This is a genomic window from Planococcus sp. RAB007_Raresut, assembly GCF_057369535.1.
This window is the reverse complement of the sequence record NZ_JBXYIF010000006.1, coordinates 1-230,686: the sequence shown is the minus strand read 5'-3', so window position 1 is coordinate 230,686 and position 230,686 is coordinate 1. Positions and strand designations below refer to the sequence as shown.

At 45.1% G+C, this 230,686-nt stretch carries 233 protein-coding genes, 1 pseudogene and 6 riboswitches (1 of these 240 cut by a window edge); of the genes and pseudogenes, 155 read left to right on the top strand and 79 right to left on the bottom strand.

Annotated features, from left to right (window positions below; genetic code table 11):
* On the top strand, nt 1-705 hold the 3' portion of the coding sequence (locus tag AC2Q9J_RS13940) for a hypothetical protein (protein ID WP_499040852.1). Its footprint begins 93 nt before the window's first position; only the last 705 of its 798 coding nucleotides appear in the window; its start codon lies off the left edge, out of view; its stop codon occupies nt 703-705.
* 54 nt (nt 706-759) lie between these two features.
* Here the strand turns inward: AC2Q9J_RS13940 and AC2Q9J_RS13935 are convergent, their stop codons facing one another.
* Nucleotides 760-1,806, bottom strand: a complete 1,047-nt coding sequence (locus tag AC2Q9J_RS13935; protein ID WP_499040851.1) for an aromatic acid exporter family protein — start codon at nt 1,804-1,806, stop codon at nt 760-762.
* A gap of 464 nt (nt 1,807-2,270) precedes the next feature.
* Here AC2Q9J_RS13935 and AC2Q9J_RS13930 point away from each other — a divergent pair, with 464 nt between their 5' ends.
* Nucleotides 2,271-4,541 carry an excinuclease ABC subunit UvrA gene (locus AC2Q9J_RS13930; protein ID WP_499040849.1) on the top strand — a complete coding sequence of 757 codons (2,271 nt, stop codon included), beginning with the start codon at nt 2,271-2,273 and terminating at the stop codon, nt 4,539-4,541.
* 383 nt (nt 4,542-4,924) lie between these two features.
* Here AC2Q9J_RS13930 and AC2Q9J_RS13925 read toward each other — a convergent pair whose 3' ends face one another.
* The 3 genes from AC2Q9J_RS13925 to AC2Q9J_RS13915 form a co-directional block, all read right to left on the bottom strand.
* Nucleotides 4,925-5,239: a DMT family transporter gene (locus AC2Q9J_RS13925; RefSeq protein WP_499040848.1), complete on the bottom strand. Its 315-nt coding sequence runs from the start codon at nt 5,237-5,239 to the stop codon at nt 4,925-4,927.
* 1 nt (nt 5,240) lies between these two features.
* A complete protein-coding gene (locus tag AC2Q9J_RS13920) occupies nt 5,241-5,588 on the bottom strand; it encodes a DMT family transporter (protein ID WP_499040846.1) in 348 nt (115 codons plus the stop codon).
* Nucleotides 5,589-5,669: 81 nt separating this feature from the next.
* Nucleotides 5,670-6,239, bottom strand: a complete 570-nt coding sequence (locus tag AC2Q9J_RS13915; RefSeq protein WP_499040844.1) for a TetR/AcrR family transcriptional regulator — start codon at nt 6,237-6,239, stop codon at nt 5,670-5,672.
* Between the two features lie 153 nt (nt 6,240-6,392).
* On the opposite strand from AC2Q9J_RS13915, the gene AC2Q9J_RS13910 reads away from it, so the two are divergent.
* From AC2Q9J_RS13910 to AC2Q9J_RS13895, 4 genes are all read left to right on the top strand, one after another.
* A complete protein-coding gene (locus AC2Q9J_RS13910) occupies nt 6,393-7,634 on the top strand; it encodes a TerD family protein (protein ID WP_499040842.1) in 1,242 nt (413 codons plus the stop codon).
* A 359-nt stretch (nt 7,635-7,993) separates the two neighbouring features.
* Nucleotides 7,994-8,308 (top strand): heme oxygenase, encoded by a 315-nt coding sequence (locus AC2Q9J_RS13905; RefSeq protein WP_499040840.1) that lies wholly within the window; start codon nt 7,994-7,996, stop codon nt 8,306-8,308.
* Between the two features lie 175 nt (nt 8,309-8,483).
* Entirely contained in the window at nt 8,484-9,005 is a 522-nt protein-coding gene (locus AC2Q9J_RS13900) for a YcxB family protein (RefSeq protein ID WP_499040839.1), read from the top strand.
* A gap of 36 nt (nt 9,006-9,041) precedes the next feature.
* Nucleotides 9,042-9,698 (top strand): Type 1 glutamine amidotransferase-like domain-containing protein, encoded by a 657-nt coding sequence (locus tag AC2Q9J_RS13895; RefSeq protein WP_499040837.1) that lies wholly within the window; start codon nt 9,042-9,044, stop codon nt 9,696-9,698.
* A 91-nt stretch (nt 9,699-9,789) separates the two neighbouring features.
* Here the strand turns inward: AC2Q9J_RS13895 and AC2Q9J_RS13890 are convergent, their stop codons facing one another.
* Nucleotides 9,790-9,966: a hypothetical protein gene (locus AC2Q9J_RS13890; RefSeq protein WP_499040835.1), complete on the bottom strand. Its 177-nt coding sequence runs from the start codon at nt 9,964-9,966 to the stop codon at nt 9,790-9,792.
* A gap of 189 nt (nt 9,967-10,155) precedes the next feature.
* Here AC2Q9J_RS13890 and AC2Q9J_RS13885 point away from each other — a divergent pair, with 189 nt between their 5' ends.
* Nucleotides 10,156-10,665 (top strand): YfiT family bacillithiol transferase, encoded by a 510-nt coding sequence (locus tag AC2Q9J_RS13885; RefSeq protein ID WP_499040833.1) that lies wholly within the window; start codon nt 10,156-10,158, stop codon nt 10,663-10,665.
* A gap of 63 nt (nt 10,666-10,728) precedes the next feature.
* Here the strand turns inward: AC2Q9J_RS13885 and AC2Q9J_RS13880 are convergent, their stop codons facing one another.
* On the bottom strand, nt 10,729-11,106 hold the full coding sequence (locus AC2Q9J_RS13880) for a YidH family protein (RefSeq protein WP_499040831.1): 378 nt from the start codon (nt 11,104-11,106) through the stop codon (nt 10,729-10,731).
* A gap of 228 nt (nt 11,107-11,334) precedes the next feature.
* On the opposite strand from AC2Q9J_RS13880, the gene AC2Q9J_RS13875 reads away from it, so the two are divergent.
* The 6 genes from AC2Q9J_RS13875 (at nt 11,335) to AC2Q9J_RS13850 (ending at nt 16,856) form a co-directional block, all read left to right on the top strand.
* The gene (locus tag AC2Q9J_RS13875; RefSeq protein ID WP_499040829.1) at nt 11,335-12,144 is read left to right on the top strand and encodes a TspO-related membrane protein; all 810 of its coding nucleotides are present in this window, start codon (nt 11,335-11,337) and stop codon (nt 12,142-12,144) included.
* A 154-nt stretch (nt 12,145-12,298) separates the two neighbouring features.
* On the top strand, nt 12,299-13,234 hold the full coding sequence (locus AC2Q9J_RS13870) for a LytTR family transcriptional regulator DNA-binding domain-containing protein (protein WP_499040827.1): 936 nt from the start codon (nt 12,299-12,301) through the stop codon (nt 13,232-13,234).
* A 138-nt stretch (nt 13,235-13,372) separates the two neighbouring features.
* Entirely contained in the window at nt 13,373-14,218 is an 846-nt protein-coding gene (locus AC2Q9J_RS13865; RefSeq protein ID WP_499040825.1) for an ABC transporter ATP-binding protein, read from the top strand.
* Nucleotides 14,215-14,925, top strand: coding sequence for an ABC transporter permease (locus AC2Q9J_RS13860; RefSeq protein WP_499040823.1), 711 nt, complete (start codon nt 14,215-14,217; stop codon nt 14,923-14,925). Before AC2Q9J_RS13865 ends, AC2Q9J_RS13860 begins: the two co-directional genes overlap by 4 nt.
* Before the next feature lie 316 nt (nt 14,926-15,241).
* Nucleotides 15,242-16,453: a DUF1572 domain-containing protein gene (locus AC2Q9J_RS13855; RefSeq protein ID WP_499040821.1), complete on the top strand. Its 1,212-nt coding sequence runs from the start codon at nt 15,242-15,244 to the stop codon at nt 16,451-16,453.
* A 115-nt stretch (nt 16,454-16,568) separates the two neighbouring features.
* Nucleotides 16,569-16,856 carry a hypothetical protein gene (locus AC2Q9J_RS13850; RefSeq protein WP_281864029.1) on the top strand — a complete coding sequence of 96 codons (288 nt, stop codon included), beginning with the start codon at nt 16,569-16,571 and terminating at the stop codon, nt 16,854-16,856.
* 107 nt (nt 16,857-16,963) lie between these two features.
* On the opposite strand, the gene AC2Q9J_RS13845 is transcribed toward AC2Q9J_RS13850, so the two are convergent.
* On the bottom strand, nt 16,964-17,161 hold the full coding sequence (locus AC2Q9J_RS13845) for a hypothetical protein (protein ID WP_101803091.1): 198 nt from the start codon (nt 17,159-17,161) through the stop codon (nt 16,964-16,966).
* A 200-nt stretch (nt 17,162-17,361) separates the two neighbouring features.
* On the opposite strand from AC2Q9J_RS13845, the gene yiaA reads away from it, so the two are divergent.
* From yiaA to AC2Q9J_RS13825, 4 genes are all read left to right on the top strand, one after another.
* Nucleotides 17,362-17,820, top strand: coding sequence for an inner membrane protein YiaA (gene yiaA, locus AC2Q9J_RS13840; protein WP_084242828.1), 459 nt, complete (start codon nt 17,362-17,364; stop codon nt 17,818-17,820).
* Between the two features lie 90 nt (nt 17,821-17,910).
* On the top strand, nt 17,911-18,495 hold the full coding sequence (locus AC2Q9J_RS13835; RefSeq protein ID WP_084242827.1) for a hypothetical protein: 585 nt from the start codon (nt 17,911-17,913) through the stop codon (nt 18,493-18,495).
* Nucleotides 18,496-18,563: 68 nt separating this feature from the next.
* A complete protein-coding gene (locus AC2Q9J_RS13830; protein WP_499040818.1) occupies nt 18,564-19,529 on the top strand; it encodes a DMT family transporter in 966 nt (321 codons plus the stop codon).
* Nucleotides 19,530-19,700: 171 nt separating this feature from the next.
* Nucleotides 19,701-20,213 (top strand): plastocyanin/azurin family copper-binding protein, encoded by a 513-nt coding sequence (locus AC2Q9J_RS13825; RefSeq protein WP_341201149.1) that lies wholly within the window; start codon nt 19,701-19,703, stop codon nt 20,211-20,213.
* A 54-nt stretch (nt 20,214-20,267) separates the two neighbouring features.
* Here the strand turns inward: AC2Q9J_RS13825 and AC2Q9J_RS13820 are convergent, their stop codons facing one another.
* Entirely contained in the window at nt 20,268-20,780 is a 513-nt protein-coding gene (locus tag AC2Q9J_RS13820) for a site-2 protease family protein (RefSeq protein ID WP_499040815.1), read from the bottom strand.
* Nucleotides 20,781-21,402: 622 nt separating this feature from the next.
* On the opposite strand from AC2Q9J_RS13820, the gene AC2Q9J_RS13815 reads away from it, so the two are divergent.
* Together AC2Q9J_RS13815 and ystJ are read left to right on the top strand one after the other, a co-directional pair.
* On the top strand, nt 21,403-23,421 hold the full coding sequence (locus AC2Q9J_RS13815) for an alpha/beta fold hydrolase (protein WP_499040814.1): 2,019 nt from the start codon (nt 21,403-21,405) through the stop codon (nt 23,419-23,421).
* 201 nt (nt 23,422-23,622) lie between these two features.
* Complete coding sequence (gene ystJ, locus AC2Q9J_RS13810; RefSeq protein ID WP_499040812.1) at nt 23,623-24,837, top strand: NADP-dependent malic enzyme; 1,215 nt, start codon at nt 23,623-23,625, stop codon at nt 24,835-24,837.
* A 320-nt stretch (nt 24,838-25,157) separates the two neighbouring features.
* On the opposite strand, the gene AC2Q9J_RS13805 is transcribed toward ystJ, so the two are convergent.
* Nucleotides 25,158-26,018 carry a helix-turn-helix domain-containing protein gene (locus AC2Q9J_RS13805; RefSeq protein WP_499040810.1) on the bottom strand — a complete coding sequence of 287 codons (861 nt, stop codon included), beginning with the start codon at nt 26,016-26,018 and terminating at the stop codon, nt 25,158-25,160.
* Nucleotides 26,019-26,249: 231 nt separating this feature from the next.
* On the opposite strand from AC2Q9J_RS13805, the gene AC2Q9J_RS13800 reads away from it, so the two are divergent.
* Nucleotides 26,250-26,909 (top strand): hypothetical protein, encoded by a 660-nt coding sequence (locus AC2Q9J_RS13800; RefSeq protein WP_499040808.1) that lies wholly within the window; start codon nt 26,250-26,252, stop codon nt 26,907-26,909.
* Between the two features lie 408 nt (nt 26,910-27,317).
* Here AC2Q9J_RS13800 and AC2Q9J_RS13795 read toward each other — a convergent pair whose 3' ends face one another.
* Together AC2Q9J_RS13795 and metC are read right to left on the bottom strand one after the other, a co-directional pair.
* Nucleotides 27,318-28,445: a 5-methyltetrahydropteroyltriglutamate--homocysteine S-methyltransferase gene (locus tag AC2Q9J_RS13795; protein ID WP_499040807.1), complete on the bottom strand. Its 1,128-nt coding sequence runs from the start codon at nt 28,443-28,445 to the stop codon at nt 27,318-27,320.
* A 45-nt stretch (nt 28,446-28,490) separates the two neighbouring features.
* The gene (gene metC / locus AC2Q9J_RS13790) at nt 28,491-29,663 is read right to left on the bottom strand and encodes a cystathionine beta-lyase (RefSeq protein WP_499040805.1); all 1,173 of its coding nucleotides are present in this window, start codon (nt 29,661-29,663) and stop codon (nt 28,491-28,493) included.
* Nucleotides 29,664-29,752: 89 nt separating this feature from the next.
* Nucleotides 29,753-29,857, bottom strand: a riboswitch (SAM riboswitch).
* A 200-nt stretch (nt 29,858-30,057) separates the two neighbouring features.
* Here metC and AC2Q9J_RS13785 point away from each other — a divergent pair.
* The 5 genes from AC2Q9J_RS13785 to AC2Q9J_RS13765 all read left to right on the top strand — a co-directional run bounded on the left by AC2Q9J_RS13785 (nt 30,058) and on the right by AC2Q9J_RS13765 (nt 33,827).
* Entirely contained in the window at nt 30,058-30,834 is a 777-nt protein-coding gene (locus tag AC2Q9J_RS13785; protein ID WP_499040803.1) for an Ltp family lipoprotein, read from the top strand.
* A 153-nt stretch (nt 30,835-30,987) separates the two neighbouring features.
* Nucleotides 30,988-31,908: an ABC transporter ATP-binding protein gene (locus tag AC2Q9J_RS13780; RefSeq protein WP_499040801.1), complete on the top strand. Its 921-nt coding sequence runs from the start codon at nt 30,988-30,990 to the stop codon at nt 31,906-31,908.
* Nucleotides 31,905-32,687: an ABC transporter permease gene (locus AC2Q9J_RS13775; protein WP_499040799.1), complete on the top strand. Its 783-nt coding sequence runs from the start codon at nt 31,905-31,907 to the stop codon at nt 32,685-32,687. The genes AC2Q9J_RS13780 and AC2Q9J_RS13775 overlap by 4 nt, the downstream gene beginning before the upstream one ends.
* Nucleotides 32,688-32,765: 78 nt before the next feature.
* Entirely contained in the window at nt 32,766-33,044 is a 279-nt protein-coding gene (locus AC2Q9J_RS13770) for a toxin-antitoxin system YwqK family antitoxin (RefSeq protein WP_499040798.1), read from the top strand.
* A 132-nt stretch (nt 33,045-33,176) separates the two neighbouring features.
* Nucleotides 33,177-33,827, top strand: coding sequence for a hypothetical protein (locus tag AC2Q9J_RS13765; protein ID WP_499040797.1), 651 nt, complete (start codon nt 33,177-33,179; stop codon nt 33,825-33,827).
* Between the two features lie 165 nt (nt 33,828-33,992).
* Here the strand turns inward: AC2Q9J_RS13765 and AC2Q9J_RS13760 are convergent, their stop codons facing one another.
* Complete coding sequence (locus tag AC2Q9J_RS13760) at nt 33,993-34,559, bottom strand: NADPH-dependent FMN reductase (protein WP_499040795.1); 567 nt, start codon at nt 34,557-34,559, stop codon at nt 33,993-33,995.
* Nucleotides 34,560-34,571: 12 nt separating this feature from the next.
* Nucleotides 34,572-35,630: an LLM class flavin-dependent oxidoreductase gene (locus AC2Q9J_RS13755; protein WP_499040793.1), complete on the bottom strand. Its 1,059-nt coding sequence runs from the start codon at nt 35,628-35,630 to the stop codon at nt 34,572-34,574.
* Between the two features lie 119 nt (nt 35,631-35,749).
* Between AC2Q9J_RS13755 and AC2Q9J_RS13750 the strand changes: the two genes are divergently transcribed.
* From AC2Q9J_RS13750 to AC2Q9J_RS13720, 7 genes are all read left to right on the top strand, one after another.
* A complete protein-coding gene (locus tag AC2Q9J_RS13750) occupies nt 35,750-36,106 on the top strand; it encodes a winged helix-turn-helix transcriptional regulator (RefSeq protein ID WP_499040792.1) in 357 nt (118 codons plus the stop codon).
* Between the two features lie 146 nt (nt 36,107-36,252).
* Nucleotides 36,253-37,287, top strand: coding sequence for a zinc-binding alcohol dehydrogenase family protein (locus AC2Q9J_RS13745; protein WP_499040790.1), 1,035 nt, complete (start codon nt 36,253-36,255; stop codon nt 37,285-37,287).
* A 708-nt stretch (nt 37,288-37,995) separates the two neighbouring features.
* Nucleotides 37,996-39,426: a carbon starvation CstA family protein gene (locus tag AC2Q9J_RS13740; RefSeq protein ID WP_499040788.1), complete on the top strand. Its 1,431-nt coding sequence runs from the start codon at nt 37,996-37,998 to the stop codon at nt 39,424-39,426.
* Between the two features lie 226 nt (nt 39,427-39,652).
* Nucleotides 39,653-40,081: a hypothetical protein gene (locus AC2Q9J_RS13735; protein ID WP_499040787.1), complete on the top strand. Its 429-nt coding sequence runs from the start codon at nt 39,653-39,655 to the stop codon at nt 40,079-40,081.
* Between the two features lie 132 nt (nt 40,082-40,213).
* Nucleotides 40,214-40,684: a DinB family protein gene (locus AC2Q9J_RS13730; protein ID WP_499040785.1), complete on the top strand. Its 471-nt coding sequence runs from the start codon at nt 40,214-40,216 to the stop codon at nt 40,682-40,684.
* Nucleotides 40,668-40,838 carry a hypothetical protein gene (locus AC2Q9J_RS13725; RefSeq protein WP_499040783.1) on the top strand — a complete coding sequence of 57 codons (171 nt, stop codon included), beginning with the start codon at nt 40,668-40,670 and terminating at the stop codon, nt 40,836-40,838. The genes AC2Q9J_RS13730 and AC2Q9J_RS13725 overlap by 17 nt, the downstream gene beginning before the upstream one ends.
* Before the next feature lie 287 nt (nt 40,839-41,125).
* Nucleotides 41,126-42,085: a nuclease-related domain-containing protein gene (locus AC2Q9J_RS13720; protein ID WP_499040781.1), complete on the top strand. Its 960-nt coding sequence runs from the start codon at nt 41,126-41,128 to the stop codon at nt 42,083-42,085.
* Between the two features lie 307 nt (nt 42,086-42,392).
* Here the strand turns inward: AC2Q9J_RS13720 and arr are convergent, their stop codons facing one another.
* Nucleotides 42,393-42,809: an NAD(+)--rifampin ADP-ribosyltransferase gene (arr, locus tag AC2Q9J_RS13715; RefSeq protein ID WP_499040779.1), complete on the bottom strand. Its 417-nt coding sequence runs from the start codon at nt 42,807-42,809 to the stop codon at nt 42,393-42,395.
* Between the two features lie 235 nt (nt 42,810-43,044).
* Here arr and AC2Q9J_RS13710 point away from each other — a divergent pair, with 235 nt between their 5' ends.
* Nucleotides 43,045-43,851 carry an alpha/beta hydrolase gene (locus AC2Q9J_RS13710; protein WP_499040778.1) on the top strand — a complete coding sequence of 269 codons (807 nt, stop codon included), beginning with the start codon at nt 43,045-43,047 and terminating at the stop codon, nt 43,849-43,851.
* A 109-nt stretch (nt 43,852-43,960) separates the two neighbouring features.
* On the opposite strand, the gene AC2Q9J_RS13705 is transcribed toward AC2Q9J_RS13710, so the two are convergent.
* Nucleotides 43,961-44,449 (bottom strand): hypothetical protein, encoded by a 489-nt coding sequence (locus tag AC2Q9J_RS13705; RefSeq protein WP_233208556.1) that lies wholly within the window; start codon nt 44,447-44,449, stop codon nt 43,961-43,963.
* A gap of 217 nt (nt 44,450-44,666) precedes the next feature.
* Nucleotides 44,667-45,974, bottom strand: coding sequence for an acetamidase/formamidase family protein (locus tag AC2Q9J_RS13700; RefSeq protein WP_499040776.1), 1,308 nt, complete (start codon nt 45,972-45,974; stop codon nt 44,667-44,669).
* Nucleotides 45,975-46,155: 181 nt separating this feature from the next.
* Here AC2Q9J_RS13700 and AC2Q9J_RS13695 point away from each other — a divergent pair, with 181 nt between their 5' ends.
* Both AC2Q9J_RS13695 and AC2Q9J_RS13690 read left to right on the top strand, forming a co-directional pair.
* Nucleotides 46,156-47,040, top strand: coding sequence for a proline iminopeptidase-family hydrolase (locus AC2Q9J_RS13695; RefSeq protein ID WP_499040774.1), 885 nt, complete (start codon nt 46,156-46,158; stop codon nt 47,038-47,040).
* Nucleotides 47,041-47,659: 619 nt separating this feature from the next.
* Complete coding sequence (locus AC2Q9J_RS13690) at nt 47,660-48,625, top strand: nuclease-related domain-containing protein (RefSeq protein WP_499041069.1); 966 nt, start codon at nt 47,660-47,662, stop codon at nt 48,623-48,625.
* 412 nt (nt 48,626-49,037) lie between these two features.
* Here the strand turns inward: AC2Q9J_RS13690 and AC2Q9J_RS13685 are convergent, their stop codons facing one another.
* Nucleotides 49,038-50,213 carry an MFS transporter gene (locus AC2Q9J_RS13685; protein WP_499040772.1) on the bottom strand — a complete coding sequence of 392 codons (1,176 nt, stop codon included), beginning with the start codon at nt 50,211-50,213 and terminating at the stop codon, nt 49,038-49,040.
* Nucleotides 50,214-50,284: 71 nt separating this feature from the next.
* Nucleotides 50,285-50,384, bottom strand: a riboswitch (purine riboswitch).
* Between the two features lie 126 nt (nt 50,385-50,510).
* Here AC2Q9J_RS13685 and AC2Q9J_RS13680 point away from each other — a divergent pair.
* The 8 genes from AC2Q9J_RS13680 to AC2Q9J_RS13645 all read left to right on the top strand — a co-directional run bounded on the left by AC2Q9J_RS13680 (nt 50,511) and on the right by AC2Q9J_RS13645 (nt 58,936).
* Nucleotides 50,511-51,587, top strand: coding sequence for a saccharopine dehydrogenase family protein (locus AC2Q9J_RS13680; RefSeq protein WP_499040770.1), 1,077 nt, complete (start codon nt 50,511-50,513; stop codon nt 51,585-51,587).
* Between the two features lie 134 nt (nt 51,588-51,721).
* Entirely contained in the window at nt 51,722-52,087 is a 366-nt protein-coding gene (locus tag AC2Q9J_RS13675; protein ID WP_499040768.1) for a hypothetical protein, read from the top strand.
* A 336-nt stretch (nt 52,088-52,423) separates the two neighbouring features.
* Nucleotides 52,424-52,984 carry an MEDS domain-containing protein gene (locus AC2Q9J_RS13670; RefSeq protein WP_499040766.1) on the top strand — a complete coding sequence of 187 codons (561 nt, stop codon included), beginning with the start codon at nt 52,424-52,426 and terminating at the stop codon, nt 52,982-52,984.
* Between the two features lie 193 nt (nt 52,985-53,177).
* Nucleotides 53,178-53,993 carry an STAS domain-containing protein gene (locus tag AC2Q9J_RS13665; RefSeq protein ID WP_499040764.1) on the top strand — a complete coding sequence of 272 codons (816 nt, stop codon included), beginning with the start codon at nt 53,178-53,180 and terminating at the stop codon, nt 53,991-53,993.
* Nucleotides 53,994-54,327: 334 nt separating this feature from the next.
* Nucleotides 54,328-55,722 carry a Na+/H+ antiporter NhaC gene (nhaC, locus tag AC2Q9J_RS13660; protein WP_499040762.1) on the top strand — a complete coding sequence of 465 codons (1,395 nt, stop codon included), beginning with the start codon at nt 54,328-54,330 and terminating at the stop codon, nt 55,720-55,722.
* 108 nt (nt 55,723-55,830) lie between these two features.
* Nucleotides 55,831-56,151 carry a hypothetical protein gene (locus AC2Q9J_RS13655; protein ID WP_499040760.1) on the top strand — a complete coding sequence of 107 codons (321 nt, stop codon included), beginning with the start codon at nt 55,831-55,833 and terminating at the stop codon, nt 56,149-56,151.
* A 264-nt stretch (nt 56,152-56,415) separates the two neighbouring features.
* Nucleotides 56,416-57,921 (top strand): phytoene desaturase family protein, encoded by a 1,506-nt coding sequence (locus AC2Q9J_RS13650; RefSeq protein WP_499040758.1) that lies wholly within the window; start codon nt 56,416-56,418, stop codon nt 57,919-57,921.
* Between the two features lie 145 nt (nt 57,922-58,066).
* Nucleotides 58,067-58,936, top strand: coding sequence for a peptidylprolyl isomerase (locus AC2Q9J_RS13645; protein WP_499040756.1), 870 nt, complete (start codon nt 58,067-58,069; stop codon nt 58,934-58,936).
* An 83-nt stretch (nt 58,937-59,019) separates the two neighbouring features.
* Here the strand turns inward: AC2Q9J_RS13645 and AC2Q9J_RS13640 are convergent, their stop codons facing one another.
* The gene (locus tag AC2Q9J_RS13640) at nt 59,020-59,847 is read right to left on the bottom strand and encodes an STAS domain-containing protein (RefSeq protein ID WP_499040754.1); all 828 of its coding nucleotides are present in this window, start codon (nt 59,845-59,847) and stop codon (nt 59,020-59,022) included.
* Between the two features lie 280 nt (nt 59,848-60,127).
* Here AC2Q9J_RS13640 and AC2Q9J_RS13635 point away from each other — a divergent pair, with 280 nt between their 5' ends.
* From AC2Q9J_RS13635 to AC2Q9J_RS13620, 4 genes are all read left to right on the top strand, one after another.
* Nucleotides 60,128-60,745 (top strand): hypothetical protein, encoded by a 618-nt coding sequence (locus AC2Q9J_RS13635; protein WP_499040752.1) that lies wholly within the window; start codon nt 60,128-60,130, stop codon nt 60,743-60,745.
* A 331-nt stretch (nt 60,746-61,076) separates the two neighbouring features.
* The gene (locus AC2Q9J_RS13630) at nt 61,077-61,484 is read left to right on the top strand and encodes a hypothetical protein (RefSeq protein ID WP_101801828.1); all 408 of its coding nucleotides are present in this window, start codon (nt 61,077-61,079) and stop codon (nt 61,482-61,484) included.
* Between the two features lie 39 nt (nt 61,485-61,523).
* A complete protein-coding gene (locus AC2Q9J_RS13625) occupies nt 61,524-62,288 on the top strand; it encodes a DUF6920 family protein (RefSeq protein WP_472484141.1) in 765 nt (254 codons plus the stop codon).
* A 79-nt stretch (nt 62,289-62,367) separates the two neighbouring features.
* Nucleotides 62,368-62,541, top strand: coding sequence for a hypothetical protein (locus AC2Q9J_RS13620; protein ID WP_199172795.1), 174 nt, complete (start codon nt 62,368-62,370; stop codon nt 62,539-62,541).
* Nucleotides 62,542-62,587: 46 nt separating this feature from the next.
* Here AC2Q9J_RS13620 and AC2Q9J_RS13615 read toward each other — a convergent pair whose 3' ends face one another.
* Nucleotides 62,588-63,028, bottom strand: coding sequence for a hypothetical protein (locus AC2Q9J_RS13615; RefSeq protein WP_499040749.1), 441 nt, complete (start codon nt 63,026-63,028; stop codon nt 62,588-62,590).
* Nucleotides 63,029-63,153: 125 nt separating this feature from the next.
* Nucleotides 63,154-64,353: an MFS transporter gene (locus AC2Q9J_RS13610; RefSeq protein ID WP_499040747.1), complete on the bottom strand. Its 1,200-nt coding sequence runs from the start codon at nt 64,351-64,353 to the stop codon at nt 63,154-63,156.
* A gap of 205 nt (nt 64,354-64,558) precedes the next feature.
* On the opposite strand from AC2Q9J_RS13610, the gene AC2Q9J_RS13605 reads away from it, so the two are divergent.
* From AC2Q9J_RS13605 to AC2Q9J_RS13595, 3 genes are all read left to right on the top strand, one after another.
* A complete protein-coding gene (locus tag AC2Q9J_RS13605; protein ID WP_101801824.1) occupies nt 64,559-64,894 on the top strand; it encodes a hypothetical protein in 336 nt (111 codons plus the stop codon).
* 247 nt (nt 64,895-65,141) lie between these two features.
* On the top strand, nt 65,142-68,909 hold the full coding sequence (locus tag AC2Q9J_RS13600; RefSeq protein ID WP_499040745.1) for a DEAD/DEAH box helicase: 3,768 nt from the start codon (nt 65,142-65,144) through the stop codon (nt 68,907-68,909).
* Between the two features lie 4 nt (nt 68,910-68,913).
* On the top strand, nt 68,914-69,678 hold the full coding sequence (locus AC2Q9J_RS13595; RefSeq protein WP_499040743.1) for a hypothetical protein: 765 nt from the start codon (nt 68,914-68,916) through the stop codon (nt 69,676-69,678).
* A 329-nt stretch (nt 69,679-70,007) separates the two neighbouring features.
* On the opposite strand, the gene aldA is transcribed toward AC2Q9J_RS13595, so the two are convergent.
* The gene (aldA, locus tag AC2Q9J_RS13590; RefSeq protein ID WP_499040741.1) at nt 70,008-71,459 is read right to left on the bottom strand and encodes an aldehyde dehydrogenase; all 1,452 of its coding nucleotides are present in this window, start codon (nt 71,457-71,459) and stop codon (nt 70,008-70,010) included.
* A gap of 104 nt (nt 71,460-71,563) precedes the next feature.
* Nucleotides 71,564-72,562, bottom strand: a complete 999-nt coding sequence (locus tag AC2Q9J_RS13585; protein WP_499040739.1) for a TRM11 family SAM-dependent methyltransferase — start codon at nt 72,560-72,562, stop codon at nt 71,564-71,566.
* A 152-nt stretch (nt 72,563-72,714) separates the two neighbouring features.
* On the opposite strand from AC2Q9J_RS13585, the gene AC2Q9J_RS13580 reads away from it, so the two are divergent.
* Complete coding sequence (locus AC2Q9J_RS13580; protein WP_499040738.1) at nt 72,715-74,055, top strand: MATE family efflux transporter; 1,341 nt, start codon at nt 72,715-72,717, stop codon at nt 74,053-74,055.
* Between the two features lie 203 nt (nt 74,056-74,258).
* Here the strand turns inward: AC2Q9J_RS13580 and AC2Q9J_RS13575 are convergent, their stop codons facing one another.
* Nucleotides 74,259-74,843, bottom strand: coding sequence for a helix-turn-helix domain-containing protein (locus tag AC2Q9J_RS13575; RefSeq protein WP_499040736.1), 585 nt, complete (start codon nt 74,841-74,843; stop codon nt 74,259-74,261).
* Nucleotides 74,844-75,102: 259 nt separating this feature from the next.
* Between AC2Q9J_RS13575 and AC2Q9J_RS13570 the strand changes: the two genes are divergently transcribed.
* From AC2Q9J_RS13570 to rpiB, 7 genes are all read left to right on the top strand, one after another.
* Nucleotides 75,103-76,095 (top strand): alpha/beta hydrolase, encoded by a 993-nt coding sequence (locus tag AC2Q9J_RS13570; protein WP_499041067.1) that lies wholly within the window; start codon nt 75,103-75,105, stop codon nt 76,093-76,095.
* Between the two features lie 247 nt (nt 76,096-76,342).
* The gene (locus AC2Q9J_RS13565) at nt 76,343-77,323 is read left to right on the top strand and encodes a LacI family DNA-binding transcriptional regulator (protein WP_499040734.1); all 981 of its coding nucleotides are present in this window, start codon (nt 76,343-76,345) and stop codon (nt 77,321-77,323) included.
* Nucleotides 77,324-77,336: 13 nt separating this feature from the next.
* On the top strand, nt 77,337-78,293 hold the full coding sequence (gene rbsK, locus AC2Q9J_RS13560) for a ribokinase (protein WP_499040732.1): 957 nt from the start codon (nt 77,337-77,339) through the stop codon (nt 78,291-78,293).
* Entirely contained in the window at nt 78,290-79,294 is a 1,005-nt protein-coding gene (locus AC2Q9J_RS13555; RefSeq protein ID WP_499040730.1) for a TRAP transporter substrate-binding protein, read from the top strand. The genes rbsK and AC2Q9J_RS13555 overlap by 4 nt, the downstream gene beginning before the upstream one ends.
* 35 nt (nt 79,295-79,329) lie before the next feature.
* The gene (locus AC2Q9J_RS13550; RefSeq protein ID WP_499040729.1) at nt 79,330-79,830 is read left to right on the top strand and encodes a TRAP transporter small permease; all 501 of its coding nucleotides are present in this window, start codon (nt 79,330-79,332) and stop codon (nt 79,828-79,830) included.
* Nucleotides 79,831-79,857: 27 nt separating this feature from the next.
* On the top strand, nt 79,858-81,135 hold the full coding sequence (locus tag AC2Q9J_RS13545; protein ID WP_499040727.1) for a TRAP transporter large permease: 1,278 nt from the start codon (nt 79,858-79,860) through the stop codon (nt 81,133-81,135).
* 24 nt (nt 81,136-81,159) lie between these two features.
* The gene (rpiB, locus tag AC2Q9J_RS13540) at nt 81,160-81,612 is read left to right on the top strand and encodes a ribose 5-phosphate isomerase B (protein ID WP_499040725.1); all 453 of its coding nucleotides are present in this window, start codon (nt 81,160-81,162) and stop codon (nt 81,610-81,612) included.
* Nucleotides 81,613-81,694: 82 nt separating this feature from the next.
* Here the strand turns inward: rpiB and AC2Q9J_RS13535 are convergent, their stop codons facing one another.
* Nucleotides 81,695-82,567 (bottom strand): sulfurtransferase, encoded by an 873-nt coding sequence (locus AC2Q9J_RS13535; protein WP_499040723.1) that lies wholly within the window; start codon nt 82,565-82,567, stop codon nt 81,695-81,697.
* A 187-nt stretch (nt 82,568-82,754) separates the two neighbouring features.
* Here AC2Q9J_RS13535 and AC2Q9J_RS13530 point away from each other — a divergent pair, with 187 nt between their 5' ends.
* Nucleotides 82,755-83,171 carry a cupin domain-containing protein gene (locus tag AC2Q9J_RS13530; protein WP_499040722.1) on the top strand — a complete coding sequence of 139 codons (417 nt, stop codon included), beginning with the start codon at nt 82,755-82,757 and terminating at the stop codon, nt 83,169-83,171.
* A 56-nt stretch (nt 83,172-83,227) separates the two neighbouring features.
* Here AC2Q9J_RS13530 and AC2Q9J_RS13525 read toward each other — a convergent pair whose 3' ends face one another.
* Nucleotides 83,228-83,779 (bottom strand): alpha/beta hydrolase, encoded by a 552-nt coding sequence (locus tag AC2Q9J_RS13525; protein WP_499040721.1) that lies wholly within the window; start codon nt 83,777-83,779, stop codon nt 83,228-83,230.
* A 64-nt stretch (nt 83,780-83,843) separates the two neighbouring features.
* Nucleotides 83,844-84,167, bottom strand: coding sequence for a hypothetical protein (locus AC2Q9J_RS13520; protein WP_499040719.1), 324 nt, complete (start codon nt 84,165-84,167; stop codon nt 83,844-83,846).
* Between the two features lie 150 nt (nt 84,168-84,317).
* Between AC2Q9J_RS13520 and AC2Q9J_RS13515 the strand changes: the two genes are divergently transcribed.
* Both AC2Q9J_RS13515 and AC2Q9J_RS13510 read left to right on the top strand, forming a co-directional pair.
* Entirely contained in the window at nt 84,318-85,037 is a 720-nt protein-coding gene (locus AC2Q9J_RS13515; protein ID WP_499040718.1) for a class I SAM-dependent methyltransferase, read from the top strand.
* Nucleotides 85,038-85,210: 173 nt separating this feature from the next.
* A complete protein-coding gene (locus AC2Q9J_RS13510) occupies nt 85,211-85,906 on the top strand; it encodes an MgtC/SapB family protein (RefSeq protein ID WP_499040716.1) in 696 nt (231 codons plus the stop codon).
* Between the two features lie 121 nt (nt 85,907-86,027).
* Here the strand turns inward: AC2Q9J_RS13510 and AC2Q9J_RS13505 are convergent, their stop codons facing one another.
* Nucleotides 86,028-86,198, bottom strand: a complete 171-nt coding sequence (locus AC2Q9J_RS13505) for a glycine zipper domain-containing protein (RefSeq protein WP_499040715.1) — start codon at nt 86,196-86,198, stop codon at nt 86,028-86,030.
* Nucleotides 86,199-86,438: 240 nt separating this feature from the next.
* Between AC2Q9J_RS13505 and AC2Q9J_RS13500 the strand changes: the two genes are divergently transcribed.
* The 3 genes from AC2Q9J_RS13500 (at nt 86,439) to AC2Q9J_RS13490 (ending at nt 89,313) form a co-directional block, all read left to right on the top strand.
* Nucleotides 86,439-87,458, top strand: coding sequence for an SDR family oxidoreductase (locus AC2Q9J_RS13500; RefSeq protein ID WP_499040713.1), 1,020 nt, complete (start codon nt 86,439-86,441; stop codon nt 87,456-87,458).
* Nucleotides 87,459-87,709: 251 nt separating this feature from the next.
* Nucleotides 87,710-88,396, top strand: a complete 687-nt coding sequence (locus tag AC2Q9J_RS13495) for a FusB/FusC family EF-G-binding protein (RefSeq protein WP_499040711.1) — start codon at nt 87,710-87,712, stop codon at nt 88,394-88,396.
* 356 nt (nt 88,397-88,752) lie between these two features.
* Nucleotides 88,753-89,313, top strand: a complete 561-nt coding sequence (locus AC2Q9J_RS13490) for a hypothetical protein (RefSeq protein WP_499040709.1) — start codon at nt 88,753-88,755, stop codon at nt 89,311-89,313.
* A gap of 110 nt (nt 89,314-89,423) precedes the next feature.
* Here AC2Q9J_RS13490 and AC2Q9J_RS13485 read toward each other — a convergent pair whose 3' ends face one another.
* Complete coding sequence (locus AC2Q9J_RS13485) at nt 89,424-89,939, bottom strand: TetR/AcrR family transcriptional regulator (protein WP_499040707.1); 516 nt, start codon at nt 89,937-89,939, stop codon at nt 89,424-89,426.
* Nucleotides 89,940-90,037: 98 nt separating this feature from the next.
* Between AC2Q9J_RS13485 and AC2Q9J_RS13480 the strand changes: the two genes are divergently transcribed.
* Nucleotides 90,038-90,862, top strand: coding sequence for an SDR family oxidoreductase (locus tag AC2Q9J_RS13480; protein ID WP_499040705.1), 825 nt, complete (start codon nt 90,038-90,040; stop codon nt 90,860-90,862).
* Here the strand turns inward: AC2Q9J_RS13480 and AC2Q9J_RS13475 are convergent.
* The 4 genes from AC2Q9J_RS13475 to AC2Q9J_RS13460 form a co-directional block, all read right to left on the bottom strand.
* Nucleotides 90,848-91,237: a hypothetical protein gene (locus tag AC2Q9J_RS13475; protein ID WP_499040703.1), complete on the bottom strand. Its 390-nt coding sequence runs from the start codon at nt 91,235-91,237 to the stop codon at nt 90,848-90,850. The two genes, AC2Q9J_RS13480 and AC2Q9J_RS13475, sit on opposite strands and share 15 nt — an antisense overlap.
* An 8-nt stretch (nt 91,238-91,245) precedes the next feature.
* The gene (locus tag AC2Q9J_RS13470) at nt 91,246-92,277 is read right to left on the bottom strand and encodes a DUF4097 family beta strand repeat-containing protein (protein WP_499040701.1); all 1,032 of its coding nucleotides are present in this window, start codon (nt 92,275-92,277) and stop codon (nt 91,246-91,248) included.
* Entirely contained in the window at nt 92,270-92,593 is a 324-nt protein-coding gene (locus tag AC2Q9J_RS13465) for a PadR family transcriptional regulator (RefSeq protein ID WP_499040699.1), read from the bottom strand. Before AC2Q9J_RS13465 ends, AC2Q9J_RS13470 begins: the two co-directional genes overlap by 8 nt.
* Before the next feature lie 241 nt (nt 92,594-92,834).
* Nucleotides 92,835-93,344 carry a PPC domain-containing DNA-binding protein gene (locus AC2Q9J_RS13460; RefSeq protein WP_499040697.1) on the bottom strand — a complete coding sequence of 170 codons (510 nt, stop codon included), beginning with the start codon at nt 93,342-93,344 and terminating at the stop codon, nt 92,835-92,837.
* A gap of 148 nt (nt 93,345-93,492) precedes the next feature.
* Nucleotides 93,493-93,605, top strand: a riboswitch (SAM riboswitch).
* A gap of 96 nt (nt 93,606-93,701) precedes the next feature.
* Between AC2Q9J_RS13460 and AC2Q9J_RS13455 the strand changes: the two genes are divergently transcribed.
* From AC2Q9J_RS13455 to AC2Q9J_RS13430, 6 genes and pseudogenes are all read left to right on the top strand, one after another.
* On the top strand, nt 93,702-94,511 hold the full coding sequence (locus AC2Q9J_RS13455; RefSeq protein ID WP_499040696.1) for a MetQ/NlpA family ABC transporter substrate-binding protein: 810 nt from the start codon (nt 93,702-93,704) through the stop codon (nt 94,509-94,511).
* 67 nt (nt 94,512-94,578) lie between these two features.
* Nucleotides 94,579-95,607: a methionine ABC transporter ATP-binding protein gene (locus AC2Q9J_RS13450; protein WP_499040694.1), complete on the top strand. Its 1,029-nt coding sequence runs from the start codon at nt 94,579-94,581 to the stop codon at nt 95,605-95,607.
* Nucleotides 95,594-96,265: a methionine ABC transporter permease gene (locus AC2Q9J_RS13445; RefSeq protein WP_499040692.1), complete on the top strand. Its 672-nt coding sequence runs from the start codon at nt 95,594-95,596 to the stop codon at nt 96,263-96,265. Before AC2Q9J_RS13450 ends, AC2Q9J_RS13445 begins: the two co-directional genes overlap by 14 nt.
* Before the next feature lie 18 nt (nt 96,266-96,283).
* Nucleotides 96,284-97,060 carry an enoyl-CoA hydratase/isomerase family protein gene (locus tag AC2Q9J_RS13440; RefSeq protein WP_499040690.1) on the top strand — a complete coding sequence of 259 codons (777 nt, stop codon included), beginning with the start codon at nt 96,284-96,286 and terminating at the stop codon, nt 97,058-97,060.
* Nucleotides 97,061-97,076: 16 nt separating this feature from the next.
* A pseudogene (locus tag AC2Q9J_RS13435) lies at nt 97,077-98,219 on the top strand (alpha-hydroxy acid oxidase).
* A gap of 12 nt (nt 98,220-98,231) precedes the next feature.
* A complete protein-coding gene (locus AC2Q9J_RS13430; protein WP_499040688.1) occupies nt 98,232-99,422 on the top strand; it encodes a CaiB/BaiF CoA transferase family protein in 1,191 nt (396 codons plus the stop codon).
* 63 nt (nt 99,423-99,485) lie between these two features.
* On the opposite strand, the gene AC2Q9J_RS13425 is transcribed toward AC2Q9J_RS13430, so the two are convergent.
* The 4 genes from AC2Q9J_RS13425 to AC2Q9J_RS13410 form a co-directional block, all read right to left on the bottom strand.
* A complete protein-coding gene (locus AC2Q9J_RS13425; protein ID WP_499040686.1) occupies nt 99,486-99,875 on the bottom strand; it encodes a hypothetical protein in 390 nt (129 codons plus the stop codon).
* A gap of 17 nt (nt 99,876-99,892) precedes the next feature.
* A complete protein-coding gene (locus AC2Q9J_RS13420) occupies nt 99,893-101,287 on the bottom strand; it encodes a sensor histidine kinase (protein WP_499040684.1) in 1,395 nt (464 codons plus the stop codon).
* Entirely contained in the window at nt 101,284-101,955 is a 672-nt protein-coding gene (locus tag AC2Q9J_RS13415) for a response regulator transcription factor (RefSeq protein WP_499040682.1), read from the bottom strand. Before AC2Q9J_RS13415 ends, AC2Q9J_RS13420 begins: the two co-directional genes overlap by 4 nt.
* 66 nt (nt 101,956-102,021) lie before the next feature.
* Nucleotides 102,022-104,121: an MMPL family transporter gene (locus tag AC2Q9J_RS13410; RefSeq protein WP_499040680.1), complete on the bottom strand. Its 2,100-nt coding sequence runs from the start codon at nt 104,119-104,121 to the stop codon at nt 102,022-102,024.
* A gap of 195 nt (nt 104,122-104,316) precedes the next feature.
* Between AC2Q9J_RS13410 and AC2Q9J_RS13405 the strand changes: the two genes are divergently transcribed.
* The 3 genes from AC2Q9J_RS13405 (at nt 104,317) to AC2Q9J_RS13395 (ending at nt 105,889) form a co-directional block, all read left to right on the top strand.
* A complete protein-coding gene (locus tag AC2Q9J_RS13405; RefSeq protein WP_499040678.1) occupies nt 104,317-104,478 on the top strand; it encodes a hypothetical protein in 162 nt (53 codons plus the stop codon).
* Between the two features lie 216 nt (nt 104,479-104,694).
* Nucleotides 104,695-105,288, top strand: coding sequence for a hypothetical protein (locus tag AC2Q9J_RS13400; protein ID WP_499040676.1), 594 nt, complete (start codon nt 104,695-104,697; stop codon nt 105,286-105,288).
* A gap of 79 nt (nt 105,289-105,367) precedes the next feature.
* On the top strand, nt 105,368-105,889 hold the full coding sequence (locus AC2Q9J_RS13395) for a hypothetical protein (protein WP_499040674.1): 522 nt from the start codon (nt 105,368-105,370) through the stop codon (nt 105,887-105,889).
* 136 nt (nt 105,890-106,025) lie between these two features.
* Here the strand turns inward: AC2Q9J_RS13395 and AC2Q9J_RS13390 are convergent, their stop codons facing one another.
* The 6 genes from AC2Q9J_RS13390 to AC2Q9J_RS13365 all read right to left on the bottom strand — a co-directional run bounded on the left by AC2Q9J_RS13390 (nt 106,026) and on the right by AC2Q9J_RS13365 (nt 110,457).
* A complete protein-coding gene (locus AC2Q9J_RS13390) occupies nt 106,026-106,751 on the bottom strand; it encodes a hypothetical protein (protein WP_499040672.1) in 726 nt (241 codons plus the stop codon).
* Between the two features lies 1 nt (nt 106,752).
* Nucleotides 106,753-107,625: an ATP-binding cassette domain-containing protein gene (locus AC2Q9J_RS13385; RefSeq protein WP_499040670.1), complete on the bottom strand. Its 873-nt coding sequence runs from the start codon at nt 107,623-107,625 to the stop codon at nt 106,753-106,755.
* Nucleotides 107,625-107,999 carry a GntR family transcriptional regulator gene (locus AC2Q9J_RS13380; RefSeq protein ID WP_499040668.1) on the bottom strand — a complete coding sequence of 125 codons (375 nt, stop codon included), beginning with the start codon at nt 107,997-107,999 and terminating at the stop codon, nt 107,625-107,627. Before AC2Q9J_RS13380 ends, AC2Q9J_RS13385 begins: the two co-directional genes overlap by 1 nt.
* Before the next feature lie 178 nt (nt 108,000-108,177).
* Nucleotides 108,178-108,630, bottom strand: coding sequence for a GDYXXLXY domain-containing protein (locus tag AC2Q9J_RS13375; RefSeq protein WP_499040666.1), 453 nt, complete (start codon nt 108,628-108,630; stop codon nt 108,178-108,180).
* Nucleotides 108,627-109,799 (bottom strand): DUF2157 domain-containing protein, encoded by a 1,173-nt coding sequence (locus tag AC2Q9J_RS13370; protein WP_499041065.1) that lies wholly within the window; start codon nt 109,797-109,799, stop codon nt 108,627-108,629. The genes AC2Q9J_RS13375 and AC2Q9J_RS13370 overlap by 4 nt, the downstream gene beginning before the upstream one ends.
* Before the next feature lie 118 nt (nt 109,800-109,917).
* Nucleotides 109,918-110,457 (bottom strand): TetR/AcrR family transcriptional regulator, encoded by a 540-nt coding sequence (locus AC2Q9J_RS13365; protein WP_499040664.1) that lies wholly within the window; start codon nt 110,455-110,457, stop codon nt 109,918-109,920.
* A gap of 199 nt (nt 110,458-110,656) precedes the next feature.
* Between AC2Q9J_RS13365 and AC2Q9J_RS13360 the strand changes: the two genes are divergently transcribed.
* Together AC2Q9J_RS13360 and AC2Q9J_RS13355 are read left to right on the top strand one after the other, a co-directional pair.
* Nucleotides 110,657-111,391 carry a glucose 1-dehydrogenase gene (locus tag AC2Q9J_RS13360; protein WP_499040662.1) on the top strand — a complete coding sequence of 245 codons (735 nt, stop codon included), beginning with the start codon at nt 110,657-110,659 and terminating at the stop codon, nt 111,389-111,391.
* A 93-nt stretch (nt 111,392-111,484) separates the two neighbouring features.
* Entirely contained in the window at nt 111,485-112,684 is a 1,200-nt protein-coding gene (locus AC2Q9J_RS13355) for a M20 family metallopeptidase (RefSeq protein ID WP_499040660.1), read from the top strand.
* Between the two features lie 78 nt (nt 112,685-112,762).
* On the opposite strand, the gene AC2Q9J_RS13350 is transcribed toward AC2Q9J_RS13355, so the two are convergent.
* Together AC2Q9J_RS13350 and AC2Q9J_RS13345 are read right to left on the bottom strand one after the other, a co-directional pair.
* Complete coding sequence (locus AC2Q9J_RS13350) at nt 112,763-113,323, bottom strand: DUF4256 domain-containing protein (RefSeq protein WP_499040659.1); 561 nt, start codon at nt 113,321-113,323, stop codon at nt 112,763-112,765.
* 272 nt (nt 113,324-113,595) lie between these two features.
* Nucleotides 113,596-114,489, bottom strand: a complete 894-nt coding sequence (locus AC2Q9J_RS13345; protein ID WP_499040657.1) for a glycine betaine ABC transporter substrate-binding protein — start codon at nt 114,487-114,489, stop codon at nt 113,596-113,598.
* A gap of 772 nt (nt 114,490-115,261) precedes the next feature.
* On the opposite strand from AC2Q9J_RS13345, the gene AC2Q9J_RS13340 reads away from it, so the two are divergent.
* The 5 genes from AC2Q9J_RS13340 to AC2Q9J_RS13320 all read left to right on the top strand — a co-directional run bounded on the left by AC2Q9J_RS13340 (nt 115,262) and on the right by AC2Q9J_RS13320 (nt 119,146).
* Nucleotides 115,262-115,978 carry a PspA/IM30 family protein gene (locus AC2Q9J_RS13340; protein WP_499040655.1) on the top strand — a complete coding sequence of 239 codons (717 nt, stop codon included), beginning with the start codon at nt 115,262-115,264 and terminating at the stop codon, nt 115,976-115,978.
* 48 nt (nt 115,979-116,026) lie between these two features.
* On the top strand, nt 116,027-117,055 hold the full coding sequence (locus AC2Q9J_RS13335) for a TFIIB-type zinc ribbon-containing protein (RefSeq protein WP_499040653.1): 1,029 nt from the start codon (nt 116,027-116,029) through the stop codon (nt 117,053-117,055).
* On the top strand, nt 117,052-117,831 hold the full coding sequence (locus tag AC2Q9J_RS13330) for a TPM domain-containing protein (RefSeq protein ID WP_499040651.1): 780 nt from the start codon (nt 117,052-117,054) through the stop codon (nt 117,829-117,831). The genes AC2Q9J_RS13335 and AC2Q9J_RS13330 overlap by 4 nt, the downstream gene beginning before the upstream one ends.
* Before the next feature lie 32 nt (nt 117,832-117,863).
* Nucleotides 117,864-118,844 (top strand): SPFH domain-containing protein, encoded by a 981-nt coding sequence (locus tag AC2Q9J_RS13325; protein ID WP_499041063.1) that lies wholly within the window; start codon nt 117,864-117,866, stop codon nt 118,842-118,844.
* Nucleotides 118,845-118,924: 80 nt separating this feature from the next.
* Nucleotides 118,925-119,146 (top strand): hypothetical protein, encoded by a 222-nt coding sequence (locus AC2Q9J_RS13320; protein WP_499040649.1) that lies wholly within the window; start codon nt 118,925-118,927, stop codon nt 119,144-119,146.
* A 68-nt stretch (nt 119,147-119,214) separates the two neighbouring features.
* Here AC2Q9J_RS13320 and AC2Q9J_RS13315 read toward each other — a convergent pair whose 3' ends face one another.
* On the bottom strand, nt 119,215-119,997 hold the full coding sequence (locus AC2Q9J_RS13315) for an SDR family oxidoreductase (protein WP_499040648.1): 783 nt from the start codon (nt 119,995-119,997) through the stop codon (nt 119,215-119,217).
* 206 nt (nt 119,998-120,203) lie between these two features.
* On the opposite strand from AC2Q9J_RS13315, the gene AC2Q9J_RS13310 reads away from it, so the two are divergent.
* The 4 genes from AC2Q9J_RS13310 (at nt 120,204) to AC2Q9J_RS13295 (ending at nt 123,021) form a co-directional block, all read left to right on the top strand.
* Complete coding sequence (locus tag AC2Q9J_RS13310) at nt 120,204-121,139, top strand: NADP-dependent oxidoreductase (RefSeq protein ID WP_499040646.1); 936 nt, start codon at nt 120,204-120,206, stop codon at nt 121,137-121,139.
* A 168-nt stretch (nt 121,140-121,307) separates the two neighbouring features.
* On the top strand, nt 121,308-121,508 hold the full coding sequence (locus AC2Q9J_RS13305; protein WP_499040645.1) for a hypothetical protein: 201 nt from the start codon (nt 121,308-121,310) through the stop codon (nt 121,506-121,508).
* Nucleotides 121,509-121,657: 149 nt separating this feature from the next.
* Nucleotides 121,658-122,446 carry a class I SAM-dependent methyltransferase gene (locus tag AC2Q9J_RS13300; RefSeq protein ID WP_499040643.1) on the top strand — a complete coding sequence of 263 codons (789 nt, stop codon included), beginning with the start codon at nt 121,658-121,660 and terminating at the stop codon, nt 122,444-122,446.
* A gap of 23 nt (nt 122,447-122,469) precedes the next feature.
* Nucleotides 122,470-123,021 (top strand): DUF1697 domain-containing protein, encoded by a 552-nt coding sequence (locus AC2Q9J_RS13295; protein ID WP_499040641.1) that lies wholly within the window; start codon nt 122,470-122,472, stop codon nt 123,019-123,021.
* A 316-nt stretch (nt 123,022-123,337) separates the two neighbouring features.
* Here the strand turns inward: AC2Q9J_RS13295 and AC2Q9J_RS13290 are convergent, their stop codons facing one another.
* The gene (locus AC2Q9J_RS13290) at nt 123,338-123,511 is read right to left on the bottom strand and encodes a hypothetical protein (RefSeq protein WP_499040640.1); all 174 of its coding nucleotides are present in this window, start codon (nt 123,509-123,511) and stop codon (nt 123,338-123,340) included.
* Between the two features lie 324 nt (nt 123,512-123,835).
* Nucleotides 123,836-124,864, bottom strand: coding sequence for an NADP-dependent oxidoreductase (locus AC2Q9J_RS13285; protein ID WP_499040638.1), 1,029 nt, complete (start codon nt 124,862-124,864; stop codon nt 123,836-123,838).
* A 155-nt stretch (nt 124,865-125,019) separates the two neighbouring features.
* Here AC2Q9J_RS13285 and AC2Q9J_RS13280 point away from each other — a divergent pair, with 155 nt between their 5' ends.
* Nucleotides 125,020-126,153: an NADH-dependent flavin oxidoreductase gene (locus tag AC2Q9J_RS13280; RefSeq protein WP_499040636.1), complete on the top strand. Its 1,134-nt coding sequence runs from the start codon at nt 125,020-125,022 to the stop codon at nt 126,151-126,153.
* A 93-nt stretch (nt 126,154-126,246) separates the two neighbouring features.
* Here the strand turns inward: AC2Q9J_RS13280 and AC2Q9J_RS13275 are convergent, their stop codons facing one another.
* Complete coding sequence (locus AC2Q9J_RS13275; protein WP_499040634.1) at nt 126,247-126,996, bottom strand: SDR family NAD(P)-dependent oxidoreductase; 750 nt, start codon at nt 126,994-126,996, stop codon at nt 126,247-126,249.
* A 183-nt stretch (nt 126,997-127,179) separates the two neighbouring features.
* On the opposite strand from AC2Q9J_RS13275, the gene AC2Q9J_RS13270 reads away from it, so the two are divergent.
* From AC2Q9J_RS13270 to AC2Q9J_RS13260, 3 genes are all read left to right on the top strand, one after another.
* Nucleotides 127,180-127,677 carry a pyridoxamine 5'-phosphate oxidase family protein gene (locus tag AC2Q9J_RS13270; RefSeq protein ID WP_499040632.1) on the top strand — a complete coding sequence of 166 codons (498 nt, stop codon included), beginning with the start codon at nt 127,180-127,182 and terminating at the stop codon, nt 127,675-127,677.
* Nucleotides 127,678-127,817: 140 nt separating this feature from the next.
* Entirely contained in the window at nt 127,818-128,771 is a 954-nt protein-coding gene (locus AC2Q9J_RS13265) for an Abi family protein (RefSeq protein ID WP_499040630.1), read from the top strand.
* Nucleotides 128,772-128,869: 98 nt separating this feature from the next.
* Entirely contained in the window at nt 128,870-129,745 is an 876-nt protein-coding gene (locus tag AC2Q9J_RS13260) for an AraC family transcriptional regulator (protein ID WP_499040628.1), read from the top strand.
* A gap of 397 nt (nt 129,746-130,142) precedes the next feature.
* Here AC2Q9J_RS13260 and AC2Q9J_RS13255 read toward each other — a convergent pair whose 3' ends face one another.
* Nucleotides 130,143-131,687 carry a hypothetical protein gene (locus AC2Q9J_RS13255; RefSeq protein ID WP_499040626.1) on the bottom strand — a complete coding sequence of 515 codons (1,545 nt, stop codon included), beginning with the start codon at nt 131,685-131,687 and terminating at the stop codon, nt 130,143-130,145.
* Between the two features lie 333 nt (nt 131,688-132,020).
* On the opposite strand from AC2Q9J_RS13255, the gene AC2Q9J_RS13250 reads away from it, so the two are divergent.
* Nucleotides 132,021-132,794 carry an SDR family oxidoreductase gene (locus AC2Q9J_RS13250; protein WP_499040625.1) on the top strand — a complete coding sequence of 258 codons (774 nt, stop codon included), beginning with the start codon at nt 132,021-132,023 and terminating at the stop codon, nt 132,792-132,794.
* 79 nt (nt 132,795-132,873) lie between these two features.
* On the opposite strand, the gene AC2Q9J_RS13245 is transcribed toward AC2Q9J_RS13250, so the two are convergent.
* Nucleotides 132,874-133,392: a cysteine hydrolase family protein gene (locus AC2Q9J_RS13245; RefSeq protein WP_499040623.1), complete on the bottom strand. Its 519-nt coding sequence runs from the start codon at nt 133,390-133,392 to the stop codon at nt 132,874-132,876.
* 131 nt (nt 133,393-133,523) lie between these two features.
* A riboswitch (TPP riboswitch) is annotated at nt 133,524-133,627 on the top strand.
* Nucleotides 133,628-133,709: 82 nt separating this feature from the next.
* On the opposite strand from AC2Q9J_RS13245, the gene AC2Q9J_RS13240 reads away from it, so the two are divergent.
* Complete coding sequence (locus tag AC2Q9J_RS13240) at nt 133,710-134,534, top strand: lipoate--protein ligase family protein (protein ID WP_499040621.1); 825 nt, start codon at nt 133,710-133,712, stop codon at nt 134,532-134,534.
* Between the two features lie 11 nt (nt 134,535-134,545).
* Complete coding sequence (lipA, locus tag AC2Q9J_RS13235) at nt 134,546-135,490, top strand: lipoyl synthase (protein ID WP_499040620.1); 945 nt, start codon at nt 134,546-134,548, stop codon at nt 135,488-135,490.
* A 259-nt stretch (nt 135,491-135,749) separates the two neighbouring features.
* Here the strand turns inward: lipA and AC2Q9J_RS13230 are convergent, their stop codons facing one another.
* Nucleotides 135,750-136,232, bottom strand: a complete 483-nt coding sequence (locus AC2Q9J_RS13230; RefSeq protein WP_499040618.1) for a DUF2975 domain-containing protein — start codon at nt 136,230-136,232, stop codon at nt 135,750-135,752.
* Nucleotides 136,233-136,346: 114 nt separating this feature from the next.
* Complete coding sequence (gene mug / locus AC2Q9J_RS13225; protein ID WP_499041062.1) at nt 136,347-136,883, bottom strand: G/U mismatch-specific DNA glycosylase; 537 nt, start codon at nt 136,881-136,883, stop codon at nt 136,347-136,349.
* A gap of 162 nt (nt 136,884-137,045) precedes the next feature.
* Between mug and AC2Q9J_RS13220 the strand changes: the two genes are divergently transcribed.
* The gene (locus tag AC2Q9J_RS13220) at nt 137,046-138,434 is read left to right on the top strand and encodes a vWA domain-containing protein (protein ID WP_499040616.1); all 1,389 of its coding nucleotides are present in this window, start codon (nt 137,046-137,048) and stop codon (nt 138,432-138,434) included.
* Between the two features lie 54 nt (nt 138,435-138,488).
* On the opposite strand, the gene AC2Q9J_RS13215 is transcribed toward AC2Q9J_RS13220, so the two are convergent.
* The 3 genes from AC2Q9J_RS13215 to AC2Q9J_RS13205 form a co-directional block, all read right to left on the bottom strand.
* Nucleotides 138,489-138,929: a VOC family protein gene (locus AC2Q9J_RS13215; protein ID WP_499040615.1), complete on the bottom strand. Its 441-nt coding sequence runs from the start codon at nt 138,927-138,929 to the stop codon at nt 138,489-138,491.
* Nucleotides 138,926-139,444: an SRPBCC domain-containing protein gene (locus AC2Q9J_RS13210; protein WP_499040613.1), complete on the bottom strand. Its 519-nt coding sequence runs from the start codon at nt 139,442-139,444 to the stop codon at nt 138,926-138,928. The genes AC2Q9J_RS13215 and AC2Q9J_RS13210 overlap by 4 nt, the downstream gene beginning before the upstream one ends.
* A gap of 145 nt (nt 139,445-139,589) precedes the next feature.
* Nucleotides 139,590-141,515, bottom strand: coding sequence for a S9 family peptidase (locus AC2Q9J_RS13205; RefSeq protein WP_499040611.1), 1,926 nt, complete (start codon nt 141,513-141,515; stop codon nt 139,590-139,592).
* 203 nt (nt 141,516-141,718) lie between these two features.
* Here AC2Q9J_RS13205 and AC2Q9J_RS13200 point away from each other — a divergent pair, with 203 nt between their 5' ends.
* The gene (locus AC2Q9J_RS13200; protein ID WP_499040609.1) at nt 141,719-142,369 is read left to right on the top strand and encodes a hypothetical protein; all 651 of its coding nucleotides are present in this window, start codon (nt 141,719-141,721) and stop codon (nt 142,367-142,369) included.
* Nucleotides 142,370-142,407: 38 nt separating this feature from the next.
* The gene (locus AC2Q9J_RS13195; protein WP_282020268.1) at nt 142,408-142,608 is read left to right on the top strand and encodes a hypothetical protein; all 201 of its coding nucleotides are present in this window, start codon (nt 142,408-142,410) and stop codon (nt 142,606-142,608) included.
* 55 nt (nt 142,609-142,663) lie between these two features.
* Here AC2Q9J_RS13195 and AC2Q9J_RS13190 read toward each other — a convergent pair whose 3' ends face one another.
* Entirely contained in the window at nt 142,664-142,873 is a 210-nt protein-coding gene (locus AC2Q9J_RS13190; protein ID WP_499040607.1) for a TM2 domain-containing protein, read from the bottom strand.
* Nucleotides 142,874-142,984: 111 nt separating this feature from the next.
* Here AC2Q9J_RS13190 and AC2Q9J_RS13185 point away from each other — a divergent pair, with 111 nt between their 5' ends.
* Together AC2Q9J_RS13185 and AC2Q9J_RS13180 are read left to right on the top strand one after the other, a co-directional pair.
* The gene (locus AC2Q9J_RS13185; protein ID WP_499040605.1) at nt 142,985-143,500 is read left to right on the top strand and encodes an NUDIX hydrolase; all 516 of its coding nucleotides are present in this window, start codon (nt 142,985-142,987) and stop codon (nt 143,498-143,500) included.
* A gap of 86 nt (nt 143,501-143,586) precedes the next feature.
* Nucleotides 143,587-144,375 (top strand): hypothetical protein, encoded by a 789-nt coding sequence (locus tag AC2Q9J_RS13180; RefSeq protein ID WP_499040603.1) that lies wholly within the window; start codon nt 143,587-143,589, stop codon nt 144,373-144,375.
* A 347-nt stretch (nt 144,376-144,722) separates the two neighbouring features.
* Here AC2Q9J_RS13180 and AC2Q9J_RS13175 read toward each other — a convergent pair whose 3' ends face one another.
* Nucleotides 144,723-145,787 carry a tellurite resistance/C4-dicarboxylate transporter family protein gene (locus AC2Q9J_RS13175; RefSeq protein ID WP_499040601.1) on the bottom strand — a complete coding sequence of 355 codons (1,065 nt, stop codon included), beginning with the start codon at nt 145,785-145,787 and terminating at the stop codon, nt 144,723-144,725.
* A gap of 187 nt (nt 145,788-145,974) precedes the next feature.
* On the opposite strand from AC2Q9J_RS13175, the gene AC2Q9J_RS13170 reads away from it, so the two are divergent.
* The 9 genes from AC2Q9J_RS13170 (at nt 145,975) to AC2Q9J_RS13130 (ending at nt 154,453) form a co-directional block, all read left to right on the top strand.
* On the top strand, nt 145,975-146,664 hold the full coding sequence (locus AC2Q9J_RS13170; RefSeq protein WP_084242710.1) for a response regulator transcription factor: 690 nt from the start codon (nt 145,975-145,977) through the stop codon (nt 146,662-146,664).
* Nucleotides 146,657-147,673, top strand: coding sequence for a sensor histidine kinase (locus AC2Q9J_RS13165; protein WP_499040599.1), 1,017 nt, complete (start codon nt 146,657-146,659; stop codon nt 147,671-147,673). Before AC2Q9J_RS13170 ends, AC2Q9J_RS13165 begins: the two co-directional genes overlap by 8 nt.
* Nucleotides 147,674-147,808: 135 nt before the next feature.
* Entirely contained in the window at nt 147,809-148,576 is a 768-nt protein-coding gene (locus AC2Q9J_RS13160; protein WP_499040597.1) for an ABC transporter ATP-binding protein, read from the top strand.
* Entirely contained in the window at nt 148,569-150,551 is a 1,983-nt protein-coding gene (locus AC2Q9J_RS13155) for an ABC transporter permease (protein ID WP_499040595.1), read from the top strand. Before AC2Q9J_RS13160 ends, AC2Q9J_RS13155 begins: the two co-directional genes overlap by 8 nt.
* 155 nt (nt 150,552-150,706) lie before the next feature.
* Nucleotides 150,707-151,384 (top strand): serine/threonine protein kinase, encoded by a 678-nt coding sequence (locus AC2Q9J_RS13150; protein WP_499040593.1) that lies wholly within the window; start codon nt 150,707-150,709, stop codon nt 151,382-151,384.
* A 115-nt stretch (nt 151,385-151,499) separates the two neighbouring features.
* On the top strand, nt 151,500-152,018 hold the full coding sequence (locus tag AC2Q9J_RS13145; protein WP_499040591.1) for an RDD family protein: 519 nt from the start codon (nt 151,500-151,502) through the stop codon (nt 152,016-152,018).
* A gap of 52 nt (nt 152,019-152,070) precedes the next feature.
* Nucleotides 152,071-152,688, top strand: coding sequence for a type 1 glutamine amidotransferase family protein (locus AC2Q9J_RS13140; RefSeq protein WP_499040589.1), 618 nt, complete (start codon nt 152,071-152,073; stop codon nt 152,686-152,688).
* Nucleotides 152,689-152,901: 213 nt separating this feature from the next.
* Complete coding sequence (locus AC2Q9J_RS13135; RefSeq protein WP_499040587.1) at nt 152,902-154,023, top strand: GGDEF domain-containing protein; 1,122 nt, start codon at nt 152,902-152,904, stop codon at nt 154,021-154,023.
* A gap of 13 nt (nt 154,024-154,036) precedes the next feature.
* Complete coding sequence (locus tag AC2Q9J_RS13130) at nt 154,037-154,453, top strand: RDD family protein (RefSeq protein WP_499040585.1); 417 nt, start codon at nt 154,037-154,039, stop codon at nt 154,451-154,453.
* Between the two features lie 55 nt (nt 154,454-154,508).
* Here AC2Q9J_RS13130 and AC2Q9J_RS13125 read toward each other — a convergent pair whose 3' ends face one another.
* The 3 genes from AC2Q9J_RS13125 to AC2Q9J_RS13115 all read right to left on the bottom strand — a co-directional run bounded on the left by AC2Q9J_RS13125 (nt 154,509) and on the right by AC2Q9J_RS13115 (nt 157,082).
* Nucleotides 154,509-155,414 carry a DMT family transporter gene (locus AC2Q9J_RS13125; protein ID WP_499040583.1) on the bottom strand — a complete coding sequence of 302 codons (906 nt, stop codon included), beginning with the start codon at nt 155,412-155,414 and terminating at the stop codon, nt 154,509-154,511.
* A gap of 163 nt (nt 155,415-155,577) precedes the next feature.
* Nucleotides 155,578-156,042 carry a BsuPI-related putative proteinase inhibitor gene (locus AC2Q9J_RS13120; RefSeq protein ID WP_499040581.1) on the bottom strand — a complete coding sequence of 155 codons (465 nt, stop codon included), beginning with the start codon at nt 156,040-156,042 and terminating at the stop codon, nt 155,578-155,580.
* A 152-nt stretch (nt 156,043-156,194) separates the two neighbouring features.
* Nucleotides 156,195-157,082, bottom strand: a complete 888-nt coding sequence (locus AC2Q9J_RS13115; RefSeq protein ID WP_499040579.1) for a fructose bisphosphate aldolase — start codon at nt 157,080-157,082, stop codon at nt 156,195-156,197.
* Nucleotides 157,083-157,296: 214 nt separating this feature from the next.
* Here AC2Q9J_RS13115 and AC2Q9J_RS13110 point away from each other — a divergent pair, with 214 nt between their 5' ends.
* Nucleotides 157,297-157,719, top strand: a complete 423-nt coding sequence (locus AC2Q9J_RS13110) for a hypothetical protein (RefSeq protein WP_499040577.1) — start codon at nt 157,297-157,299, stop codon at nt 157,717-157,719.
* A gap of 254 nt (nt 157,720-157,973) precedes the next feature.
* Here the strand turns inward: AC2Q9J_RS13110 and AC2Q9J_RS13105 are convergent, their stop codons facing one another.
* Nucleotides 157,974-159,452 carry a protein adenylyltransferase SelO gene (locus AC2Q9J_RS13105; protein WP_499040575.1) on the bottom strand — a complete coding sequence of 493 codons (1,479 nt, stop codon included), beginning with the start codon at nt 159,450-159,452 and terminating at the stop codon, nt 157,974-157,976.
* Between the two features lie 221 nt (nt 159,453-159,673).
* Nucleotides 159,674-160,573, bottom strand: a complete 900-nt coding sequence (locus AC2Q9J_RS13100; RefSeq protein ID WP_499040573.1) for an oxidoreductase — start codon at nt 160,571-160,573, stop codon at nt 159,674-159,676.
* A 252-nt stretch (nt 160,574-160,825) separates the two neighbouring features.
* On the opposite strand from AC2Q9J_RS13100, the gene AC2Q9J_RS13095 reads away from it, so the two are divergent.
* Entirely contained in the window at nt 160,826-161,725 is a 900-nt protein-coding gene (locus tag AC2Q9J_RS13095) for a 3-hydroxyacyl-CoA dehydrogenase (RefSeq protein ID WP_499040571.1), read from the top strand.
* 57 nt (nt 161,726-161,782) lie between these two features.
* On the opposite strand, the gene AC2Q9J_RS13090 is transcribed toward AC2Q9J_RS13095, so the two are convergent.
* Complete coding sequence (locus AC2Q9J_RS13090) at nt 161,783-163,603, bottom strand: LTA synthase family protein (RefSeq protein ID WP_499040570.1); 1,821 nt, start codon at nt 163,601-163,603, stop codon at nt 161,783-161,785.
* Between the two features lie 203 nt (nt 163,604-163,806).
* Between AC2Q9J_RS13090 and AC2Q9J_RS13085 the strand changes: the two genes are divergently transcribed.
* Both AC2Q9J_RS13085 and AC2Q9J_RS13080 read left to right on the top strand, forming a co-directional pair.
* Nucleotides 163,807-164,364, top strand: a complete 558-nt coding sequence (locus AC2Q9J_RS13085) for a methyltransferase family protein (RefSeq protein ID WP_499040568.1) — start codon at nt 163,807-163,809, stop codon at nt 164,362-164,364.
* Nucleotides 164,365-164,383: 19 nt separating this feature from the next.
* Nucleotides 164,384-164,842, top strand: a complete 459-nt coding sequence (locus AC2Q9J_RS13080) for a hypothetical protein (protein ID WP_499040566.1) — start codon at nt 164,384-164,386, stop codon at nt 164,840-164,842.
* 163 nt (nt 164,843-165,005) lie between these two features.
* Here the strand turns inward: AC2Q9J_RS13080 and AC2Q9J_RS13075 are convergent, their stop codons facing one another.
* From AC2Q9J_RS13075 to AC2Q9J_RS13050, 6 genes are all read right to left on the bottom strand, one after another.
* Nucleotides 165,006-166,022, bottom strand: coding sequence for an STAS domain-containing protein (locus tag AC2Q9J_RS13075; protein ID WP_499041061.1), 1,017 nt, complete (start codon nt 166,020-166,022; stop codon nt 165,006-165,008).
* Between the two features lie 207 nt (nt 166,023-166,229).
* On the bottom strand, nt 166,230-167,369 hold the full coding sequence (msrB, locus tag AC2Q9J_RS13070; protein WP_499040564.1) for a peptide-methionine (R)-S-oxide reductase MsrB: 1,140 nt from the start codon (nt 167,367-167,369) through the stop codon (nt 166,230-166,232).
* 26 nt (nt 167,370-167,395) lie between these two features.
* Nucleotides 167,396-167,920 carry a TlpA family protein disulfide reductase gene (locus tag AC2Q9J_RS13065; protein WP_499040562.1) on the bottom strand — a complete coding sequence of 175 codons (525 nt, stop codon included), beginning with the start codon at nt 167,918-167,920 and terminating at the stop codon, nt 167,396-167,398.
* A 215-nt stretch (nt 167,921-168,135) separates the two neighbouring features.
* Nucleotides 168,136-168,648, bottom strand: a complete 513-nt coding sequence (locus AC2Q9J_RS13060; protein ID WP_499040561.1) for an NUDIX hydrolase — start codon at nt 168,646-168,648, stop codon at nt 168,136-168,138.
* Between the two features lie 39 nt (nt 168,649-168,687).
* Nucleotides 168,688-168,936, bottom strand: a complete 249-nt coding sequence (locus tag AC2Q9J_RS13055) for a hypothetical protein (RefSeq protein ID WP_499040560.1) — start codon at nt 168,934-168,936, stop codon at nt 168,688-168,690.
* Between the two features lie 71 nt (nt 168,937-169,007).
* Complete coding sequence (locus AC2Q9J_RS13050; RefSeq protein ID WP_499040559.1) at nt 169,008-169,745, bottom strand: hypothetical protein; 738 nt, start codon at nt 169,743-169,745, stop codon at nt 169,008-169,010.
* A gap of 223 nt (nt 169,746-169,968) precedes the next feature.
* Here AC2Q9J_RS13050 and AC2Q9J_RS13045 point away from each other — a divergent pair, with 223 nt between their 5' ends.
* From AC2Q9J_RS13045 to AC2Q9J_RS13020, 6 genes are all read left to right on the top strand, one after another.
* Complete coding sequence (locus tag AC2Q9J_RS13045) at nt 169,969-170,448, top strand: NUDIX hydrolase (RefSeq protein WP_499040558.1); 480 nt, start codon at nt 169,969-169,971, stop codon at nt 170,446-170,448.
* 24 nt (nt 170,449-170,472) lie between these two features.
* Nucleotides 170,473-170,664 (top strand): hypothetical protein, encoded by a 192-nt coding sequence (locus AC2Q9J_RS13040; RefSeq protein ID WP_499040557.1) that lies wholly within the window; start codon nt 170,473-170,475, stop codon nt 170,662-170,664.
* A gap of 109 nt (nt 170,665-170,773) precedes the next feature.
* Nucleotides 170,774-171,265, top strand: a complete 492-nt coding sequence (locus AC2Q9J_RS13035; protein WP_499040556.1) for a hypothetical protein — start codon at nt 170,774-170,776, stop codon at nt 171,263-171,265.
* 31 nt (nt 171,266-171,296) lie between these two features.
* Entirely contained in the window at nt 171,297-171,671 is a 375-nt protein-coding gene (locus tag AC2Q9J_RS13030) for a VOC family protein (RefSeq protein WP_499040555.1), read from the top strand.
* Nucleotides 171,672-171,935: 264 nt separating this feature from the next.
* Nucleotides 171,936-172,736 carry an SDR family NAD(P)-dependent oxidoreductase gene (locus tag AC2Q9J_RS13025; protein ID WP_499040554.1) on the top strand — a complete coding sequence of 267 codons (801 nt, stop codon included), beginning with the start codon at nt 171,936-171,938 and terminating at the stop codon, nt 172,734-172,736.
* A gap of 41 nt (nt 172,737-172,777) precedes the next feature.
* The gene (locus tag AC2Q9J_RS13020) at nt 172,778-173,836 is read left to right on the top strand and encodes a Gfo/Idh/MocA family protein (RefSeq protein ID WP_499040553.1); all 1,059 of its coding nucleotides are present in this window, start codon (nt 172,778-172,780) and stop codon (nt 173,834-173,836) included.
* 67 nt (nt 173,837-173,903) lie between these two features.
* Here AC2Q9J_RS13020 and AC2Q9J_RS13015 read toward each other — a convergent pair whose 3' ends face one another.
* Complete coding sequence (locus tag AC2Q9J_RS13015) at nt 173,904-174,749, bottom strand: GNAT family N-acetyltransferase (RefSeq protein WP_499041060.1); 846 nt, start codon at nt 174,747-174,749, stop codon at nt 173,904-173,906.
* Nucleotides 174,750-175,101: 352 nt separating this feature from the next.
* On the opposite strand from AC2Q9J_RS13015, the gene AC2Q9J_RS13010 reads away from it, so the two are divergent.
* The 3 genes from AC2Q9J_RS13010 to AC2Q9J_RS13000 all read left to right on the top strand — a co-directional run bounded on the left by AC2Q9J_RS13010 (nt 175,102) and on the right by AC2Q9J_RS13000 (nt 178,148).
* Complete coding sequence (locus tag AC2Q9J_RS13010; RefSeq protein ID WP_499040552.1) at nt 175,102-176,298, top strand: M14 family zinc carboxypeptidase; 1,197 nt, start codon at nt 175,102-175,104, stop codon at nt 176,296-176,298.
* Between the two features lie 121 nt (nt 176,299-176,419).
* The gene (locus AC2Q9J_RS13005; protein ID WP_499040551.1) at nt 176,420-177,169 is read left to right on the top strand and encodes a phosphatase PAP2 family protein; all 750 of its coding nucleotides are present in this window, start codon (nt 176,420-176,422) and stop codon (nt 177,167-177,169) included.
* A gap of 103 nt (nt 177,170-177,272) precedes the next feature.
* Nucleotides 177,273-178,148, top strand: a complete 876-nt coding sequence (locus tag AC2Q9J_RS13000) for a PPK2 family polyphosphate kinase (RefSeq protein ID WP_499040550.1) — start codon at nt 177,273-177,275, stop codon at nt 178,146-178,148.
* Between the two features lie 265 nt (nt 178,149-178,413).
* Here AC2Q9J_RS13000 and AC2Q9J_RS12995 read toward each other — a convergent pair whose 3' ends face one another.
* Nucleotides 178,414-179,631, bottom strand: coding sequence for an EAL domain-containing protein (locus AC2Q9J_RS12995; RefSeq protein WP_499040549.1), 1,218 nt, complete (start codon nt 179,629-179,631; stop codon nt 178,414-178,416).
* Nucleotides 179,632-180,052: 421 nt separating this feature from the next.
* Between AC2Q9J_RS12995 and AC2Q9J_RS12990 the strand changes: the two genes are divergently transcribed.
* Both AC2Q9J_RS12990 and AC2Q9J_RS12985 read left to right on the top strand, forming a co-directional pair.
* Nucleotides 180,053-180,919, top strand: a complete 867-nt coding sequence (locus tag AC2Q9J_RS12990; protein WP_499040548.1) for a YitT family protein — start codon at nt 180,053-180,055, stop codon at nt 180,917-180,919.
* Nucleotides 180,920-181,028: 109 nt separating this feature from the next.
* Nucleotides 181,029-181,184, top strand: a complete 156-nt coding sequence (locus AC2Q9J_RS12985; protein ID WP_499041081.1) for a hypothetical protein — start codon at nt 181,029-181,031, stop codon at nt 181,182-181,184.
* A 67-nt stretch (nt 181,185-181,251) separates the two neighbouring features.
* Here AC2Q9J_RS12985 and AC2Q9J_RS12980 read toward each other — a convergent pair whose 3' ends face one another.
* Nucleotides 181,252-181,881: a GyrI-like domain-containing protein gene (locus tag AC2Q9J_RS12980; RefSeq protein WP_499040546.1), complete on the bottom strand. Its 630-nt coding sequence runs from the start codon at nt 181,879-181,881 to the stop codon at nt 181,252-181,254.
* A 46-nt stretch (nt 181,882-181,927) separates the two neighbouring features.
* Nucleotides 181,928-183,067 carry a CapA family protein gene (locus AC2Q9J_RS12975; protein WP_499040545.1) on the bottom strand — a complete coding sequence of 380 codons (1,140 nt, stop codon included), beginning with the start codon at nt 183,065-183,067 and terminating at the stop codon, nt 181,928-181,930.
* A 439-nt stretch (nt 183,068-183,506) separates the two neighbouring features.
* On the opposite strand from AC2Q9J_RS12975, the gene AC2Q9J_RS12970 reads away from it, so the two are divergent.
* Nucleotides 183,507-183,788: a hypothetical protein gene (locus AC2Q9J_RS12970; protein WP_499040543.1), complete on the top strand. Its 282-nt coding sequence runs from the start codon at nt 183,507-183,509 to the stop codon at nt 183,786-183,788.
* 107 nt (nt 183,789-183,895) lie between these two features.
* Here the strand turns inward: AC2Q9J_RS12970 and cysK are convergent, their stop codons facing one another.
* Nucleotides 183,896-184,816 (bottom strand): cysteine synthase A, encoded by a 921-nt coding sequence (cysK, locus tag AC2Q9J_RS12965; protein ID WP_499040541.1) that lies wholly within the window; start codon nt 184,814-184,816, stop codon nt 183,896-183,898.
* Nucleotides 184,817-185,052: 236 nt separating this feature from the next.
* Here cysK and AC2Q9J_RS12960 point away from each other — a divergent pair, with 236 nt between their 5' ends.
* The 13 genes from AC2Q9J_RS12960 to AC2Q9J_RS12900 all read left to right on the top strand — a co-directional run bounded on the left by AC2Q9J_RS12960 (nt 185,053) and on the right by AC2Q9J_RS12900 (nt 198,374).
* The gene (locus AC2Q9J_RS12960) at nt 185,053-186,489 is read left to right on the top strand and encodes an amidase (protein ID WP_499040540.1); all 1,437 of its coding nucleotides are present in this window, start codon (nt 185,053-185,055) and stop codon (nt 186,487-186,489) included.
* A gap of 579 nt (nt 186,490-187,068) precedes the next feature.
* Complete coding sequence (locus AC2Q9J_RS12955) at nt 187,069-188,337, top strand: S8 family peptidase (RefSeq protein ID WP_499040539.1); 1,269 nt, start codon at nt 187,069-187,071, stop codon at nt 188,335-188,337.
* Between the two features lie 91 nt (nt 188,338-188,428).
* Complete coding sequence (locus AC2Q9J_RS12950; protein WP_499040537.1) at nt 188,429-189,658, top strand: helix-turn-helix domain-containing protein; 1,230 nt, start codon at nt 188,429-188,431, stop codon at nt 189,656-189,658.
* A gap of 6 nt (nt 189,659-189,664) precedes the next feature.
* Nucleotides 189,665-189,826 (top strand): hypothetical protein, encoded by a 162-nt coding sequence (locus AC2Q9J_RS12945; protein WP_499040536.1) that lies wholly within the window; start codon nt 189,665-189,667, stop codon nt 189,824-189,826.
* Nucleotides 189,827-189,980: 154 nt separating this feature from the next.
* On the top strand, nt 189,981-190,637 hold the full coding sequence (locus tag AC2Q9J_RS12940) for a reverse transcriptase-like protein (protein ID WP_499040534.1): 657 nt from the start codon (nt 189,981-189,983) through the stop codon (nt 190,635-190,637).
* 104 nt (nt 190,638-190,741) lie between these two features.
* Nucleotides 190,742-191,161, top strand: coding sequence for an organic hydroperoxide resistance protein (locus AC2Q9J_RS12935; RefSeq protein WP_499040532.1), 420 nt, complete (start codon nt 190,742-190,744; stop codon nt 191,159-191,161).
* Nucleotides 191,162-191,210: 49 nt separating this feature from the next.
* Nucleotides 191,211-191,648, top strand: a complete 438-nt coding sequence (locus AC2Q9J_RS12930) for a MarR family winged helix-turn-helix transcriptional regulator (RefSeq protein ID WP_499040530.1) — start codon at nt 191,211-191,213, stop codon at nt 191,646-191,648.
* A gap of 30 nt (nt 191,649-191,678) precedes the next feature.
* A complete protein-coding gene (locus tag AC2Q9J_RS12925) occupies nt 191,679-192,149 on the top strand; it encodes a glutathione peroxidase (RefSeq protein WP_499040528.1) in 471 nt (156 codons plus the stop codon).
* A gap of 276 nt (nt 192,150-192,425) precedes the next feature.
* Nucleotides 192,426-193,229 carry a DUF4397 domain-containing protein gene (locus AC2Q9J_RS12920; protein WP_499040527.1) on the top strand — a complete coding sequence of 268 codons (804 nt, stop codon included), beginning with the start codon at nt 192,426-192,428 and terminating at the stop codon, nt 193,227-193,229.
* Nucleotides 193,230-193,260: 31 nt separating this feature from the next.
* Nucleotides 193,261-193,848, top strand: a complete 588-nt coding sequence (locus tag AC2Q9J_RS12915; RefSeq protein ID WP_499040525.1) for a class F sortase — start codon at nt 193,261-193,263, stop codon at nt 193,846-193,848.
* A gap of 243 nt (nt 193,849-194,091) precedes the next feature.
* A complete protein-coding gene (locus tag AC2Q9J_RS12910) occupies nt 194,092-196,191 on the top strand; it encodes a sensor domain-containing protein (protein ID WP_499040523.1) in 2,100 nt (699 codons plus the stop codon).
* Between the two features lie 135 nt (nt 196,192-196,326).
* On the top strand, nt 196,327-197,418 hold the full coding sequence (locus tag AC2Q9J_RS12905; protein WP_499040521.1) for a threonine aldolase family protein: 1,092 nt from the start codon (nt 196,327-196,329) through the stop codon (nt 197,416-197,418).
* A gap of 23 nt (nt 197,419-197,441) precedes the next feature.
* The gene (locus tag AC2Q9J_RS12900) at nt 197,442-198,374 is read left to right on the top strand and encodes an aldo/keto reductase (RefSeq protein ID WP_499040519.1); all 933 of its coding nucleotides are present in this window, start codon (nt 197,442-197,444) and stop codon (nt 198,372-198,374) included.
* A 55-nt stretch (nt 198,375-198,429) separates the two neighbouring features.
* Here the strand turns inward: AC2Q9J_RS12900 and AC2Q9J_RS12895 are convergent, their stop codons facing one another.
* Both AC2Q9J_RS12895 and AC2Q9J_RS12890 read right to left on the bottom strand, forming a co-directional pair.
* Nucleotides 198,430-199,209 (bottom strand): alpha/beta fold hydrolase, encoded by a 780-nt coding sequence (locus AC2Q9J_RS12895; RefSeq protein ID WP_499040517.1) that lies wholly within the window; start codon nt 199,207-199,209, stop codon nt 198,430-198,432.
* A gap of 80 nt (nt 199,210-199,289) precedes the next feature.
* On the bottom strand, nt 199,290-199,847 hold the full coding sequence (locus tag AC2Q9J_RS12890; RefSeq protein WP_499040515.1) for a TVP38/TMEM64 family protein: 558 nt from the start codon (nt 199,845-199,847) through the stop codon (nt 199,290-199,292).
* Nucleotides 199,848-200,016: 169 nt separating this feature from the next.
* On the opposite strand from AC2Q9J_RS12890, the gene AC2Q9J_RS12885 reads away from it, so the two are divergent.
* Nucleotides 200,017-201,258 (top strand): cysteine desulfurase-like protein, encoded by a 1,242-nt coding sequence (locus AC2Q9J_RS12885; RefSeq protein WP_499040513.1) that lies wholly within the window; start codon nt 200,017-200,019, stop codon nt 201,256-201,258.
* A 51-nt stretch (nt 201,259-201,309) separates the two neighbouring features.
* Here AC2Q9J_RS12885 and AC2Q9J_RS12880 read toward each other — a convergent pair whose 3' ends face one another.
* Nucleotides 201,310-202,044: a YqcI/YcgG family protein gene (locus tag AC2Q9J_RS12880; RefSeq protein ID WP_499040511.1), complete on the bottom strand. Its 735-nt coding sequence runs from the start codon at nt 202,042-202,044 to the stop codon at nt 201,310-201,312.
* Between the two features lie 193 nt (nt 202,045-202,237).
* On the opposite strand from AC2Q9J_RS12880, the gene AC2Q9J_RS12875 reads away from it, so the two are divergent.
* Nucleotides 202,238-202,693, top strand: coding sequence for a HEAT repeat domain-containing protein (locus AC2Q9J_RS12875; RefSeq protein ID WP_499040509.1), 456 nt, complete (start codon nt 202,238-202,240; stop codon nt 202,691-202,693).
* Nucleotides 202,694-202,768: 75 nt separating this feature from the next.
* Here AC2Q9J_RS12875 and AC2Q9J_RS12870 read toward each other — a convergent pair whose 3' ends face one another.
* A complete protein-coding gene (locus AC2Q9J_RS12870; protein WP_499040507.1) occupies nt 202,769-203,353 on the bottom strand; it encodes a biotin transporter BioY in 585 nt (194 codons plus the stop codon).
* A 179-nt stretch (nt 203,354-203,532) separates the two neighbouring features.
* Here AC2Q9J_RS12870 and AC2Q9J_RS12865 point away from each other — a divergent pair, with 179 nt between their 5' ends.
* The 8 genes from AC2Q9J_RS12865 (at nt 203,533) to AC2Q9J_RS12830 (ending at nt 213,021) form a co-directional block, all read left to right on the top strand.
* A complete protein-coding gene (locus AC2Q9J_RS12865) occupies nt 203,533-205,128 on the top strand; it encodes a glycoside hydrolase family 13 protein (RefSeq protein WP_499040506.1) in 1,596 nt (531 codons plus the stop codon).
* 58 nt (nt 205,129-205,186) lie between these two features.
* Nucleotides 205,187-206,062, top strand: coding sequence for an ROK family protein (locus tag AC2Q9J_RS12860; protein WP_499040504.1), 876 nt, complete (start codon nt 205,187-205,189; stop codon nt 206,060-206,062).
* A gap of 4 nt (nt 206,063-206,066) precedes the next feature.
* Nucleotides 206,067-207,140, top strand: a complete 1,074-nt coding sequence (locus AC2Q9J_RS12855) for an ABC transporter ATP-binding protein (protein WP_499040502.1) — start codon at nt 206,067-206,069, stop codon at nt 207,138-207,140.
* 146 nt (nt 207,141-207,286) lie between these two features.
* Nucleotides 207,287-208,588: an ABC transporter substrate-binding protein gene (locus tag AC2Q9J_RS12850; RefSeq protein WP_499040501.1), complete on the top strand. Its 1,302-nt coding sequence runs from the start codon at nt 207,287-207,289 to the stop codon at nt 208,586-208,588.
* Between the two features lie 95 nt (nt 208,589-208,683).
* Nucleotides 208,684-209,544 carry a carbohydrate ABC transporter permease gene (locus AC2Q9J_RS12845; protein WP_121634739.1) on the top strand — a complete coding sequence of 287 codons (861 nt, stop codon included), beginning with the start codon at nt 208,684-208,686 and terminating at the stop codon, nt 209,542-209,544.
* Complete coding sequence (locus AC2Q9J_RS12840) at nt 209,544-210,359, top strand: carbohydrate ABC transporter permease (RefSeq protein ID WP_281864173.1); 816 nt, start codon at nt 209,544-209,546, stop codon at nt 210,357-210,359. The genes AC2Q9J_RS12845 and AC2Q9J_RS12840 overlap by 1 nt, the downstream gene beginning before the upstream one ends.
* A 13-nt stretch (nt 210,360-210,372) precedes the next feature.
* Nucleotides 210,373-211,392 (top strand): LacI family DNA-binding transcriptional regulator, encoded by a 1,020-nt coding sequence (locus tag AC2Q9J_RS12835; protein WP_101801369.1) that lies wholly within the window; start codon nt 210,373-210,375, stop codon nt 211,390-211,392.
* A gap of 12 nt (nt 211,393-211,404) precedes the next feature.
* The gene (locus AC2Q9J_RS12830) at nt 211,405-213,021 is read left to right on the top strand and encodes an alpha-glucosidase (protein ID WP_499040498.1); all 1,617 of its coding nucleotides are present in this window, start codon (nt 211,405-211,407) and stop codon (nt 213,019-213,021) included.
* A 367-nt stretch (nt 213,022-213,388) separates the two neighbouring features.
* Here AC2Q9J_RS12830 and AC2Q9J_RS12825 read toward each other — a convergent pair whose 3' ends face one another.
* Entirely contained in the window at nt 213,389-214,669 is a 1,281-nt protein-coding gene (locus tag AC2Q9J_RS12825; RefSeq protein WP_101801371.1) for a glucose-6-phosphate isomerase, read from the bottom strand.
* Nucleotides 214,670-214,812: 143 nt separating this feature from the next.
* On the opposite strand from AC2Q9J_RS12825, the gene AC2Q9J_RS12820 reads away from it, so the two are divergent.
* The 10 genes from AC2Q9J_RS12820 (at nt 214,813) to AC2Q9J_RS12775 (ending at nt 230,077) form a co-directional block, all read left to right on the top strand.
* A complete protein-coding gene (locus AC2Q9J_RS12820; protein WP_499040496.1) occupies nt 214,813-216,825 on the top strand; it encodes a penicillin-binding transpeptidase domain-containing protein in 2,013 nt (670 codons plus the stop codon).
* 189 nt (nt 216,826-217,014) lie between these two features.
* On the top strand, nt 217,015-218,631 hold the full coding sequence (locus AC2Q9J_RS12815) for a glycoside hydrolase family 13 protein (protein ID WP_499040494.1): 1,617 nt from the start codon (nt 217,015-217,017) through the stop codon (nt 218,629-218,631).
* 39 nt (nt 218,632-218,670) lie between these two features.
* Nucleotides 218,671-219,348, top strand: coding sequence for a GNAT family N-acetyltransferase (locus AC2Q9J_RS12810; RefSeq protein WP_499040491.1), 678 nt, complete (start codon nt 218,671-218,673; stop codon nt 219,346-219,348).
* 449 nt (nt 219,349-219,797) lie between these two features.
* Nucleotides 219,798-221,267, top strand: coding sequence for a nicotinate phosphoribosyltransferase (locus AC2Q9J_RS12805; protein WP_499040489.1), 1,470 nt, complete (start codon nt 219,798-219,800; stop codon nt 221,265-221,267).
* An 11-nt stretch (nt 221,268-221,278) separates the two neighbouring features.
* Nucleotides 221,279-222,106 carry an NAD(+) synthase gene (gene nadE, locus AC2Q9J_RS12800; RefSeq protein WP_499040487.1) on the top strand — a complete coding sequence of 276 codons (828 nt, stop codon included), beginning with the start codon at nt 221,279-221,281 and terminating at the stop codon, nt 222,104-222,106.
* A 162-nt stretch (nt 222,107-222,268) separates the two neighbouring features.
* Nucleotides 222,269-223,219 carry an AAA family ATPase gene (locus AC2Q9J_RS12795; protein WP_499040485.1) on the top strand — a complete coding sequence of 317 codons (951 nt, stop codon included), beginning with the start codon at nt 222,269-222,271 and terminating at the stop codon, nt 223,217-223,219.
* A complete protein-coding gene (locus tag AC2Q9J_RS12790; RefSeq protein ID WP_499040483.1) occupies nt 223,216-224,430 on the top strand; it encodes a DUF58 domain-containing protein in 1,215 nt (404 codons plus the stop codon). Before AC2Q9J_RS12795 ends, AC2Q9J_RS12790 begins: the two co-directional genes overlap by 4 nt.
* The gene (locus AC2Q9J_RS12785; protein WP_499040481.1) at nt 224,427-226,613 is read left to right on the top strand and encodes a transglutaminase TgpA family protein; all 2,187 of its coding nucleotides are present in this window, start codon (nt 224,427-224,429) and stop codon (nt 226,611-226,613) included. Before AC2Q9J_RS12790 ends, AC2Q9J_RS12785 begins: the two co-directional genes overlap by 4 nt.
* A gap of 31 nt (nt 226,614-226,644) precedes the next feature.
* A riboswitch (purine riboswitch) is annotated at nt 226,645-226,746 on the top strand.
* Between the two features lie 128 nt (nt 226,747-226,874).
* The gene (gene guaA / locus AC2Q9J_RS12780) at nt 226,875-228,413 is read left to right on the top strand and encodes a glutamine-hydrolyzing GMP synthase (RefSeq protein WP_499041059.1); all 1,539 of its coding nucleotides are present in this window, start codon (nt 226,875-226,877) and stop codon (nt 228,411-228,413) included.
* 86 nt (nt 228,414-228,499) lie between these two features.
* Nucleotides 228,500-228,601, top strand: a riboswitch (purine riboswitch).
* Nucleotides 228,602-228,739: 138 nt separating this feature from the next.
* Nucleotides 228,740-230,077 carry an NCS2 family permease gene (locus AC2Q9J_RS12775; protein WP_499040479.1) on the top strand — a complete coding sequence of 446 codons (1,338 nt, stop codon included), beginning with the start codon at nt 228,740-228,742 and terminating at the stop codon, nt 230,075-230,077.
* Nucleotides 230,078-230,686 lie beyond the last annotated feature (609 nt).

Genomic DNA, 230,686 nt, shown 5'->3' with positions numbered 1-230,686 from the left:
AAACCGAAGTGGAAAGTGCCTTTGGCCATCTTAATGGCAATGCTTCTTGGCAGCATCGCCGTGAATTATTATCTTTCCGATACTTACCAGCTTGCCTTTTTCCAGAATGGGTTTGAAAGTACGGTTGCGCTGATCATCGCCGGGGCGCTGCTGGTGATGATGCTGATTGTCAACGTCATCGTCAGCTTCTTCTTCAAAGGTGCGCCGAAATCGGTTCATAATCCGAAAGCGGTATGGATTGTGGGCGGCGTTTTGTGCACGACGATGCTGTTTTTCACGATGTGGGTCTACCCGTTCGCCGAAAAAGTTTCGTATATCCAGAAAGTCGAAAAGGCGCTGAATACGGCAGAACAGCGGCAAGACGGTGAGGACATCACGGTCGTATTCATGAGCTCCGAAAAGAACTGCGTGCGGACCAACACTTCGAATTGCCGATCCGTTTCGTATAAAAACACCTTTTTCCTCAAAAATAATTTAGATGTCCAAAAAGAGGTCCAGGTGCAGATCCGTGCGCTGGACGTTGAAGAGAAAGAACTGGAAGTCGTCGAGTCGGACATCATGACGCTCGCGGCAGGCGAATTGAAGCTGCTTGAAACGGAGGAATCCTCTGACGAGTCGAGTATCTGGAGCCGCCATTCCTTTGAAACTGAGGTCCGCACCCATTCCTACGAATCGATTTACAGGTATCGCGATGCTGAACAATAAAAACGGCCGTGCCGGAGACATTTCTGTTTCCGGCACGGCCGTTTCTTTATTCCATTATTTCTCCGCTTCCCGCGCAGCCTTGACACTATTCGGGTCGAAGAATTTATCGACCAGGTCGTAGATGGTGATGAGTTCGTAGAGAATCTTGAATTCCGGCGGGAACAGGGTCGGATGCAGGGCATCGCTGGTCGAGATGCCTTTACTGTCTTCCCAGAAGAAATCGGTGATGATCTTTAATTGTGCCTGATGGGTTTCGCGGTCGTAGGCATTGGAATTCTGCAGGTCGTCCGCGAGTTCAGAAACAGCTTGCATGATGATGTTGCGCTCGGCTTGCGACCACTTGATGCTTTGGAACGGGATGCGAAGCAGGGCATCGAGATGGAATTCCAAATTATGCAGAAAGAGCAATTGCCGTTCCGCCATGCGCAGCTCCGTTTCCCGGTCACGGACGCGGGGATACAGGCTGAAATCGTCGCGATGGTAATGGATTAATTTCTCCGTCTTCCTAATCTCCGTCGTCAGCCGCTTCACAAGCTCCTGATCTTCCTGCAGGTTCGCGTCGCCGTCAAAAAGGATTGTGTGGAAAGTGTGCTCGAGCATCGTGCCGGCGCGTTCGCTGATGCCTTGGATGCTTTTCAGGATATCCGCCCGGTAATTCGGCGGGAAAACGAGCATGTTGACGGCGGTGGACACGAGCAGGCCGACCGTCGTGGTCCCTAGTCGAATAAAGAAGGAGACCAGCACATGATCATGGATCACTTCAATCATGGCGACGGATGTCAATGTGGCAACGAGCAAGCCGGCGTGCAGCTTGAGCCGGTAACAGACCAGAATCGTGGCGACCGCCGCGAGTGTATAGGTAATCGGGGCGTTGCCAAAAAGTGTGATGAAGAGCACGGCGAATGCGGAACCGATGGCAGAGGCAGGGAACCGCACGAGTCCTTTTTTTATCGAATCGCTGACGGTCGGCTCAACCGTCACGATGGCCGTGATGACCGCAAAGACAGGCGGCCAGCCGAACCAAAGGCAGATCGTCGCTGTCAGAAAGATGGCTATGCCGGTTTTCAGAATCCGGCTGCCGTTGAAATGAAAGGATCGCATTTGGCGCCCCCTCTCTTTTATGTAGTATTTTCACTGTAGTTCAGTATATCACCGATTTTATTATGTATTGCAACAGAATTTTTTCGGCATTCTTGAAGAAGCAATTTAATAGTAAGAGTGAGGAAATGCGAAATTTGCAGCTGCCGCGGATAAATCATGTTTTGGCGCGGATAAACATCGCTTTGCCGCGGGTAAATAGCTTCTAGGCGCGGATAAACAGCCCGTAGCCGCGGATAAACATCGCCCAGCCGCGGATAACCCAATTTACAGCAAATTTTCTTCCAATATAAGCCGAAATAATTCAGCTTTCACACTAAAATCGTATAAGAAATACACCCGTTCATCAAAATAGCGAATTTTTTAATTCCATCATTAATAAACGATTGTGTGAGCGGGGCCAAAATAGGGAACTCTTAAATTAGTGGGTCATTCCCCTGATTTGATTGGAAAAGGAGAAATTCACCATGGCAGATAAAAGAGATGAAATCATCTTGAGAGGGTTGCAGGAAAATAATTTGAAGAATATCGATTTGAATATCTCGAAAGAAAAGATAAATGTGTTTACCGGCCTGTCGGGTTCAGGGAAAAGTTCGGTCGTTTTTGATACCTTAGCGACAGAAAGCAGAAGACAGATGACGCTGAACTATCCGCTTTACATCAGGCATCAGATGCCGAGGTATGAGCGGCCACACGCCGACTTGATGCAGCATCTCAGTCCGGTGGTCGTTGTGGAGCAGAAACCGGTGAGAGGAAATTCCCGCTCGACTGTCGGCACGTATATGGACATCGATCCGTTGATCCGATTGCTGTTTTCACGGATCGGCAGCCCGCCGCTCGGCTCAGCGACTGAGTTTTCGAGTGACTCATCGTTCGGCAAATGCCCGGAATGCAGCGGCTTCGGAGAAATTGTTGCGCCTGATATCCACAAGCTCATCGATCACACGAAGTCGCTCCGGGACTCCGCGGTGCGCTTCAAGCCGCTCGCGCCGCCCGGCTGGCAAGGCAGATGGATGGTGGACGGCGGATTGTTCGACCCTGATCTCCCCATCAAAGATTTCACGGAAGAAAAATACAATATGCTGGTCTACGGTCCGCCGGAAGGCGAGCGGGCATTCAGCAAGTATTATTACAAAGTGGGCAATCGGGACATCGAATGGGACGGCCTCCTTCCCCGGTTTATTCGCCTTTACATTAACCGCGACCTCACGAAACTGAAAATCGTATCCCAGGAAGACGTGCTGGCGATGACTGCTCGTACGCCGTGCCCGACCTGCGAAGGTTCCGGATTGAATCCGAAAGTGCTCCAATGCAAAATCAACGGGTTGAATATCGCGCAATATGACCGGCTGGAAATGACGGATTTGCTGGATGAGCTGGCGAAAATAAAAGATCCGGTTGGCACATCGATTGCGCAGCAGGTGTATCCGAGTGTCAGACAGCTGGTCGACCTGGGGCTTGGCTATTTGAGTCTGGCACGAAAAGTTGGCACGCTTTCCGGCGGTGAAGCGCAGCGCGTGAAAATTGCCCGTCACTTGGGCAGCAGCCTGAACAATATCACCTATATTTTCGACGAACCGAGTGCGGGCCTGCATCCGGAAGAAATCGAGAAGCTGACGCACATGCTCGAAAGTTTGCGGGACAATTACAATACCGTGGTCGTCATCGAACACAATCTGGCGGTCATCAAGACGGCAGATGAAATCATCGAAATGGGCCCAGGCGCTGGCGCGACCGGTGGTGAAGTGGTCTATCAGGGCGCGCAGGCCGGCTTGCAGAAAGCGTCGGCCATCACCGATTTGAACCATAAAGTTACTGTCAATAAAACACCGAGACAGTCAGAAAACAGTTTTTCAATCCAAAATGCGTCAGCTAATAATTTGAAAGATGTCAGTGTGGATATTCCGAAAAACGTTCTGGTGTCGGTATGCGGCGTTTCCGGTTCCGGCAAGAGCTCGCTGATGTTCGGAGCCTTTGCCGACAATTATCCTGAAACCATTTCGGTGGGCCAGGGCAGCATCGGAACATCCAGCCGTTCGACACTTGCGACTTATATGGGAATCATGGATGACATCCGGTCGATTCTGGCAAAAGAAACAGGGCAACCGGTGGGCTTGTTCAGCTTTAATTCGACCGGAGCCTGTCCTGTCTGCGAAGGCAAAGGCGTCACCACGCCGGACGTGGCATTTGCGGATCCCGTGACCGTCACCTGCGAAGCCTGCAGAGGGACGCGCTATTCCGATGAAGCGCTGTCCCATCGCCACTTAGGCAAAAATATCGTGGAAATTCTGGAACTGTCGATCGACGAAACCAATGAGTATTTGAAAATGCCGAAAATCGTCAAGAAAGTGGATACCTTGAAAGACGTCGGATTGGGCTACCTGACACTCGGCCAGACGACCAGTTCGCTGAGCGGCGGAGAAGTGCAGCGCCTGAAACTGGCCAGCCACCTGAAAAAAGAAGGGCAGATCTATTTGTTGGATGAACCGTCATTGGGTCTGCACACCAAAGACAATGCACATCTATTGGCCGTATTCCAGGGACTCGTCGACAAAGGCAATTCGGTCATCCTCATCGAGCATAATATGAACTTTATCGCTGCGAGCGACTGGGTCATCGAAATGGGCCCAGGCGGAGGAAAGAAAGGCGGCGAAGTCCTGTTTGAAGGAACACCGGAAAGCATGCTTCAGTCGGATACGCTGACGGCGAAATGGCTGAGAGCAGGTGTGAAGGGATAATTTCATAATTCAAGTTGTTGCCCCTCGCTGCATCCGGAGCGAGGGGCAATTTTGTATGAAAATGAAGAGAACTTGCCTGATATCAAATATGAGTGGCGGAAGATTTGGGGTGAAAAGTAGCTGAGTGATCATAGAATCCGCTGAGTGATCATAGAACTCGCTGAGTGATCATAGAATCTCCTGAGTGATCATAGAATCGAATAAGTGATCATAGAACCCCAAAAAGTGATCATAGAATCGAATGAGTGATCATAGAACAGCAAAAACCGCTCATAGAATCGCGGTACATACGAATCCCGCTTATGTGGAACGAGTGATGAGAGCATATTGAGACAAAAAACCGCCATCCTGGAAAGGACGGCGGTTATTTTTTATTTTTAAGATTACGAAACAGCCTTCAACCCGACGACTCCGATAATGATAACGATCAGGCTGATGATTCGTCCCACGCTCTTTGATTCGCCGTAGAAAATCATATTGACGATGACGGCGGCTGTTGTGCCGATGCCGATCCAGACGGCGTAGGCGATGCTGACCTGCAGGTGATTGAACGAGGCATAGAGGAACACGAATGCGCCGCCGAACCCGCCGAAGAACATCAACAGGTTGATGAATGATTTTTTCTTGCTGAAATTATTTAAGCCGATGACTCCGACCAATTCGAGAATGGCGGCGATGAATACGAAAATCCATCCCATCTTACTCCACCTCCAAATCTGTCGGCGGATTAGCAGGGCCATCCGCCAACTTCAATGCGATGACACCGGCCACAATGACGGCCATGAAGAAACCTTTGGCCGCGCTGAATTCTCCGCCGAAGATATAGATGTCCATCAATGCCGTGCCGACTGTGCCGACAGCTGCGAAAATTGCGTAAACGGTTCCGGTCGGCAACGTTTCGCAGGCTTTGGACAGGAACAGGAAGTCACAAAGGATGAGCGGCACAATGATGAGCCAATGCCACCATGTGCTCGCCACGTTAAATCCAAAAATCCAAAACAATTCAAACAGACTGGTCAGTCCGACAAATATCCATGCTTTATTCATAGAAAAATCTCCTTTTGATCTGATACTCACATTAAAGACTGACTGAACGTCATTCAGTTTTAGCCTGAAAAATAAACGCTATCAGGGCCTGCCAATAGCGTAGGTCACAAATTTTTTCAATTCTTTGCGGTATTCGGAAACGATTGAGGGATCTTGGTCTTGGAATAGATAATTCTGTTCCGCTGCCGCTTCGATCATGCCAATCATGATTTTCGCGGCGTACGTGACATTCAGGTCGTTGCGCAAGCCGCCGGTCTCCTGATGGGAAGCGAGAAGTTCTTCCATCCATTGATAGACGGGACCATAAATGGTTTCCCAGTCTTTTACGTGTTCCGTCTGGGTAAGTCCGCTGTACATCAGTTTCGTAAGGTCTTTGTATTCCTGCGTGTAAGCGAACACGACCTCGATAATTTCTTCCAGCTGCTCATTCAGTCGACTGGCTGTTACACGATCCACCAACTCACGGTGCATCTTTTCCACCAGCACTTCCGCAATCGCCGGCATCAATGCCATCTTCGATGAGAAATAAAGATAGAAGGTGCCTTGGCCGATGCCTGCCTGATTGACGATGTCAGAGACCGTCGTCTTTTCGATCCCCTTTTTAGGAAATATATCAATCGCTGCTGAGATGATCTTTTCTCTTTTATTCATCGGAAACCTCCTACTGACTGAACGTCATTCAGTTTTTATGATAAAGGCGAAGGAGAGGGATGTCAAAGGAGGTGGGAGGTAATTGGAAATTTATGTGTTGCGAGCGTACAATTAAATTAGGAAGGCAATCAGGTAAATAAAGGAGGACACTCAATGGCAGTCTTAGTAAAAGGGCAAAAAGTGGATTTGACGAAAGCGAATCCGGCATTGGCAAAAATCAAAGTAGGACTCGGATGGGATACGGGCAGCGGCCAGTCATTCGATTTGGATGCGGTCGCATTGATGGTGAATGAGGCGGGGCAGCTGGCTGGAAAAGAAAAGATTGTTTTCTATAATAATTTGAAGAGTCCAGATGGAGCCGTTCAATTATCAAAAGACAACCGGACAGGTGAAGGCCCGGGCGACGACGAGCAGATCCTTATCGATCTGAAAAGCATCTCGTCTGACATAAAGAAAATTGTCCTGGCCATCCATATGCATGATGGAGAATCCCAAAAGCAGGATTTCAGCCAAGTGGCAAACGCTTATGTGCAAATCGATGACGCGCGAAGCGGGCAGCAATTACATAGATATGAATTAGGCAAAGATTCGCTGACAGGCACTGGCATCATTGCAGGTGAAGTTTACATGCATAACGGGGAATGGAAGTTTGCGGCCGTCGGACAAAGTTTTGATGGCGGTTTGAGTGGTTTATCCGCAATGTATAACTTCCAGGCGGAGCCTGATTTCTTTAAGAAAACGCAAGCCAAAACGGAAGCACCGAAACAGGCTGGAACTTCTTCGATCAATCTTACGAAAGTCGAGTTGAAAAAGACCGGGGATAAGATTAATTTAAACAAGACCAACTCACCATTAGGCGAGATACTGGTGAATCTGAACTGGAATCAGAAAACGGCAAAAGGGTTTTTGTCATCGGTTCTGAATGCCGGTTCTTCTGTCGATTTGGATCTGGGCTGCCTTTTTGAATTGGAAGACAGCTATAAAGGAGCCGTACAGGCTCTGGGGAATTCCTTCGGCGATTTAAATTATGAACCATATATTGCGCTGGACCAAGATGATCGTACTGGCGCATTAAAAGGCGGCGAGAACCTTCGTATTAATGGCAATAAAATCACGAGGTTCAAGCGGATTCTGGTCTATGCGTTCATTTATGAAGGAGCGGCAAACTGGGCGGAAGTCGATGGCGTCGTGACCTTGAAGCAGCAAAGCGGCCCGGACATCGAAGTGCGCCTGGATGAACACCGCAAAGGCAAAAGAATGTGCGCCATCGCGCTGCTCGAAAACGTCAATGATGAAACGATGAGTGTGAAGAAAGTGGTTGAGTATTTCAATGGCCACAAGGAAATGGACAGGGCTTTCAACTGGGGAATGAAATGGAGTGCCGGGTCGAAGTAAATGATTTTTTAAAAAAAACAGGGGGCGTATTTCATGGGTTTATTCGATAAAATTTTTAAGAAGCCAGAAAATGTGGTTGGCGGAGGATTTTGGAGTGAAAAATAGCTGAGTGATCATAGAATGCCGATAAGTGATCATAGAACTCGCTGAGTGATCATAGAATCTCCTGAGTGATCATAGAATCCGCTGAGTGATCATAGAACCCCAAAAAGTGATCATAGAACTCGATAAGTGATCATAGAACTGCGAAAACCGCTCATAGAATCGCTGCGCACCCAATTTATGAGTTTGCCACAACCTGTTCAACAGGAGTAAGATTAAATAGTGAGCAATATCAGAGAAAAGAGGAGGAATTATTCATGATTACTGTAACGAACCGCATTCAAGTGAAAAAAGGAATGGGAATGAAGATGGCGCCTGCATTTACCAAGAATCAGGGTTTATTGGAATTCGACGGATTCGAAAAAGTGGAAGTGAACGTTTCAACTCAGCATGAGGATTACGATGAGATGCAAGTGATGATGTACTGGAATTCAAAAGAGGAATTCGAGGTTTGGCGCAATTCGGACGACTTCAAAAATGCCCACAAACGTGACGGCGGCGACGGGGGAGAATCACCTGTCATCAAGAGTGAGCTGATCATTGCGGAAGTGGCGTCTGTATTGACGAAGTAAGTTGGAAGCAACCTTTATGTTAAATGAAAGCAAGACCTGTATCTCTGTAAAAGCAGAAGTATGGGTCTTCTTTTTGTATGCCCTATATAAAGCGATTAATGTAAAATAATGTATGAATTCAAGCTGGAATATAATATGATTAAAAGAAAGAATGATAAAAGGGGCCACGCCATCAATGGAACTGAATTACAAACTCACAGAAGAAGATTATATCGATTTCAATGTGTTTCATGCAAAAAATTCACCAGCGGTACAGAAACAAGTCACGATGCAGCGGATATTTGTACCGGTGCTGTACATAGTGCTGGCGTTCCTGGCCTTTATGTTCCTGGATATGCCGTCGTTTTTCGTACTGTCCGTCCTGTTTCTCATCATGGGAATCCTATGGGCCATCTTCTATCCGGCTTATTTCTACCGGCTGATCAAGCGGAACGCGACCAAAATGATGCGGGAAGGAAAAAATGAAGGAGTGCTTGGAGCACATACGATGATTTTTACGGAAGAAGGCTTGCGTGAGGTCAGTCCGAAAGGCGAGATGACCATTTCCTGGAGCGGTATTGAAACTTTTGGCGACGGCGAATCCGGATTTTATTTATATAATAGCGGCATGTCCGCGCTGATCATTCCGAAGAAAGAACTGGGTAACAGCGGGGAAGTCAGCGGTTTCCTAAAAGAAAAAATCAAAAGCCGATTTTAAGTTGAATAAAGAAGTCGATTGCCGCAGGGGGCACACATGAAAACTCATTATTATTTAGGATGGTTCAATGAATACTTTCCGGAGAAGTTGGAGAAGGCGTTGCAGATAGATATAATAGAAAGAAAATCACTTGTGATGATCAGTTCGACTCCAGCAGCTGATGAGGTTGATGGGGCAACAGAACGCTCATGGCTGGATCATGCCGGCATTCGGTTTGATGAATATCATTTGATCAATGACCGCGTCCAGAAGGAAGAGGCACAATCGCTGATTCAAAACGCTTCCGTCATTTTCCTGCTGGGCGGAGACACTGTTGAGCAAAATGGTTTTCTAATGGAATATGAATTGGCGGGTTCAATCCGAAAAAGCGGGGCTGTCGTAATCGGGGCAAGCGCCGGGGCGATTAATATGTCGGCGAAGTGGCTGTGCTCCAGAAATTTCGGGTATGAAGTCGAGGAAAGCACTTTATATGAAGGGATCGGGTTAGGTGATTTCTCAATCCTTTCCCATTTTGATCTTGAAAATAATATTGAAATGGTTCGAAGCGAATTGTCTCTTTTGTCGGAAGAAATGGATATCTACGCATCGAATAAGGATTGCGCCTTGCGGGTAAAGAGAGGCAACATCGATATTTTAGGCGATGTCTATTTGATTTCACGTTCAAAGATTCGGAAATTGGATGAGACGATTTGATCGCAGTTGTGTCGCTGCCTCGGAAATTCTTTTAAATAGTAATAAGACCCGCCCATCTATTTTTCGGATGGGCGGGTCTTATTTCAAATGATCAAAAAGAAATACTCTTGTTGGAATCAGCCGGCTTGTACATCACCATCGCGCTGAAGAAGAAAATCGGCGTGGCGAATTTAATGTCGATCACTTCTACAGCAGCACCTTCCAGGAATTCATTCACTTTGCGGTCCATTCCCGTTTCGCTCCAGGCATAAATTGTTTTTACTCTCATTTTGAACGTCTCCTTTGAATCTTGTTGTATTATTCTACGGACGGGAATGGTTTTGGTTTCGTCACGCAAGATTTTATTTGGAGTGAAGCTAAGCACTCAGACTGCCAGTTTACAAAATCTAGCCGCATTGGTATATTGAGCGTGAACAGGATAGTCACCAAATACGGATAAGGGAAAGAGGTTGGAAAAATGGACGTGAAATTTCCTATTGGACCATTACAGGTTCCTGATAACGTGAAAGCTGAACATATCCAGGAATGGCTCGGAAAGATCGGCAGTTATTCGATGCGGCTGCGGGAAGCGGTCGACGGTTTGGATGACGAACAATTAGAGAAGAAGTACAGGGAAGGCAGCTGGACGGTGCGCCAGCTTGTGCATCATATTGCGGATTCGCAGCTCAATATGTATCAGCGCCTGAAGCTGGCTTTGACGGATGACAATCCGACGGTGCCCGCGTTCGATCAGGAAAAATGGGCGGCGCTTCCGGACAACGATTTGCCGGTGGAAAGTTCGATCCGGATGCTGGAAGGGCTGAACGAGCGGATTGTTTCACTGGGGCAGCGTTTGCCGGAAGAGGTATTGGACCGCGTCTTCACCCACGAAACGAATGGTGAAATCAGCGTCGGGACGAAGCTCGCAAAATTGTGCTGGCACGAAGAACATCATTTAGCGCATATTCAGATTGCGTTGGAGAATTGAAATAGAACAACAAAACCGCCGACGGGGATTATTCCGTTCGGCGGTTTTATTATGGCTCTGCCATTACATGATCATGAAAAAGTAGATGATCACCATGATAATCATGATGGCGAGCATGGATGAAATTAAGGTGATGTGGAGGTCGGACGGATAGAAGGTTTCATTGATGATCTGCTGCCGTTTCTTCTTGTAATTCTGGGTGGCGGAAAAGATGATCATCAGCCCGAAAATACAAGAGAAAATACCCAGGATGATCGTAAAGATATCGACAAACTGATTGCGGATGATGCCCATCGTGAAATGGAGGCTGGTCGCTAGGAAGCCGACACCGACAATGGAGATGCCCGTCCGGATCCACGCAAGATACGTGCGTTCATTTGCGAGATGCTGTTGGGTGAAAAGCAGTTGATTTTTAGGTTCTGGACGTGAACGCCGAGCCATCGCTCCCACTCCTTTCAAGACGTTTCATTTTTTAATTGTGCCATTGGGGGATTGTTAAAGCAAGAATGGTAAATGGAATCGATGAGCCGCTGATGGAAATCAATCGTTGCAGCGACTATTTACAGTATTTTGCAGGAATCTGTTTTGACGGACTGACAATTCGGGAAGAGATAACGAAGAAGGAATATTCGCAGCCTTAAAACTATTTATCGAGAGGATGAATCCACTATGGATGAAAACGCATTGAAGAAGACGAAAATCTTCACGATAGTGAACTTGGTGCTTTATTTTCTTACGTTAGGAGTCAATTACCTCGGCTCATCAGGATTTTTCAATGGGCAGAGCCAGGGAGACATCTCCGACCAATACTTGACGCTGATATCCCCGGCCCCGTTTACATTCTCGATTTGGGGTGTCATTTACACCTTGGTGCTGATTACCTTGGTATATCTGTTTATTAAACGGAAAGATGCTCGAGTCAGCAAGCTGGTCTTGTTGATTTCGCCATGGTTTATCTTGCTTTCGTTCTGCAACATGGGCTGGATCGTCGCATTCTCCTATGAACGACTGGGCATTTCCACGATATTGATCATCGGCATGCTGTTCTCGTTGCTTCTCATCATCGGGAAAATTTATACCCATCGTTTTGAAGTCCCATCAACGCTGGCCGGACTCAGTTTCACACTCTATTGTGCGTGGGTGACCATCGCGACTGTCGTCAACACTTCGCTGCTGTTAGTGCAGCTGGACTGGAACGGTTTCGGCATTTCCTACTCGGTCTGGACGCTGATCATTTTGGCAGTTGCCATCACATTTGTCCTGATTTATATCTCCAAGTTTAAAAACGCTGCCTATCCGCTTCCTTTGGCATGGGCGTTCTTCGGGATCTATGGTTCGTATAACAGCGGCCGGGTCGACCCGGAGTTAGCGACAATTATTCAATGGTTCTTGATTGCCGGCATCGTCATCTTTTTAATCGCGGCGGTGTGGAGATTCATCAAGAACGGCAATGCCCTTTTCCAGCAGCGCACGAGTTAAATGCGTCATGACAATAAAATCTGCAAACCTTGCCACGCCGGATGCATCTGCATTCAGGGCGTGGTTTTTTATTTTTTAGACTATTTCTTTCAATCGATTAAGAGTTACAATAAATGACAGAGACTCTATATTTATCGGTATGCGGGAGGCAGATATGAATATACAGGCAGTGATTGTGAATGGTCAAAAGGTAATTCCGACAGTGGAATTCGAGCTTCAAACGCGTAAGGTCATCGGTATCCAGACGAATGTCCAGCGCAAGAAAATGTTGCTGGCCCAATTGGCCGAGCAGTCGGATACATATTTATCACTCGTCGATCAAGGCGAATACACCCGTTTGACAGTGGAGGAATTGCTGCGTTTTCTGAAAAACGTCAGCGGACATATAGAGTCGATAGGCTCAATGCTTCGACGTTTTCAGCTGGAAGATATGAAGAGAGTGAAAATTTCGAATTTGACTGCGTCAAAGCGTGTTTACTTGTCATTGCTTCGTATTTTTTTCGCGCAGCAGCAGACGATTGTGCTGGAAGAGCCGTATTTCCAGCTTGAAGAGCAGGAGCGCCAAGTGTTTGCGCGATTGGTGCAGGAGCTGTCGGCGGAAAAAAGGATCATAATTCTTACAGGCAATCTGGAAGATGCGCTCGTCAGCTGCGATGAAATCTACCGCTTGGACGATGCCGGCCTGCATCACTTGGATATTGCCGATTCGGACAATGAACCAGAAGAACAGTCAGAGGTCGAGGAAGCTAATTTCAAGGTTCAAAAAATCCCGACGAAAAAGAACGATAAAGTTATTTTATTCAATCCGCCGGAAATCGATTATATCGAAAGCATCAACAGCTTGGCTGTGGTACATGTCGGAGGCGAAACGTACAGTTGCGCGCTGACTTTGGCAGAGCTGGAGCAACGGCTGCAGCATTACGGCTTTTTCCGATGCCACCGTTCGTATATCGTCAACCTCCAGAAAGTCCGTGAATTGATTACATGGACGAAAAACAGCTACAGCCTGCGTTTAACGACTGGCCAGGATTCTGTGGTGCCGTTGTCGCGCACCAAACTTGTGGAGATGAAAAAACTGTTGAACATCTAATTTCCCGGGAAATAATCGGTCGGATTGGCGCTTTTAGGGTACAGTTCGGCTGTAAAATGGTACATTTTAGCCCCATTCAGCGGTCACCAATCCTTTTTCTTTATAAGCTTAGGCTATCAACGAAAAGGAGTGGCGCACATGAATATCATTTCCGTCCAAAACATTCAAAAGGCATTTGCATCAAACCAGGCATTAAAAGATGTCTCATTCGACATCCCGAAAGGAGAGATTTTCGGCTTTCTGGGGCCAAGCGGTTCGGGTAAGACGACTCTGCTGAAAATCTTGACGGCTCAGCTCGATCCGACGAGCGGGGGTGCAGTCGTATTAGGAAAGCCGGCAAAATTGATGCAGAAGTCCGAACAGAAACAGCGTTTCGGAATTCTGACCGATACCAGCGGACTATACGAACGATTAACGATTGAAGAAAACCTGGATGTGTTTCGCCGGCTGTACGATTTGCCGAAATCATCCATTGATAAAGTGCTTAATTTCGTTAATTTGAATGCCGACCGCAAGAAACGTGTCAGCGTTTTGTCGAAAGGGATGCGCCAGCGCGTCACCTTGGCTTGCGCCATCATCCATGAGCCGGAGCTGCTGTTTTTGGATGAACCGACTTCCGCGCTCGATCCGGTGAATACCGTCCATATCCATAAAGGATTGCGTTATTTAAATGAAAAAGGGACGACGATCTTTTTGACGACGCATGACATGACTGAGGCTGAATCATTGTGTGAACGTGTGGCGATTTTGCATAAAGGGGAAATCCGCGCAATCGGCGCACCGGCTGAACTGAAAAAGACGCACCGCGACGGTACGCTGACGGTGGAACTGACTTCCGGAAAAACCGAGCGCCTCGCTATGAATGAGGACGCTGCGGCATCGATTGCCAACTGGATGACTACGGGGCAGATCGATCGCATGTACACAAACGAGCTGAGTCTCGGCGATATTTTCATTAAATTAACGGGGAGTGAATTGGTATGAACGTGTCATTAAAACGAATCCAAGCCATCTTAATCAAAGACTATAAAGAATTTTCAAGAAACTATGCGATTTCAGTGATGATCCTGTTTCCGCTGCTATTCGCTTTGATTTACCGCTCGGACAGCGGCGAACAAGCTGCGATGTATGCGTTTGTCATGAATTTTTCACTGGCGATGCTCACGAGTTTCGTCCAGGCTTGTTTGATCGCGGAGGAGAAAGAGCGCAGCACATTGCGTTCGCTGATGATGACGCCGGCCTCCATGCTGGATGTGCTGATCGGCAAAAGCTCGCTGGTCTTCATCATTTCAGCGTTAGTGCTGGCAGCTTCGACTTATCTGTTCGGCTATGAGACATCGAATGGCTTCATGCTGGTGGCTGCTTTGGGAATTTCCATTTTGCTCTATACGGCGATCGGCACCATTTGCGGCTTGTATTCCAAATCGCTGATCGAAGCGTCACTCTCGGTGTTCCCTGTATTGATTATCTTTACGATGGGACCTTTTGCGTTGGTATTTGAAGATGACTACCCGTTCCTGGGCGTGCTGAATTATTTGCCGAGCAGCCAGTTGAGCGAGCTGCTGACAAGTATGGAATTGGGTGCTTCTGGTGCGGAGTTGTATATGCCGCTTGTAATTATTTCCATATGGGCAGTTGTGGTGACGATTATTTCATTCGTTTTGTATAAGAAGCGCTTGATGGATTATTAATAAAGCAGCGGATTCTGCCGATTTTTTAAGAATCGCTGATAAACGGTGAAAAATCGCTGATAAACGGTGAAAAATCGCTGATAAAACTCCAAAAATCGCTGATAAACCATCAAAAATCGACGATAAACCATCAAAAATCGACGATAAACCCCAAAAAATCGACGATAAACCCCAAAAAATCGACGATAAAATTCCACATCACAAAATGCAAGAGCCCGACCTGGCGGATCCCGTCAGGTCGGGCTCTGATTTTGAGCTTCCATGTTATAAAATCGGGTATGGTTATCTAAAACCATTATTAGAAAGAGATGAGAACATGACTTTAGAAATAATACTTTTAATTGCAGCGATTTTATTGATTGCGGGAGTTGGGCTGCTGGTTTATTTCAATAGCAGAAAGTCTGTGGACGACCAGGTTGGTGAAGCAGAACCCGTCGTCGAGATTGAACCCGAATCTGACCCATACGCCGAATTTATGCCGCGCGTGTCGGAAGTGGAAAACGAAGAGGACGTGAAAAGCGGATATCGAAAAATCGAAATCCCCGCCATTTTGAAAGCCGATATCCTGAAAACATTATCAGCGGGAGCGGCGGTTGTTCGCGACCGCCAAACGTATAAGGTGGAATTCAGTCCGGAAGTGGTAAAGGGATTGAAGGATAAAAGCATGACGCTGATTCAAAAAACAGACGGCAAGGGATTTCTGCCGGCGGTGAAGAAAGAAGGCGCGGCAGGCATCTACAAGCAGGCGACGCTGGTGAAGCACGCCAATCCGGCGCTCGTCGTGCAGGCGAGCGCGAATCTGCTGACGGCGGTGGTCGGCCAGCAGCAATTGATGGAGATCCAAAGTTCGCTGAAGAATATGGGTGAAAAATTGGATACGCTCATCCAGCACCGCGACAACGATTTTTTTGGCAGGACCGAATCCCGTTTTATTTATTTCAGCGAAATCATTGGACGCTTCCGGACCAACGGCATCATGCTGGGCGGAGTGGAGGATCAGAAGATTGAGGATTTCTACACGGATGCGCTGCAGGATTTGAAGGTATTGAACAAAGATTTGAAAGGCATCGGCGACAGCATCGACCGTTTAAAGGAGCATGAAACGATCCGCAAATGGGGCGAAGCCGCTGTCATCAAGGATTATCGTAAGCTGATCGACGCCTTCAACAGCAAGCAGGAGCTGGTGCTGCTGAATATCAAATTCATCGAAGAATGTTATGCACCGTACCTGGCCACCGTGCGGAATTACGAGGGCACGACCGTGAAGTCCGATACACTGAACGATGTGATTGCCGAAAATAATTACATTGTCGGCATCATTGAAAATAAAGTCGGAAAGATCGAAGAAAATTATAAAGTGAAATTGAATTTCGGTGTAAAAGCGCTGAAATACCGGAATCTGGAGAGCCTGAAAGAAGTGGCTCCGCTGCGGATCAGCCAGCAAAAATCCAAAGAGCAGGAAGTTCCATCCGAGATGCTGGTGGAGCTGGCGGAGGATGAGAAAGTCTATGCGTATGTGCCGAAATAACTTCATATTGGTTTATTTGAAACACTTGTCATCCATTTGACAAGATTAAATTTTCGCCAAACGGGAAAACACAGGATAACACCGAAACACCATTTGCCGCTTAGGAGGAGATTTTATGAGAAAAGATACATTGGAATTGATCATTTATACCGGCGCAACTGCAGCCAGCCTGTTCATGCTAGTTAAAACTTACAATAAACGTCAAAATACGTATTGGGTATATGAAGATCATGACCTGCGCAACAGCGACGATGCAGACTTGAGAGAAAGTGCAAATGCCGATGTTGATCCGGCCGAAAGAGGCCTCAGCGAATTGGATTCAGCCTACCGCGCGGAATGGGTTTCAATCGGCTATCCGCAGACCCACCGTGAACTCGAAGCTAACGAAAACTGGAATAACTGATCCGAACCGCATCCGCCTTTTTGGCGGATGCGGTTTTTTAGATTTCCATGCCAATAAAAACAGCCAGCTAACCCCAATGGGATTTGCTGGCTGTCTTAAATTGGAGATTAAGGGTTCCGGTTATTATCTGCATTGGTCAATTTATTGTTTTCATCTGGAATCCGTGCCCGATCTTTAAGCGACTGATTCTTTTGCTCCTGCTGATCGAAATCCTGTTTTTGTGAAGTTTCCTGATTCTTTTCGTCCAGGAGTTCCTTCATTTTATCGACGTTTTTATTGTGTTCGGATGATTTATGATCGCTCATTTGAACCGCTCCTTTCTGGTGTTTTTTATTCATATTCCCGGTAAGTGTGAGGGTAAACGTTCAGAAATCGCCGTATTCCCGCTTGCAAAAATTTTCCTTTCCGCAGCCGTTCTAAAGGCATATCCATATGGTAGAATAATCGTAATAATGAATTTTATTAGAATAAAGATATGCATTATGAAAAGACAGGGGCTGGATGTATGTTGGGGGAAAGAGAAGAAGATGTGTTCGTGAAGAAACCGGCGGAGAAGCGCAGGCTGGGTGAACCGACGGGTGCGTTCAAAGGGGCGGCCTGGGGAGCTTTGCTGATCGGCGTTTCGTCATATTTGATCGGTTTGTATAATGCAGGCATGGAATTGAACGAAAAAGGCTATTACATCGTGTTGCTGATTCTCGGGCTCTATTCGGCGGTATCGCTCCAAAAAGCTGTCCGCGACCGCGACGAAGGAATGAAAGTCACGAACCTCTACTACGGCATCAGCTGGTTCGCGCTGATTTCGGCGATTGCGCTCATGGCGATCGGCTTGTTCAACGCAGGCAGCATCGATTTGAGTGAAAAAGGCTTTTACGGCATTTCGTTTGTGCTGAGTTTGTTCGCTGTGGTGACTGTGCAGAAGAACGTAAGGGATACCGAAGAAGCGAATAGCATGGAAGATTAAGCAGATCTTTCGGCTGAAATCCGATAAGAGCAGAAGAAGCGTCCGGTCCGTGCCGGGCGTTTTGTTCTATCTGGAAGGAGGCAGGATTTTTTGAGGAATTCGATTAGGACGGCTTTTATCCTGATGGGAGCCGGTACAATATTTTACCTGTTCATGAAATACAGTTATTTGGTCAGCTCTCTATTTTTGCATTCCATTACCGGCTCCCTCGTTTTCATCGTGGCAATTATCGGTGCAATCTGGGCAGCGCTCAAACTGGATCGCATCATTTCAGAAAGCCGGTATGAATTTCCGATCCAATCTGCAGCAATCCTTTTGATGTCATTGTTTTTCGCTTACCAAATGTTTGCTTCCCATTTTTATTCGGAGCAGTATTTGAAAGCGGCGGGTCTGGAGAAAGTCGAGCAGTTGTTCGAGTTGGCCGAGTTGGATCTTGACGAGAGCGAATTGCGTGCAAAAGCGGAAGAAATTGCGGTGAAAGAGTCTGCCTACGCGATGGGTTTATATGGCGTCAATTCGCGTCCGGACGGAGTCGAAGACTTGGAAATTCTCGAATTTAAACGCAGATATCATGCCTATGATTTAGTGATCGGCGCAGAAGGCAAAAGAGCCAGCTACACTTTTACGCGTGCTGGATTCGACTTTAAAATCAGTGGAAATTCGGTTATGGAATAAAATCGGAAGTTCTATTACTATAGAAAGAACATCTTGGCGATTTACAGATGGGAACGGGAGGGAGTCACTTGCGGCCAATCATCATCGGAGTCTTTTCAGCTTTCTTTTTCGCATTTACATTTGTCCTGAATGCGTCGATGGAAGCCACCGGAGGCAGTTGGATCTGGAGTGCATCGCTCCGCTATTTTTTCATGGTGCCGTTTTTGGTCGCCATCGTGCTCATGCGGAAAAATTTGCGGCCGGTTTTCAGTGAAATGAAAAAGCAGCCGGGTAAATGGCTGTTGTGGAGCTTTGTCGGATTCGGCTTGTTCTATGCGCCTCTCTGTTTTGCCGCGGCCTATTCACCAGGCTGGCTGATTGCGGGAACGTGGCAGATCACGATTGTTTCCGGCGCCTTGCTCGCGCCATTATTTTTCACAACCATACATACACCGGACGGCACACGGAAAGTAAGAGGGAAGATTCCGGTCAAAGGGCTGCTCATGTCGCTCATCATCCTGCTCGGCGTTGCGCTCATGCAAATGGAGCACGCCAAGCAATTGTCATTGGAAAACGTCCTGTACGGAATCGTTCCGATTCTCATCGCCTCATTTGCCTATCCGCTCGGCAACCGAAAAATGATGGAAGTGTGCGAAGGCCGGCTGGACGCGTACCAACGGGTGCTCGGCATGACGATTGCCAGTCTGCCTCTCTGGTTCCTGCTTTCAGCATTCGGCATTTTCACCGTCGGCATGCCAAGCGGCAGCCAGGCTTTTCAATCGCTATTGGTGGCCATTTTCTCTGGCGTCATCGCCACGGTCCTATTTTTCATGGCGACCGATATGGTAAGGGGCAGCATGCCGAAGCTCGCTGCCGTCGAAGCCACGCAGTCGATGGAAGTCCTGTTCGCCTTAGCGGGTGAGCTGCTGTTTCTGTCCATCTTGTTCCCATCACCGATGTCGTGGCTCGGCATCGTCGTTGTGATCCTGGGAATGATTTTGCACAGCTATGTTTCGGGGGTGAAGGCGGAAAGGTATGTTAAGCAGGTCGTGTAGGTGATCAGGCGAAATTGCCTGGTCAGTTCATCCTTTGGGCTTGCCTTTTTCATTTTCAGTCAAAAACATTGTTTGATAAGTGTCAGTAATTTTACGGATATTCATGGAATATGATCTAAATTTCTTCTTTCAGCGTTTAGTTGAAAAGAACGAAAAGGAGGCATACTAATCATGAATAAAAAGTTGGGATTACTATTAGCGGGTGGCGCTTTGATTTTGTCGGCTTGCGGAAATGATGGCAATCAGGCAAGCGAAGAGCAAAATGATGTTGCTGAAGAGATGCCGGTTGCAGAGCAGGAAGAGAGTACAGAAGAAGCAGCGAACGAAGAAGATACAGATGCTGTTGAAGAAAATGAGGAAGCTGAAGAAGAGAAAGCTGAAGAAGAGGCACCTGCAGCAACAGATGCTCCTGAAGCCATGAGCGGAGAAGCCTCTGAACTCCTGTCGGAAGGGGACAGCACCAGTTTCGTTTTCAATCAGACAGGCGAGTTTTCAATTTTCTGTGAGCCACATCCTGTTATGAAAATGACTGTCATAGTTGAAGAAGGAGCAGAAAATTCAGGGGAAGTGGCTTTGGACATCGCTGATTATGAATTCAGTGAAGAGACGATTACCGTTGCACCTGGTACAACGATCACGTGGACGAATCAGGATTTAGCACAACATAATGTCGCTTTCGAATAAGTGATTGCACAATGGCAAAAGGACTTCCGGAAATTGCGAAAGTCCTTTTTGCTTTTATGCAATTGTTTTCGCCTGATTTTTTATTTCTTTGATATTCTTTAAAATATACCAACCATCAGACTTGTGTCCACCTAGGTTTTTGAAGAATGAAGGGTAGGTTATGGGAATAGCGGTAAATAAAAATACTGAAAAACTCATGAATGCTGCGCTGTTAAAAATGTTCCCGGGAATACCGGAAATGATAGAAGAGAGATACAAGAATAAAATAAAGGCAATTAACGAAGCGAAGGGCCCGCATACACTAAATAAGAGATTTTGTTTAGAAGTCGCGGACGGCAATTCATCCGAATTCGCGACACGACACAGTCCTGAAAAGGCAATGGTCAGATAACATGTCAGCCTCCCAAGACGCAGCTCCAGTTTCTGTTCTTTATTTCTCGGACCCAGATAGATTTCTACTCTCGCTTTCTTATTGCGCAGAAGCACTGGTATTGCATGGCCAATTTCATGAATGAAAAGTACTGCATTCATAACGAATAGCACTGTAACCACTTCTAAAACAAACATATAAATGCACCCTTCCATCTCCCAATGTGTAAAAATTCCTTTTCTTTAATACGGAGTAAGGCATAGAGAAGTTTCATTTCACTAAAGTAATTTTTATCCAAATTTGACAGCAGTATCATGAAATCAATGGTACCCTTGAATAAAGAGGATTTTTGTTTGGAAGAAAGGAAGATGCCCACTGTTAGCTGAAATGTATAAAAGAAGGGAAAAATTCAGTTGGCTGTTTCTTTTGTTCACTTTGGCCGCTGCTGCTGGGTCTGAAGAGTAAATTCTTCAGGTGTTGCGTTTTTTATTTGCCAATTACGACAATCTAGCCTCCGTGGTTAGAAATATCTCAATCTATGAAGGCAGACAAGTTTAGAGCTGCTGGGTAAGAAGTAAAAATAATTAGTAAATTTAGCAAAATTAAATTGACAACGCTTTCATATAAAATTATACTGGGCATATGTTAATAGCTCGTGAGGAGATTTGGAGACACATTAATTACTTTGGGCATGCCCCAAAGGTATTTGATGTGTCTTTTTATGTTTTTGAGCTAACGGCATACATAAAAAGGGGGAACAAATCCGGAAATCGTAAGGAGTCAATAAATAAAGAGATTTACATAACAAGGAGGATAATCATGAAGAATTTGAAAAGGCCATTGATTTTATTGATAGTTGCATTATTGCTTATTGGTATCGGCAGTGCAGTTGCTGCCAGCTTTAACAGCGCCGGCGGGGATGTAGATGTGTCCCGTATTTATTTTGACACTGAGCGGGGAGAGCTGTCGGGTTTACTTTATAAACCAGAAGGGGCAGACGAAGAGGCAAGACCGACAATCATCGCCACGCACGGTTATTTGAACTCAGGTGAAATGCAGGATGCTCAAGCCATCGAAATGTCCAAGCGGGGTTATGTAGTCCTGGCTTTGGATATGTATGATCATGGACATTCAACCGGAACGATGGAGAAGCCGATTCCGTTCTTCTCTTTCTGGCCGCAAGCTATGTACGATGCGGTACAGTACATGTATGAACAGGATTATGTTTTGAAAGATGATGAAGGAAATGGGATTATTGCTGTTTCCGGACACTCCATGGGAGGCTTCTCTTCAACGCACGCAGTGATGTTGGATGAAGTTGATTTCCAGGAATCAGGTATCCGCAAAATTCAAAGTTCCTTGACGATGGGTTCTGATTATCAGTGGGTGAAAACACTTGGTTACACGGACGAACAAATCAATGCTTCCTATGGTCCGCGTCCATCAGGAAAAATTGCAGGCGTTTATGATGAATTTTTCTTTAATGCAGAAGCAGCTGCGGCAGGCCAGTCTGTCGTCAAGAAAGACTACGTCAGCACAGCTGAAGGCCTTGGGTTTTTAGGCGGACTTGAATCAGCGCAAGCTGGGGAATTCTATGAAGTGGACGGCGGCCAACGAATTATTTACCAGCCTAACGAAACACATCCATGGAATCATTTTTCACAGCAATCTACTGAATATGCAATCGATTTCTATGATACAGCTTTTTCGGATTACGGTAATTTAGTGGCAATCGGAGAAGATGGACAAACGTGGATGTGGAAAGAATGGTTTTCATTTGTGGCTTTAATAGGCTTCTTCCTCCTGTTCATTCCGGTTATCAGCTTATTGACGAAACTGCCATTCTTCAATTGGGTTTACACAGAGCGTCCGGCAGCGCTTTCTGCACCGAAATCAGATGGTGCGAAACTCGCTGGTTATATACTGCTTATTGTGGGAGCTCTTTATCCGGCTCTATTCTTTACGGCATTATACAGCGCCAATGAAACAGGGATGACCTTGCTGCGTCAGATCAGCATGATCACCATTGCATTGTCTGCCCTGATTTTATTGTTCAGCTTTGTAAAAAATTCCGCCAGGTCAGTAAAAATGGGCTCCGGGCTAATTCTTGGCCTGAGCATCGTACAATATATTTTCCTCCGTCAGCAGGAGCGATTCTTTGCGACTACAGAATGGTTTGGCGGAGCTACTGTCAATCCAATTCTCTTCTGGGCGATCAATGTTGCGATCGTGACGTTGATAATTTTGGTTGGTTATCACTTTGTTTCGAAAAAAGCGGAAGGAGCACGTTTTGCAAATTATGGATTGCGTGCTAACATCAAAACGATCATCTCGGCTTTTGTTACCGCTGTCCTTGCTGTCGTTATCGGCTATGCGGTCCTCTATTTAGTGGATGCAATTTTCCAAGTCGATTTCCGTCTATGGACAGTAGCAGTAAAAACATTTGAAGAACAGCATTTATGGGCACTTTTACGCTATGCACCATTATTCTTCATCTACTTTTTCATCGTGGGTATCTCAGTCAATGTCAATACAGCCAGCAGTTTTTATGATGGATGGAAAGGATACGGCATATCCATTCTCCACTTTATCGGTGGACTGATCCTATATCTGATCTATCATTATGGCTTATTGTTCATTACAGGGACAGGCGGCTATCCTGCAGAGTCATTATCATCGATTATTGTAATCGGGCTTGTGCCGATCCTTTTGGTAGCAGCAGTTTACAATCGTTACTTTTTCAGAAAAACTGGAAATGTCTATGTAGGGGCATTCCTGAATACGATTCTAATAACGCTGATTACTTTAGCAAATACGGTTCTTTATACGATCCTCTAATCGTATAACGAGAAGAGGGCTCAGGATGAACTTAATCCTGAGCCTTTTTTATTTTGAATAAAGTGAAAGAAGTCGACATCTTGGTATTCGATTCAATTCTTCTCATACAAAAGTCTGAATATTCTTTAATTTAAGTTGAAACACTTCTAATCCTTCCTTATTTCTTTATAATGAACAATTATGGAATAGGGAGTGGAAGCGATGATGAAATTGAGACAGGAAGCGCTGCAAATGCACCGGGACCATCAAGGGAAACTGGAGATTGTTTCAAAAGTCGCTTTGCGGAACGAGTATGATTTGAGTTTGGCTTACTCTCCCGGCGTCGCGGAACCGTGTAAGGAGATTGAACGGGATAAAGCGGCAGCTTACGATTACACGATGAAAGGCAATACGGTCGCTGTGCTGACGAATGGCACGGCGGTGCTTGGCCTTGGCAATATCGGACCGGATGCTTCGATGCCGGTCATGGAAGGGAAAGCGGCGCTGCTGAAGAGTTTTGCCGGTGTGGATGCGTTTCCCATCGCTTTGAAGACGGAAGACCCGGAAGAAATTATTCGGACAGTGAAATTGCTGGAGCCAGGATTTGGCGGCGTGAACCTGGAAGACATCAAAGCTCCCGAGTGTTTTATTGTCGAAGAACGGCTGCGTCAGGAAATGGACATTCCGGTGTTCCACGACGATCAGCACGGCACGGCGATTGTCACGCTGGCCGGTTTGATCAATGCGCTGAAATTAACGGATCGTTCCGTGGAGGAAACGAAAGTGGTCGTCAACGGGGCAGGCGCCGCCGGAATCGCGGTGGTGAAGCTGCTGAGTGGCTACGGTTTTCCGAATATCATTATGTGTGATACAAAAGGCGCGATTTATGAAGGCCGTCCGAACGGCATGAATCCATACAAAGCGCTGGTTGCGGAGATCACCAATTTTAATAAAGAGGATGGCCAGCTGGCAGATGTGATCCAGGGAGCTGATGTCTTTATCGGTGTGTCGGCTGAAGGGGCGCTGTCGCAGGACATGATCCGGTCTATGAATGCCGAGCCGATTATTTTCGCGATGGCCAATCCGAATCCGGAGATTCTGCCGCATCTGGCGAAAGAAGCTGGTGCGCGTGTTGTTGGCACCGGCCGTTCTGATTTCCCCAATCAAGTCAATAACGTCCTCGCGTTTCCCGGGATTTTCCGCGGGGCGCTTGACGTGCGAGCGAGTGATATCAATGAAGCGATGAAAATTGCCGCCGTTAGAGCGATTGCCGGTTTGCTGGAAGAAGATGCGCTTCACGACGATTATGTCATCCCGGCGCCTTTCGATCCGCGGGTTGCACCAGCCGTTGCTGAAGCTGTAGCGCGGGCAGCTGTCGAGACGGGTGTGGCGAGGAAGGCTGTGGTTGAGAAGGTGGAAGTGTTTTCAGAGAAATAGAGGGAGTGTGTGAGGGTGTTTGTGAGTGAATTTGGGAGAATCGCTGATAAACGGTGAAAAATCGCTGATAAACCGGAAAAAATCGCTGATAAAAGTCCAAAAATCGCTGATAAACCAAAGAAAAACGCTGATAAAATGAAAATCGACGATAAAAGGAATAAAATCGACGATAAACCTTCAAAAATCAACGATAAACACCAAAAAATCGACGATAAAACTCTATACACAAAAAGGCAAGCGCATCTCCTGCGCTTGCCTTTTCTATTTGTATACTTTTGTCTTTTTAAATTGATAGTGATTTTCCAAGGAGGCAAAGATTACTATTGCAGATTTGTATAATACTTATAGTCTTTCATTACTTGTTCAAGAAATTCCTCTTGATCATAAATTTTCAATAACTGAGCGGTTTGCTCTAAATACTCATCTTCTTTTCCTAATTGAAGCATTTTCCTGCATATTGCAATACGGATAAATAAAACAGATAAACTCTGTTGAGTCATTGCCATTTTATGCTTATTGAGTATGCCTTCCAATACATTTAATGCAGTTTTAAAGTCCTTTTCCTTGATTAACAGCAATGAAAGATTGAGCTTTAATGTAGTAACAAGTCGATGTGAATCCTGAAAATCTTTGTAATTGTAAATTCTCGAAAGAAGAGTAGTTGCCATTTCAATAGCAATATCGTTCGGGAAAAAATAGAGAATGGAATGGATTATACGAATATCTGTAAGATACCATTGATCAACTTTTGACAGTTTTATCCATATAGGTTCGACATAACTTCTTGCCTGCAGGATATCCTTATTCTGATTAAGACTAATTAACGCAGTGCAGATAATTTTAATATTTTCAAGGTCTATATTCTGTTGCTTATCAAGAAAGGTATCTATTTCTGCAATTATATTTTTTAAATCCTCAGCACTATTATAAGAGGTTTTGAAAAATTTATTAATGATGTTTTTGGGTTGAGGAAATTCAAAATCATTGATAATGTATTCGAATTCTTCAAAGGACATGCTCAAACGATCAAGTATCTGAAAAAATGCAGTTGAATGAATAGTAGTTAAACCAGCTTCAAATTTCGAAAAGGCTGCTTGCGATAGAATTCCTTGTCCAACATATTTTTGAGATAACCCTCTGCTTTTTCTAATTCTTTTAATAGCATTGCCATAATTCTGCATAGTACCTCCAAGAGTTTCTTTTAAGAATATTTTGTTGGAATCTTTGTAATTAATTGTAATGTTAATTAAAGGTGGTGAACAGCATGGATTTGATAATTATGATAATGGATATCTGGTTTATTGGTGGAGGATAAGAGAAACTTTACAAAAACAATATTTTTATAGCAAAGAGCTTTCTGGTTTCTATAATTACCTCAGCAAAATCCAATAGAGTAAACAGGAGATGATTCCATGCATAAGAATAGAAACGGGTATTTCTGGATATTCTTTATAGTACTGTTATTTATAATTTCATACATGGGATATTTTTTGGCTGACAAATTTTATCTGTGGAATTCATTTATCGGAATCATCATCAGTGGTTTGCTATTTTTTGTCGCAATTATCCCATTTACTGCTTATGTGGCAGCTATTATTACAAAGTTTACTGCAGAACAAGATTTACATAAAAAAAGGTTATTCAAATTATCGTTGGGAATAATAATTGCAATTCCTTTTGCATTATTGTCCATAACGGTATATAGCGAATATGGCGAAAAGAATTTAAATAATGCATTAAATCTTGATTTGGCTAATGTAGAATCATTAGAATTTCATTTGGATGGAAATTCCAATGTGTGGCAAACCAAAAAGGATGACGCGGCAAAGGAACTGGTTGATTTCTTGAGCCATTATAGTGTCAAGAAAATAAATGAACGGGAATGGAACAGTGATGTTTCTAAAGAGATCGGATTCACGCTGACTGTTTTCAAAAAGAACGACATTGTTATGACCTCTATTTATGAAAGCCGATTGGTTCTTTACAGTGACGGTGATTATTATTCAGTGATTAATGGGCCAATCGATATGGAGTGGATTGCAACTTATAATGAAAAGTATGAATATGAATAAGGACGATTTGAGATTGGATAGGATTTTCCGGCTTAACTATCCTTTAATTTTTAATTTGGCGTCAAGATTCAAACTAAGAATTTCTTATAGGATAGGTGAACCTAATTGTATGTAATTGAACTTATATTTAGCTTAATAAGCCTATTCATTATTTCATTTGGACTGTATTATTTAAAATTCAAAAAATCAAAGAATACGAACAGTTTTATTCTTGGTTATTTATATTTGCTGTTCGGTACAATAGGATTGGTTGTGTCTGGAATGATGCTGATATAAATTGATGACTAACTTCAAAATCAGTAACGGTTTTTGTATTTATAAGCTGCTAAACATTTATAGATAACCTGAATCATTCATAACTGAAATTAAAAAGGCAAGCGCCCACCAGCGCTTGCCTTCCTCATTATTTCACTCTCCAAATATCTCTTCAGAAACTTCCACAATATAACGCAACTTCTCCCATTGCTGTTCTTCCGTGAGTTTATTGCCATGATGGGTTGACGCGAAACCGCATTGCGGGCTGATACAGAGCTGCTGTAATGGCACATACTGTGCGGCTTCCGCGACGCGTGCTTTAATAACTTCCTTGTCTTCAAGTTCACCGTTTTTCGAAGTGAAGACGCCCAAAACAACGCGCGGGCCGCCAGCTGGAATGTGCTCAAGCGGCTGGAAGCTGCCGGAGCGGTCGTCGTCGTATTCGAGGAAGAAGCCGTCGACTTTTTCTTTGGCGAAAAGGGTCGGTGCGATCAGTGCGTAGCTGCCTTCGAATGCCCAGTCGGACTGGTAGTTGCCGCGGCACAGGTGAGTGGTTACCGCAAGATCTTCCGGTTTGCCTTCAAGTACGCCATTTGCAACACGCAGCGCCAAGTCGATCAGGAACTCTCTATTATACTTGCCGTCGTTGAACGGGATGCCCGGCGCTGACAGCCCGGCGATATAGACGTCGTCAATCTGGATATAGCGTGCGCCTAAGTCATAGAAAGTTTTAATAGCGTCGCGGTAAGCCTGGATGACGTCTTTCGCGTAGTCTTCGATGTCCGGATAGATGCTTTCGTCGCGGATGCCCTGATTGAAGAATTGGTTCGGGCTCGGAATCGTCAGCTTCGGAATGGCACGGTCGCCGACAATCTCTTTGAATTCAATAAAATCCTGGATAAAAGGATGGTTTTCATTGAATGAGACTTTGCCGACATTGCGGACGTCGTAGGCTTCCGTTTCAACGTGTTTGAATTTATAGCCGTGTTCCGGTGTATAGCCTTCAAAGCCGTTGATGCCAGCCATGAAATCGGTATGCCAGAACGTGCGTCGGAATTCGCCGTCTGTCACAGCTTTCAAACCGACTTCGATTTGCTTGTCGACGATGCGCTCGATTTCTGTTGTTTCGATTTCGCGTAATTGCTCTGCAGTGATAACGCCTTCTTTAAAGTCTTTTCTTGCCTGATGAATGCTTTCCGGACGCAGCAAGCTGCCGACGTGGTCTGCCTTGAAAGGTGCTTTTACCGTTGTTTTCGTTGTTTCTGTGATTGGGTTTGTCATGGGGAATTCCTGCTTTCTGTTTTTAGTTTTTATTTGGCGTAAAGATTAGTTCGCAATACTTAACTTGCTTTTAACACGGACTTTCTCCAGCGCCTGCTCCAGATCTTCGAGCAGGTCATCTATGTGCTCGAGGCCGACGGAGAAGCGGAACAGGCCGTCGGTGATGCCGCGTTTCTTGCGTTCGTCCTCAGGCATAGCCGCGTGCGACATGGTTGCGGGATAGGACAGAATCGTTTCGACAGCGCCGAGGCTGACGGCGAAAACCGGAATCCGCAAGGCGTCCTTGAAGATGCGCGCCGAATTTTTGTCCGGCAGCCGCAATGACAGGACGGCGCCGTAGCCGCTTGCCTGCCGCTCCTGAATCGGATTGCCGGGATGGAAGGAGAAGCCCGGATAATAGACTTCTTCAACGACCGGATGGCGATGCAGGAATTCGGCGATTTTCTGTGCGGATTCGCTCGACTGCTTGAGCCGCGCGCCGAGCGTTTTGATTCCTTGGATCAATAAATAGGAATCCTGTGCACCTAGCACCGAACCGAAGGAATTTTGAATAAAGCCGAGACGGTCACCGAGTGCCGCGTCTTTTGTAACGGCGAGTCCAGCAACGATATCGCTGTGTCCGGAAAGAAATTTCGTCGCGCTGTGCAGCACGAGATCCGCGCCGAGGTCGAGCGGATTCTGGTACAGCGGCGTCATGAAGGTGTTGTCGACAAACGTCAGGCAACCGTTCGCTTTGGCGAGTTTAGCGGCGATTTCGATATCGGTTATGTTCATCACCGGATTGGACGGGGTCTCGATGTAGATCACTTTCGTGTTTGGCCTGAAAGCCCGCGCGACTTCATCGAGGTCCGTCATATTGACGAATGAATGATCGATTCCGAATTTACCCAGCACCTCCGTGATGAAGCGGTAAGTGCCGCCATACACATCTTCTGACACCAATACATGATCGCCGGATTCCAGCAGCATGAAAGCCGACGAGATAGCGGCCATGCCTGAGGCGAAAGCGAATCCCCGTGTGCCGTTCTCGAGTTTTGCGATTGTATCCTCCAGCGCCTGGCGCGTCGGATTGCCGGAGCGGCTGTAATCATAAGGGCCGAACTCATCGATGCTTTGCTGGTGGAACGTCGACGACAGGTAAATCGGGACATTGACGGCGCCGGTCTTCGAATCGACACCGGCGGAATGGATAAATTTCGTTTCTAAGCGGTCGGTCATTTTTAAGTCCTCCTTTGACAGAGCTCCTTTTCCAATAGAAAAGGGGCTTTCTTCAACAAAGAAGAAAGCCCCTCAAAAGAGATCTGTTCTTCTCATCTTCTAGGCTCGCGCCTATTGGAATTAGCACCTTTGCCATTGCGGGCAGGTTGCTGAGACATCACAGGGCCAAATCCCTCCGTCTCTCTTGATAAGAAATAGATTATTAAGTTTAGTTGTTAGTTGATGTTGTTAACAATAAGGGAAGATTCAGATAAATGCAAGCGGCAATTTTAGTTTTTTTATTTCACTTAGAATATGTAAGCATTTTCTCATGTTTATTATAAAAATATATATGAATTTAGACCTAAATAAATTATGATTAAGGCAGATAAACTGAGAAAGAAGGAAAAAGTAGATGGGTAAAATAACAGCTTTCGTCAAACGAAGATGGAGATACATATTAGTAGCATTGATCGCGTTAATTATTGGAGCAAGTTTCGGACCTTCGCAGTCTGATGTAGATGCTTCAGCAAATGACAGCCAACAGGCGCAGGAAGAACTTGAAGCTAGCAATGCAGAATTGGCTGAGAAAGTTAAAACACTAGAAACAGCTAATGAAGAATCAGCGTCAAAAATAAAAGAACTGGAAGCCAAAGTGAAAGAAGCTGAGCCATTCTTTTTGTTGGAAGAGAAGGAACGCGAAGCGAAAGAAGCCGAGTTGAAGAAAAAAGAAGATGAAGAAAAGGCTAAAAAAGCGGCAGAAGATGCTGCGGCTAAAGAAAAAGCCGATGCTGAGGCAAAGGCTAAGGCGGATGCCGAGGCGAAAGAAAAGGCGAAGGCTGAGGAAGCGGCAAAAGCTAAGGCTGAAGAAGAAGCTAAAGAAAAAGCAGCAGCTGCTGCAGTCACGAATTCACAGAATCAAGCTGTGGCAATGGCTGAAGATTATTTAGAGTACACAGCTTTTTCTAGGAGTGGGCTAATCGAGCAACTGGTGTATGAAGGTTTCAGTAATGCAGATGCCACATACGCAGTCGATGCAATCGATGCAGACTGGAGCGCACAAGCCGTGATCATGGCCAGGGACTACCTTGAATATACTGCTTTTTCAAGGTCCGGTTTGATTGATCAATTATTGTATGAAGGCTTCAGCAATGCGGATGCCACTGCTGCTGTAGATGCTGCAGGATTATAAAATGAAAAATGCAGATTTAACATAATTTCTTATATCTGCTTACTCCCACCCGAGACTTTAATCATCGGGTGTTTTTCTTTTTATTTATCATTCCCTCTAAAAAGGTTTTCCACCCTCTTCAGCGAATAATAAAAGATAAAGGAGCGGATGGAGATGGAGACGGTCATTGCGATTGAGAATTTGTCAAAGCGGTATAAAGATGTGCAGGCTGTTGAAGCTCTTTCGTTGGAACTGAAGAAAGGGGAGATTTACGGGTTCATCGGATTGAACGGTTCCGGAAAAACCACGACGATCCGCATGATGCTCGGAATGATCAAACCGACTGAAGGTTCTTGCTCGCTGTTCGGCAAGAAGGTCACGCTTTCCAATACGAAAATGTGGGAACGGGTCGGTTATCTGGTGGAGACGCCGTATGCCTACCCAGAATTGACGGTGGAAGAGAATCTGCGTTTATTTCAGCGGCTGCGCCAGATTAAAGAAACAGATGCAGTCGGACGGATCATCGATCAATTGAAATTGACGCCATACGCAAAACGGAAAGCCAAGCATCTGTCACTCGGAAATGCGCAACGGCTTGGCATTGCGAAGGCGATGCTGCACCAGCCGGATATTCTGATCCTGGATGAACCGGTCAACGGGCTGGATCCGGCGGGGATTGTGGAAGTGAGGGAATTGCTTCGTGATATGGCCAGCAATAAAGGCGTGAGCATTTTCCTGTCGAGCCACTTGCTGAGTGAAGTGGCGCTGATTGCCGATAAAATCGGAATCATACATCAAGGACGTTTGGGGGAAGAGTTCCGGACGGATGACTTGAACAGCTTGATTGAACGGAAGCTGCTGGTCGGCACGCGGGATAATAAAGCAGCTGCTGAGGTTTTATTGGCACAAGGTGTGTCCTGTCACTTGAATGAAAAAGGGCTCATTGAGATTGAAGGGAAAGAGCTGCTGGAACGGCCGGAGAGGGTATCGGAGAAACTTGTGGAAATCGGGTTTCCGCCAACTTACATAAACGTCGAAGTGGAATCGCTGGAAACGTATTTCATGCGGTCGATCCGAGGAGAAGGAGAGAAATGATGGGGCATTTTACAGCGGCGCTGCAGGCGGAAGGCAGCAAAATCCGTAAATCCAAGATGATTTGGATCACGCTAGTGATTTTTACGTTGGCACCGTTGATGGGCGGTTTCTTCATGTTTGTGCTGAAGGATCCGGAGCTTGCGCGGACGACCGGTTTACTCGGGGACAAAGCCCAGATTTTCGGTGAAGCGACGTGGCCGGCGTATTTCAGCTTGCTTGCCCAAATCATAGCAGTCGGCGGGCTCATCGTTTTTGGTTTTGTGACAAGCTGGGTGTTCGGGAGGGAGTATGCGGACCGGACCATCAAAGATCTGCTGTCGCTTCCGGTTCACCGCAGCATCATCGTGCTGGCGAAATTCATCGCCATTTTTCTTACGTGTCTGCTGCTCAGTTTATATGTCATTGTCATCGGCATCTTGATCGGCATGGGCGTCGGTTTGCCGGAGTGGTCTTCAGCGACAGCGGCAGAAGGGATTTATCTGCTGGCAGCCACGACCTTACTGACCGTTGCGCTATGTCCGCCGGTCGCCTTTTTTGCCTGTTACGGAAAAGGTTTTTTGGCGCCGATCGGCTTCGTCATTTTGATGGTGGTGTGTGCGCAGATTATTGCGGCCATCGGCTATGGCCCCTATTTTCCCTGGGCCGTTCCCGCTCTCTACAGCGGCATGGCCGGAACCGCAGGCAGCTTAGCGGCACTGAGTTTTGTCACCGTCGCGCTGATGGCAATTGCCGGTTTCGCGGTGACAGTTGCCTGGTGGCTCGGGGCAGATCAGCAGTGAAATGAATAGTAGAATCAATGATGTAACGTGAATATTTATTCCCATTCAATTTATTCTTTATTAGTCTGGAGGCAAATCATGAATGACGAAAATTGCGACTTGAAGCAAGCGAAAAGTGTGAAGGAAAAGAAGCTCGATGTGATTGATGGCGTGACGATAAAGTATCATGCCAATGGAAAAACAATTTGGTCAAAAGGCAGGATAATCGACGACCAGCCGGAGGGTTATTGGGAATGGTACCGCGCGGATGGCACGCTGAAACGCTCGGGTCATTTTGAAAAGGGTGAGCCGGTGGGCGAGTGGATTACTTATGACAGTAAAGGCGAGAAGTATAAGACGACGAATCGGGATAAATGAGGCGACCGCTATTCCTTTTTGAGGGGTGGCGGTTGTTTTAGTTCTGCCCGATCTGGTCTTTTAAATAATCAAAACTTCCCCTTTGTTTCAATGTATAATACTGGTAAGAAGCTTCAGGACGCGGAGGTATACATGAAAAAGCTCATCGGCTATCTAGCCATATTTATTATTGTCTGCGGTTTATTGATAACGGCTTATGTCCACTATGGATTCTTTTGGGAATATGACGAGGCGGAAGCATCGATGAATGCGTACCTCGAGGAGAAGTATAAAGATGAATTCTCGCTGGAAGATCTCCGGTTTGATTGGCGCAATGGGGGAAGTTATTACACTTATGCCGCGGCCAGTGCCACAGGCAGTGAATTTTATGTGGAAGCCTCGAGGGACGGGAATTTTTTTGATGGGTATGCATATGAGTATTGGTCATATGAAGGAGTGCGTTTAGTAAAGCCGTTTGTAGCCGCAAACATCCCGGATTATGATGGGATTGCGGTGAATCTGAATTTCGAGAAAAAGGTGCAGGATGCAAATTTGCTGGAAGAAAATTTGGATTTCATCTCATGGGGAGTGTTCGTTAACGCTCCTTATGAATTGGTTCCAACAAATGAAGCGGATGAGCTGGACAAGGCGTTTAAGCTTCTGAAAGAGATGGAATCAAATAATTTCAAGTTAAAGAAGTTAGAGATTCTCTACATAGGCAAGTCATTGGTTTTGATGGAAGATGACATTGCAGGGATTAATGACCCTTCGGAAATGAAGGCTTATTTGGTGGCAGGTGAGTAAGAGGGAAGATGAGTTATTTTCAAACACTAAAATATCCTGAATAAATATAGTGATTTTCATTTTTAAGTGTTTTCGCTCTGTCTGGTGTAAACGGTTTGGGCAAATAGTAAAGGAGAGGCACCTGCTGAAAACTGCAGGTGCCTCTCCTTTTTGCATTAGCTTATTTTAAAAATCATACTCCGCTTCTTTTTCTTCGCGGATCTTCGTAAATGTTTCCGTCAGCACCACCGTGTCTTCTGCGAGTCGCTCAATGCGAAGAAGCACGTCGTGGTTGATGATTTCTTTTTGGTAGAAATCTTCTTCTACGACGAAGACGAACGTCTGGACCATCTGCGCTTTCATATAAGCGAGTATCGGCTTCAGCTGCGTGTCAGCGACCATATAATGTTTAGCGGAACCGGCTGTCACCAGCATGCTGACCACTTTATCGCGGAACGCATTGACCGGCAGCAAGTCAAATATGTTTTTCAATGCAGCCGGAATGGAAGCCTGGAATATCGGTGTGCCGATGACGATGGCGTCAGCGTCCATCAAGGTTTTCGTTACATAGCCGGTGTCGCCTTCGTAATCGAGGTAATTGCGGCCGTCGCTGAATGCCATTTTATAATCCGCTAAATCAATCAATTCTGTTTCCACGTCAGGGTATTTCTCTGAAATCGCTTTGATGGTTGCAGTCATGGCGATTCTTGTTTTTGAACCGATTTGGGAACCGGATAAGCCTACGATTTTCATTCCGTTTCCTCCTTAATTTTTGGCAGTGTATTTTTTGATGGCCGGGATGATTTCCGTGCCGATCAATTCCAGGTTTCGCTTAAGCTTGTCCATCGGCATGCCGCCAAAGTCAATTTGCGCGATATAGCGCTGATGGCCGAAGACTTCGTGCTGATGCAGTATTTTCTCGATGATCTGCTGCGGGCTGCCGATGTTCATGATGTTATGTGGATCGACGCCTTGTGCGAATAGCTGTTTCGGGAAGCCGCCGCCGTTGGTGCGTTTCATTCCTTCATTGATATGAGGATACAAATCTTTCAACGCTTGTTGGGAATCTTCCGCAGCGTAGAAAAAGCCAGCTGTTGCAATCGGCAATTCATCCGGGTTGTGACCGCCTGCCCGAGCCGCGTCGCGGTAAGCATCGACTGTCCGTTTAAAAGTTGAAGCGGCGCCGCCAAGGTGAGCCATGAACATCGGCACACCGGCATAACCGGCTTTCATCGCGCTGGCCGGAGTGCCGCCCACTGCGCGCCAAATCGGAAGAGAGCCGTTGACCGGACGCGGAAGTACCTGTGCATTGCGGAGCGGTGCCCTGAATTCGCCGCTCCAATTGACGATTTCGTTTTCATTGATCAGCCGAAGTAAATCGAATTTTTCTTCGAACAGTTCCTCGTAATTGCGGACGTTATAACCGAGCAAATCGAACAGCCCGATGCGTGAAGCGCGTCCCGCTACAATTTCTGCCCGGCCGCCTGAAATCAAATCGAGTGTGGCAAAGTTTTCGTAGACACGGACCGGATCGGACGTGCTGATGATCGTCGAAGAACTGGCGATCTTAATCTTTTTCGTCGCCTGTGCAATGGCAGAAAGCACCACGGCATGGGCTTGTGTTGCGAAGAATTCCTGATGGCTTTCGCCGACACTGAAAAATTCGACGCCTGCCTGTTCCGCAAGTCCTGCGTATTCGATAATGTCCTGAATCCGCTGCTGTGCAGAGATTCTTTCACCTGTAGCCGGGTCCGGCAAGTGGTCGCCAAGTGTATAGATGCCAAACTCCAGGCCATTGTCAGGATTGATGCGATATTTTTCCATTGAATAAATCCGCCCTTCTATTTCCAATATAAAGCCATTATAAGCGATAGGTGATTTTATTATAAGTACGCACTCCAAAGTGCTATAGTATACAAAAAGATACTATGGGAGTGGTTGTTATGGAACGCAAACCGGATAATTGCCGCGTGGAAGACGCGCTCGGCATCCTTGTCGGAAAATGGAAACCCGTGATTCTTCTATACCTGCTGCAAGAAGGCACTAAACGCTTCAGTGAGCTGAAACGCAATATGCCGGGCATCACGCAAAAGATGCTGACGAAGCAATTGCGGGAACTGGAAGATGAAGATATTATCGCTCGTGTTGTCTATCCGCAGGTCCCGCCGAAAGTGGAATATTCCATGACGGAATATGGCCGCAGCCTTGAGCCGATCTTGGAAGCCATGCACGAATGGGGCGCCAAACATACCCAACATAAAATGGAGAAGCAGGAAAATCAGCTGAAAAGTTCTTCATGAGTAAACCGGGTCACTCTATCAAATGAAGAGGCCCGGTTTTATTGTGTTCATCGGAATTCAATATTTTGTAAGACATAAATTCGATGTGTAAAATGAAGGGCATACGGTTATACCAAGAAGAGAAACTGAAGGAGAGGCGATGCAGCATGAATTCAGAAACGATGAAGACATTCGGTTTTTACAAACCGGGATCAAAAGAAGAAGCGATGGATTTTCAATTGGTGGAAGAGGAAAAACCGACAGCGACGGGCCGCGATCTGCTTGTGGAAGTAAAAGCGATATCGGTGAACCCGACAGACCTTCGTACGCGCGACGGCAAAAAGGAAGACGACGAGTCGCTGACTGTCGTTGGCCGCGATGTGGCGGGCGTGGTTGTTGCGACTGGTGAAGACTGTTCTCATTTTAATGTGGGTGATGAAGTGTTTTACGCGGGCACAAACAATCGGCCAGGCGGGCAAAGCGAATTTCATCTGGTGGATGAGCGCATTGTCGGCCGAAAGCCGGCGAGCCTTGATTTCGCGCAGGCAGCGGCATTGCCTTTGACCAGTATTACTGCGTACGAGGCGCTTTATGAGCGATTGGGCGTTTCAAAAGATCCAGCAGATAATAAGGGAAGGCATATCCTAATCATTGGAGCGGCAGGCGGCGTCGGCTCTATTGCGGTGCAGATTGCTAAACTCGCCGGCTTGACGGTAATCGGCACAGCTTCCCGCACCGAGACGGTCGAGTGGGCAAAAGATCACGGCGCCGACCATACCATCAATCATCACGAAGAGTTCGGATCACAGCTGGAGAACTTGGGCATCAACGGTGTGGATTATATTTTCTGCCTGAACAGCCCCGACGAGCACATGGCTGAAATGGCGAAAGTGATTCTGCCGCAAGGGAAAATCTGCTCGATCCTGCCGGCGTTCAAGCCGCTCGACCTCGCGCTGTTCGGCAAAAGTGTCACGTTCGTCTACGAACTCATGTACACGCGCTCCGTTTTCCAGACGGCCGATATGGTCCACCAGCACATGATGCTGAACGACTTGGCGGACTGGGTGGACGGCGACAAAATCCGCTCGACGATGACGCAGCATTTCTCACCGATATCGGTGGAAAATCTGAAAGAGGCTTATACCAATCTGCTGACTGGCAAGACGATTGGCAAGATCGTGTTGGAAGGTCCTTTCGAGTGAAAATAAACAAAGCGTCGACTTCTCTTTTTAATGGGGAGGTCGACGTTTTTTTTCGTTTCACTGATTATTTAGAGTCAAGATCAAAAGACGAATGGATGCTTTTCGCGGGCGAAAAGCGAAAGTACAAGAGAATGCGATTAATATTTATGCGGAAATGGTGAGAGGCCATCGGGTTTATTTGAAATAACTTACAATATATTTTCCAGTTAATCGCTAGGTTAAAATAGAAAGTATTTCACTGGAATTGGAATGTATTTAGGGTGAATTGGAAAGTATTTTACCCAAATTGGAAAGTATCTCCAAATACTGGAAATAATGATTCTTGGAAACTAGTCACACGAACAGAAATCGAACTTCAGAGGCTCTATTTTGAAGTTCAGAAATCGTAATGGACAGTATTCGGTGTCTAACGGACAGTATTGGGGCTCCAATGGACAGTATTTGGTTCGTAACGGACAGTAACGGCATCCCAATGGACAGAAAATCCATAAAATTGGAAATTAACATCCCATTACATTCTAAAATCTATATCCAAAAGTTTTAGCTCAAAGCGCAAAAAAACAAATTGACTTTCTAAAATTATTGTAATATTCTATAGAGCAGTATTAAAATGACGGTTACCTTATAGCTTCATTGAAAGAATGAAACTGGGATAGCGGATATTTTTGTTTACTGCTGTAAGCGATTACATAAAAGAGGAGAGAAAATATGATTACATTTATCGTTTCAATTGCGTTGCTTGTGGCAGCCTATTTTACATATGGAAAGTATATCGAAAAACTATTTGGTCCAATAACTAGTCGGAAAACACCGGCTTACGCCAATCAGGACGGCATTGATTTTGTGCCGATGAACAAGCATAAAAACTCGCTGATCCAATTGCTGAATATTGCAGGGACGGGTCCGATCTTCGGTCCGATCATGGGAGCGCTGTATGGCCCGGTCGCATTTCTGTGGATCGTCATCGGCTGTATTTTTGCAGGGGCGGTGCACGATTACCTGACGGGCATGATTTCCATCCGCAATAAAGGCGCACATATTCCGGAGCTTGCCGGTAAATTCCTTGGTGCGGCATCCAAGCATCTCGTCAACTTCTTTGCGTTATTGCTGCTGTTGCTTGTCGGAACCGTGTTCGTAACAACACCGGCGTCATTGCTCGCAATCCTGCTGGATGGAAAAGTGGCAGTCGGAATTCTGATCGGTTTGATTTTCGTCTATTATTTCCTGTCGACAATTTTGCCGATCGACAAAATCATCGGCCGGTTGTATCCGTATTTCGGAGCCGTTCTTTTGATCGGAACATTTAGCGTCGGCATTGCATTGCTGTTCTCTGAATATAAAATTCCTGAGCTTCGCTTAGAGAATCTGCATCCGGACAATTTGCCGATTTTCCCGATGCTGTTCTTTACGATCACTTGTGGAGCCTTGTCCGGTTTCCACGCGACGCAGTCGCCGATCATTTCGCGGACTACGCAAAATGAATCGCAGGGCCGTTACATTTTCTACGGCATGATGATTGCGGAAGGGATCATCGCGATGATCTGGGCTGCAGCCGCGATGAGCATCTTCGACGGCCAGACGCTTTCAAGCATCATCAGTTCAGGAACTCCTTCTGCTGTTGTCAATGAAGTCTCCATGACGCTGTTAGGTGCAGTCGGCGGTACGATCGCTGTTCTTGGTGCCATCGTCCTGCCAATCACATCAGGCGATACGGCGTTCCGCGCTGCGCGTTCAATCATTGCTGATTACATCAAAGTGGATCAGCAGAAAGTGTTGAAGCGCCTGATGATCGCTGTTCCGCTATTTGCGGTTTCATTGGTACTGACTCAAATCGATTTCGCCTTATTGTGGCGTTATTTCTCCTGGGCCAACCAGGCGACTGCCGCCATCGCTTTGTGGATTGCGACGATGTACCTCTATATCCAAGGCAAGAATTACCTGGTGTCATTGGCGCCGGCAATCTTCATCACCTATATGGTTTTCGTCTATATACTCAATCAGAAAATCGGCTTTAACCTTGACCTCAACCTGTCGTTCATCATCGGGCTGGTCTTGACCATCATCACGGTTGGACTGTTCTATGCGAAAGCCCGCAAGAATCGCGCCGACGATGTCGAGACAGTCGTTGCGGTGGACTGACTTGGAATAAAAATTATGCTGCCACACCGGATGTTTGCATCTGGTGTGGTTTTTCTGTTCCTTCTTTACGTCTGAAACTCTCTCCTTTGTAATTAATAATCTAAAGAGCTCTCCACTAAATAAAAAATGGATTATTTTCTTTCATTTAGTAAGGTAGAATAGAAAAAGGATAAAATTAAGCTGGAGGTTTTTTCTGCTTCGTAAAATTGTGGGGAAGTGAAAAGTTATGTTTGATGTTGCCAAAATGTTCGAAATGGGTATGTTCGTGTATGTATATCTATTTATCTTACTGTTGCTGGTAATCGAGTTTTGGATCAGGAAAAAGATGAAGTTAGGAACAATCAGCCATACACCAGCATTAACGGTCGGTTGGGCTGTAAATATGGTGCGCACCATTCTTCTCATTGTTGCGCTGCCTTTATTGCGCATAGAAGTTTGGTTTGTTTTTGTACTTACAATCAGCTCTCTTACTCCTGCGATTATGGGCATGTTTTATTATTTTAAATTAATCATGTTTGCAATATGGATCCTTTTAATCGTTTTAAAAGCTTTCTTTGAATACAAATATTTGAATGTGAAAAGTGCAATAATAACTGTAATTTTTGCTGTTCCAGTGATTGGGCTGCTATACCTGATTTATACTTTCACCTTCTGAGCCTTTTTAAAAGTGAGTTTTTAATGGCGATAATTTCACTTGAACGATAATAGTAACAGGATGTTTTCCATCTATGTGGAATAGGTAAGTATAAGGGAGACAGCTTTATTTGATGACAGAAGGAGGAATTTTATGAACGGGCAATTTTTCAAAAATAGTCTGCACGGCGAAGGGGCTCATTTCGATACGGCGAAGGTATTTGACGGGGTAGACTGGCAAGAAGCGGGGGACAAATCGGGTGATTTCCCGCATTCGATCTGGGAATTATTATTCCATATGAATTATTGGCAGGATTATATGCTGGATCTGCTGAACGGCCAAACGCCGAAAAGCCAGAATCCCGATGAGGAATCCTGGCCGCATACGCCGTCGCCGGAAAGTGAAGATGAGTGGGATTCGGCTATTGCTTATTTCCTGAAAGGACTGGAAGAAGCCGAGCAGGAATCCACGAAAGATTTACTGGAAAAAGTGGTCCCCGGACGGGAAGACACCCGAGGCGACTGTTTGCAGACAATCGTTCTGCATAATACGTACCATGCCGGGCAAGTAGTGTTTGCGCGGAAAATTAAAGGTGACTGGCCGTCGAATGAAGGAGAAAGCTGAACTGCCAGGCTTGCATACTATTTCGGAAAGAGTCATTATCTCATCAGAAGCTGCTCTTGCTCCCCCATTAGTTGGGGAGCGGGCAGCTTTTTTTGATTTTTTTGCTGATTTTGAGGCTGCCGCGGATAAATGGGGTTTTGCCGCGGATAAATGATGTCTAGGCGCGGATAAAAGACTTCTAGGCGCGGATAAACTTCCCGTAGCCGCGGATAAACGCCACTCAGCCGCGGATAACCCGAAAATAGAGGCTCGCCAAGCAGGATTATCAACTGAAAAAGCTTCTATAATCGGAGGATTGATGCACGCCCCAGGTTTTATTAGTAGTATGTAAGCATTTTCAGTTATAAACCATGAAAGGGAGATGACATAATATAAATATTTAGAAAAAACAGTTTATTTTATTATGAAATGCTATACTTGTTTTATTCTACGAAAGAGGTGATGGCGATAGACACGAAAATTGGAGGGTTAACGAAAGTGGAGGCGCTTGAAAGTTTGTTGGGGCGTCTGCCGAAAAATCATCCTGACCGGGAGTTTCTGGAGATTCGGCTTTACCGGGCTTCTGCCGGAATACGCGGGGAAAGCAAGATGATCAACAAGTTTAAGGAGTTTTACATCGACGAGGATTTCCAGCCGGTTTGGGATTTGAATATGGAAATAGGCAACTGGGCTGTGCAGATGGACGGACTGTTATTGACGAATGGGTGCGCGATCATCTTGGAGTCGAAGAATATCAGCGACGAGCTCCACTTTGATGCGGCAAATGATGAGTTTTATAAAAAGACTTTTAAGGAAGGAAATAAAATCACGTTAGAAAATCCTGTCATCCAATTGAAGAAGCACATCCGATTCCTGGAAAGATGGCTCAAATCGCATAAAGTCAATTTGCCGGTGACTGGGCTGATCATTTTTACAGCGAATCAGTGCGAGTTCCATTCAAAACCATCAGGCGCTTCTATTTGTAAAACGTATCAGATGAATCAATACCTGTATCACATACTTGAACAATATCCTCAAGAAGCTTCTTCACATAAAATCAGCAAAATTAAAAAAATGATCTTAGCTAATCAGATCCCCTTTAAAAAATCCCCATTATGCGAGTTCTATCACATAGACCCGAAAGATATAAAGACGGGCGTCTATTGCCGCGGCTGCAAAAGTTACAGCATGAAGCGGTGGCACAAGACATGGCAGTGTTCCGATTGTGGCTTCAAAGACAGCGGCGCTGCCCAGTTTGCGGTGCTGGAATATTTTGCGCTGATTGGTAACCGCATAACGAATAAACAATTGCGTGACTTCTGCCATCTTGAGTCGCCTCACGCAGCAAGGCGGATATTGCTGCAGCGTGAGCTGATCCCCGCGGGCGACTTGAAGTCGCGTTCTTACAGTCTGGGAAAATAATTCTTAGCCGCCTCTTAAATAGGCGGCTTTTTGTTTGGCGCGGATAAACGGGGGTTTGCCGCGGATAAACGATCTCTAGGCGCGGATAAACGTCGCGTAGGCGCGGATAAAAGCAATCTAGCCGCGGATAAACACCGCCCAGCCGCGGATAACCTCATTACTCGCCACCCATCCACCCAACAAAAAGAACAAAAAAACAAAAAAGGACGCTTTTCGCCAGCGAAAAGCCCCTTATAAAGGTCAAACCCTATCAATCTGCTCGCTATTAAGAAGAAAATGGGTCAAGCATGACAATTTTTATTTCGAGTCAATCGATGATGACGTCTTTGCCTTGTTCACGCAATGATTTCAGCGAGTTCAGCATGTGATCGATCTCTTCATCGGAATGACGCTGCCAGGCACCCAATTCAGCGACTATTTTCAGCGGCGACTTCGACCGGTACGAGCGGGTCGGGTTGCCGGGGAAACGTTTGTCGGTCAGGTTCGGGTCGTTCTCGAATTCGCCTTGCGGCTCGACGAGATAGATTCGTTCCCGGGCATCACCGGCTGCCAGCTCGGCTCCCCATTTGGCCGCTTCCAATGTCGCGGTGAAATAGATGTAATTCGATTTTTTGTCCTGGTAATTTGAGAGGTTTTGCGCTTCGAGCAGGCTGCCAAGAGCTAATTCTGCTTTCGTTCCGTGGAAGAAAGGGCCGAGGTCGAGGACATCATTTTGTTCATTCATATTAGTCTGCCTCCTGTTTGGTTTACTTGTTTATGTAACAGTATAGGACAGGGATTCGCGAAAAAGTAGTCTGTTAATCATTTTTTATTGGGTGTATAATAAAGATATAGAGAACGGCAACTAAAAATTTATAAACCTTTCTGAATGAACCGCGCGCCGGCCATTTCAGAAGGGTTTTTTCATTTTCATGGAGAATGGTACAAGGGATAAGTTTTAATTGAATGGAGGAAATTCGATGGCAGAAGAACGGATGATTGAATCTTTTGATGGTACGCAATTGTTCAGCCGAAAGGATGCGGCTGAGGATCAACGGGCGGTGGCTGTGATTTCACACGGTTTAGCCGAGCATCTGGGCCGTTATGATGCGCTGGCTAAAACGCTGTTGAGCAACGGTTTCACTGTCTACCGCTATGAACAGCGCGGACATGCTCGGTCTGACGGAAAGCGTACGCATTTTGACGATTTCAATGAAATGCCGGATGATTTGAAAACTATTATGGACCTGGCTAAGGAAGAGAATTCAGATACGCCGATTTTTCTCATCGGTCACAGTATGGGCGGCTTCACAGCAGCAGCGTTCGGTACGAAATATCCGGGACAGGCAGCGGGGATCGTCTTATCCGGTGCGCTGACCCGCTACAACAATCAGCTGTTCGGTCAGCTGCCGATGGACTTGCCGGAAGATACGTACCTGGACAATGAACTCGGCGAAGGCGTCTGTAGCGATCCGGCTGTGGTCGAAGCCTATGCCAATGACCCGATGGTGGAAAAGAAGATTTCGGTCGCCCTTATCAATCAGTTTGGAACCGGCATTGACTGGCTGAAAACGAATGCCGAAAATTTTACGGACCCAGTGCTTGTGCTGCATGGCAATGAAGACGGGCTTGTCGCTGAAAAAGATTCTCGCGACTTTTACGGAGAGATCGGTTCTGCAGACAAAACGTTAAAAATCTATGCGTCGTTGATGCACGAAATCTTTAATGAGCCATCCAAGTATAAAATTTATGATGAAGTGGTGGAGTGGATACAAGAGCGTCTGTGAAATGAATAGTAAAAATGACTGAAAAACCATGGCCGGCAATTTCTCCGGTCATGGTTTTGGTGTTTAGATGACGGCGCAAATGATAATAGCTATATTGTATGTAGGCCTGTTAATTGAGAACCACAGTTTCATTGAATGGAATTCCTAAATAACTGTATGTAATGTCCACTTTGAATATGGCTGTTGGATATAAAACACTGATTCCATAAATTTCATCATCCACAGTTGCAGTCCCATTATCCATCTTTTTGTAATTGTCAGTGGGCGAGGTTCCTGTATTGATCACAACTTCTTCTGGATCCGTGAAATTAAATTCTGCCGCTTCAGGGCTATCAAAATCATGGGAGATAGTAAAGCCGAGCAAATTGTTGCTGACTTGAATCTTTGTTTCATCTGGTTTGTTATTGTTATTCACTTTCACATCCAGTATCTTCACATGCTGCAATCCTTTATTGCCGACACTGACCACCACTGATTTTTTATCTCCGTCTGTAAAAATGGCGCCAACCTCGAGTGGCGGCTTGAAGAACACCAGGAGATAAATGCCCAATACAATTAATGCAACAATCGAACCCACTAGCCATACTTTCTTTTTCAATTTCTCCGCCCCCGAATTCTTCTGCTCAACTATCCGGTCCACCTGTTTGAAACTGAGCATCTCGTCAATTGATATATATGATACGTTCTGTATGAAGGTAAGTTCCGTTTAAATGAAAATAAATATAGGTGAGAAAATATATTCAACCGTACAAAAGAGCAACGCTGATCAGCATTGCTCTTTTATATTGTGTGATACATAAAAGTAGTGGGTTTAATCATTGCTGCCCGTATTGATTTCTCACAATCTCAAATAAATCCGTCTTCCGCAAATATTGCTCAGGTGCCAGGAACGTCACGGTGACGACGCCTGGGTGGCGGCCGATTTCAATGGCTCCGGTGATGGTCGCGCGGTTCATGATTTCCGGTACAGTGACACCGAAGAAGTCAGCGGCGCGCTTCAAGCCGTTTTCGGTGGCGTCGTTGAGATTCGGGCCGGAGCCGATAAACGATACCGGGTAAGATTCCTCGATTTTAGGGACTTCCCATGTCTCAGCGATTTGCTTGGCAGAGTGCTTTTCTTCCGCAGTGAACGGTTTCGCGGTGTACGGCAGATCTTCTACATTCGGCAGCAGGATCGGCCCTTTGATGTTCATACCTTTCAGCACACTGACCTGAAGATGAGCGATGCCGGAAACGTCGGTTGTGTGGCCGGCGATTTCGCCGTCACCTTGCATGGCGTGCATGTCACCGAGGTAAACGCCGCCTCCTGGGACTTTCACTGGACAGATCAGCACTGCGCCGGAGCGCACACGATTCACATCCAAATGGCCATCCGTCCGGTGCGTTTCCAACTCTTCCTGAGTGGCTGAATAATCATGCGGTGCGCCGACAAGGAATGAACCGAAGTCACCTGCGTTATGGGAATCGGGGGTCGCGCGGGATGGCGTCGTGCCAAGTTGTCCAAGAAACGGACGCATGCGTGCCATCGTGCCGATCAAATCGTGCGGCGCAAACGTCACGACCGGATTCTGCACCGATTCGTCAGGAGTTTTCATATAAGCGCGGCCGTCGCGCGCAATCGTTTCGGCAGCTTCCTGCGGCAACGTCAAACCGACATCGCCTTTTTCACCGAAGAAAATCGTGTAGCCGTTCGTAAAGACAAAAGGCGTCGCGTCTGCTCCGCAATTGGCGCAGCGTATCGCTTCCATACCGATGCCTCTGATGACAGTTTCGGGGTTTTTTGTGCCGCATTCCGGACATTTCGCCGCCACATAGCCGTCGCCGTCTGCCCGGTCTTCAATCATTTTATCGTTGCCTGAAGCTGTCGCGTGTGATGTCACAGTAATCGATTGGATCTGGATAGCGATGGCGTCTCCCGGTTCAGCTCCTTCCACATACACCGGCTTCGTCACTTCGTGCCCGCCGATAATGCTCGGCGTCATCATCGGCCCCCAACAGCCCGGCGCCGTATTGGCGATAATCGTGCCGCCGTCTTTCACCGGCCCCAGCATTTCTTTTTCCGGATCCAGTATACCATCAACAAAATGATTCACGAATAAAGTCTCAACAGCTGTTTTATTCACGTGTATCCTCCTCATTTTTAAATAGTCTGACTATTTTAATTATAGTGGGTAGAGGGTTGGATTCACAGTTTGGAGGGTCGGTTCTTTAGAGTGCGAAAGGAAATGAAGTTCATTTAAAGGATATTTTTATTCCCATACAGAAAGGGTATTGAAGGAGTATACGAAAAGGAGTTGTATATAAATGGAGGATGTTACCGTAGGACATATCGAAGTTAATGGAGGAAATGTCTGGTACCGCATAACCGGCAAAGGTCCGGGGATACCGCTGCTCGTGCTGCACGGAGGACCAGGGTCGAAAAGCAGTGACAGCGATCCGCTTCGGCAGCTAGGCACGGACCGGCCGGTGATTCAGTATGACCAGCTCGGAAGCGGGAAGTCGGACCGTCCGACAGATACGTCGCTTTGGACAGTGGAGCGTTTTGTTGAAGAATTGGAGCAGGTGGTCGAGGCGCTGGGCTTGGATGAGTTCCATCTGCTCGGGCATTCGTGGGGCACGATGCTCGCCGCCTCTTATCTATTCAAAAAGCCGAAAGGGGTCCGCAGTGTGATATTCTCTGGACCGGCTCTCGATGCGCAGCGATGGGAACGGGATCAGCGCAATTATTTGAAGGGATTTCCGGAGGACATTCAGGAGACGATTGAGCGGAGCGAGCGCGAAGGAACCACCGATTCTGCCGAATACGACGAGGCGATGACGGCTTATTACAAGCGCCATATGTGCCGCGTCGATCCATGGCCGGACGGGCTGGTTGAAGATATGAAACAGATGAATCACCAGGTTTACAATTATATGTGGGGCGCTTCGGAATTTACGGTGACCGGCACGCTGAAGCATTTTGATGCGACAGACCGTTTGGGCGAAATAAAGATTCCGGCTCTATTCACTTGCGGCCGTTATGACGAAGCGACGCCGGAAGCAACGGAATATTATGCGGGTCTGGTGCCGGATGCGGAATTCCATGTTTTTGAAAACAGTTCGCATATGCCGGGTGTCGAGGAGCCGGAAGCGTATGTCGAAGTGGTGCGCGAATGGGTGAACCGGCAGGAGATGAAGCCGGGGGCGTAAAATAAGTAGTAAAAAACCGTTAACCTTCTATCAGGGTTAACGGTTTTTGAGTTAAGGAAATCATCAAACTTGATTCGTACCAAAAAGTTCTACCATTAGGGCGAAAAAGCAGAGAGTACCCGTAAAGAAGTAGAATATTGCTGTCTTTTTTTGCTGATTCAGGTATCCATCGATGCCGGATAAGGTGAATATTGCGAAACATAGGGCAAAGGAAAGAGTCACACTTCCTGTGAAATGAGGGTTGAAAAAATGATTGGCTGCGACAAGTAGAAATAAGGCACCCGTCAGCCAGAATATGATTTTAAAAAATTTCAAAGAATCCCCCCTGAGTTTTAGGTGTAGCTGGATCTGGTTACTTCCTAAATTAAGCTTATCACAGGACTTTATGGGTTTAAATGGAATTATTGGAAAGTGGGATGTTTGGTCTTTCGGGTTCGCGAGCGCTCCTCAGCTCACGAGCCCCAGCAGTTTGCTGCGGCAAACTGTTCCATTCTATATTTCTCTGTAGGTTGAGGCCTAAGAAATTTATATTGGCATTAATGGTAATATGTTACTATTAAAGCGTGAATAATGCTTCGTTCACAGTAGAAATATAGGCGGAATTTAAAATTTGAAGGGAGTGAAATGTATAAAAGCGGAACTGGATTTATTGCCTAAAACGTTAGCGATTGAGTGTTTGTTGAAGCGGATTTCATCGAACCATAAGGAGCGTGAATACCTGGAAAACCAGTTGTACCGGGCGGCTGCCGGAATTCGCGGCGAAGGCAAGATGGTGAAGAAATTTCGGGAATTTTCATACGAAGGTAATTATTTGCCTGTATGGGATCTGAATATGGTGTTGGGCGAGTGGGCGGTTCAGATTGACGGTCTGCTGCTGACTGACCGTTGTGCCATAGTGATGGATTCCAAGAATGTCAGCGGTGAAATCCATTATGACCTGGTGAATGAGGAATATTACAGGAAGGACATGCCGAGTGGCGAAATCCTGACTATGGATAATCCAGTGTTCCAGCTGAATAAGCATATCCATTTTATCCGGAAATGGTTTAAGCTCCACAATATCAATTTGCCCGTCACTGGTTTGATTGTATACACTGCAAACAGTTGTGTATTCCACACGAAGCCTTCGGACGCTTTGATCTGCAAAACGTACCAGATGAATCAATATCTCTACCGAATTCTTCGGGACAGTCCCCTAACCGCCGTTTCCCGTCCGCTTGAGGACATCAAGAAACTGATTGCGGCAAACCAGGTCCCCTTTAAATTATCCCCTTTGAGCAAGTTTTATAAGCTCGATCTGCGAGATGTGAAAACCGGCGTCTATTGCAATAAATGCTGCAGCCACGGCATGCAGCGTGTAAAGAAATCCTGGATTTGCGCGGCCTGCGGCAATAAAGATGCGGCTGCCGACAGACTGGCGGTGCAGGAATATTTTTCATTGATAGATAGTGAGCTGACGAATAGGAAGTTTCGGGAGTTTAGTGGTGTTGTTGAGCCTGCTGCTGTGTGGCGGATATTAGCGAAGTACGACCTTGAGGTGACGGGCGAAAGGAAGACGCGTGTCTACAAAATTAAAAACAATTGATCTGGCTACTCCTTTTTTCGGGAGAAAATGGAGAATCGACGATAAACGGTTGAAAATCGACGATAAACCTAGAATAATCGACGATAAACTCAAAAAAATCGACGATAAAAGGTGAAGAATCGACGATAAACCCCAAAAAATCGCCGATAAACCCAAAACCCAGCTTCCGCCTCTCACCGGTAAACCCAATAATGATGCTTTTCGCGGGCGAAAAGCGATTTATTAAGATCGAAGCATCTTTTTAAAGATAATCATCTTTCTAATCGTATGAAAAAAGCGGTTGCGACATTCGCAACCGCCATTTTCTTGCTAATTTAAGAATTAAGGAAGCTTTTCGCACGCGAAAAGCCCCTTATTAAGATCAAAACCCAAAAAAGATGGCCGCGAAATCATTTCGCGGCCATCTTTCATATTACATACTCTCTATTTCGCTTTCATTCCGCTTAACCGCCGGACGCGTTAACGAGAAGACGGCAAAACCGAGTGCGCCGAGCACGATGACACCGCCTACCCAGGAGGTGCTGGTGACGGAACCGGTTTGCGCCAGCGTGAAGCCGCCGATTGCGGAGCCTAGCGCGATGCCGACTTGCAGCGCGGAGTTATTGAAACTCTGCTGGATGTCGGATGTGGTAGGATCCGTTTCGATCAGATAGCTTTGCTGCGGCGGAGCGAGAGCCCAGCTGAGCGCTGCCCACACGACCATTACCGGCATGAAGATTACTAGTGAAAATGTGGTGAATGGCAACAGGAACAGCGAGACCGCAAATGCGGAAATGACGATCAGGATGCTTTTCTTCGAGCCGATCGAATCGGACATGGTGCCGCCGATTGCGCCGCCGCTTACTGCAGCGATACCGAAGACCAGGTAACAGACACTGACCCAGAAAGGATTCAAGTTCAACGTTGTTTCAAGAAACGGCGTGAAATAAGCGTAGACGGTGTAATGACCCGCCAGCATGAACATTGTCGCCAGGTGGGCGGTGCCGATTTTTGCGCTGGCTACCGCTTTTAATTGCTGCTTCAGCGGAATCGCCTTACTGCCTGGGATCGGCTGGATGTAAAGCGCGATCAGCGCCATCGAGCCGATGGACAATGCGGCGATGCCAAGGAAGATGAAGCGCCATCCGAATGCATCCGAAATTAGGATGCCAAGTGGGACGCCGAGAACGAGCGACGAAGAGACACCCATGAAAATCAGGCCGATCGCTTTCGCCCGGTAAGGCGGCTCGACAATTTTTGCGGCGATGGTAAGAGACAGGACGATGATGAGCGCTGTACTTGCAGCCGTCAGAATCCGTGCAATCATCATCCAGGTAAAGTCAGGGCTGAAAAACGTCATGATGTTACCGAGGAAAAAGATGAACAAGGAAATCAGGTAGACTTTCTTGCGCTCGAAACGGCTGGTCGCCACCAACAGGACCGGACCGGCAATCGCATAGACCAATGCGAATAAAGTGATCAGCTGGCCCGCTGAACTTACCGATACATCGAATTCATCGGCTATCGTCGGGAGTATTCCTCCGACAATCAATTCCACAAGCCCGACTGCGACCGTGGATAATGCTAAGATATAAACTTTCAAATTCATTGCAATTACGCTTCCTTTCCAATATGAAATTGCTCAATTTGTCAGAAAATAAAAAAATCCTGATTACAGAAAACGAAAAAGTCGTTTTCTGTAATCAGGATTTTGCGGTTCCTGGTAGAGACCCTTAAGCCGTATTCTTAAGGTTATACAGAGAGTGCAAGTATTTAATTGCTCACTTTGAAAATCTTACTACATAAAAAATCTTTGTGCAAGCCGGTAAAATAGGGAGAATAAAATTTGAACGCATCCATTTCAAAAGGTATGATTTGAGAAACCTTAATTTTAGGAGAAAAGGAAGTGGAGCAAGTGCAGAAAAAATGGCTGATTTACGGAGCTTATGGCTATACAGGGGAATTGATCGCGAGGGAAGCGAAAAAGCGTGGCTGGAATCCTGTGCTGGCGGGGCGCAACCCCGATAAGCTGAAACCGCTGGGCAGAGAGCTGGAACTTGAAACGCGCGTATTTCCGGTAGGTCCTTCAGCGGCTGAAAATCTGTCTGATGTCGCACTTGTGCTGCACTGCGCCGGTCCATTTCAGAAAACGAGCGCACCGATGATCAAGGCATGCCTTGAGGCGGGGGCCGATTATATGGATATCACCGGTGAAATTTCCGTTTTTGAACACAGTTTTGCGCAGGATGCGAAAGCGAAAGAAGCGGGCATCACCATTTGTTCGGGTGTCGGATTCGATGTGATTCCGACAGACTGCACAGCACTCAAGCTGAAAGAGCTGATGCCGGATGCAAGCAGTCTTTCGCTCGGATTTGATTCGGATTCAGGCATTTCGCCGGGCACGTACAAAACGATGATCGAAGGGATGGGGTCCGGCAGTGCGGAGCGGCAGAACGGCCAATTGATACCGGTGCCGATCGGAAGCCAGCACCGCACTATCGATTTCGGCCGCGGCACCCGTTCAGCGATGGGCATTCCGTGGGGCGACGTGTCGACCGCATTCCACACGACCGGGATTCCGAACATCGCGACTTGGATTCCGATGAAAAAATCGCGCATTTTTGGCGCGCGGATTTTCGGCAGCGCAGGCGCAATAATCACGCTGCCGCCTATCCAGAAGGCGCTGAAGAATTTAGTGGACAGCCGGGTGAAAGGGCCGGATGAAACCCTGCGCGAAGGCGCGCCCGCTTATATCTGGGGAGAAGCGCGAAACGCGGAAGGCGTCATAAAAACGGTTCGGATCAAAACGGCGAACGTCTACGATTTGACGGTTTATGGCGCACTTGAATCGGTCAGCCGCTTGCTGGGTGGAGAGTTTCCGAAAGGGAGCTACACGCCGGCGATGCTGTTCGGCTCAGGATTGATCGAAGAGCTGCCGGGATCCGGCAAGTTTGAGGAAGAGACGATTTATCCAGGGGCATAGTGTTAACGGAATAAAGCAATCCATCAGAAGTGAGGCTTCTCTGACTGGGTTGCTTTTATTTTTTACTGATTCTGAAACTTATAGTCAAATTGAAACGTACCAATAGTAAAGTTGCAGAAAAGAGGTGGGCTCTTTTGAAACGGAATCGGATAAAGTTGTTGGCAGCACTATTAACGGCAATTGCAATCCTTTCAGCGTGTTCAATTGCAAATCCCAATGCCTCTTCAGCCGACTGGGCTTCTTCGTTTGTGGTCTGGGATGATTATATCTATCAGTTGGGCGAGGAATATGTGCGGGATGTGGAAGAAGAGATTGGTGAGGTTACGGTTTATTCCGACATGGAAGGTACGTATAAGGGCAATTTCTCCAATGAATACGAAAAAGGAACAAAGTATTATTCGATTCAAGGAATCAGTCCAGAAGAAGCGATTGCGGTTCAAGAGGAAGACGGGAAATTTAGAAAAGCGATTAGAGATGGCAAATACGAGCGGAATGAATGAGAGACGCCAACTGGATTCATTTAAGTATGCATCAAAAGAATACTTCTTTTTTAATATTGAATTAGGATGCAGATTTTATTGCTTCCTAACTGAATTACCTCCAAAACACTGAAAATATTTCAGTGTTTTTTATGTCGTCTCCATACCGATAACACAGCGAAAAAAAAGAGAAGTTAAAGTACAATTATTCAAATGCTGCTAAGCACTAAAAATAGACTGCCGGGAAGCAGTAAGTTATCATTTAACATATTAGTTTCCTTGGCATCTTATATTTACTTTAAAATCCGAATTTGAACAAGAGGAAATAAAACAACCCCACAGGCAGGAGAGAATATCTTGGAGAGAAAAATTCCAGAGCTTACATCTTCAATACGCCAAACCGATGGCGCTCATATTTTTTATTTAAGCGAAGAAAAAGAAGCTTATATTAATAATATCCTGGTTTTCATTTTGGATGGCATTCAAAATGGTGATTATATTTTCATAGTTGAAAATCCGCGCCTTACTCCAGTGATCTATCAGCGGCTGAAACCTTTGGTGACGGAAGATGAACTGAAATCTGTCCGATTCGCGAATAACTTCGAGTTCTATTGGAGTGAAGGGAATTTTCTTCCGGTTTCAATCATTCATTACTTTAAAGACACACTTCAGGCAGCGGCAAGCAAGGGGCAATTTTTCCGGACATGGGGCCATGTAGAATGGGGAAGCGGCAAGGATATGAAAGAAGAAATCCTCATTTATGACGAAAGTGCGAGCAAGTTCATAACAGACAACAAGTTTATCGCTGTTTGTGCCTATGATTCGCTACGGGTTCCAGAGGAACTGCAAATGCAGTTGCGGGCTCGGCATAATTATCTGATGGAGGATGACCGGATTAATGTAATCACGGCTTCTTGAACACCAGCAGCGCTTAAATTGAATAGGATTCAAAGGAGAAAAGGTGCTTCGCTGCAGTCGGCGGAATACCTTTTTTTCATTGCGTCAGCGTTTCCGGAGTGGTTTTATACCCTTAATGTTGGGGAATAGTAATAAAAATATTTTATATAACTTTTGTATAATGTTATATGAGTCAGATTGAGGGGAAACAGAAATGGCTAATATACTTCATGAAATAGCTGCGTTTATCGAAGAGGAAAATAAATCATTAACAGAAAATTTGTTGTGGCAGGCAGCAAACCAGTTGGAATTGGAGCTGACGGAAGAGCAGCTGTCAAAACATTATGAATTGCTGGGGCTCCTGCTGGATAAAGTCGCAAAGGGATTGTTGACTACGCGTACCGAAGCACAAGAGTTGGGCCTGGAATACGATATAGATAATTTCTTTTACAATAATGGGACCCTGTTGAAAAACACGGTGGAAATTCTCAGTACCTTCCGGCTGTCGCTTCACAGGGAGCTTTTGGAACGCGGTCTGCTGAAAAAAAGCAGTGCCACAGAGATTTCCTGGCTTTATCATCATCTCATCTATATTTTTGATGATGCGATCCGGAAAACGACCGCGAATTTCAATTTGAAAAACCAGAAAAAGCTGGATGCGAATGAACAGGAGATTATGGAATTGGCTGCTCCTATCGTGCCCATCAAAAGTGGGGTCGGAGTCATGCCGCTCATCGGTGAATTTACCGACTCGCGTGCTGCTTATCTTTCAACCGAGGTCATTCCTAAGGTAGTGAATATGGATATTCAGCAGCTTGTCATCGACTTCTCAGGAATCCATTATTTCGATACCCATGTAGCGCAACAGATTTTCCAGATGCGGGATATCCTGCAGCTATTGGGAATCCAGCCGGTTTTGACGGGAATCCGGCCGGTGATAGCTCAAACCGCGGTAGGTCTCGGAATCAACCTGAGTGATATGCAGACTTATGGAACGGTGAAAGAGTTTCTGGAGGTTATGGAGCATTAAGGGAAAGTGGTAAATTGAATAAGATGCTTGACTTGTTTACAGAACATGCTAAGATTATGAAAATTGAAAGCGGCTATATGAACGTTGAATGATGATTGAGTAGGCTAATTGCGGGCAGCAGGAAGAGACTGGATGGGTGGTGCAAATTCAGGCAGCAATATAGGTGAATTACACCATCTGTAATATCGACGATGAATGAAGTGGATGTTCCGGCGAGAAATCGGGATGTCAAATTGGGTGGTAACGCGGAGAAAGTCTTCGTCCCTTTGTTTAGGGGACGTGGGCTTTCTTTTTTTCGTTTTAAATACTTTCTAGAATGCAGGGGGAATCGGCAATGTTTCGCATCAAAGCAGTGTTATCACCAAGTTTTGCAGCAGCGGCTGTGCTTGTCGCCATCATCGTCGCCATCATCAGTTCCAGCATCATCTTTTTTGAAGCGCCTCCGCATGTTCCGATTCTATTATCAATCTTGTTGTTGATCTGCTACGGCCTGGTTAAAAAGATATCATACAAGGAATTGGAACGTGGTTTAGTGGAAGGTGCGGGAGCAGGGATGAGCGCGGTATTCCTGTTTTTCTTCATAGGCATCCTCATCAGCAGCTGGATGCTGAGCGGCACCATTCCGACTTTGATCTTTGCCGGATTTAATCTGGTTACACCACTCTTTTTCTTTGCCATCGTCTTTATCGTCACGTCAATCATCGGCCTGTCCATCGGCAGTTCACTGACGACTGTTGCCACGGTGGGAGTCGCGGTTATCGGAATTGCCGGCGCACTTGATCTGTCGCTTGCTGTCACAGCAGGAGCCATTGTTTCCGGAGCATTTTTCGGTGATAAGATGTCACCTCTGTCGGATACGACCAATCTGGCATCGTCGATTGTCGGTGTGGATTTGTTTGAACACATCCGGAACATGAGCTGGACGACGATTCCAGCTTTCGTGCTGACATTGATATTCTTCGGGCTCATGTCACCGTCCATCACACTCGACAATACAGCAGAAATTGCGGTGTTCAAAGAAGGCCTGCTGCAGACAGGTTTGATTCATTGGTATTCAATCATTCCGCTCCTCGTCCTGATCACTTTAACAATCATGAAAGTGCCGGCGCTGATGACACTTGCTGCGAGCTCGATAGCCGCTATCGCCGTATCGATGCTTCATATCAGTCTTACAGTTCCTCAAACGCTCGGTGTTCTTTTTGGCGGCTATGTCTCGGCAACCGGCATCGAAGAAATCGACGCACTCCTGTCAAGAGGCGGTATGGAAAGCATGTTCTTCACCATCGGCCTGGTGCTGCTGGCACTCAGCATGGGAGGTTTATTATTCACTTTAGGAATCGTTCAATGTCTGCTAATGAAAATTGAAAGCCTGCTGAAGAAAGTATCTTCAGTTATCGCGGCCTCGGCGTTGACGGCAATCGGCATCAACATCCTGATCGGGGAACAATATCTGTCGATCCTTCTGACGGGACAGGCATTTCAAGGGCCATACGAAAAGGCGGGGCTGGCGGGCAAGAATTTGAGCCGGGTCATGGAAGATGCCGGAACAGTTGTAAATCCACTTGTTCCGTGGAGTGTCTGCGGGATTTTCATCACATCCGTGCTTGGCGTCCCGACGCTTGAATATTTGCCATTTGCGTTCTTTTGTCTCTTGTCGCCTGTATTGACGGTATTATTCGGAATCAGCGGAAAGACATTGACGTACAATAAAAAGCTTAAGGCTGCATAAAAAATGAAGACGCCTTTTGGGGTGGCTGTTTTGCTCGGGTTCGTTTACCATTGAAAGCAGAAGGTAAACAGCACGGATCCACCATTCGAATATGAAAGGGGTTTTCATATGGAATCGGCGATTGAAATTTTAAGCATCGTCTGGCCGATTGTGCTTGTAGGAGCGATATCGCTTTTTGTCATTCTCAGATTGAAAGGCAAACAGAAGCGGGGGACGCTCGGCAAGAAAGAAACAAAAGCTGCCCAGGATTTACTGGACAGTCTGATTCCTCTCGTGATGGTCTTTGGCAGTGCGCTGGGGCTGGTATTAAGCCTGATCTTTCCGTTTGCCATGTCGACGGGCATTACGTTTGGTGCAGGATTTGGATTGCTTGGCGGCTATTTCGCTTATGAACATTCAAGTAGGCAAGAAGAACGGAACGTTCAGTAGAAAATAAAAGCAGCAAAACAGTCAGCTTAATTTCTGACCGTTTTGCTGCTTTTATTATTTACAGTCAGCGACCTTGCTAGGTCGGCAGCACATAGTTATGACGCTTACACAAAAACTATACAAACTGAGTTTCCAAGTTTAAAATTGAGGGAATAAGAAGGAGTATTGCCACGTTCTGAAGAAAACTCTCTTACTGAGATGTCCCTGCAAACTTCAGCCGGCTGGATAGAATAAAATAAGGTAGGGAAGAGAGGCGGTACATATATGAATAATGCTGGAAAATCCGTAATCGTGATTGGGGGAGGCCTTGGCGGTCTGTCAGCGGCTATTTCACTAGCTCAGAAAGGTTACGCGGTCTCTTTATATGAGAAGAATGATCATATTGGCGGGAAAGTGAACCGTCTGGAGCAAGATGGGTTCGGTTTCGATCTTGGCCCTTCGATTTTGACGATGCCGCATATATTCGATAAATTATTTCGGGGAAGCGGCAAGCGGATGGAAGATTATGTGCAGATGAAACGGCTCAACCGGGAATGGCGCTCGTTCTTTCCCGATGGCACCGTACTGGACTTATACCGCAACCTCCACACAATGGAACGGACAAATCCTGCTCTTTCCAAAAAGGATATTAAAGAATACTATTCACTGCTGAAATATTCACAGCGTATCTACAAGACGACGGAACACAGCTATTTGGCGGAAGGCTTCGAATCGCCGAAAGAAGCGGTGGCTCAAAACGGCATCATCGCGACATTAAGAGGATTCGATTTGACTTCTACGATGTACGAAGGCATCTCCAAGCGCATCAGCAATCCGCATTTGCGTGATATGCTGTCGTATTTCGTCAAATACGTCGGCTCTTCCCCGTACAACGCGCCGGCTGTACTGAATATGATGATTTATATGCAGCATGCGCAGGGCTGCTGGTATGTACCGGGCGGCATGCATAAACTTGCTGATGGCCTGACAAAATTGGCGGAAGAAGAAGGCGTGAAGATCCGAACAGGCATGGGCGTTGTCCGGGCACGCACCGATCACAACAAGAAAATCGCTGGTGTCGAACTCGAAGATGGTTCATTCAAAACAGCTGATTACTATGTATCCAATATGGAAGTGATCCCATTCTACCGGAAAATGGTGGACGCAGATGATAAGTTTGTCGAGAAGCTCGAGAAGAAATATGAACCGGCAAGTTCCGGGCTCGTCCTGCATTTGGGTGTGAAGAAAACATATCCTTTCCTGAATCACCATAATTTCTTCTTCTCTGAAAATCTGAAAGAACAAATGGAAAAAGTGTTCGAAAAACATGAGCTGCCGGACGATCCGACCATTTATCTGGTCAATGTCAATAAGACAGATCCCACACAGGCTCCGGAAGGACACGAAAACATCAAGATCCTGCCGCATATCCCTTATATTCAAGACAAGCCATTCACGCCGGAACAGTACCTGGATTTTGAAAACCGGGTCATCGATAAGCTGGAACGCATGGGCCTTGATGGACTTCGGGAAAATATCGTGACGCGTGATGTATGGACGCCGCATGATATTGAACGCATCTATGGTTCTGACCGTGGGGCGATATACGGCACCGTTTCGGACAAGAAACGCAATGGCGGCTTCAAGCATAAGAAGCAAAGTGAGCTTTACGATAACCTCTACTTTGTCGGCGGCACCGTCAACCCCGGCGGCGGCATGCCGATGGTGACACTCAGCGGCCAGCAGGTGAGCGATAAAATTGTGAAACGTGATCAGACTGGAAAACGGTAAGTCCAGATTTAAGGAGGAGCTTCATCGCTTCTCCTTTTTATAATGCCTTGAACAAAAACTTACACGATTATTAATGTCCCGGTCATAGTTTGTTCATATCCACTTGCTAAAGTGATGTTATCGATAAAAAGAAAGAGGGATGAAGATGAAGCAGGCTATCTATTTTGCAATTGGAATTATCGTTGCCTCAGCCATTTTCCTGATGGTTGGATTCAATAAAGAAGAAGTTGTGGCGACAGTCGATGGCACAGAAATCGAACAGGATGCACTTTATGAGCAAATGGTGAAAACAAGCGGAGCAGAGGCGTTGGATATCATGATTTCCAATGAAATCATCCGCCAGGAAGCCGAAAAAGCGGACATTGAAATCACCCAGGAAGAATTGGATGCGGAACTCGCGGAATACGAAGAGCAATACGACGGTGCTGAAGGGCTTGCTGCTGCACTTGAAGGAAGCGGGTTAACCAAAGAGGATCTGGAAGAGGAAATGAAGAACTTTTTGAGAATCGAGAAATTGATCGGTCCGGAAATCGAAATTACAGATGAAGCGATCGAGACATATTTCAAGGAGAACAAAGAAGCTCTTGGCCAAAGCGCAACCGTGGAAGCCAGCCATATCTTGACTGAAACAAAAGAACAGGCGGAAGAAGTGGCGCAGAAATTGGCGGATGGGGAAGACTTCGCAGAACTGGCTGCTGAATATTCCGTTGATACGGCCAATGCTGAAAACGGCGGGGAACTTGGCAGCTTCGGAAAAGGTGAAATGGCGCCTGAATTCGAAGAAGCGGCATTCGCGATGAAACCGGGTGAAGTCAGCGATCCGGTCCAAACTGATTTCGGATATCACATCATCAAAGTGACGGATAAAACGGAAGCTTCTGAAGCAACGCTCGAAGACAGCAAAGAGCAGATCAAAGAGATCCTGTTCGATGAAGCATTGAATGCAAAATATGCTGCTTGGATTGCCGAGAAACAAGCGGCGTATGATATTGAAAACAAACTAGACCAAGGCTGATTTGTTTGGCTTATGAATAGAAGAAAATGAAAACCGTGATTTGGATGAGTATCCAAATCACGGTTTTTCTATGTGCATCGATTTTATTCGACTGAAAGATATTCGCTGAGGGCGTTCTGCAGCGTTCCCAACGTTTTGGTTTTAGGATCGAATGATAAACCAAGATTGATCATTTTCCGGACGACTTCTGACCGCAAGCCTGTAATGACGGTTCTGCAGCCCATCATCGCACTGCCATCGATGATTTTCATCAGGTGATGGATGACCTCTGGTTCCATGTCGGCAATACCGGACATATCCAGGATCAAAGTTTCGATATGGCTGTCTCCAACCTCGGTCAGCACTTTTTCTTCCAGAATTGATGCACGGAAAGAATCGACCGAACCGATCAGCGGCAAGATTGAAACAGCTGCATTGATCGGAATGATCGGCACCGACAGATTTTCCACAAGCTGGCGATGTGCCAGGAGCAATGAATCTTTATAGGTGGAGTAGTTGATGAAAAAGTGATTCAGGAACGTGTCCACGCGTGTATTCACATCTTGTTCCATGGAGAAGAAGTCGAATCCGGATTTATTGTATGTAGCATCGTTGTACTGCTGGAGGAAGGTCCAAAGGGTGCGGCGGATGGCCTGGATCCATTCCAGCTTAAAGGAAAGTTCGATCGAATGAGTCGCCCAGGCAATGCCTTCCTGCTTTGCGAATAATTTAAGCTCCTCTTCCTGTCCTTCAACTATATAGCCGACAACTTTGTGGGCATTTGAAACGAGATCGATATTGCCGATTCGCAGGATTTCATCAATCCGGTCTTTTACATTAACGGCTTCTTCCAATAATTTTTCATCAAATGCTTCCCGGTATTTTTCAAAGAAAACCTTAATTTCTTCTGATTTTTGCAATGCCTCAGCCATTCCTTTTTTCTCCTTTGATAAGTAATTTTTTATAAATACTTCCATTACCTTTAATTAAGTATAGCATTATTGAAATTCAGATTGTAAACCTGTGTCTAACAAAATGAACAATTCTAACTATACCCAAGCTATTTTCTGGCGAAACCTTAATTCCTCCAAAAATGAGCAGCAGTTCAATTATGGAGCGCTTAGAAGCGGCTGTCTTATTAATGTGCAGGAGTTTAAGGATTCATGTGGAATAAACAATTATCAAATCCATTGCTGAAAGGGAGAAGGCACTTTGAAAACCATGGCTGCCTGTTTATGTATTGTTGGAGGAATCCTTTGGGGAATGAAACCTTTATACGATTTTGTGGTGATCGGCAGGCAAATCAACACAGGATATTTCGCCAGCGATTGGACGGACTACGTCAAGTTTGTGTTTCCGCTTCTTTGTCTTGGGGGCATTTATGTTCTTCATGTTCTATATAGCAGGAAACTGAAGAATCCACTCCTCCTGTTGAGTGCGGCACTCGTGTTTAATGGGTTGTTCCATTTTTTTGAGATTTATTTTCCGGACACCGGCATACCGTTCGGTTTGCTGTTTTTGTTTTCAGGAACGGTATTGTTGGCGGTTGGTTCCTTTATGCTGATGAGGCGGATAAGCTTCCATAAAGAAATTCCCCGCGTGTTGTTGTGGCTGACGCGTACATTATTCGCGGTGACGCTGCTTTTTTGCCTGTCACCATTTTTAACGGGTTTATTTCAGGAACAATTTTATACGATGATGCTGATTTCACTGATGATGGCAGTCGGATTTATATGGGCAGGAATCGGGGGAGCGCTTTTAGCTGCGCTTCAAAGCAAAGCGGGTGCTGCTGATCCGCAAGTTGAAAACAGCCAAAATCGGCAACTTTAAAGATTGCAATAATTCCGCAAAAATCTGTGGGAAAACCATTGCGCCCTAGAATTTTCCAACATATAATAAATCAACCGTATTTACGGGGGACATGGAAGAAAAGAGGGCGTGAGCTCTTCCATAAGGAAGACGGCGTAAACTTTGTGATGGCTATCGGGGAAGAGCCGTTGTTTGAAGAGATTTATGAAGAAATTGATAAATTGGTTGAGGAATTTGTTTAGAAAAGGTTCAGCAGGGCATGTCCTTGCTGAACCTTTTTCTCTTTGTGTTACACTTTAATTAATGAAATATTCAAACTTAATTTCATTGCACTCGAAAGGGAGATATCAAGATGAAATGTAAAGAATCGATATTCCTTCTTCTCATTTCAATATTTTTACTGGCTGGATGCCAAAGCGCTGCTTCAGATGGGCAAGTAGGAGCCACGGCATTTAATGTGGTTAGTGAAGTGACAGAAATTGAAATCCGCACCTGGCATGGTGATGTGCATATCAACACTATTACAGACAAAGCATTTATAGAACAGCTCGTCGACGACCTGGAAAACGCTGAAATTAATTCGACGGCAACTGTGGATTGGGCTGGGCCGGATTTTAAAGTCTTATTCAAAAATGAAAACAGAGTGCTGTATGAATTGGGTTATTGCGACCGGGACCTGAATTTTGGTGATGGCGCTACAGGCAGGTATTGGGAAAACGATCAATTGTATAAAGTGAATACCGACTTGCCTGTAGATTGACTATTGATTCTGCAACACATTATAGAAGGAGTGACTGCGATGTCAGTTGGTAACAGTCCAGAAGCAAGCTCCAGCCACGGCACGCCCAAAAAAGTAACTGAAGAAATGCTGGAGACGCTGCCATCCGCCGTAAAAAATTGGCTCCTGTCGGTTGGTGTGGCCGGTCGAGAGCCGATCCGTAATGTAACGCTAAAACAATCAGGCACAATGAAGTTGAAGCCTGAGCAGAAAGAGTGGACGGCATCCGAATCTGAACAAATCAGTTTCACCGAACCTCCAGGATTTCGTTGGGAAGTAAAGATGAAAATGGGCAGAGGCATGTTTGTCACAGGAAAAGACAGTTTTGAAGATGGCAAGGGTAGCATGCGCATCAAGCTTGCCGGATTTCTGCCGGTTTCGAAAACCCTGGAAAACGACAAGACCAATCAGTCTTCGATGCAGCGTTTTCTGATGGAAATGGGCTGGTATCCGACAGCAGCACTCAACTCTTATATTCATTGGAAGGAAGTGGATGCCTATACAACAACCGCAACGATGGAATACAGGGGTTTGACCGGATCCGCTGTATTCTTTTTCAATGAACAATATGAATTGGTGAAAGTGGAGGCCTGGCGCTATAAAGACAGCGAAGAAGATGCGCGTCCGCTGCTGTGCACCGGCACCATCAAAGCGCATAAAGTGGTGGACGGTTTGAAGGTTCCGGTGGAAATCGATATCAGCTGGCTTCTTGAAGAAGGGCCATTTACCTGGTACCGTTTCCGGGCAAGCGATATCCGGTTTAATTCACATAGCCAGAGATTTTAGACAATCCGATCGAATACAGTTATGCTTAACAAAGTTCGCCGGCCACAGTTGTGGCGGAAAGAACGGAAGGATGATCGAAATGGCATTTCTGGACAAACTGAACGCATTAAAAGACAAGTCGATTGAAAAAGGCAAAGCGCATTGGGAAGAAAACAAAGACGACTATAAAGAAAAAGCGTCGATCTATAAGGATAAAGCGATGGTCATGAAAGATGACGTTGCGAATAAGATAAAAGAGAAAACGAAGAAATAAGCGGGTGCTGCATTATGCAGCGCTTTTTTTATGGAATTAATCCTGCTTATAACTCCTTAGTGTTCTCTTCGCCTTTTACATTAGTCATTATCGCAAGATTATTCAGGATCAGAATATAAAACGGATAGATCATGATGCCGAATATCATGAGGATACCGGTGACTGGGTTGGGGTCATCCCCGCCATAAGTGAATGGGAATGAGACAGTGAATATATATACAAAGAGAATGAAATAAGGGAACCATAGAAGAGCTGTGAAATAATTGGGCTTTCGGAAACCCAGCCAAATTTCAGTAAGCCGGAAGAGAAAAAGGGTACCGACAATCAGGATTGCAAACAGTAGGATGGCGGTCCATATATTCACTGTGCCAATTTCCCAGCCGGTCAACCTTGTAATTCTGTATACGTTCAGCATCAATTCAAGCGGTATGACTGCCATTAGCGCATACAGTATGCTGACAACATTTAACTTTAAGAAATAATTCATTATCCAGTCCTCCAAGCATATATCATAATTTATCGACGAAAATTTTTAGGGATTGTTCCCGTTTCCATGTATTACCATGAGGTGAAACAAAAAAGGCAGCCTTTTATCAGGCAGCCTTTTCTGTTTCATGAAGTTCGAGCAGTCGCGAGCTCTGACCGTTCTTTCCGTCCATGCAATACATAATAAAGAAGGGAAGCAGCAAGCGCTGTGAATCCGAGTATGGCATAAAGGGAACTGAAGCCGGTCAACGGAATGATGAAACCGAGAATATAAGGTCCGAAACCGAGTCCGGCGTCCAAGAAGATAAAGAACGTCGATGTCGCCAGCCCCATCCGGTGAGGCGGGGTCAGTTTGACCGCGATTGCCTGGGTCGTGGATTGCAGATTGCCGAAACCTAAGCCGATTAAAATGGCGGAAAGCAAAAAGATAACGCTGCTGCTGGCGGTGCTTAGAAGCAATAAACCTGCAGCAAGAAATACAAAAGCAGGATACATTACGAAATTTGCGCCTCTTATATCCATTAAGCGGCCGGTAAATGGCCGGGATAATAAAACTGCAATCGCATAGACTACAAAAAAGAAACTGGCCGTTTCCACAAGATCGATTTCAATCGCGTAAAAATTGATGAACGAAAGAATACTGGAAAAGCATAGAGCAGATGTCAATGTGATAAGAGCGATGGGCAAAGCTTTCGGCTCCAGGAAATCAGATAGTTTGAATCCTCTTGCCTGGCCGGTTTTGCCGGAATAATCCACTGGCGGCACTTTTGTAAAAAGGGCGAAAGAAAGACTGACAAGCCCAAATGCAACGCACAGGGTGAAAATCATGTCAAAGCTCGTATGCTGGCTCATATAGAGGCCGATGAACGGTCCGATTGCTGTTGCAAGTGTTGAGCTCATGCTGAAATAGCCGATTCCTTCACCTTTTCGTGTCATGGGTATGATCTGAGCCACAATCGTTCCGGCAGCCGTGCTTGCCATTCCGAGCGTCATACCGTGAAGAAAACGGTTGATCAGTAAAAAGCTAAGATTCAAATTCACGAAATAAAGCAAGGTGGTCAATACAAATAAGATAAGTCCGATGACTAATGTTCTTTTTCGGCCAATGTTTTCAATCAGCCGGCCGATGATGATCCGGCCGGTCATGGTGCCGATAATGGCAATGCCGGTTACGAGTCCGGCTTGGCTGGTTGTTGCCCCATATTCAGCCACGGCGTATACCGCAATTGTTACGATCAATAAGAAAAAGACTAAGGTTAAGAAAAAATTGACGGTGGATATAAGGACGAATTCCTTCGTCCAGAGTTTTGGTTTGTTTTGATTCACATGGTGTCTCCTTGTCTATCAGGATAATTTTAAGAAATTTATGGTTCTTCTTCAGAGAATAACTATATCGGAGCAGCCTGGAGAGCACAAGCTTTCGAATGGAGCAGTTATACAGGTGGAAAATGAAAACAATGTTTAGCATGGGTGCTTGATGTCAATAACAAGGGTACAGATGTTAATTCATTTCCAAAAAGGAGTGGGTACAATGCGGAGTACAGCAGTAGCCTTATCGGAAGTGGTGGATTTTGCGGACGAGTCGAAACGAAAAGGTTTGGAAGGGACCGTCTATCTTCAGCAAAAAGAAACGGGGCAGGACGAGACGACGTTTGGCGATGAAGATGCAAGCGGCGGAAAAGCCATAGAGAAAATCCGTCTCTTGTTGGAGACCACGGATAATTCGATGTACTACGAAGATGAGTTTGAGGACATGGATTTCTATAAAGATGCACTGGTTCAATTGGAGCGGCTGGAAACTTATTTTCCGATTGAACGCTTGTCGGAGAAAGAAATGAAACAAAAGCTGGATGATGAAGAGAAATGAAACAGGCGCACTCCCCGCGAAGGGGATGCGCTTGTTTTTATCGTCGATTTTCGAGTGTTTATCGTCGATTTTTTGGAGTTTATCGTCGATTTTCAGCCGTTTATCGTCGATTCCGTCAAATCAGCCGATAAAATAGCGGCTCAGGAGTTGCTTCACTTAAGATTTCGACTTTTATTTTATTGTGATAGCTCACCTTGATAGATGGTATAATTACAGGATATGTTGAGATTTCAGAACAGGTGATCAAATGGTTCAGGCACAGGCAATTACATACAAAACATCAATCAGAATAACCAAAACCGCTTCAGAAAAAATGAGAGGGTTCGGCATCAGCGAGCGCTCGTTTTTTAATGGAGCGAAGCCTTTCAAGTTGTTCATGGAACGCTATCCGACAGGCGCGGATGGCTCGCTTTCAGTTGCGCTGTTTTTCGGACCGGAGGAAGCGGAGCGGCTGACCGGGAAAGAGACGGAAGGGTCGATCGTGCTGCACTGCGTGTTCCGCAACCATCAATTGCTGGTGACGAATGTGACGCTCCGAAAAGCGTTTCAGGCTGTCGGAACCAACTGGCAGCGCGAGGAGTCGGTGGCATTCATCGATTCACGGGATCCGGTGCCGGTCGCGTTCATCAACCTGATCAACCGAATGACTCCGGCAAAAGAGCGTTCCGATTACGTGAAAAAGCGAATTTCCAGCTGGGAAGGCTATTTGAAAATCCAGGAACAAGGCATGGATATTCCAGACATCAAGTCGGCGTATTCGACGCTTGCGTTCAGCCATGATTTCAGCCGCATTACGTTGACCGGCTGCCGGATGAACGACGCGGAATGGAAGAGCCTGCGCAATTTGAGCGTGCGGCTTACCGGGATCGATGGTGATGTCGGCACGGTGATGAAAGCTTCAAAGAAAGTTATTGAAGTCGAATTAAATACTTACATAATCAAACAGCTGCGTGATAAAGGGCATAGCCTCAGCAAGAAAGAAGTCGTGTTCAGCAACTTCGCGGCGCTAAGCCAGATCCGCCGCTTGCGCCAGGGCTTTACGAATTTGGAAAAAGGGCTGGCGGTGAATCCGCAGCTAGACCGTCTTTTATTCGAAGAGAAACCGAAAGTGGCACCACTGAAACAATTGGAGAAGCTGACTTTCCACAACCGGCTGAACGAGTTTCAGCAACAGGCAGTAACGGGCGCAATGGCGGCGGAAGATTTGTACGCGATTCAAGGGCCGCCGGGAACCGGAAAGACGACCGTCATTTCGGAAATCTGTCTGCAGAATGCGAAAAAAGGATTGCGGACGCTTGTCGCTTCCCAGTCGAATCTGGCAGTCGATAACGCGCTTGGGCGTCTATTGGCCAATAAAGATATCCGCATTCTGCGTGTCGGGCGGACGGAAAGCATCGAAGAAGACGGCAAGAAATTCATCGAGGAAAACGTCGGCCAATATTGGAAGGACAGTACGCTGAAAGAAATAACAGCGCAATACGAAACCCGTTCAAAGCGCCAGGAGGAACTCGCCAAGGAACTGGAGGCGACGGAAAAAACGTATGCAGAACTGCAGCCGGTTTACGATAGTTTGAAGAAAGCAGTTGCGGAGAGAAAAGAAGCGCTGGAACAAAAGAAGGAAATCGAGCTTTTATTGAATAAAGAACGGCATAAGCTCGAGGCTTTCAATCTGCAAAAAGAACAATCCTTGCGGGAACAGCGCGATAGCGAACAAAAACTTGAAGCGTTGGCAGCGGCGATTGCCAATGACGAGGCGGTTGTCGACAGCGGCAAGGATTTGAACTGGTTCCTTGAAGAGCAGGAGAAGATTGAAAAGGTTATCCAACAATTGGAACATGCGCTTAAACTAGAGCAATTGGAAAAGCGAATCACAGATAAGAAACAGGAAATTTCAGTGATAGCGGATAAGCGAAATCAATTGGCCGGTTTGATTGATTCGAAAAAAGATGCACTGGGAGAAATTGAAGACATCAAAAAAGTCGATGGCTTGATGCGGATGATGGCGGCGCAGAAAATCGAGGAAACGACGGCCATTACTTATTCGACCGGCAAACTCGATATGATCCGCGATAAGATGGCGGAGCGAAAAAACTTGGAGAAATCGAATGCCAGCCTGACAGCGGCAATCGCCTATGTGGAAAAATTGCTGGCACCTGCAGGAGTATCACTGGATCAGGTAAAAGAAACCGCATTGGCGCAGGGCGGTTCGTTCAGTTTAGGCGAAATTGAGAAATTTCTTGAAAAGCTGCGCGTCTTTATGAAGAGTTCGCCGAGCATTGACCCTGCCGCTTTAGGAAAAGCATTGGCTGGATTATATAAACGTCAAAACGAATTGTGGCGTAGAGGCGCGGAGCTGAAATCTCCTGAATTTTATATCGAAGATTCCAAGCGGGCGTTTCAGGAATTGAAGCGGGCGATCGCTTCTGAGCTGGTGAAACAGCAACAGCATTTTGGCGCGCTGAATGAAAAATGGCTAATCGAATTGGAAAAATTGCAGCAAGATCTTTCAAGTTTGGAGCGACAAGCAACACCATTGCCAACCGACTTTGATATTCCGGCTGATATAGAAGAAGCCATTCGCCTGCATAAAGCTGAACTTTCCAAGCTTGAAAAAGACAAAGCCGCATTCCAGAAAGTCGGAGAACGGCTCGAAACTCAGCGAAAAGAACAGCTTGCGGAAAAGGATGCACTTGGCGATATCCAAAAAAGACTGGGCGAAATCGAAGCGGTTCTTGAGGAAGTAGAACAGCGGATAGGCAATCAAGAAAAAGAGCTGGCAGCCCTGGCAACCATCATCGCCGCTGATCCCGAAGCGGAATACGAAAAAACAGCGAAACAGCTCGCCAGTCTTTCATTCGACAGGGAATCACTGACGCAGGAGCAGAAGAATCTGCCGCTGATGCAGACGATCCAAAAGAAATGGCTGGAGTTATTGAAAGATGCCAACGACCATGATTTGGACGAAATCCGCAAATTGTATATCAAGCACGCCAACGTGATCGGGACGACCTGTGTAGCTTCGGCGCGCAAAGATTTCATCGATAATTATCCGGTATTTGATGTCGTCATCATCGACGAAGTGTCGAAAGCGACGCCGCCGGAATTGCTGTTGCCGATGCTGAAAGGCAAAAAAATCATCCTTGTCGGCGACCATCATCAATTGCCGCCGCTTCTGGGCAACGATACATTGGAAGAAACGCTGGAGGAAATGATCAAGGAAAACAGCGGCTTTGAGGAAAAACGCGAACTCGAGAAGCTATTGGAAGAGTCGCTGTTTGAACGCTTGTATAAAAACCTGCTGGAGACCAATAAAACGATGCTGGCGATCCAGTACCGGATGCACGAAGACATTATGGAGACGATTGCGCCGTTCTATAAATTCGATAACGACCAATTGCAATGCGGGTTGGAAGATTCCGACCGTGACCGCGATCACTTCTTGGAATCACCAGGTGTAAAACGCGGCAACCACCTCATGTGGATCGATTTGCCCAATGAACCGGTGTATTTTGAAGAACGGATGAGCGGCGGAAAAAGCTTGTACAATCCCGCCGAGCTGCAGGAAATCAGCCGGCTGCTGGTTGAGTTGAATGATGCAGTGGGTGAGGCAAAGGCGGCGGGCAGAATAGCTGCTGATGAACTGAAAACAGTTGGTGTCATTTCCTTTTACGGTGAACAGGTGAAACGGCTGCAACGCATGATCGATCAGGAATTGCGCTTGCCGCATTTAACGATTCGCACAGGCACCGTCGACCGTTTCCAGGGCAGCGAAATGGAAATCATTCTGCTGAGCATGGTGCGCAATAACCAAAATAACCACGGCGATATCGGCTTCGCGAAAGATTACCGCCGCTTGAATGTGGCTTTATCACGGGCGAAGCAATTGCTCGTCATGATCGGCAGTTCGGAAATGTTTACGAAACGGGCGAAAAAAGAAGAAACGAAGCGGATGTATCAGCATGTGCTCGCCACTGTTGAGAAGAAAAACGGCTTGAAAGTTTTGCAGAAGGGATGAGCGGATGGAGAAACTGATAGGGAGACTCAGTTCGGAGATAACGCAGAACCGTGATGTGTCGATTCGGAACAGCGATATCTGGCAATTGCCGGTCATTTCATATGAAGTGTCTTTCGAGCGGGTCAAGCGGCTGAAAATGGACATCCTGATGAAAATGCTCTTATTCGCGTTTCAGCAATCCGAAATTCGCCGCGCGGCTGTCCTGGCTGATATGTTGTCGGTGGAAGAGCTGTTCGTCAGCGATTTGATCGACAAGATGCAGCGTACAGGACTGGTGCTGCTCGGAAAAAAAGGCTATGTGCTGACACCTAAAGGCCATGATTATCTGGACAAAGGCATTTTCGAGGAAGAGCTGGACGGGGAGCAGGCGATGATTTCCTATAGTGCAGCGCATGACGCTTATCGGTTAATCGAAACAGAGGATTCGCCGAATGAAGGAGAGTTTCCGGTCTATCGTTTTGCTGTGGAGAAGGACGTGGAAGAAGAGTCGATGCTCGAACTGCTCACAAATGAGAAAAGCTCGACAGAAGAAGGTTTTCAAATCCTTGTCGCTGGAATTGAGGATTTCGAAGAACTCGAAACCGTTTTTATTCCATTCATCGAATTTCAATGTTATGACCAGAAGCAGGATATTCTGTTTGCCCGAGTCTGGAATACAGGAACGGGTTTATGGGATGAAACGTTGGAGAAAGCGATTGAAGAGCGCGAACTTGTGGAATGGCGCGAAGCAATGAAAGCGGAAGTGGAGATTGCCGGGCAGAGTGAATGAAATAGGAAAAAGGTGCAGAGACGATTGTCGTTTCTGCACCTTTTTGTTTGGTTTTTTCGCTTTTCGTTTACGAAAAGCATGCATTTAGTGTTTAGATTTGAGATTTTGATAGAAGTGAACTCTATTATTATGTGAAACCGGCAAATTGCATCGCTATTTCCTATGATTTTTAAGACGTATAGACAGATATCGGCGTTCAGGAAATTAAATCGGCGCTCAGCAGATTATATCGGCGTTCAGGAAATTAAATCGGCGTTCGCCGATTTTTCACTCAAATCAAACCGCAACAAAAGGAGTGGAAACGATCGCCGCCTTCCACTTTTCTCCATTTACTGCTTATCATTTTTATACTGCATGTAAACCACTTGCGTAGCGAGGAAATCTTCCATGCCGTGCTTGCCATCGGCTCCGCCAAGGCCAGATTGGCGCATGCCGGCATGATAACCCTGTACGGCTTCGAAATTCTCACGGTTAACGTAAGTTTCGCCGAATTTCATTTCATTGACGACGCGCATCGCTTCATTGAGGTCGTCGGTGTAAACGGAAGAAGACAGACCGTATATCGTATCATTCGCTTTTTCGATCGCCTCATCCAACGTTTTGAATGTCGTGATGGGAAGGACAGGACCGAATACTTCTTCACGGATAATCTCTGAATCGTGTTCTACATTGGTCAATATCGTCGGTTTGTAGAAGAAGCCGCTTTCGAAGTCTGGTCGTTCTCCGCCGGCAGCGACTGTTGCGCCTTGCTCAACCGCCTGCTTGACCATGCTTTCCACGGTTTCAAGACGATCCTGGCTGATCAATGGGCCGACTTCCACATCTTTATTTTCACGCGGATTGCCCAATATCTTCGCTTCGAATGCTTTAACCAGCTTTTCGGTCAACGCTTCCGCGACACTTTCATGCACATAGACGCGCTCGGCGTTTGTGCAGGCTTGTCCCCCATTGGCAAGCCGAGAATCGGTGATGGCTTTAGCCGCCAAATCCAGATCAGCATTTTGGGTCACGATAGCCGGTGCCTTACCGCCTAACTCCAGATTGACTTTGGTGATATTCTGCGCAGCCGCTTCCATCACTTTTGTACCGGCCTGCACGCTGCCAGTCATCGTGATCATCTGCACTTTTTTATGAGCCGCCAGTGCATTGCCGATTTCAGATCCTGTGCCTGTCACCACGTTATAGACACCTGCTGGGATTTCATCCATTGCGTCTATGATCTTGGTGAATTCCATCGCTGTATTCGGCGTCTGCTGGCTCGGTTTGATGACGATGGTACAGCCAGTCACCAGTGCTGTAGCAACTTTTCGAGCGAGAATAAAGACCGGGAAGTTCCAGGGGATAATGCCGGCTACGACGCCGATCGGTTTTTTATAGATGAAGATATTCTCATTCGGACGGTCACTCGGCAGTATTTCGCCTTCAATCCTTCTGGCCCATTCGGACATATAATGGAAGTAATCGATGGCAAGATCCACTTCGCCGCTTGCCAGTTCATAGTCCTTCCCTTGTTCTTCCTGCAATAAATCGATGAATGTATCACGTCTTTCAGCGATTTTATCACCAAGCTTGCGGACGATTTTTCCGCGTTCGATATTTGGCGTCAATTCCCAGGCCTGCTGGGCTTGGAATGCAGCTTCTACTGCCTTATCCACGTCTTCCTCATTGCCTTTCGGAATTTGAGAAATCACTTCTTCAGTTGCCGGGTTGATGATATCAATCCATTCATTTCCGGTGGAATCTATATATTTGCCGTTCACATACAATTGATGTTTTTGCAAAGTAATTTCCTCCTAATTTTAAGACTATTTTATCTTTTCCCGTTGCTCGGATTATTAAACTGCAGAAGAAAACCCTCCCGAACCAAAGGATCCGGGAGGGTCTGTCAAGCTTGCTTTAATTTTCCGTTAATAGACGAAGGTTGCTCGATTCGTTCACAAACCAGAATTTCCCGCAGGAATAAACTCTTTTTCGCTATGCAGCGGTCGGTGATTCTAAAGCCTGCGTCCCGAATCATATGGTCGATGGATTCAATAGTGACCACCAGCAGTTTTTCAGCGAAAGGATGGGCGTCTTTCAGGATTCCCCGCTGTTCATCAGGTGTCGCATGCGTATAAAGGTTATAAGGCATATCGATAATTGCGACATCGTATTGCTCTGTAATGTCGGCGATTGGTCCCAATTCGACTGTTCCCCTCAAACCGAAATGCGCGATGTTCTCACGCGATCCGTCGACGACGAGCGGATTGATATCCCGTCCATCAATATTGATGCCCATGGATAAGGCTTCGACCAACACGGTGCCAATGCCGCAGCACGGATCGATCGCTTTGACGCCCACAGGATCAGGCACAGCAATATTGGCGATGGCCCGAGCCACTTTTGTGCTTAGCGCTGTAGAGTACTCACGCGGTTTCTGCTGGTGGCGAAACCAGATTGACTCGCTCAGCTGATACTTGCCGAAATACCAGCGGCCGCCAAACGGCATCAAACCGAAAGTGACGTCGGGTTCGTGGACATCAGCCCGCCCAGTAATGACTGCGCCGATTTGGCGTTCAATATCGCGTTTCTCCTGGTATCCCACTTTATCCGCCAAGGCCAGGTCATTAATTTTCGGGAAAATTACTTTAAAAGTAGCGGTTTCCATGTCCACATCAGCGGCTTGTTCTAAAATTCCTGAAAGTTCGGCGGCTTCAAACAGCACTTCCAGCCGCTCTTTGATGAATGGGCTTCTGCTCGGGTCGATGCCGACCGTACTCTTTATCATTCTTTCTTCAGTGTCTTTTCCGAAAAATGCGCGCATCTCCATTTGGCATAAGTCTTTCTCGTCGCCATGATAGGCATATGTGTAAATAAAATCACCAGTGGGTGTTAATCGTTTCAATTCATCCCGTCCTTCTAAGTCTTATAAAGCTATTATACCCATAAAGTTTCAAAACCACCGAAGCAAGCTCATTTCCCTGCCTTGAATTTCCTGTTTCCTGTATACTGGTACCGTATATAATATCTTGATTTTACATCGAAAGGGGCATTCCATTGGCCACGCAGCATGATTTTACACAAGGGCCGATTGCACGGCAGCTGTTCTATTTCTCAGGACCGATCATTTTGGCCAATCTCCTGCAGGTTTCCTATCAGCTGATCGACAGCCTGTGGGTCGGCAATCTGATCGGAGCAAACGCACTCGCCGCTGTCAGCTTATCCGGGACGGTGCTGTTTACGGTCCTTTCGTTTGTCATCGGCTTGAATAATGCGGCGCTGACCATTCTGTCCCAGCAAAAAGGGCGGGGAAGCGGGGAAGGGCTGCGCCGTTATTTGAACGCATTCGTCGTCCTGCTCGCCGGGATGTCGATCGGCCTTGGCATTATCGGCTTTATTCTTGCGGAACCACTGCTCCGGCTTGTAGGGACGCCGGAAGAGATTATGCCGATGGCTGCTGCTTATCTGAAGATTAACTTCATCGGGATGCTGTTCCTGTTCGGCTATAATTTCATCGGGACCGCACTCCGGTCAGTCGGCGATTCCAAGTCGCCGCTTTATTTTGTGGCGATTGCAGTTGTGTTGAATACGATTCTGGATCCGCTCTTCATTTCCGTCTTCGGCTGGGGGATCGAAGGAGCGGCTTATGCAACGATCGTTTCGCAGGGCGCCGCATTTTTCATCGGTTTCTTTTACATACGCAGTAAAAGGATTCTTCCATTCACTCATCCCTCCGTTCCGGCAAAGCGTGAAGTGCTCGATATTCTGAGACTCGGCATACCCGCAGGACTTCAAATGGGCGTCATTTCTGCAGGGGTGCTCGCCATCATGAGCGTCGTCGCTTCTTTTGGTCCGGCAGTCGTCGCAGGCTACGGCGCGGCGCAGAGGCTCGACAGCCTGATCATGCTGCCGGCACAGGCACTCGGCACGGCCATCAACTCGATGGCTGGACAAAATATCGGAGCGGGCCAATGGGACCGTGTGGAGCGGGTGACCCGCTACGGCTTCTTCTATAATCTTGCCGTCATGTTCATCATTGCAGCCGTCCTTTACATCTTTGCTGAACCTGCTGTCCGGCTGTTCCTGAAAGAAGAGGAGGCAGTTGAATTCGGCACCGAGTATTTGCGGGGCGTCGCTTTCTTTTATCCGTTCCTAGGAATTAATTTCATCCTGAACGGCACAGTCCGCGCAGCTGGCGCCATGTTCCAGGTGCTTGTTTTGAACATCCTGTCTTTTTGGGTGCTGCGCTATCCGCTCACTTATCTGTTCGCGGAGTGGTACGGGCAGGAGGGCATCGCGATCGGCATCGGTGTCTCATTCGTTATCTCAAGCGTTTTCGCTTATCTGTATTACCGATACGGCAAATGGTGGGAGATTGAGGCAATCAGCGAGGGCTGAGTTGTCGGCTTTGCAGTCTCCAAGCCCATTGAATTAGCGTAAGCACAAGAAACCTATTTTGGTGAAATTTTCTATAAAGATATCACAGGCATTAGTAAATATACCTGCAGAAAAGAGGACGTCCGCAAAATGGTTTTAACATTTGCGAACGTCCTTATTATTTACGTTTACGGAATTCGTAGAAAAATCAGATCCAACTCATATTATAAAAGCTGATAATACAAGCCGAACTTCGTATCATACCACAGCAATTTACTGTATTTTAGTTTTGGAATGCGAGCCTGAAGCCCCCACTCCGGAAATTGTTTGATCAGCTGTACCCGGTCGCCGGTCGCCAAAGCGAGGAAAGAGATATAATGTTCTTTCGTCATGGGATGATCACCGGATATATACCATTGCTGATCGATTTCTTCGACGGTCAGCTGTTCTTTAACTGTAGCCTTTTTGGCTTCAAGGGGCTCCAATTTTCTGCCGCAGCAGGAAATTGTGGCGTTGCCTGTAGCAAGCAAGATGTTTTGGCAATCCGTACAGACAAAATAATTCGATTTTTTCATATTGCCTCCTATAAATTCATTGGCCGGCAAAGAGCCGTCCAAAATATTTTCGATATTGACGCCGAACGCAGCGGATAAACCCGCCAGGAGCGAAACATCCGGAAATCCGTTGCCGCGTTCCCATTTGGAAATCGTCCGGTCCGAAACATTCAATCGCTCGGCCAATTGCTTTTGTGTCAGCCCCTGCTCTTTCCGGAGCCGATAAATCAGCGTTCCCACCTTTTTATTATCCATTGCCTCTCCTCCTAAACTCTTCTCATCTTATAAAACTCCCTGTCAAACCACAACCAACGCTTAGTAGAGTTGGAAGAAATAAAAATGGATATCACGAAAAAATTCTGATTCAAATATTTAAAGCATGTGCTACCCTTGGGTTAGAATAAAATGGAAAATGATTAATATTGTGAGGAATAAGTATAATTGCAGACCTTCTATGTGACTGGCTGACACATTAATTTTCCGCTGAGGGTAAGGGAGGAGAATGGACTTGAAAGTGACACACAAAATGGTCGACAAACAATTGCGGTTCAAAGGTATTTTGCTGGACCGGCTGGTGACAAAAAAGAGCGAAGAAGAGTTTATCGAAGCCATGCAAAAATCGAGAAAACAAATGACAAAATTGTATGTCGGCAAAAATGTGAGAGGACTGGACTGCAGTGAAGTGCTTGTCAGCCGCAAAGATGGTTCCGTTATCCGTGTCCGTATTTACAAACCGCTGCATAAAACTGGCGCGATGCCAGGTGTGCTATGGATCCACGGGGGAGGTTATGCGCAGGGAGTCCCGGAAATGAGCGGGGATATGTATAAGCGGCTGATCGACACGAGTGATTGCGTTATTGTGGCGCCGGATTACCGGCTGTCGATTGATGCCCCGTATCCGGCGGCGCTTGAAGACTGTTATGCAATTCTGTTATGGATGAAGAACCAAGCAACTGTCCTCGGAATCCGCGCTGACCAATTGATGGTCGGCGGGGAAAGTGCAGGCGGCGGGTTAAGTGTTGCGTTAGCTATGTATGCCAGGGATAAAGGCGAAGTGAATCTGGCATTTCAGATACCGCTTTATCCGATGATCGACGACCGGATGATGACAGAATCAGCAAAAGAAAATAACGCCTATGTCTGGAATTCGGATATGAACCGATGGGCGTGGAAATTGTATTTGGGTGAACTCTTTGGAAGTGATGATGTCCCTGTTTATGCGGCTCCAAGCCGTGCTACTGATTACAGTGATTTACCTCCTGCCGTCACTTTTGTGGGGGACATCGAACCGTTCCGTGACGAGACGATTGCATTTGTGGAGAAATTAAGAGAAGCCGGCGTTCCGGCAGAGTTCCAACTCTATCAGGGAGCATTCCACGGTTTTGATATCATCAGCCCGAAAGCGGACATCAGCAAGGCCGCCAGAGATTTCCTGATGAAAAATTTCAAGTACGCGACGGAGCATTATTTTGCGGAGCAGGAGCCACAGAAAAATTTAAAGCTTTAGACAAAATCGAATTTAATTCGACTGACCTGACGCTTTTTGATGAATTAAAGAAGTATTCATTAAAATAAAATAATTCACAAAATTTTAAAAAACAATGTTGACAGAATAATGAAAAGGAAGTTATAGTTTTAATATACGAAATGTAACCGGTTACATAAAGGTTACATTTTTTTATGTATGATATGTAACCGGTACCATAAAAGGTTATAAAATTTAATGAAAGATTTTATAAGCAAGGGGGTGTGATATGGCAACTATAAAAGAAGTTGCTAGGAAAGCGGGGATTTCGGTAGCTACTGTATCCAGAGTATTGAATGGAAACGGATATGTGAAAGAATCTACAAGAGAAAAAGTTCTCCAAGTAATTAAGGAAATGAACTATGTTCCTAACTCCATAGCAATAAGTTTAAATAATAAGAAAACAAGAACTATTGGATTGCTGTTACCTGATATTACAAATCCGTTTTTTGCTGAATTAGCAAAAGGGGTAGAGCAAATTGCAAAGGAAAAAGGATATACAGTAATTCTATGCAATTCCTATGAAGATCAACAAAATGAAATTGATCACGTCAAGATGCTAGAACAAAAATTTATTGATGGTTTAATTATGGCTTCTAATACATTTTCTCAGGAACAATTATCACGCATAAAAGTTCCAATCGTTTTAATTGACCGTGTTATGGGAGAGCAAATCTCTTCTGTGACCTCAAAAAATTATGAAGGAGCCATTCTGGCAATGAGGCATCTGCTAGATCGAGGCTGCAAAAAAATAGCACATATTTGCGGTCCATTGTCCATAGACACAGCGAAACAACGATTGCAAGGATATATTGAAGTTGCTAAAGAAAACAAATGGTACAGCGAAAGCTTAATCAAAAATGGAAATTATGAAATTGAATCAGGATTTTCTGCAACTATCAAATTGTTACAGGATAATCCTGATATCGATGGTATCTTTGCAGGCAATGATCTGATGGCTGTTGGTTGCCTGAAGGCTTTACATTCTCTAAAACGGAATGTACCTGATGAAATTGCAGTAATCGGTTTTGATGGAATTAATTTTTCGAAAATCACTATCCCGGAACTAAGCACTATTGCCCAGCCTATAATTGATATGGGTCTAGCAGCTACCTCAATTATTATTGATCAAATCGAGGGCGTTCTAGCAGGAAATGTTGTAAAAGAGTTGGATATTAAGATTGTCGAAAGAGAATCAACAAAAAGGTAGGTGAAATTCTAACATGCTATATATTCCCAAAATAACTGTTGTTGGTAGTGCGAATGTAGACTTTGTTATCCGGTCTGAACGCTTTCCAGAAAGTGGTGAAACAATTTTAGGGAAAGATTTTGCTCAATATATTGGAGGGAAAGGTGCTAACCAGGCAGTTGCAGCTGCCAGGCTTGGTGCGGAAGTATCACTGATTGCTGCAGTAGGAAATGATGTACACGGGGATCTTATCAGAGACCAATTGACGAAAGAAAAAGTGAATTTGGAAGGCCTTTTGCGAACTCCTGAAGCTGTAACCGGTATAGCTTCAATTGCTGTAACCGAAGAAGATAACAAGATCACTGTTATTCCGGGTGCGAATCACAAATTGACTCCAGCTTATATTTACGAAAAGGAATCAATAATTTCTAATTCTGACATTGTCATCATCCAATTAGAGATTCCTCTTGAAGTTGTTAGTACCGCATTAAAAATAGCGTATAAAAATCGAATCCCAATTATTTTGAATCCAGCACCTGCCAGCGTCCTGAAAGATGAAGATTTAGCAAAAGTGACATATTTGACTCCGAATATCAGTGAATTGGAAGAGTTGACAAAAGAATATAAATTGAATGAAACAGATATAGATGAGCAGTTTAGATATTTATTTAACAAAAAGGTAAAAAATATCATTGTAACTAGAGGGAAAGAAGGAGCCAGCTTCCGAACCCGAAAAGATTCTGAAATCCATCATATTCAAGGGGCGGCTGTGAAGCCCGTGGATACGACCGGCGCAGGAGATACATTTAATGGTGCTTTAGCATTTGGTCTAGTCGAATTTAAGGATTTGGAAAAGGCCATAATTTTCGCCAATAAGGCAGCTGCTTTGTCTGTAACCAAACATGGGGCACAAACAGGCATGCCATCTTTAGCAGAAGTTAAAGGCTTCAAAACTAATGTAAATAATATACAAAGGGGAGTTTCATTATGAAAAAATTATCATTGCTAACATTCGCAATTGCAGGAAGTTTGGTTTTGGGGGCATGTGGATCAGATTCCGATTCTGCTGATTCATCTTCGGGTGGTTCTTCTGAAAATCCGACAACAATTAAATTTTCATTAGACCAACCAGCATCACATATTTGGGTAAAAGCAACAAACGAATTTGCACGTCTAGTGGAAGAAAAAACTGAAGGCAGTGTGATAGTTGAAGTGCATGATTCAGCTTCATTAGGAACTCAACGAGAAGCTCTGGAAGGTATGGGAATTGGTACGATGGGTGGAACAGTGAGCTTGGAGCCTGTATCTGCCTGGGTAGAAGAAATTGGGATTTTTGGAGTCCCTTACTTGTTCGAAGGCGAAGAGCATTTAAACAAATTCTTAACCAGTGACTCAGGGAAAGAACTGGATAATCTAATGATTGATGAAGGATTTAGACCACTCACATATTTTATGAGAGCACCAAGACAAATTTCAAGTAACAGCAAGATTGAGACTGTGGAAGACTTACAGGGAATGAATATTCGAGTACCTGAATCACCTACAGCTCCTCCTGCGTTTGAAGCAATGGGTGCAAGAGTTGTAACATTGCCAATTTCTGAAGTTTACTCGGCGTTGCAGCAAAATGTAATTGACGCACAAGAAAATCCACTAACACAAATATATTCTGACAAATTTTATGAAGTACAAGATTACATCACATTATCAAATCACCAATATCAGGCTGCATATCTGATTATGAGCAATAAGATTTATGAGGAATTGTCGGATGAAGAGAGAGCTGCACTAGATGAAGCTGCTCAAGAAACGAAAGAATTCGAAAGTAATTTACATGTAGAAGAATTGGAAGCTGCTTATGCTGGACTTGAAGAAGCAGGTGTTGAAATTACTGAAGTTGATACAGCTCCATTTGCTGAAGCAGCATCAAAAGCTTATTCAGAATATGACGAAGTAATGCAGGAATGGATTGAAAAAGTACAATCGGTTCAATAATTCTAGGGGGGACCTCCCCTTTTAGGGGGAAGATAATGAGAAAAAAACTTGATTTCATAACAGTACTGGAATTTATTGCTTTTGTCCTCGTCGTATCCTTGGTTTTTATCATGTTCGTACAGGTGTTTTCAAGAAAGTTTCTAGATTCAATACCAGTATGGAGTGGCGAAGAAATTGCAACTTTGCTTTTGATATGGCTGGTTAACGTTGGAGCTGGGATAGCTGCCGGCCGTAATACGCATATTGCAATGGACTATGTAGTAGAAAAACTTCCTGAGAATTTCAGAAGAGCAACAGAGATTTTTGTTTACACTATTATTTGTTTGTTTCTGGCTTTTATTGCCTGGGTCAGTTTTCAGTTGGCTTGGGAAGGGAGAAATGCTTTTACAGCACGACTGAATATATCTATGTTTTGGATTCAAATCAGTATTTTCTCCGGTCTGGCAATAATGGTTTATTATTATGCAAAATTACTTTTTGATTCAGTCATTAATAGAAAAGATGAAAAAATAGTAGCTGAAAATGAAAAAAATTAAATCCTCTGATGAAAGGAGGGACATGTTGTGGCATTGCTTGTAATGGTTCTGTTGTTCTTTATCTTATTGGCTTTACGCTTTCCAATATTTGTTGTAATCGGTTTGTCATCACTTTCTTATATTTTACTCAGTGATATACCTCCTATTTTAATCGGCCAAAGAATTACCACACAGTTGTCCTCATTTTCGTTGCTTGCAATTCCTTTTTATTTATTGTTGGCTGCGATTTTGAATTCAGGAACAGCGACTGATCGATTAATCCGATTTGTCGTTTCGATCGTCGGGTACATTCGGGGAGGGTTAGGAATCGCTAATATAGGAATCAGCATGTTATTTGCCGGTATATCAGGCACTGCGGTAGCTGATACTGCTGGTTTAGGTAAAACACTGATTCCTGCAATGAAAAAAGAAGGGTATCCTTCAGCTTACGCGGCTGCAGTCACTGGAGCTTCTTCGACTGTTGGTCCGATTATTCCACCAAGTATAAATATAATCATTGCCGCGGTAACCGCGGGACTGTCAATCCAACAGTTGTTTCTGGCTGGTATTATTCCTGGACTTTTGATGGGAGTCGCAATGATGATTACTGCATATATAATTGCAGTTAAAAGAAGCTTCCCCAAATCAAATGACTTTCAAGTAACAGAAGTCTGGGAAAGTTTTAAGGGGTGCATTTGGGAATTACTGGTCATTGCATTCGTTTTGTATGGTATTATGGGAGGTCTATTTACTTCAACTGAGGCAGGGGCTATGGGTGTATTGGCTGCCATGGTTCTTGGCTTTGTCATTCGAAGAGATGTGAGTTTTAAAGCCTTTTACCAGTCTTGTATTGAAACAGCATCATTTACTGGAACAGTTTTAATTATTGTCGGATTTGCTGCTACATATGGATGGATTATAGCTTCAGAACGTATTCCACAAACTGTTTCAGAATCGATTCTACTAATTACTGTTGTACCAGTTCTCGCGATTTTATTAGTGAATTTAGTATTGTTTGTAGTAGGTTCGGTAATGGAAACAATCGCTTCACTGGTGATTGTTTTACCCACAGTATTAGTGTTGGGGGACACACTTGGAATAGATCCAATACAGATGACGATGATAGTAGTTATCAACTTGACACTAGGCTTGTTGACCCCTCCTATCGGAATTGTATTATTCATTGTTACTTCTATCAGTAAAGATAAGTTAGGAGCTGTAGTAAAAGAAGTAATGCCATTCTTTGCGGCTAACGTGGCAATTCTTTTATTGGTTATTTTAATTCCTGATTTGACATTATGGTTACCAGAGATTTTTGGTAAATAATACTTTAAAAGGCGGAGATATAAAATGAAACTAGCTATTGGTTCTGATCATGCGGGCTTTCCATTAAAAGCATCAGTGTTAGAGTACTTAGAAAAAGAAGGACACGAGGTTATCGATTTCGGTTCATATAACCCTGAACCAGTAGACTTTCCTGTAATTACAAAGAAAGTGTGTCAGGCTGTTTTAGATGAAGAGGCAGATCGCGGTATTATGATATGTGGAACAGGAGTAGGTGCTAGTATCGCTGCAAACAAAGTGCCAGGCATTCGTGCTTCTGTATGCCACGATATTTATAGTGCACATCAATGTGTAGAGCATGATAATGTTAATGTTATGGCTATTGGTGCACAAATTGTCGGGCACTCTGTTGCACAGGAACTTATCGGTATCTTTTTAAATTCAGAGTTCAGTACTTCAGAAGAATTTAGACGACGTGTAGCGATGTTGGATGAAATGGATGGTAATTTGAAAGGTTAAAAAGCAAAAAGTATAAAAAATCTCCCAGGCACCTTTATCTGGGAGATTTTTTTACTTCATACCAATTTAATTGTCACGAAAATCAATATCCACTCTTCACAACCGGACAGCTCGGATCGCTCGTCCATTCGTTCATCGAACCATCGTAAACAGCAACATTTGGTTGGCCCAGGCTATTAAGCAAAAGTGCATTCCAAGTAGCGGCAATGCCACCGCCGCAATAGGTGATGACTTTTTTAGATGGATCGAGAGCGCCTGTTCCTTCAAATGAGGCGCGCAATTGCTCTTCATTATAGAGTGCTTTGGTTTCTTCATCGGCATGGGCGCCGAAAAAGACATTCGTACTGCTCGGGATATGTGCGGCCTGGAATTCTTCAGGCGACAGGCTGTTCAGCAGGACGGTTTGCTCATCGTCCATCGCTTTTCTGACGTCTTCTTTTGTCGCCAGCATATCTGTGCGGCGCTTGCCGGAGAAATTTGCTGCCGGGTAAGAAAGCTGCTCCGTGGATATTTCACGGCCTTCCGCCTGCCATTTCTGCAATCCGCCTTCAAGAATGGCCACGCTGTCATACCCTTCGTAGCGCATTTGCCACGCGAGGCGGGAGGCCCAATACGACGCCGCAACCGATTCGCCCACCAATGCGTTCTGATCGTAGATGACTGTATATGTGTCATCGCCGATTCCAAGTTCCGTCAATTTTTTCACGAAAGCATCTCGGGACGGTACTGTAAAAGGAAGCTCGGATTCCTTGTCTGATAGTTCACCGACCAGATCAGCATATACTGCTCCAGGGATGTGGCCTTGTTCATAGGAAGCTTTTCCGGATTCGACATTTGGCGGTCCACCGCCTTCGGGGAATTTCATGAATACAGTGGCATCCACGATTCGCAGCTTGGAATCCTCCAAGTGCTCCGCCAGCCAGTCGGTTGAAACGATTAATGGAATATCATTCATCTGGAACTCCTCCTTTGCATCTTTGATTCAACTCTAAGGTTAATGAATGAAGACGTCAAAAGTTAAGCGTGAAATTCAGGTGGCGGATCAGCAGGTGCCGATTCAGTTACAGGATTTCATCTTGTTTGATTACTGGAGTTTGAAGGTATATTACGAATGTCGAGAAAATTCAAAGGAGGAGCTTTCAATGGATTTCAAAGATCATGGAAAAGAACCGTATGTATTGAATATTGAAGACGCAACAGAAGAAAACAGTAATTTTCGTACAACGATCTGGACAGGTGAAAATCTGCAGGTTACGTTGATGAGCGTGGAACCGGGTGACGACCTTGGCTTGGAAAAACACGAAGGCGACCAATTTCTCCGCATTGAAGACGGCAAAGGCTTTGTGCAGATGGGCGACAGCGAAGACAATCTGACGTTCGAAGAAAATGCCGGGGAAGATTACGCCATCATGATTCCCGCCGGAAAATACCATAATGTAACCAATAACGGCGATGAACTGTTAAAAATCTATTCAATCTATGCCCCGCCTGAACATCCGGTTAGCACAGTCCATAAGACAAAAGCTGAAGCGGATGCTGCAGAAGAGGAAGAAGAATAAAATAACGAACACCAAAGGGCATCCATTCGTTTGGATGCCCTTTGGTGTTCGACAGCTTATACTTTTCTGATCTCATCTGCCAAATCAGGAAGCCCGTCCAGAAAAATATGGTCATTTCCCGGAATTTGCCTCACGGTCGCTTTCGGCAGATTTTCCATATACCTTTCCATGTGTTCAAAAGGTACGATATCATCGCCGATACTGTGGAAAAGGACAACATCAGGCAATAATGAGCTTCGTGATGAAAAGTCCTCAACCAGATGGAAATCTTCCAATTGCCATTCTTCGTTCATCCCCCAAAAAGGGGCGGCAATTGAAATTACTTTTTCAAACGTTTTCCCCAGCTCTTCTTCAGACAGGATTTTGAACAGAGCTGACCCGCCGATGGAATGGCCAATCAGTACGCTGCCGTCTTCCAAAGCCGCCAGTTCTTCTTTTAAAACGTTTCTCCATTCGCTGTACTTGGGGTTTTCAGGATCAGGCATCCGGGGAGCTGACACCTCATATCCAGGCCCCAGTTCATTTTTAAGATGCCGCAGCAATCCGCTGCTTCCTTGCTGGTCTCCTTGAGGGCCGCCGCTATGGATGAATAAAACCTGTTTCGCCACTGTAAACGTCTCCTTTGTGTTTCCATAATTCAAAAGGATTTTTGGTTGATTGACTAAAAACAATTTAAGGATTGTCCTGGTAAACAGCCTGCGTACTGGATGGAAGAGTCAAAAGTTCAAGCAATTGGTCCACAACTTTTTGGCGTGTGATCCTGAAAGTATGGTCGCCGGCAGGGGTATCGACATCAAAAGGTTCATCTGTCTTCAAATGGGCGCCGGCAGTTGACACCAGCGCGACTTTGCATAGGTTCAAAGGCTTTGATAAAAAAGCTTCAGCCGGGTCCGTGTGTCCCCTCATATGGCTCATGGTGAATTTTTTATAGGCTTCAGTGAAATTACCAGAGAAAGTCCGCGACATTTTCGATATGATCTTCGTCTTCATTTTCATGGATCCGCATTCCTCCGTTCCGGCGCTGATTAATGTTAATAATTCGCTGTCGCATTGCAAACTCCTTCATTCCAATAGCGGTTAGTTGACAGGCGGCATGAACCGTTCTATAGTTCAATCAATTTCAAATGGAAGGCGGAGAAGCGAGCGATGAAACTGTACAATGAATTGGCAGACTGGTGGCCGTTGATGTCTCCCCACACGGAATACGAAGAAGAAGCAGGGCTGTATCTCGAAATCGTAAAGCGCTATCATCCGGATATCCAAAAAGCGGTTGAATTCGGTTCAGGAGGGGGAAGCAATGCCTATTATCTGAAACGGCATTTTTCCATGACATTGACGGATCTGTCGCCGAATATGCTGAAGGTCAGCCGTGAATTAAATCCGGACTGTGAACACATCGAAGGGGATATGCGGAATCTGGATCTCGGTGAAGAATTCGATCTGGTTTTCATCCATGATGCGATTACTTATTTTACGGACAAATCCGATTTGCTGGCAGTGATGCATAATGCAAAAAAACATTTGAATAAAAAAGGCATTCTCATGATCATGACCGATCAGTTTGAGGAAACTTTCAAACCGAGCACAGGCCACGGAGGCAGCGATCAGGGCAAGCGCGGAATGCGTTATCTGGAATGGACCTACGACAACGATCCTGAAGATAAAACGACGGAGACTGAATATGTCTACGTGATGCGCGAAGAGGACGGGAGGGTTGTCAGAGAGTTCGACCATTCCAAAGACGGCCTCTTTTCAATGCCGGAATGGGAGGGATTATTGGCGCAGGCCGGGTTTCAGGCGCATTTTGAGCGGGTTGAATACGAAGATGTTGAAGGGAATTTCTTTGCGATTGTGGCGACTTTTTAGTTTCTCCGTAAATTAGCTGAACAATGCCTGAACGCACCTGTATCGTTAATGATCAGGTGTGTTTTTATTTTGCCCTTCAGCAACTTGCGGTTTTGTATTTGCGAAAGTAATTTTTTCAGGATGAAAATCGGGTATACAAACAATAACAGAAGCTTGGATCAGGGGTGATGGTAATGGACTTTTTGCCTGCAGATTATATGGTCGTCACGGTGCGCCTTCTTATGGCAGCGGTGCTGAGCGGAATAATCGGAATCGAACGAGAAACGAAAAAACAGCCTGCCGGCCTCCGCACGCATCTTTTGGTCGGCACAGGGGCGTGTCTGATGATGATCCTCTCTGTCACAGGTTTTGATAATTACATCAATACGGTAAGCGGCCCCCTGCAGTTTGATCCTTCCCGTATCCCATCCTATGTCATTAGCGGCATTGGTTTCCTCGGGGCCGGAACGATAATTGTCAACCGGGGATCCGTAAAAGGGCTTGCCACTGCCGCTTCGATTTGGGTGGCTGCCGGATTGGGACTGGTAATCGGCATCGGCATGTACTACGTAGCTGTTTTATCGACATTGATCGTCATCGGGACTTTATATGTGCTGGGCGAGGTGGAGAGAAAATACATCTCGAAGCATAAACAGAAACAAATCATCATCATTGCGGAAGACCAGGAAGAAATGTTCGCGAATCTAAGCGGATTATTTATAAACAACGACCTTGAAGTGACAGACTTTCAAATTGAAGAAGTGGACGCATATTCTGAAAAACAAGTGTCGAAATATATCTTTTCCCTAAATGAGGGAAAGGTCCAAAATGAAATGGAGCTGGTTAAAGAAATCCAGAAGCTGGGAGGGGTCGCGAAGGTGATTGTTTAATATGGATTAAAAAGCAGAAGAATTTTTAGCGGAAAAAAATAAGGAACGCATCCGAAATCAGAAAAATTCCGGATGCGTTTTTTAAATAGGACCTTAAATGTGATGCCAGTCATTTTATCACTCAGTCTTTCGGTTTGCCGCCTTCTGAAGCTCCGATGCCCGCACCAAGTGCTATGCCTATTGCTATGCCGACTGCGAGATTGTCCATTGCCATGCCAATTGCAACTCCAAGAGCGATACCAACTCCCATACCCATGCCAACGTTCTGTTTTGTTTTGCTTTTGCCAGCCACTTTATCACTCCTCTCTGTTGGAATCCTGTTGTTATTTACTACGGTTGAGCAATGCAAAAGTTTCATGAATCATCAATGTCCCGTTTCTCCATATGTAATCCATTCCCTGTTTAAGCGTCGGCTAAAATGGTTCAGGGCATAAAAAAGGATTGTCTGATCTATTGGGAGAATAGATAAGCAATCAATTATTTTTCAGGGGTCCACGCTTTTGACAGGAGAAGGATGAGAGGGAGGAAGAAGATGAAAATCTTGATTCTTGGAGGCACACGATTTTTAGGCAGGTTCCTAACCGAAAAGGCATTGCAAAACGGCCATGAAGTGACTTTGTTCAATAGAGGCCAGTCGGCTCCGGAGCTGTTTCCGGATGTCGAGAAACTGATTGGCGACCGGAACGGCAGCCTTGAAGCACTGAAGGGGCACAGCTGGGATGCGGTCATCGATCCGAGCGGCTACCTGCCGTGGTCAGTCGCTGAGTCAGCGGAATTGCTTGCGGAAACAGCCGGGCATTATACATTCATCTCAAGTGCGTCGGTTTATGATCAATTGGACCAGCCGGTGATTGATGAGAATCACTCAGTCGGCAGATTATCGGCAGAAAGAATCGAAGAATTGAAACCGATGGAACCGGCAAAGGCGATAGGTGAAAATTATGGCGAATTGAAATACCTGTGTGAACAGGAAGTGGAACGGGTTTTTCCGGGACGCAGTTTAATTGTCCGCCCAGGACTGATCGTCGGTCCCTATGATGTAACGGATCGTTTCAGTTATTGGGTCAACCGCATCGCAAAAGGCGGAGAAGTGCTGGCGCCCGGACGCCGCGATAAGCGGATCCAGTTTATCGATGTACGCGATTTGGCAGAGTGGATCATCCGGATGGTTGAGTCGAAAGCCAGCGGCACTTTCAATGCTGCAGGGCCAGAATCGGAATTGACGATGGAGGAATTCCTGGATACATGCAAAGAAACTATTGGAAGCAAAGTCAATCTGGTCTGGGTCGAGGAAAGATTTTTGCTGGGCCACGAAGTGGACGGATGGACCGATATGCCGCTGTGGATTCCTGACAGTGCGAATATGCCGGGCTTCCTGTCCGTCAGCATTCAAAAAGCAAGGGTTGCCGGACTGAATTTTCGTCCGCTGGAGGAAACCATCCGAGATACGCTTGCATGGGAATCGGCGCGCAACGGAACTGAGAAGAAAGCGGGATTGGATCCTGATAAGGAAAGAGCGGTGCTCAAAGATTGGAATAAAAAAGGATTTTAAAATAAAAGGCAATACTCTCCAAAAATATCGGGGTTTGTTATAAGATAAGAGTCAACGGCACCTTCGAAAGGGGTGATATCAGGTGACAAGCAAATCTCGAATGTCAGCGTCAGGAAAAACCCATGCAAAGCCTGTGATACAGAATGGCGATACTTTGCGTGGGGCAAGCAAGAATTAGTTCGCCCGTAAATGTGTCATTCGAACATGGCGTCCTTATAAATATCCAATCAAACAATAAGGAGTGTTTCAAAATGATACATGTAAAAGAAACTAGTGATAACCAAGGAACAGCTGGAGAACGTCCGGAAGCGTTTATCCAGAACGACCAGTTCAACTTTATCAAAGGCCAGGCGAAGAACCTGGTCAATGGCAAAGCGAGCAGCAGCGACGCGGAAGTGCTGAGTGTCCTGCGCCACCTGGCACAGGAAAAGGTTTTTGGATTATTCCCATCTTTGAGCGAAGCACAAAAAGCGGTTTTGAAACCTTTGACCGGAGTGAAGGAAACGGCGGAAGCCGAAGCATTTCTCGAACAGCTGTCTGCGTATTTGCTCCCGTTCAAAAGTGTGACGGACCAGGGTTTGAAGAAATTATTCCCGAAAGCGAAAAAGCTTAAAGGGCCGAAGCTCGATACGGTTGATTTTAAAAAGCTGTCCTATCTCGGCTGGATTGAGAGTTCAACGCTCATGTACCTGGTCATTGAAAAAGATGGCCGCCTCGAAGGCATCCATGGCAGCTTCAATCGAAGCGCGAAACACGGAATTTGCTCGATCTGCAATAAACACAGCGAAGTAGGTCTGTTCACCGCTAAGACAAAAGGTTCAAGCCAGGATAATTTCGTCAAGCGCGGCAATTATATTTGCCAGGATAACAGTGCCTGCAATAACAATATCGATACCTTGGAGCGGCTCCATGATTTTGTGGAACGGCTGCAGAAATAATCAATAAGAGGAACTTTCCGGGAAACCGGAAAGTTTTTTTATGTCCAGTTATAATTGTCGATTCGGGGTTGGGAAAATTTTTGTCTGTTCAGGAGCAGTTTTTTTGCTAAAAGGAAATTGACTAGTCGTTTTACGGATGTTTTTGATATTTTTTTAGCTTATAAGAATTAAATGTGAAATTTTTATAGGTACTTACAGCTTGTTTGTTTGAGTAGAGGTTGGGAAATATTTCTGTCTATTGATTTGAAAAATTTGTCAGTTTACTATCATAGATAAGTTGCGTTTCTTTTATACTTTTTCTGTCAAATAAGGCATCGGACCTCATAGATGAAAATTCAACCATTGGAGATGGAGCTATGAAAAGAAAGATTACATCCTCACTTATCATTATTTCATTGATTGCACTGGGAGTGCTGGGGTATGAGTATTTTGATAAAGCGGAAGCGGATGGCAGCATATGGGGCTTGGGCAAGTCTTTTGAATCCCTGGAAGAAATAAAGGCTGATTCCGATTTGATTGTCCGTGCCCATATTCCTTTATATTATGATATCCGCGAAATTAACGAAGAAGGGATGAGCACCAGGCAGGCTTTCTATGAAGTAGAAATTGATGAGGTTATTCAAGATCATACGGGCCATGGTTTTGATGAGGATTCTGAAATCGTAGTCAATCAAGTCATCGGAATGAAAAATTCTGAAACTGAGGAGTACTCAGCTGAAAAAGGCATGAGACCGATGAAAACAGGTGACTACCTGTTATTTCTGAAGAAAGTCACTCACCCCACTGATGGAAAAACATATTATGTTTCAAACTCTTCCCGTCACCTTTATAAATTACGAGGTAAAAGTACCTTTAAAAATATCGCATCTGATGAGCTGATGGAGATCGATTATTCTGAGCTTGAAGGCGGAAGATAAGTGGGGTTACTGAAGTGGATCTCGGATAGAAAGGCTGTTTCAAAGGTCGGATGAGCGACTTTGGAACAGCCTTTTATGGTTTTGACTGGCGATTTTTCATTTCAGAATTTCTATCGAATTTCATCCCGTGTCATTGAAAGGTTTTCCGTCCAATCAGTTAAACCGATTTTCATGAGCTTTTCCGCAGCTTCGCCGGGGCTGACCAGGAAATCGTCTTTAACCCAAACACTTAAATAGCCGATGGTGCCATAGCCTGCAAAAATGGCGTAATCCGGATCGTTGAAAATTTCCAGCAAACGGGCGGCGAGCTGATTGGATAAACTTTGGATGGCGTTGGCAGCCGAAAATTCCTGGCGATAAAACGAGCGGTAGGTAAAGACATGGCGGCAAATTTCATAAGTGACCGGCGTTTCCTGGAGCGACTCTGTATAGAATGCCAGGAATTGATTATTCAGCTTTGAACGGACATCGGTCATCAGCTGATATTTGTCTGTGAAATGCAAATAGAATGTGGAGCGGGAGACTTCCGCTTTCTGTACGATATCTTTCACAGAAATCTCGTCAAAATGCCGTTTTGCCAGCAACTCTAAAAAAGATTCAATTATCATTTCCCTGGCTGTTTGCATATGTGACTCCTTAATGGACATTCCGGCAGAGAATGTCTCGTGAAATTTTCCTGAATACGGGTAAACTTAATTATAATGAATTTTAGGAGGAATAACACATGGCAAATGAAGTTTATGTAATCACAGGCGGTTCTGGCGGAATGGGTAAGGCAACAGCTGAACTGGTCGGCAATAAAGGAACGATTTTATTAGCGGATATTTCAGAGGAACGTCTTGTCCAAACGAAAGAAGAACTTGCTGCTAAAGGCATCTCGGATGTCCATTACCAAACGGTTGATATCACGTCAAAAGAAGATGTGGCGAAACTGGCTGAAAAAGCGGCGGAACTTGGTACATTAAGAGGTCTTGTCCATACAGCCGGTTTATCGCCAACGATGGCCGATTCCAAACGCATCACAGCGGTTAACCTGGTCGGAACCGGATTGATCCTTGATGCATTCCTGCCATTGGCAAATGAAAAAACGTCTGCGGTAATGGTATCGTCGATGAGTGCTTATATGGTGCCTCGCCAAGGTCCGTTTATGGAAGCATTAGTACAGCCGCTTGCTGAAAATGCAGTGGAAACAATGGAGCAATTCACTCAAGGCGATTCAGGAGCAGCTTACAGCATGTCGAAACTCGGCGTTATCCTGGTCGTTGAAGATCAGGCTTGGGCTTGGGGTGAAAAAGGCGCTCGCTTGAACTCATTGTCACCGGGTACCATCAATACGCCGATGGGCCGCCAGGAAGCTGCCCAACAGCAGCAGATGAAAGTCATGCTTGACCACACGCCGCTTCGCCGCGAAGGTGAGCCGTCTGAAATCGCATCAGCTATGGAATTCCTGTTGAGCGATGCTGCATCTTACATCACAGGCATCGACCTTCGTGTGGACGGCGGCACAATCGCCAACATGCCGCGCATGCGTGCATCAATGTCCCGTTAATCGAATAGGAAATAAAACAATTTGATAACCCCCGAATGCGTCTTCGACGCGTTCGGGGGTTTTTTTAGGTGCCGGATTGTCAATTGGTGAAGCAGGGGGCGTTATATCGGATGGAATTTTCTTTGTCCTGCGGTTTATGTGCGGTGAACAGGATTTATGTGCGGTGACAGAAAAATATGTGCGCAGTGTCAATAATCCGTGAAAATAAATAACTTTATGCCGTCCGAATATTCGATTTAACCCGCCACTTTCCCATACACAAAGTTCTTGAACTAAACGGATGTTTTTCGCATCGCGAAAAACTCCAATCTCTAAAAAAGAAGGCTTCGCATCCGCGAAGCCTTTTTCCAACCAACCAATCAACCAACCAATCAATCAATCAATCAATCAATCAATTTAACTGTGATGCTGCCGTTGTCGGATTGTAAGTCAATCGGATGCTGGCCGGTTCCGTAGACGGTTCTTCTTTTCTTCGAGCCGAAGACAGAAACCGAACCCCAGTCCACATCAGCGTTGATGGTGGCATTCTCCGGTTGTCGTTTTGTTTCCAGCAGAATGGAACCGTTGTCTGTTTCCAGGTTAATGCTGCGTTCAAGATCAGCCGCTAAAAGATGGATGCGGCCGTTATCCGTCTGCGCGTGAACATCGCCTTTTACATTCTTCAGCGTTATTCCGCCATTGTCAGAAACGGCATCCACTTTATCTGCGCTGATATCTTTCAAAGTTAGCTGTCCATTATCCGTCTCAGCGCGGAGATTTTTTACCTGGACATCGTTAAGCTTAATCGCGCCATTATCCGATTTCACCGTGAATTTTCCAGCGATTATTTGCTCCAGGTTGATGCTGCCATTATCTGTTTCAACCAAAAGTTCTGTACTTTCCAAACGTCCACCGGTGACAGAGCCGTGATCGGATAGTATTTGAATCTTCTCGTATATTTTAGGCGGAAGCTGAACAATCAAGGTCGGTGACTTGAAACTGCCTGTAATCGTGAAGAACCCCCACTTTCGTGCTTCTTCCTTTAACGTAATTATGAGAGTACGGTCGAGGATATCTACAGCAAGATGCTGGCGATAGGTTTTGTTTTCTACATCGACATGCATTTTTCCGTCATCTGAAGGGAAAATCTGCAAAACTGCGTTATCGGTCTGAATATCGACTTTATCGAATTTATCTTTCGAAATATCGATTTTTTCAGAAGGAGCTATTGATTGGCTAAAATCAAAGCTGTCGATAAGTTCTTTTGCAATGGCTTCCGGAGAGCCCAGTTCTACAGCGATGTCGCTGTCGGATTTTCCGTCAGCCCGTCCGTTTGCAAAGTATTCTCGGATATCCTGCAGAATATCGTTGCGTTCTTCAGCAGGCAGCCGTTCCAAAGCTTGTTCAAGTTGTTGCAGAAATTGTTGTTCAGTCATTTTGCACACCCTCTTCGATTAATTTATTGACCCCGTCCGTAAAGCTTTTCCATTCTTCGAGCTGTTCATGAAGATACGTTCTGCCGGCTTCGGTGAGCGAATAATATTTGCGCGGTGGACCTTCCGTCGATTCCTGCAGATAAGTGGAGAAATAGCCTTCTTTGGTGAGCCGGCGGAGCAAAGGATAGACTGCGCCTTCCGAAATGGCGATGCGGTTCGAAATTTTCTGCACGAGCTCGTAGCCGTAGCGGTCCTGTTTATCCAAAAGAACCAGCACACATAAATTCAAGACGCCTTTTTTAAATTGAATATTCACCGGAAATGCCTCCTTTCATCACTAGTATTTTATAAACAGTAGTGGTTAACGAGTAATATATCATTCGGTACTATTCAATGCAAGGTATTGAGAAAATATTTTATATTATATTTCTTCTCAAGTGCATATGTCTGTAAACCGCAGATTAACCGTTTTTTTAAAGAATTAAAGTAAAAAAAGGCTGTCCAGTGTCATTTGACATGACATAAGGACAGCCTTTTTCCGCGATCGTACAGCTGGTTTATTTAGTTAAACGATTAGGCTCTTTTTCGCCAAGCGATACCGGATAGAGTTGATTCACACCGCTTTCGGCATCAAGCGCACGGGTTAAATCCATACCCAAAACTTCTGTCACCAATAAATCGACTGTATATACCGGGTTTTCGCCTTTGACGAAATGGCCGCCAAAAACTTTCCCATTCTGATCAGCGATGGTGCCGTGCAGATGGATTTCGAATTCACCTTCCCGCTGGCAGATAAAACCGGTGCCATTCAGGAATTCGATCGGTCCTTCTTTTTGCTGCAGTAGCCCGTAACTGGCACCCAGCTTGGCGGAAGAATCGGGAACCAGAAAATAATAGCCGCTCCTTTGAAGACTGCCGAAACAAGTGGCGATCTGTGCATAGGCAATCCCGTTTTCCCTGCATAACTCTTCGATGCCTGTCAGCAGATCCGTGCCGGGCAATAGGCGGGCAGCGACGGATTTTCCAAGTGCTCCGGCGGCGTATTGAATGCGCGTTGATTGTTTCATTTTATTTCCCCCATTTCTTTTTTATTTATCATATAGTAATGACCTCAAAATACAAAGAAATTAAAAAATATCAGAAAAGCGTTGACTTTCGTGAGTTGATGCGCTAAATTAATCAATAAGGTTTCGGCAATTGAATAAGCAACTAAATCTCTTATCAAGAGTAGCGGAGGGACTGGCCCTATGAAGCTCGGCAACCATCCATGTTAATCGCATGGAAAGGTGCTAAATCCAGCAGAACAGTGATGTTCTGGAAGATAAGAGAGGATGAATTTACGATAAATTTGTGCCTCTCTTTCTTTACGGAAAGAGAGGCTTTTTCATGTTTCGAACCAAATAATATTATTGGAGGATAACAAAATGAAGAAATTAGGATTATTGGGTGCCTTCACATTGGCAGCAGGATTATTGGCAGGATGCAGCGGCAATGCAGAATCAGGGGAATTGAGCAGCGAGAAACTGGTCGTCGGTGTAACTTCCGGACCGCATGAACAGATCATGGAAGTAGTGGCTGAAGTGGCTGCAGAAGATGGACTGGAAATCGAGCTGAAAGTATTTACGGATTACGTGTTGCCGAATACGGCGCTTGCGGAAGGCGATCTAGACGTCAACAGCTACCAGCACAAACCGTTTCTTGATGCGTTCAATGAAGACCATGGCACAGATCTGGTGCCAGGAGCGACTACGATCCTGAATCCGATGGGTGTCTATTCGAATGACTATGCATCCATCGAAGACTTGCCGCAAGGCGCAACTTTCGGTTTGCCGAATGATCCGACAAACGGTGCACGTGCTTTATTCATCCTTGAAGAAGCAGGCGTCATTACGTTGAAAGAAGGAACAGAAGAAACAGCTTCAATCTTTGATGTTGAAGACAACCCGAAAGAGCTTGAATTTATTGAACTGGAAGCGGCACAGATTCCGAAACAGTTAAGTGAACTTGATGCAGCGGCGATCAACACGAACTGGGCCATCGAAGCGGGATTGAATACATTGGAAGATTCGATTTTACTGGAATCCAGTGAATCGCCATACGTTAACTACCTGGTCGTAAGAGAAGAAAACAAAGACGATGCGGTGCTTGAGAAACTGAATGCGGCGTACCAGTCGGATAAAGTGAAGGCATTTATCGAAGAAAAGTTTGATGGTTCAGTTTTGGCAATCTGGTAAAAATTTCGGGGAGCCACGTGGTCTTTAGGCCACTGGCTTTTCCTTTTTAGAAGGAAGTGCAGGCAACGTGATACAACTTGAGAATATTTCAAAAGAGTATAAGTCAAAAAAAGGGGTCATCCGGGCAGTGAATGATGTGTCATTGCAGGTGAAGAAAGGCGAGATCCACGGCGTCATCGGCTACAGCGGTGCGGGAAAAAGCACGTTGATCCGATGCGTCAATTTGCTGGAAGCTCCGACAGCCGGAAAAGTGCAATTGAACGGCCGCGAATTTACCGAGCTTACGAAAAATGAATTACTGGATGAACGCAAAAAGATCGGCATGATCTTCCAGGGATTTAATCTGCTGCGGACGGCCACAGTCGAAGAAAACATCGCCATTCCATTGAAACTCATCGGTGTCGAAGGACGAGAAATTCCGGAACGTGTCGAAAAATATTTGGATATTGTCGGATTGACGGATAAGAAAAACGCCTATCCTGCACAATTATCAGGCGGCCAGAAACAGCGCGTCGCCATTGCCCGTGCACTGGCACAGGAACCGGAAGTGCTGCTGAGCGATGAAGCGACAAGTGCGCTAGATCCCGAAACAACGGAATCGATTTTGGATCTGTTGTTGAAAATAAATGCAGAGTTCGGCATCACAATTTTATTGATTACGCATGAAATGCACGTCATCCAAAAGATTTGTGACCACGTCTATGTGATGGAAGCTGGAAATATTGTGGAAGATGGTCCGGTAATCGACTTGTTTTCGAAGCCGCGGCATAAAACGACGAGAAGCTTCCTGAATACCATTTCACAGCGCAAACTTTCAAATGATTTTGTCAGCAACCTGAAACAGACTGGTTCCGTGCTTCGCTTGACGTTCCGTGGAGATTCAACGGGTGAGCCGCTGCTTGCGGTTGTGGCGAAAGAATTCAATGTGAAGCCGAATATCCTGACGGCTAATATCATGGAACTCAAAAACGGCGTTATCGGAAATCTTGATGTCCACTTAGCAGGCGAGAAAGAAGAAGTCGGACGCGCATTGACGTTTCTGAAAGACAACGGAGTCGCAATCGAAGAATGGGAGGTGCAGTATGGAAAGGTTTGATACCTTCATAAACCAATGGCTGCCGGTCATCGGTACAGCCGTTTTGGAAACGGCACAGATGGTCCTGATTTCACTGGTCATTTCCGCAATCCTTGGAATTCCGCTCGGCATCCTGCTCGTCTTGACGCGAAAAGGCCAGGCATGGGAAAACAAATGGATTTACCAGATCCTGAATTTATTGGTCAATATCATCCGTTCCATTCCTTTCATCATCCTATTGTTTTTCATCCTGCCATTCACAAAAATTGTTGTGGGCACCACAATTGGCGTGCAAGGCGTCATCGTGCCGCTCGTCATTTATACAGCACCTTACATCGCACGGCTGATGGAATCTTCTTTATTGGAAGTGGACAGCGGCGTCCGTGAAGCTTATGAAGCGATGGGCATTAAAACACATCATATTATCTGGAACGTGTTGCTGCGCGAGTCGCGACCATCGATTGTACTTGGTTTGACGATTGCGACGGTTGGCCTGATCGGTGCCACGGCTATGGCCGGGCTTGTCGGCGCCGGCGGATTGGGTGACCTGGCTTACCGCTATGGGCATCTGCGCTACGAGGTCGATGTCATGTATGCGACTGTGTTCATCCTGATTGTCCTCGTTCAAGGCATCCAGAGCTTCGGGAATTATTTCTCAGCACGCTTGAAAAAAGATTAAAAGGAGAGAGCAATCTTTATGCAAAAGGAATTATACCTGGAGAAAAACGGAGCGATTGCAACACTCGTTATCAACCGGGCGGATCAGCGCAATGCGTTTTCGCTCGATATGTTCAAACTGCTGCCGTCTCTTCTGACAGAAGCGGCTGAAGATCCAGCGGTCCGCGTGCTGATTTTGAAAGGCGTCGACGACCGGGCATTCTCAGCCGGAGCGGATATCAAAGAATTCATGGACAATCGTTTGTCCCAATCAAAAGCGAAAAACTACAACGATCATGCAATGGCTGCTATCGAGCAGCTTTATCGTTTTCCGAAACCGACCATTGCGCTGATTCGAAAACTGGCGATCGGCGGCGGTTTGGAACTCGCAATGTCCTGTGATTTCCGCATTGCATCAAGTGACAGCAAATTCGGCATCACAGCCGCGCGGCTAGGCATCATCTATAACCTGCGCAGCACGAAACGCCTGATGAATGTCATTGGTCCGGTGAAAACCAAAGAATTATTGTATACCGGCAAATTGATCAAAGCGGAAGAAGCGGTGGAACTCGGCATCATCCAGCAGCTTCATGAAGGGGACGCTGCCAATACAGCGGCACTAGATTTTGCACACGAGCTGGCAGCAGTTTCTTCGACAGCCCTGCACGGCAATAAAAAAGTGATCCAGGCGATCATTGACGGCGCACAGTCGGAAAATGAAGAAATGGCCGACCTGATATTGGATTCGTTCGAATCTGATGATTATAAAGAAGGCATCCAGGCATTCCTGGAAAAAAGGCAGCCGAATTTCACTTGATGAAGGAGGGAAACCCATGAGCAGCACAGTACAAGGAGACTCGCTGCTGAAAAGCATCGTCTCGCAAAACGATTCTCCCTTGACGCATGAGGAATGGGAAGCAAGCGCAAAGCAGAAACTGGAGCCGCATAAATTCGGCCATATCCGTTCAGGCGCCGGAGCGGAAGAAACGCTGCGGCGAAATCGTTCCGCTTTCTCCAAATGAGCGATTTTGCCGAGGGTGTTGAAAGACGTTTCCTCGATTGATACCTCAATTGCATTATTCGGTCATACATATGATCATCCTTTTCTGCTCGCCCCGATCGGCATGCAGAAACTTGCCCATGAAGAAGGGGATCTGGCTTCTGTGCGGGCGGCAGCGAAATACAAAGTACCGTTCATCACGAGCACCGTTTCCAGCTATTCACTTGAAGACATCGCGGAAGCGGCAGGAGACAATCCGCGCTGGTTCCAGCTTTACTGGTCAAACGATGAAGCCGTCTCTTTCAGCATGCTGCAACGTGCCGAACAATCTGGATACGAAGCAATTGTCGTGACAGTGGACACCGTGATGCTCGGCTGGCGCGAAGAAGATCTGCGCAACGGTTTTTCGCCATTGCGTGCAGGCGTCGGAAAAGCGAATTACGTCAACGACCCGGCGTTTATGGCGTCATTGTCTGATACAAGTGATGACGGCATCATCCAGGGCATTTTGAAAAATGTATATCACCCTTCATTTGACTGGAAGAAAATCGAAAAGATCAAACAGGCGACATCTTTGCCGGTGCTGCTGAAAGGAATTTTGCATCCGACCGATGCGATTCTCGCAGTGGAAGCGGGCATTGACGGAATCATCGTGTCGAACCATGGGGGTCGCCAGCTGGACGGCGTCGCGGCATCGCTCGATGCATTGCCGCTCGTGGCAAAAGCGGTAGGAGGCCGGATACCGATCCTGCTCGACAGCGGCATCCGAAGAGGAACCGATCTTGTCAAAGCACTGGCGCTCGGCGCGGATGCCGTCCTCCTGGGCCGTCCATATATTTACGGACTTGCATCAGGCGGCCAGGCAGGCGTTGAGCAGGTGCTGGGCAATTTTATAGAAGAAACACGCGTTTCATTGGCGCTAGCCGGCATTTCGAAAATCACTGAATTGTCTTCCATGGAATTGATCAGGGAATAAGGAGAGATGAGGATGAAGCAGGCATTACAGGGCATGCGGGTCGTGGATTTGTCGCAAGTATTGGCAGGTCCATACTGCACGATGGTGCTCGGTGATATGGGTGCAGACGTCATTAAAGTCGAAAAAACGGGCGGGGGTGACGACACTCGCAAAATGGGTCCTTATATCAATGAAGAAAGTTATATGTATATGATGGTCAACCGCAACAAGCGGGGCATGTGCCTGGATTTGAAGGCGCAGGAAGGCCTGGCGGTTTTCCAGGAATTGATCCGCACGGCAGATGTGGTGATCGAAAATTACCGGCCGGGCGTCGCGGCCAAACTAGGCATCGATTTTGAATCCTTGAAAGAGATCAATCCCGCGCTCATTTATTGTTCGATTTCAGGTTACGGACAGACGGGGCCATACAGCCAAAAAGGCGGCTACGATATCATGGCGCAGGGACTCAGCGGATTCATCGATATGACCGGAGAAAAAGAAGGGAAACCCGTTAAAGTGGGCATCGCCATCAACGACATCGCCGCTGCCCAAACGGCGATCCAGTCCATACTGGCGGCTTATATCCACCTGTTGAAAACGGGTGAAGGGCAATATATCGATGTGTCGCTGGTAGATTCCGGTTTGGCTTGGACCGTCTGGGAAGCGGCCGCTTATTTCGGCAAAGGCGAAGTGGCGACGCGGAACGGCACGGCTCACCGGGTCTCGGCCCCATATCAAGGATTCGAAACAAAAGACGGTTCCATTTTAGTGGGTGCCGGCAACCAAAAATTATGGGAGAAATTCTGTCTGGAAGTCGTTGATAAATCTGAGTGGCTGGAAGATCCGCGCTACGAAACGAACAGCAGGCGTGCTGACCATGTCGCAGAATTGGAACAGGACATCGAGGCGGTGTTTGCAGAACAGCCATCGGCTCATTGGCTCGGGTTACTCGAGAAGAGCGGTATTCCGTCCGGTCCGATCTATTCGTATGATCAGACATTGGCGGATCCGCACATCAACTTCCGCGAGATGGTCCAGCAGTTTGACCACCCGGTGGCCGGTACTGTGAAAACGCTCGGTTTCCCAGCGAAACTGTCAGAAACGCCTGGTGTGATCAGCCGTCCTGCCCCGACACTTGGCCAGCACAATGAAGAGCTTTTGCAGGAAATCGGTTTTTCATCCGTGGATATCAAAAAACTGGAAGAGAAAAAAGTGGTATTATAATTCTTAAAAAAAGGGACTGCCCGCAAAAGTCATCCGAAATGACTTTTGGGACAGTCCCTTTTTCTATTCTTTTTCTGTCAGGAAGGTGATCACTGCAAACAGCAGGAATGCCAGTAATAACAGCGAACCGCCGACGATGAAGATGACCATTACCAGTGTTTCGCCCCAGTTGAACGGATTCAGATTATACAGCCACATGCCGCCGGTCAAACCGACCGCACCGACCATGGCCAGAATACCGTGGATAGTGACGAGTTTTTTATATTTTATCGTGTAGGCGTGATAGAAAATGCCCCAGGCGAATACCGACAGCCAGCCGACAAGCAGGATGTGCGCGTGGATCGGGCGCAGCGAATAATCCATTTGGCCAGCCATATGTGAACCCAGATACGTGCCGATAAAACCGAAAATTGCCGAAAAGCGGATCAATCTTAAACTCCAAACTTTTTCCATGAATAAAACCCTCCAAATTATGTTTGTTTCATATCGGGATGCGGCAGGGAGAGGATGAACTCACTGCCTTCGCCGATTTTGCTGTTAACTTTTATAGTACCATGATGCAGCTGGACAATCTGTTCAACAATGGACAGCCCGAGCCCAGTGCCGTCTTTTTTACGCGCGGCATCCCCGCGGTAAAAGCGGTCGAATAGCTGGGGAAGCGCGTCTGCGGCAATCCCTGCGCCAGTGTCTGTAAAGGTGATGATAACGTTGCTGCCGACTGTCTTGAGTCCAATTTCGATGCTGCCGCCGGGTTTATTGTATTTAATGGCGTTCGTCAGCAGATTGTCCCAGACGTTATCGAGCAATTCGGCGTCGCCCCGGAAAAGGGTGGGGGCCAAGGAATAAGAAAGATTGATATCTTCTTCCTCAAGCCGCCAGCGATATTTCCGGACAACGGCTTTCAGCTGCTCGTCGAGCTGGAATTCCTCTGTCTTCATCGGGTACGCGCCCTGGTCGAGCGACGTCAGCAACAGGAGCTGGCGCGTCAGGCTCGACAGCCGTTTGGCTTCCTGATCGATGATTGATGTGTAAGCAAGTCTGTCATCGTCCGGCAGGCCAGGTGACTTCAAGAGGTCCGCATAGCCCTGGATGTTCATGAGCGGCGACTGGAAATCATGCGAGACATTGCTGATGAACGATTTACGCGCCAGGTCGTTTTGCTTAAGCTGTGTCTGCATCAAATTGAAGCTCTCCGACAGCTGGCCGATTTCATCATTGCGCTGTATGTCGAGCGGGTAATTATAGTTTTCGCGCGCGATGTGTTTGGTGGCTTCGGTCAGCTGAACGATTGGACGCGTCAATTGCCGCGCGAGCCAGATCATGCCGATGATGCTGACAAGTCCGATAGCCACGACAAAGCCGATCAGCACCGAGTGGATATCGGTCCCCAGCAGTTTTGTATCCGGGCGGATGAACAAGCCGTAGTTTTCGCGGTTTCGCTCAAAAGGGACACCGACAGTGTTATGCAATTCATTTGTGAAATGGCCGATCATGAAGATCTGGTCCGTGAAACTGTCGAGTCCGGTATAGATTTCCTTTTCAGTGAGAACGCGCTGGGCTTCCTCAGGAAAACTGGTGTCATCAAACGGTTCTCCAAAAAACTTCCTATCACCGGAGCTGTCGACGAGGGCAATCTGGTAGCCGAGCTTTGCGACAGCCTGCATGTAGCCATCAAAGCCTTCATCGGAATAAGGCACGTTTTGGACAGTTGCCACGATTTCCTGAGCGATGCCGACGTTCTGTTCAATCGTCTCTTCTTTCGTGACAGTGATATAGAAGATATTGGCGATGGTAAAACCGATTAAGATGCTGATGGCCAGAATGAACAGCGTGGCAACGGTGAACTGGCGGTAAAGAGTTTTCATTTCAACGCCTCAAGTTTATAGCCGATTCCGCGCATCGTATGAATTTCAACAGTGGCGCTGTATCGCTTAAGCCGGTCGCGGATACGGTTGATATGCGTATTTAAAGTCATTTCACTGACATCGTGGTCTTCGCCCCATACATATTCAAACAGCAGACCACGCGGAGTGGCCAAATTGGCACGGGATACCAGAAGAGAAAGGATTTCAAATTCTTTCAACGGTAAAATGACTGTTTCATCGCCAATCGCCACTTCGAAATTTCGGCGGTTGATCGTGACATTGCCGGATTGCAGGTTCTCCTGGACCGAACGTTCCGAGCGCCGCAATACCACCGCGACACGGAACAATAATTCCTTCGGTTCAAAAGGTTTGACCACATAATCTTCGGTGCCCGACAAGAACCCTTTTTCCTTATCTTCAAGCTGGCCTTTTGCTGTCAGCAGGATTACCGGTATGTTGAGATCTCGTGTCAGAATGCGTGTCAGATCAAAACCGTCCATCCCAGGCATCATGACATCCACGATAGCGAGATCGACAAGCTGTTCCTCAAGCAGCAATAATGCTTGTTCAGCGTCGGTGGCCCGAAAGACGGTATAGCCTTCATTGCCTAAGTGGATTGCCACTAATTGCTGGATATAGAGATCGTCATCGACGACGAGTATTTTCATGCAGATTCCTCCCTGAGAATTGGAAGCCGATTCGCACGGCTTCCGCTTACTATCAGTATGCAGGGTTTACTTATCTTTTTCAAAAAACAGTATCAATGCCGGCAGCAGCATGCCGCGGACAAGGAAGGTATCGATGAGGATACCGATGGAAACCATGAAGCCGAAGACGAATAAATCGGCGATCGGCATCGTAGTAAGTGCAGCAAATGTTGCGGCAAGGATGATACCAGCTGAAGATATCACGCCTCCCGTATTTGTAAGAGCGATTTCCAGGGACTCTTTAACCTTGCGAGATTTGCGTTCTTCGATAAAACGTGACACCAGAATTATATTGTAATCGATGCCGAGCGCTACAAGGAAGATAAATGCATACACTGGCACGCGAGTGCTGATTGCATCAAAGCCGAACAGCACATCCACCAGGAAAATACCCAGGCCGAGCGCGGAAAGGTACGACAATAAAATCGTTCCCATCATGTAGAATGGCATTTTCCATGAACGGGTCAGTGCAAACAATAGAACCAGGATGAGCAGCGTTTCGAGAATGACAATTTTGATGATATCGGAATTGTTTACATCCCGCTCATCAGTCAATTTCGGTGTTATGCCACCGAAATGGGTTTCCCCTTCAATTGATGCAGCAGCAAGCAATTGTTCGCTGTCAGAACGCAGTGTTTCTACAAAGTCGATGGCTTCCGTAGAATACGGATTCATCGAAAAGGCGATATTGAATTTAACTGCTTCGCCGTCATCTGTTTGACCAGACAGGCGGGCAGATGCGATTTCATCGTAAGCCGCCAATTCTTCAGCGAGAGCGGCTGCCGCTTCTTCATCAATCGGCTGGTCACCGACTACAAGCAGCGTAGAAGGGGCGATTTCCCCTTTGTCGAAATTCTGTTCAACAATTTCATAGCCGACACGGGAAGGCATATCTTCCGGGAAAGATTTCACGGTGTCGAATTCAAATTCAAGGTTGAAGATATTCAGTGCTGAAACAATCAGGAAAATGGCGACGATTCCGCCGGAAAAAACGGGCTTGCTGACGACGAATTTTGCAACTGGTCCCCAAATGCCATGTTTCAACTCTTTTGCTTCTCCGTATTTCGGCACTTTAGGCCAGAATGCTTTACGGCCGAACAACGTGAATAACGCAGGAATCAATGTAATGGAAGCAAGCATGATGATGAAAACAGCTGTACCGAAAATCGGCGCGAAGTTGGCGTAATCACGGAAATCCGCGAAAAACAGGATCAGCATCGCAGCGAGTACTGTACCGCCTGCAAAGAATACAGGTTCGCCGGTAGCGCGCATGGCGTATTTCATCGCTTCGTATTTGCTCTTGTAATTGTTCAGTTCTTCGCGGTAGCGGGAGAATACAAACAGGGAATAATCGATTACTGCCGCAAACAGCAGGATACTCATGATCGATGTAGTCTGGCTCGTCAGTTCAAGACCGGCAGCTCCCATGAATGCAAGCGTCTGGTTAACCACCTGATAGACGATGATTGTCGCCAAAAGCGGGATGAAAGCAAGCAGCGGTGAACGATAGATGACGATAAGCAGAACCAGGATGATCAGTACCGTCGCAATCAATAGAACGAAATCCGCTTCTTCAAAAAGTTTTACAGTATCACCGGCAATCCCTGCTGGTCCTGTAACGTAAAATTCAAGACTGCCTGATTCTGCAGCAATATCAGATCCGATTTCACTGGCACGGTCATTGATTGCGGAGAAATCTGCACCGCCAAGACCGGCTTCAAGCGTCATTGGAACAATCATTGTCGAATTGTCTTCAGAATAGAAACCTTCCAGTGCTTGTGGCGGCAACTGGCTGATGTCGATGATAGAATCGATGCCTTCAATGTTTTCGGCATTGATCGCTGTCAGGATTTCTTCGACAGTTTCATTTGCAACTTCACCTTCATTATTATGGAAGACGAGTATGCCGGGAGTCCCTTGGTCATTCGGGAAGTATTCCTTCAGCTTCTGGTCTGCGATGATCGATTGCGCATCATCCGGCAGCGACTGGAAGTTTGTGACTTTGTAATCGTTCAGTCTCGGGCCCATACTGAGTGCGATCATCACGACAAACCACGTGATGATGGTAATCCACATGCCTCGTTTGGTAGATACCCAATCGGTGATCGGGCTTAAAAATTTATGCATTTTTTCCACTCCTCTTTCTTTTTCAAAATGGCTCAAACCTATCGTAGACTTCGAATATAAATTCAATATCAATTTTTGGTGGCAAGGATTTGAACATTTGGAAGTGGAGAAAGAATATTAAATGAAACTTTATCCCCCGTTTTACATTTTTCTTTTCGGGAATAGGAGGGTTAACACGAAATAGGAGGGATTCGATTGGCACGAGATAAGAACAAAGACGAATTGCAAACGAATCAGCGGGATCAGGAATTGAGACAAGAGGCTCAGGACTATAAAGAAGAGATCAATCTTCCGGAACAACGGCTTCATGGCTTGGATAATGACAGTAATGAGGACAAGGAAGATAAGAAAAACTAAAAACTGAAATAATAATAGCCCGTATTCCGGATGATCCGGAATACGGGCTATTTGAATAGTGAAAACTAATAATAATTTAAGATCGCTGTAGGAGCATATTTGATGGCAGCTATTATCAAAGTGATTAAAAATTATAATCGAAAAATTTACATATAGTGTTACTGAAAAAGCGTAGAATAAACTATATACATATTTTCCGGAAGAAGAGGGATGAAGATGAAACAAGTTTTATTTTATGCAGTAATTTTGATCGCTGCAGGAATACTCGCATACTCGGGAGAAAGTTTTTTTGGAGCGGAATGGATTTTCGGTTTATTGACTGTCGGCTTGTTTGTTTTGTTTTTACAAGGCTGGAAGCAGACGGGGAGATCTCCGGTCGGACTGGTGATTGTCACCGTATGTTTGTTGATCACGCTTGATGGAATCTTTTTTGTACAGTATGCAGCAACGGCCATCTGCAGTTTGTTGATGGGCTTGTTTTTAGTGCCGCACTTTCCCAATAATAAAGATGGGGTAACGGCTGCAGCAGTTTTTGTTTTCCTTAACATACTAATTTGCTTTGTATTCGTGCCAAATGAATTAATGGGATGGATTTTCGTTATCGTGACAGGCATTGCGGCATTGATCGGTTTCCGCTATAACTTCCAGGTTGTCAGAACTTGCTTTGCTTCATTATTTGGATTATCGGCATTTTTCCTCTTGCTGTTCCAGCTTTCAGAAAACATCTATTTCCTCAGCATCCTGGCAGTATTGCTGGTTGGTTTTCTGATTTTCGCTATGTACCGAATGAATGGCAGAGCTGCAGTTTAACTTCAATGGAAGGATTTAGCTTGCACATGTAACTTCTGTAAAGGCAAAACGACTAATGGTTAAAAGGGGAGGCTTTATTGTGAAGAAAATCACGATTCTGCTATTCTTACTGGCGTTATTCCTGATGCCGAACCAAAGTCTTGCCTTATCATGTGCGGAACCTTCATCGGTTGAAATTGCGTACGATGAATATGATGCTGTTTTGGTTGGGAAAGTGAAAGATATCGACCATAACAATAATTCGAAATCGCTGACAATCGAAGTCGAGAAAAGTTATAAAGGCGCAGATAGAAAAACAATTACAATTTATGAAGACGTTACTTGGGGAGAAAGCCAAAAAAATGCAACATACTTATTCTTCCTTAATCAGGACGGCGGGAAATGGATACATCCTCTTTGTTCTCCGACAACCCACAAGACGGAACTCGCGGATGAAGTTTATGCCGATAAAGAAGAAGTGACTTTGAAGGAAGTGGAATCGAGCGAATTCGATGCGACGGGCATAATTCCTATTGGGCTGATGGCGCTGTTAGTGGCAGGAATTGTCATTGCGGGTGTATGGATAGCGTTAGCAAACAGAAGAAAAAAATCTAGTTTTTAGAGGCAATTGAATGCCAGTTTTCGAAGAGTTTCTTCAGGGCATGGACAGCGAAACGTTTTGGCGGGAATAAATATAATTGAAAAAACGAACCGCCGGTCTCTCATAAGAGAAGCCGGCGGTTCTGTTTTTGTATTGTCTACATTTTTATTGCCATGCGTTTTGTCAATAACCGCATGACCCCAAGCAAAGCAGCAATCAGAATTATTGAGCCAGCGATTGCAATGGCGGGTGATGAATCTGCCTGAATATCGGGGATCCAAGGGATTACTGAACTGATGTCATCTTCACCCCAGAAATAGCCGTTCAGACTGAGGGCAATGATTGCCGCAGCGATGAACAGAAAACCGATAATCCAGCCGAAGCGGTAATAACCGACGCCGATCAGCCAGCCAACCAGATAGTAGGTGAGAATATTCAATAGATAGAATACTGCTTCCATCAGCCACTCTGAAGCGGAACCGATCGAAGTGAACGTAACCGGCAAGGCAGTGTATTCAGCCAGTAAATACTCGACGCCATTCAGAATGAGTGGAACCAGAGTAAGGAAGAGCGCTAAGCTGAGTCCGCCAGCCACAATGCCATAATAAACGTCTTTTCTGGTAACACCTTGCTGCACGTGGGATGTGAAGAACACGTAAACAGCCATGATTCCGCAAACCAGCATGAAGATCGCGGTTGAGTAGCGGGAGAATTCAAAGAAACCGACGATTGCTTCCTCAACGCCTACCGATCCAGTATTTGCATAGTAAATCAATACAGCAACATGGATTGCAGCAAGTATCCCGAGAAACCATATACTCCATTTGAATTGCTCGAAAAAAATATCGAAAGCGACTTTTGCATTGAGTTTAGTCTGTTTCATCTTATTGCGCCTCCTCTGTTAAGTGAATGAACAGTTCCTGCAGCGAGACGGGACCTATGTCGAGGCCATGCTGTCTGGCAGCGGATAGCCGCTGTTCATCCAGAACTCCATAGACCATGACTTTTTTTGTTCCGCCCAGTTTTTGCTCATTCAAAATTTTCATGCCGGAAGAGAACTCATCGACTTGTTCAGCGGCTCCTGTAACCGAAGCGCCGCGTGTAGTCAGCGTTTCATAATCTTCATTAAGAACCAGTCGGCCCTGATCGATGATGACGACATTGTCGAAAAGATAATCCATTTCGGAAACAAGGTGCGTCGACAAGATGAAAGTTCGTGGATGCTCAGCCTGGTCTGCCAGAATTTCCTGATAGAAGATTTCACGGGTCGGTGCATCCATGCCAAGATAGGCTTCGTCGAAAATCGTTATTGGAGCACGACTGGCCAGCCCCATGACAGCATTCATAGCCGATTGCATCCCTTTGGATAATTTATGAACCGGTTTATCGAGGGGCAGTTTAAAACGTTTCAATAGATATTCGGCATAATCTTTGTCGTAATTTGGGCGATGGCGTTCGACAAACTCCAGCATGACCGGAATTTTATCGTATTCTTCTGCGTAACTTTTATCATAGACAAACATGACCTGCTGCATTTTATCCGGATTTTCAAATACGGGTTCACCATCAATCAGAATCTGGCCATCCGTTGTTTCGCGGAAAGCCGATACCAGCGAAAGCAGCGAAGTCTTCCCGGCGCCGTTGCGTCCGATCAGCCCATGGATCTTATTCGCTTCCAGAGTGAAAGAAACGTCTTTCAATGCTTCGAATTTTTTGAATCGCAATGTGACATTCTGCAACTCTATTTTTCCGTTCATCACCGTCCACTTCCTTTCGTCGTTTTGATTAAGGAGATAATTTCTTCTTCCGTAATCCCTAATTTCTCAGCTTCCATTACAAGTCCTTTTACATAGTTATCGACAAAAGCTTTTTTGCGCTGTTTGATCAGTTTTTCCTTCGCGCCTTCAGCCACAAACATTCCGATCCCTCTTTTCTTGAATAAGATTCCTTCCTCCACAAGCTGATTGACCCCTTTTGACACGGTGGCATGGTTAATCTTATAGAAATCGACAAGCTGGTTGGTTGAAGGTGCCTGTTCGCCTTCTTTTAACTGGTCATTGACAATTTGGTCTTCAATAGACTCACGAACCTGCAGAAATATAGGTTTATTTGAATCAAATGCATTACTCAATCAAAACACCTCCCTAGCTTAGTTATACGGTTATATACTTATGTGTATAACCATATACCCTTATTTTTTATTTGTCAATTAACTTAATGATTATTTTTAAGATTTGTATGTCTTTAAAGCAAAAAAGACCTGAATCAATTCATTTGAATTGATTCAGGTCTAATAATTCCCAACTAATTTATTCGTCCCGTTCCGCGATACTCACCGGACGGATGATTCCCCAAGGCGCAACATCAATTGTCACCTGAAGGTCAACTGCACTTTCCAGCTGAGGTCCGAGGCCTTGTTCGACATAGAATTGCTCAAGCTGTGGAGCAGTCAGGCGGCTGCCATAAGAGTATCCGCTGATGGCGCCGAAAAATGGTTCATAACTGATTTCATCAATCACAGCAAAACCATCGGGCCCTTCTGTCAAAGTAAAATAGACATCGCCTTCATAGGCACTGCCAGCTGCATCCAAATCCGGATACTGAAGCATGACATATTCTCCGTAGAAAGGATCGAAGGGGTCAAAAGGTTCTGCCCGCAGTGTATACTGTTCACCAAACCAGGAGGCAGAATAGAAAGCAGCCACTAAGACAACAACGAACAGCGTCATAAGAACCGGTAAGATCCAGGCTTTTATTTTCATGACGCAGCACCTTCTCTCTTGCGGTTCAGCCACCAGGCAGCTGCTGAAAGTGCAAACAGCAACAGCGCGCCTATGAGGAAGAACAGCGACATATCAAGGCGTTCCCAGGCGTAGATGACGTAAATCACGAATTGCACCAGTATAAAATAGACGAAGCCTGGGGCGAGCAGACGATTTTGCCGCTGGGCAATAATAAGGTAGGCGAGTGCACTCACTTCAGCAACCAGTGCCAATGCAATAGCGGTATCGTCAAACAACAGGAAGCCCATTGCCCCGAGAATGGAAATCCAGATGATATCCCTGAATCTCGTAAAGGCAAGAAATAATACGGGAAGACCGGCAGCGGCAAGCGCAATCGACTCTGGCCAGTTGAGGTCGACGAGCGACATTTCTGTTTCGCCTCTGAGCGCCAGATAGACGACGAGCATGGCAGCGCCGAAGATCAGATAAAGCGGTGACAAAAGCCCTTGTTTGCCTTTTGGCACTAAGAACAGCAGAAGCACAAGGGCGAACAGTGTCCAAATCGGCCAGAAAGGACTGCTGTAAGAAACAAGGTCCCACATTAAGAACCCGGAGAAAAACAGCAGCATCCAGCTTAATATCTTCGGTGCATCATCTTTGCTGAAGTAGAACCAGGCAAGTGAGACAGCCGCGAAGATTCCCCATTCAACCCAATTAGTATTCGGCAAAAAGGATGTGAGTGTGAATATGCCGAAGATGAAGGCAATCATCACATACGCTAAATGCCGCCATTGAAAATAATGTGCCAGAGCAGCGATGAAAATCGCCCATGGCAAAACGGAATTGGAGAGGCTGAAATGGAATGTCTGGGCAGTCACCAGGATGCCGGCACCAAACATGGCAAGTCCAAGCAGCCGGAATAGGATAGGCTGTCCGATTTTCTTCTTCTCGGAAAAGTAGGAGATTACATAGAAAATCCACATCAACGCCACAACCAATGCCACTTTCATCAATTCGGGTATTGCCTGCCAGTTGGCTGCGATAAAACTGAAAACAGCCAATGCGAAGAATATCAAGCCGATCAACAATAATAAGGGGATTTTTTTCTTTTGGGGCTGGCCTCTTTCAAATGTCATTATGCGGTCAACCGCTGCTTGGTCGATAAATCCTTCGTTGCGCCATTGCACCAATTTCCGTTCCAAATCCATCACCGTTTCCCCCCTAATCTTTGCCTTTATTATAATCCTGATTTAACAGAATAGATAGACAATAAATAAGCGGAAAGACTTAAAAAAAAGTTACCAGAAAGAACCGGATTTGAAACGATTATTCTTTAATAACTATGGCGCCTCCGTATATTTTGCCATGGAGAACGGCAAGCTTTTCAGCCATCACTTCAGGCGGATTCCTGAAGCCCTGGTTGATCCAGTAGAGAAAGAAGCCCAGGCTTCCGTAGGTGACAAAATAATTCAGCGTAGGAATTTCGATATCTGTTTCTTCTTCCAGTTTCAATTCGATGGTGGAGACGCGCACCAAACTCTCGCAAAAAAGATTTTGAGAGCCGGGCAGCACTTCTCCTTTAATAATCAGTGAAAATATGAACTGGTTTTGATAGATGTATTCGAAAATCGGCAGATGACGTTGGACATCTGTTGAAGAGAAACGTTCACGGCCTTTAAAACTTCTGCGGAAATGAGCCGTCAATCCGTTCAGGTGGTCTTCAACAATTGCTTCCAGCAAAGTGTTTAAATCCCTGTAATGCGAGTAGAAAGTGACTCTGTTGCAATCAGCCTGCCTGGTGACTTCTGTAATGGAAAGTTCCTGCAGATCTTTTTGTTCCAATAAAGCCAGCAAAGCGGTTTTCAATTTTTTCTGCGTCCTTAAAATCCGGCGATCTTCTGTTGCTACGATGTGGAAAACCTCCTCTATGTCCAAACTGTGGACGATGCTTTTGAATTTATTATGACATGGATTATTTTCAATAGACAAACAGAAGATTTTTCTGTTAAATTACAAGTGTAGTTTATTTAAGAATGATGTAAATACTTTGCTGGAGGAATGGATAATGAACCGGTTAGCAGGAAAAGTGGCAATCGTGACAGGTGCTGCTCAAGGAATGGGCGCATCACATGTGGAAAAATTCATCGAAGAAGGCGCGAAAGTCGTGCTTACGGATTTAAATGTGGAAAAAGGAGAGGCACTGGCAAAAGAACTTGGAGATAACGCATTGTTCATCAAACACAATGTTGCGCGTGAAGAAGACTGGTCGCGAGTGATTAAAGAAACTGAAAAAGCATTCGGACCTGTGGATGTTCTTGTTAATAATGCAGGCATTACCATGGCCAAATCGATTTTACAGACAACTGCGGAAGAATACCGCCGAATTGTGGAAATCAACCAGGTTTCTGTTTTTATGGGAATGAAGGCTGTTATTCCGTCCATGCAAAAAGCGGGAGGCGGTTCGATAGTCAATATTTCTTCCATGAACGGACTGGTGGCAGGAGCGATCGGCTACACGGATACGAAATTTGCGGTTCGGGGAATGACAAAAGCGGCTGCAATTGAATGCGCCAATTATGGAATCCGTGTGAACTCCGTCCATCCCGGAGTCATCGCTACCCCGATGGTCGTGCAGGAAGATACCAAAGCTGCTGTTGAGGAATTCGCTAAACATATACCGATGAAGCGCGTAGCCCAGTCTGAAGAAGTTTCCAATATGGTGCTTTTCCTTGCTTCGGATGAAGCTAGCTACTCGACTGGTTCAGAGTTTGTCATTGACGGCGGTTTGACTGCCCAATAAATAAATGTTGTAACGACAAAGCCAGTCCGGAATTTTCCGGACTGGCTTTGATTTTTGTAAAAAGGGTAGAGTCAGAGAAAGGAGGCTGTTCAAATGCTAATCGAGAAATTACTTAACCGTCTTGAGCAGAAAGAATCACGAATCGTTGAGATCCGGCGTCATCTCCATGAACATCCTGAACTTTCATTTGAGGAAGAAAATACAGCGGCGTATATTGCCGATTTCTATAACAAAGTGCCGATCGATCAAATAGAAAAAGACTTTGGCGGCCAGCGGGGAATTGTCGTGACGATAAAAGGGGATAAGCCTGGAAAGACCATAGCCATAAGAGCTGACTTTGATGCTTTGCCGATCACGGAGAAAACCGGGTTGCCTTACGCATCTAAAAATGAAGGGGTCATGCACGCCTGCGGCCATGATGGACACACCGCATATATGCTGGTTTTGGCTGAAACACTTGCGGAGATGAAGAGCGAATTATCGGGTGTTATAAAAGTCGTCCATCAACCCGCTGAAGAAATGCCGCCGGGCGGAGCTTTGGGAATGATTAAAGCTGGCGTACTCGAAGGAGTCGAAGCTGTCTTCGGCATCCACCTCATGTCAATGATGGATTCCGGGAAAGTATACTATAGAAGTGGAAATACACAAACAGGACGGGCCCGGTTTAAACTTCGTGTGCAAGGGAAGGGCGGCCATGGTTCATCCCCTCATACTGCTAATGATGCCATCGTTGCCGCGAGTTCATTCGTCATGAATTGCCAGACCATCGTCAGCCGAAGGGTTAATCCATTTGATGCTGCAGTCGTAACCATTGGTTCGTTTGATGGCAAGGGCCAGTTTAATGTCATACGTGATTCAGTCGAACTTGAAGGCGATGTCCGCACGATGTCAGAAGAATCACGCAAACTTGTTGAAGATGAAGTACGCTGTTTCGTTAAAGGGCTGGAAGAATCTTTCGGCGTCGAGACAAAATTGGAATATGCAAATGACTATCCCGTTCTTTATAATGATCCGGAAATAACAGGCCAGGTACGAACCGCACTCGAAGAGGCGAATATTCCTGAAGTGGATGCTGTTGTGGAAGCGGAGCCTCAGCCGCCATCTGAAGACTTTGCTTATTATTTGAGGGAAAAACCGGGCTGTTTCTTCTATGTCGGCGCAATGCCGGAATCAGAAGAAGCCTATCCCCATCATCATCCGAAATTTGAAATCAATGAAACGAGTCTGCTGATCAGCGCCAAGGCAATGGCTGCTGTCGTTGCACGATTTTGCGGAAAGAATGATTCTGGGTAAGGGATTAAAAAACAAAATAAATTGAAAAACAAAACCACCGAAATATTTCCGGTGGTTTTTCATGGATAATTGGACCGGTTAAATCTCCAGCTTGCCGCGGAAACCTCTGCTGGCATAATAAGAATCAGCGCCGTTGTGATAGGTGAAGACTTGGCCATAACGATAATCGCAGAAAATGGCGCCTCCACGGGACCGGATATTTTCGGGTGTCAGCACCCAAGTCGACGTTTTACGGTCAAACTCGCCAAATTGATGCAGCGAGCGATACTCATCTTCTGAAATCATTTCGATGCCCAGCTCAGCAGCCATGTCCATAGCGGTATTTTCGGGCTTGAATTTCTTCCGTGCTTCCCAAGCCGCGCGGTCGTAGCAAAGGCTGCGGCGGCCTTTCGGTGTTTCAGGCGAACAATCATAAAATACATGGACGCCGTCCTGCAGATCCAAGGTCACTACGTCGGGTTCGCCGCCCGTTTCTTCCATCTGATAAAGTGACCACAGCTTGTCGGGAGCTGTTTCAAGCTTCTCCAACACTTCGTTCCATTGGATGCTTTCGTGCCGATGCATATTCTTTTCGAAACGGTTTTTCAATTTGCCCAGCAGCTCTTCCTGCTGTTCTGCGGATAATTTCTTTTTCACCATTTGAAATTCCTCCTTATAATATCCATCTTAGTTTAAGTATATACAAACCAATAAATATAATGGCGATTTCTTGGTGGATTAAATTTATATAGAAGAAACTAAAAATAAAAAGCCGGACCACTTTGTAAGTGGTCCGGCAGTCGCTTTTCTTTATTGTCTAGACTCCAGCGACCCAGCTCTTCGGGTCATAAGCCGGTCCAGCTATGCGGTCGAAATCGCTTCGCTGTTCCGTCTTATGCCTTTCAGAGCTTAGCGGGCGCAGTCGCTTTTCTTTATTCTTTTGGTTCAAGATCTTCAATCGAATCGAGATCCATATAGGCAGGAACAGCGATTCCGTTTTGGGCGCCTGTCAGGTTTGGCCCTAGGTCGAGCATATTTTCTTCATGTTTCTCATAAAAAGCCCCGTGTGTCACAGGCAGCCAAGGAGCGATGGAAGCGTCAGCGCCTCCAGTCGCGATGGCTTCGAATAAAACTGCAGGGTCTACATCAGTTACTGTAACGTCAAATCCCTGCTCTTCAAGTACAATTTTCAGCACGCTTGCAGAAGCGCGTTCACTGTCCCATGGAGTTGATACCAGTTCAATTTTCTTGCCGTCAACAGGTTCAGCGTTTGCGGTCCATTCACTTACTGCTTCAGGATTTTCATCAATCCAGTTTTGGCCGGCTTCTTCAAATGGCATGTCTTGACCTGCATACATCACCGATTGGAGGTCTTCCAACCCCCACTCAAAAGCGTCCAGAATTTTATAGGCTTCCGGAAAATCTTCCTCAAATCCCTCTCTTGCGATCGTTTGGATATTCTCAGGTCCGCCGAGCGATTCTTTTGGGTCCTCCAGGAATTTCAAATCATAGGCAGAAAACATCCAATGAGGTGTCCAGCCAGTGATAACAAGTGGTTCTTCATCGTCAATGGCATCATCCAGGGCAGTCAGCATACTTGCTGTTGAACTTTCTTCAAGCTCCCAGCCTTTCAGGTTGTCATACTCTTCAAGGGTGTTTTTGGCAAGGCCAGTCAGGCCTGCACCAGGCTCAATACCTGTAATTGTATACTCCAATTCTTCTCCTAACGATTGTTCGCCAGTTGAAGTTTCGTCGCTGCCGCATCCTGCTGCAAGCAGCGCAGCCGATAGAGCAGCAGCGCCAGTAAGATATTTGTATTTCGTCATAAAAATAAATTCCTCCTTCAGATTTGGTGGTAAGCAGCCGGTCATAATTCTTCGATTCAAATTCTAGGAATCAGGTGGTGCAATCCGTGCATTTCTTGAAAGGAATTTCAACAGGATTTCAGCCGTCAGCTGAATCAGTATAAGGTGATGGAAAGGTACGGCTTCTAGATTTTCCTAAGGTATAAATAATCACATTATGTAACATAACTGATCGATTTCAGCTAGTAAATCCTGCTGAATCATCTCTCTTTAAACCGAGATTTACGGTTTCCGAATTAAACACGACAAATATTATTATAACATAAAGTTAGGGCTCAAGCAGAAAAAGTATGAAAATCACAGATAATTAGCCTGTTTCCTGCTTGCTGATTATTTAGGAATCACTTTCAATCAGCAAAAAAAGCTATATGGATTGAAACTATTTATCTGTCAATTCCGTACATTATAAAAAAGAAAGGCGGAGGATTTTAATGGCGGTTGAAAAGCGAAAGAAGGAAGACCGATGGTGGATAGCGGACTTAATAATTGGTGCTGGGGAATTGCTTCTTTTTATACCGCGAGGGATATTCCGAATCATTAAAGACATTATATAAGTATTGGTCCGGAAAGAGTTTAGGCAGGAACTTTCCCAGTAAAGGAGAAGCTCTTATATAGAAGGAAGCTGCCGATTATCCGCACTGATGGATTTCATGGTTAACTCGCGGCAGGAAAGGGTAGTTTTATTGAATAAAGCATTACCGCAAAGCGGAAAAAATTGAAGAGGAGAATGATGATGGAAATCTTAAAACGTTTTCGGGACATTATGACAAGCAATATCCACGCAATGCTGGACCAGGCAGAAGACCCAGAAAAAATGATCGATCAATATTTACGTGATTTGAACAGCGATCTCGGTAAAGTGAAGTCGGAAACTGCAGCGATCATGGCGGCGGAGAAACGCGAGCGCCGTGAACTTTCGGATGTGAAAAAAGAAATCGACGATATGCAGCGATATGCCGTAAAAGCGCTGGAAGCCGGCAATGAAGATGATGCGCGCAAGTTCCTGCAGCGAAAAGCAGAATTGACGGAACGTGAGCAAGGACTTCAGACAGCGGTCGAAATGGCGGCTGCCAATACGCAACAGATGCGTCAGATGCACGATAAGCTCGAAGAAGACATCGCTGAACTGGAGTCTCGCCGTGCTGAACTGAAAGGGAAAGCGTCAGTGGCGAAAACGCAAGAGCGCATGAATGAATTCAATTCCTCAATGGGCGGTGCAGGCGAACGGATTTCGGCTTTTGATGCAATGGAAAAGAAAATCAATCAGCAGCTTGATGAAGCACAGGCGATGTCCGAGCTCAATAAAGGCTCAGGAGATTCAGTGAAAGATTTAGCCAAGAAATATGACAGCGATTCAAATGTGGACCAGGAACTGGATTCCTTGAAATCAGGCATTAACGTAGATGATGAACTGGAAGCGTTGAAGTCCCAGGTGGGTAAAGGCGAATAATGACTGGCACCCAGCATAAAGATGTTGCGCAGAAGGGAGGAAGGCGGGTTGGTCACTCATTATAAATGCCCGAACTGCGGATCGGATATGGCGTTTGACGCCCCTTCCGGTAAATTATCCTGTCCAAACTGTGGTCGTCAGGATGATATCGAAACATTTCCGGAAGAAAATATCCAGCAGAAATTCGCTCCTGAAGAAGCGAAAGAATATCATTGTGAAAACTGCGGAGCCGTTCTACTGACAGAAGCGGAAACCACAGCTACGCATTGCAGTTTCTGTGGGGCTCCCGTCATACTTGCGGACCGGCTGACAGGAGATCTCGCTCCGGCGAAGGTGATTCCGTTCACTATCAGCAAAGAGGAAGCGGTAGCAGCTTTCAAAAAATGGACGAAAAACGGCAGATTGACGCCGAGGGGATTCATGAACGGCGACCGCATCAAGAAAATGACTGGCATGTATGTGCCGTTTTGGCTGTATGATATTAACGGTAAAGCTGAGGTAGCAGCCATCGGAACACAGATGCGCACCTATCAACAAGGTGATACGATCATCACAGAGACAGACTTTTACGACGTATACCGCGAAATCGACCTCAGTTATCTGAAAGTGCCCGCGGATGCGTCCGAAAAAATGGACGATGAATTGATGGATAAGCTTGAACCTTATGATTACAGCGATTTAAAAGATTTCAGGATGCCTTATCTGGCGGGTTTTCTGGCTGAGAAATATGATTTTGATGAAGATGCGCTGTTTTCACGTGTGGAATCGAAAATTGTTCCTTATATCGATACTTATATCGGAAGCACCATTTCCGGTTATTCAACTGTCAGCTACACCAATAAACAAATCAACGCCAATAAGAAAAAGGTATATTATACCCTATTTCCGGTGTGGATGGTTTATTACGATTTTGAAAATAAAGAACACACTTTTGCGATGAACGGACAGACCGGCAAAGTGGTCGGCAAGCCGCCGATCAGCGGAGGCAAGGTAGCTGCATGGTTTACGGGTATTGCCGTGTCGACTTTTGCGGTGCTGAAAGCCATCTCCTATCTGGTGGGAGGTGTTCTTTGGTGAGTAAAACGATATTAAAAACTAGTATGCTGTTTTTATTGCTTACACTATTGTTGCTGGTTGCAGGAACTGTGGCTTTTGCCCAGACAGACCAGCATATTTACGATCAGGCGGGATTGCTTAGTGATTCGGAAATCAGCGATCTCGAGGCATATGCTGCTGAAAAAAGCCGTGAGCAGGGAACCGAATTCCTTCTGCTGACGACTGACAGCACGGAAGGTCTGCCGATCGAAACGTATATGGGCGACTTTTTTGATGACCTGGCTGACGAAACTGGAACAGAAAATGCCGTTTTGCTGACGATCGACATTGGCGGGCGGGAATTCTATCTGGCCGGTTTCGGCACAGCCGAAAGACATCTTGATAATAATCGGGTTGAAATGGTATTAGACCGCATCACCCCTTACATGATTGAAGGCCAATATGCCAGCGCATTCCGCGAGACGATTGAGACCTCGGACCGTTATATGGAATACAATCCTGGCGTCAATCCCGAAAGCATCTTTTTCCAAACCTGGTTCCACGCAGCGGTGGCCTTGCTGCTCGGGGGTGTCGTTGTAGGTACGATGCTGTATAACTCCGCTGGGCGCAATACAACGACAGCGGCGACTTACATCGACCGTGACCATACACGCGTTACGAGAGATACAGACCGTTTCCGCAATAAAACCGTCACGAGACGCAGAATTCCGAAGAACAATAACAGCGGCGGTGGATTCGGCGGTGGCGGTATGACAGGCGGCGGCCGTTCCTTCAGTGGAGGCGGCAGAAGCTTCTAGCGCCAATCGAAATAAAGGAAGGAATGAGCAACATGGTTTTTTTCGGCAATCAATTTGCAGATGTAGTGGAATGGGACGAATTCCGCGATGATATGATTTTTTATAAATGGGCAAATAAGGAAGTCAAAAAAGGCAGCCGTTTGATCATCCGTCCCGGACAGGATGCCATTTTCCTTAATAACGGTAAAATCGAAGGGATTTTTGAAGACGACGGCGAGTACGATATCGAATCGGAAATCATTCCCTTTCTCTCAACGTTAAAAGGATTTCGTTTCGGCTTCAACAGTGGCATGCGGGTTGAAGTGCTATTCGTCAACACGAAAGAGTTTGTTGTGAGATGGGGCACCCAAAATCCGATTAACATCCCGGCGCCCGGACTTCCTGGAGGCATGCCAATCCGGGCGAATGGAACATTCCAGTTCAAAGTTAATGATTACATCAATCTCATCGATAAAATTGCCGGGGTGCGTACCAGTTATACAGTCGAAGATGTGAAAATTCGCATCACGGCAGTTCTCGACCAACTATTGATGAAGTGGATTCCAAAAGAAGGCAAGGATATGTTCAACCTCCAAGCCAACGCATATGATATTTCAAAAGGGATCCAGGATGATCTCGACATGCAGATTATGGATGACGGCATGAAAATCACCGGTTTCCAGATTATGAGCTTCAATTATCCAAAAGAAATTCAGGATATGATCAATAAAAACGCGTCCCAAGGAATGGTGGGGGACGTTTCCAGATACCAGCAGATATCCGTTGCTGATGCGATGGGCAAATCATCCGGATCAAATACCGCTTCAGATATGGCCGGCATGATGATGGGCATGAACATCGCGAAGGAAATGATGAATGATCAGAAAGATTCCAAAGAAGGCGGAGAAGATTCCGCTAAGCAAACGAGTAGTTCCCAATCCGACAGCGGAAAAGCGCCGAACTTCTGCCCGAATTGCGGCGAGAAAGTCAACGGCGCCAAATTCTGCCCGAACTGCGGACAGAAACTTGCCTGAGTCAAACCTTTTAAAACAGGAGTAGAATCCGCGTTACCGGGTAAACCATAAGCAAATACTTTTTACCAGGAGGGATTTCAATGGCAAGAAAAGGTACAGCGGGCCGTACACCTGAAAAGCAGGTAGGCGCACCGGAATCAGGGATCGACAAAGCGATCAACAAAGTGAAAGAGACTTTTGACGGAGATAACGAAGCGACGGATTACGAAGAAGAAAAAGGCAGGGACCAACAGGAAGATGCAAAAGAGTATTCCAAGAAAGTCTCTGATGAGCGTCCGAACAATCCGCGCCGAAATGAATAGGAGCAGAAAGAAAAAGCGTTGCGGCAAACCGTATGGGTTAGCTGCAACGCTTTTTTCATGCCTGAAAATCAGTATTTATAAGATTGGCCGCCGTCGATCGGGATAACGGAAGCATTGATGAACTTAGCAGCGTCTGACAATAGGAACGCAACAAGGTTGCCGACTTCTTCGGGTTTACCGAAACGTTTCATCGGATTGACACTGACAAATTCTTTGCCGGCAGCTTCCCAATCATCGCCTGCCATCTGTTTAAGCGAGCCTTCGACCATTGGGGTCATGATAGCACCAGGCGCAATAGCGTTGATGCTGACACCGAATTCGCCGTATTCGATACCGGAGTTGCGAGTCAAACCAACCACACCGTGTTTGCTGGCTGCATAACCGGACTGGTTGCCGACGCCTCGGATGCCGCCGACCGAAGCCGTGTTGACGATTGAACCATAGCCTTGTTCTTTCATGACTTTGAGTACATATTTCATACCATAGAAAACACCGTTCAAGTTGACATTGACAACTTTTTCGAATTCATCCGAGCCGTATGCTTCCGTCAGGTTCTGTTTGCCTTCGATACCGGCATTGTTGAAGAACCCATCAATCTTACCGAATTTCCCGACTGTAAAGTCCACATAGTTTTTCACATCTTCTTCATTGGTTACGTTTGCTTCGACGGTTTCAATTTGCGCGTCTGAAGCTGCAGCAAGAATTTCTTTTTTGCTTTCTTCCAGTCCATCTTTGCTCATATCCACGAGCACGAGCTTGCCGCCTTGTTTGGCGATCGATACCGCCGCAGCGCGTCCAAGGCCCGAACCTCCGCCTGTAATGATGACGACTTTGTCTTTGTAATCAATCATTGTCCATCTCTCCTTTTTTTGATTATGCTACACTGAATTTACAGCTACTATTTAAATGTATACCCGTGCGAAGAGGGGCTCAATCAGTAGATTCTCCAGACATTTGCCATCGGATTCCGTGTGGAGTGACAGATGACAGCCGACCCCTAAGTGTAAATTACAGAGAATCGGGAAGGTAGAAAGGAGAATGGGAAGGAGAGAAACAAATGAAAGCAATTGTAATCGATCAATATGGCGGAAAAGAAGAGTTGAAAGAGCGTGAGCTGGACCGTCCAAGCATTGGCGGCAATGAGGTACTAGTTGAAGTGCATGCCACTTCAATCAATCCGATAGACTGGAAATTACGTGAAGGGTATTTGAAAGAAATGCTTTCTTTTGAATTTCCGATCATACTCGGGTGGGATGCGGCAGGAGTAGTAGCAGAAACGGGTGGAAATGTTAAAGATTTTCAAGTGGGTGACCGGGTCTTTGTCCGTCCGGAGCTGACCCGTGAAGGAACCTATGCAGAATTTATAGCCACGGAAGAACGTTTGCTGGCGAAAATGCCCAACAGTATGACATATGAAGAGGGCGCTGCTATGCCGTTGGTAGGTTTGACAGCCTGGGAATGTCTGGTTGAAGTGGCTGGCATCAAAGAAGGCGATAAAGTACTGATTCATGCGGGAGCTGGCGGAGTGGGCACACACGCCATTCAAATAGCGAAGAGTTTTGGTGCTTATGTCGCAGCTACAGCCAGTGAAAAAAATGCAGGGCTGCTCAAATCGCTGGGTGCCGATCAGGTCATTGACTACAAATCAGAAGCATTTGAAGATGTGGTGAAGGATTTTGACATCGTGCTCGATCCGCTGGGAGGCGATATCCAGTCAAAAAGCTTCAGTGTGTTGAAAGAAGGCGGCACGCTGGTGTCGATTGCGGAACAGCCATCTGAAGAAGAAGCGGAAAAGTTTGGCGTCAAAGCAGCTTATGTCTTTCTTCAGCCTGATGGCAAAAAATTGCAGAATCTGGCAAAGTTGTTTGAAGAGGGCAAGCTTAAACCGGTGATTGATGAAACTTATGATTTTTCAGCTCAGGGATTGAAAGATGCCCATGCTGCCAGCGAGACGAATCATGCACAGGGAAAAATCGTTATAAAAGTGAAGTAATAAAAAGTATAATAAAAAAATAATTGGAAAAATCATCCGTTATGCATTTTAATCCCTCGAAAGGGTAGACAATGATTAGGTAGGACAGACAAGAGCTTTGTTCAGTTTCGGTTTGAAGATCTGACCTATACTTGAAAGAATCACTATCAATGAAAAGGGGCGCATACCGTGGCAGAAAATAAACACTATCGGGTCATTTATCATTTAGGCCAAGGCGTTGAGGCTGTTCAAATTGTAGAAGCGGGAAGCCCCAAAGAAGCTGCTTGTGGATTGGATAAGAAAGAAATGAAAGACTTTCTAGGAGAAAATGATACGTATTTTCAATTTAGAATGGAAGAAGTAAAAATGGTGAGTGTTAAAGAAGTGTGAGTTCAATTATTGAGACTGCTATGTCCGGCTATCAGCTGGATATAGCAGTTTTTTCATTAAATGTAAGGATAGAAATTATAGAAAAAAATTTATGTACATATTAATAATGTTACTATTATAAATAAACTGACGAATCGAGGAAATATATGATGGAACACTTACTGGCAAGTATGAAGATAGTGGGAGATGACACTATACAACGAATACAGCTGAAGCATCGGCAGTCTCTTGTGGATGCCTTCAGTTTACAGCAAGGTATGCGTATTCTGGAAATCGGCTGTGGCCAAGGAGATACAACGGTTGTTCTGGCAGATGCTGTGGGGGAAGAAGGACATGTGCTTGCGGTTGATATTGCGGATCCGGATTATGGCGCACCTATAACGTTAGGGGAAGCGACTTCCGAAATCGCCGCATCTGCTCTCGGCAGCCGTATCGATTTCAAGCTTCAGACCGATTTTCTCGACTTGCCTGAGGAGAGTTTTGATGTGGCGATACTATCCCACTCCTCGTGGTATTTCCGTAATCCCGAACAGCTTCTCGAATATTTTAAAAAAATGCGGCGCATGGCCAAGCGGATCTGTATTGCTGAATGGGATATCAATTTTACCCGCATGTCCCAACGGCCGCATTTTGCGTCAGCGGCAATTCTTGCGCTGTACAGTGAATTTATTGACAATGAAGGCAATATCCAGCACGTCTTCGATTCGCGGCAATTGCAGGGAATGCTGGAGACAGCAGGGTGGACAGTCCGGCATACCGCTGTAATTGATGCCGGCTATTTGCAGGATGGCAAGTGGGAAGCTGATTACGCAAAGAGTGTCCAGCCGGAATTTTCTGATGTGCCTGAACGAATTCAGTCGTTGGCCGCGAGCCTTTATGGGATGCTTGAAGTTGTAGAAACTGATAGCTTGGACAGTTTTGTCATAGTTGCGGAATAAAAGTAATCAGGGGAGGGCTAAACATGATTTATGTGACACTCTTAAGGGGCATAAACGTCGGCGGCAACAATAAAGTTGATATGAAAGAACTGAAAAATGTGTTTGAAGAAGCGGGAATGTCACAAGTTAAGACCTATATCAATTCTGGAAATATCATTTTTGCAGACAGCAATCACTCTCAAATAGAATTGCCGGCTGTTTTGGAAGCGGCAATTCTGGCTCATTTCAATTTGAGTATCAAAGTGCTTGTTTATAGCTTTGATCATTTTCAGCGGATAGCTGCAAGTATTCCGGATAATTGGACTAACGATCAGAGCATGAAAAGCGATGTCTGGTTCTTATGGCCGGAATCAGATGATGAGGCTGTACTGGAAAAGCTGACAATTAAGCCGGAAATCGACCGGGTGTCATATGTTGCTGGCGCAGTTTTATGGTCTGTCGATAAGGAGTACGTTACGAAAAGTGGCATGCAGAAAGTGATTGGAACTAAACTATATAAATTGGTGACCATCCGCAATGTCAACACAGTAAGGAAATTACTTGGGTTGATGGAAGAGATCGAATTGGAAGAATAAGCGGAAAGCAGAAGTAATGGAATTATTTCTTCAATCCAATAAAGTCGGAAAAAAAGAGCCACTGCATCCGCAGGGGCTCTTAAATATTTATCATGTTATACCGCATCATTCCGGAATATGCGGCAAGTCTTTCGTGTTTGGATTATTGATGATGTGATGGATCAGATTAGACTACTTAAATAGTTTTCCCCGTAATATCAATGATAAACTTATGTCAAATAAAACAGAAAACCCGCACCCTGCTAAGCAAGGTGCGGGTTAAAATTAAATTTTTATAGTGGAGTGCTGCTGATTCATTAGCGTTCGGCTGCAATCATCAGTCTTTTGCTTTATCGTCGCCATCCTTCACGCGGTCTTTCCAGTCGTCTTTGTTTTCATTGACGTAGTCTTTGCCTTTTTCTTTGTACTCGTTACCGTGGTCGTCCAGATGAGTTTTGCCTTTATCCGTCGCTTTGTCTTTGGCGTCGTTGAATTTGTCGTTAAAAGCCATTACATACTCCATCCTTTCGTTCGGTTATTTCATACATTCTTTATTTACCCTTTTTAGAAGCTTTAACGCGGTCACAAAGTAAATTCGTTCCTAAGCCTTAACGATTTTACCGCTATTCTGTGCTTCGCAATCAGTTTAATAATGAAATAAGAAACGAAAAACCCTCCGCGAGATGCGGAGGGTTCTAAGATTACTGGAGGTTTTCGAGATGCGAAAAACCATTAATATTAGCTTGCCGATCATAAAAGACCCGTAGCCGATCACAAACACGTTTTAACCGCTTCCACCTCAAGAAAGCTGCATTTTTCCCTTCAAAAATAAACTCTAAAGTTCCGCAAACTCCGGATCTGCGACTTTCACCAATTGTTTGCCGAGATTCGATCCTTCAAACAGGCCGAAAAATGCCTTAGGAGTGTTTTCAAAACCTTCAACGATTGTTTCCTCATATTTCAATTTGCCTTCCTGCAGCCATTTGCCTAAATCAGTGGCACCAGTCCGGAATTCAGATGCGTAATCGCCAAGAGTGAAGCCTTTCATCATGGAGCTTGTCGTGATGAATTTCCACTGGATGCGCGGTCCGATATCTCCGCCTGGCGTATTATAAGATGAAATGGTTCCGCATAATACGACACGTGCTTTATTGTTCAGCTCCCAGATGACTGCATCGGAGACTTCGCCGCCGACATTGTCGAAGTAGACATCGACGCCGTCAGGCAATGCCTGTTTCAAATCTTCTTTAAAACTGTCCGATTTATAGTTCACTGCAGCGTCAAAACCGAGTTCGTTGATCAAGTAATCGATTTTTTCCTGTGAACCGGCGATGCCGACAGCGCGGGCGCCTTTCAACTTCGCGATTTGGCCGACAACCGAACCGACAGCTCCAGCAGCACCCGAAACAACGACTGTTTCGCCAGCTTGCGGCTTGCCGATATCAAGAAGTCCGAAATAAGCAGTTAAACCTGTTAATCCTAAAATACCCAAACGCGTTGTAATCGGGGCGATTGTCGGGTCCACTTTTTGGACTTTCTCCGCTTTGGCGATATTGTATTCGGCCCATTTCAGCGTGCCGTTTACGATGTCGCCCTTTTTAAGCAGTTCAGAATTCGAGTCTACAACTTCAGCAAGGATACCGCCGGAAATCGCTTCGTTCAATTTATATGGAGCGACGTAGGATTTTACGTCCCGCATGCGTCCGCGCATATATGGATCGACCGATAAGTAAAGGGTTTTCAGCAAGACTTCTCCTTCGCCGGGTGATCCAATCTCTTGTTCGACAAAAGCAAAATCATCGTTGGATGGCGTGCCTTCAGGGCGGTTCGCCAAATGGATTTCTTTATATGTTTTCGGTGTCATTTGTATTCCTCCTTAAAATTCATTTCGAAAAAATCGTACCATTGTAAAAGAATGGAATCAAAAATAAGAGCCTGCAAGCTTGAATTCTTGTAGTGGAATAAAGGCTATGCTATTTTGAAATAACGAAGCTAAATGAGAAAAGAGGAAATTATAATATGAAACCTGAATTTAAATCTTTATTCGAAGAAATTACTTTGCCTAATGGTGTGGTATTGAACGACCGGTTGGGGGTTGCACCAATGACAACCTATTCAGGTAACGGCGACGGCACGGTATCGGACGAGGAATTGGCTTATTACCGCCGCCGTTCCGATATTGGCAGCCTGTTCATTTCAGCGTGTATCGCAGTATCTGAAAACGGCATTGCATTTCCGAACCAGTTTGTGGCTTTCAAGGATGAGGTTCTGCCGCGCTTGACGCAGATGGCCACTGAGATGAAAACGAATGGCAATAAAGCCATTCTCCAAATACAGCACGGCGGACGCCAGGGGCAGCCGGCGTTAATAAAAACCAACGAAACAGTTGCACCGAGTGCAGTGGAAGGTCCCGCTGGCAGACCTACTCCTCGCGCGTTGACATCAGATGAAATCACAGATATCATCCGTGATTTTGGCGAAGCGACACGCCGTGCCATTGAAGCCGGCTTTGACGGCGTTGAAATCCATGGTGCCAACACTTATCTGATTCAGCAATTCGTCTCGGAAGTCACGAATCGCCGTGAAGATGAGTGGGGCGGCAGTCTCGAGAACCGCCTGAAATTCCCCTTGGCTATACTTGCAGAAGTAAAACGAGTGGCAGCAGAATACGCGGATGAGCAATTCATCATCGGTTATCGTTTGTCGCCGGAAGAATACAGCCAGGAAGGCACCGGTTATACAATCGAAGAAACCAAAATTCTGACCGATAAATTGATTGCCGGCGGCATTCATTATCTGCATGTTTCACTTATGGATTTCCAAAAGCTGCCGCATGTAGACAAAGCGGAAGGCAGCATCGTCGAAATCCTCTCTAAACAGATCGCTGGCCGTGTGGCATTTGTCGTCGTTGGAAGTGTGAAAAAACCGGCGGAAGCTGTCGCCGCTCTTGAAGAAGGAGCCGACATCGTCGTGATGGGCCGCCAAGCATTGGCTGATCCGGAGTGGACAGCGAAAGTGAAATCAGGCAAAGAAGATGAAATCAATGAAAACGTTCCTAAAGAAATGATCGGTAAACTGGATATCCCTGGACCGCTATGGGAACGGATGGTCACTTATAAAATGGTGGAAATCGAAGAAGAAGTTGAAGTTTAATCCCAATAGCTGAATTGAAAAGCTCCCTGACCGTTATTCGGCCAGGGAGCTTTTTGGTTGTCTCAAACAATTCATGAAATTAAATTAAACTTGCTATTTCGTGCTCGTGAATCCGCCGTCGATGCGGATCACGTCGCCGTTGATGTATTGCGCTTTAGATGTCAGCAGGAAGTGCACGAGTTCCGCGACTTCGTCCGCTGTACCAAGGCGTTTTTGCGGGATGCCGGCTTCCGCGTTCTTCTTCATCTCGGGATTGGCGTCGAAATAAGCTTTGACCATCGGCGTTTCAGTTGGTCCCGGTGCCACGGCATTGACGCGCAAACCATCTTTAGCATATTCGGCAACAAGTGATTTTGTCATGCCGACGATGCCGTGCTTGGTCGCTGAATAAGTGACGACCGTATCCTGGCCGATGACGCCGGCACTTGATGCCGTATTGACGATTGAACCCCCGCCGTTTTTCACCATCACTTCCGCCACATAACGTAGTCCGTAAAGCGCGCCGAGCATATTGATGCCGACAATCTGTTCGATTTCTTTTATATCGGTCTCAAGGAAGTATTTGCCGCTTCCTGAAATACCGGCATTATTGAAGAAATAATCGATTGAGCCAAAATGTTCCACCGTTTTGTCGACGTAATTTTTCACTTCTTCCGCTTTCGAAACATCAGCTTTGATGAAGAGTGCATCAGCTCCGAGTTCTTTTACTTTGCTGACAGTTTCATCGACGCCTTCTTCATTTACGTCGACCACTGCGATATTGATGCCGTCCTGGGCCATACGCAGTGCGGTTGATTGTCCCAGTCCACTGCCTGCACCTGTGATAATTGCCACTTTACTCATAACAAAATCTGCCTCCTGTTTTATTTATTGCATACGAAATTTTTTGTATGCTTCCCATAATACGAGTACCCGATTTCGAAAGTGGCTAATCAGCAGGAAGATTCGGACTGTTTATTCAAGTTGAAAACCGGGAAGAGTCAGTAAATAAGTGGAAGTTAACTTACTCGAGGAGGAATTTAAGTTATGGCTGAAAATGCACCGACACACAAAGAAGAATTGAAGATCGTCAATGATTTGATCAAAGATATCGAAGTTGCGATGTTTACAACGATTGTCGATGGTAAACCCGTATCCCGCCCGCTGCAGACACAAGAAGCGGAATTCGACGGCGAGCTGTGGTTCCTGACATTAAAAGATACGGACAAGTACCAGGAGATTTTGGAGAATCCCGCCGTCAACGTGGCCTATGCAGGGAAATCGTATGTATCAATCAGCGGCTCCGCGCAGTTTATCGATGACCTGGATCGCAAAAAGGAATATTGGAATCCAATTTTCGATAAAATGCTGAATACAACATATGATGATCCAAACGTCATTCTGATCAAAGTGACTGCCGAAACAGCGGAATACTGGGAATCCGGCAACATGGCGAAAACCGTTAAGAATTTTGCTAAAAAGCTGACAGGCAATGAAGACGAAGGCGATAAAAAGCAGATGAACGATACGGTGGAATTTAACTAAAGACTTTTTAAGAACTACTGAACAATTCATTACCCGCAGGCTTTCATATGGCCTGCGGGCTTTTCTTTTTGATACGGGTTTATTAAAATCAGAAACTCGCTTACAGTTAAAGAAAGAATTAGTTGCAGAGGATGAAACCGATGAAAGTATTTGCTTCCCATGATGAACAAATTACGATATTGCAGAACCGCGGACTGCTGGTGCCGGACAAGGCGGCTGCCCGGCGCATCTTGTCACGCGAGAATTATTATGCGCTCATTGATGGTTATAAGGAACCGTTTATGGAGCGGGACGAACGATTGAATCCATACGGCCAGGAGATGTATCAGGCAGGAACGGAATTTGGCCATATTTACGCGCTGTACCGTTTCGACCGTGAATTGCGGATGCTCATGCTCAATGAATTGCTGAAGTTCGAAAAGAATATCAAATCGAAAGTGGCGTATCGCTTTTCAGAAAAGTTTAAAGACATGGACTCTTTCCTGGAGCCGGCTAATTACAGCGGGGACACGGAGCGTCATCACGAACGGGACCGCATCATTTCAACACTTTATAATCTGATCAAGACCCATAAGAAACGCGATCGTGTGAAATACCCGGCCATCCGTAAATTTTTCGATAAGCACCGAAATGTGCCGCTATGGGTCCTCGTCAATTTTCTGTCGCTTGGGCAAATCACCAATTTCTATTCCGTAATCGATGATGAACTGCGCGAACGCATCGCCCAGGATTTTGCCGCCGAGTTCAGCGAAGAGTATGAACCCTTGCAATTAAAGGCAAGTGAACTGGATGCCTTATTGCGCATCGCTTTTCCGTACCGCAATAAATCGGCGCATGAAGAAGTGCTGTACCGTTACCGGCTGGCGCATCCGGAAGAACTCATTGACGTCGATGCGATGCTCCGATTGCCGGCGGGAAGCCTCGGGAAAGGCACGGTCTATTCGATGGTGAGCCTTTTGAGGCTGGTGCTCGCGAAAGAAGAGTACGAAGTGTTTTCGGCGGAATTGGAACGGCTGATGGCGGAACTGAAAGCGGCGCTGCCAGGCCGTGCGTATGGTGTGGTTATGCGGGATACGGGTTTTCGGGAGAATTGATTAGCTGATTTCAGTGAGAGACGATATTTTTCGAACACCCGGCATCGGATGGCGGTGTTGAACTCCGAATAGAATTGTAGAAGAAGGGAGGTCAGGTTATGAATATGCTGAAAGATATGAATGAATCGCTGCAGTATATAGAAGGACATTTGGACAGTGACATCGATTTTCAGGAAGTCGCGGACATTGCGGGCGTTTCGGAATATCATTTTCGGAAGCTGTTTTCTTATTTGTCCGGCATGACGCTGAGCAGCTATATCCGCAACCGGCGATTGTCACAGGCGGCTTTCGATCTGCAGCGGGGCGGCGAGCGTGTACTGGATGTAGCAGTGAAATACGGCTACGATTCGGCGGATGGTTTCAGCCGTGCTTTTCGTGAGTGGTCGGGTGTGCATCCGTCGGAAGTGAAGAACAGTGATGCCTTGAAGCTGTTTCCGCGCCTGACTTTCCAATTGACGATTCAAGGAGGAATGGATATGGATTACAGTATCGCAGAAAAAGAAGCCTTTAAATTGGTGGGCATTAAAAAAAGGGTGCCGATTGTCTTTGAAGGGCAAAATCAGGAAATCATGAATATGGCTGGTTCCATCACACCTGAGCAGCGGGAGAAACTTGGCCAGATGCGGAATACGGAAGTCAAAACAGTGGTGAACGCATCCTTTAACTTTGACGCGGGGCGCAATGAAGAACAGGGGGAACTCGATCATCTAATCGGATCCATCACGACTTTGGATGCTAATTTTGGAGAGTTTGATGTGGTGAACGTTCCTGCGGGCAACTGGGCAATTTTCAAAATGGAAGGGCCATTTCCGGGTGTACTCCAGGAAACGTGGGGGAAAATCTTTTCGGAATGGCTGCCGTCTTCTAATTATGAACTGAGGGAAGGTCCTGAAATCTCATTTAATGGTGATATGGGTGATTTCGAGAAGGTATACAGCGAAATCTGGCTTCCGGTGAAGAAACAAGGTTTGTGAAAGCAGGTTTCAGTTTGATAATTCGACAAAAGCAGGCCCGCACATCAGCGGAGCCTGCCTTTTCGAATTCTATGAGCGGTATTTGGGATTCTATGATCACTCAGAAGATTCTATGATCACTCAGGGGATTCTATGATCACTCAGCGAGTTCTATGATCACTCAGCGAGTTCTATGATCATTCAGGAGATTCTATGATCACTCAGGGGATTCTATGATCACTCAGGGGATTCTATGATCACTCAGGAGATTCTATGATCACTCAGCGAGTTCTATGATCACTCAGGAGATTCTATGATCATTCAGGAGATTCTATAATCACTCAGCAAAAATCATCCGAGCAAAAGCACTAAAAAGCAGGTCACGCACATCAGCGGAGCCTGCTTTATTTCTTATCAATCAACTAGCTTCCGGAAACTCTTTCGCTACTTTATCTTCCACTTTCTCGATGACAGTTTCGTTATAGATCAGCTCTTCTTCCAATAAAATCATATAGCCTTCGTAAGGTGACGCGGAGTTGATCAGCTCATATGCTTCGAGATAAGCTGCCGTATAGTAATAACCGAATTCCATCTCCTCATCTTCAAGAGAGATTGTATCCGCTTCCCTAACCAATTCCAAGGATACCGCCGGATCAATAAGCAGATAAATTTCAGCAAGTGTCATGAGATCATCAAGGCGGTAATCGGGATTTCCGTTTTCGAGACGGTCTTCCATGAAAGTGATGGCTTCGTCATATTGATCCTGCATCAAGTAAAGATCAGTCTGCATCCAGGACAGATGATTTAAATCTTCTTCCGACGCTGTTTCCTTTAATTCATCTATGATTGTTGCCGCTTCTTCAAAATTCCCTGTTTCCATCGCTTCATAAGCTTCATCGTATTTTGACTGTTCCGCTGTACTTTCTTCAATCATGTCATCGAGGAAAGTTTCCTGGAATTCGGCAAGCTCCATACCCGTCGCTTCTTCAAGCATGGCGTAGAATTCACTCGGCATCGTGGCAGAAAGAAATGTCGGCAATAGCGCCTCACCATGTTCATTGACCAGCGCTTCGACTGCCAAAAAGCTTTGGATATACGGGTCGTAAGTGCGGGAATACGTATTATGGAAAGAATAATCGTAGTCCAGCAGTTTGAAATCAGTGATCTCCACATCTTCAAGTGCATACCAATCGCTGGTCTCACCGGCCAGATAATCGGCGACACCTTCTTCAAACCATAAGGGCAGGCGGGTCTCAGATAGGCCATATTTCTGTGAATACAAATGGCTCTGATGGTGGCTGTATTCATGAAGAAGGATGATATCCCATGAATAATCATCCGGAACCAAATGGATTTCCTGGCTGTAATAATCATAATAGCCCATGGCTTCCTCATAGCCGGACGCTTCAGATAATGTATCAAAATCATCATGGAAGACAATCGTTAAGTCACCCATTTCTTTATTGCCATAGAAGTCAGCGATGCGTCCTTTTTCTTCTTCCAGAAATGCATCGATTTTATCGATCTCGTCTTTAGTCGAAGCAGTGAAGGAATAAACCACGCCGTTTTTCTCGATGCTGCCAATCGTGCTGGAATTCGAATTGCTGTTCCAGAGAGAAGATGCCAGCATTTGAGTCTTTTCAGCAGCTGAGAAGTTTTTAGTCAGCTCTTTAGCTTCCAAGAAAGTATTAGCGGCAGCGAACAGGCCGATCGCCGAACTGAGGTATACAGTCAAAATCAATAAAGCAGCGACTTCCATCCGGCTCTTGAGCCATATTCTTTTAAGATGTCCACTTTGAATTCCATACAGGCTGAAAGCGAGTCCAGCTACACAAAGCACCAGCAGCATGAATGATACAAGAATGCCTAAAACGAGCCCCTGGCTGAATATGAGCCAATAGCTTCCGATACTGAACCCAAGGAATAAAACAGATAAAATTACTACTTTCCACAATACTTTCATGTCTTCCTCTACTTTCCATCTGGATTGTTTTAAAACAAAATTCTGCCGAAAGGAAAAGTAGAGTGTGTCGCTGGATTCAGCTTTGACTTGTATTTTTCGCCTCGGAAAAGGACTATCAAGTTTCTAAAATCAGATTATATACTTGTAAGTTTTCTATATATTAACATTTAAGTGTCCCGGAATATATCTATTTTTAATGTGTATATAGTCCTGACTTAATATCATTGAACATGAAGGCATAATTGACTTAATTAAAGATAAAATGGATTCTATCACCAAAACGATATGATAAAGTTAAGTCAACCAGCTAGAAAGCTTTAAGGAGGAAATGAAATGGGCCTATTAACTGGCAAACTCGCCATTGTAACAGGTGCGAGCCGCTTGAACGGCATCGGAGCTGCAATCTGCAAGGAACTGGCGGAGAATGGCTGCAATATCTTCTTCACCTACTGGACAGCGTATGACAACAGTATGCCATGGAAAATTGAAGCGGACGAACCGGCCCAGTTGAAAGAGGAATTGAAGCGGTTCGGCGTGAAAGTGACGTCTTTGGAAGTGGATCTGTCACAAGCGGCAGAACTGGAATCGTTGCTTAAACAGGTGGAAAGCGAGCTCGGTCAAGCTGATATATTGGTGAACAACGCTGCTTATTCGACGGATACCGATTATTCCACTTTGACCATCGAAGAGCTGGATCGGCATTACCGTGTGAATGTGCTTGCTACGACTATGCTGAGCAGCGGTTTTGCCAAACGCTTTACGAAAAAATCAGGGGGACGGATTATCAATCTCACGTCAGGACAGTTCAAAGGCCCGATGCCGGGTGAACTGGCTTATGCCACGACGAAAGGCGCGGTTGACGCATTGACAATCACCTTGTCAGCGGAAGTTGCACCGCTTGGAATCACCGTCAATGCGGTGAATCCTGGACCGACTGACAGCGGATGGATGACATCCGAAATACAAGATGCGCTGCAGCCTCGATTCCCATTCGGACGTCCAGGTGAACCGAAAGACGCGGCGATATTGGTGAAGTTCCTGGCAAGTGACGATGCAGCGTGGATTACGGGTCAGATCATCCATTCGGAAGGCGGTTTTACACGCTAAAGCCCAAAGATTGTTTGAAGATGACAATCAAAAAGGAAAGCCCCGATCATCCATCGGGGCTTTCCTTATAAAATTAATCTCATTTCGTAAATTGAATATCTCGGGTCTCCTGAAGTTCAGCGAAATCGCTTAGCAGCTCATTATGGTGGCCGATGATCTGTTCAGCGCTCATCGTCTCTGAATCCCATGTGCCGTGGGCGTCTTTTGCCAGCGTCACATTGAAACCGTGCTTACTGGCACTTTGTGTTGTGGCGTCTATGCAATACTCAGTTTGATTGCCAGCAATGACAAGGTTTTGAATTCCTTTCGATTTCAATTCTTCGAGTAAAGAAGTTTCTTGGAAAGAATCCGGAATTTTTTTCTGGATAATCAGGTCTTCCGCTTGCGGCTGGATCGATTCGTGAATCTGCCAGAAATCTGTGCCTTCCACAAGGCCGGCATCGTTATGCTGTACGTAAATAACAGGCACGCCCGCTGAACGCGCTTTTTGAATCAGCGTTTGAAGATTCTCAAGCAGTTTATCACTTTCATGGACTGGATTGGCAGGGTCGAACATTTCATTTTGGGCATCGATGATCAGCAGGGCCGTATTCGGCATAGGACCGTCTCCTCTTCGTGTATTCTTTTTGTTTTATTCGACAGCTGTGTCCTAAAACCTTCTCGAGCAGTATAAATAAAAAAGAGGTTTGTTTTTCAGTTACCTTATGGTAGGATTTGGGTAACAAATAAATTATGCACTAGGGGAGCCGCTTTTTGGGCTGAGACAAGCATAGCTTGGACCCTTTGAACCTGATCTGGATTATGCCGGCGGAGGGAAGTGGTAATTGCAGGCTTATTGTGATGCAACCACTCTGCACTGCTGTCCATATCTTTGGAAGCTGTGTATTTTTTTGTGCAAAAAAAGGGGGAGAAGCGATGGGGGAAACATGGGGGTTCATCGATTCAGGCCATAACAGCGCCTCATTTAATATGGCTTTGGATGAACTGTTGCTGGAATGGCTGAGCAAAGGGGAAATCGGTCCAACTATCCGATTATACGGCTGGTCGCCGGCGGGAATTTCAGTCGGCCGCTTTCAGGATGCCGATAAAAAAATCGACTTTCAGCAGGCGTCAGCTTACGGAGCGGAAATCGTTCGCAGGCAGACGGGCGGACGCGCTGTGCTTCATGATCAGGAATTGACTTACAGTGTGGTGGTTCCGGAAACGCATCCGGCCATGCCGCGTTCTGTAAAAGAAGCTTATCTGGTCATTTCAAAAGGTTTATTGGAAGGATTCAAGGAACTTGGCATTGAAGCGGAGTTTGCGATACCCGAAACGTCGATGGAGAAAACGGATTCAGCTGTTTGCTTTGATAAGTCTTCCTGGTACGAGCTGTTGGTTGATGGGAAAAAGGCAGCGGGCAGTGCCCAGATGAGAAGAAAAGGCATCATCCTGCAGCATGGGTCAATTCCGATTGAAATTGACAGCGTGAAGTTATTCGATTTATTCACTTACCCTTCACTTGAAATAAAACAGCGCGCAAGGGATGCGTTCAAGGATAAGGCCATCTCCATCAACACGGCGACTGGAAAATCGGTTGATTTTGATAGAGTGAAGGCTGCTTTTAAACAGGGATTCGAAAAAGGGCTTGGCGTTAAATTGGAACCGCTTACGCTGTCGGATAAGAGATTGATCGAAATCAATCAGCTGGCGGAAACGAAGTATAAAAATCTTGATTGGAGTTACTCAACTAAAAATTAGGAGGAGTTTAAATGTCAAAACAAGAAGAATACATACGGAAACCGGATTGGCTGAAGGTGAAAATCAATACGAATGAATCGTTTACAGGACTAAAGAAATTGATGCGTGAGAAAAAGCTCAACACGGTATGTGAAGAAGCGAGATGCCCGAACATCCACGAATGCTGGAGTGAACGAAAAACCGCTACTTTCATGATTCTCGGAGATACCTGCACGAGAGGATGCCGCTTCTGTGCGGTCAAAACAGGATTGCCGAATGAACTTGATCTGGGCGAACCGGAACGCGTGGCGGAATCTGTAGAAATTATGGGTTTGAAGCATGTCGTGGTGACAGCGGTTGCCCGGGATGATCTGAAAGACGGCGGTGCCGCTGTTTTTGCTGAGACGGTGCGTGCCATCCGCAGAAGGATGCCGGCAACGACCGTGGAAATCCTGCCATCCGATATGAAAGGCGATTACGAAAGCCTCCATACGTTGATGGACAGTGCACCGGATATTTTCAACCATAATATCGAAACCGTCAGACGCCTGACGAAGCGGGTGCGTGCCCGGGCGATGTATGACCGGTCACTTCAATTGCTGGAGCGGGTTAAGGAAATTGCGCCGAACACACCAACGAAATCGAGTATCATGGTCGGGCTTGGTGAAACGAAGGAAGAAATCATTGAAACGATGGACGATCTGCGTGCGCACAATGTCGATATCATGGCGATCGGCCAGTACCTGCAGCCGACTAAAAAACATTTAAACGTGGAACGCTATTATCATCCTGATGAATTCGCCGAGCTGAAGGAAATTGCATTGTCGAAAGGCTTCAGCCATTGTGAAGCAGGGCCGATGGTGCGCTCTTCCTATCATGCAGACGAACAGGTCAACGCAACGTCGGCACAGCGCCGCATCAATTACATGAAAGGCTACGAGTCGCAGGGCAAGAAGCTGGAAGTGGAGTCTTTTTGACATGATATAGTGAAAAGCCACCGCCTATGCGGTGGTTTTTTTCTCTCATTTTGTGCTCAGCGCAAATAAAAACTGAGCTGCGCAAATAAATCTCGCTCAGCGCAAATAAATCCGAATCTGCGGAAACAAACCCGCCCTATGACTTACAACAGGGGAGAATATCCTTTAATCACCTATAAAAAAGTAAAAAATTCACCACAAACAGAAAAAAAGACCACCGTAATCGGTGATCTTTCCAATTTTCCCACTTAATTTTACGTCAGACCGTCAAGTCGTTCTCGGATTTGATTCGGATGGCATCCTGTAATAATTTCTGGAGAACGGCGGCAAAGACTGCGACGACAAGCGAAGCGAAAATGACGAACAGCCCCATGATGATCGCCGGCGCGTCATCTGCCATTGTCAGCATATAAAGGAATGGCATCTCGATCAAATAGACAATGATGATGGCAATCGCACAGCGTTTGATATTGCGGATGGCTTTTACGGAAAAGGTGGAGAAAGCTTGGTTGCGGTCAATATACCCAAGGAGTTTCAGGGATTGGTACAGCGCAATGAAAAAAGGGATCATCCCGATATACATGCCGATTAGCAGCGGATATTGCAGATTTTCAAGTTCCGGCAAAGCCCAGTATGGGGAATTCGGATCGAATCTGGATAAGCCGTAGATGCACACAGCGAGTACCGGAAGGCCGACGAGAAAGACAGCGGCTTTTAAGACAGCTGTTGAACTTCGTTTCATCTTAAACACCTCATTAAATAATGTTGTTAATGAGATAATACACCATTATTTATTGAATATCAATAAATAATTATCTTAATTTGATGTTTAATTATTGTTCAATTAATTAAAAACTTATAAGTATTTCTGCAGCCCTTTATAAATCTCCACGATTTCATCCTGTTTGATGCGTACGAGTCCACTCGAGGAGGGGGCAACGAATTCTGCGATTCCGGGAATGACAGGATCGCTCTGTTCACCCCAGGGAGCAACACGTTTTTTGCTGTATTGCTGGTACACACCTTTGCCGACGAAGCAGACGGCTGCCGGCTGATAGCGTTGAATTTTCTTTTTCAGCTTTTCTGCCCCGATCCGATATTCATCCTTCGATATCTCTGCCGCCTCTTTGGTAGGGCGGGCTACTATATTCGTCAATCCAAGACCGAGCTCCAGCAGTTTGCTGTTTTCTTCAGGGCGGAATTTCCGCGGCGTCACACCCGCCTGATGTAGGATTTTCCAAAAACGGTTATTCGGATTCGCGTAATGATAGCCGGTTTCGGACGACCGGATACTGGGGTTGAAGCCGACAAACAATATCTTCAAACCCGGTTGTATATGATCAGGAATCGGTTCTAAATGCAATAGGGGATCCTCCTTTAAGTGAATGAGCATGTATTTATCATACCCGATTTGAACAAAGCAAATACTGAACACGAATGAAGTACTTCTTCCTGTTTATGGCAGTTCCAAAGTACTGAATTTCCATAATAATGAAACCGACATTTCCTATAAACGTATCTGAACGGTAGAATTAATCCAGGAGGAATGATGTTTATGAAACTTACCAATGCAAAGTGGCTGATGATAATAGGACTGTTGCTGCTGGCAATCGTTGCCGGCTGCTCGAAAGCTGATGAAGAAGCGGTGGCGGAAAAAGTCCCGGCGGAAGAAAAGAAGGAAACGGCAGTGGAAGAAAGTGATGAAGAAGAATCGGCGGAAGCGGAGGAAATCAATGTTCCGGAAGCAGCCATACATAATGTCGAAGAAATGGTGAAAGAAAAAGGTAAATATGTTCCCAATAAAATGACAGATCAGCAAAAAGAGGATTTATATAAGGAGCTGGAAGAGGCTCCTGCCGGGATGTCTGGGGAAGAAGCCTATTCGCTGGCCGTTTCCTTATTGGCGGCAGACGTGGAAGAAGCCGCCACAATCATAAACGAAGTGGATCCGGTCATTAAAATCGATTCTGCGACACCTGAGGATGAAATTGACATTCCAGACACTGAAACGGTCAATGTCGCGATTCTATTGGATGCAAGCGGCAGCATGGCGGGGGAAGTGAGCGGCGGCCAGAAGATGAAACTGGCCAAATCAGCGATTCAAAAATATGCATCGGATCTGCCGGAAGGAGCGAATATCATGCTCCGCGTCTATGGCCATGAAGGAACCGGAACGGATGCTGATAAAGCCATGTCCTGTGCCAGCAATGAAGTTGTTTATGACCTAGGTTCTTATGATGAGCAGAAATTTGCGGAATCGCTTGAGCAATTTGCTCCTGCCGGGTGGACGCCTTTGGCAGGTGCCATCGAAGCGGCTGAAGCGGATTTGAAAGAACAAAAAGGAGAAAACGTCCGCAATGTGGTCTACGTTGTCAGTGACGGCATCGAGACATGCGACGGTGATCCGGTTGCGGCTGCTGCATCGCTGAACGAATCAGACATTCAAGCGGAAGTGAACATCATCGGATTCGATGTGGACAATGAAGGGCAGAAGCAGTTGGAAGCCGTAGCAAAAGCAGGAAACGGTAAATACAAATCGGTTTATTCCGAAAGTGAATTGAACGAATATCTTGAACAGGAATACAGCCGTCTCTACTGGGAATGGCTGGCGTGGGGGAATGACCGCAAATTGGAAATCCTGTCACAAAGCAACGATATCTACGGGGAGCTTCTGGCGGCCAACAACGATGTCAGCTTCCTGTCACTGGCTTCAAAAAATGAAATGTACGCCATCCACTATGATTTGAAAGAACTTGAAAAGTTCAAGGACGAAGCAGCAATGGACAGGTATCTCGAATTGATCGATACAAGATATGAAACAGTCAGACAGCATTTCAAACAGGAATCGGAACGCAAAGACGAAATTCGCAAAGAAGTTTATGAAAAGCTTCGTGAACAAGTCGACCAGCTCGAAGAAGAGAAAATGGACGAATACAAAAATTGATCAAAGAAAGCCAGCTACCCGGAAAAATCCAGGAGGCTGGCTTTTACTGATTTATTACTTTTCTGTTTCCGGATCCACGGATATCTGCCATTCAATACCGAAACGGTCAATCAGATTTCCGTATAGCGGACTCCAAAATGTTTCCTGGAGATCCATGCTGATCATGCCGCCTTCTGCGAGCTTTCCAAAAATGATTCTCGCTTCTTCCTGCTCATCGAGCGTTAAAGTAAGCGAGATATTATTTCCTTTTCGGTAAGATATCCCCATCCCGGGCGGCACATCCGAAATCATCAGGTAATCGCCATTCTTCAAAACGATTTGCGCATTCATGACCATGTCTTTCGCTTCTTCCGGAACCCCTTCCATGTCGTCGCCATTTGCATCACCGTAGGTCATCAGCCCAATTAAATCGCCGTTTAAGACATCGGTGTAGAAGTGGGCAGCTTCTTGTCCTTGTCCGTCGAAATTCAAATAAGGAAATATTTTAGTAATCATGATTGACCTTCTTCCTTGGGTTTTTGCAGCTCATTTAAATATTCAGCCAGTCTGTCATAAGTTTCTGACATTCCTTCAACTGCTTGCATATCGATGATTTTCTGCAACTCTTCTTCAGATTCGAATCGTGTGCGGGAGGTTAGTGTTGTTTGTTTGCCTTCTTCAGAAAAAACCAATTGTACAAACATTTTCGGCATGCCGGACAGCTCATTGCCGTATTGATCGGCAAATGCGTCTTCATAAACCAGCCGTTCTTCGGGAATGACTTCCTGATAAACAGCTTTGCCCCAGGATTCCTGTCCGTCTTCCGAAGAACGCATGCAATAATGCCAAACACCATTCGGTTCGACTGCCATTTCATAGCTGTGCGTCTCCCAGCCGGTTGGCCCCCACCAGCGCGCGATTTTGTCCGGACTGACATGAGCTGCATAGACGAGCTCTTTCGGTGCCTCAAAACTGCGCTCCATAATCAGTTCGCGTCCTTCTGTGCGGGTTCGTGTATCTTTCGTCGACATTGGATGATCCTCCTTCTGCCTCAGATGACCGATTGCTTTCAGCAGCCTCCTTTCTTAAGGATTAACCGGTTTGTCACTTACAGTATATCTATTTTTAATTTAAAATAAAACGAAAATTCAGTTATTATTTTACTCTTGTTATTGTTTAAAGATTATCAATTTCAACCGGTTCGATTTTGTCGGCCGGTTCGAATCCGAAGATGCGGCTGTAAAAATAGAACTCACCGTCAATGGAGCGTTTGATATTCTCAGCTTTCCGGAAGCCGTGTCCTTCGCCTTCGAATTCCAGATAAGCGACAGGCAGACCTTTTTTACGAAGAGCTTCGACCATCGGCACAGCCTGATTCGGCGGCACCACTTTATCGTCAAGACCTTGGAAAAAGATCACGGGACACGATAAACGGTCGGTGAAATGGATCGGCGAACGTTCGTGGAATACATGTTTTTCTTCAGGATAAGGTGCAATGAGCCCGTGCAGATAATGCGACTCGAATTTATGGGTTTCCAGTACAAAACTTTCCAGTTCGCTCAAACCGAAATGGCTTGCGCCAGCCTTGTAAATATCGGTAAAGACGAGGGAAGCGAGCGTCGTATAACCGCCAGCTGATCCACCGGCGATAGCGACTCGGCCATGGTCCACGTCCCCGCGGTCAATAAGATATTGGACGGCGTTGGCGCAGTCTTCGACATCGACAATGCCCCATCGGCCTCTCAGGCGGTCCCTGTATTCCCGCCCATAACCGGTTGAACCGCCGTAATTCACATCAACCAGCGCAAAGCCGCGGCTGGTCCAGTATTGCTTCACCAGATTGAGTGCGGAAGAAGTGGCGCCGACCGGCCCGCCATGTGCATGTACAAGCAATGGCGGCTTTTCACCTTTAGGCGCTGTAAAGTCTGGATTGCTTGGTGCATAGTAAAGCGCGTGTGCTGTTTTATTGTTGGCTGTCGGAAATTCGATTGCTTCCGGCAGCGATAAATAATCAGTGTCTATGAGGACTTCTGATGCGATCTTTATATCTTCCAGCTTCAATGAATCTGTGTCCATTACCGTGATCCGTGGAAACTCTGTCGGCGACGCTGCAATAAAAGCGACTTTATCTCCGCTCGACTGAAGAGATGCAAAGGACGTGAATCGATTCGTTATGGGATTCAGGCGTCCATTCCAGACATCCACGCTTGCAAGCTGCCGCATGCCGTGCTGCGAATAAGAAGCGATGATCGTATTTTCATCGATAAAGCAATAATCCGATTTGCCGAGCACTGAACTATGTGAACCGAATTCCGCTTTGACCGGACAGACTTCTTCTTTGCGGCTGCCATAACAGCGCATCAGATTCCACCAATTGCTGTGGTCTGACAGGAAATAGAGTGTGCCACCTGGTGACCACAGCGGTTGGACAATAGATACACCGGAGCCGCCGGTCAATTTTCGGTTATTAGAGAGTGTGCCATCTTCATTAATATCAGCCACCCATAATTCAGACTCATCCCACGGCATATGCGGATGACTCCACGTAAGATAAGCCAGGTGCTTGGCATCCGGGCTTACCCGTGGATTCGAGTAGAAATCGTTGCCCGAAACGGCAATCTTCTGATCGCTTCCATCCGCATTCATCACAACGATGGTTGTTTCGGGAGTAAGTGAAGAATTTGTGTGATCTTCACGAATCCAATAAAGGCGTTGATTTAGCCGGTCGATTCCTGCATCTGCATAGCGATGGTTTGAGTCGGATGTAATCTGTTTCGGCTGATTTTCACCTGTTTTCAAATATAAAAGATTGTCTTCAAAATTGGAGAAATAGAGACGTTCGCCGAAGACCGCGAAAGGTGCGCCCCCGTATTCATGAACCCGTGTCCGGACATTGAAAGGGGCAGGTGTCTGTAAGGCCGGCACATTATCCAAAGTCTTTTTCATGACCCGGCTGCGGCCGCTTTCAGAAGGAAGGCGTTCAAGCCAATAAAGATCATTTCCTTCATAAGCGATGCCTTCAAGGGCTACTGTATCCTTTATTATCAATTCACTGGTAATCGGCGACTTCCAGCTGCCGTAAGGCATTATTTTTCTCTCCATCAGAAAACGCCTCCTGTTCAATATAAGTACATTAATTTTAACAGGAGAAGAGTTGGAATTGTTGGATAATTCTAATGGGAGAAACAACAAAATTGCTATATTGAAAAAGTTTGTAAAAAAACTGGTAAAAAATAAGTAATATTACATACAAAATATTTATTATTTAGTATAATAGATTCATTAAATGTTACGGAGCGTGGATGATGTTAAGTAAACGCCAGCGTGAATTCAGGAAAATGATGAAAGAAGTGGAAAAGAGGCAAGTAAACAGGGATGTTTACAGCTATAGAGAAAAACGCTATCCGAACGAAAAACCAAAGCGTCAAATCAAGAAACCCATTCTGCAAATTGGTGGAGTTTTTGGGCTCATAATTTTAATCTGGAATCTATATGCACTTTCTACCTATATCACCACTGATGCCAATACGTTTGGCATCGTTTCTACAAAAACTCTCAAAGTGCATAACTACCTTGAAAAAGGTGGAGAAGCAGAAATTGAAATAAGCCAAACCGTCAATTCGCTTATTGACCAGTACAATGACAATTCATTGACGATACTTCATATTGAAGAAGCTCAGCGAACTCTTTTTGATCTTCAGAAATCGATTTCCTTGGACAATGACCGCTTTGCAGTAATGAATCGTTATTTTGAAGAACAATTCAACTTGGCATATCAACTGACGAATATTCTTCAGCTGCAAAATGCCCCTACTGTCAATCAAGAATTACTATACATAATAGATAAGCAGAAAGAATTATCAGCTTCCAGAACATCCATCCTCATTCATCTGCTGGAAAACGAAAAAATGAAGTATCAAATTTTAGACGACGGTACCATAAGTTATGAATACTAGTAAAACTCTTATCAATAAAATTATAAGGAGTTGAAAAAATGGTTTTCTCCTCAGTGCTGTTTGAAAGTATGCTGGATGGTTTCTTGCCGATTTTAACTGGGTACATTTTGCCGATCGGGCTTTGGATGCTCGTTCCGGCAGTGATACTTCGGCTGATTTTCAAAAGCCAATTATCTTTCCAGGTTGGAGCCTTGATTGGCTTGGCTCTCTGTTTTTTCATCGGCCCTTTTTCTACATGAAAACAAAAAAGCATGCTTCCCGGTGATTACCGGAAGCATGCTTGAAATTTTGCTGTTAGTATCTCTTGCTGTATTTTCTCTGAAAGTCTTCCTCTGAAGATAAGAGGTAAATAATACCTTCGATTACACCAATCACCGCAGGTATACCTGTCCAGAAGAACAGGAGATAGATTAGCCCAGTGCCTGGTTTGCCCAAGTAGAATTTATGGGCGCCGAAGTCTCCAAGAAATATCGCGAGCAAACCGGCTGCTAATTTATTTTTCATTTCGCTCATCCTTTCTGCTTATAAGATTGTTTTCCCGAATTCCGAAGAATTAACCTGTGCATCCACAAAAAACCGAAATTTTTACTCATTCCAATCACACTGGAGGAAACCATGTATTTCAATAAAAAAATCAGCTTTATTCAAGAACCAGCAGAATCGAATGGAATTTCCCGTCGAACAGCTGTACGCGCAATTATAATAGAAGAAGAGAAAATTTTGATGGTCCGGTCTAAGCTTGGCTATTATAAATTGCCTGGCGGCGGGGTTGAAAAAGGAGAATGTCTTGAAAAAGCTTTAGTTAGAGAGGTAGCAGAGGAGACAGGATATATTAATTGCATCATAAAAGAAGAAATTGGAATCGTGGCGGAGCAGCGTCCCGACCGTTCATCAAGCGAATCTCATTTCTTTATGGATTCCCATTATTTTTTGTGTGAGTTGGATAATAAAGAGACGATTGCCCAAACCCTTATTGATTATGAGCTGGAAGAAGGTTACCAGCCTGTCTGGGTTTCGATTCAGGAAGTGATCGATGCGAATAGCCGTGTGTATAAAAAAGACCCGTGCCAAGTTTTTATTGTGCGTGAGAATTATGTCTTGGAGAGATTGAAGAAAAAGATCGTTTTATAAAATAACTAATATGCAGAAACTTTTTAGCTCAATTGCCGTATAGTAACTAACAGAAATTGAAGCTTGTAAGGAAGTGAAAGGCCAAAATGGATAAACAAACAGGCAAATTCATATTGAAAAAAGGCAAGAAGTATAAAAAATGGAGTGAACAGATGCTGGTCAACCCCTTTTACTGGGTGGAAGGGGGCAAACCTTATTACGTCGTCGTCTATCTGTCAGGAGGGAGATCTGTCGCATCGGGTTTCTTCAGCACTGAAGAAGGAGAAGTAAACGAAGACGCGTATCGCGCCCATCCCAAGCTGTCCATCTTTTCAGAGCTCAGCACAAATATTTTCACTATAGGTGAAGAGCGTGCGGCAGTGGGAACCGGTCATTTTATTGATCTGCTTGCCGTCCCTTTCCAAAACGGCGATGAGCGGGCAGCAAAAGGAAGAGAAGTTTTCGCAGGTCTCTTAAAAGATCAGCAAGAGTTCATTGCAATTATGAAAGAATTTACTTCGTATTATGACCATGATGTTCTGGTAAGAGGCAAACTGGAAGAATCGGATATTTTGAAAGTCCAGGAAACGGTGATCACGCTGCAATTACTGCAATACCGCATGGGTACGGCGATTCAGAAGCATGTGGCAGAACTTCAAAGCTTCGAAGATTATTTAAAGAGCCGTGAAGAATGGAAGAAACTCAAGAAGGACAGCCAGTCATTCATCAAAGGTATGCTCAGCAGAACGGGAGCAGCCCGCAAGGAACTGGATGCACTCAATGTCATTGTCGATGAAGATCCTGAAAAAATGTTTCAGTTGAATTATGAGCGGATGATAAAAAAAATCGATGAGGCAAATGTAAGCCAGAGGAACCATATCCGTTATCCGAAATAAAGAAGACGCTGCCAGTTCGGGCAGCGTCTTTTTGAATTACAGATTTTTCTTCCGCATAGCCAGCCAGTTATAAAATAAGATTAGGGATAAAAAATGATGTAAGCTGCCTTATGGGAAGCTTCGAGATTGACAGGGCTGTTGTGGAGCGAAGGGATAGCGAGCAGATAGGATAAATCAGTGAAAAAACCTGCAGCCTCAAAAAAATTGTTGATGAAGATCCAGAAAATATGTTTAAGCTGAATCATGATTATCTGGAAAAAGATATTGCAATTTCAATAGAGAGCCTGAAAAAAAATATTCGTTTTCTTAAATGACAAAAGGCGTTGCCGCGATGGCAGCACTTTCATTTATACTCTTTTTTGCATCCTTGCAGCTCTGTAATAAGCAGCGGTGCGGATATATAAATGATGGACAAAGCCGATGAAGACTAAGCACCAAGCAATAGAGGCTATATAGAACATCATTCTTGGAATAGCCTGAAGAAATGGTGTTTCCAATGCGATTGCCAGCTCCCAGGTACTGGCCGTATACATAGCTAGCGGAAAGACCATGGCCCAGAGCGCCGGTTCGTATGTGACGGGATGCCGCCTGATGATATGCCGCCAGAAAGCCAGGATGAATAACAGCGGGATCCACCATGTGCCGGCTACCCAGAAAAATAAGGTAAAACCCTTCAGGAACGGCGTGATTTCCGTTAGGAATGACCAGGATTCGGCATGTTGAATCAGTGTAGCACCGGCAAGGCTCGTTATCGCAACAGCTCCCATATTGATCCAGTATGGAGGAGTGAATGCGCTCGATTCGAGTTTCAGGAACGTGAAACGGTAAAAGATTAACGTGATGATGTTCAAGTAAAGCATGCAGCCGAGAAAATAAAAGCAGACAGTGGTGAACAGGATGATTTCATGTCCGCTACCGACAGCAGGCACAAGAAGCGTTCCAAGAATCGAAACCGCCTGCGTGGCAACAGCCGCAATCAGCCAGGCGCCATTGATCCCTTCCGAAAGCGTGGGCGTATCGCGCTGAACAATGACCAGTGTAAAAAAGGAATACATGATTAGAAACCATAGGAAAAGTGCAAAGCCCCACAGGTAAAACGCGAACGCATAGGAATCGGCCACAAGGATCAATTGGCTGCCAAGCACGCAAGTGGCGGCAACTGCTGTAAAGAATCCGGAGCCGATGGCATGGCTGCTCAAATCCTTGATAATCCGTTTCGGATACAGCACGACACGCAGAATTGTCATGGTTAACAAAACAGCGTAAGCGGCTATATTAAAATAGAGCAGCATTTCTGCAAGCATTTCAAAGCCCAGAAAAAATGAGCTGACGGACAATGCGCCAGTCGCCATCACTAAAGCGAAGTAACCTGGAAACAAAGTCTCTACCAGTTTTAAAAAGAATTTACGCACTATATACACTCCCAGTTTCAGTGGTAATCGGATATGCTGCCTGTTTATTCTAACTTATTTTAAGCAAAGCGTGGGAGTAACTTCATTTAGCGATTTGAATCGTGCTGGTTTGAATTGGGAATTTCCGCTAAACTGGAGCATAAGAGATTGATGCTGATGGATAGTTATACGGAAACGGGGTATACCGATGGTCAAGGTTTTGATAGTGGAAGACGATTTGACGATAGCAGGAGTGCTGCAAAAAGAATTGTTGAAATGGAATTTGGAAGCGGCTGTCGTGGAAGACTTCAATCACGTTATGGAGGTTTTCGCATCAGAAGAACCGCAGCTGGTGCTGCTGGATATTTCACTGCCGGCTTTCAACGGTTATTATTGGTGCCAGGAAATCCGCAGGATCTCCCAGGTGCCGATCATTTTTATCTCGTCACGCAGCGAAAATATGGATATCGTCATGGGCATCCAGATGGGGGCGGATGATTTTATCCCCAAGCCTTTCGATCTGACAGTTGCTGTGGCGAAAATCCAGGCGCTGCTCAGAAGGACTTATGATTTCAATGAATCGGATAACTACCAGAATTTCAATCGGACTGTGCTGAAACCAGGCGAATCCAAGCTTTATTATGCGGAGCAGGAAGTTGATTTGACGCGGACAGAGCTGAAGATCCTGGAGCAGTTATTCATGCGGAAAGGCGAATACGTCATGAGGGAAGATATGATGGTCAAGTTGTGGGAAGACGAATCGTTCATCGATGACAATACACTGGCGGTCAATATGGCAAGGCTGCGGAAAAAACTGTCTGGCGTCGGATTGCCTGATTTCATCCTGACGAAAAAAGGGATCGGCTACGCCTTGAACAAGGATTCTGCAAATGGCTGACAAAAAGAAAGCCGGTCTATTCAAGTTGTTTCTTTTTGCAGTCAGGCAGCAGATTTTCATCTTCATCGTCATGGCTTTGGTATTTGCGAGCATTTTCATACTTAACGGCCTACCGTTTACACTCTATCTCTATAGTATGGAACTGGGGTTGTTCTTTTTCCTCATATATCTGGTTATCCAGTATTTCAAGTACAAGAAAAGATATGAAGCAATCGTTCTGGCAGGGGAAGCCCATTCGGTTAATATTGACGATATTGCTTCCGCGACAGATCCGGCTGACCAGCTGTATCTGGAAAAGATAAGCGAGCTGCAGCAGACTATACGGGACATGAGCAATCAGCATGCGGAGCGGCAGGTGGATCAGCTGGATTATTTCACCTTATGGCTGCACCAGATCAAAACACCGCTTTCTGCCATCAGTTTACTGAATCAGAGCGATACGAGAATGGAGTCCAAAAAGATAGCACAAGAAATTTTGCGACTGGAAGATTATACTCACATGGCGTTGAACTATGTGAAACTTGAAGAAACCGGTTCGGAAATGGATTTATCCGAAGTGGATCTGGATTCGGTCATAAAAAGGGCTGTGAAGAAATACTCGATATTATTCATCCATAAAGGCATTAAACTCAATTACAAGCCACTTGATACAAAGGTTTTATCAGATGGGCAATGGCTCCAGACCTTAATTGAGCAAATATTGTCAAACAGCCTGAAATATACAGCGAGCGGTTCAATCTCCATTTACCTGGACCATGAGAAAGAACAGACGCTTATAATTGAAGACACAGGCGTCGGCATCCGAAAAGAAGACTTGCCTAAGATTTTCAATAAGGGTTATTCCGGTCTGAATGGACGCCTGCATGAAAAATCCACAGGACTCGGATTGTTTCTCAGCAGGAAAATCTGCAAGCGCATCGGCCATAAACTCACGATAGAATCTGAGCTGGGCAAAGGAACACGAGCAGCAGTATACCTGGGCCGTGAGGAAATGACTGTTTTTGATTAATATGAAACTTTTAAGAATAACTGACCCCAATTGTGCAATCTTACGAAACCGTAAGATTGCGTTTCTGTTTGTAAGGATAGGTACAGGCTGGCGCACTTGAATCCCCGTATCATGAAAAGCAAGGAGGGGTTAGCGATGACCTTATTGGAAATAAAAAATTTGAAGAAGATATATACAGCCCGCTTTTCGAACCAGCAGACCGAAGCTCTCGCCGCGGTAAACTTTTCGGTTGAAGAAGGGGAATTCGTCTCCATCATGGGGGAATCGGGTTCCGGAAAAACAACCTTGTTGAACATCATCTCGACACTCGACGACGCCAGTTCAGGGGAAGTCTATCTGGATGGCAACCCGTTATCAAAAATCAAAGACAAGGAAATCTCAGCGTTCCGGCGCAATACACTGGGCTTTGTGTTCCAGGATTTCAACTTGCTCGACAATTTCACCATCAAAGATAATATCCTGCTGCCGCTTGTCTTGTCGAAAACACCTATTGAAGAAATGGAAAGCCGCTTGATGCCGATTGTCCGCAATCTTGGCATTGAAGCGCATATCAACAAATTCCCATATGAAGTATCAGGCGGACAGAAACAGCGTGTAGCCGTGGCACGGGCATTGATCACGAAACCGAAAATCATTTTGGCGGATGAGCCGACTGGCGCACTGGATTCAAAGGCTTCGCAGAACCTGATGGAAATTCTGAAAGGCATCAACGAAACCGGCCAAACGATTTTGATGGTGACCCACAGCACAAGAGCGGCCAGCTTTTCAAAACGTGTCCTGTTTATCCGGGACGGCTCAGTCTACCACGAAATCTACCGAGGCGAACAGCCGGCTGATGAATTCATAGACCGCATTTCCGATTCGCTGAAAGTGCTGTCTACCCGGGGTGAGCGGGATGAATAACCGATTTTTCTCATCTCTGGCATTGCGCAATATCAAGTCGAATAAACAATTGTATATTCCGTTTCTTTTATCATCCACCGCGATCATCGCCATGTTTTTCCTGATGGTTTCGCTGATGACCAACAAGTTCGTGCAGGAGCGGTCGAGTTCGCTTCCGACTCTTTTCATGATCGGCGTAGTCGTGATCGGAATATTCTCGGTGATTTTTATTCTCTACACAAACAGCTTTTTGATCAAGCGGCGTAAAAAGGAAATCGGGCTGTATGGAATTCTGGGACTCGAAAAAAAGCATGTCGCGAAAATCCTGTTTTTCGAATCTCTTTTTTCAAGTCTGTTGAGTATAGTTGCCGGCCTGCTTGCAGGATTGCTTTTTGGCCGTCTTGTGTTCATGCTGTTAAATTTCATGTTGCGGATGCCGAATGACATTGCGTATACGACATCTTTGTTGAGTGTTGGCGCAACTGTTGCTCTATTCGTCTTGATCTTCGGAATAACACTCCTATACAACATCAGCCAGTTTACATTCGCCAATCCCATCAAATTACTGAAAGGCAAACAGGAAGGCGAAAAAGAGCCGAAGGGTTCACTGATTCTTTTCATCCTGTCGCTGATCTTTTTGGGATGGGGATATGGAATATCCATTACAATCCCGGATCCGCTCGCTGCTATTGAAAAATTCTTCCTGGCAGTTCTGCTGGTGATTATCGGGACATACCTTTTGTTTATTTCAGGTTCGATCTTTATCTTGAAAGCGTTGAAAAACAATAAGCGCATCTATTACCGTCCCGGCGCCTTCATTTCCATTTCTGGCATGCTGTACAGGATGAAACAGAACGCAGTAGGACTGGCGAATATCTGTATTTTGGCTTCAATGGTCATCATTGCTGTGTCCACGACAATCACGATTTATCTCGGTTCAGAGGAAACATTGGAAAACCGTTTTCCTTATGAGCATAATTTGAAATTATTCGGAGATATGGATTATGTTGCGGAAATGAATAACAGATTCTTTGAGCTGCAGGATGAAGTTATTGAGCTGACGGAGGAGAACGGACTGGAAGTCGCGGAAATGAAAAGTTACCGCTATGAAAGTTTTTTCGGTAATCTTGAAGACGGCCGTTTTGTCTTTGAACAGAGCTCTGTAGATGGCGATTTGCCTGTTTTGATGATGGTCATCCCGCTACAGGATTTTAATGGCATGACCGGAGAAAACTATTCATTGGCAAACGACGAAGCCTTGTTTTACCATTCGACAAAAACCTATCTGGAAGAAGATCTTTCCATCGGAAATAAAACCTACAGTCTGACAGAAATCGAAAACGAGTTCAGTGCAGACATGGCATTGACCGAATCGATTGCGTTAGTAGTGCCGAATGAAACACACCTGCTAGACCTCCGTGAAGACTATATGGGACAATTTCCTGAATCGACCCATATTACGGTCGACGCAGAAATCGGCTGGAATACGGAAGGTACCGAAGCAGGGGAAGAAGCTCTAATTGAACGGTTGGAAAGCGAATATAACGGCGTTTCAGGTAGTTTCAGCCGATACGAATCCCGGGATTCCCAGCGTGAAGAATGGTACAGCATAAATGGAGGATTCCTATTCCTGGGCGTTTTCCTCGGCTTACTGTTCACTCTGGGTACCTTGCTGATCACTTACTTCAAGCAGATTTCCGAAGGCTTTGATGACAGAGGGAAATTCCAGATCATGCAAAAAGTCGGTCTTGATGAAAACATGATCAAGGATTCGACGAAATCACAGATTATCTGGATGTTCCTCCTGCCGATTGTCATTGCCACCATCCACGTCAGTTTCGCTTACCCGATTGTCCGCAAATTGCTGCTGATTTTCGGTGTCACCAATGACATGACCTGGCTGATGACTTTTATCGCGGTGGTCATCGCCTTTGCAGGGATTTACTGGATGATTTACCGAGTTACATCGAAAGTCTATTACAGTATTGTGAAATAATGAGAACCACCCATTGAAAGTTTTTTTCAATGGGTGGTTTCTTTTGATTGGACAGATCTTCTCAATGCCTCGGCAGTTCCGGGAACTTCCTGTTGAAAACAACGTATAACAGTAGAGAATATATAAAAAACTTTTTGGAATAAAGGAGAGGTGACATGGAGCACAATTGGGAAACGGTGGTTAATGATCTTGCGCAAATTAAAGTCACAGCAAGTTTTGACAATGAACCTGTCCTGATCGAAAGCGCAGCGAAAGGGTTTCGATGTGTAGGCGTCGGGACGGACGCAGCGGTATTTCAATCTCTGGCTGTTCCGGAATATGCGTACAAAGTTTATGCTGAAGGGAAACTGGATAAGCTTGAAGCGGAAGCGGAAGTTTATGCACGTATCGGTTCGTCTGCCTATTTTTCCTATTGTTATGGAGCATACGACCGTCTGCTCGTTTTGAAATATGAGGAAGGTCCCACTTTGTTTGATTGCCTGCTGCAAGGAATTCATATACCGGAACAGGTGATTCAGAATATCGAGGATGCGAGGGAATATATCCGGCAAATCGGCTTGAATCCGCGTGACATCCATTTGAAGAATATTTTATTGCAAAATGGGCGGGCAAAATTGATCGATGTCTCCGAGTATATCAAACCAGGAAATGATTTCCGTTGGGAGCATCTTAAAAAGACCTATGAAGAATACTATCCGATCATCAAAGGAACACCTATGCCTTTCTGGCTGCTCGAAACAATCCGCAAATGGTACCATCATTGGAACCGTTATTCATCTACATTCGATGGATTCATGCGCATCGTATCCGAACAATTAAATTACAGGAAATAAAAAAATGCGCCTTACTGCTATAATCAGAGTAAGGATTGAAGAATTGCTCCAGCACTGAAATTTGCAGGAAAGCGACTGGGATAAAGCGAATACAGACAGGAGAGGACGTGTCCCGATGCCATCAGCCGGAATATGGATCAGGCTAAAAGCCTTCACACTGGATTATATTTGGATTTTCCTATATCTCTGTTTAATTGTGCTGCTGACAATGGTCATTGCGCCCGGTATTCAGGATTTCTTCAACGGTCCGCTTGAAATTGCGCAATTGACTGGGTTTCTTCTGGTGACGCTGCCGGTTTCCTTATACTTTGCTTTAGGTGATTCCGTTTTATTTACAGGTACATATGGAAAAAGGAAAATGGGGATACAAGTTGTGAATGGACAAGGGCAACCGATTGGCATTTTCCGTTCCGTTATAAGAGTGATCATCAAATTTCTCCCATGGGAATTATCGCATTTTCTCGTCTATCGGCTGGTAAATCTCGATGAAGGGGAATTCCCTTTGCATCTTATGTTGATCGGCTCGTTAATTTACCTGTTGATTTTCATTTATATACTGACAGCGATTTTCTCGAAAGAAAACCGGTCGCTTTATGACAGGTTGAGTGGAACGAAAGTGGTTAAGCGGAAATAGGGTTAAGTATGAAACCGTATATGTATATAAAAAATAGAACGGAGGAAGCAAAGTGAAATTGCAGGAAATATTATTCGTGGTGCTCGAGCAGTATGCGGATTGGGAAGCAGCGGCAATCGCTGCTGCGCTGAATGAAGACCCGGAACAGGGAGAAAAGAAATATAGCGTCAAGACAGTGTCGCTTGACCGGGAACCGGTAACATCAATTGGGGGATTTAAAGTGCTTCCGGATTATTCGGTGGATACAGCTCCTGAAGATTTTGCGGGTTTGATATTGATCGGTGGAAATTCATGGAGAAACGAAGAAAGCCGCAAAGTACTTGAGTTGGTGGAAAAAGCACAGCAAAAAGATGTTGTGGTAGGCGCCATCTGCGATGCGACGGTATTTTTGGGGATGAACGGCAAGCTTAATTCAGTGCAGCACACGAGCAATCATCTTGCGGAATTGATAGAAGCAGCGGGCAGCAAATATACAGCGGAACAAAATTACCAGGAGCAGCAGGCAGTCAGGGACGGCAAGCTTGTCACTGCCAATGGTTCGGCTTATTTGGACTTTGGCAGAGAAGTGCTGTATGCATTAAATGCAGCGCCGGAAGAAGAGATTGAAGAGTGGTACAGCTTTTTCAAATTAGGCTATCACGAATTTGTAAAAGAGAAAAGTGGACAGTGAGCCTGCTTTAGCAAAATATAAGAAACGTCATCCAAGTAGGAATTGGTGACGTTTTTTATGTGGAACTAATTAAGTCATTATTTTAATCAGTTTCGTTTTACAATATTTGATAAAATATCGGGTTAATTACTACAGATTTAAGGTAAATAGAGATGTATTAATTCGGGTAATACTGGTAAACTATTCAAGAACTTAAAATATAGGGGTTGTATTATGGGGGATTTACTGTTTTTCTTTTTGGAAAACATGGCGCTGATCATCGCGCTTATGTATTTGGCGATCAAATCAAAAGAAGCCGTATTATTGGATTGGTCTGATGTATTTAAACAGCGCGTAATCATTTCAGCGTTTTTCGGATTTCTGACATTTTCAATTATGTATAATCCGTTCATATATGAAGGCATGCGCCTGGATTTGCGCGAAGTGCCTTTATTTTTTATTTCTTATGTAGGCGGATGGCAATACGGGGTGCTTTCAGCAATCCTGCCTACTGCCTTTCGTGCATACCTTGGCGGTCCAACCATGGTCGTCGGAATCCTTCAAGCCATTGTGCTTCCGATAATTATTGGCAGCCTGTTCCATGACCGCAAACGGAAAAACCAGTTTTTCGATATTCTCAACGTCCGGAAATTGCTGATGGCGTTCGTGGTTTATGAAGTGTTGAAATCTGCTTGGATGATTGCTTCCACTCCGGTCAATTTACTGATTATTATCGGTATGTTCCTGTTTGCAGGGGTGGCGGTGTTTGCGATGGCTTTAATCCTGAATGGAGAAAACCGCAGCACCATGTTGAAAGAGGAACTTGAGTTTTATTCGAATCGGGATCCGATGACTCAATTGCCGAATATCCGCTTTTTCAAAAACAATGTAGCAAAACTGGTCGAAAAGCAATCACCGATAGGGATCGTGATGCTCGATGTCGATTATTTCAAGGTTTACAACGACACGCATGGCCATCAAAAAGGGGATGCCGTTTTGCGCTCGGTTGCCCAGATCCTTAAAGATTCCACCAGAAAAGAAGATCTTGTTGCCCGTTATGGCGGTGAAGAGTTCATCTGCTGTTTAGCTTCGCCGCGTGATGAGGAAGAAACAGCAACTATGGCTGAGCAGATTCGGAAGAATATCCAGGAATTCCATTTCGAAGGAGAAGAACAGCAGCCTGAAGGCATTCTCACGGTTTCGGTAGGTGTGAGTTATACTGAAGGGGGAGCGCCGCTTGAGGAAATGATCGAAGAAGCGGATCAATCTTTATACCAATCAAAGCGGCAAGGACGGAACCGCGTAACCGTTTTTCCCGGCGTCATGGTAGAATCCAATGAAGAGGTTTATAACTGAAGGAGGATGACACATGAAAAAATTAATGAAGAAACGCATCAAAGCAATGGCGATCGACACAGCAATCACAATGGGAGTCGCCGCTGCAATGGAACCGCTTTTCAGAAACAAGTTGAAAAACAAAATGGCTTACGACGCCATTGCACCATCGCTCATCTTTTGGGGACTGGAATATGCACAGATGCGCATGAGTGGACAAACGATCGGGCATAAAGTTGCGGGGATTGTCATCGATACGACAGACGGCAGTGCTATGAGCTCCGAACAGATTTTAAAAAGGCTGATCCACCGTGATTCCATCAGCACCATTTCATATTTAAGAGACCGTGAAAAATATGATTTCTATGAAGGCACAAAACTACCGCATGATTTATACGCTGATACAGTGGTAAAAGAATACTTCAAGGAAAGTATGGAACCGAAATTATAAAAAGGAAGCAATTCGCCAGTCGAATTGCTTCCTTTTACTTTTAGCGGGTTTATGTTCAGGCTTCCGCGATTTCTGCGGATAAGACTTTCTTTTTACGGCCGAGTGCATTTACAAGCATGACCCCTGCAATTGCAATGACACCGCCGATGAGCGAAATGCCTGTCGGCAATTCATGGAGCCACATCCACGAAACCACGATCGCTACAGCCGGTTCAAGGTAGATGACACTCGAAACCGAGCTGGCATTTGCCAGCGATAATGCTGTTGCCCAGGTCACATAAGCAATGGCGGCAGGGAAAATGCCAACGTAAAGAGTGGCCAGATGCGCTTCCAGCGTCGCATTCTGTAAAGTCGTCACCAGTCCCGGGGAAAAGATGAAGAAGGGCAGAGTGCCAGCCCACGTAAAATAAGCGGTCAGCTCAATTGCTGTGTATTTCTTCAATAATGGCTTCTGGAATACAAAGAAAGCGGCGGAAGAGAAAGCGGCAATCACCACGAGCAGCGCCCCGTTCGTCAATGTCAGTGCGCCGCCGTTTGACCCGAAAGCTATAAAAATGATGCCGATGAACCCAACACCCATACCGATCCAGCCGATTCGTGTCAGTCGTTCTTTCAAAACAACCGCAGCGATCAACGCTGTGAAGATTGGACCGGATCCGACCAGCATGCCGGCAGTTCCCGCTGAGATGGTTTCCATACCGAATGTCACGAAAATATGATAGACACTGATGCCAATCCAGCCAAGGATCAGTAAACGTAATATGTCGCCTTTATGGGGAAGCTGGAATTTCACTCCCGGCCACAATGCGTATACGAGAAACAGCAACGAAGCAATCAGGAAGCGGACAAGGACATTTTGTCCAGTATCATAGCCGCCTTGAAGGCCGACACGGATAGCCGCAAACGAAGAACCCCATATCACTACAGAAAATAATGCCAAAGAAAATGCTTTTGCGTTCATAAATTCTCCTCCAACAGCCATTCATCTTTTACAGAACAGCTTTTCCGTCTGCTGTAACAAACAGACAGCTTCTATTATATTCTTTTAGAAGCTGAAAGTCAGTAAGGAGGAAATTTTAATACATTAAAAAAGCAGCCACTCCGAAGAGGGGCCGCCCAAGATTTTATTCGACTGTAAGTTCTGTTTCCGCTTCGTATTTTGGACCTTCCTGGGGTGTTAGCCATGCAGTGAGCTGGTAGGTGCCGGGTTCAAGTTCCATCGAAGGGATCTCGAATTCGTATTCGAGCTTATCTCCCGATTCCAATGTTTCTTCTCCAAGCGCTTGCATATACGTGCTGACAGAGGACAAACGGTAAAGCTCATCGCCGTCTTCATTTGAAATTGTGAAGTCATAGCGCTGACCGCTCGTGAATTCATAAGTCATTGTTTCATCGGTTTGATTGTTCACTGTGTAACGGTAAAGATTATTGTCCATCTGTTCAAGCAATGCCGTCACCTCATCTTCCACGATTCCTTCGGATGAGCCGTTGCCCATATCCGGTTCCACTGTACCCGACGTTCCGCAAGCTGCCAAAAAAATAGTCAACGACAGCAGTAAGAAAGCGGTCAATACTTTTGGTGTTTTCATCTTAAATCCTCCCCGGTCTTATAAAATGCTGTTTGTTTGAGTTTAGCTGCTTTACTATTTGAACGGTCGACCGGCTAAAAAGTTACAGAGGAAGCAAGCAAAATTGGAATAAAGCAAAAGAGCCCCCAACCGGGAGCATCTTTTTACAGAAATTAAGTGGTTGACGCAAGATAAATTGTTTTCACTGATTCCTGGATCATCGTGTTGAACTCTTCATCGGACTGGCTGGCATTCAAACCTTCAGACAGACCTCTTGAGAAGCTTGCGATCAAGCCTTCGTTGGCAGTCAGCTTCAAGTTGGCTTCATCACGTGAATAGCCGCCGGAAAGTGCAACGACGCGAACAACCCGTGGGTGTTCAATCAATTCCTTATAGAAATTATCAACTGTCGGAATCGACAGTTTGAGCATGACGTTCTTGTCTTCGCTCAAATTATTCAAGTGATTCAATAGTTCTTTTTTGAGAATCTCTTCGGATTCCGCTTTGTCTTCGCTATGGATATTGACTTCCGGCTCGATAATCGGAACAAGTCCGGCCGCCAGAATCTGATCAGCGACTTCAAACTGTTGTTCAACCACTTTTTTGATGCCGTCCGCATTCGCTTTATTGACGACTGAACGCATTTTCGTACCGAACACATTGCGCTCGTTTGCGCGTTTCAACAGATCGTCCAAGCCAGGGTTAGGCTTCATCAGCTGGACGCCATTTTCTTCATCCGCCAATCCTTTATCGATTTTCAGGAAAGGCACGACACCTTTTTCTTCCCAAAGATAATCCGGAGTATATTTTCCATCAACTTTCCGGTCCATTGTCTGTTCAAACAGGATGGCGCCGATGATCGACTCGGAATTGAAGGCGGGTGCTGTCATGACGCGAGTGCGCATTTCATGGATCAGATCATACATTTCATCTTCGTTCGAATAAGAATCTTCCGAGACACCATATTGTGCCAGGGCTTTTGGTGTACTGCCGCCGCTTTGGTCCAGCGCTGCAATAAACCCTTTTCCATTTTTCACGAGTTCAAATTGTTCTTGATTCATTGTCCCAACTCCTTTGATTGATTTGAGAGAAACTGAAATAAAACTCTACACAGAATATTGTATCAATAAACAGGCCATTCATCAAAAATGAAAGGAGTTGGAGGAATTGTAAAGCCATAGGAATGGCTGTCTTGAAATAAGGGTAATGTATAAATAGGGAAGAGAAGAATCGAAAAAGCGATCAGTTTTACAATAAAGTTTGCGGGAGGCTGGCATGAAGAAATTATGTTTATTGTTATTTATATTGATCATAGGCTCAGTAATGATGGCGTGTTCTGGAGAAACGGAAACGGCCGAGACCGAAGAAGCTGCGATTCTACAAGTGACGAACAGTTCAGCCCGGCAAATCACTTCGATTGAACTGAAGCTTTACCAAAACGATATGGTGCAGTCGTCACCGACAGCGATGAACGCGGATGAGTCGCTGATAGTAATGGGGGAGGCGGTTGAATTCGAGATTCTCACACAAGACATCGATTTTGACGAACCTGTTGTGATTGAAGCGGTGGCAATGATTGATGGGGTGGAAGAGTCCGCTGGAAAAACGGAACCGATGGAACTCGGCCTGGGTGGAATTTATAAATTTGAGCTTGCCCGGGATCCCGAATTGCAATTCAGAGAAGTTCAGGAAGACTGAGGGGAATTACAACAGAAAAAAGCCATCGAAGATTTTCTTCGATGGCTTTTCCTTATTGTCCAGACTCCAACGGCCCAACTCTTCGGGATATAAGCCAAACCAGCTGCGTGGCAAAGAACGCCACTACGCTGATTCGTCTAAACCCTTATTGCTCCTGCAACGCTGCGCTAGCTTCGTCGCAAAGAGATGTCCCAAATTACATTTGGTCCATCTCTTGCCTTACAGAGCTGAACGGGCGCTGTCGCTTTTCTAAATCATGTACCACAATATGTCTTATACGTGCGTTCTTCATCTTTAGATGGTGCATCAGTAAACTCAAGTTGAACACTCGTATGGGCGTATGGGTTTTTGACTGCTGCGACTAATTTTTCGGCGAGACTGTAATCCTGTCTGCTGACCGCCGCATCGATGGCTTCCTCGACACGATGATTGCGGGGGATGACGGCCGGGTTATTGCTGCGCATCAATTCCTGAGAAGTTTCCGCGCTTTCGGTTTGTTCATCCAGACGGGATTGCCAAGCTGCATACCACGCGTCAAATCCTTCTTTGCCAGCGAGCGGCATCTCTTCAAGCTTGTCGAATGTTAAAGCGCGGAATGTATTCGTATAATCCGCTATATGGTCGTGCATCAATTTCAGCAAATCATCAATCAGCTGGTCATCGCCATCTTCATTGCCGAATAAACCGAGTTTTGCTTTCATGCCTGCTGTCCAGTTTTTCTGGAATTGATTGCCGAAATCGCCCAATAAATCCTGTGCCATTTCAATTGCCTGTTCTTGATTTTTATCAATCAGCGGAAGCAAGGTCTCAGCAAATCGCGCCAGATTCCAACCGGTGATTTTCGGCTGATTGCTGTAGGCATAGCGTCCGTATTGGTCAATCGAACTGAACACACGGCCCGGTTCATAAGTATCGAGGAACGCGCAGGGACCGTAGTCGATCGTTTCACCGCTGATTGTCATATTGTCCGTGTTCATGACGCCGTGAATAAATCCGGCGAGCTGCCATTTTGCAACGAGCTGTGCGTGATTCGCAATTACATTTTTCAATAATTCAAGATAGGGATTTTCGCTCTCCTGCGCAGATGGGGAATGGCGGTTGATCGCGTAATCCGCCAGGGCTTTGAGTTCTTCAAACGTTCCCCATTGCGCCGCGAACTGAAATGTCCCGAAGCGTAGATGGCTGGACGCAACACGTGTCAGTATAGCACCTGGAAGAAAAGACTCGCGCACTACCGGGATGCCGGTAGTTGCGACAGACAGACTGCGGCTTGTCGGGATGCCGAGCCCGTGCATCGCTTCACTAATGATATATTCACGCAACATCGGGCCCAGTGCGGCGCGGCCGTCGCCGCCTCTTGAATATGCGGTTTTCCCTGAACCTTTCAACTGAATGTCAAAACGCTGTCCTTCAGGTGTAATTTGTTCGCCAAGCAATATGGCACGGCCGTCGCCAAGCATAGTGAAGTTGCCGAATTGATGGCCGGCATATGCCTGTGCAATCGGCTCTGCGCCGTCAGGAACTTTTGTGCCTGACAGTATTTTTGCGCCGTCTTCAGAGTTCAGCGCTTGAGCATCGAGTCCAAGAGATTTCGCCAAGTCGTTGTTGAAAAGAATCAATTCTGACTCGCGTGCCGGTTCAGGAATAGTTTTTGTGAAAAGTTTCTCTGGCAGGCGCGCGTAGCTATTATCCAAATTCCAGCCGGTAGCTGTGAGATTTGCAGTCTTTTTCATAAAATCACCTTTTCTGATAAGTAGTTTCTAATGGCTCTAAGCAATAAAACCTTGCTGGTTATCATTTACCCGATCCGGCGGGGTGACAATCTTTTATTGGTTACGATTGCAGCTGAAAAGCCTGACTGCAACTAAAATATGTCGATAGAAAATATTAGAAGACAATGGCGCGGATTTTATCGACCCGCACCTCAACCAGTTCAAGCCGCACCCCAATCACATCATTCTCCAAAATCAAACTTCACGCCAGTCAATTCCTCCGAAACGTTCCATAATCGTTTCGCAACTTCTTCATCGAGAGCTGAAGGGTGCGGCGTTTCGAGTGCCGGGTAGCCTTTTCGGCGGCCTGGGCCATCCGGTCCGATATATTCACCGCCTGTTAAATCTGGATCTGTTGCCGCTTGAACTGTTGCCAGAGCACCAAGTTCAGGCGGCTGCAGGTAGTATTTATTGGCCAGATTGCGCAGAAAAAGAGGCGCATCTTTCTTACCGATCTTAAAAATATTTGTGGCGGATACGCCAGGATGGCAGATGACGCTAATAGTCCCGGAACCGTGTTTTTTCAGGAGGCGGTCGAGCTCCAATGCAAACAGCATATTCGCCAGTTTGCTTTGGTTATAGAATTTTTTTGCTTTATAGCCTTTTGAGCCATCCAAATTATCAAAATCGATGGCTCCCCGGTTATGGGCAAGGCTGCCGGTCGTCACGATGCGCGAATGAGGTGTGCGATCAAGTAATGGAATAAGTTGAGCGGTTAAGGCAAAATGGCCGAGATGATTGCTGCCGAACTGCATTTCAAAGCCGTCTTTTGTTTTGGAATAGGGCGGCATCATGACACCCGCATTGTTGATCAGCAAGTCGAGCGCAGTGAAATCACGCAGAATTTCATCTGCAAATGCACGCACACTTGCTAAATCAGCCACATCAAGCATCTTTATTTCAACTGAAGCGTCTGGATGCAATCCCAAAATTTCTTTGCGGGCAGCTGCACCTTTGAATTCATTGCGTACAGCCATAATGATATGTATGCCTTTTCCAGCAAGCACTTTAGCCGTTTCAAGGCCGATGCCGCTGTTGGCACCAGTAATGACAGCCGATTTAACCTTATAATTTTGTTTCATGTAAACAGCTCCTTTCACAGGATGACTTGGGAATACTGACTATCAGTCAATTCTACGTGATAGTGGAGATAGACTGCAATTGTAAGGGGCGAATGCTGAATAAGTCCGGTAGTCGCAACAAATTTTCGCAGTAAACGAGAGCTTAAAGCATTTTGTTTCTTTTATTTACTCTATCAGTTTCCAGTCAATGTTTTAAACATTTCCAAAAGGGAAAACAAGGAATATACTGCAGAAAAAGGAGACATGTGGATTATGGATTATAAGAATATTACAGTTGCCGGCAGCGGCGTACTAGGAAGCCAAATCGCTTTCCAGACTGCCTATAAAGGATTTGAAGTGGCTGTCTATGATATCAATGAAGAAGCCATCGGCAAATCGAAAGAACGCATGATGAAACTTAAGGAAAATTACAAGAACGACCTGAAAGCAACAGATGCGGAAGTGGACTCGGCATACGACCGCCTGACTTTTCATACCGATTTATCAGAGGCTGTCGCACAAGCTGACCTTGTTATAGAAGCGATACCGGAAGTCGTTAAAATAAAAACTGAGTTCTATCAGAAATTGGGCGAAGTGGCGCCGGAAAAAACCGTCTTCGTTACGAACTCTTCGACTTTATTGCCAAGCCAATTTGCGGAAGCGACAGGACGTCCGGAAAAATTCCTGGCCTTGCATTTCGCCAATACCATTTGGATAAATAACACCGCAGAAGTCATGAAACATCCGGGAACGGATATGAAATTCTTCGATGAAGTCATCGACTTTGCGAAAGCCATAGGCATGGTGGCGCTGCCGCTTTATAAAGAGCAGCCTGGCTATATTCTGAATTCACTGCTGGTGCCATTCCTGGAAGCAGCGGAATTATTGCTCGTCAAAGAAGTGGCGGATGTCCAGACGGTGGATAAGACCTGGATGATCGCAACAGGAGCTCCGCTTGGGCCCTTTGCAATTCTCGACGTCGTAGGCATCCGGACCGCGCATAATATTGTGCAGGCGAAAGCGGCTGCAACCGGCAAAGAAGAGTATATAAAACTGGCTGAGATGTTGCAGACAGAATATCTCGATAAAGGAAAAATCGGCCGTGAATCTGGAGAAGGTTTCTATAAATACCCCAACCCGGCATTTGCAGATCCAGATTTCCTGAAGAATTAATTGAACAAAAAAGGCGATGAAGAGAACTCTCTTCATCGCCTTTTGAGTGTCGTAAATTTACTGTTCCCGGATCTTTTTCAACGCATTTTCATGAATGATCAAATCGGAGATGCGTAATTGTTCAGCAGCCTCTTCAACTTTATTTTCACAATTTCCGAAAGGAACTTGTTCTCCAGTCTGCGTCGAATAGCAGGTTCCGCTGCCAATAGGAGCGGTGAGATCCGGTTTGTAATAGAATTCGTTGTAACGGAAAGAGCCGTCGCGGAAAGCCGTGACATTTTCTTTATCATCCATCAGCGAATTGCCGAGCAAATAAGGCGGATCGATGCCGACCATATCGAGAATGGTCGGAGCGATATCAATTTGGCCGCCGACACTTTCGTTAACTTTCCCATCCGAAGATCCAGGTGCTTTTATAAAGAGCGGTACCCCATGATCCAGCTCGAACAGGTCAACAACACTTTCTGCGTTAGCGTCTGCAGCCATTTCTGTTCCTTTCTGGGTTAAACCGCTATCATGGTCGCCGTAAAATACGACAAGGGAATCTTCCCATAATCCCCGATCTTTTAAATCGTTGACCATTTCACCGACTGCTTCATCGACATAATGGACAGTATGGTAATAGCCTTTAACCAAGTCGTCTTCATAATCACTGAGGTTCAATTTTTCAAGATCTTCAGGGAACTCATATGGAGTATGGCTCGTCAATGCCACCATAAAAGCGAAGAAAGGCGATTCCTGATCAGCAGCGTAGTCAATTGATTCGGCTAAGAAGTCTTTATCATTCAATGCCATGCCGATTTTCCCGTCTTCCGAAAAATCCCGCCTGCTGTAGAATCGATCGAAACCGATGTTTTCATAAAATTCATCCCGGTTCCAAAACGTTCTCTCGAATGCATGCATGGCGGCGGTTTCATAACCATAGCGCTGCAAATGTGCAGGCAGCCCGTTGAAGTCGTTGCCGGCATATTGGGTATATACAGATCCTGACTTAACAGGGTGCAAAGAAGAGAGTGTAAGAAATTCAGCATCTGATGTTCTTCCTTCATGCGTCTGGTGGTAAAAATTCGGGAAATAGATGGTTTCATCTTTTAATTTATTGAGATTGGGTGTCAATTCTTTTCCGTTGATTTTCTGTCCAATAACTGAAGATTGGAAGGATTCGAGTTGAACTACGATGATATTCGGCAATTCCTCTGGAATAGGTGCAGCTTCAATTTCAGGAATGGCATCAGGCAGGAGATCCAATTGGTCAGCGGATAGCCCGCTGCTGCCGGCGAGACTGGCTGCTCCATTGATCAAGTCGGCTCCGTGATAGCCCCAGAATCCCAATTGGTAATACTCACGCATATTTGAAATCGGATTGTCTACGAGCCATTCTTCTTTTTGTAAATAGCTCCAGACAAGCGGTATGGTGAAGACGATCAAGCCGGCTGCAAATCCGGCGCCGGCAAATTGGTACCTTCTTTTTTTCAGGAGGGTTCCGGTGTTATTGCGGAAGTACAGGAATGCGGCAAAAAAGAGGGGGAGATCCGCGAAAAAAATCAGGTCTTTCCATGCGACAAGAGTTAGAAAACCACCGCCGACACTGCTCATCTGAGGAACATCAGCAATGAGCATAACACTGAGAAGGTCTTCAAAATAGCGATAATACCAGATATTTGAGACGATTAAAGTGCTGTGCAGAAACAGCAGCGAGAGCAAGACCCAACGACGGGTTTTTGCTTTCAGCAATAATGTCCAGCTTGAGAGAATGAGTACGGATGCGAAATTCAGTATGAAAAAACCGACGGAAAAATCGGTGTCCGTATAAACGCTGAAAAGAAATAGTTTGATCATTGAGATTGCCAGATAGATGGCATAGTCTAGAAAAATCATTCTGGGATGCACCTCCATTGGGGCCAATAAAAATACTCTTTGTTTCTCAGTACCTCTTTTTACGTTGATGAAAACATAAAAACAGCGGTATAAGGGTATTGAATCAAGGGAAACAAAGGCAAGTCACAGCGTGCTTGATAATTGTCTTGTGTCCGAATTATCTGTAAAATTAAATGTGTAAACAGGAAAGGCAGAGGTTTTAAATGACAGCTTTGGATTGGGTTTTTACAGCAATCACAGTGATTTGGATTTTGGAGTTCATCTTGTTCCGCAATCGGGGAACTGGAGAAGAAAGCGCAGTTGAAAGGCGTTCCTTTCTTTTAATCCTCGCTGCACTTTCCGCGACGATTATAGCGGCGGCATTTGTCGGTGAAATGCGGCAAGTCGAATCCGCTACGCCATGGCTCAAAGCAATAGGAGTTATATTTTTTGGCACAGGTGTATTTCTCAGGTATTGGGGAATCATTCATTTGAAGACCCAGTTCACTAGGCATGTCACGGTGCAGCAAGGTGATGGCATCGTCAGCACCGGTCCATACCGGAAACTGCGGCATCCTCTTTATACCGGCTTATTATTGATTGCTGTCGGCATGGCCCTATTTTTCCAAAGCATCATTATGGCAGTTATTGGCGGCGTATTAGTAGGATGGACGCTGGTACGAAGAATGGATGGGGAAGAAGAATTATTGATAAAGGAATTTGGCGAGGAGTACCGGGAATGGATGAAGCGGCGGGCGAGGCTGATTCCATTCATATATTAGTCGAAAGCGAGTGATTTGAGTGGAACTTCCTTACGGAATAAGCGGGTTTTATAATTCCGATGAACCAAAGCCCCCGGAAGTGGATGTCAGTGAATACAAAAATTTATGCTATGACTTTGCGGAAAAGCTCAACGGTGAAGTCCTGGAATTTACCGACTCCTTGTATCCTGCAAATTTTCACAAAGCCTTTTTTAAATTGCCGGAAACAGACATTTGCCTGGTCATGAACAAACATTATCCGATTGTTGCATTTGCGAAAACTGTTGAAGCATTAAAGATACAATTCATCAATTTCCCCGAAGGAACAGTAGCGATACCAGATGGCTATACTGTTCTGCCTTCTGATATGCTGGAGGCTCCTGTACCGGAAAATTTAAATGAGCTGCCAGCAGAAGGATTAAACAAAGGTGAAAAAGAACAGATAAAATATTGGAAACCGGAAACGGTCGGCCAGGTGATCTTCAATTTTTGGGATTAATAATGCTGGAGCTTGCGAAAATGTGTGTAAACTGTTGTCTCGCAGGCTTAAGATTACATAACCATCCGCAGCTCTATCTAAAAGGATGGAAAATAACACAAAACGCCGCCCCAGTTTCTGCTGGTGCGGCGTTTCACTTTGTCGAAGATTTAGGTTTCGAAGATTAAACGATTCTTCTGCCGCTTTTGCCGAGCGCATAGTAAACGCCGTGCTGCAGGCTTTGAAGACATTCGAATTTCCTCAAATTGCTGTTTGATTGGACGATTACCATTGCCAGCTCAGGAGATACACCGACCAAAATGGTTTCAATTCCAAGCAGACGGGCAGCGGCTCCAAGCTTTTCAATCAGCATGGCAGTATGTTCCGAGATGTGTTTATGTAAGCCGGTTAGATCGAGTAAAAGATATTGGGCCTGATGTTTTGGCAATTCGCTCAACGTATTAAAGATGAGATCTTCTGAGCGGTCCTCATCATAGCTGCCGATCATCGGAACGACAACAATTTTCTCCAGCACAGGGATGATGGGAGAAGAAAGTTCTTTGACAAGATTTTGGAGCATTTTTGTTTTATCATCCACCATTCGCTCGAGTTCTTTGATCTTCATCGCTTCCTGTTTCCTGGACATCTCATGGATGTTGGATTGAACAGTCACATCAGAAGGATAATATTTGACGATGCTGTACGGGTTCTCGTCGTTTTGATATTGGACAGTGGAATACCAGAAATTTGTACCGAATAGACCGGTCAATACTCCCGCATAATGGGAAGGAACGAAAATGCCTTCCAGCCCTTTTTGTTTACGCTGGTTCATCTTATATTCCCAGTCGTCTTGGATGTGAAGTGTAAAATGCTTGGCATCATCATCCATCTCCACAATTTTAACTTTGCCCCAGCCAGCTGGCGCATATGTATTGGATAGCCATTCCACCACATTGGAAGTATTGATATTTTTTCTATCCTGAAAACCTTCACCTACGATTACGCCTTGACGGAAACCTGTTGTTTCCAATACCAGTTTCGTCGCTTCGGTTCCTGAAATCTCCCGGATGGAATCAAAGAATGTTTCCATTGCCGATATCCAGAAGAGGACCACATCTCCGTTTTCAAATAACACTTCGCCCGTTTCCAAATCCCATTTTAATTCTATGTCGCCAACTGTAATCTGCTTTTTCATGTTAATCGATCCTCCGATTTGCGAATGTTTCATATTTATACTGCATGAACAGCAGTTAATTTATGAATGAATAAATAAACTCTGTATCTTATTCCCTAAAGACAAGAAAAATATGCACCTGAAAAAAATAATTATCGAGGAATTGAATGAAATGAAAAGCGGCACATTCAATTGTGAATGTGCCGTTAAATCGTCTAAATCTAATTGCTTTCCTTAATCGATAAAACCACTAAGATAACCATATCCTTCTTCTTCCATTTCCTCAGCTGGAATAAACAAAAGAGCAGCACTGTTAAGGCAATAGCGCAAGCCGCCTTTGTCTTTAGGACCATCGGTGAATACGTGGCCAAGATGGCTGTCGCCTGCCCGGCTTCGGACTTCAGTGCGTTTGAAGAAACCGCTGGTATCACTGTGTTCAGTCACCACGGCAGGATCGATTGGTTTTGTGAAGCTTGGCCAACCGGTACCGGAATCATATTGGTCAGCAGATGAAAACAAAGGTTCACCCGTTGTGATATCCACATAAATGCCTGGCTCATAATTATCCCAGTATTCATTTGAAAAAGCGGTTTCAGTGGCATTGTTCTGTGTCACATTGTATTGAACTTCTGTCAGCATTGTTTTCAGTTCCTCATCACTCGGCTTCGGATACGCTGCCGGATCGATTAATGAAGGGATTTCCTGATCTTCAAGCGAATCGAATTCGATGTGGCAATAACCGTCCGGATTTTTTTCAAGATAATCCTGGTGGTACTCTTCTGCAAGATAATAATGTTCCAACGGCTCGATCTCTGTGACAATCGGTTTATCATAACGTTCAGCTTCAGCAGCCACCACGCCATCGATTATAGCCCGGTCTTCATCATTTTCATAATAGACGCCTGTGCGGTACTGAGTACCCTTGTCATTGCCCTGCTGATTCAATAAAGTGGGGTCAATGATCATGAAAAACTGCGATACAAGACTTTCCAGGTCGATGCGTTCAGGGTCATACTGAACATGGACCGTTTCTGCATGACCGGTATTTTCATAAAGTACTTCTTTATAAGTCGGATTTTCTGTCGTTCCATTGGCGTAGCCGGAAGTTACGTCGTAAACGCCGTAAACACGGGCCATATAGGCTTCGACACCCCAGAAACAGCCGCCGGCAAACCAGATGTCTTCAAGTTGATCCGTATCGAATTCCAGTTCCTTATTTGGATTTTCGGGGAATCGGGATGTGCTTTCTGCTGAATTATCCGTTGAATTGGCATTGGCTGAGGATGAATCGGAGTCAACAGTTGCACCAGGAATTGAACAGGCAGCTAGAAACAACAGGACAAACAGGAGAAGCAAAAGAAATTTGAACTTCATTATTGTCGACCGCCTTCCATTACTTATTATTGTATGTTTTCGAACGTTTCATAAATCTGCTGATTGCTTACATGGCCTGTCTGGCTTTTTACCATCACACCGTCAGATCCGATATATACAGAAGTTGGATAGCCGATAACTCCGTAATCATCGAAAGCGGGACCGCCTTCATCCAGTAAAACCTGGATATTTGAAGTATTGTCTAATCCTTCATACCATTTGGCAAAGGATTCGCTGCTTTTTTCAGCGTTGGAGCCAGGGGAAACAATTGTCAATACTTCGAATTCGGGGTTTTCACCGGCAAGTTCGTTTAGTTCATTCATGCCTGAAAGACAGATTGAACACCAGGAAGCCCAAAATTTGATATATACTTTCTGACCCGCGTATTCCGACAGCTCGTGGGTTTTACCCTCCAGGTCGACCAATTTAAAATCGGGAGCGGGTTTTCCTTCATTCAGCTGTTCTGCACTGGATGAGGTTTGTCCTTCCGAGCAGGCAGCGAGCATCAATAAGAATAATAAAAATATAGGCATTGCCAGTAATTTTTTCATGAGGAATCATCCTTCGGAGTGAATTGATGTAACCGCTTTAATTTAAGTGCAAAAAAATAAATTCAGCTAATTCTCCTTGTACCCACATCATATAGCGAAAAGATAGAGAATGATATTGAACAGTCTCAACAAAATTCCAAATGAGTATATTGAAGTGGAATGTTCTACAGTAAAAACAGGCAAAAAAAAGACGCTTCCTTAGTAGAAGCGAAATTTTATCCGACCATCATTTTTTGAAGATCTCCATAGTACAGCTGACATCTTTCAAGAACACTCGGCACTGTCAGGCCCCGCGAATGCAGTTCCTCCAACTCTTCATAAGTAACAAGTTTGGCATCACAGACTTCACCTGCCTGGAGGTTCATTTCAGCGGGGTTTATACTGTCTGTGGTTTTCCAGATATAGCTGTCACGGAAATAATGTCCGTACTTCAATTCACCGATTTTTTCCAATTGTTCCGGAGAGGCCATCAGACCGGTTTCTTCTTCGAGTTCACGCACAGCGCCTTCAATGCTCGATTCACCGGCTGTAATGGATCCCCCGGTGATTTCCCATAGTAAAGGATAAGTCTTAACCGCATCGCGCTGTGTCAATAAAATCCGGCCATCCACGTTAATCGTAATTATTTCCACAACGACATGAAATTCACCTGGATTCAAATCGATGCCTCGCTGGTGAATCTTGCCAAGCTTGTTTCTGTTTCCATCTATCAGATCCCATAATTCCATCTTCTTCACTCCCATTAGATGAGTATATAAAAATGGAAGCTAAATGGAAAGGATGAATATAAAAACTGGTGCGGTGAATACAAGAGGCGCAAGTGTAAAAATCATACCGTAAACATTAAATCGTTTGCTGAATAATAATGAGGCGCCCAATAGCCAAATCATCAGAAAAAAAGTTTCTCCCCACACTGCACGTTCCAAACCGCCCCTCTCAAGAATCGGAACAGCTGTCAGAAATGCGAGGAACCCAGTCCATATGAGGTGGAAAACACGATAAATTGTATAAGCCATGCTCTTTCCTCCGTTCTTTGCTTAATAGAACGAGGAAGGAAGAGTTAGGTTCCGGCAAAGCGGCAAATGGCTCAGATAATCATTTGGAGCAGAACTGTGATGAAGATAAGACCTGCAATAAATGACGGGAAGCTATTGTTTTTCTCATCAGGCAATTCATCATTCAAAATGTTCAATACCACGCCCCCGGTGAGAAAAGCCGAGAAAAATGCAATGACCAGGTCGCTGGTTGGGGTCAGCTGGTAAATGAGCCATCCGATGAAGACGGATGCCGCTAAAATATAACGGCCTGTTTTCGTGTATAAATCTTCGTGAGTCAGGTGGAGGATTCGGTTATTGGCGACAAAGTGAAAGGAGAACACGATGAAATAAATAATATAATCGAGAGCATGTTCTCCGCTAAGTTCCACAAGCAGATAGCCAATCAGCATGTTGTACATGGCAAATGCTGAAATTTCGAAGATGAATATATCCTTGCTTGGACGCGTCATATTTTTTTGTCGTTTATTATGCTCCTGAGATTTTTCACTCATTTGGTTGATGGCATAAAACAGGGACAGTCCTGCTAAAGTCGCAATATAGGTGACGTAATCAAGGCTTTCCATCCACTGGGGAAGCGCGGCTTCCTCAGCTACTTCCTGATAATGCGTCAGTTCAGGGACGAGATGGAGGAACACATATGCGATGGAGCCGCCAGAGACAAGTGACATCAAGCGGTTTCTCGGCTTTCGGCTAAGAAATTTAATATAGTTCGTAAAAATATGGATGATCACAAAGCCGATAATGATGAAAAGGCTGAGCCAAAACATTATGATACGCCCCCTTCAGTAAACTTTTCTAATGCTTTTATATACCCTATATTGAAATGAAAACCTCTCTCTTGTGAAATTTTAAAGAGAGGCGCTAAGCAATTGAAATATTTTTAGTTTAGATTCCTGTATATGGAAAAAAGTTAGGGTGTTTTCAGAGTTTATTCGATATACTTATGAGGTACGCAAATGCTTGCAAGTATACAGTATTGGGGATAGAAAGATGGGTTACATCGAAGAGTTGAGGGAAGTGGTCGGCCATAGACCGCTCATATTAGTGGGAGCGGTTGCGGTCATCACAGATGAACTTGGCCGGTTGCTGCTGGAGGAAAGAAGATTTCCGAAAGGCGCATGGGGATTGGCCGGTGGGTTGATGGAACTTGGCGAATCGACGGAGGATGTCGCAAAGAGAGAAGTGTTTGAAGAAACAGGGCTTGTGGTAAATGATTTGAAACTCATTAACGTCTATTCAGGACCGAATCATTTCGTTAAAGCTGAAAACGGTGATGAATACTTTGTGGTGACTACGGCTTACTTTGCCGAAACACATCACGGTGAATTAACAGTGGATGAGCTGGAATCCATCAGTTTTGAGTTTTTTTATCCTGATGAATTGCCTGACCGCATTGTGAAAAGCCACCGCCGTATCATAGACGAGTATTTGGAGAAGTTCCATCCGAATCGACTATGGCCGGTAAGATGAATATAGGAGAGGCAGTGATCTAGGATGTTACAATTTTTAAGTAAATACAGCCATTGGTTATTGTTGATACTGGTATTTGGAAGTCTGGCGGTAAGCTTTATCAGCGGCCGTTATGATGCTGCTTCCCTTATTTTTGGTGTCATTGGTGTTTTAGCTGTGGGTTATCTGGTTTTTCGTATAGAAGCGGACAGGAAGAAAAAAAGGGTAAGAAATTAAGGATAGGATATAATGACCGGCTCCTTTGGTGAGCCGGTTTTTTTATGTGAAAATATGGAAGGGGTTAGATTGCCACTTGTCGAATAAAACTTGAAAGAGGGGGATGTGCATGACGAGTAAGGATAATGTAGTTGCAAAGACGCTGCAGATAGTTGGTGGCACGCTCATAGCCGTTTATGCTTTCACCGCATTGGCATTGATCGGTGACTTCGGAGGAGGACCGGCATTCGAAGTCTTTCTGCAAGGGGTCATTTACGGAATGCTGTTGATCGGATTTGGAGAAGTGATCAAATTGATGCAAGGTTTGTTTAATCAGCGTGAGCCTGAAAGACCTGTTGAAGATGCAGAAATCGGAAGAAGAGCCGCTTTACGTAAATCAGGAGAAAACACCATCTCATTGGAAACCAGAAACAGAATCATGGATTTCTACACGAAGAAAAATATGATAGTTGATGATATTGAACCTGCACCTTACGCCGGTTATGCCATCGTCCATCACGACGGCCAACGGGATATTGTCGATTTGAATAATTGGGAAGTGGAAATTTTGACTGAAGGCCAATTGGCGCGGAATCCGGAATTGAGAGGATTATTGGAGTAGCATGATGATAAAGAGGATAGGAGGAAGATAGATGTTTTCATTTGAACATGTTGCCATAATCGCTAAGGATATGGACGAATCCATTACATTTTATGAAAAGGTATTCGGCTTTGAAGTCCGCTTCAGAAAAGAGCGGACTGACCGTGAGATGGTTTTCCTGTCCCTGAAAAACGCGCCGCAATTTGAAATCGAACTCATTCAGGATATTGAACCGATTCGTTCTTACAGCAAAACGGGTGTCGTGAACCATCTGGCATTTCGGGTGGAAGATCTGCAAAAAGCAATTGATTTTATCAATGCCAACAGCACTTTAACCATTACACCTGAAATAAAACCGGCAGCAGAAGGAAAGATGATCCTGTTTGAAGGATTGAACAGAGAAATGCTTCAGCTGATAGAGAAGTGATAATGGCTTTAGGAATACAGATGATTTGTGAATGAAGCTGAATATAGAAATGAGATGTTCCACAGGAGCATCTTTTTTTGTTCCCAATAAATCGATTCAGAACTTGCCTATTTCGAATCTGCGCAAACAAATTCCATTCTGCGCAAATAAAAGTAAATCTGCGCAAACAAATCGGATCCAGCGCAAACAAACTCTGCCCGTTAAAGGTTTGTCTTGTTTTCATAAGGGAAAAAGGGCATAAAACGCTTGAAAGGAGAATTGGACATGGCTGTATTCGCAAAAGATGCTTTATCTCATAAACATATACTGATTACAGGTGCCACAGGAGGAATCGGCTATGAAACAGCGAAAGTCGTTGCCGGCATGGGAGCGAAAGTGACGATTACCGGAAGAAATGAAGAGAAGTTAAGAGGATTGGCAGATGAATTAGAGTCTATAACCGATAAAGAAAAAATTGCCGTTTTGCCCGCCGATCTGACGAAAAAGGAAGAACGGCTGAAGCTTATAGCCGATGCCGAAAAAGCGCACGGCTTTATAAATGGCCTTGTCAATTCTGCGGGTGTTGCCGGCGGCAAAACCGTAGAAGAGCTGGACGAGGAATTTATTGAAAAACTGATGAACGTGAATTATAAGTGCACATTCCTGTTAACGCAGGAGATTTACAAAAAAATGATGGAGCGGCAAGAAGGGGATATCGTGAACCTTGCGAGTCTCTCAGGTTTGAGGGGGACACATGGCAATACTGCATATGCAGCGAGTAAATTTGCGGTAGTCGGCTGGACACAGTCCATGGCGCTTGAGGCGATTGAACACGGGATTCGGGTAAATGCAGTTTGTCCGGGATATGTCGATACAGAAATGGCTCGGAACAGCATCCGCAGAAAAGCTGAGCGGAAAGGCATTTCTTTTGAACAAGGGATGGAAGAAGCGGCAAGCAGTATACCGTCCGGCCGCATTTCAACACCTGAGGAAGTGGCGAACACGATTGCCTTTCTGCTGACTGATGCGGCAGCGAATATAGTTGGTGAATCTGTCAAGATTTCGGGCGGCAGTGTGATGCGGTAAGGATTCATAAAAAAATTCCAAAAGAGGATGGGAGTGATCCAGTGGGGATGAAAGTTGGGATTATTGGTGGCGGGGGAATTACAAAAATGCGCCATGCACCGGAATATACAGAAAATCCACATGTTGATGAAATTGTTTTTTATGACAGGAATATTGATCGTTCGGAAGCATTGGCAGAGTTGTTTGGCGGAAGCATCGTTCACACTGTAGAGGAATTATTCGATGATCCCGATATCGTTGTCATCAGCGACTGCTCGTCGAATGAGAATCATCACCTCTTTTCAACAAAGGCATTATTAAGCGGTAAGCATGTGTTATGCGAGAAACCGATTTCACTGACTGTTGAACATGCGAAGGAAATTATCGCCGCCCAGAAGGAGTCTGGCAAGAAACTGATGGTGGACCATAATCAACGATTTACGCCGGCCCATCAAAAAGCGAAGGAAATCCTGGGGAATGGTGAGCTCGGGAAAGTGCTGACTTTCAGGACGACATTTGGGCATTCAGGACCGGAACAATGGGGCATCAATAAAACCAATTCCACCTGGTTCTTTAAGAAGGAGCGGTCAGGGCTAGGTGTGGCCGGAGACCTTGGGATACATAAAGTCGATTTAATCCATTATTTACTGGACGATGAAATCGATCAGGTAAGTGCTTTTCAAGGATCGCTGGATAAACTTGATGAAAAAGGCCGAGTTATTGAAGTGTGCGACAATATTGTCTGCAGTCTAAAAACAAAAAAGGGGAGGCTGGGAACTGCAAGTTTCTCATGGACCTATTATGGCGAAGAGGATAACAGCACAATCATTTATTGTGAAAAAGGAATTCTGAAAATCTATAATAGCGAAGACTATCAGATTGAAGTGCTCACAAAAGACGGAGTCAAAATCAATTATCAAATGGAAAGCAATCAAACGAACGACAACCAGACAAACAGCGGTGTGATTGATGCTTTCATCGATAGTATAAGACTTGATCAGCCTCCACTGGTTACAGGCGAAGACGCATTACTCTCATTAAAGGTCATCCTTGGAATCATGGAAGCTGCAGAAAACGGCACCGTTGTGAAGATAGAAAAAGAATCCGGCATCATTCCCTGAAAGCTGGCTTTCCCAATGACAGAAATACCCGCAAATTTCTCCGAGGAGAATTTGCGGGTATTTCTGTCTATTTTCCTTTCCCAAAAAGCATCCAAGGAGAAGGCAGATTAAATGGGTGGTTCTCTGGAAGTGCAGCGGCTTGCTGTTTCGTTAAATCCATCCATATATGGGTTTCTTTACTGAGTTCTGTAGCCAGTTGCTGATGGGCGAGCGCAATCGTTTCCCAAAGGCCAGGCTGCTCCATCACGTCTTCAAAAGGGAAAACTGCCTGCAGGTAATTGTATTTTTTAAAATCCTTTTTGGTGATCAAGAGACGATCTCCTTTTGGATTCACGAAAAAATTCCATTCCGCAATTTGTTTATCATCGAACATTTCCTCCGAAGCAGGGAAAGGGTAATAGCATTCATACGGAAAAACAGCTGCGGAATCGATGAACAGTTTGCGAAGCCATTGTCTTTTGTTTGAGACATCTTCTTCTTTCTCCCAAGGTGTTCCGCTGTTTTCGAGTATGGATACATCCAAAGCGAATGCCCCGTAGCTTATATGCCGTTCAGCAAGACCGATTTTTTTCAGTACGCGCTGGGCCGGTATATTTTCTTCCTGAGTATTTGCGCCCACCCATTTGATGTCAGGAAGGTTAAAAGCTTCTTCAAGTACCTGAGACATTAAGCTGGTTGACAAATCATTGCCGCGGTAACGCAAATCACTGCGCATGCGTCCGAGCATCGCGTAATGTTTAGCGAAAACGGTCAAACCACCGACACTGACTAATTGGTCGTTTGTAAAAAGCCCGAAAAGCTTATTGTTTCCACTGGAAATGCGGTCGAATACGCGAATCACATAATCGTCTTCGATTCCTGTTTCCATTGCTTTCAATTTCGGCAGATCTTCTTTCGTTAAAGGGCGGATCATCTTTTCCACTAACGGACACTCCCTGCTGCACAATATTTCTTCCAATTATAAACGCTTATTCCTGAAATGGCATTTACGAAGAACGCAGAAAGGAGTCATTCTACCCGTTTAATTACTTCGACCTACGAAACAAGTATTTAGGCAGTCGAATTAATTAGAGAGGACTTGTACTATAGTCCTGCAAAAATATAGCAAAATTGAAATTTCCATTACTAAAGAATTGAAAATTCAAAATACATTTACAATTAAAAATCTGTTTGCTATGCTGATTTAAATTTAAGTCGCACAAAGAAAGGAGTCATAAAAGTTCACTGGCGGGTAAATTATAAAATCGGAAAAGGAGCGGATTTTATTGAAAAAGAATTGGGCGAGTACATTGGGTGTTTTGGGATTATGCACAGCACTGGCGATGCCGGTTTACGCTGTTGAAAATGAAGCGAAACCGGATACGCATCATCATGATTACGGAATTTCAGGATTCATCGATCATGCGGAATTGACCAAAACTTTGCTGCAGCTGGAAGCAAAAAGCAAAGGCGCAGTTCAAGTGGAAGTGGCGGGGCAGTCCTTTAATGGCCTCGACATCTATACAGCAAGAGTGGGTACAGGCGATAAGGTACTGTTGATCCAAAGCGAAATCCACGGTAATGAGAAAACGGGAACAGTCGCAATCCTGGACTTGCTGAAGAGCCTTTCCACTAATTCCAAACAAACCAAAGAGCTTCTTGAGGAAGTGACAATCGTCTTCATGCCGATGATGAATCCGGATGCTTCTGAAGCGGATAAACGACGGAATAGCATGACCTGGTCAGACGTAGTGGATGCATATCCACAATTATCCGGGGCATCACCGTCCTGGAATTATTATGACCGCGGCGTCAGTCAAAGTTATGATTATGCTGCCAATCCAGGCTTTGATGTAAACCGGGATTTCAACCCTGATTTGGATTATGTGCCGGAAGCTGCGGATTTCCCTGGTGCTTCGGATCAGCCAGGCTGGTTCATCACTCCAGAGTCGCAAACTTCCCGTGACGTCTATAAATCCCTGCAGGATGAATTTGGCAATGTTGATGTGTTTGTCGACCTTCATCACCAAGGACTCTATTACGTCGATGGCACGCCAGATCCGGTGACATTGTCCTTATCAGCCCAATTCGTTCCGGATCCAAACTCGCCTGAAGGCGCAAAATACGCTGAATACGCGGACACTTATGACTACGATTTTTCACGCCAATTAAACCTGCTAGCTTATAACGAATTGCAGTCTTATGGACAGTCGAAATTCACGAATATCTCGCTTTACTCACAAGGGCTTGATCTTCCAGGCACTGCACTTGGCTCTTATGCACTGAATGGCAGTGGTACTGTTCTGTTTGAAGTCAGAGGACAAACGCAAATGATGGGCCAGAAAGAAAAAGGCCAATTATCAAAATCAGTCGAACGAGGTCTTTCTGCAATCATTGAAGGGGTTGCTGATGGTTCTGTAGCGGAATTGAATCCGGAAGATTACGAGGATATTCCGTTGACAGCATATCGTCCAACCAATTAAACATTTCATGAAAAAGCTGCCGATTTATATCGGCAGCTTTTTCGATTTCAGCTGAATAAACGACTATCGCTACCGAAATCCGGGTATAAGAGGATATAAAAAGAGGGCGAGGAGCGATTTGGTGGTTAAAGAAAATACGAAAGTCGGCATAGCGCTGCTGTTGCTGTTAAGCGGATTGGCAATCGCCGGCCTATTTATCGTTTTGTTTGCAGAGCTGGCAGAAGAGGTGATGAACCAGGAATTCGGTTTATTCGACAGCTTCGTCATAAGTCTTATACTGGTGAATCAAAGCCAAACAATGGATTTTATAATGGTATTTATCACTGAACTGGGATCAGTTTGGTTTTTGGGGGCTCTTTCAATAATCGTCATTTTGGCTTTATGGTTCAAAGGCAAAGACAGATGGGGAGCGCTGATCTTCATCATAGCAGTTGGTGGCGGCGGCTTGCTGACTACTCTTCTGAAACATTTTTACGGCAGGGAACGGCCGTCGATCAATGAAGAAATTGATGCGGTTGGCTTCAGTTTTCCAAGCGGACATTCAATGGGTTCGCTTATCTTCTATGGCTTCGTCATGTTTCTGATTATCAGAGGACCTCAAAAAGAGTGGATTAAATGGGCAGTATCCATAAGCCTCGCAGTGTTGGTAGTATTGATCGGCACTAGCCGGATCTATCTCGGCGCCCATTATCCAAGTGATGTCGCGGCAGGCTACATAGCCGGCATCATATGGCTTCTCCTTTGCCTGACAGCTCTGGAATGGATTTCCTGGCAAACCGGCAGCCATATCAGACCAGTCAAAGGGTTGAGGAATATGCTGAAATCTGGTTTACGCATGACAAAAGATAAAGTCAGATCAGTGAAAAAATAAGGGAACATCAGGATTGATTGAATATAGTTGCTCCGATAATGGGGCGGGAATCGAAACGTGCGTACGTCATTTCAATAACAGTAACCAGGATGGGGGCTTAAAGATGAATATCGGCAAATACCGGATCAAACCGGATGAAAAAATAAAGCTGAAAGGCTTTGGGACTTCTGATAATAAGGAATATGATCTTGAAGAGCTTGAAAACGAATTGATTCCGGAAGCAGTTCAGAGATTAAAGGATTTGCATTTGAAGCTGAACGCAGAAGAAGAAAAAGGAATTCTGGTTGTTCTTCAGGCGATGGACGCAGCAGGCAAAGACGAAGCGATATCATATATATTTTCAAATTTGAATGCCCAGGGCTTGAAGACTTTGACACTCGGAAAACCTTCTGAAACTGAACTGGGACATGATTACCTTTGGCGTATCCATGATGGCTTGCCAGCCAGAGGGGAAATCGGAATTTTGAATCGTTCCCATTATGAGGAAGTTATCGCTCCGAGAGTTCATGACCTTCTTGAAGAAGAGCCATTGCCCGATGAACTCATAGACGAAAAAATATGGGATACGCGTTTTCGCCAAATTAATGATTTTGAACGATATTTGAGTGAAAATGGATTTCCCGTAGTGAAGTTTTTCTTTAACGTCTCCAAAGAAGAACAGCGTAAACGACTACTGGAGCGAATGAAAGATCCACAGAAAAACTGGGAGTTCTCGTTCAGTGATGTAGAGGAACGAGAGCATTGGGATGATTATCAGAAAATCTTCGAAGATATGCTCAACCATACCTCGACGGAGTACGCGCCGTGGTATGTGCTGCCTGCTGATAATGAACAATTTTCACGTTATATAATTGCGGAAGTCATGAATAATCTTTTATCGGAACTCGATCCGCAATTTCCTGTAATCAGTGATGAAGAACAGGATAAGCTTAATGAGTATATCAAGAAGCTTGAAGCAGAAGGTGAAGAAAAAGAATAGATGCAAATCCAAAAAAGGCTGACCGGGGAACGCCCCGGTCAGCCTTTTCCATACTGAAAATATTTTGCATCTGATATTGCAAGGAATATAAAGTTAATGTTTTCCGCTGTTCTAGAAGAACAACAGGTTTAGTATAATCGTCAGGATTATGGATAGGACTATGGATATGATTAAGCTTCCCATACAAGACATGCGCATAATGATCCCACCTTCTTGGCTGATAATTACTCTTTACCCTCAGGGCAGGAAACAATAAACCACTTGATTATTGGCGCAGCAAGTAATCATTGTCATACAGGAAACCGCTGCTGATATCGATAAAAAGAAAACTGTCTGCAGACAAAGGGTAGCTGAAAGTACGGACAATATCACCGGTCTCTATATCAGAATACGTATCAGACAAAGTTCCACGGGACCATTTTTTCATTCGCATTATATTGTCGAGGAAAAAAGGGCGAAAAGCCCATTGGGAACCGTTGTGATCTGTTTCAATTTGCCATTGGCCGCTCCGCTTTTGGTAATTGGAGGAAATTTGCTGCCCATTTGAATTGCAAATATACATGCGGAAACTTTCACGGTCGAAAGGTTTGCCCAATAGTTTCAAAAAGTCGTCTGCCCCTTCTGGACCAGCCCATCTTGGGGCGGTTTTCTTTAATATATCTTCGCATTTACTTGAAAACTCAAGGCATTTTGCCAGTAGAGATTTTTCCATGTCAATGAAATTTTGTATACTTTCACCTACATTTACCTGCAGTGAATTATTGGACAGGAGGTTGAAAGCAGGCTTTGCTAAATAGTATCCCTGGTAATAATGGCCGCCGTGTTTCCATGCGAATTGAAGCTGATAATCGTCTTCGATATGTTCATAGGACAGTTTGGCGCCTATACGGCGTGCTAACAGGGAAAGGGAATAGACAATATCCTGGAACACATCCGGCCTGTTGGTCCGGATGACTGTGGTATCAATTTTTAGAATATCCGGTTTCAATTGACGTATGCGGTCAATATTGGAACTCTTGGCCCCGACATGGTCTACGGCTATTTGAATACCGTAGGTTTTGTAATACATCAGGAGGTGGTTTAGCGATTCGAAATCTTCTTCGAATGCGTGCTCTGTGATTTCTAAAACGATCCTCGTAAGGGAAAATCCTTTTGCTTCAAATTCCTGCAGTGTGCTGATGAATTCCTCACCGCCGTTATGCAGCAATTGCTTGGCATCCCGATAGAGAAAAAGCCTGCAGCCGTTGCCATTATCAAGCATTTCCGCCATTGCCAATTTTAGCAGGTGGGTATCAACTTCTACCTTGAAATCATCCGGCACATCGGGGTTTTGAAAAAATTCACCAAGGCTTCGCCACTCATCATTATGTTTGAACCTGCCCCGTACTTCATATCCGATAATGGTATGTTTGACAGCACTGACAATCGGCTGGAATACCGGTTTTACGTTATGCAGATTTTCAAGAACCAGCAATGGGTCCATGTCATTCGCCTCCTTTGGCTCTATATGGGCGCTTTTTTAAAAAAATGAAGTTATAAGCATTCAGAGCTGCTTTAACTGTATTTTTAGTATAAACAGAATGTGGGAACTGCTTGTATATTTAATCTGCCATATAAATCCTATTCTGTACTGGAGGCAATATTTCCTGCAATGAAGCAGTTTTAAACCTCTTAACTGGAAACTCCTTAAGTCTAATTGCCCTGCAAAACCATTCTCTGAAATTAGGTGGAAAAGTTTGAACGGTAAAGCTTGCAAAGCTGGTGAGCTTTGCCTATAATTTGAAACATTGTGCCAAGAAAGTGATGAGGATTATTCTCTTGCAAAGAGTCTGCATGCACCAAGGCGGCTTTTTTTTGTTGGTTTTTAGTTGGCATTGATTTTACTAAAGGAACGAGGGATTTATATGGATAAAGTTTATAGTGCTCTTATTATTTTTTTTGGATCCGTTTTACTCGGATTTGCATTCAATATGTTTTTATTGCCGCATGAAATCCTGTCAGGCGGGATTACAGGGGTAGCGATGATTTTCAGTTTGATGACACCTGTCAATGCGGGAATCTGGCTGATCATTTTGAACATCCCGATCCTGATTCTTGGATGGATGAAGCTGGGCAAACTGTTTATCGCAAACAGCATCTATTCGGTAGCTGTCACTTCGATTTCTATGCTTTACATTCCAGTCATGAAAGTGACGGAAGACGCTTTGTTATCTTCGGTATTCGGCGGTGTGCTTGTTGGTGTAGGGGTCGGTTTCATTATTCGCTTTTATGGATCGACAGGAGGCTTTGATGTTGTCGGGCTGCTATTGACGATGAAGCGGGATATACCGCTCGGATTCATGGTCTTTTCACTGAACAGTATGGTCGTGTTCATTTCGGGGTTCATCTTCTCATGGGAACTGGCCATGTATACGATGGCGTCCATCTATATCACGGGTCTTGTTGTTGACCGGATCCATACGCGCCATATCAAGCTCAGTCTTATGGTTGTCACCGGAAAAGGTGATGAAGTTAAGAATAAATTGCTCGAAAGTCTTTACCGGGGCATCACCGTAACGGATGGGGAAGGTGCTTATTCAGGAAATAAAGTCAAAGTGCTCTATACGGTAATTTCTCGTTACGAATTGGCATTTGTGCGTCCATTGATTAAGTCGATTGATCCTCACGCATTTGTCAGCATTAATGAAACGATGGAAGTCATGGGCAATTTCCGAAAAGATGATAACTTTAGAAAGTCACCCGGCATGGCTGGGGAAAGCCGCTCTGCTTAATGCAGCAGCGGCTTTTTCTTTGTTCAGATAAGAAAAAGGAAATAAAACAGAAACTTTCCATGGGTCGTTGCGTAAATAGTGTATTGAGTAATTTAAGGAGGATTTTATAGTGGGAAAATCTAATACAACGCTTGGTATGGGTGTAGGAATCGCACTTGGAATAGTCATTGGATCGGCGATGGATAATTTGGCTATTGGAATTGCGATTGGTGTTATTTTGGGCGGAGGAATAGGGTTCTTCAGCGGCAAACCGAAATTGAAGTAATTCGGGTCGCTTGTTTATGGAAGCTCTAATGAGGGGGAAAGCCAAGTCAAAGTTGACCTGGCTTTTTTTAAGGCATGATTTTTTCTATCTGGCAGCGCAGAACTGTTCTTAATTGGGCTGGTGCCGTTTTGCGGAAATCGTTCAGATAGATTTCACGATGTTTTTTATTGCGGCGCTGATAATCGTTTTCTTCGAGAAAGCGATCTATCTTTTCAAATGACCTGGGTTCTTCATCATATGTGCCGACGTGCAGAATTTGCACTGCCATACCTTCCTCAATTTCTTCAAACATCACTTCATTCAATAACTCATCCGGCTTTTTACGGCCGGCGATTTCATACGCTTTAAGTATCGTGCCATTGTCTGCAAAATCAGGCTGTCGAATCATTAATGTATATAGAAATTCATTTTTATCAAGCGTATCCATCTTCTTCCCTTTATCAGTCAAACTCCAAACCGCTTCCAGCGGATAAACCGTATAGTCATAATAACCAGGAGGGATGAAACCATTCTTGGGCATCATGCGGATGGCATAAGCCAGTGAATAAAGAACTTCCACTCGTTTCGCAAATTCTTCCCCATTCGGATTTCCTTTTCCGTGAATGGTGAAAAAGCGCTGCTTCGGAATTTGAACCAAAACCGGGGAAGATTGCGGCAGATACAATTCCTTTTCAGCTTTTCGCCATTCGTGTTTCATAAAATACCCCCTTTTTTCTTTCTGATTTTCAGCAGACTCTTCCGATTCATTCGATAAACTCCAAATCACTGATCCATGTTGATAAATGGGATTTTACTTCTTCATTCAAATCCGGATGGACATTTTTTAGCAAGTCGATTTCAAACCAGCTATAATCTTTGTTTTTAACAAAAGTATTGGTAAAGGCAGGATTCTTCAATGTGAGTTCAGATGAATCCGGTCCGACTTTCTTTTCAACTTCAATTGAAAAGATCGTGCCGATCTGTCTAGGTATCTGATTTTGTCCTGATAGGAAGTTGCCCAGTGAGTAAATGACGAATACCCGTCGGCCATCAGACGTATCTATCCATTCTGGTGGCTGCAGAACATGTGGGTGATGGCCCAGAATGATATCAGCGCCATTTTCTGCAGCAAATTGGGCAATATCCTTCTGGTAATTGTTAGGGAGAGGCTGGTATTCATCACCGAAATGCAAGTTGAGCACAACAACTTCAGAATGATCGGCTGCATGCTGCAAATCTGATTTGATCAATTCCTTATCAATTCGATTAACCAGATAATCCTTGCCGACGGGAGTCGGTACACCATTCGTTCCATACGTATAAGATAAAAAAGAGAATGTAATGTCATTCACTGTCATGACGGGTATTTGATCGCGTTCTTCCTCAGAAAGGTAAGATCCTGTCCGCATCATGCCGATTGCGTCCCAATAACTGGCGGCGTTTTCAATGGCGGAAATTCCCCTGTCGAGCGTGTGGTTATTCGCCATTGCGACAACATCAACACCGGCGTTTTTCAGAGCGTCACCAACTTCAAAAGGACTGTTGAATGAAGGATAGCTGGATAATCCAATGCCGGCGCCCCCGATAATGCTTTCCGAATTGGCAACAGTGATATCAGATTTTTCCAGATAAGGTTTAACTTTCTCGAACATTGGAACAAAATCATATCCGTTTTCGGTTTTTGCTGAATTATATACTGTACTGTGAATCAAAATGTCACCCACGGCTGATAAAGATGCGGTTCGGGTGCGTGAAAAACCAGGAATAGCAGGAGTTGTTTTCCTTGCCTCAAAAAAAGTGTCAGCTGAAACTGGCGCAGCGGGAATCTTTGTAGCTATGCAGCCCGCAAGCAGCAATACACTCAGCAATACAGAAATATAGATAAAACAGCGAATTAGCTTCATCACGATCCCCCCAAAAATCACTGGATATGGTTAGTAAGGCATATAGAAGTTTTCTTAATTGTGTTAATTGAGCAGGGAAGAATAAAATATTAATAAAATAATAAAATTCGAATAAATCTTTAATAACATCCTACAACATAAGTGTTGTATTGACTAGTTCTTTTTATTCAATAAAATAATTAACCGATGTAATAAATAGACATTAATGCTTATAATCGGTAAAAGGTATTCATGAAGTCGTAAAATTCTCTCGAGTAATTGTCAGTTTTTAGAATAAAAAAGCTTTGCTATCTAAGTAAAACCTTATACTTATGTATAAGACTCTTAAAATAGAAAGAATTTAGGAGAATGAGTTCCATTTTTTTGAAAATAGAGTATACTTGAAATAATTATGGATAGGGAATATTTAATGGTAGAAACAGGTGGAGGGGTGAGGAAATTGGTGGAATTTGTTCTGGAGATGGCAGTTGAAGTATCGTCTTATTTTTTCACGCCGAGGAAACGGTTGGAAAAGAACATCGATCTTTTGAAGAAAGACCAATGGTTCGCTGAATTGGAAGACGATTTCCGTTATAATCACCTTATCTGGAATAACCGAAAAGTGACACGTTATTTGGGATTGCCTAATAATGTCGATAAACTTATCAAAGATGACGATGAAAAAGCGAAGTTCAAAAAATTGCTCACTTATGAACATGTGAAATTCATAACTTCTCCATAAGCATTCATGCTTACGCCGTTATTTAATATGAACACAAAGAATGCCGAAACCTCATTCAGGTTTCGGCATTCTTATTTTTTCTTCTATAATATGTGGAATCTTTTAGTCTATTCTTCGAATAAGTTCATGCTCAGGTAACGCTCACCTGTATCCGGTGCTATGCACAGAACCTTCTTTCCTGTGCCGAGCCGTTTTGCAATTTCGATTGCAGCATAAATGGTGGCGCCAGCGGATGGACCGACGAAAATTCCTTCTTCACGTGCAACTCGCCGGAATATATTGATGGCATCTTCGTCTTCAATGGCAAAAATTTCGTCGTAGATTTTAGTGTTAAGAATGTCGGGAATAAAACCAGGGCTCGTCCCAACCAATTTATGTTTGCCTGGTTTGCCTCCTGATAAGACAGGGGAGCCTTTAGGTTCAACAACAGCTATATAAAGATCTGGAAGCTTTTCTTTCAGTGCTTCCCCAGTTCCGGTAATTGTTCCGCCAGTTCCTGCTGAAGCGACAAAAGCATCGAGCTTGCCGTCCATTTGATCTAAAATTTCGAGTGCAGTGGTTGTGCGGTGAATATCGGGATTCGACTGATTCTCAAATTGCTGCGGGATGAAACTGTTTGGAATCTCCTCTTTTAATTCCAATGCCTTTTTTATCGCACCCGGCATTTTTTCATGATCCGGTGTCAGAACGACTTCAGCGCCAAAAGCTTTCAATAAGTTGATGCGTTCTTTTGTGGCATTGTCTGGAAGAACCAGAATGGCACGGTATCCCTTGGCGGCTGCGACCATAGCGAGCCCGATGCCGGTATTGCCGCTCGTCGGCTCGATGATTGTGGCACCTTCTCCAATAATGCCTTGTTCTTCCGCATTTTTGATCATATTAAAGGCTGCGCGGTCCTTGACGCTTTTGGAAGGATTGAACATTTCCAATTTCACATAAACATCGGCGGCACCGGCCGGCACTATTCGATTTAATTTCACGACCGGCGTATCGCCGATTAAATCAGTAATATTATCTACTGGTTTCATAATTTCAAACAACCTCTCCTATGTTTTATAAGCCTGGAATCATTTAATTGTAGTATACCTTCACTAAACCCGACAAATCCTATGGTTTAAAAAGAGGATTAATGTATATGAATTCAGTGATTATAGAAATTAGACCTATATAAAAATAAAAGATTGTGACTTTTGATTAATTAATATACCTTTATTTGTTAATTAATAGTATACTAGATTCAATAAATGAATCGGAGGCGCTTAATATGATCAATACTCCTGAATTGGTGGATTCTATGGTTCTGGACATGGATGCCCTTGAGTTGGCGCAATTAATAAAAGATAAGAAAATTTCTTCCCGTAAAGCCCTGGAAATCTATATAGAGCATTTGAAAAAAATGAATCCAGAGGTGAATTGCCTGGTTGAAAATCGTTTCAAAGACGCATTGCTGGAAGCTGATAACGCCGACCGTCAGATTGCAAATGGGGAAATACAAGGCGCGTTATTGGGTGTTCCGATCAGTATGAAAGAAGCTTTCGATGTCAGTGGCATGAAAACAACTGGCGGATTGCTGCGAAGAAAAGAGAAGAAGATGGCCAAAGACGCAGAAGTGGTGAGCAGGCTTCGGGCGGAAGGTGCCGTTATTTTAGGGAAAAGCAACACACCGGAACTGTGTTTTTGCCAGGAAACCGACAATAAACTTTACGGCAGAACAAATAATCCGCATGATCTGCGACGGACAGCCGGTGGTTCAAGCGGCGGAGAAGCGGCACTTATAGCCATGGGCGGTGCAGCAGCGGGGCTTGGCTCTGATATTGGCGGTTCCATCCGTTTTCCCAGTCATTTCAATGGCGTAGTCGGATTTAAATCAGGAAAAGGCCAGGTTTCGCAGGACGGAAGCTATCCTGAAGTAAAAGAGGATCTTCAAGAAAGAATGCTTGGAATCGGTCCAATTACAAAAAGTGTAAAAGACGCGAGGCTAATATACAATATTGTTGCGAAGAACTCCGCTGTTTATAGAAACATCGATAGCTTTACGATCAATGTTCTCCCAGATTCGAATTATCCGCTGGCTGATCATACCAGAAAATTGCTTGATGCCGTTTTTCAGCAAGTTTCACCGGGATTTGAATCAGAAAGGGAACTGCCGCCGTATTTTGGGGATTCAGCGACGGTATGGCAGGAAATTATGTCGATTGGCGGAGCGGCGGATGCAAAGACAGAAGCTTATGGAGGCAATCAGCAGAATTTATATAACTCTTATTTTAAAGAACGCCTGACAGGCAATTCGGAAGTGCATCGTTATTTGTCATGGGCTTTAATCGGCGCTTCATTATTTAAACCAAGCGACAAGCGTTTAGAAAAAATCCATGAATTTATACAGCATGGCGATCATATTCTGGAGCATTACCTGAAAGAACGGATTCTTATTATGCCGGTCTATCATAAAACAGCACCGAAACATGGTATTGTTTACCGTGAAATATTCTCGATACGAAAAACCTTCCGCCAATATATGCCGTATGTCGCTTACGCTAATACATGGGGCCTGCCTTCTTTGACAATACCGCTTGGTTACGATGATAAAGGCTTGCCGATCGGAATCCAGTTGATCAGCCGCAATGGCAATGAAGAAGCGCTGTTCCAATTGGGTGAATGGCTGGAACAACATTTTGGAACATATAAACGGGCTGTCTTATAGTAGAAACCAAAAACCTGCACCTTTTTTCAAGGGATGCAGGTTTTATTATTTTCAAACACTTATATTTCAATGGAATACAGAAAAGAATCACCCCCAGAAATTATTCTGAAGGTGATTCAAGGATGGAGAATGAGGATATTAAGTGCTCAAAAACTGAACAAATGAATAAATTGCAACGGCCACTAATATGACCGCGCCAATAAGGTAGATAATTAAAGCGTTTTTCAAGTTTAGCCTCCTGTGTTTTGCAGCATAAAAATCGATGAATACCTATGTAGTTTATGTCTAAGGGTATATAAGAGAACTTTACTACTGTAACAAAGTTCCCAGTGCTTTTCGAATAACTCACATTCTTACTAGAAAAGAGTTTTTTCTATTGTATAACCCTGAAAATTCAAATAAGGTTTAATTACCTATAAATAAGTCCCGATTACGAATAAAAGCCAAGATTCGACAATTTTTTTCCCAATTACGCATATGTGATTCTTCTGCTAACGTTAGATGTGTGGCAAGGAGATTGCGGGACGCTGCATCGCCAGAAAATGCCATAAAAAATATTTGGGATAAGGAGATTGATTTATGAAGAGATCAGGAAAGATTTTAACAACAGCAATGTTGGCAGTCACTTTAATGGTGCCTTCTATGGGAGTAAGCGCCAATGAGGATAATTCAGCGGCCAACGGAAACGGCAATGAAAAATTCCGGGTACTGGTTGACTCAGGCAATCAGAAAAACCTGAATAACGTTAAAGAGCAATACGGAGTTCATTGGGATTTTGCTGATGAAGGCTTTACCACCGATATGAATGAAAAACAATTCAACGCTTTGCAAAAAAACAAGAACATTTCAGTAGAAAAAGTTCCCGAATTGGAGATTGCAACTGCAACGGATCAGCCGGAAGCAAAGTATTCCGCAATGGCAGCTTCACAATCGACTCCATGGGGCATTAAAGCAATTTATAATAATAGCAGTATTACTAAAACGAGCGGCGGTGCCGGTATAAACATCGCAGTGCTTGATACTGGAGTCAATACGAACCATCCTGATCTGCGCAATAATGTTGAGCAATGCAAAGATTTCACAGTAGGTACAACATATACGAACAATAGCTGTACAGACCGCCAGGGACATGGCACGCACGTGGCTGGATCGGCTTTGGCTGACGGCGGCAACGGCAGCGGCGTTTACGGTGTAGCACCGGATGCTGACCTTTGGGCATATAAAGTATTGGGTGATGATGGATCTGGTTACGCGGATGATATCGCAGCGGCAATCCGCCATGCAGGCGACCAGGCTTCGGCTTTAAGAACAAAAGTAGTCATCAATATGTCTCTCGGTTCTTCGGGTGAAAGCAGCTTGATCACAAACGCGGTAAACTACGCATACAATAAAGGCGTTCTTGTGATTGCGGCAGCAGGAAACTCAGGTCCTTACCAAGGATCGATCGGCTATCCTGGTGCAGTTGTTAACGCAGTAGCCGTAGCAGCTCTTGAAAATACGGTTCAAAACGGAACTTACCGTGTAGCGGACTTCTCTTCACGCGGCTATAGCCGTACTGACGGAGATTATGTTATCCAAAAAGGTGATGTGGAAATCTCAGCTCCAGGAGCGGCGATCTATTCCACTTGGTACGATGGCGGCTACGCTACAATCAGCGGAACTTCAATGGCATCACCGCATGCTGCAGGTTTAGCTGCAAAAATTTGGGCGCAATACCCTTCAGCTTCAAATGTTGATGTGCGAGGCGAATTACAATACCGCGCATATGAGAATGATATTCTTTCCGGTTCTGGTGCCGGTTATGGCGACGATTATGCATCAGGTTTCGGCTTTGCCACTGTGCAATAATCAGCAATCCAACAGCAAGAGCAGTTCCGGCTTTCAGCCGGGGCTGTTTTTATATGGTATTATTTAATTAATCTGAAAGAAGGGTGAGGCTATGAATATTGGTTCTGTAATAAAGTATTACCGCTCCAAAAACAATATGACGCAATCCCAATTGGCTGATGGCATCTGCTCTATATCCCATCTCAGTAAAATTGAATCGAATACCTATACTCCACATGAATCGACGATTGAAGCACTGCTCCTTAAAATGGGGGTCCAATGGAAAAAAGAAATAGCGAAAAGAAGCCGGCTGGAACGCCAGTTGAATGATTTTGTTACTTGCTCTTTGCATTACGATCTGGAGGAAATGGAACAGCAATACGAAAAGCTGCAGCTGGATAATGATTACATACAGTCAACGGATCTGGTGAATCAATATGAGTTATATAAGTTCCGTTATTATCTATACATAAAAGATCAAATCCGTGCTGACCGGCAAAAAGCTATGCTGGAACGGATGAAAAATTCCTTTACAGAGGCTGAAGCCTGGATGCACCAGCTTTTTTTATCACTGTACTATACCATGGCAAATAAAAAGGAATTGGCAATGGAATACGTCAATTCACTCGACGGCGGGATCCAAAGCATTCCACAAAAATTCGAAGGGGAATTCTATTATCAAAAAGCACGTTTGCTGATCATGCATGAGAAATATGAGTTGTCGGCTCATTTCGCTGAACTGTCGGTCCAGTATTTCAAATTGAATTATAATTACATCCGCTTGCTCCATGCCCAGCTGCTGCTGGCGATCAATTATATGCGGCGTAACCTGCTGGTACAGGCGGCTGGTATTTTTGAAGTGTTGAAACGCAATACCAGATTGACAGATCAAAAGGAATTATATCATCAGACTTTGTATAATTTTGCGGAATTGCTAAAAACTCGGCATGATCATAATCAGGCATTTGATTTGCTGACCGAATTGCATGAGATCCTGCCAAAAGATACATATTTTTATAAAGCGGTGCTTGTGAGCCTTATAGAAACAGCGGTGGAAGTAGGGGCAGATGCGTGGAATTATGTACGCGAATTGCGGAGTTTGGCTGCGGGGCCTGAAGATGAATATTTTTTGTTATACTTAAACTATTTCGAGAAGCGAAATTTTTCCCAACCAGACCTTTTGGCTTATTCAGAGGAAAAAATGTTCCCATTTTTCAGAAAACATGGTTACATAAGAGAAAGTAAGAAAATCGCCTTGGAATTGGCCGAGCACTTTAAAAGCGCTAAGCAATGGGAAAAGGCGATGTATTATCAATCTTATTACGATAGAAATGGAGGATGAGTTTATATGAAAAAAGGAAAACTGATTTTATTGACTGGATTGGCTGCTGTCATGATGGCCATGGGAGCGTGGGCTCCTACAGCTTCACAGGTTGATCATTCAGATGCAGTCGTCGCTTCCGGCGGCGTGCAAGAAAGCTCAATCCCGACTATTTTACCTCCCCTGTAAAATAGCGGATTGTTCCAAAGCTCCCGGCCTAGGCCCCGGGAGCTTTTTTGTATGGATAAAAACGCAGAACATAATAGTTTGAAGATTCCCTTCCGTTTAGTAAATCGGAAATGGGAAATAATGTAGTAATAGGACGCACAAGGAGGAGTTGTAGATGAAAGTTAAAATTGAATGGAAATATCGATCCGCTAAAGGAGTGGAAACAATTTTCCGCTCAGAAGAAATGCCTGCAGCTCAAGGTGTCCAAATTGCTGAAGATATTGAACGGACAAAAAGAGTCAGGGAACTGGTGTTCATCGACATATTTGATGACAGTTCCTGGACTATGAAAGAAATGAAGTCCTATTTAAAAAGCATTGAAACAGAACCCCATGATATCAAGGTTTACTTTGATGGCGGGTTTAATATAGATGACAGAAATACAGGGTTAGGCTGTGTAATTTACTACGAGCAAAATGGAAAGTCTTATCGCCTGAGACAAAATGCGCAAATTGACGGATTAGTATCCAATAACGAAGCTGAATACGCTGCGCTGCATCTCTGCGTTCAAGAGCTTGAGTTTCTGGAGGTCAAAAATATACCGGTTCGATTCAGCGGAGACTCCAAGGTTGTTGTGAACGGGATGAGCGGTGAGTGGCCGGTCATCGAAACTGAATTGGTTCGCTGGGCTGACCGTATTGAAACTAAATTGCAACGAATGGGAATCCAGGCAGAATTTGAACTGATACCAAGAAAAGAAAATTTTGAGGCCGACAGGCTGGCAACTCAAGCTTTAAAAGGAATCGAAATAACCGGCACAAGCATTGTATAAAGTTTCTAAAATCAAGTAGAATTTCTGAGCGTATTAATTTACATCGTGCACGATGTAAATTATAGTGGGTAGAGAAAGAACAAATTGAATGGAGGAATTTAGAAATGAAGGCACTTTATGAAACTACGATCATCAATACAGGCGGCAGACAAGGAGAAGTATATTCGGAAGATAATATCTTTAACCTGGATGTGGCTAAACCCGCAGCACTCGGCGGGGAATCCACTACTGCTACAAACCCTGAACAATTATTCGCGGCCGGCTATAGTGCCTGCTTCAACAGCGCATTGGAATTGGTGCTTGAGCGCGATAAAGTTAAAGTCGATAAAAGCGAAGTAAGAGCGACCATCTCACTGCTTGGCGACAAAGAAAATGGCGGCGTTAAATTGGCTGCTAAACTGGAAGTCACTATCGAAGGAATTGACGAAGAGAAAAAGCATGAATATGTTGAAAAAGCACATCAATACTGCCCATATTCAAAAGCGATCAAAGACTCGGTTGATGTAGAAGTTATCGTACTCTGATAGCGGCAGAATCGCTCAGGCCGCCAATAAACAACTGGACGTGATGTAAATGGAACTCGGCTTAAAACTGGAACAGCAATTATGTTTTGAAGTTTATAAAGCATCAAGCAATTTCACTAAAATGTATTCGAGAGTACTTGAACCATTTAATCTGACCTTCCCACAATACCTTGTTCTTTTGGTGCTTTGGGAAGAAAATCATTTAGTGATGAAGGATATCGGCTTGCGTCTGGGACATGGGACCGGAACCTTGAATCCCATCATTAACCGCATGATTGAGCAGGGAAGGCTGACAAAAAAACAGTCGCCGGACGATAGGCGTGCATGGATTATTTCATTGACTGAGAAAGCCGAAAAAGAGCATGCTCCGATCAGCGAGGCAGTCTACGATAAACTGGTCAGCTGCAACTTCCTTGATGTGAATGCTTTGACGTTAATGAAGAATTTAAAGCAATTGAATGCATTTTTCGATGAAATGGACCTTTAGACTGCCGACTGGCTAAGGAGTGAAAATGATATGAGCATTTATGATTTTACAGCTGTTAAATCTGATGGAAGCGTATATCCTTTAAGTGATTACCAAGGTAAAGCAATGTTGATTGTCAACACCGCTACAAAATGCGGACTGCGGGATCAATTCGACGGCCTTGAAAAGCTGTATCAGAAATATGAAGATGACGGGCTTGTAGTTCTCGGATTCCCATCCGATCAATTCGGCCAGGAAGTTGATGGCGCCGAAGAAGCGGAACAATCCTGCCGAATGACTTACGGCGTCACTTTTCCCATGCACGACCTGGTTAAAGTCAATGGGAAGAATGCTGATCCCCTTTTCAAGTATCTGACTGAAAACAGCAAAGGAATTCTTGGCAGCAGCATCAAATGGAACTTCACTAAATTCCTGATTGATAAAGAAGGAAAGCTGGTTGCCCGTTTTTCACCAAAAGACAAACCCGAATCTTTCGACCAAGAGATTAAGAAATACTTATAGATATCAATCTTTAACCCAGAGGCGTTTATTGCTTCTGGGTTTTATTTTTTTGCTTGAAATAAATTTGACGATTTGGCTAAGTAGCTCAACACCAACAGGGACAAGGTTTACGAGAGGTTCCTTGATTTTACTTGAGCAAAGGATTACTACAAAACTAGATTATTATTAAAATATTCTGAAATTGAAGAGTTTATAGTTGCATTACAAAAAGGTATAGGTTATAAATAAGTTGTATATTAATTATACAAAAATTAAACAGGAGAAGGAGTGGTTAGTTTGAAGAAGATTTTCGTTTCGATGTCAGTCGCATTTGCCTTGGTATTTTCGTTGCTCGCAGCAGGGGTTATGGCAGATAGTCATACAGCAAAATTAAGAGTGGTCCATGCTTCACCTGATGCACCGGCAGTCGATGTTTATGTAAATGGCGATTTGACTTTGGAAGAAGTGCCGTTTAAAGCGGATTCGGGTTATCTTGATGTACCAGCTGGAACTCACAATGTTGAAGTCTTTGCAGCTGGAACTGAATATGCTGAAGGCGAAGCGGTTCTGCAAGCTGATCTTACCGTGGAAGCTGGCAAAGCTTATACAGTCGCAGCGGCAAACACAGTGGATTCACTTGAATTCGTAGTAGCAGAAGATTCAATGGAAGTTACTGAAGGAAAAGCGAAAATCCGGGTTGGCCACTTGTCTCCTGATGCACCAGCTGTTGATGTGGGTATAATTGGCGGAGATGCATTGTTCAGTGGGGCTGAATTCCCTGGAATTACAGATTACGCAGAAGTTGACGCGGGAACTTACGATTTGGAAATCCGCCTGCCGGATGGCACACAAGTATTGCCATTGGAAGGAACTGAATTGGCAGCTGGAACTGTTTACAGTGTCTTTGCAGTAAATACGGTTGATTCATTGGAAGTACTCGCTTTGGTTGATTACGAAATGGCTGCTTCTCCTGATGGTATGCCTACTACAGGGCTTGGCACTCCAGAACAGAACCAGTCAAACTGGATGTTGATGATTGCGGCTATGGCTGCAGTTTTAGCTGGTGGCGGAGTAGTTTTGAGAAAACGGTTTCAAAACTGATCTTTCACTCCTCTTGATCGGAGCGGCATTATTGCTCTCCGGTTGCCAGGAATCAGATGATGAAGTCAGTGTTCGATCTAAGGACGTAGGCTTTGCTTCAGAAAGAAAGTATACTGCATCCGATGCGGCAGTAAAGACGCCTGTTGAAAATCCTATTAACGCCTTAAAACGGGAAGGGATTGTACCCGAAAAAATTTCAATCCCTGCAATAGGAATAGAGGCAAAGACACTGCATCTCGGAACGAAAGAAAACGGGGAAATGGATGTTCCGGATACAATTGAAGATGTCAGCTGGTTTGAACCGGGATATAAACCTGGCGAAAATGGCCGCGCGGTGATTGCCGGTCATGTAGACGGCGTAAACGGACCGGCCATCTTTTGGGATTTGGCAGAGCTGGAAGCCGGTAATGAGATAATAGTAGACGGTGAAGACGGAAAATTGATCTTTAGAGTCTACGCCATGGAATCGGTTGACTTAGAGCTTGCCGATGTTCAATCGGTTTTCGGTTATCGCTCTTCCCCGGAATTGGTCCTCATTACCTGTTCAGGTGATTATGATCATAATCGGGGAACCCGTGAAGAACGGTTGATTGTTTATACAGAATTAGTTGAAGAATAGAAGCTTAAGCGTTTTCCGAAATTGGAAAACGCTTTTTTTATTGAACGGGAAAAAACGTGGGTATGAAATGAATTGGTAAATTTAATATTTAAAATAATAATTGGTTAATTTTTATAATAGAGAAACTTTTTTACTATATGCTATTTTCTTTAGTCCACATTTGGTATTATTAATGGTAATAGATATATTTTTGCGGTTTTCGACATATTTCGCCGCTATTCATCTTTAGGAGGATCCAAACTAATGAACGACAAATATCGGCCTGGAACAGAAAATATGCCTGGAAATCCGATTTCTGATTCAACTAATCATTTTCACTTTGAAGATTCGATCTTTGAATATATCGTTCAAAAAGTGCCTGTAAGTTTATATATTATGTCCCAAACAAAATTTATTTATGTAAATGATTGCTTATGTGAAATGCTCGGGTATCCGGAAGAAAAATTTCTATCGGGGAAACTGGGATTGACAGATATTATTCATCCTGAAGATTTACCGAAAGTAATGAAAAGATTTTCGGATCTCTCAAATAAAACTACAAAAAAAGCAAGATATCGTGTAAGAGTTATAAAAAAAGATGGCAGTTTGCTGCATGCGGAAATTCATTCGACCACCTCTGTTTTAGACGGAAAGGAAGTCTTTCTCGGCAGTGTTTCGGATATTACGGAAGAAGTGCTTGCACAGGGTCGCTTAAAAGACAGTGAAGAACGCTATAATTCCCTTTTCTTTGAAAATCCGGATGCTATTTTTTCGTTTGATCTGGAAGGGAATTTCATTGATGTCAATCCAGGCGCCCTTAAATTATCCGGATATACTCACCAGGAATTGATGAAGATGTCATTTATGCCGATGATTATACCTGAACATTTGGATAAAGCGCTCTATTATTTTGCTGAGTCCTTAAAAGGGAACACCAATCGATATGAAATCGACCTATATGGAAAAAATGGAGAGCTGATTAACCTTGAAGTGACGAACTTTCCAATGCAGCAAGCCGGACAAATCACAGGGGTTTATGGAATCGGGAAAGATATAACCAGCCGGAATGAACATAAAAAGCTGCTGGAAGAAATGGCCTTTTTCGACCATTTGACGAAATTGCCCAATCGGAAATTATTTGAGGACCGGCTGGAACAGGCTATGAAACTATCACACGAGTCAAATACAGCACCTGCAGTCCTTTTCTTAAATTTGGACCGCTTTAAATATATAAATGATTTGTTGGGTTATGAACATGGCGATATTTTTCTTAAACAATCATCCCAGCGGATGGTGGAATGCGTCGCGGAATCTGCGACTGTCGGCCGTTTTGCAGGAGATGAATTTGCCGTTCTGCTGCCGGATACGACAGCGGAATCGGCAATCGATTGTGCAGTTAGACTCAATAAGGTGCTGGCCGAACCGCTTGAAGTCATGGGACAGCAATTGTCGCTGACAGCCAGCATCGGTGTTGCCTATGCGGATGATGCGAACGGAAATTTGATCAAGCAGGCAGAAGCGGCTATGCTATACACAAAAAAACACAGCAAAAACAGCTGCTCATTATTCTCGCACGAGTTAAACAAGGAAACAGCAGACAAGTTGACCATTGAAAGGGAATTGAAGTCAGCCATCCGCAATGATGAATTCCTTCTCCATTACCAGCCCATTATTGATCTGGAGTCTGGAAAAACAAGTGCTATGGAAGCGTTGATCAGATGGAACCATCCAGAACTCGGTATGGTGCCGCCTGACCGTTTTATCCCTGTATCGGAGGAGAGCGGGCAAATCATAGCAATCGGTAAATGGGTGCTTTATACCGCTTGTCTCCAGACAAAAAAGTGGCAGGAGCAAGGCTGTGCGCCTTTCCGCATTTGTGTAAATATCTCCACTATCCAACTTCAGCATCCGAATTTTGTGCAGTTAGTGAAAAGTATTCTCGAAGAGACGGGGCTGGCAGCTAAGTGGCTTGAATTGGAAGTCACCGAGAGTATTTTGCTGGAAGATACAGAAACTTTGAAAGAAAGTCTACTGAGTCTGAAAGCACTGGGGATTTCGATGTCAATCGACGATTTCGGCACAGGTTTCACATCGTTGAACTATCTGCGGCAGTTCTCGTTTGACCGTGTGAAAATCGACCGCAGTTTCGTTCAGGATATCAATAATGATTTGAGCGGCAAGGCAATCACGTCCACTATTATTGCTTTGGCGCATAAATTGGGCTTGGAAGTGGTAGCGGAAGGAATTGAGGATTCCGTACAGCTCTCTTATCTGGTTAATGAGCTTTGCAATGAAGGGCAGGGTTATTATTTCTGCCGTCCCAAGTCCGCTGACCAGCACGATTTACTTACCATGAATAAATAATAAGTGGAACATGTAACAAATGTTTTCTGCTAGAGCCAACCCTTGCATTTACTACTGCATTGGTTGGCTTTCTTTTTTGAAAAAATGGTATAGTTGGGATAATGTAAGATTTTTCAGATAAAGGTGGATGTTGATTTGAATACTATGGAAGTTTTGAAAAAAGCGTTTGACGATACAAGCTATCAGCTTTCCGGACATGGTCCAAGAAATGTGAAAGTGTTGAAACAGGCTTTTCAGGAAATAGATGGCGAAATAAAGTCGGATATATATGGCACAGGCGCCGCAATCAGTGAATTCGAAGATAAGATGGCGGCTTTTCTGGGCAAGGAAAAAGCGGTGTTTTTTCCAAGCGGCACCATGGCTCAACAAATTGCGCTACGCATTTGGTGTGATCATAAAGAATCGGCTAAAGTGGCCTATCATCCCTTGTCCCATTTGGAGATTCATGAAGAAGACGGGCTGAAAAAACTGCATGGCATTGAAACGGTGCTGCTTACGGATAAGGGCAGCGTAATTCAATTGGAAGATCTAAAATCGATGCCCCAGGATACGGCATGTGTATTGCTCGAGTTGCCGCAGCGTGAAATCGGCGGCCAGCTGCCTGATTTTGAAACGCTGACTGCTATTTCGGAGTATTGCCGGAAGAACGATATCCGTCTTCATCTTGATGGCGCCAGAATCCTTGAGACTCTGCCGTACTATGAAAAGTCCATAGAAGATATTTGCAGTCTATTCGACAGCGTTTATATTTCCATGTATAAGGGGATTGGCGGAATTGCTGGGGCTGTTTTAACGGGAGATGACGATTTCATTAAGGAGTCTAAAATCTGGAAAAAACGCCATGGCGGAGATCTTATTTCCTTGTACCCTTACATTTTTACAGCCGATTATTATTTTGAATTGCGTAAAGGAAAAATGGCCGATTATTATGAATCCGCTAAAGAACTCGCGGCAAAATATAATTCCTGTTCAGGGATAACGACCTTGCCTGAAATTCCGGTATCCAATATGTTTCATGTTCATCTGAACAGACCTAAAGAACAGGCTGCGGAAATTTTGGCTGAAGTGCAGCAGGAGTCAGGTATTGGCCTGTCGGGATACGTTCGCGAAATTGATCAGGGCAATTGCTATTTCGAAGTCAGCTTGGGCGATGCCTATCCAACTGTGCCGAAGGGAAAAGTTGAGACTGCCTTCCGGCTGCTGGATGAAAAAATGAACGGTGACTAAATACACGAAGAGGGGATGTTTTGATGAAGTATTCTACATTGCCGAAAACGGATTTGAAAATATCAGCTATTGGACTTGGTACGAATGCAGTAGGAGGGCACAATCTGTATGAAAATTTGAATGAGGAAGATGGCAAAAATCTCGTACGCGCTGCACTGGATAATGGCATCACTTTTATCGATACAGCGGATGTCTACGGCAAGGGGCGTTCGGAAGAGCTGGTGGGCGAAGTTCTGAAGGAATATCCGCGCGACGGATATGTGATTGCGACGAAAGGCGGCAGCGACTGGCGCGGCGGCAAGCGCGACAACTCTCCGGAATATCTGCGCAAAGCGGTTGGTGAAAGCCTTGAGCGTCTCCAGCTGGATAGCATCGATCTTTACTATATCCATTGGCCGGATAATAAAACACCGGTCAAAAAAGCGGTCGCGGAACTCTCTAAAATGAAGTCGGAAGGAAAGTTAAAAGCGATCGGTGTTTCCAATTTTTCATTGGAGCAATTAAAAGAAGCAAACAGTGAAGGAGACATCTCCGCCATCCAACTTCAATACCACATGCTCGACCGGTCGATTGAAAAGGATATTCTGCCGTATTGCGTAGAAAACGGAATCACGGTGGTGCCATACGGACCGTTGGCGTTTGGGATTCTGGGCGGAAAATACGATGAAGATTTCCTGCTCGAAGAAGGGGATTGGCGGAAACGAGTGCCGTTATTTCAAGAAGGCGAGTTTGAAAAGAATCTCGCTATCGTCGACAGGCTGAAAGCACTTGCCGGACGACTCGATACGGATGTCTCGAAACTGGCGCTTTCCTGGCTTCTTGTACAGCCGGGTGTCGATTCGGTGATTCCGGGCGGTAAACGGCCTGACCAGGTGCTGGATAATCTTAAAGCGGCGGATATTGAATTGACTAAAGAATTATTGATAGAAATAGACGAGATCTTAAAAGAAAAATAGTTGATTACAAAAACAGAGGCTTCCCGTTTGAAAATGGGAAGCCTCTGTTTTGTATCTATGATTGCCCTAAAAATTTTTCAACAACTCCAAGAAACAGGCGATCCTGTTCAACATTCGGCGCATGCCCAGAATCCTGGAACTCCATATAATCAGCATTCGGAATCAGGACGGCTGTCTCACGGCCTTTTTCAGGCGGATTCAATCCATCATGCTTGCCGCTGATAACAAGTGTTTCCGCATTAATACGCTTCAAGTCATCCCGGAAATCGAAATCCCGCAAAGCGGCGGACGCGGCTGCCTGTTCATCGGCATTCAACATGCGGCTGTTCTTTGCAATCCGCTTCTGCCAGGCATTGACGGCTTCCTGGTCATGAAATATCAATTGGGAAGATATCGCTAATTTCTCAGAAATGCTCATTCCTTCGAGCTGTTCTTTATAGCGGTCGAACATCTCCGCCATCGATGACTGTTCGCCGTATGATTTGGTAGCTGCAAGTATCAGCTTTTCGACACGTTCCGGCTGTTTGACGGCTACTCCTTGAGCGATATAACTGCCCATCGAAACTCCCAATATATAAACAGAGTCGAGTTTGAGATGGTCCAATAGAGCGACTGTGTCGGCAATATGATCATCCAAAGTGAATTCGGGTGGGCGGTCCGACTCGCCGTGGCCACGAGAATCCAGGGCGATAATCCGAAATTTATCCTGCAAATAGCCGATTTCACGGTAAAACATTTGATGGTTGCTGGTTAGACCGTGCAACAGCACAAGCGGCTTGCCTGTACCGGTGTCTTCGTAAAATAAACGAGTTCCTTCATAGTTAAAAAACGGCATATGTATTCTCCTTTAAATAAGCATGGTATTACCCTATACCCATTTCACGCAAAAATAAATAACCCGCATAATTATACGGGTCAGTTTTCTTGGTGTACGGCACGTACTTTATTGTATTTTTCAATAACCAGGAACAGGGCAATCAGGATGAATAGAAAAGCGAGAGTCATATACCACGGGAACTCGGTGATGGATTGTCCGAAAGCGGTATAGACAACGGCCGGCAAGATCAGGCCGAGTGCGGAATAATACATATACTCCTTGAAGCTTTTTGTCATATCCATCAAATAAAAACAAAGAAGTTGGAAGTGGACAAAAGGCATGATGCGCAAAATCATCACCTGGCCTACGCTGAGTGTTCTGTCAGGGAATATCCGTTCTTTCAAATTTGTCATTTTCCGATGGAATTTAGGTAAACGTTCTAATAGGAAATAAATGATTGCACTCATCAGCATGAGACCAATATAAGATAATATAGTGCCCTGTACAAAACCGAAGGCAACGCCGCCAACTATACAAACTGCTACGACAGGCAGAAAAACGAATGGCCGGATCAGATGGAGAATCAGAAAGAAGAAAGGGGCCATCCAACCTGCATTCTCTATGAAAAGTTCAACCGAGCTGTCAAATTGGTCCATAACGGCCTCCTTTATAAGATGTAATGATGTCAATAAAGAAGGATAAGCCATATGATTTTTAAAGGCAAGCTATTTGCCCGGAACAGCGGTCCGCTTGTTTCGCAAAAGCGGATAGAGGGAACAATATTTTGGTAAACTGAATACGGGGACAGCGAAACATAAAAGGGAGATGTCTAACGTGAAATCAACAGAAACCATTTATCCGATTGAAAAGGTGCGGGCTCAATTTCCAGCGCTCGAACGTACATACAAAGAAAAGCAAGCTGCTTATTTTGATGGTCCTGGAGGATCACAGGTCGTGCTGCAGTCGATTACTGCAATTTCAGGTTATATGCAAAGAGGCGGAGCAAATCTCCATGGCGCTTTTCCTTCAAGCTGGGAGACGGAACAGGTAATATCCGAAGCACGTGCTGCCGTCGCTGACTTTCTGAATGTGCAGGCAAATGAAGTAGCTTTCGGAGCGAATATGACTACGTTGACCATTGCAATTGCCAATGCGCTTGGCAAGCAGTTTAAAGAAGGGGACGAAATCGTGGTGACCGAAATGGATCACCGCGCAAACGTCGACCCTTGGCTTATGATGGCGGAAGACCGCGGATTGACAGTTCGTTGGATACCGGTCGATAAGGAAAAGCTGACGCTGGATATGCAAAACATCGATACGCTCATCAATGAAAAGACGAAATTAGTGGCGCTTGGCATGGCCTCAAATGCAATCGGCACTATTGTCGATCTTGGACCTGCCGTGAAGCGGGCACGTGAAGTCGGGGCACTTGTGGCAGCGGACGCCGTTCATGCGGCGCCTCATATGCCGATGGACCGTGAAGCGCGGGACATAGATATCCTGCTTTGCTCCGTTTATAAATTCTTTGGACCACATATAGGAATCGCAGCGATCCGGGAGAACGTCTTCAAAGATCTCGTACCGTATAAACTGACGACATCCCCTTCCTATTACCCTGATAAACTGGAAACGGGGACACAGAACCACGAAGGGATTGCAGGCATCCGTCCAGCAATTGAATTTTTTGCTTCACTGGGTGAAGGACAGACACGCCGTGAAAAAATACTATCCGGCTATCATGAAATCGAAAAATACGAAAACCGATTGGCTGCGCGCTTACGCGAAGGCTTGGGCTCACTGGAGAAAGTCACGCTATGGCAAGCTGCGGACGATGTGCCGAAAACGCCGACAATCGCTTTCAAAGTGGCAGGTTATGAACCTGCGGATGTCTGTGTGATTTTAGCGGAAGAACACAGCATCTTCACAGCTGCCGGCCATTTTTACGCTTCAACGCTGGGTGATGTGCTTGATGTCAATAAAACCGGCGGCTGGGTGCGGGCGGGCCTTGCCCCTTATAACACCGAAGAAGAAGTGGAACGCTTCATCAGCGCGATCGCTTCTTTATAAAATTTTATTCCATTGAAAAAGGCTTCGCATCCGCGAAGCCTTTGTTTGTTCTTATTTCATTTCCTTATGTGAGAACGGGCATTTTCCCTGGATCGGCTCACTGTCATCGCCGATGAAGAATTGTTTCCACTCGTTATGTTTCGGGTCGCCGAAATGGCTGATGTCCGGATGTGTCGGAAGCTGATCCCATTTCTCCACGCGCTGACGCACTTTTTCACGGGACATAATGCCGCCCTTTTCAGTACCCGTCAAACCTTCAAATATGCGTCGGGGCTGGAATCCCAGGACCATAGAATTGCCGAGGTCGCGCGTTTTGCGCCGTTTGTAGGCCGGAGCATTGCCGAAGATGAAAATCGGTTCGCCTTTGAATACAAAATCCCATAGATAATGATCAGGATCTTTCGGTTTGTCGGCCGGCCATTCCGTTTCGTCCATATTGTGGAGGTATTGAAGAATTGCCCAGAATTCATCACGATATTGTTCCAGGCTGCCTTCCGTTTCAAACGGTTCCACAAACACGAAAAGTCCGTGGCGCTTATGTTTTGGATCATTGAACAGCGACAGGAATTCTTCGACAATAACCGGCAGGGACGACCAATCATCCCGGCTTATGTATCCATATCTCAGTTCGCCTTTCAATTCGCCGCTCATCCCGAAATAGCATGGGAAAGTCTTGTCTGTGACCGTATTATGAAACGTCTCGTATTCTTTCAGCAGCCATTCCGGTAAATCCTCGCGCGTTTCAAAATCCTCTTTCGTCAATAATGCTTTATATGCTGTAACCATTCAATTTCCTCCGATACATTTAGAGTCACTTAGTTTATTTCCTTAATTCGGTTTCTCTAAACTTTTTCAAACCAAACGGAATAAAGTGATAGAGGACGAATAAAATGGTACACTCTAAAGAGCGATGTTATTTCGAAGAAGAAATGCATAACTCCATTTTTCGCAAAGAGAAATGAATAAAAGGAGAATGAAATTGACACAATATAAGTACAAGGAAGAAACGCCCCCGAATTACGATGAGTTGAAAAAAGCCGCAAACCGCATGGCGAACTGGAAAGAACGTTTGGCTGCTGTTGAGGAATTGGGCAACTGGAAAACAGAACAGACAATCAGCATCCTGTTGAACCGCATGAAAAACGATCCGGTTTACCAGGTTCAGGAAGCGGCATATGATATGCTGCAGAATTTCGGCGAGGATGTCGAAATGCCTGAACGCAATGAGAACGAATTGATCAAAGACACGGATAAAGTTTTGGTGCGCATCAAGAAAAGTTTGCCTGCTGACCACAGCTACGAAGAATTTAAAGCAAAATTACAGAAAATGCGCAGCGATATCTACGATACGTATAAAGGCGCAAAAGGCGAAGAGTTTGAAGCTTGGCTTGAAGCCCGGTGGAAAGCGGCACCAGTGCGATCTAGAAGAAAATAAATCAGACCTAATTAAAAAAGACGGAGCGGGAAATTTCCCGCTCCGTCTTTTTTGTTTATTAGATTTAAATTCATACTACATATACTTGCGGATAATCGGCTTCAGCCTGAATCCGAAAAGTCCGGCGAGTACTGCCAGGATTAAGTCTTTGGGAAGCGGCGGGACCATCCATGCCCACGCCATCAAATAAGTGAAGCCTTCCGGAGCGGCGAACCATAATTTATATGCCGCATACATCCAGTTGGTGCCAAAAAGGTAATTGATGGCCAGTCCAGCAAGGGCTGCTGCGACAAAACCTTTGCGTGTAGGAAATTTTTCAGCGATCAAGCCGACAACATAGGCCAGCAGGACGAAAGATACGATAAAGCCAAATGTCGGAGAAATAATGGTGTCCATACCGCCGGAGAATTTTGCGAAAACCGGTACCCCGGCAAGGCCGATAAAGGCGTAGACGACCATTGAAGCTGCACCTAGTTTACTGCCCAGCAGTATTCCTGCGAGGATTGCGAAGAACGTCTGCAAAGTGATCGGCACACCGCCGATGATCAGGAAAGATGTCAGATTTGCACCGATTGCCATCAGCGCTGAAAACATGGCGATATGTACTAATTTTAATGTTCTGGCATGATTTGATGATCTGGTTTTTGAGTAAGTAGTCATGTTGGACCTCCAATTTATAAGCTAATCAAAGTATAATAAATCCAGAAAAATGAGTCAACCTATTTTTTATTTAAGTTAACACAAATGAAATATTGTAAACTTTCTTTTGAATGAAAATTCCCATTCTTTGATTCTTCATGTTAGAATATTCCATGTTTACATATGAAAGGAGTGTTGAAATGGCGGAATGGTGGAAAAAGTCGACAGTCTATCAAATCTATCCAAGAAGTTTCATGGATTCGAATGGTGACGGCATCGGCGATATAAGGGGGATTATTCAGAAACTGGATTACCTGGAAGAGCTCGGTGTGGATATTATCTGGCTGTCTCCGGTCTACGATTCTCCGAATGATGATAATGGCTATGATATTCGGGATTATCAGAAAATCATGGATGATTTCGGCACGATGGAAGACTTTGAGGATTTGATTGACCAAATGCACAGCAGAGGATTGAAGCTGATGATGGACTTGGTCGTCAATCACACTTCAGATGAGCATGAATGGTTCAGCAGCAAACCGGAATATTACATATGGCGCGATGAGCCGAACAATTGGCGTTCGTTTTTCAGCGGCTCAGCTTGGGAATTCGATCAGCAGCGGGAGCAATATTTCCTTCATCTGTTTTCAAAGAAGCAGCCTGATTTGAACTGGGAGAATCCGGAGATGCGTGAAGCGGTGTATGCAATGATGCGCTGGTGGCTGGATAAAGGCGTCGACGGTTTCCGGATGGACGTCATCAATTTGATTTCCAAGGACCAGGATTTTCCGGACGGACCGGATGGTGACGGCGGGGAATTTTATATGAACGGCCCTAAAGTGCACGATTATCTTCAGGAAATGAACAGGGAAGTACTATCAAAATACGACATTGTAACGGTCGGTGAAATGCCTGGAGCAACCATTTCGGATGCCATCAAATACACCGATGAAGAGCGTAAAGAAGTGAATATGATTTTCACGTTCGAGCATATGGGGCTTGACCAGGCGAGCGGAGAAAAATGGGATCTGAAGCCGCTTCAGCTGACAGATTTGAAATACAATCTTGAGCACTGGCAGCATGCCCTGCATGATTCAGGCTGGAACAGCCTTTACTGGAACAATCATGACCAGCCAAGAATCGTGTCGCGGTTCGGCAATGATGGGAAATACCGTATCGAGTCGGCGAAAATGCTGGCGGCATGCCTTCATTTCATGCAGGGAACACCTTATATCTATCAGGGAGAAGAAATCGGCATGACAAATGTCCGTTTTGATTCGATCGAAGCATACAAAGATATTGAAACGCTGAATATGTATAAAGAAAAAAGGGATCTAGGGGTCCCGCACGAGAAGATTATGCAATCGATATATGTTAAAGGCCGGGACAATGCCCGCACGCCGATGCAATGGAATACGGAAGCCCATGGCGGATTTACAACCGGTACGCCTTGGATTGCATCGAATCCGAATTATTCGAACATCAATACGCTGGATAAAGATGACAGCGGATCGATATACCAATTCTATAAAAAACTGATCCATTTGCGTAAATCGATGGACATCATAACATACGGCAATTTTATGCTGCTTCACCGTGAGGACGAAAATGTTTTTGCTTATACTCGTGAAATTTCAGGAGAGAAATTGACAGTCTACTGTAATTTTTCAGCGCGGCACATCGAGTTTCCAATGCCGCAGGGAGAGTTGCTGATCCAGAATTACGAGAAGCTGGAAAGTACCGGGAAACTGATTTTGCGTCCATATGAAACGGCTGTGTTTCATAAAAAAATCTAGAAATCTTAAAATTTTAAGTTATGATAAGATTACTTCACATAACTGGAGGAGGAACTTAATGGCAAACGTGATGGGTGTAGATATTGGAGGAACAAAGATTCGTCTGGGGATCATTGACGGCGCCGGGACGATTCTTTATGATGAAAGGATACCGACGCAATTTCCGCTGTATCCTTATCTGGAGAAAAATGTCCTGCGGATTTTAGGTGATTATCCGGAAGTGGCAGCTGTCGGAATCGGCACGCACGGTTTTGTCGATCCGAAAGAGGGCAGCATCATTTTTTCAACCGATGCCTTGCCTGGCTGGAGCGGGACGAAAGTGAAAGAACAATTGCAAGCAGCAACAGGCATACGGGTCGAAGTTGAAAACGACGCCAATTGCGCGGCATTGGCAGAAGCGAAATTCGGCGCGGCGAAAGGGCTGGACAGAGTGGTCTGCCTGACGCTTGGCACAGGCCTTGGTGGCGGCATCATCTGGGACGGCAAATTACTGAGCGGCGGTCCTCACGGTGGTGCGGCGGAACTCGGACATATCACTTTATATCCAGGCGGGGCGGAATGTGCGTGCGGACGCAAAGGATGTTATGAACAATATGTTTCCGGCACAGGAATCCAGCGCCGTATTCGGGAAGCGGGCCTGGACATCACTCCTCTCGAAATGTTCCAACAGGCAGCAACAGACGACCACTCTCAGGAATTATTGGAAGCGTTCACATATGATTTGGCAATCGTCATCAGTTCACTGCAGGCTGTCTTTGATATGGACGCGGTTGTCATCGGCGGCGGGGTATCGGAATCAGCGGAATATTGGTGGCCGCAGTTACTGGACCAGCTGGAACCATTGCTGCTCAATCCATTGGATATCCAAACAGCGAAATTCGGCAACGATGCCGGAGTACTTGGCGCTGCATTACTCGTACTGGAAGGAAAGTGAAATCGTGGCAAAATTATTAATGGATCAACTGACTAAGACTTATGATAATAAAGTGACGGCAGTGGAGAATTTCAACCTTACTGTTGAAGATGAGGAATTCATCGTCTTCGTCGGACCGTCAGGATGCGGAAAATCGACTACTCTTCGGATGATAGCCGGCCTGGAAGATATCTCTTCAGGAACGTTTTCGATCGACGGCAAGAAAATGAATGAAGTGGAACCGAAAGACCGCGATATCGCAATGGTATTCCAGAATTATGCTTTGTATCCGCATATGACGGTATACGAAAATATGGCATTCAGCCTCAAGCTAAAAGGAATGCCGAAAGCGGAGATTAAGGATCGGGTCAGAAATGCGGCGGAGATACTCGGATTGATGGACTACCTGAACAGGAAGCCGAAAGCTTTGTCCGGTGGACAGCGCCAGCGTGTGGCACTTGGACGTGCGATTGTCCGTGACGCCAAACTGTTCCTGATGGATGAACCTTTGTCGAATCTCGATTCGAAATTGCGTGTACAGATGCGGACAGAGATTTCGAAACTGCATCAGCGTCTAAAAACAACGACTATTTATGTTACACATGATCAAACCGAAGCTATGACAATGGCTACAAGGATCGTCATCATGAAAGACGGTGTAATCCAACAGGTGGGGACGCCTAAAGAAGTGTACGATCAGCCTGATAATGTATTCGTAGCGGGGTTCATCGGTTCACCAGCCATGAATTTCTTCAATGGCCGCATAGAAGGCAATTATTTTGTTATGGGACAGACAAAACTGCTTATCCCTGATTCTGCCTTGCCGGAGGGCTTGGATAATCAGGAAGTAATCATCGGACTTCGTCCGGAGCATATTACCCATAAACCGGTAAAAGATGAATCAACTGTTGAAGTGAATCTGGATGTAGTGGAATTGATGGGTTCTGAATATATGGTTTACGCAACACTTGAAGGACATTCATTTGTCGGCCGGGTGGACGCCAACCTTGATTTGGCAGCAGGGGCAGTTTTCCCGATGGCTTTCGAAATGGACAAAGCACGCTTTTTCGATCCTACAACAGAAAAAAGAATTAAATAAAAAATTTTTTATAGTTATTGTGCAAACGTTTTCACTGTGATACGATACAAGTAATTGGAAGTTGGAAACGCTTTCCTTAAAGTTTCCATTTTTTATTTTCTTAATTGTGCAAACGATTGCACAAAACTCAAAGGGGGATAATACACATGAAAGAGTTCAAGTTCAAAAAAGGAATACTTGCTTCATTATTGGTTACGACAAGTTTGCTGGCTGCTTGCGGCAATGGCGGAGATGAAGAAGGTTCTTCCGCTGAAGGTGATAAAGTCACAGTGGATATTTTCCAATTTAAAGTGGAATTCAAGGAACAATTTGAAGATGTAGTAGCAATATATGAAGAAGAAAATCCGGATGTAAATATTGAAATCACAACAGTAGGCGGCGGAGAAGATTATGGCGCTGCACTCCGTTCGAAGTTTGCTTCAGGCAACGAGCCGGCAATCTTCAATATCGGCGGACCTCAGGACGTAGCTGACTGGAAAGACAGCCTGGCTCCGTTATCAGATACTGCTGCTGCAGGAGCTGCACTTGACGGAACGCTTGACGGTGTCACTGTAGAATCGGAAGTTTTGGGCTTGCCTTATAACCAGGAAGGCTACGGATTCATCTACAATACACGCCTGTTCGAAGAAGCGGGAGTCGATCCTGCATCAATTACAGACTTCGCAAGCCTTGAAGAAGCTGTGAAAACACTTGATTCGAAAAAAGAAGAACTTGAAATTGAATCGGTTTTTGCATTGCCGGGCAAAGAAAAATGGGTAACAGGCCTTCATTTGTCGAACACGTTCATTGCGCCTGAATTTGACCATAATGTGCTGGATGCATTCGAATCGCCGACTGTTGATTTCACTTATTCTGAAGGCTTCAAGAAAATCCTTGATCTTCAAAATGAATATTCAAAACAGCCGACAGTCAGCCTTGACTACTCGCAGCAAGTTGAAGAATTATTCTCATTGGAACGTGTTGCAATCATTCAGCAAGGGAACTGGGCTTACGGCTCAATCGCTGGAATCGACCAGGAATTTGCTGACGGCGGAATCGACATGATGCCGATACCGGTTGAAGGCTATGAAGAAGGGGGCCTTCCGGTCGGTGTGCCAATGTACTGGGCAGTCAACTCAAACCTTGACGAAGAAGTGATCCAGGCTTCAAAAGATTTCCTGGACTGGCTGTATACTTCGGACGCTGGTAAAACAGCTGTAGTGGAAGATTTCAAATTCATCCCTGCATACGAAGGATATGACACTTCGAAGATTTCTGATCCATTATCCAAAGCTGTTTACGATGCTTCAGAAGCAGGCGAAACAATCGGATGGGTATTCATGGGCTATCCGACTGGATGGGGCGAAGATGAACTTGGTTCGAATATCCAGAAATACTTGAGCGAAGAAGCGACATGGGAAGAAGTTGTGGATTCAGCTAAAGCCGCTTGGGAATCAAGCAGACAATAAAACAGTGAAATAAATAAGCTGGAGACAAGAACAAAGCAGCCTCTGTGCTGCTTTTTGTCTTTACGCTTCTATTGCAGAAAGGAAGGGCTTAGATTATGCGTACGAAAGATTTTGCTTATTGGTTATTCCTGGCCCCGGTCTTAATTGCTTTAACCCTTGTGGTGGTCGTGCCGATGCTGCTTGGCGTCTATTATTCCTTTACCAGCTGGAATGGCATCACTACTGGTGAATTTGTCGGCTTCCAAAATTACATCGATCTTTTGAAAGATGAAAGATTCCTTGATTCTTTGTGGTTTACGACAAAATTCTCTGTGGTTTCAGTAATCCTCATTAATTTCATCGGTTTGTCATTGGCGTTGATTGTGACATCGCGCATCAAATCCAGCAATCTTCTCCGGACGACTTTCTTCATGCCGAACCTGATCGGCGGTTTAATCCTGGGATTCATCTGGCAATTCATCTTCATCAAAGTATTTGCCAGTGTCGGAGAAATGGTTGGCATGGAAAGTTTGCAGGTCTGGCTGTCCACAACAGAAACAGGTTTCTGGGGGCTGGTCATTTTAATGAGCTGGCAAATGGCCGGTTATATCATGGTAATTTACATAGCCTATTTACAGGGGTTGCCAAAAGAACTGCTCGAAGCTTCTGAAATTGACGGAGCATCATCATTCCAGCGTTTCCGCTACATCGTCTTTCCATTGGTTGCACCGGCATTCACTGTCAGCATGTTCCTGACTCTGTCGAATACATTCAAACTATATGACCAAAACCTGTCTTTGACAGGCGGAGGACCTTATAATTCGACTGAGATGGTGGCCATGGAAATATTCAATACAGCGTTTGTACAGAATACATTCGCATATGCGCAGGCAAAAGCGATCATTTTCTTTGTGATCGTGGCAATTGTAGCGTTGTTTCAGGTTTATTGGAATAAACGCCGGGAGGTTGAAATGTAATGAGAAAAAAGAAGAATTGGAAATTGGAGATTCTCGGGATCCTTCTCGGCATTTTATGGCTATTGCCGTTTTATCTGATGTTCGTCAACTCGTTCAAAACGAAAAAAGAGATATTCACGGATGTTACAAGTCCTCCGGAGCAATGGAGTTTTGACAATTACATCACCGCTTTTCAAGAACTCGATTTTTTGCAGACCTTATTCAATTCATTGCTTATCACCGTCTCAAGTGTCCTGCTGATTATTATCTCTTCAGCGATGGCGGCATACGCGCTGTCCCGTGCGAAAAGCCGGATCAGCACAATCCTGTTCTTCGTGTTTGTAGCGGCAATGCTGATTCCATTTCAATCGGTCATGATTCCGCTTGTTACAGTATTCGGCCAATTTGAAATGCTGAACCGCGGCGGCCTGATTTTCATGTATATCGGATTTGGTGCGAGCCTGTCGATTTTCCTTTATCACGGCGCATTGAACAATATTCCGAAATCACTGGACGAAGCGGCGCGTATCGACGGAGCCAATCGCTGGCAGGTTTTCTGGCACATCATTTTCCCGATGCTGAAGCCGATCACTGTCACGGTCGCTATCCTGAACATCATCTGGATTTGGAACGATTATTTATTGCCATCTCTGGTCATCAATAAAACCGGAAGCGAAACGATTCCGCTGAAGATGTTTTTCTTCTTCGGTGAATATACAAAACAATGGCATTTGGCGCTTGCAGGCCTGACGCTCGCAATTTTGCCGGTCATCATCTTTTATTTCTTCGCTCAGCGTTCCATCATCAAAGGCGTATCGGATGGTGCCATAAAGTAAAGGGGAGATTTCAGTGGCAGTCACGATTAAAGATGTTGCGAAAGCGGCGTCGGTCTCACCGGCAACTGTATCCCGTGTGATCGCGGATAATCCGCGTATCAGTGAAGACACAAAGAAAAAAGTCCGGGAAACGATGAAGCATCTGGGCTATTACCCGAACTTCCAGGCGCGTAATCTGGTTATCCAAAAAACTCAGACAATCGGTGTCATCATGGCCGATTCGGCGACCCTTGCTTTCCAGAATCCATTCTTTCCGGAAGTGCTCCGCGGCATCTCGAGCCGTGCCCATGAAAGCCAGTACGGACTTTATCTTTCGACTGGCGCCACTACCGAAGAGATCTATGAAGAAGTCATTTCCATGACCCAGGGAAAAAGGGTCGATGGCATTATACTTTTATACTCCAGAATCTGCGACAAAATCATGGATTACCTATACAATAGCAATATTCCATTTTCAGTCGTCGGCCGCCCGGATGTCCATACCGAATCGATTTCGTATGTCGATAACGATAATGTAGGGAATTCGTTTGAAGTCGTCAAATACCTGATCGGCCTTGGCCATCAGCGGATTGCATATGTTGGCGGCGGGTTGGAATATGTGGTGTCATTGGACCGTCTGAAAGGGTATCGAAAAGCAATTCAAAAAGCGGGAATCCGCTACGATTCCGAATTGATCGTCAATCAGTCGATCAATGCGGGGTTGGAAGAGCAGTCGGTCCAACGGCTGATGCGGCTTGAACAGCCCCCGACAGCGATTGTCACACATGACGATTTGATCGCTTATGAATTGATCAGTTACCTGCAGGATATGAAAATCGATGTTCCCGGCAATGTTTCCGTATTGAGCTTCAATAACCATTCGCTGTCAGAACATCTGAAACCGCCGCTCAGCACGGTGGATATTTCGATTTATGAACTGGGTCTGCATGCAGCAGAACTGGTACTTGAAAAAATTAAAGACAGTGAGGCGCCGGTAAGGGAAGTAACGGTTCCTTCCCGGCTGATCGAACGCGGTTCTTGCCGAAGTCTTTGAAAGGAAATGAACATGAACAAAAAATGGTGGAAAGAAGCAGTTGCATATCAGGTTTATCCGAGAAGCTTCATGGATTCGAACGGCGACGGCATCGGAGATATCAATGGCTTAACGGCGAAACTGGATTATCTGAAGGAATTGGGCATTGACGTTATCTGGATCTGTCCCATGTATAAATCGCCGAATGATGACAATGGCTATGATATCAGTGATTACCAGGACATCATGGATGAGCTGGGAACGATGGAGGATTTCGACCGCCTTTTGGCGGAAGTGCACGCACGCGGCATGAAGCTGATTATCGACCTGGTCATCAATCATACAAGTGATGAGCATCCCTGGTTCCAGGAATCCCGCTCGTCACTTGATAATCCGAAGCGCGACTGGTATGTATGGCGCGACAAGCCGACAAACTGGAAAAGTATTTTCGGCGGACCGGCCTGGGAGTATGATGAAAAGACAGGGCAATATTATTTGCACATCTTCTCGAAGAAACAGCCGGATCTGAACTGGGAAAACGCGGAAGTGCGGAAAGCCTTATACGATATGGTCAACTGGTGGCTCGACAAAGGAATCGATGGATTCCGTGTGGACGCCATCAGTCATATTAAAAAAGACTTTACTGATCTCCCGATTGAAGAAGGCAAGCCTTATCTGCCTGCCTGGGAAAAAATGATGAATGTCGACGGCATTCAGCCGCTTCTTGCGGAATTGCGTGATGAGACCTTCTCAAAATACGATATTATGACAGTTGGGGAAGCGAACGGCGTATCCGCTGAAGACATCGAAGAATGGATAAGTGAAGAAAACGGGAAGTTCAATATGGTTTTCCAATTTGAAGATCTTGGCCTGTGGGAAGATGAAGTGAAGAAAGGCGTCAATGTACCCGAACTGAAAAAAATCCTGACACGCTGGCAGAAAGGTGTCGAAGGAATTGGCTGGAACGCACTGTTTATAGAAAACCACGATAGGCCGCGTGCGGTTTCGACTTTGGGCAATGATGGTATTTTCTGGCGGGAAAGTGCAACTTCACTCGCCTGTATGTATTTCTTCATGCAAGGCACACCGTTCATCTATCAGGGACAGGAAATCGGCATGACCAATGCTCCTTTTGAAAAGATCGAACAATTCAATGACGTCCAGACGCATAACCTTTATTTCTATAACCTTGCTGAAGGCATGGAACATGACGCGGTCATGACGCTGATCAAAGAAACAAGCCGGGACCACTCCCGCACTCCGATGCAATGGGACAACAGCCCGAATGCCGGTTTCTCTGAAAGCCAGCCTTGGATCTACACAAATCCTAACTACGAGTGGCTCAATGTTGAAGCGCAAAAACACAATCCCCATTCTGTGCTTTCCTTCTACAAGCAAATGATTGCATTGCGTAAGAAGATGGCCGTGCTTGTTTACGGCAGCTATGAGTTGAAGGAACTTGGGTTTGATGACGTTTATGCTTATTCACGCGAAGATGAGGATTCGAAAGTATTGATCGTTTCGAATCTCGGTCCGAATCGTTACCGCTGGAATGAACCGGAAAACCGCGGTCTGCTGATGTCGAATTACGAATCCGTTGACCCGGCAGAAATCCGCCCATATGAAGCGAGAGTCTACCAAATTAAATAAGCGAACAGAAAAAGGGCGGACCCGATGGGGTCTGCCCTTTTTACATTTTCGAAAAGATATCAATTTTTCGATCTTTATCAATGAAGCAGTGCAGCGATGCAGGAGCACCTCTTTGCCCTTCAACGCCTAATGCTTCATTCTGAATCTACTTATAATTACGGAGCCACTTCTATACGTAAATCAGATATAAGCGGATATGAGTTATAGAAAGCGAGCTGAGATATGGAGCAAAACAGCGAAGACTCCCAGGCGACTAAGCTCAGTGCGAGCAGCCAGGAAAGCGAAGCTGTTTTGCGGAATATCGGATACCTAGTTTTCTTTTTAAACACACTAGAGGAAAGACCGAATGGATCCAGTTTTTCTAAAATTAGTATCCTGGCTTCTCCAATAATTTAAAGATGTTGTTTTTATAATCCTCAACGCCCGGCTGGTCGAATGGGTTGATGTCCAGCAGGTACGCGCTGTATGCGCAGGAAATCATATAGAAATAAAACAGGTGGCCAAGATGGAACTCATCCATCTTTTCGATTGTCAGGCTCATTTGCGGAACGCCGCCGTCCAGATGTGCTGACGAAGTGCCTTTATAGGCAACGTGATTAAATTCCTGCAGCGTGATGCCGGCCAGGTAATTCAATTCGTCACCATCATTCTCCGCTTCGAATACTGTCAAATCTTCTTTGCTTTCCTTGATCAGCAGGAAACTCTCAAAAAGATTGCGGATGCCGTCCTGGATATACTGGCCCATTGAATGGAGATCAGTAGTGAATGATACGGAAGCAGGGAAGATGCCTTTGCCTTCTTTGCCTTCGCTTTCACCGAATAATTGCTTCCACCATTCCTGCACATAAGCCAATTTCGGTTCAAAAGTGGCCATGACTTCTGTGGTATAACCTTCTGAATAAAGGTGATGACGCGCAGCTGCATAACGGATGGCTGTGTTGGTTTCGGGATTGAATACCTGATAAGCCTCTTCCGCATCTTTTGCGCCGGCCATCAATTCTGACACTGAAAATCCGGCAGCGGCAATCGGCAGCAAGCCAACTGCAGTGAATACTGAATAACGTCCGCCTACATCTTCAGGTACGACAAATCGTTCGTAGCCATTTTCAATCGCCAGGTTGACCAGTGCGCCTTTCTCGGCGTCAGTCGTTACGATGATGCGTTCTGCGGCAGCTTCCCCGTAACGGTCTTCCATATATTTTTTCAGGAAGCGGAAGGCGAGCGCAGGCTCTGTCGTTTTTCCTGATTTCGAAATGACATTCACCATTACTTCCTTGCCATCGAGATGGGTAAGAAGCTGTTTCAGATATTCGCCGCTGACCTGATGTCCGGCAAACAGCACCTCGGTTTTTCTATCATCTTTATTGAAATAAGGCGAGAGAGCGGTCAATGCGGCTTTCGCGCCCAGATAGGATCCGCCGATGCCGATGACGACCAAGACCTCCGCTTTTTCCTGGATCACTTCGGCGGTTTTTTGGATGCGCTCCATAAATTCAGGCTGAACAGTGCTCGGCCAATCGAGCCATCCCAAAAAATCGGAACCTCTTCCTTCTTTATTGTATAAATTATCATGAATTTCCTTTAACGCGGCTTTTTTTCCGTCTGTCAAAACAGTTTCGAAAGACCCCGAATATGTAAACTCGATCATCTGAAAACTCCCTTTCCTTTTTCTCTCAAGTTTACCATATCCGGAGCTTCAATACCTTATGGCATATGCAAATAAAGAGAGTCTTTCATTTTAAAGGGAACCCATAATCTGGTAAGCTGATTATTAAGAAAGTGGGGGAAGAAATGAAAAAAACAATAATCGTACTTTTTATTTTGGCCATGGCTATTTTTCTTTCCGGCTGCCAAGAACAAGTGACGCCGGAAGACCGGTTAGCTGAATACATAGAACACTGGAATAATCTCGAATTTGGAGAGATGTATGAAAAATATTTGAATGAAGGAACGAAAGCGGCTTACGGAACGGATGAATTCATTGACCGCCAGCAGAAACTTCATGAAGACCTTGGCATAGAGAACCTTGAAGTGACTTTTACGGAAGCTCCGGAAGATACTGAATGGGAACAGGAACAGCCGGCTGATTTTCCGGTGCAGGTGTCAATGGATACACTAGCGGGTCCAGTGGAATTTGAAGAAACCATGACTCTTCTGTATGAAGAAACGGAAGAAGCGGGAAATTGGTTTGTCGAGTGGACGCCTTCTTTCATTTTCCCGCAGCTTGAAGCCGGTGATCCGGTGCGCATCAGCAGGCAGGCTGCAGCGAGAGGGGAGTTGTATGACCGCAACGATCAGCCGCTCGCCGTCAATGGCACCGGCAGGTCAATCGGAGTTGTGCCTGAGAAATTCACAGATGCCGCTGATAAAGAACAGCTCGCAGAATTGCTCGGCATGTCTGTTGAAGAAATCGATCGCCAATTGGACCAGGGCTGGGTGCAGAATAACCTGAGCCAATTCGTGCCACTCAGCAAAACATCGAATGACAACACGGAATTGCTTGAACAGGTGTTGGAAATCCCTGGCACCATGCATCAGGAAACCGCTATGCGTGAATATCCATATGGTGAAGCCTTGTCACATTTGATCGGTTACATCGGTCCGATTACGGCTGAGCAGTTGAGTGAGCTGCAGGAACAGGGTTATACGGAAAATGATATGATCGGCCGGCAAGGGCTCGAACGCCAATTGGAAGATCGGCTGCGCGGTGAAGATGGCATGCGCATCTATATCGACAAAGAGCAGGAACAGATCACAGTCGCAGAAAAGCAGGCTGTGGACGGGAAAAAAATCCAATTGACCATCGATGCTGAATTGCAGCAGATTGCTTATGAATCGATGGATGGTGAAGCGGGAACATCTGCAGCTGTCAATCCGGAAACTGGTGAAACGCTGGTGCTTCTAAGTTCACCGGGTTTTAATCCAAACGAATTCATGTTGGGCATGAGCGGTGAACGCTACGAGGAACTAAAAGCGGATCCTTTGCTGCCGCTTTATAACCGGTTTGCACAAAGTTATGCCCCGGGATCGACGATCAAACCGGTTACAGCGGCAATCGGGCTTGAAGCAGGAACGCTCGATCCATCGGAAGGGCTGACAATCGACGGAGAAACATGGCAAAAAGATGATTGGGGCGGCTACGAGGTGACGAGAGTCCATCCGGAAGCACCCAATCCGATTGATTTGAATAAGGCGCTTGTTTATTCGGATAATATCTATTTTGCGCGACAAGCGCTGGAAATGGGAAGAAGCACGTTAGTGGAAGGATTGGAAAACTTTGCTTTTGGCGAAGAGATCCCGTATCCGCTTGCTCTGCAGTCTTCGCAAATTTCGAATGACGGAACACTCTCTTCTGAAGGACAACAAGCAGACACCTCATTTGGCCAGGGGCAGATGCTGGCGAATATCCTTCATCTGGCTTCTGTTTATCAGCCGTTTCTGACAGACGGCGTCATGCACAAACCGACGCTGCTGCTTGAAGAAGAAGATGCGCAAATCTGGAAGGACGGATTGCTTTCAGCAGAGAATGCGGAAATTCTTCGCACCGATTTGCGGAACGTGGTAGTTGATGGATTCGCGCAAGAGGCGAATCTTGAAAGCATTCCGCTGGCCGGCAAAACCGGTACCGCTGAACTGAAGGCAGCTGGCGAAGAAAGCGGACAGGACAATGGGTTCTTCATTGCTTACGATTCCGCAAATCCTGAATTCATAATCGCCATGATGGTGGAAGATGTGGGAGACAATGACGGCAGCACCTATGTAGCCGGCATGGTCGGTGAGACATTCGAACAGTTTTACGAATAAAACAGGAATCGCCATCTTAGTATAGGATGGCGATTTTTTATTATTATAGAAGAAACTTAAATTAAATCCTTGCTTTTATCAAAAACACGCTATAAAAGCAGGTTTTTTTATGTCTTCAGAGAATACTATATTCAAGAGAGTGTTAGTTCGATTTTGACTGATAAAGTGTCGGGAAAGAAGGGGGAAAGTGTGAAAAAGACTTGGTGGAAAGAAGCGGTGGTCTATCAGATTTATACAAGGAGCTTCAGGGATACAAGCGGAGATGGTGTTGGCGATTTGAATGGCGTCACTGAAAAGCTTGATTACCTGCAAAGCTTGGGAGTGGATATTCTTTGGCTTTGCCCGATGTATAAGTCTCCGAATGTCGACAACGGGTATGATGTCAGCGATTACCGGGATATCATGGATGAGATGGGCACAATGGAAGACTTTGATCGCATGCTGGAAGAAATTCACTCACGGGGGATGAAGCTGATTTTAGACCTTGTCTTGAACCATACGAGTGATCAGCATCCCTGGTTTCACGAATCTAAATCGTCCAAGGATAACCCAAAACGAGACTGGTATATTTGGCGGGACAAGCCGACCAATTGGGAAAGTATATTCGGGGGGCCGGCCTGGACATTCGATCCTAAAACCAATCAGTATTACCTACATCTCTACACCAAAAATCAGGTGGATCTGAATTGGGAGAACCCGGAAGTTCGGCGGGAGCTGTACGATATGATCCTTTGGTGGATTGAGAAAGGCGTAGATGGTTTCCGAGTGGATGCCATAAATCACCTCAAAAAAGATTTAACGGATATGCCAAATCCCGAAGGCAAAAATTATGTGCCGGCATGGAGGAAAATGACGAATGTTGAGGGCATACAGGATTTTCTTAAGGAATTACGCGATGAGACGTTTGCGAAATATGATGTTGTTACAGTGGGGGAAGCGAATAGTGTCAGAGCCCATGAATTAGCGGAATGGATCAGTGAAGATGACGGGAAATTCAATATGATTTTCAGTCTGGAGGCACACGAAAATTGGGATCCGGATCTTGATCCAGACCATAATGTAATGACGCTGAAAAAAATTTTGGACAGGTGGCAGCAAAGCGCACAGGGGATTGCATGGAATTCTTTGTATCTTGAAAATCATGACCGCCCAAGGACTGTCTCGACTTGGGGCAATGATCAAAACTATTGGAGAGAAAGTGCTGCCGCCCTTGCCTGCATGTATTTCTTTATGCAGGGAACGCCATTCATCTATCAAGGACAGGAAATCGGTATGACAAATGTGCCGTTTGACGATATTGAAAGTTACCGGGATGTTGAAACGAAAAACTTCTACCGGTACAAACGCAATCAAGGGATCCCGCATGATGAGTTGATGGCAACAATCAAAAAAATCAGCCGTGACCATGCCCGTACTCCGATGCAATGGCATAACGGGATGAATGCTGGTTTTACCGAAGGCGAACCTTGGATTGATCTGAATCCAAATTACAAATGGCTGAATGTTGAAGCCCAGAAAGCGGATGACCTATCGATTCTGTCTTTTTATAAGAAAATGATTGTTTTGCGCAAGAGCCGGGAATGCCTTTTATATGGCAGCACAAAACTTGCTGAAACCGATTGTCCCGACGTATACGCATATATCCGTGAATATGAAAATACACGGATTCTTGTGGTATCCCATCTGGACAGCGACGGCTGCTACTGGTCGCTGAAGGAAAAGGGACAGCTTCTGCTGGCCAACTACCAGTCGTTTATTGACGGAAGACTGCAGCCCTATGAAGCCCGTGTTTATTTATTGGAATAAAAGCGGGATGAAAAGCTGGAAAATGGAGGAGAGAAGCGATTGTATTATAAGGAACAATATGTATTTAAAGGCGAACAAATTTCAAAAGCGATTATCCGGAATTACCGTGAAGAAGATTTCGGCGCATTGATCAACATTCAAAGAGAATGCTTTCCACCGCCGTTTCCGGATGATCTGCTATGGAACCCGGAACAATTGTCCAGCCATCTGGCACATTATCCGGAAGGTGCGCTGTGCATCGAAATCGACGGGGAACTGGCGGGTTCATTGACTGGGATGTTAATGGATCTTGATGAAGATTCGTCTTCGCACAACTGGGAACAAGTGACGGATAGCGGATATATCAGAACACATGAACCAGAAGGAAAGAGCTTTTATATAGTGGATATCGGTATCAGGCCATCGTACCGGAAAATGGAACTCGGCAAGCTCTTGCTCCAAGCGGCTTATGAACGCGTAATTGAAGACCGACTGGAGCGGGTGATTGGCGGCGGCCGTATGCCAGGATATAAACGCGTTTCAAACGACATGACTGCTGAACAATATGCCGAGAAAGTTTTGGCAGGCGAACTCAAAGATCCGGTCATCACTTTTCTGATGCGCAGCGGCCGAACGCCGGTTGGATTGGTGAAGGATTATCTGGATGATGAAGATTCGGGGAATTACGCTTTATTGATGGAATGGAAAAATCCTTTTGTTCCGCATGATGGGAAATAAAGGCCGGAAAATTGGAAAAGGGACGCTCCCGATATCTTATCGAGGCGCCCCTTTGTTTGTTTTAAGGTAACATTTATATAGCTTGATTCAATTTTTCAACCCTTCAAAAAGGGGAATCATTTCCGTTGAAAGTATTTGCTTTCAGTGCCGCGGTCAGTGTTCCACTGGGTGCTTTCTAACTTAAGCAACGTAAACCCTACCTTCTTTTACGTCCTTGCGATCCTCAAATCGCGCCAGTGTGAATAAGTATTCTCAAAAACATTAATGTAGAATGCCAGATTATCAAATATACCAGTTACCTCTGTGTTAACTTAAATATTATTGCACACTTAGCATATTTTTGTCAAATCAGAATCGTTTAATCTGGAAGGTAATTGGCTTTCGTTTTTGAAATGGGTCTAATAGGGTATAATTAATTGAACTTATGAAAAGCGGAAGAAGGAGATCATATGCAAAATACGAACTATGCGGATGACAGTCTGGCTCTGCACACCGATTTATACCAAATCAATATGGTGGAAGCCTATTGGGCGGATGGCATGCATGAACGGAAAGCGGTATTTGAGCTATTTTTCCGGAAATTGCCGTTCGGCAACGGCTATGCCATTTTTGCCGGCTTGGAGCGGGTGCTGGAGTACCTCAGAAACTTTAAATTCTCGGAGTCGGATCTTGCTTATCTAAAGGAAGTCGGCTACAAAGAAGATTTTCTGGCATATCTAAAAACCATCAAATTTACTGGAGATGTGCATTCCGTCGTGGAAGGTGAATTGGTTTTCCAGAACGAACCATTGATCCGCATCGAAAGCACATTGGCGGAAGCGCAATTGATTGAAACGGCTTTACTCAACATCGTCAATTACCAGACATTGATCGCCACTAAAGCCAGCCGCATCAAACAGATTGTCAAAGAAGACCGTGTCATGGAATTCGGCACACGGCGCGCTCAGGAAATGGATGCGGCAATTTGGGGTTCTCGCGCTGCTTTCATCGGCGGTTTGGAAGCGACAAGCAACGTCCGTGCAGGTAAACTCTTCGGCATACCGGTTGCAGGCACCCATGCCCACTCGATGGTACAGGCTTATAAAGATGAATACGAAGCTTTCCATGCTTATGCGAAGCGCCATAGAAAGTGCGTCTTCCTAGTGGATACATATGACACTTTAAAATCAGGTCTGCCAATCGCTATCCAGGTTGCCAAAGAACTTGGAGATCAAATCGACTTCCAGGGCATTCGTCTGGACAGCGGAGATATCGCATTCCTCTCTAAAGAAGCCAGAAAAATGCTGGATGAAGCAGGTTTCACGGATGCCGAAATCGTCGTATCGAATGATTTGGACGAATACACCATCCTGAACCTGAAAGCGCAAGGGGCGCAAGTCGACTCGTGGGGAATCGGCACAAAACTGATTACCGCCTATGACCAGCCTGCCCTTGGAGCAGTTTATAAAATCGTGGCAATTGAAAATGAAGAAGGACAAATGGAAGACACCATCAAGATTTCCGGAAATGCGGAAAAAGTCACTACACCCGGACTGAAAAAAGTTTATCGAATCATAGACAGGGAAAATGGGAAATCAGAAGGGGATTATATCACGATGGTCGACGAGAATCCGGAATCCGAAGAGCGTTTAAAAATGTTCCATCCGGTTCATACCTTCGTTTCAAAATTCGTCACCAATTTTGATGCGGTGAATATCCATACCCAGGTTGTGAAAGATGGCGAAATCACTTATGTTTACCCTTCAATCCAGGAAATCCAGGATTATTCCAAAAAGAACCTAGACCTGCTTTGGGACGAATACAAACGCTCGCTGAATCCTGAAGAATATCCAGTCGATCTCAGCCAGAAATGCTGGGACAATAAAATGCGCAATATCCAGGAAGTACGTGATTCAATTCAAAGCTTCTCAAAACGATAGGAGGATTTTACATGACAGAACTGCAGCAGCAAATCATTGAAGAAATGAAAGTTCAGCCAGAAATCAATCCGCAAAAAGAAATAGACCGAACTATTTCATTCCTGAAAGAATATTTGAAGAAACACCCTTTCCTTGAAGGATACGTACTCGGTATTTCAGGCGGTCAGGATTCGACACTGGTTGGAAAAATGGCGCAAATGGCCGTCGATCAGTTGAATGAGGAAACCGGAAGCGATAAATACGGCTTCTACGCAGTCCGCCTGCCATACGGAGAACAATTCGATGAACACGATGCGCAGGATGCATTGAAATTCATCAATCCGACAAAAACCTATACCATCAATATCAAAGAAGCTGTCGACGCAAGTGACCGCGCTTTGGAAGAAGCGGGTATTGAATTGACGGATTTCATCAAAGGCAATGAAAAAGCGAGAGAGCGCATGAAAGCCCAGTATTCTGTAGCGGCGATGCACAATGCTGTCGTTCTCGGAACGGATCATGCAGCGGAGGCGATCACCGGTTTCTATACCAAACACGGTGACGGCGCAGCGGATCTCACTCCTCTTTTCCGTTTCAATAAAAGACAAGGCAAGCAATTGCTGAAGGAATTGGGAAGCCCGGAACATCTATATAACAAAATTCCGACTGCTGATTTGGAAGAAGACAAGCCGGCAATTCCGGATGAAGTGGCACTCGGCATCACCTATGACATGATCGACGACTATCTGGAAGGCAAGAAGATACCGGATGAAGCACGTGAAAAACTGGAAGGCTATTATTTGAAGACGCAGCATAAACGCAAGCTTCCTATTACGGTCTTCGACGATTTCTGGAAATAAATATTAAAGATGAAAAGTCCTTCAAGCGAAGGGCTTTTCTTTATGAGAAAATACCTGTCCCGGGTTACTGCATAGTTGAGTTATTACTCATAATTCGTTATGCTAATGAGTAAGAATGTGACAATTCAAAATATTTTTTGTCACCCATTGGGGGAAAAGATGATGAATCCAAAAGATCAATTAAACAAAGTTATTGATAATATCGAGAAAGTTATAATCGGCAAGCGTGATATCGCCGAATTGAGTATGGTGGCAATGCTGTCCCACGGCCATGTTTTACTGGAAGATGTGCCGGGTGTCGGTAAAACCATGCTGGTAAGGGCGTTGGCGAAATCAGTCGGCGCGGATTTTAAACGTATACAGTTCACTCCGGATTTATTGCCTTCAGATGTAGTCGGCGTTTCAATCTATAATCCGAAAGATATGGAGTTCAATTTCCGCCCGGGTCCAATTATGGGCAATATCATTTTAGCCGATGAAATTAACCGTACTTCCCCGAAAACACAATCTTCTTTGCTAGAAGCAATGGAAGAAGCTTCCGTTACCATCGATGGTGTCACTATGCAGATTCCCAAACCATTTTTTGTTATGGCCACACAGAATCCGATTGAATATGAAGGAACTTATCCACTGCCGGAAGCGCAATTGGATCGTTTTCTCCTGAAAATTAAAATGGGCTATCCTACTTCAAAAGAAGAGATGGAAGTCTTGAACCGTTCACAGCTTTCCGTTCCGATTGAGGAATTGCAATCAGTCATTACTCTTGAAGAATTGCTTGAATTACAGCGCGAAGCCAAGAATGTAAAAGTGGATGAGACAATTCGCAGCTATATCGTCGACCTTGCGCGCCAAACACGAAGTGATCCATATGTTTATTTGGGGGTGAGTCCCCGCGGTTCCATTGCGTTGATGAAGTCGGCGCAGGCATATGCTTTATTGCGTGGGCGCGATTTTGTGACGCCGGATGATGTCCAGTATTTAGCGAAATTCGTCTTTGGCCACCGCATCATGTTACGCTCCGAAGCCCGTTATGACGGAATTTCAGCTGAAGAAATCACTGAGCGCATCTTGACCAAAACAAAAGTGCCTGTCCAAAGGCTAGTCGGCCAATGAAACAAATAAAAAAAGCCCTGGCATTATGGGGAAGAATAATTTTTGTGATATTCATACTGTTGCTTACATTTTCATTTGCGATGTTCCAGGGCGGTTTCGTCAGCTGGTTCATCTTTTATATGGCTTTGCCGTTTGTGCTTTATTCGCTGATGCTGGTTTTTTACCCGCTTCAGGATATTGAAATATCCCGCCAAATTCATACAACGCAAATCAGAAGAGGCCAAAAGTATTCCGCAACAGTCCATTTCAAGCGAAAATTGTCATTTCCTCTTCTATATACAGTTCTGACCGAAAAAACGAATTCCATCGCATTGAGAAAACGGAACCCTGGCGATAACCGGACAATGTTTTTGCCCGGCTTCCGCAAATCCCATACGTGGCGCTATGAAATTGATGATATGCCGAGAGGCGAGCACGTGCTGGAAGGAATTGAACTGGAAGTTGCTGATTTTTTTGGCTGGACCAAAAAAACAAAAATGTTTCCATTGAAACAAACGATTCTTGTGTATCCAAAAACGCATGATATTCCGTACCGTGCACTTGAATCCAGTTACGATCAAGGAGCGATGGCTGCTCCCCATACTTTGGTGAAGGATACGACCATGGCTACAGGAATCCGCGATTATCAGCCCGGTGATCGGGTTTCATGGATCCACTGGAAGTCATTTGCGCGGACACAAACCTTGCGCACCAAGGAATTCGAAGACAGGCAAGCCGAAGATTTATTTTTGCTGGACGACCGGAAGCCTTCCGATAAATTTGAATTGCAGGTTGAACTCACAGCTTCATTATTGCAGTCAATCATCAGAGCTAATTCCAGCGTTGCCTATTTATCAATCGGCAGCAGCCTTGATTCGTTTCCAGTAATCCATTCGGAGAGCCATTTGCAGCGTGTGATGTATCACTTGACGAAAGTGCTGCCGGATCTTGATCGCCCCGCTGAAGAAGTCGTAAGCAGAGATCTTCAGCAAATACGGGCGACCACGATAATATACGTTACAACGAAATTGACTGTGGAAATGGTTGAAGCAATTCGTAGAAATGTCAAAAATTTAAATACATGCATGTGTCTTGTGCTGGCCAATACAAGTGAGAAATTTAGCAAAGCGGATGAAGCCGCTCATCAATTCGCAATTTCAAAAGGGTTTATCGTAAAACTTGTAGCACCGGAGAATTTCGCTTCGGTCTTTACGGAGGTGGGCCGCAAATGAATTCCATTCGAAAAAATAAGGTATTCATGGCGATTCTGTATATTTTGGTTTTCCTCTTGTTGGCGGAATGGCTTACTCCGGTCATCACCTTGACCGATACAGGCCATAAACCGCTGTTTCTGATTTTTATCGCTGTCAGCTTGCTTATGGCATTTTTGCAGGTGCATTGGTCCATAGCCGCAGGCGTGAAAATACTATACATCATGTGGTTTCTCATCTATGTGTATACCGAAGCCACTATTTTCTCATTTGAAGCCCTTGGGTTTATCCTTTCTGATTTGCAAATAAATATAGCAGCATTGTTTGCGCAGGACTGGGCACAAACTACAGATATCTTCAGGACGGTACTATTCTTCAGCTTATTATGGATGGCCGTATACCTGATCCATTATTGGGTCAGTTTCCGTTTGAGCATCTTCCTGTTTTATATTTTGACGGTAATCTTTATTGCGGTGCTCGATACATTCAGTCCTTATAATGGTGATACCGCGATTATCCGTATTATGGTCGTCGGCTTGATGCTTGCAGGGCTGCTTCATTTGGCAAGATGGATGGAAGGGCACCGGATCAATGAAACGATCGAGCGTTTAGCAGGTTTCATTATCCCGTTGTTTGTCATGGTTGCCGTTTCTACAGCGCTTGCACTCTATTTGCCGAAAGCAGGGCCGCTATGGCCAGATCCGGTTCCTTATATCACTTCTTTTTCCGGAGAAGGCGGACCGGGGCCTGCTGCAGTAGGGCGAATTGGATATGGAGTAGATGATTCCGAACTGGGTGGGTCATTTCTTGGAGATGACACACCTGCGTTCCGCGCTGAAGTGGAAGATGGACAGTACTGGAAAGTCGAAACGAAAGACACTTATACAACCAAAGGGTGGGAATTGAGTGAACCCGCCAGCGAACCGGTTCTTTACAGTAACGGTGATCTTATCGAAACAGAGTTTGAGCCGGGATCTGAAGACGAATCACAGAATGCAATACTTGAAATGGAACAGGATTTTCCGTTTGTCCTATACCCATATGGTATTGAATCCATTCAGATGGAAGGCGAATTCCGCTACAGTTACTCTTCAGTCGACCAGAAAATAGAGCCATTATTAAGTGGAGCCCCATATGAGCCGAATGCTGTAGAACTTCAATTCAATGAACCGACATACAGTTTGACAGGGCTTCGGGAGACGACGGTTGATAAATTGGCTGAGTTGCCGCCTGAATTTGACCGTTACAAACAGTTGCCGGATGAATTGCCGCAGCGTGTCAGAGATTTGGCAGTGGAGATCACGATGAATTCTGAAACTGTCTACGATAAAACACGCGCAGTTGAAGATTATTTTGAAAGAAATGATTTTGAATATAGCCTGACGAATATACCAGTGCCGGAAGAAGACCAGGATTATGTCGATCAATTTTTATTCGAAACCAAACGCGGCTATTGTGACAATTTTTCCACATCCATGGTAGTGTTGCTGCGCAGTTTGGACATTCCTGCCCGTTGGGTGAAAGGGTTTAACGAAGGAGTGCAAGTGGACAGCGATAGTGAAACTGAAATATACGAAGTCACTAACAATAATGCGCATTCCTGGGTGGAAGCTTATATGCCTGGTGTGGGATGGATGTTGTTTGAACCGACGATCGGTTTCACTGGATCTTCACAGATAGATTTTGACTTGGACATCGAAACTTCAGACCCTGAAGAACAGGAATTGCTTGAACGCCCGCAACAGCCGGAGCTTGAAGAAGAAGATGAAGCTGCAGCTGCCGCTTCGGGATCAGATGGTCCGGGTCTATGGGATCGGATAGGTGATTTCGCAGCAGAAAACAAAGTTTCAATTTTCTTGGGTATGGCAGCATTTATCTTTTTGGCAATCGTGTTGTTTTTGAAGCGGCAAAGATGGCTGCCCAAAATTCTGGTGCCTTATTACCGCAGAAGAAACGGTAAACAAACCTTTGAAAAGGCTTATCTCCGTTTGCTGAAGCAATTGGATCTCTACGGCATCAAAAGGGAAGATGGCCAGACATTGATGTCTTATGCCAGATATATCGACTCTTTCTTCGGAACCAAGGAAATGACACGTTTGACAGCTTCCTATGAGCAATCCATCTATGGCGGCCGTCCAGAAACTGTTGAATGGCGCGAATTGAAGGAAAGTTGGGAAAACTTAATCAATCGCACAAGCAGTTGATTTTGCCGGGGCTAACTTGTACAATTGAGAAAATTATAAGTACAGGTGCCCTCATATATGTCCGGTGATATGGATCGGATGTCTCTACCAAGTCTCCGGAAATGACTTGACTATGAAGGCGGATGCCGCATGCGTATTTTTGCATGGGGCTTCGCCTTTTTGATGTAGAGCAAAAGAACGCGAGGAGCTTTTTCGCGTTCTTTTATTATTTGTGCCGCCTGAAATCGATCAGAAGAGGTGAAGGTTTTGCCAGTCAGTCCAATGTTAAAAGAACAAAGTAAAATCGTCGTATTAGATTTCGGCAGTCAGTATAACCAGTTGATCACTCGCCGCATCCGTGAACTTGGCGTCTATAGTGAACTCCATCCACACACGGTTACCGCTGAAGAAATTAAAGAAATGAACGCTACCGGCATCATTTTTTCCGGTGGTCCGAATTCGGTCTATGATAAGAATGCTTTTTCCATCGACGATGCGATTTTTGAAATGGGTCTTCCGATTTTAGGAATTTGTTACGGCATGCAATTGATGGCTTTGCACTTGAAAGGCGACGTCAAAAAAGCGCAGAACCGTGAATACGGCAAAGCGGAATTGAAATTGGTGAAGGAAAGCACATTGTTCTCCGGAATGCCTGAAGAACAGATCGTATGGATGAGCCACGGGGACCTGGTAACAGAAGCGCCTCCTGGTTTCGATGTTATCGGTACAAGTGCAGGCTGTCCGATTGCATCGATGGCTGATGAATCCAGAGGTTTCTACGGTGTCCAATTCCACCCGGAAGTTCGCCATTCAATCTATGGCAATGAATTGCTTCGTCAATTTGTATTCGAAATCTGCGGCATGAAGGCGGACTGGTCGATGGAAAACTACATCGAACTCGAAATCGAAAAAATCCGCGAAGAAGTCGGAGACAAAAAAGTTCTCTGCGCATTAAGCGGCGGAGTGGATTCTTCGGTTGTTGCAGTATTGATACACCGGGCAATCGGAGATCAGCTGACTTGCATGTTCGTCGACCACGGCCTGCTTCGCAAAGGCGAAGCGGAAAGCGTCATGAAAACTTTTGCTGACGGTTTTAATATGAACGTTATCAAAATCGACGCGCGCGACCGTTTCATGAACAAACTTGCAGGCGTGACTGACCCTGAACAAAAACGTAAAATCATCGGAAATGAATTCATCTATGTTTTTGATGATGAAGCTTCCAAACTCGAAGGTATGGATTTCCTGGCACAAGGAACTTTATATACGGATATTATCGAGAGCGGCACGACGACTGCCCAGACGATCAAATCACATCACAATGTCGGCGGGCTTCCAGACGACATGCAATTCAAATTGATTGAACCGCTGAATACTTTGTTTAAAGATGAAGTGCGCGTTCTTGGCACAGAACTTGGTATGCCTGATGAAATCGTCTGGCGCCAGCCATTCCCGGGTCCGGGACTAGGCATCCGGATTATGGGAGCGGTCACTGAAGAAAAACTTGAAATCGTCCGCGAATCTGATTGGATTCTGCGTGACGAAATCAGCAAAGCGGGTCTGGACCGTGACATCTGGCAATACTTCACGGTGCTTCCTGATATCCGCAGCGTCGGTGTCATGGGCGATGCGCGCACTTACGATTACGCAATCGGAATTCGCGCGGTTACTTCGATAGACGGTATGACTTCGGACTGGGCCCGTATTCCTTGGGACGTCCTTGAGAAGATCAGCGTAAGGTTGGTCAACGAAGTGGATCATATCAATCGTGTGCTTTATGACATCACGAGCAAGCCGCCAGCAACTATTGAATGGGAATAAAAGCTTAATCCCGAACTAAATGTTATATTTTTTATTTAATGTTCGTGATTTGTCTTGTTAGCTTCTAAAAGATGTGTTATTCTACAATAGAAATTAAATAACGCTGTCGTATAATGTCGGGGATATGGCCCGAAAGTTTCTACCGAGTTACCGTAAATGACTCGACTACGATTTAAGTTACGTTCCCATCTTTTTAAAGGGAGTCGGACTTTTTCTGAAATAATTATTTCAGGAATTTAAAATCGAAGGGCGCATACGGCATTTTGCTGTGTGCGTCCTTTTGTTTTAACTGCATTTTGCGGCAGCACGCGGAGGAAAATGAAAAAATGAAGAAATATTTTCAGTTTGAAGAGCTTGGCACAAATTACCGCAGGGAATTTATTGGCGGTTTAACAACCTTCTTGGCAATGGCTTATATCCTGGTAGTCAATCCGTTGACACTGACTTTGGCTTCAGTGCCTGACCTGCCGGATTCGATGCGTATGGATTACGGGGCTGTCTTTATGGCTACGGCTTTGGCTGCTGCACTTGGCTCAATATTAATGGGAGTTCTTGCGAAATACCCCATAGCTCTAGCGCCGGGAATGGGATTGAATGCATTCTTCGCCTATACTGTCATCTTGACGTATGGGATTCCTTGGCAGACTGCCTTAACAGGAGTGCTATTTTCGGGGGTAATTTTTATCCTCTTAACGTTAACTGGCGTTCGTGAAACGATTATTAACGCAATTCCAGCAGAATTGAAATATGCAGTGGGTGCTGGGATCGGCCTTTACATCACTTTCATTGGTCTTCAAAATGCTGAGATTATTGTTGGCAATCCGGACACAATGGTAGGGATCGGTGATTTGACGAATCCTTCCACCTTACTTGCTATTTTCGGTTTATTTGTAACTGTCATCTTCATGGTTCGTGGATTTAAAGGCGGTATCTTCTTTGGGATTCTTATTGCCGCTGTTGTAGGAATGATTTTTGGCGTTGTTAATTTACCGAGTGCTGTTATTGATTTAAATGTTCCAAGTATGGACAAAACATTCGGTGTGGCACTTGAACCAATCTTCAATGATTTCGGATCTCTGATGACTATAGAATTTCTAGTCGTGGTTTTAACTTTCCTGTTTGTCGATTTCTTTGATACTGCCGGAACTTTAGTAGCTGTTGCAAACCAGGCCGGCTTGATGAAAGACAATAAATTGCCTAGAGCAGGCAAAGCTCTTCTCGCTGATTCAATCGCGACTGTAGGGGGAGCAATCTTCGGGACGTCGACCACTACTTCATATATTGAATCTACTTCTGGAGTTGCAGCTGGAGCGCGCTCAGGATTTGCTTCCGTAGTCACCGGTGTTCTGTTCCTTGTAGCGATTCTTTTTTATCCGCTGCTTGAAGTTATCACGAGTGCGGTCACTGCACCGGCGTTGATAATAGTAGGTGTACTGATGGTGTCTTCTCTGGGATTGATTGACTGGAGCCGTTTTGAAATTGCTGTTCCTGCATTCCTGACAATGATTGCTATGCCATTGGGCTATAGCATCGCGACGGGAATTGCAATCGGATTTATCTTCTATCCAATTACAATGATTGCCGCAGGAAAAGGAAAGCAGGTTCACCCGATCATGTACGGGCTGTTTGTAATATTTATTCTGTATTTCATTTTCCTTGCTTAAATTAAGTTAAGTCCGCCAAAAATTTGGCGGACTTTTTCTTTGGTGATATTTATATAGAAGAAAGGCGAGTTTCTTAATTTTAAAAGCAGGGCAAAAAATAATTGGTGGTTTTTCTTAAATCCATTAAACATGGAGCGGGAAATAAGAATAGGCTAACTGCTTACTTGTATTATGCTGTTAGTAACCTTGAGTGGATTATAGGGAGAAGGAAGGCGCTGAATTGCAAGAATTTAAAACTTCGACATTGCTTTGCATGTAAAGGAAATTATTCCTTTCAAAGTTGTAACTTTATTGTAATTTCATTGTGAGAAAATTCTGTTATAATTAATGCAGTGACACTCTAAAGAAACTTTAATTTTTTTGTTGACATGTTAATTGTCAGCTGGTATATTAATAAAGTCGCCAATGAGCGCGGCGTTAAATTTCAAACTTGAACCTTGAAAACTGAACAGCAAAACGTCAACAGAAATGTTTGGAGCGCTTAGCGCGACAAACAATTATGCGATGGCCGCGCAAGCGGTCGGAGCAAACTTACTGATCAGCACTTGTGCAGATCAAAGCGAATCGCGCTGTCTTCGGACAGGCGATGCGCCAGCAAGTATTTGAGCA

Coding starts and splice junctions, on each gene's coding strand:
- AC2Q9J_RS13595 (WP_499040743.1), top strand. CDS start 68,914: ATGGAGAAACTGATAGGGAGACTCAGTTCGGAGATAACGCAGAACCGT.
- guaA (WP_499041059.1), top strand. CDS start 226,875: ATGTTAAAAGAACAAAGTAAAATCGTCGTATTAGATTTCGGCAGTCAG.
- AC2Q9J_RS13440 (WP_499040690.1), top strand. CDS start 96,284: ATGCAAAAGGAATTATACCTGGAGAAAAACGGAGCGATTGCAACACTC.
- AC2Q9J_RS13500 (WP_499040713.1), top strand. CDS start 86,439: ATGAAAATCTTGATTCTTGGAGGCACACGATTTTTAGGCAGGTTCCTA.
- AC2Q9J_RS13815 (WP_499040814.1), top strand. CDS start 21,403: ATGAAGAATTTGAAAAGGCCATTGATTTTATTGATAGTTGCATTATTG.
- AC2Q9J_RS13300 (WP_499040643.1), top strand. CDS start 121,658: ATGGAACACTTACTGGCAAGTATGAAGATAGTGGGAGATGACACTATA.
- AC2Q9J_RS13895 (WP_499040837.1), top strand. CDS start 9,042: ATGAAAACTCATTATTATTTAGGATGGTTCAATGAATACTTTCCGGAG.
- AC2Q9J_RS13900 (WP_499040839.1), top strand. CDS start 8,484: ATGGAACTGAATTACAAACTCACAGAAGAAGATTATATCGATTTCAAT.
- AC2Q9J_RS13105 (WP_499040575.1), bottom strand. CDS start 159,452: ATGAAAAAGACTGCAAATCTCACAGCTACCGGCTGGAATTTGGATAAT.
- AC2Q9J_RS13385 (WP_499040670.1), bottom strand. CDS start 107,625: ATGAACGGAAAAATAGAGTTGCAGAATGTCACATTGCGATTCAAAAAA.
- AC2Q9J_RS13210 (WP_499040613.1), bottom strand. CDS start 139,444: ATGTCGACGAAAGATACACGAACCCGCACAGAAGGACGCGAACTGATT.
- AC2Q9J_RS13000 (WP_499040550.1), top strand. CDS start 177,273: ATGAATATCGGCAAATACCGGATCAAACCGGATGAAAAAATAAAGCTG.
- AC2Q9J_RS13110 (WP_499040577.1), top strand. CDS start 157,297: ATGAAGAAATTATGTTTATTGTTATTTATATTGATCATAGGCTCAGTA.
- AC2Q9J_RS13115 (WP_499040579.1), bottom strand. CDS start 157,082: ATGAATCAAGAACAATTTGAACTCGTGAAAAATGGAAAAGGGTTTATT.
- AC2Q9J_RS13135 (WP_499040587.1), top strand. CDS start 152,902: ATGGGGGATTTACTGTTTTTCTTTTTGGAAAACATGGCGCTGATCATC.
- nadE (WP_499040487.1), top strand. CDS start 221,279: ATGACAGAACTGCAGCAGCAAATCATTGAAGAAATGAAAGTTCAGCCA.
- AC2Q9J_RS13310 (WP_499040646.1), top strand. CDS start 120,204: ATGAAAGCAATTGTAATCGATCAATATGGCGGAAAAGAAGAGTTGAAA.
- AC2Q9J_RS13805 (WP_499040810.1), bottom strand. CDS start 26,018: ATGCAGAATTATGGCAATGCTATTAAAAGAATTAGAAAAAGCAGAGGG.
- AC2Q9J_RS13720 (WP_499040781.1), top strand. CDS start 41,126: ATGGCGATAGACACGAAAATTGGAGGGTTAACGAAAGTGGAGGCGCTT.
- AC2Q9J_RS13845 (WP_101803091.1), bottom strand. CDS start 17,161: ATGAGCGATCATAAATCATCCGAACACAATAAAAACGTCGATAAAATG.
- AC2Q9J_RS12885 (WP_499040513.1), top strand. CDS start 200,017: ATGTCTAACGTGAAATCAACAGAAACCATTTATCCGATTGAAAAGGTG.
- AC2Q9J_RS13275 (WP_499040634.1), bottom strand. CDS start 126,996: ATGAGTAAAGTGGCAATTATCACAGGTGCAGGCAGTGGACTGGGACAA.
- AC2Q9J_RS13280 (WP_499040636.1), top strand. CDS start 125,020: ATGAAACCTGAATTTAAATCTTTATTCGAAGAAATTACTTTGCCTAAT.
- AC2Q9J_RS12785 (WP_499040481.1), top strand. CDS start 224,427: ATGAATTCCATTCGAAAAAATAAGGTATTCATGGCGATTCTGTATATT.
- AC2Q9J_RS12960 (WP_499040540.1), top strand. CDS start 185,053: ATGATCAATACTCCTGAATTGGTGGATTCTATGGTTCTGGACATGGAT.
- AC2Q9J_RS13785 (WP_499040803.1), top strand. CDS start 30,058: ATGGGTAAAATAACAGCTTTCGTCAAACGAAGATGGAGATACATATTA.
- AC2Q9J_RS13240 (WP_499040621.1), top strand. CDS start 133,710: ATGGGGGAAACATGGGGGTTCATCGATTCAGGCCATAACAGCGCCTCA.
- AC2Q9J_RS13125 (WP_499040583.1), bottom strand. CDS start 155,414: ATGAACGCAAAAGCATTTTCTTTGGCATTATTTTCTGTAGTGATATGG.
- AC2Q9J_RS13855 (WP_499040821.1), top strand. CDS start 15,242: ATGACTTTAGAAATAATACTTTTAATTGCAGCGATTTTATTGATTGCG.
- AC2Q9J_RS13765 (WP_499040797.1), top strand. CDS start 33,177: ATGAAAAAGCTCATCGGCTATCTAGCCATATTTATTATTGTCTGCGGT.
- AC2Q9J_RS13150 (WP_499040593.1), top strand. CDS start 150,707: ATGGAGCACAATTGGGAAACGGTGGTTAATGATCTTGCGCAAATTAAA.
- AC2Q9J_RS13295 (WP_499040641.1), top strand. CDS start 122,470: ATGATTTATGTGACACTCTTAAGGGGCATAAACGTCGGCGGCAACAAT.
- AC2Q9J_RS13555 (WP_499040730.1), top strand. CDS start 78,290: ATGAAAAAATTATCATTGCTAACATTCGCAATTGCAGGAAGTTTGGTT.
- AC2Q9J_RS13930 (WP_499040849.1), top strand. CDS start 2,271: ATGGCAGATAAAAGAGATGAAATCATCTTGAGAGGGTTGCAGGAAAAT.
- AC2Q9J_RS12795 (WP_499040485.1), top strand. CDS start 222,269: ATGAATCCAAAAGATCAATTAAACAAAGTTATTGATAATATCGAGAAA.
- AC2Q9J_RS12935 (WP_499040532.1), top strand. CDS start 190,742: ATGAAGGCACTTTATGAAACTACGATCATCAATACAGGCGGCAGACAA.
- AC2Q9J_RS13625 (WP_472484141.1), top strand. CDS start 61,524: ATGTCAGTTGGTAACAGTCCAGAAGCAAGCTCCAGCCACGGCACGCCC.
- AC2Q9J_RS13575 (WP_499040736.1), bottom strand. CDS start 74,843: ATGGATAATAAAAAGGTGGGAACGCTGATTTATCGGCTCCGGAAAGAG.
- AC2Q9J_RS13085 (WP_499040568.1), top strand. CDS start 163,807: ATGACAGCTTTGGATTGGGTTTTTACAGCAATCACAGTGATTTGGATT.
- AC2Q9J_RS13850 (WP_281864029.1), top strand. CDS start 16,569: ATGAGAAAAGATACATTGGAATTGATCATTTATACCGGCGCAACTGCA.
- AC2Q9J_RS13155 (WP_499040595.1), top strand. CDS start 148,569: ATGAATAACCGATTTTTCTCATCTCTGGCATTGCGCAATATCAAGTCG.
- AC2Q9J_RS13735 (WP_499040787.1), top strand. CDS start 39,653: ATGTTTGATGTTGCCAAAATGTTCGAAATGGGTATGTTCGTGTATGTA.
- AC2Q9J_RS12805 (WP_499040489.1), top strand. CDS start 219,798: ATGCAAAATACGAACTATGCGGATGACAGTCTGGCTCTGCACACCGAT.
- AC2Q9J_RS13325 (WP_499041063.1), top strand. CDS start 117,864: ATGGTTTTTTTCGGCAATCAATTTGCAGATGTAGTGGAATGGGACGAA.
- AC2Q9J_RS13370 (WP_499041065.1), bottom strand. CDS start 109,799: ATGGATTTGGAACGGAAATTGGTGCAATGGCGCAACGAAGGATTTATC.
- AC2Q9J_RS13290 (WP_499040640.1), bottom strand. CDS start 123,511: ATGGCTTTTAACGACAAATTCAACGACGCCAAAGACAAAGCGACGGAT.
- AC2Q9J_RS12860 (WP_499040504.1), top strand. CDS start 205,187: ATGGCAAACGTGATGGGTGTAGATATTGGAGGAACAAAGATTCGTCTG.
- AC2Q9J_RS13270 (WP_499040632.1), top strand. CDS start 127,180: ATGGCTGAAAATGCACCGACACACAAAGAAGAATTGAAGATCGTCAAT.
- rpiB (WP_499040725.1), top strand. CDS start 81,160: ATGAAACTAGCTATTGGTTCTGATCATGCGGGCTTTCCATTAAAAGCA.
- AC2Q9J_RS12825 (WP_101801371.1), bottom strand. CDS start 214,669: ATGATCGAGTTTACATATTCGGGGTCTTTCGAAACTGTTTTGACAGAC.
- AC2Q9J_RS13040 (WP_499040557.1), top strand. CDS start 170,473: ATGTTACAATTTTTAAGTAAATACAGCCATTGGTTATTGTTGATACTG.
- AC2Q9J_RS12890 (WP_499040515.1), bottom strand. CDS start 199,847: ATGGACCAATTTGACAGCTCGGTTGAACTTTTCATAGAGAATGCAGGT.
- AC2Q9J_RS12845 (WP_121634739.1), top strand. CDS start 208,684: ATGCGTACGAAAGATTTTGCTTATTGGTTATTCCTGGCCCCGGTCTTA.
- AC2Q9J_RS13130 (WP_499040585.1), top strand. CDS start 154,037: ATGAAAAAATTAATGAAGAAACGCATCAAAGCAATGGCGATCGACACA.
- AC2Q9J_RS13510 (WP_499040716.1), top strand. CDS start 85,211: ATGGACTTTTTGCCTGCAGATTATATGGTCGTCACGGTGCGCCTTCTT.
- AC2Q9J_RS13730 (WP_499040785.1), top strand. CDS start 40,214: ATGAACGGGCAATTTTTCAAAAATAGTCTGCACGGCGAAGGGGCTCAT.
- mug (WP_499041062.1), bottom strand. CDS start 136,883: ATGCTCATTCACTTAAAGGAGGATCCCCTATTGCATTTAGAACCGATT.
- AC2Q9J_RS13470 (WP_499040701.1), bottom strand. CDS start 92,277: ATGACTGAACAACAATTTCTGCAACAACTTGAACAAGCTTTGGAACGG.
- AC2Q9J_RS13160 (WP_499040597.1), top strand. CDS start 147,809: ATGACCTTATTGGAAATAAAAAATTTGAAGAAGATATATACAGCCCGC.
- AC2Q9J_RS13415 (WP_499040682.1), bottom strand. CDS start 101,955: ATGAAAATACTCGTCGTCGATGACGATCTCTATATCCAGCAATTAGTG.
- AC2Q9J_RS13360 (WP_499040662.1), top strand. CDS start 110,657: ATGAACCGGTTAGCAGGAAAAGTGGCAATCGTGACAGGTGCTGCTCAA.
- cysK (WP_499040541.1), bottom strand. CDS start 184,816: ATGAAACCAGTAGATAATATTACTGATTTAATCGGCGATACGCCGGTC.
- AC2Q9J_RS13350 (WP_499040659.1), bottom strand. CDS start 113,323: ATGGTGAAAAAGAAATTATCCGCAGAACAGCAGGAAGAGCTGCTGGGC.
- AC2Q9J_RS13060 (WP_499040561.1), bottom strand. CDS start 168,648: ATGGAATTATGGGATCTGATAGATGGAAACAGAAACAAGCTTGGCAAG.
- AC2Q9J_RS13515 (WP_499040718.1), top strand. CDS start 84,318: ATGAAACTGTACAATGAATTGGCAGACTGGTGGCCGTTGATGTCTCCC.
- msrB (WP_499040564.1), bottom strand. CDS start 167,369: ATGAAGTTCAAATTTCTTTTGCTTCTCCTGTTTGTCCTGTTGTTTCTA.
- AC2Q9J_RS12820 (WP_499040496.1), top strand. CDS start 214,813: ATGAAAAAAACAATAATCGTACTTTTTATTTTGGCCATGGCTATTTTT.
- AC2Q9J_RS13030 (WP_499040555.1), top strand. CDS start 171,297: ATGTTTTCATTTGAACATGTTGCCATAATCGCTAAGGATATGGACGAA.
- AC2Q9J_RS13870 (WP_499040827.1), top strand. CDS start 12,299: ATGAATATACAGGCAGTGATTGTGAATGGTCAAAAGGTAATTCCGACA.
- AC2Q9J_RS13935 (WP_499040851.1), bottom strand. CDS start 1,806: ATGCGATCCTTTCATTTCAACGGCAGCCGGATTCTGAAAACCGGCATA.
- AC2Q9J_RS13865 (WP_499040825.1), top strand. CDS start 13,373: ATGAATATCATTTCCGTCCAAAACATTCAAAAGGCATTTGCATCAAAC.
- AC2Q9J_RS12990 (WP_499040548.1), top strand. CDS start 180,053: ATGGATAAAGTTTATAGTGCTCTTATTATTTTTTTTGGATCCGTTTTA.
- AC2Q9J_RS13460 (WP_499040697.1), bottom strand. CDS start 93,344: ATGAAACAATCAACGCGCATTCAATACGCCGCCGGAGCACTTGGAAAA.
- AC2Q9J_RS12955 (WP_499040539.1), top strand. CDS start 187,069: ATGAAGAGATCAGGAAAGATTTTAACAACAGCAATGTTGGCAGTCACT.
- AC2Q9J_RS13430 (WP_499040688.1), top strand. CDS start 98,232: ATGAAGCAGGCATTACAGGGCATGCGGGTCGTGGATTTGTCGCAAGTA.
- AC2Q9J_RS12865 (WP_499040506.1), top strand. CDS start 203,533: ATGGCGGAATGGTGGAAAAAGTCGACAGTCTATCAAATCTATCCAAGA.
- AC2Q9J_RS13320 (WP_499040649.1), top strand. CDS start 118,925: ATGGCAAGAAAAGGTACAGCGGGCCGTACACCTGAAAAGCAGGTAGGC.
- AC2Q9J_RS13640 (WP_499040754.1), bottom strand. CDS start 59,847: ATGGCTGAGGCATTGCAAAAATCAGAAGAAATTAAGGTTTTCTTTGAA.
- AC2Q9J_RS12830 (WP_499040498.1), top strand. CDS start 211,405: ATGAACAAAAAATGGTGGAAAGAAGCAGTTGCATATCAGGTTTATCCG.
- AC2Q9J_RS13520 (WP_499040719.1), bottom strand. CDS start 84,167: ATGAAAATGAAGACGAAGATCATATCGAAAATGTCGCGGACTTTCTCT.
- AC2Q9J_RS12975 (WP_499040545.1), bottom strand. CDS start 183,067: ATGAAGCTAATTCGCTGTTTTATCTATATTTCTGTATTGCTGAGTGTA.
- AC2Q9J_RS12895 (WP_499040517.1), bottom strand. CDS start 199,209: ATGCCGTTTTTTAACTATGAAGGAACTCGTTTATTTTACGAAGACACC.
- AC2Q9J_RS13045 (WP_499040558.1), top strand. CDS start 169,969: ATGGGTTACATCGAAGAGTTGAGGGAAGTGGTCGGCCATAGACCGCTC.
- AC2Q9J_RS13050 (WP_499040559.1), bottom strand. CDS start 169,745: ATGTTTTGGCTCAGCCTTTTCATCATTATCGGCTTTGTGATCATCCAT.
- AC2Q9J_RS13025 (WP_499040554.1), top strand. CDS start 171,936: ATGGCTGTATTCGCAAAAGATGCTTTATCTCATAAACATATACTGATT.
- AC2Q9J_RS12950 (WP_499040537.1), top strand. CDS start 188,429: ATGAATATTGGTTCTGTAATAAAGTATTACCGCTCCAAAAACAATATG.
- AC2Q9J_RS13265 (WP_499040630.1), top strand. CDS start 127,818: ATGAAAGTATTTGCTTCCCATGATGAACAAATTACGATATTGCAGAAC.
- AC2Q9J_RS12900 (WP_499040519.1), top strand. CDS start 197,442: ATGAAGTATTCTACATTGCCGAAAACGGATTTGAAAATATCAGCTATT.
- AC2Q9J_RS12850 (WP_499040501.1), top strand. CDS start 207,287: ATGAAAGAGTTCAAGTTCAAAAAAGGAATACTTGCTTCATTATTGGTT.
- AC2Q9J_RS13340 (WP_499040655.1), top strand. CDS start 115,262: ATGGAAATCTTAAAACGTTTTCGGGACATTATGACAAGCAATATCCAC.
- AC2Q9J_RS13755 (WP_499040793.1), bottom strand. CDS start 35,630: ATGGAAAAATATCGCATCAATCCTGACAATGGCCTGGAGTTTGGCATC.
- AC2Q9J_RS13620 (WP_199172795.1), top strand. CDS start 62,368: ATGGCATTTCTGGACAAACTGAACGCATTAAAAGACAAGTCGATTGAA.
- AC2Q9J_RS13775 (WP_499040799.1), top strand. CDS start 31,905: ATGATGGGGCATTTTACAGCGGCGCTGCAGGCGGAAGGCAGCAAAATC.
- AC2Q9J_RS13065 (WP_499040562.1), bottom strand. CDS start 167,920: ATGAAAAAATTACTGGCAATGCCTATATTTTTATTATTCTTATTGATG.
- AC2Q9J_RS13530 (WP_499040722.1), top strand. CDS start 82,755: ATGGATTTCAAAGATCATGGAAAAGAACCGTATGTATTGAATATTGAA.
- AC2Q9J_RS13645 (WP_499040756.1), top strand. CDS start 58,067: ATGAAGCAGGCTATCTATTTTGCAATTGGAATTATCGTTGCCTCAGCC.
- AC2Q9J_RS13375 (WP_499040666.1), bottom strand. CDS start 108,630: ATGAAAATAAAAGCCTGGATCTTACCGGTTCTTATGACGCTGTTCGTT.
- AC2Q9J_RS13490 (WP_499040709.1), top strand. CDS start 88,753: ATGAAAAGAAAGATTACATCCTCACTTATCATTATTTCATTGATTGCA.
- AC2Q9J_RS13095 (WP_499040571.1), top strand. CDS start 160,826: ATGGATTATAAGAATATTACAGTTGCCGGCAGCGGCGTACTAGGAAGC.
- AC2Q9J_RS13255 (WP_499040626.1), bottom strand. CDS start 131,687: ATGAAAGTATTGTGGAAAGTAGTAATTTTATCTGTTTTATTCCTTGGG.
- AC2Q9J_RS13420 (WP_499040684.1), bottom strand. CDS start 101,287: ATGAAAACTCTTTACCGCCAGTTCACCGTTGCCACGCTGTTCATTCTG.
- AC2Q9J_RS12925 (WP_499040528.1), top strand. CDS start 191,679: ATGAGCATTTATGATTTTACAGCTGTTAAATCTGATGGAAGCGTATAT.
- AC2Q9J_RS13695 (WP_499040774.1), top strand. CDS start 46,156: ATGGAGGATGTTACCGTAGGACATATCGAAGTTAATGGAGGAAATGTC.
- rbsK (WP_499040732.1), top strand. CDS start 77,337: ATGCTATATATTCCCAAAATAACTGTTGTTGGTAGTGCGAATGTAGAC.
- AC2Q9J_RS12940 (WP_499040534.1), top strand. CDS start 189,981: ATGAAAGTTAAAATTGAATGGAAATATCGATCCGCTAAAGGAGTGGAA.
- AC2Q9J_RS13745 (WP_499040790.1), top strand. CDS start 36,253: ATGAATTCAGAAACGATGAAGACATTCGGTTTTTACAAACCGGGATCA.
- AC2Q9J_RS12790 (WP_499040483.1), top strand. CDS start 223,216: ATGAAACAAATAAAAAAAGCCCTGGCATTATGGGGAAGAATAATTTTT.
- AC2Q9J_RS13315 (WP_499040648.1), bottom strand. CDS start 119,997: ATGATTGATTACAAAGACAAAGTCGTCATCATTACAGGCGGAGGTTCG.
- AC2Q9J_RS13180 (WP_499040603.1), top strand. CDS start 143,587: ATGGATAAACAAACAGGCAAATTCATATTGAAAAAAGGCAAGAAGTAT.
- AC2Q9J_RS13215 (WP_499040615.1), bottom strand. CDS start 138,929: ATGATTACTAAAATATTTCCTTATTTGAATTTCGACGGACAAGGACAA.
- nhaC (WP_499040762.1), top strand. CDS start 54,328: ATGTTTCGCATCAAAGCAGTGTTATCACCAAGTTTTGCAGCAGCGGCT.
- AC2Q9J_RS13480 (WP_499040705.1), top strand. CDS start 90,038: ATGGCAAATGAAGTTTATGTAATCACAGGCGGTTCTGGCGGAATGGGT.
- AC2Q9J_RS13100 (WP_499040573.1), bottom strand. CDS start 160,573: ATGAAACAAAATTATAAGGTTAAATCGGCTGTCATTACTGGTGCCAAC.
- AC2Q9J_RS13910 (WP_499040842.1), top strand. CDS start 6,393: ATGGCAGTCTTAGTAAAAGGGCAAAAAGTGGATTTGACGAAAGCGAAT.
- AC2Q9J_RS13285 (WP_499040638.1), bottom strand. CDS start 124,864: ATGACACCGAAAACATATAAAGAAATCCATTTGGCGAACCGCCCTGAA.
- lipA (WP_499040620.1), top strand. CDS start 134,546: ATGTCAAAACAAGAAGAATACATACGGAAACCGGATTGGCTGAAGGTG.
- yiaA (WP_084242828.1), top strand. CDS start 17,362: ATGTTGGGGGAAAGAGAAGAAGATGTGTTCGTGAAGAAACCGGCGGAG.
- AC2Q9J_RS13390 (WP_499040672.1), bottom strand. CDS start 106,751: ATGAAACAGACTAAACTCAATGCAAAAGTCGCTTTCGATATTTTTTTC.
- AC2Q9J_RS13550 (WP_499040729.1), top strand. CDS start 79,330: ATGAGAAAAAAACTTGATTTCATAACAGTACTGGAATTTATTGCTTTT.
- AC2Q9J_RS13820 (WP_499040815.1), bottom strand. CDS start 20,780: ATGTTTGTTTTAGAAGTGGTTACAGTGCTATTCGTTATGAATGCAGTA.
- AC2Q9J_RS13860 (WP_499040823.1), top strand. CDS start 14,215: ATGAACGTGTCATTAAAACGAATCCAAGCCATCTTAATCAAAGACTAT.
- arr (WP_499040779.1), bottom strand. CDS start 42,809: ATGAATGAACAAAATGATGTCCTCGACCTCGGCCCTTTCTTCCACGGA.
- AC2Q9J_RS13885 (WP_499040833.1), top strand. CDS start 10,156: ATGGACGTGAAATTTCCTATTGGACCATTACAGGTTCCTGATAACGTG.
- AC2Q9J_RS13185 (WP_499040605.1), top strand. CDS start 142,985: ATGTATTTCAATAAAAAAATCAGCTTTATTCAAGAACCAGCAGAATCG.
- AC2Q9J_RS13915 (WP_499040844.1), bottom strand. CDS start 6,239: ATGAATAAAAGAGAAAAGATCATCTCAGCAGCGATTGATATATTTCCT.
- AC2Q9J_RS13035 (WP_499040556.1), top strand. CDS start 170,774: ATGACGAGTAAGGATAATGTAGTTGCAAAGACGCTGCAGATAGTTGGT.
- AC2Q9J_RS13410 (WP_499040680.1), bottom strand. CDS start 104,121: ATGCATAAATTTTTAAGCCCGATCACCGATTGGGTATCTACCAAACGA.
- AC2Q9J_RS13605 (WP_101801824.1), top strand. CDS start 64,559: ATGCGGAGTACAGCAGTAGCCTTATCGGAAGTGGTGGATTTTGCGGAC.
- AC2Q9J_RS13250 (WP_499040625.1), top strand. CDS start 132,021: ATGGGCCTATTAACTGGCAAACTCGCCATTGTAACAGGTGCGAGCCGC.
- AC2Q9J_RS13400 (WP_499040676.1), top strand. CDS start 104,695: ATGAAACAAGTTTTATTTTATGCAGTAATTTTGATCGCTGCAGGAATA.
- AC2Q9J_RS13245 (WP_499040623.1), bottom strand. CDS start 133,392: ATGCCGAATACGGCCCTGCTGATCATCGATGCCCAAAATGAAATGTTC.
- AC2Q9J_RS13205 (WP_499040611.1), bottom strand. CDS start 141,515: ATGGAGAGAAAAATAATGCCTTACGGCAGCTGGAAGTCGCCGATTACC.
- AC2Q9J_RS13920 (WP_499040846.1), bottom strand. CDS start 5,588: ATGAATAAAGCATGGATATTTGTCGGACTGACCAGTCTGTTTGAATTG.
- AC2Q9J_RS13725 (WP_499040783.1), top strand. CDS start 40,668: ATGAAGGAGAAAGCTGAACTGCCAGGCTTGCATACTATTTCGGAAAGA.
- AC2Q9J_RS13780 (WP_499040801.1), top strand. CDS start 30,988: ATGGAGACGGTCATTGCGATTGAGAATTTGTCAAAGCGGTATAAAGAT.
- AC2Q9J_RS13615 (WP_499040749.1), bottom strand. CDS start 63,028: ATGAATTATTTCTTAAAGTTAAATGTTGTCAGCATACTGTATGCGCTA.
- AC2Q9J_RS13770 (WP_499040798.1), top strand. CDS start 32,766: ATGAATGACGAAAATTGCGACTTGAAGCAAGCGAAAAGTGTGAAGGAA.
- AC2Q9J_RS12775 (WP_499040479.1), top strand. CDS start 228,740: ATGAAGAAATATTTTCAGTTTGAAGAGCTTGGCACAAATTACCGCAGG.
- AC2Q9J_RS13825 (WP_341201149.1), top strand. CDS start 19,701: ATGAATAAAAAGTTGGGATTACTATTAGCGGGTGGCGCTTTGATTTTG.
- AC2Q9J_RS12930 (WP_499040530.1), top strand. CDS start 191,211: ATGGAACTCGGCTTAAAACTGGAACAGCAATTATGTTTTGAAGTTTAT.
- AC2Q9J_RS13090 (WP_499040570.1), bottom strand. CDS start 163,603: ATGATTTTTCTAGACTATGCCATCTATCTGGCAATCTCAATGATCAAA.
- AC2Q9J_RS13355 (WP_499040660.1), top strand. CDS start 111,485: ATGCTAATCGAGAAATTACTTAACCGTCTTGAGCAGAAAGAATCACGA.
- AC2Q9J_RS12980 (WP_499040546.1), bottom strand. CDS start 181,881: ATGAAACACGAATGGCGAAAAGCTGAAAAGGAATTGTATCTGCCGCAA.
- AC2Q9J_RS13145 (WP_499040591.1), top strand. CDS start 151,500: ATGCCATCAGCCGGAATATGGATCAGGCTAAAAGCCTTCACACTGGAT.
- AC2Q9J_RS13905 (WP_499040840.1), top strand. CDS start 7,994: ATGATTACTGTAACGAACCGCATTCAAGTGAAAAAAGGAATGGGAATG.
- AC2Q9J_RS13170 (WP_084242710.1), top strand. CDS start 145,975: ATGGTCAAGGTTTTGATAGTGGAAGACGATTTGACGATAGCAGGAGTG.
- AC2Q9J_RS13880 (WP_499040831.1), bottom strand. CDS start 11,106: ATGGCTCGGCGTTCACGTCCAGAACCTAAAAATCAACTGCTTTTCACC.
- AC2Q9J_RS13230 (WP_499040618.1), bottom strand. CDS start 136,232: ATGAAACGAAGTTCAACAGCTGTCTTAAAAGCCGCTGTCTTTCTCGTC.
- AC2Q9J_RS13195 (WP_282020268.1), top strand. CDS start 142,408: ATGGTTTTCTCCTCAGTGCTGTTTGAAAGTATGCTGGATGGTTTCTTG.
- AC2Q9J_RS13760 (WP_499040795.1), bottom strand. CDS start 34,559: ATGAAAATCGTAGGCTTATCCGGTTCCCAAATCGGTTCAAAAACAAGA.
- AC2Q9J_RS13445 (WP_499040692.1), top strand. CDS start 95,594: ATGGAAAGGTTTGATACCTTCATAAACCAATGGCTGCCGGTCATCGGT.
- AC2Q9J_RS13565 (WP_499040734.1), top strand. CDS start 76,343: ATGGCAACTATAAAAGAAGTTGCTAGGAAAGCGGGGATTTCGGTAGCT.
- AC2Q9J_RS13190 (WP_499040607.1), bottom strand. CDS start 142,873: ATGAAAAATAAATTAGCAGCCGGTTTGCTCGCGATATTTCTTGGAGAC.
- AC2Q9J_RS13750 (WP_499040792.1), top strand. CDS start 35,750: ATGGAACGCAAACCGGATAATTGCCGCGTGGAAGACGCGCTCGGCATC.
- AC2Q9J_RS13740 (WP_499040788.1), top strand. CDS start 37,996: ATGATTACATTTATCGTTTCAATTGCGTTGCTTGTGGCAGCCTATTTT.
- AC2Q9J_RS13710 (WP_499040778.1), top strand. CDS start 43,045: ATGGCAGAAGAACGGATGATTGAATCTTTTGATGGTACGCAATTGTTC.
- AC2Q9J_RS12840 (WP_281864173.1), top strand. CDS start 209,544: ATGAGAAAAAAGAAGAATTGGAAATTGGAGATTCTCGGGATCCTTCTC.
- AC2Q9J_RS13120 (WP_499040581.1), bottom strand. CDS start 156,042: ATGAAAACACCAAAAGTATTGACCGCTTTCTTACTGCTGTCGTTGACT.
- AC2Q9J_RS13890 (WP_499040835.1), bottom strand. CDS start 9,966: ATGAGAGTAAAAACAATTTATGCCTGGAGCGAAACGGGAATGGACCGC.
- AC2Q9J_RS13015 (WP_499041060.1), bottom strand. CDS start 174,749: ATGATCCGCCCTTTAACGAAAGAAGATCTGCCGAAATTGAAAGCAATG.
- AC2Q9J_RS13345 (WP_499040657.1), bottom strand. CDS start 114,489: ATGACGAAATACAAATATCTTACTGGCGCTGCTGCTCTATCGGCTGCG.
- metC (WP_499040805.1), bottom strand. CDS start 29,663: ATGACCGACCGCTTAGAAACGAAATTTATCCATTCCGCCGGTGTCGAT.
- AC2Q9J_RS12870 (WP_499040507.1), bottom strand. CDS start 203,353: ATGACTACTTACTCAAAAACCAGATCATCAAATCATGCCAGAACATTA.
- AC2Q9J_RS13650 (WP_499040758.1), top strand. CDS start 56,416: ATGAATAATGCTGGAAAATCCGTAATCGTGATTGGGGGAGGCCTTGGC.
- AC2Q9J_RS12880 (WP_499040511.1), bottom strand. CDS start 202,044: ATGGTTACAGCATATAAAGCATTATTGACGAAAGAGGATTTTGAAACG.
- AC2Q9J_RS13630 (WP_101801828.1), top strand. CDS start 61,077: ATGAAATGTAAAGAATCGATATTCCTTCTTCTCATTTCAATATTTTTA.
- AC2Q9J_RS13165 (WP_499040599.1), top strand. CDS start 146,657: ATGGCTGACAAAAAGAAAGCCGGTCTATTCAAGTTGTTTCTTTTTGCA.
- AC2Q9J_RS13200 (WP_499040609.1), top strand. CDS start 141,719: ATGTTAAGTAAACGCCAGCGTGAATTCAGGAAAATGATGAAAGAAGTG.
- AC2Q9J_RS12995 (WP_499040549.1), bottom strand. CDS start 179,631: ATGGACCCATTGCTGGTTCTTGAAAATCTGCATAACGTAAAACCGGTA.
- AC2Q9J_RS13925 (WP_499040848.1), bottom strand. CDS start 5,239: ATGGGATGGATTTTCGTATTCATCGCCGCCATTCTCGAATTGGTCGGA.
- AC2Q9J_RS13795 (WP_499040807.1), bottom strand. CDS start 28,445: ATGACAAACCCAATCACAGAAACAACGAAAACAACGGTAAAAGCACCT.
- AC2Q9J_RS13665 (WP_499040764.1), top strand. CDS start 53,178: ATGGCTAATATACTTCATGAAATAGCTGCGTTTATCGAAGAGGAAAAT.
- AC2Q9J_RS13685 (WP_499040772.1), bottom strand. CDS start 50,213: ATGAATTTGAAAGTTTATATCTTAGCATTATCCACGGTCGCAGTCGGG.
- AC2Q9J_RS13055 (WP_499040560.1), bottom strand. CDS start 168,936: ATGGCTTATACAATTTATCGTGTTTTCCACCTCATATGGACTGGGTTC.
- AC2Q9J_RS12910 (WP_499040523.1), top strand. CDS start 194,092: ATGAACGACAAATATCGGCCTGGAACAGAAAATATGCCTGGAAATCCG.
- AC2Q9J_RS12945 (WP_499040536.1), top strand. CDS start 189,665: ATGAAAAAAGGAAAACTGATTTTATTGACTGGATTGGCTGCTGTCATG.
- AC2Q9J_RS13600 (WP_499040745.1), top strand. CDS start 65,142: ATGGTTCAGGCACAGGCAATTACATACAAAACATCAATCAGAATAACC.
- AC2Q9J_RS13485 (WP_499040707.1), bottom strand. CDS start 89,939: ATGCAAACAGCCAGGGAAATGATAATTGAATCTTTTTTAGAGTTGCTG.
- AC2Q9J_RS13655 (WP_499040760.1), top strand. CDS start 55,831: ATGGAATCGGCGATTGAAATTTTAAGCATCGTCTGGCCGATTGTGCTT.
- AC2Q9J_RS13495 (WP_499040711.1), top strand. CDS start 87,710: ATGATACATGTAAAAGAAACTAGTGATAACCAAGGAACAGCTGGAGAA.
- AC2Q9J_RS13455 (WP_499040696.1), top strand. CDS start 93,702: ATGAAGAAATTAGGATTATTGGGTGCCTTCACATTGGCAGCAGGATTA.
- AC2Q9J_RS13800 (WP_499040808.1), top strand. CDS start 26,250: ATGCATAAGAATAGAAACGGGTATTTCTGGATATTCTTTATAGTACTG.
- AC2Q9J_RS13220 (WP_499040616.1), top strand. CDS start 137,046: ATGAAACTTACCAATGCAAAGTGGCTGATGATAATAGGACTGTTGCTG.
- AC2Q9J_RS13425 (WP_499040686.1), bottom strand. CDS start 99,875: ATGGAAAAAGTTTGGAGTTTAAGATTGATCCGCTTTTCGGCAATTTTC.
- AC2Q9J_RS13260 (WP_499040628.1), top strand. CDS start 128,870: ATGAATATGCTGAAAGATATGAATGAATCGCTGCAGTATATAGAAGGA.
- AC2Q9J_RS13535 (WP_499040723.1), bottom strand. CDS start 82,567: ATGAATGATATTCCATTAATCGTTTCAACCGACTGGCTGGCGGAGCAC.
- AC2Q9J_RS13875 (WP_499040829.1), top strand. CDS start 11,335: ATGGATGAAAACGCATTGAAGAAGACGAAAATCTTCACGATAGTGAAC.
- ystJ (WP_499040812.1), top strand. CDS start 23,623: ATGATGAAATTGAGACAGGAAGCGCTGCAAATGCACCGGGACCATCAA.